The organism is Georgenia wangjunii (assembly GCF_036421975.1).
GTDB classification, from domain to species: domain Bacteria; phylum Actinomycetota; class Actinomycetes; order Actinomycetales; family Actinomycetaceae; genus Georgenia_A; species Georgenia_A wangjunii.
On the sequence record NZ_JAZGON010000004.1, the window covers coordinates 1 to 227,519 of the forward strand.

Consider the following 227,519-nt stretch of genomic DNA (forward strand, 5'->3'; position numbering starts at 1 on the left):
GTGAAGAGGATCGACGGGTCGGGCGAGACGAGCGGGACGCTCGGCACGACGGTGTGGTCGCGGGCGGCGAAGTAGTCGAGCCAGCGGCTGCGGATCTCGGCGGTGCGCATGGGTCCTCGGGCAATCGAAGGGGCACGCCTGGTGGTGCTCGGGTCGGCCAACATGGACATGACCGTGGAGGTCGGCGAGCTCCCGGAGCTGGGCGAGACGGTCATCGGGCGCGACTACGAGCTGCGGCCCGGCGGCAAGGGCGCCAACCAGGCGGTGGCCGCGGCCGTCTACGGAGGGGCCGCCGTGTCCTTCGCCGGCTCCGTGGGCGACGACCGCTACGGCCCCCCGCTGCGCGATGCGCTCGCCGCCGTCGGGGTGGACGTCAGCCGTCTGCGCACGGTCCACGGGCGCAAGACGGGGGTGGCGGTCGTCCTCGTCGACCGCCGCGGCGACAACGCGATCATCGTGTCGCCCGGCGCGAACCACGCGCCGACCGCGGCCGAGGTCGAGGAGCTGCTGCCGGACCTCGACAGCGCAGCGGGCCTGCTCATGCAGATGGAGCTCCCGGTCCCCGTCGTCGAGCGAGCCACGGAGCTCGCGCACGCGGCAGGTGTGCCCGTCGTCCTCAACCTCGCGCCGGCGACGGAGGTCTCGGACGACGTGCTCCGTCGGTTGGCCGTCCTCGTCGTCAACCGGTCCGAGGCGGAGTTCCTGCTCGGGGAGGCGCTGCCCGACGTCGCCCACATCCTCACCCACATCCGGCGCCTCAAGGAGCGCGGACCCGCCGTCGTCGTCGTCACGGCCGGTGCAGACGGGGCGGTGTTCGACGACGGTCACGGGCCGGTCCACGTTCCCGCGCACACCGTCGAGGCGCGCGACACCGCTGGTGCGGGCGACGCGTTCGTCGGCGTCCTGGCCGCACGACTGTGCGGAGGGGACGAGCTGCCCGAGGCGGTTGACGCCGCGACCGAGGCGGCGGCGGCCGCAGTCCAGATCCATGGTGCCAGCTGACGCCGCAGGCACTTCGAGTAGGAGTTGAGTAGGGATGCGAATCGTCATCGACACGGACCCCGGCAACGGGATCCCGGGAGCGGACATCGACGACGGCCTGGCGATCGGCATGGCGCTGCGCTCGCCGGAGGTCCGGCTCGAGGCCATCACGGTCGTCGCGGGCAACGTGGGCGTGGACCGGGGCGTGGAGTGCGCACTCGAGCTGCTGGAGGCCGCGGAAGCCCCCGACGTCCCGGTGTACCAGGGCGCTGACCGCCCGCTCGTGCAGGACCCGGCGTGGTGGCGCGCGCGTCTTGACCTGCGCCGGGACGACGAGCTGGCCCAGGAGCTGTGGCGCGACGTCCGTCCGCGCGGGTCGCGGCGGGCCCCGCAGGCCACGCCGGCCGCGCGCGCCCTGGTCGAGCTGGTCGACGCGAACCCAGGGGAGATCACGGTGGTGGCGGTGGGCCCGCTCACCAACGTCGCGAGGGCGATGCTGCTCGACCCCACCTGGGCGGACAAGGTCGCCGGCCTCGTCGTCATGGGCGGCGCCTTCGACCTCCCGAACATCCTCCAGGAGCTCAACGCGGCGTACGACCCGGAGGCCACCGACATCGTCCTGCGGAGCGCCGCGCCGCTGCGGCTGGTCCCGCTCGACGTCACCCTCCAGACCTTCCTGCGCCTCGCCGACGTCGACCGGCTGGACGCCAGTGGCACGCCCCTCGGCAGCTACCTCGCGACCACCGTGCGCCCGTGGGTGACGTGGCTCGCGCAACGCTACGACCGCGACGGGTGCCCCCTGCACGACCCGCTCGCCCTCGCCGCCCTTCTCGACCCCAGCCTCGTGACGACCCGGACCGCCTCCGTCGGCATCGAGCTGCGCGGCGCGCTCACTCGTGGTCGCACCGTGGCGTGGGACCCGACGGACGACGAGCTTCTCCACGCCGGACTCGAGCTGCCCGACGTGCGCCCGGTCACGATCGCCACCGGCGTCGACAATGACCGCTTCGTCACCATGCTGCTCGAGAGGCTCTGCTCATGAACCGCGCGACGGCGCTGTCGGAGGACTCCCTGCCCTCGGTCTCGATCCCCGCGCCCCAGTACGACCGTCGGGGCGTGAGCACGGGCATCGTCCACCTGGGTGTCGGCGCCTTCCACCGGTCCCACCAGGCGATGTTCATCGACCGGCTCATGGCACAGGGGCACGCGCTCGACTGGGGGATCTGCGGCGTCGGCGTGCTGCCGGGCGACCGCCGGATCACGGACGTGCTCACGGCGCAGGACGGCCTGTACACCCTCGTGCTCAAGCACCCTGACGGCTCGGTCGAACCGCGAGTCATCGGCTCCATCACCGAGTGCCTCCACGCGCCCGCCGACCCCGAGGCCGCGATCGAGCGGATGGCGGCACCGTCCACCCGGATCGTCTCCCTCACCATCACCGAGGGCGGCTACAACATCGACCCCGTGACGGGCGGCTTCGACGAGCACAACCCCGCCGTTCTCGCCGACCTCGAGGGCGACGCGCCACCGCGGACGGTCTTCGGGCTGGTCGTCGAGGCCCTTCGGCGACGTCGGGAGCGGGACGTGCCCCCCTTCGCCGTCGTGTCGTGCGACAACCTCCAGGGCAACGGCGCGCTGGCCCGCTCGGCGTTCACCTCCTTCGCCCGGCGTCTCGAGCCCGCGCTGGGGGACTGGGTCGAGCAGGAGGTGCACTTCCCCAGCTCGATGGTCGACCGCATCACGCCGGTCACCACCGAGTCCGACATCGCCGCGGTGCGGGACCGGTTCGGCGTCATCGACGGCTGGCCGGTGGTCTGCGAGCCCTTCGAGCAGTGGGTGCTGGAGGACTCCTTCGGAGCGGCCGGACGTCCCCCGCTCGAGCTGGCCGGAGTCCAGCTCGTCGACGACGTCGCACCGTACGAGCTGATGAAGCTGCGGCTGCTCAACGCCAGCCACCAGGCCCTGTGCTACCTGGGCTACCTGCACGGCTACCGCTACGTCCACGAGGCCGCGCAGGACCCCGTCTTCGCTGAGTTCCTACGCACCTTCATGGAGCGCGAGGCGAAGCCGACGCTGGAGCCGGTCCCGGGCGTCGACCTGGACCGCTACATCACGACCGTCGTCGAGCGGTTCGCGAACCCGCAGGTGGCCGACACGCTCGCCAGGATCTGCGCGGACACCTCGGACCGGATCCCGAAGTTCCTCCTCCCGGTGCTTCGGGAGCAGCGCGCCACCGGCGGCGCTATCGAGCTCGCCGCGCTCGTCGTCGCCTCCTGGGCCCGGTACGCCGAAGGCGTGGACGAGCACGGCGCCGCGATCGAGGTCGTCGACCCGCTGCGTGAGCGGCTCACCGCCGCGGCGAGCGGGCACGAGGCGAACCCTGCGGCCTTCCTCGAGGTGCGGGAGGTGTTCGGCGACCTCGCCGACGACGAGCGGTTCCGCCACGCATACGTCCAGTCGCTCCGCTCCCTGCACGAACGCGGGGCCCCCGCGACCCTCGTGCGCGTCCTGGGCGAGGCGACCGCCTGACCGCACCTCGCCGCAGCCGGATCGCCGTGCTCATCGGCGGTCAGCGGCCCGCAGGTGACGGATGAGCGGGGTCGTGAAGTCCGCGCCATCAGCAGTGAGCAACGTGTGCCCGGCGTTCGGCAGCACCACGAGCTCGGCGTCACCGACGGCGTGAGCGACGGCCTCACCATGGGCGAGGGGAAAGATCGAGTCCACCTCGCCGTGCACCACGAGGGTCGGGAGCGAGACAGCGGTGATGTCGCCGTCTCGCGGGCTCGTGAACTCCATCAGAGGAGGGTTGGAGATCGTCGCGGCGATGTCCTCGGCTCGATCGACATCGTGCGTGATGAACCGTCGGATCCGGTCTTCGTCAAACCGAGGCGAGAGGCCGTCGCAGGCGCGCGTGTCCGCGAGGAGGTACTCGATCGCGGCAGATCGTGACTCGACGTCCTCGGGAACATCCGGAGAGCGCCCAGTCCCAGGAGGAAGGTCCGGCGCCCCGGTGCTTGCTCCCACCAGGGTGAGGGAGCGCAGCCGCCCGGGGTGATCGACAGCCAGGATGGTCGCGATCAAGGAGCCTAACGAGTGGCCGACCACGTGGGTGGCACGTATGCCGAGGGCATCACAGATGCCGAGAGCATCGCCCGCGAGGTCGTCGGTCGAGTAACCCGGACGTCCACGGGGAAAGCTCGTCGATCGGCCGGTGTCCCGCTGGTCGAAGCGAATCACGAAGAACCCGTGCGATGCGATCGTCTCGCAGACCTCACCGGGCCACCACAGCATGGACGCGGACATCCCCGCGACCAGGAGCACGGAAGGGTCACGTCGATCCCCGTAGGTCTCGACGCACAGCCGGACGTCTCCGACGGGCAGGATGGAGCAGCTCGAGGTGGCCACGGGCTCACTCTGTCAGTCGGATGCCGTCATGGGACGTTCGCCTGCACCGCCCCTGCGATCGGCGTCGTGCCCTGTGTGAGCTCGAGGATCCGCCTGCGGATCCGGGGCTCGTGGAGCAGCTCGGCCAGCGTGGCAGCGACGTCCTGACGTGAGATCTCGTCATGGGGCTGCGCCGGACCGAGCGATATCGTCCCGATCCCGTCGCGGTCGACGAGCAACGAGGGCCGAAGGATCAGCCAGTCCAGGTCGCTCATGCTGACCGTGACGTCGATGAGCTTCTTCACCGCGAAGTAGAACTCCACATCGTCGCCGAGGTCGTGCCCGCGCTCGGCCTCGGGAAGTACGGACACCAGCGCGAAGCGATCCACACCAGCGAGCGGTGCCGCCTCCAGAGCCTTCACCACACCCTCGCCGTCGATGGCGGCCGTGACCTCCCTCCTACCACCGTTCGACCCGGCCGTGTAGACGACGACGTCCGCCCCGGTGAGCACGGGGGCCAGCGAGTCAGCAGTCAGCTCCGCGAGCTCAGCCACGTGAGCCTCGACTCCTTGGGCAGCGAGCGCTTCTCGCTGCTCGTCACGGCGTACCAGTCCGGCCACCTCGTCGCCCCGGTCGATCAGGTTCCGCGCCAGCAACCCACCGACGGCCCCACTGATGCCAATGATGAAGACCTTCATCGTCCCGTTCCCGGCCGCAGCGTGAGCTGCCCGGCCCGGGGCGCGCCGGCGGTACGAGAGCGCGGAGCACGCGGGTGGTGATGCCATGGAGCAGGATCACTCGTCGTACGTCCCGTGACCAGCGGCACGGTGGTGTCGGTCGAGGCATGGACGCCGGGCTGTGCGACGGTCCGTCGCCGCACCGGGTGGCGATCGGCCTCCGGGGTCGTTGACGGCAGAGCTGCTCGAGACGGGTAAGTGCGGGGGTACGGGTCCATCGCGCCAGCCTGGCCGTCGCGGCCTGGCCCTCGCGTCGGTAGAAGCCACCGATCTTCGGCGGTGCCGCACCGTCCGGTCAGGGAAGGTGGAGCGCTTTGAGCTCGCGGCGTGAGGTGATGCCGAGCTTGCGGAAGATGTTCCGCAAGTGGGCCTCGATGGTCCGTGGGCTGAGGAACAGCTGTGCGCCGACCTCACGGGAGGTTGCTCCCGTGGCCACCAGCCGTGCGACGTGCAGCTCCTGGGTGGTGAGCTCGTCGGTCGGCTGAGCGGTTCGTGCGCGTGCGTGCTCGCCCGTCGCGCGGAGCTCGCGCGCGGCGCGGGCGGCGAACGCTTCCGCGCCCATGTCGGTGAGGAGCTGGTGAGCGGTGCGGAGCTGGTCTCGGGCGTCTCGGCGGCGGCCCTCACGACGTAGCCACTCGCCGTAGACGAGATGAGTACGAGCGAGGTAGCCGCCCATCCGGCTGTACCTGAGCTGCTCGATCGCCTCGCGGTACTGGTCCTCGGCTGCCGATCCGGTGCCCATGAGCGCCTGTGAGCACGCCGCCATTCCGAGCGCCCACGACGTGCCGCTGGCGCGGGCCCGGGAGCGAAACTGCTCCAGCGCGGAGGTGGCGCGTTCTGGATGGCCGGCACGGACGCACGCCTCGATGAACTCAGGCAGGCTCGCGCTGCTGAGCGCGAGCTCAGGGGACCGGCACGCCCGTGACGCGGCCTCCTGCGCGGCCGGATAGTTGCCCAGCCCGTTGTGCAGCACCGCCAGCGCGTACTGGGCCTGGGAGGCGTCCGTGCTCCCGTCGGGGTAGGCGGCGTCTTGGGCGGTGACAGCACTGAGCGCGGTGGTCTCGGCCTGGTCGCCACGCCAGGCACCCAGGATGACGTGCGCGTGCCGGAGCTGGACGCCGCCCGTGGCCTGCGTGATCGCCGTCGCCTCGGCGGCGAGCTCGCCGGCTCGGGAGAGCTCGCCCATGAGGACCGAGGTGATGGACAAGAGGTTCAGCGCGGTGGGCAGCGTCGCCAACGCACCGGCATCGCGAGCCAGCTGGACGTTGCGGCTGGCCAGTGTGTAGAGCAGCTCGTCGTCGAGGATCGCCACCGCGTTGCGGCCGGCCAGCCACAGCCAGCCGTCGTTCCGGCGGTCCTGCCCAAGACCGGTGTGCGAGCTGTCGCGAAACGACTCGAGGGCGCGGCGCAGCCCGGGGGCTCCTGCCGCATATCCCCTCGTCAACGTCGTCGCAAGGCTGTCGAGGAGCAGATCCACGGGTCGCGCCGGTACCTCGGACGGGGGAGCGACCAGAGCCGCTGCAGCGATCTGCACTGCGTCGTCGCCGCCTCTGAGGGTCGCCGCATCCAGTGCGTGCAGGTAGGTCTCGCGGGACAGCGCGGAGTCCAGCGGTGCGAGCATCTCGGCCGCCTCCAGCAGCATCCGCGGCACGTCGCTGTCTCGTGTCAGGTGGAACGCGATCTGGGCGCGCAGTAGCTCGAGGCGGGCGCGTGGCAGGGCGTCCAGCGGCCCCGCCGCCGCGACCGTCAGCAATGCCAGAGCTGCCTCGGTCGCGCCGGCCTCATGCTTGGCCTGTGCTCCTTCCAGCGCCCGTCTCGCTCGAGCGGCAGGTTCAGGAGACAGCTCGGCCGCGTGCTGCAGGAACGCGGCCGCGGCGGCCACGCCTCCCCGCGCACGCGCCCGTCCGGCCGAGCGCTCGAGCCCTGCGGCGGCTTCTTCGTCAGTTCCGAGCACCGCCTGCGCGCGGTGCCAGGCACGGCGATCCGGGTCGGCCTGCGCGTCGGTCGCCTCGGCCAGTGCGCCGTGGGCGCGGCGACGGTCCGGCGGCGTGGCTGCCTGATACACCGCCGAGCGCACCAGGGAGTGGCGGAACCGTACCCGGACATCGATCTGCAGCAGCCCGGCGGCCTCCGCGGGCGTCGCAACCTCGCGAGCGAGGCCCAGGTGCGCGGCCGCGCGCCACAGCAGCGCCGCGTCGCCCGTCGGCTCCGACGCGGCAACCAGCAGCAGCAGCTGTGTCTCAGGAGGCAGGCTGCCTGAACGGCGTCGGAAGCCCTCCTCTATGCGGTGCGGGACGCCGAGCACGTCGGGCAGCTCAAACCCGCCCGCGAAATGTGCTGGCCGCATGCTGCTGGGCAGCTCCAGCAACGCCAACGGGTTGCCGCCCGCCTCGGCGAGGATCCGCTCGCGCACCCCCTCGTCCAGCGGTGCGCGTACCGCTCTACCGAGCAGCACACGGGCATCGGACCCGCCGAGCCGCTCCAGACGTAGCTCCGGCAACCCGGTGAACGGAGGCCGGTCGCCGGCGTCGGAGTCGCGCACCCCGAACACGAGGGCCAACCGTTCGGCCCCTACCCGTCGGGCCACGAAGGCTAGAACCTGAGCCGATGCCTCATCCAGCCACTGCGCGTCGTCGACGAGGCACAGCAGCGGCTCCTCCTCGGCGACCTCGGCCATGAGGTGGAGGATGGCCAGCCCGACCAAGAACCGGTCCGGCGCGGCGCCTCCGTGGAGTCCGAACGCCACCCCGAGAGCGGCCTGCTGCGGCTCGGGCAGCGCGCCGGTGCGATCCAGCAAGGGAGCACACAGCTGGTGCAGCCCAGCGAACGCGAACTGCGTCTCGGACTCGATGCCGACGGAGGACTCCACTCGGAAGGCTGACGCGAGTGCCGTCTGCCGAGCGTGCTCGAGCACGGCAGTCTTCCCGATGCCGGCTTCCCCGCGCACCACAAGAGAGCCGCTGCGCCCGGACCGGGCCAGCGAAAGGAACTTCTCAACCGCTTCACGCTCTGACCGCCGGCCCACGAGGTCCACCAGCGTGCGCTCCCGTCAAAGGCCAAGTAGGTAGGCGCCACGGTAGTCGTTACTGACGCCGAGCGTCATAGTTCCGGGCCATCAACCCGCTACCGCCGAGGTTCTCGCTGGCGCGCGGCCGTAATGACCTACGTGGTTGTCACCGACGCGAGGGCTCAGCCGCCGGTGTGAGGCTGAGGACGTCGCCACGACCGGGCATCCGGAACCCGGCGCACCGGGCGGATGGACTCAGGAGCCTGCGGCCCCCGAGGGGTGTCTCCAGACCAGACAAGCGATCCGCCGTCGGACCCATCCCCGGTACGCACCCACCACTAGTAAAGGTAAGGAGACCTCATGAGCACGGATCGCGTGCTTGGCGGACGCTATGAGCTCCGCGACGTCCTAGGCCGGGGCGGCATGGCCGTTGTCCACCTGGCTCGTGACATCCGCCTCGAGCGCTGGGTCGCGGTCAAGGTGCTCCATGGAGAGCTGGCCCGCGACCCGCTGTTCCGATCCAGGTTCCGGCGGGAAGCGCGGGCAGTCGCTGGCCTCAACCACCCCGGCGTCGTCTCCGTCCACGACGTCGGACATGACCACGTCGAAGGCAGCCGAGCGGGCGAGCCGGGCATTCCGTTCATCGTCATGGAGTACGTCGCCGGCCAGTCGCTGCGGGCCCGTCTCCGCGAGGGCGCGCTCGCGCTGGAGGAGTCGATCTCGCACCAGGTGGGGGTCCTGCAGGCGCTCGAGTTCATCCATCGCGCAGGCGTTGTCCATCGGGACATCAAGCCCGCCAACGTCATGGTCACCCCCGACGGCCGGATCAAGGTCGTGGACTTCGGGATCGCGCGTGTCGGTGGTGATCCCAACGCCCCGGCGACCCAGACCCACGCGCTCCTCGGAACCGCTCAGTACCTCTCTCCCGAACAGCTGCGCGGAGAGATCGCCGACGCCCGGAGCGACCTGTACTCCGCGGGCTGCCTGCTCTACGAGCTGGTGACCGGACGGGCGCCCTTCGTCGGTGACGAGCCGGTTGCCGTCGCCTACCAGCACGTGCACGAGGACCCCCTACGACCCAGCGACTACCGACCCGAGGTCACTTCGGCGCTCGACGCGGTGCTCCTCAGGGCGCTCGCCAAGGACCGGAACGACCGGTTCCAGAGCGCTCGATCCTTCAGGGAAGCGCTCCAGTCCGCGGCGAAGGGCGTGAACCGTGCGGACGACCGTGCCGGCACGGACACGTTGGACAACATGGTCGCGCTCCGCTCGCCCTGGCGCGCCACGACGACGACCGTCTCCACCGCATCGCGCTCGGGCCGGTCGCCTTTTCGACCAGCCCGCGACGAGAAGACGGCCGCCACACGATCCGCCTAGGCGAACAACGGTCCGCACTGGGCTCACCACAGGAAGGAAGACCATGGGATACATCAGGGTCGGAACAGAGAACAGCACGCCGATCGAGCTGTACTACGAGGATCAGGGTGCGGGTCAGCCCGTCGTGCTCATTCATGGGTATCCGCTGAACGGACACAGCTGGGAGCACCAGGCACGGGACCTGCTTGCTGGCGGTCACCGTGTCATCACCTACGACCGTCGCGGCTTCGGCCAGTCCTCGAAGGTCTGGTCCGGATACGACTATGACACCTTCGCCGCCGACCTGAACGCCGTGCTGGAGACCCTGGACCTGCGCGACGTGATCCTCGTCGGCTTCTCGATGGGCACCGGCGAGCTTGCCCGGTACGTCTCCCGTTACGGCCCCGAGCGCGTAGCCGCGTTGGCGTTCCTCGCCTCGCTCGAGCCGTTTCTCGTCGCTCGCGACGACAACCCGGAAGGTGTGCCGCAGGAGGTCTTCGACGAGATCGAGACCGCGGCGAAGAGTGACCGATACGCCTGGTACACGCAGTTCTTCTCCAACTTCTACAACCTCGACGAGAACCTTGGCAGCAGGATCAGCCAGGAAGCGGTCACCGGAAGCTGGAACGTCGCGGTCTCCAGCGCCCCCGTCGCGGCATACGCCGTCGTGTCCTCCTGGATCGAGGACTTCCGCCGTGACGTCGACGCAGTCCGCAGCAGCGGGAAGCCCGCTCTGATTCTCCACGGCACCGCCGACAGGATCCTGCCCATCGACAGCACGGCCCGCCGCTTCTCCCAGGCACTCCCGGACGCCCACTACGTCGAGATCGGGGGCGCCCCCCACGGGTTGCTCTGGACGCACGCCGACGACGTCAACGACGCCCTGCGCACCTTCATCCGCTCGCTGAACGGCGCGGACGCCGACGCCACCACGTGACGCACTCGCATCCACACATGAAAGAAGAGGTCAGACATGAATCCCGTTCGAGAACTCATCAGCAACTTCCAGGAGCTCATGGCCCAGGTGCCCGATCTCGTCCAGCCGCTCATCGTCATGCTCGCGAGCGCGATCCCGTTCGTCGAGACGGACGGAGGGGTCATCATCGGCATCGTCGGTGGTCTCCATCCCATCGTCACGGCTGTCGCAGCAGCCGCGGGGAACTTCCTGTGCGTGCTGGCCGTCGTCGCCGTCACCTCACGCGCCAGGACGGCTGTCGTCGATCGACGAGCCAGCCTGGTCGGGGTGGGTGGAGGCGCAGGAGCGCGACCGAGCCTCCGCGGGGAGGCGTTCCAAGAGACGACGGCCACGAAGCCGCAGTCGAAGGGGCGTCAGCGCTTCAACAGGTGGGTCGTCCGTTTCGGCGTCCCCGGCGCGAGCATCCTGGGCCCTCTCGCGATTCCCACCCAGATCACATCGGCAATCCTCGTGGCCGGCGGAACTCCACGCCGTTGGGTCCTGCTCTGGCAGGCCATCGCCATCGTCATCTGGACGACGATCGCCACCGTCTCGGTCTGGGCCGCGCTCACCTACGTCGTCGGGGTGTCGTGAGACATGACCTGCGAAACCGGGGAGGCATGGGCGACGACCGTTGTGGGGGAATGGTTGAGGGCTCAAGTTAGTTAGCACAGGCACGAGCGAGATCCGCACCTCCCAACACCGAGATCGAACCCCGTCAATGACCGAGAGGCGACAGTGATGAACGATCGGAACCAGCAGGGGGTCACCGTGCTCGACAACCTGCACGAGGACCGCTTCGACGTCTTCGTCGAGGACGCGTACGCCGGGTTCCTGAAGTACAAGGATCTCAGCGAGGCTTCGGCGGGACAACGCATCTTCTACCACACGGAGGTCTTCGATACGTTCGAAGGTCGCGGTCTCGCCGGCATCCTCACTCGCGCGGCTCTCGAGACCAGCGTCCGAGAGGGACACCGCATCGTGGCCGTCTGCCCCTATGTCAAGAGGTGGCTCTCCACGCACCGCGACTTCGACGACGCCACCGACCCCGTGCGCCCGCAGCACCTCCAAGCTCTGGGCTGAACCGCGCACCTGCACCCAAGCCGGCGGGCCCGGCGCCCCTCCTGAATGCGACGGAAGGACCTGTCTCATGAAGACTCCCGTGCCCGACTACCTGGACGAAGTGCTCGACAGCCTGCGCGACGACACCAGCGGTGCCAACGCTCACTACATCCCGGAGCTAGCCGCAGCGGACCCGGATCGCTTCGGCATGGCGCTGACCACGACGCTCGGTCGCACCTACGCCGCCGGCGACGCCGACACCGAGTTCTCCATCCAGTCGATCTCCAAGCCGTTCAACGCCGGTGCCATCTCCGCGCATTCGCTCCTGGTCGGCGCGGAGGCCAGCCAGGACGACCGTGTCGACCGTGCCGTGACGTTCTTCTCCCACCTCGCGGGCCGGGACCTGCAGGTGGACGAGCGTGTGTGCGCCTCAGAGCTTGACGCCGCGCACCGCAACCTGGCCATCGCCTACATGCTGCGCACCTACGGGATCCTCGACGGGGACGTGCCCTCCGTCGTCGAGGGGTACACGCGCCAGTGCTCGGTCCTCGTCAGCGCCCGGGACCTCTCCGTCATGGCCGCGACGCTCGCTACCGGGGGCATCCAGCCCGTGACCGGCGAGCGGTTGATGGAGCCGGCCGTCGCCCAGCACGTCATGGCCGTGATGGCCGCGGCCGGGATGTACGACGCGGCAGGGGACTGGCTCACCCGCGTGGGCATCCCCGCCAAGAGCGGCGTCGCAGGGGGCATCGTCGGTGTCCTTCCTGACCGGGTGGGCATCGGGACGTTCTCCCCGCGCCTGGACTCCCACGGCAACAGTCACCGAGGACGCCTCGCCTTCGAGCGACTCTCCCAGGACATGGGGATGCACCTGTTCGCCTCCGACCGGGGCCGGCTCGACGCCGTCGACGTGAGCGAGTCAGGAGGCACGCTCACCTTCGCCCTGCAGGGCAACATCCAGCTCACCGCCGCTTCGGAGCTCTTGGACCTCATGGCGGACGCGGCCGGCGCGGCCGACGTCGTCCTCGACGTCACGAGGGTGCACTCCTTCTCCGACCTCGGCCGTCGCATGGCGCTCGAGGGTTTGCGCCGCCTGCGGCTGGACGGCCGCAAGGTCGCCGTCCGTGACCCCTTGGGCGTGCTGCCACACCCTGATCTCGGAGACGGCACGTACCCGGACGTCGTCTGACCGGCCGCCCGGTCCCGCATCCGCCTGGCTGTACCGGCCGACGCTGCGACAAGCCCGTCCACGCCCACCACTCCACGCGCGTACGAACTCGGATTCCTCAAGGAGACAGAGAGACTCATGACTGACACGGCCATCCATTTCGGCATCGACACCTTCGGTGACCTCCCCCGCGACGATCAGGGCAACCTCGTCTCCCACGGCCAGGCGATCCGCGCCGTCGTGGACGAGGCGGTCCTTGCCGACCAGGTCGGTGTCGACGTCATCGCGCTGGGCGAGCACCACCGCCCCGAGTTCGCGATCTCCACGCCGGAGACGGTGCTGGCGGGCATCGCGACCAAGACCGACCGCATCCGTCTCGCGTCCGGCGTGACCGTCCTGTCCTCCGACGACCCGGTACGCGTCTTCCAGCGCTTCGCTACCGTCGACGCGCTCTCGAACGGGCGCGCCGAGGTGATCCTCGGCCGCGGCTCGTTCACCGAGTCGTTCCCGCTGTTCGGGTACGACCTCACCGACTACGAAATCCTCTTCGAGGAGAAGATCGACTTGTTCCACAGGCTCCTCGACGAAGGGCCGGTCACGTGGGAGGGCACGACGCGCGCGGCGCTCAAGGAGGCCGACGTGTATCCCAAGACGGAGTCCGGGCGGCTGACCACCTGGGTCGGCGTGGGCGGGTCCCCGCAGTCGGTCATCCGCACCGCGCGGTACGGGTTCCGGCTCATGCTCGCGATCATCGGCGGCGCACCCGACCGATTCGCCCCGTACGTCGACCTGTACCGGCGCGCCACCGAGCAGCTCGAGAGCACCGCCTACCCCGTCGGGATGCACTCGCCCGGCTTCGTCGCCGAGTCCGACGACGAGGCCAAGCGCCTCTTCTGGCCCGGCTACAAGGAGCTGCGCGACCGCATCGGTGCCCTGCGCGGCTGGCCTCCTCTGCGGCGCGAGGAGTTCGAGGCCGACGTGGAGCACGGCTCCCTCTACGTCGGATCGCCCGAGACCGTCGCGCGCAAGATGGCCCGCGCCATCCGCACGCTCGACGTCGGGCGCTTCGACATGATCTACTCCGCCGCCGGTTCGGTCGCCGCGAGCGACCGCCTGCGCGCCGTCGAGCTGTACGGCACCACGGTCATCCCGATGGTTCGCGAGCTGCTCGCCGAGCAGCCCAGCAGCCTGTCGGTGGCCCGATGACCGCACGCACGCCGGTACGCACCATCGGCATCCTCGGGGCCGGCAAGGTGGGCACTGTCTTGGCCCGGCTCGCCCTCGCTGCCGGGTATCGAGTACTCGTCGCGGGATCGGGCGACCCCGCGAACATCGCCCTCACGATCGACGTCCTGACGCCCGGCGCCACCGCGGTGCGGGCCTCCGACGCCGCACGGGATGCCGACGTCGTGATCCTCGCCCTCCCGCTCAGCAAGTACCGCGCACTGCCCACGGACGAGCTGCGCGGCAAGCTCGTCGTCGACGCCATGAATCACTGGTGGGAGGTCGACGGGCCCCGCGAGAGGTTCCTCGAGCCCGGGATCTCGTCCAGCGAGGTCCTGCAGGGCTTTCTTGACGGTGCCCGCGTCATCAAGGCCTTCAACCACATGGGCTATCACGACCTCGAGGTTGAAGCTCGTCCCGCCGAGTCGCCCGGGCGCAAGGCGATCGCGGTGGCCAGCGACTCGGAGGCGGACGTCGCGCAGGTCGCGGCGATCGTCGACGACCTCGGTTTCGACCCGGTGCTCGTCGGATCGCTCGCCGAGGGCGTCTCGCTGGAGCCGGGCAACCCCTCGTTCGGTGCGAACGTCGAAGCCGCCGAGCTCCGCCGTCTCACGCAGGTAGTCGCGCTGAAGCAGTAGGGGAGGGGGTCCTCTCAGGGCCTCCGGTGTCGGCCAGCCCGCCGACTTGGCAGTCGTAGGCGTCTCGCGCGATCACCCCACGAGCCGAGCCGCGATCCCGTCGCCGACGAGATCGCGGCTCGGCGATCTGGGGCGGTCGCGCCCGTGCTCAGGCCGGGACCGGCCGCGCGGTCCGGTCGGCCGTCACGGTGGCCGCCTCGTGGATGAGGTCCGCGACGGCTTTGGGCTGGGAGACCGTGACGGCGTGCGACGCGTCGATCTCGACGGCGCGCGACCCCGCCCGCTCAGCCATGAACCGCATGCTGGCTGCCGGGATCGCGAGGTCCCGCAGCGTGATGAGGGACCACGACGGGATCGTCCGCCACGCCGCCTCGGTCGCCCGGTCCTCGAGTGCCGACGCCGCGATGGGCCGCTGGGTGACGGCCATCTGCGCCGCGACGGCCGGGTCGACGTCGGCCGCGAAGATCTCGTGGAACATGTCGTGGCGGATGTACAGGTCACTTCCGGACCCACCCCCGAAAAGGGGGAACGGCCGCGGCTCGAGAGCCGATCCCAGCTCCCCGCCCGGGAACTTGGCGGCGAGCTCGCCGGTGCTCTCCCCGGGCTCGAGCTGGAACGAGGCGACGTACACGAGCGCGACGACCCCAGCAGCGCCGTGGGCCGCCTCGCTCATCACCGACCCGCCGTACGAGTGGCCGGCGAGGACGACGGGGCCGTCGAGCGTGTCGAGGACGCTGCGCAGGTACGCGGCGTCCTCCTTCAGGCCGCGAAGCGGGTTGGCGACGGCCAGCACGTGGTGGCCACGACCCCGGAGGTCGGCGACGACGTCGTTCCAGCTGGCGGACTCGGCGAAGGCGCCGTGGACGAGGACGACGGTCGGGGTGGCTCCCGCCGTCGGTTCTGCGGTGGTGCTCATGAGTCTTCCTCTCGATGGTCGGCGGCGGGCGCCGCCGGTGGTGGTGGGATGCGGTCGGCACTCACGCCGGCCGCATGGGAGTTCACGCGACCCAGGTCGGGAGGTTGCGCGTGATGGGGACGACCTGGTCGTCGTCGCCGTGGGCGACGACCGGGACGTCGATGTCCGCAGCTCGACGGTGGGCCGACCGCGGAGAACTGGGCGATGCGGTCGTATGCGGCGGCCCGGCCGCACCCGCATCGCGATCAGGGAGCGATGACGAGTTCGGCGATCTTGTCGCCGTCGATGCGGAACCGGAACCGCAGGTCGGCGACGCCACCCGGGAAGTCACCCTCGAGGCGGGCCAGGACGGTCCACCGGCCGGGTTCGTCCTCCGTCTGGCCGGTGAGCGTCGTCGTGTACGTGTACTCGCTCGCCGCGTCCGCGAGCCAGCCGCGGATCGCCTCAGCCCCGCGGTACGTGACGTCCTCGTCGACCACGCGCGCGCCGTCGGCGAACGTCGTCGCGGCCGCGTCGGTGTCGTGTGTGGGGTGGGCGCGCAGATAGCGCACCACCACCGCGGGCAGGTGATCGGGCTGGTAGGGGTGGATGCGTGCGTGGGTTTCCATGGGTCCTCCATGTCCTCGTGCGTGCGGGAGTGGCACGCTCAGACCCACGCTTGACCTTCCCCCAACGGGAAGGTCAACCCCGCGGACCGCTCATCGGGAGATCCGGAAGATCGGCCACCCGATCTCGGTGACGGTGTGCTCGTCGAGCCCGGGAAGACCCTCGACGTAGATCTCGCGGACCGGTCCGTCGACGCTCAGCTCACGACGAGCGACGTGCTCCCCGAGCGCGCCGTAGACGCGGACGACGTCGTCGTCGGATCCGCGGCTCGTGGCCACGGCGAGGTCGACCGGGGGAAGGCGGAGGACCGACGCTCCCGCCGGCAGAGCGGCGCCGACGGCGTGCTCGTCGACGGGCATGAACAGCGCCGCCGGCCCCCGCTCGTCGAGGAAGAGCTCCGTGGACCACACGCTCCCGCGCGGTCCCACCGGCGTCACCGCACCAGACTCCTCGACCGCAGCGAGGCCGGCCACCGACCGGCGGAACCAGCGCCCCAGGTCCGCGAGGTCGATCGTCGCGCGGATGGCGACGACGAGGGTCTCCGGCACGCTGCGATAGGTGACGTCGACCGGCGCGGACTCGTCTGCGAGCAAGCCCCGCAGCCGGGCGACGGCCGACTCGGTCTCGGCGAGCCGTTGCTCCATCCGGTCGAGGTGCGATCGGACGAGCGAAGCGCGCGCTGCCACGTCGGGCGTCGCGAGCACCTCGTGGACGACGTCGACCGGAACGTCGAGCGCACGGAGGGAGCGGATGACCTGCGCGTCGGCCACCTGCTCGGGCCCGTAGCGCCGGTAGCCGTTGTGCGGGTCCACCGACGACGGTGTCAGCAGCCCGGTCTCGTGATAGAAGCGCAGTGCCTTCGCGGTCAGCTTGGTGGCCCGCGAGAAGTCCCCGATCGTCATGGCACCCATGGAGCCAGTGTTGCGGAGGAGAGCGCCGCCGTGGTCGAAGACGGGACCACGTCGCTGGCGCTCGATGCAGCGGATCATCAGCGAGGGGCCCGACGGCTGTGGGGTGATGGGTGCCCTCCGCGCGCCGAAGCGCTACCTTGCCCGCATGCCCGCTCGCATCTCAGCGCGCCTCGCGGCGATCGTGGACGCCCTCCCGATCAGCTCGCAGTCGCGCGTGCTGGAGATCGGATGCGGCTCCGGCGCCGCGGCCCGTGCCGTCGCTCGGCGGCTCAGTGACGGTCACATCCTCGCGATAGACCGGTCTGCCAAGGCAGTCGCGCTGGCGCGAGCGGGGTCCGTGGCCGGGATCGGATCAGGACGCATGAGTGTGCGGCACATCGCTGCGGAGTCCTTCGTCCTCGAGCCGGGTGAGCTGCCGTTCGACATCGTCTTCGCGATTCGCGTAGGGGCGCTCGACGGTCGACACCCCGATGTCGGGGAAGAGGTGATAGCGCGCATTCGGGCGGCGCTCGCACCGGGCGGGAGAGTCTTCGTCGACGGCGGTCAACCACTCAGGGAGCTCGACGTCACTGCGTGACGACACCGAGCGTGAGGGACGAACTGGTGGCGGATCCCCCGGAGCGCAGCGCGGCCCTCAGCGGCATGTCAGGCCGCGGGCTACCCGAGTCGGCGGTTCAGTCGTTAGTCGCGGGGGACTCGGCCACGCAAACGACTCCCGTGTTGCCGTCCTGGTCGGCGATCACGACGAGCGACGGCGCGGCGCTGTCATCGACGACGGTTCCGCCCGCGGCGACGGCGGCGGCGATTCGTTGCTCGGCCACCTCGGGCGCCACATAGACCTCGACGTGGAAACGCTGACGCGGGGTCTCGTGCTCGTCGGCGTTCCCGAACCACAGGTTCGGTACCCGTCCTGTGGCGTCGCGGATCTCGTCGCCGGGGGACCCGTGGCCCTGGGCCTCGGCGTTCCCGGTGAGCAGGGCGGCCCACACCGGGGCGATGGTCGCGGAGTGCGCCGTGTCGAGGCCGAGCTCCATGACGCTGACCGAGGCCGGGTCGGCGGTGAGCTGGTGGTCGGCGGCGATCTCGGTGATCCGTCGGGCGAGGTCGATGTCCTTCTGCGTCACCCATTCGACGACGTGCTCGGTGCCCTAGGCGTCGCGGTAGATGGCGTCGGCGCTGACCACCTTGAGGTCGACGTACCCAGTGCCGATCGACACGCTCGGGTGGTGTCCGAGCGCGTCGCCCGCCTCGCCCACCGCGGTGACGAAGCGTGCGCCGGTGCCGAAGTCATCGATCAGGTAGCGGCCATGCAGTCCCTGGGCCAGCTTGCGCCAGTCAGTCAGCTTGGCCTCGGCGATGTCGTCGCCCGTCAGCATGTCCATGGTGGGGGACCGTATCGGTGATCCAGCCGCAGGGCTCGTGCTTTCGTGATGCGCGCGGTGGCGATGGTGGCCGTGCCCGGGTGCACTGCCGGCGGGGAGGATGGAGCCATGCCCTTCGCAGATGACCTCATCGGCACGCCGGTCGCGACCGCGCTGGCCAACGCCATTCGGGTCGCGGCGCCCGGCACCGCGCTGTCTCAGCTGTCCGCGGCCGGTGAACGCCTCACTGGCTTGTCGTTGCGTGAGCGATCAGACCTGCTGCGAGACGCACTGCTCGCCGACATCCCCGGGGACTACGGGCACCTGGCCGAGGTCGTCCGGAGCGCCAGCGGGGACGTAGCCACCTTCCGCGGATGGCTGATCTGGCCGGTCACCAGCGCGGTCGCCGTCCGGGCCACGCAGGAGGGAACCGGCGCCGCCTTTGCCGATGCGATGAGCCTGCTCGCCGAGCTCACCGGTCGTCTCACCTCCGAGTTCGCCCTGCGCACCTTGCTGCGTCACGACCTCGACGGGGCACTGGACATCATCGGCGGCTGGACCGAATCTCCCGATGAGCACGTCCGGCGGCTGGCTAGCGAGGGCACCCGGCCATACCTGCCGTGGGCCGTGCGGGTCCCGGAACTGAGCGCCCAACCCGGTCGCACTCTCGCGCTGCTCGACGCCCTGCACCAGGATCCCAGCGAGTACGTGCGTCGATCGGTGGCCAACCACCTCAACGACCTCAGTCGCGACGCCCCGGACCTCGTTGTGCGGACCGCCACCCGCTGGCTGGAGGACCCCGCACCCACGACCCCCGCAGTTGCGCGGCGCGGCCTGCGAACTCTCGTCAAGCGGGGGCACGTCGGCGCCCTTGCACTGCTGGGCTTCGAGCCCGCCACAGTGGACATCGACGGCCCCCACCTAGCTGAGCTGGAGGTCCCCTGGGCGGGCAGCATCCGGTTCCGTGCCGTGCTGGGCAACGTCGGCACCGACAGCGTCCGGCTCGCGATCGACTACGTGGTCCAGCACCGCAAGGCGAACGGGACGCTGAGCCCGAAGGTCTTCAAGCTCGCGACCCGCACCCTTGCTCCGGGGGAGGAGGTCGTGCTGCAACGCGAACACTCCTTCCGGCAGATCACCACCCGCCGCTATCACCCCGGCACCCACGCGGTCGCCCTCCAGGTGAACGGGATCGCAACCGAGGCGGCGACATTCACGCTGCTGCCTCCGACCGGCACCTCGGAAGGTTGAACCGAGGACCACCGGCCCGGCGGACGTGGGGAAACCGGCACGAGTGCCCGGCATTCGGCTCGCGTGCTTGCACCTCAGCTGCGTGCCCCAGTACCCCCGTCGGCAAGCGATCCCGGCCCCGCTGCCCTTCCGCCACCTCAGCTGCGTCGTCGACTCTCACCCCGTCACTCAGCCCGCCTGCGGGCTGAGCCGCAGAATCGTCAGGCCACAGGATCGCGCAGGATGGTGCGCAGCGTGTCCTGCGGCGTCCGACGGGTGAACCCGTCCAGGTGGAGTTCGTGGTGCGGGCCGTTGCGGCGAACGCCCCGGCTCGCAGCGAACTCACCCAGCCGGGCGAGGGTGGCGAACTCCTCCGCGAACGGGCCATGGTGCATGACCTGCACCACATCGTGCTCCGGTACGGAGAACAGCTCGACGGCGTCGGTGGTGCGTTCGAAGGGGCTCGCCGCCGCGGATCGGGCCGCGGACAAGGCGCCGGTCGTGGTCCCGTTCGGCACGAGGGCGAGCACGCGGTACTCCAGTGCAGGAACAGGGTTGACGCTGTAGAAGTCGGCGATGCCCACCGGTGCCGCCCCTTCGGGGTACCAGTACTGGATCTCGATGACTGGCTCGGCAGCGCCGCTGGACAGCTCGCGGGCCACAGCGCCGATGAGCGCCTTCTTCCGGTAGAACTCGTCTGTACCGGGTGCCCCTGAGCCGCGGATCGACGCGTAGGTCACCGCTGGGGCGAGCGCGAGCTCTGGTTCGTCTGCGGCATGCAGGTGGGATGTAGACGGCGTGCTCATGGAGTTCTCCTCAAGGCGTTCATCGGTTGGAGAAGGCATCCGCTGTGGGATGGCCTCACCGGGGTCAAGCGCTGTAGCCGCCATCGATGTCGAGCGAGGCGCCGTTGATGTAGGCGCCCTCGTCGCTGGCGAGGTAGGAGACGAGCGAAGCCACTTCGCCCACCGTGCCGAATCGCCCGACCGGGATCGAGGTGCGCAGGAAGTCACCCACTGGCCCGCTCGCGGGGTTGGCGGGGGTGTCCACCGGCCCCGGCTGCACGTTGTTGATAGTGACTCCCCGGGGGCCGAGCTCGCGGGACATCCCTCGGACGAGACTCGCCACCGCGCCCTTGGTCAGGCCGTAGAGAGAGGTGACGTCGTTGGGGAAGTGGTGGGCGCTCACGCTGCCGATGGTGATGACGCGGCCGCCGCGCTGCAGGTGCGGGAGGCTGAACCGGACGGTGTCCAGGGTTCCTCGGATGTTCACGTCGATCATCCGGTCGATCTCGTCGTCGGACAGTTCCGCGACAGGCCGCAGGGTTCCGCCGCCGGCGTTGCTCACCACGATGTCCAGGCGGCCGGTGCGGGCGACGACCCGCTCGACGACCTGACGGATCTGCTCGCGGTCGCTGCTGTTCGCCGCCAGACCTGTCGCCTGACCGCCGCTGCTGGCGACGCGCTCGGTGAGCGCACCCGCTTCGGCAACGGCCGAGGCATAGGTGAACGTGACATGGGCGCCCTCAGCCGCGAGTCTTTCCACGATGCCTGCCCCGATGCCGCGGGCGCCGCCGGTGACCAGGGCTACCTTGCCGGCGTGGCGGCCGGCGATGAGCGGCGAGTAGGCGCTGCTCTGCTGCGACGTGGAGGTGGGTGTCGTTGCGGTGCTCATGATGTTCCTTCCGTACAGGGGGGAGCGCTGACAGATGAAGCGCTCAGTGCGATGACCTCGAAGTCGAAGTCGAAGCCGACCGAAGCCGTGCTCACGGCGTTCGAGCACCGCAGCGGAAGGGCAGGTCAAGGAGCGGTGCGGGCGACGGTCGTGTCCAGACCGGCGCGGATCGTCGACATCGTGCGGCTGTAGGCATCGGTGATATCGATGTCGAGCTTGTCGGCGAGCACGAACACCCACCAGATGGACTCAGCTGGCCCGGGCGCTGGCCTCGGGCAAGGACCTGATCCTGGCCGACGAACCGTCAGCCAACCTCGACGCCGCCAACACCGAGCTGATCGCGCAGATCCTCGACGGGCTGACCACGCGCGCCACCATCGTGGTAGCCACGCACGACCCGGTCCTCGTCGCGGCCGCCGACACGGCGGTCCACATGCGCCGGCAGGTGCCCGGTGCAGCGTGACCGCTGGCACGTGGGCCTGCTCGCCCGCGAGGCCCTCCGCAACGTGTTCGGCCCCGGCGCGCGCATGTTCCCGGTCCTCGCCCTCGCGGTACTCGCCGGCGCGGTCTCCAGCGCCTACGTCGCCCTGGAGACCCAGGCCGTGCGCCAGGAGATCCACGACCTGGCCGCCGAAGGGCGCAACGTGCTGGTCTTCTCGGCGCTGAGCGACGAAGCGCCCGCCCGCATCGATCGCGCGTCCTGCGAGGCGCTCACCGGCCAGCACGGAATTCGCCGCGCCGGGATCCTCGAACGCGCGGAGGAGCTCGACGTGCTGCCGGTCGGCACCCGCCTGCCGTCCCAACGTGCCAGCACTACCTTGTTCCCCGAGCTCGCCGGCGCTGACCTGCTCGTCGGCCGGAGCCTGTCCGACCGGGCTTCGCGCCCGTTCACCGTCCGGGCGGGTCAGGACCTGGCCACTGCCGTGCACGCCGAGGACCACCATGAAGACCTGAACGCGGGCTTCATGATCACGCTGCCACCGCGGCCCAGCGACACCACCTCCGAACGGTGCGCCGTCATCCTCGACGCGTTCTCGGACGTGGACACCGCACTGCCGGTCGTCGCGGCCCAGCTGAAGTTCACCGGGAACCCGATCGCGGGCACCGAGCTGCTCACGGCCACCAACGACCCTGTCACCGCCCACCTGCAGCGCCCCTCCCGCTGGCTCCCCCTGCTGCTCGGCCTGCTGGGTGCAGTCGCCACCGCGATCACCACCCGACTGCGCGCCAGCGAGATCGCCGTCTACCGCATGTCCGGCACCTCCCCGGTCTCGGTCATGACCCTGCTGACGCTCGAGACCCTCCTGATCGCCGGCAGCGCCGCACTGTCCGCCACCGCAGCGTCCCTTGCCCTTTCCGGGCGTTACCTGGACCCCGCCGTGCCGATGCTCTGGGGCCTCGCCCTCGCTGGCACCTGGGCCGTCGCGGCCCTCGCCGCCTCACTCGACCTCGCCACCCGCCGCCCCAGCGACCTCGCCAAGGACCGCTGACTTCGTCTGCCGCGCTGTATCGAGCCGTCGACGCATCCGTACCGATCCCGCAGCCTCACCAGATTCGCGGCGGATGGCCGGCCGAAGAAACGTCGGGCCTTGATCGCAGCCGACGAAAGTATCTATCGGCGGCCGTCGGGCATCGTGTCCGCGTAATCGGCGAATCGGGGCGAGTCACGGGTCGTCGAGGGAGTACTGCAAGGATCACCAAGTCGCAGACACAATCGGTGTAAGACCTCTGTCTTCCCGGCAGCGGGCAAGAGTTCCGCTAGCCGGAAACAGGGTCTGCGTGGCATAGCCCGTCAGCCTCGCTGAGCGCTTCACCCCGACACCGAGGAGAGCTGATAGCCGTGGCAAAATCGAAGTGCACGAGACTCGTCGTCACCGCGGCTTCGGTTGCATTCTTCCTCGGCGGTTGTGGGGGAATTGTCGGTCAAGCGGGCGGGGGCGCGGGGGACCCCCTGGGCGCCGACCTCGCGGGCAGTCTGTCGGCCGAGGATGCCGCGGAGGCGGCCGACGGCGTCAACGCGTTCGGGTTCGACCTGCACACCGGCGTCGCGCAGGTCGGAGAGAACACGGTCACCTCGCCGCTGTCGGCGTCGGTGCTGCTGGCGATGGTGGCCGCGGGCGCCGGCGGGGACAACGCCGCTGAGATGGTCGAGCTGCTGCGCCTCGACGGGCCGCAGGACACACGGAATGCGGCGCTGCTCGCCGACCTCGTCGATACCGACGACGTCACGCTGGCGATCGCGAACTCCTTATGGGCGGCCGAGGGCTACCCGTTCGAGGACGACTACGTCTCGTTCGTGCAGGACACCTACGGGGCGACGCTGGATGAGGTCGACCTCGGTTCGCAGGCCGCCGCCGACGTGATCGACGACTGGGTCAGCGAGCGCACCGAGGGGCTGATCGGTGAGATCGCCGCCGACCTCGGCCTGCCCGACCCGCAGGCAGTGCTCGTGCTGCTCAACACGGTGTACTTCCTCGGCACCTGGACCACCACGTTCGACGAGGACAACACCCGGGAGGCGCCGTTCACCCTCGCCGGCGGCGAGGAGGTGGACGTGACCATGATGCACCGTAGTAACCCCGAGGTGGAGGCCTCCGTCGGTGATGGCTTCCAGATGGTCCGGCTCCCCTATGGCGAGGAGGAGCGCTTCGGCATGGAGGTGATGGTGCCTGACGAGGGCGTGGCCCTCGACGACCTTCTCGAGGACCTCGACGCCGAGGCATGGCGCGATGCGGTCGACGACCTCCAGCCGGCTTCGTTCTCCGAGATCGCTCTCCCGCGCTTCGAGCTCGAGTGGGAGGCGAACCTCAACGAGGTCCTGCAGTCGCTCGGGATGGACTCTGCCTTCGGTGGGGGCGACTTCACCCCGATGTCGGAAGCCAACCCCACCCTCGCCACCGTCGTGCAGAAGACCTACATCCGGGTCGACGAGGAGGGCACCGAGGCCGCGGCGGTCACAGGCGGAGCCATGATGGAGTCGTCCGCCGGACCGCCGCCGTTCCGGGTCGACCGGCCCTTCGCGTTCACGGTCAGCGACCGCGAGACCGGCGCCGTGCTCTTCCTCGGCAGCGTTCACGATCCGCGCGGCTGACGCGCCGCACTTATCGGGCTATGACGACGACGTCGCGTCACGGTCTTCGACTCGCGACCGCGCTGGACACAATCGACCACGACAACGACCGCGCGCGCGTCCCGGCGCGACCGCGGCGCACGAAGCGCGCTGACGCATGTGTCGCTCGGCTCCTGGGATGGCCAATTCGACGTTATCCCCGTCTTCGCTCGGTGCGTCCGCGACGACACCCTCGGACCGCTACCTACCCGGGTCATTTGCCGTTACGGTGTCGGAATCGTGTAGAACGGCACCGTTTCGCCGGTGCTGTCAAGATGGCGGGTGGGAGCGAATGTGTCAGTACTCGTTCACGACGTCCATCACTCGTACCGGAAATTCGCAGCGCTTCACGGCGTCGACCTCGAGCTGACTGGTGAGCCCTGCGCGCTTGTTGGTGTGAACGGTGCAGGCAAGTCGACGCTGTTGACGATCATGGCCGGCGGGCTGGAGCCGAACCGAGGAACCGTCGCTGTTGGCGGATCTGACCTCTACCGCAGGAAGTCGAGAAACGCTGCGCTGGCCCGCACGGCGTTGATGCCTCAGCGCTTCGGCTACCCACATGCGATGACAGCCCTGGAGTTCGTTTCCTACCTCACGTGGATGCGCAAGGTCTCATGGAAGCAAGCGCGCGAGCGGGCCGCGGCGGCACTTGAGGCCGTGGATCTCGGTGCGGTCGCGCACGTGCGCATGGGCGCATTGTCCGGCGGGATGGTGCGACGTGTGGGATTGGCGCAGGCGTTGGCAGCGCGCGCTGAGGTGATTTTGCTGGACGAGCCGAGCACCGGGCTCGATCCGGAGCAACGCCGGATCATGATCGAGCTGGTGGGGTCGTTGGCGGGCGTCCAGGTCCTCATGAGCAGCCACGTCATGGAAGACGTGCTCGAGGTGGCGGAGCGCGTAGTCGTCCTGCATGAGGGTGTGATCGTCTTCCGGGGCAGGGTCGCTGAGCTTGCCGCACTCGCACCGGCGGACGTCCCGCCGTCGCGAGCGGTGGAAGAGGGCTTCCTCTCGACCATCGGACGGCTGCGTCGGTGAGGAGAGCGGTGCACCTTTGGCTGCGCACGGGCGGCATGTGGCTGGCGCTCGTCGCGTGCGTGACTGTGGTCCTCGTTGTGGTCTTCTCTCGTGATCACTGGACGCAGGACATCGGCATCGCCGTGGAATGGGCGAACGGCAGCACTGTGCTTCTGTCCCCCCTGGCCGGCGCCATCGCTGCCTTCACCGTGTGGCGTGCGTTCCCGCGGGAGCTGCAAGCTTTGACCCGCACCATCCCGCGTGGCGCACGGGCCGCGCTCCACGCCGCTGTAGCGGTGTGGCTCACGGCTGCAGCGGCGTGGTTCGTCGGGGTGGTGACCGTCGTCATCGGAGTCTGGCTCGCGGACGGCACGCTCGCGGCCCGCGATCCTTGGGTGGTGATCGCAGGACCGGCGGCCATCTTTCCGGCCGTGATGCTCGGTACGCTCGGTGCGGTTGCAGTCCGCAGCATTGCGATGGCCCCATTGACGGGTGTTCTCGTCTACGTCCTCATCATCTGGACGTACCCCCTTCGGATGCCCGCGCTGATGGCGATGCCGGGGCCGACGGGGACATGGACGGCGCTGCGCCCGCTCCCTGACGTGGTCGCGGCGAGCGTGCTGCTCAACGGGCTCGTCGGGGCCGTCTTGGCCTACGGGGTGTGGCGCCTGTCCGCTCCGCGGCTCCGGCGTCCTGTACCGGGGGACGGCATTGGCGTCCTCGGTGTTCTCGGCGTCGTTCTGGTCTTGGCGACGTTCGCCCAGCGCAACTCTCATGACACGCACTACGTCGAGCACGACTACTCGTGCGCCGGCGATGAGCCACGCGCGTGCCTCAACGAGACAGGCGAGCTTGAGGCTGAGGCCGTCGCGGCTCAGTTTCGGCAAGCGCACCGGGCACTTGCCGACAGCGGGCTCGAGCTTCCGGAGATTTACTACGAGGATGGCCGCGATGAGGACTCGGGTGTCCTGCTGCTGACCGCAGCGCCCATGGACGGAGGGCTCACCGACTTCGACCTGGCGATGTCTGTCGCGCGTCCTGCTCAATGCGATGGCTACTCCGGTGATGCTCCGCCCGAGGATGCCCTGGCAGCTCAGTGGGTGCTGGGCCATTGGCTCGACCTCACCGTGCGGGCAGACGAGCAGCCCGCGCAGTGGCGGGCGGCTTTCGGCGATGCAGGGCGCGACGAGCTCGATGGGTGGGCCAGGGAAGCGCACACGGCACTAGCAGCGTGTGACCTTGACGCAGAGATCCTTCGGGAGCTCCCCGACCTCCGCGCCGTCGAACGGTGGTGAGGCTCAAGGCCCGGCACTGGGGCGGCGTAGCCGTGGGCGCCGTCGCCCTGGCTGTTCTCGGGTGGCTCGTCGGGCAGCACCGGGTGCCCGTCCCCCTCGTCCTGGACCGCGTGCCGCTGCGCGCACTGCTTCCCGGCATCGCAGCCATTCTGGCGACCTACCCCCTACTCGACTGGTTCCCCGGCTTTTCGGACCTCCTCGTACGAGAGGCCCGTCTTCGGCGTTGGCGCGTCCTTGCAGCGAGCTTGCTGTATGCCATGGCCGTCATCCCGGGAATTACTGCCGGCGCCGCCATAGGCGCTGCGGTCGGCGAGCTCAACATCGCGCTTGCCTTCCTCGCACTCGGCCTCGCCACGATCGTGCTCGTGGGTGACCTCGCCTGGCTCGCCGTGCTGACGGCCACGTTCACCGTCCTCTACCTCAACGTGCCGCCACTCGAGCCACTGACCCGGGCCGCAGCGACACCCGTCGCACTCGTGGTCGTCGCAGCCGCATACCTGATCGCGGCGGGTGCATACATCTCCTGCGGTCCCCGGCGGCAGCCCTAGCCCCCGGGCATGGACTCGTCGAACGACCCTCGCTCGCCCAGCCCGCATGCCAGTCGTAGAAGGGCGGGTCGCAACGTCGTGCCTGCGGCGATCGTCGAACCAGGGGCGGCTTCGACGCCACGAGACGAGCCCTCGATCGACCGGCTCACGACGTTGTACTAGGGCTTGGCCGACGGCGGGGCAGCTGCCCCGGAGCAGATCCCCAGACTGCGCCTCAGCTGGTCGGCGCGACGAAGTCGAGCTCCTGGAACTCGGCGACGTCGCGCTTCCAGCGGCGCTCGACGAAGTCGACGTGCGTGGGGTGGGAGTCGTACGCGTCGTACGCCGCCTGGTCGGCGAAGCGCATGCGGAACTGCCACGTGAGGGGACTCTTCGCGCTCACCTGGCGCATGACGGCGAAGTCCTTCACGCCCGGGATGGACGTCAGGGCCGTGCGGGCCTCGTCGAGGAAGTCGGTCTCCTCGGTCGAGCCCGGCGCGGCGGAGAGTCGGAACGCAACGGTGTGCTCGATCGGCATGGCAGCTCCTGTGTTCTCTGCGATGTGTGGCGGACGGTGCCAACACTGCCCGTCGTCAGCGCGCGACGCGGAACTGCTCCACCAGCTGGTCCATGAGGGCGTCGTGGTGCGGGTCGACTCTCCTGCGCGCCGGGTCCGCGTCGTGCCAGGCCACGATCTCGCGGGCACCCTGCTCGAACGGGACGGTGGCGACGAAGTCCGGCACGACGCTGCGCAGCTTGTTGTTGTCGAACACAGACGAGTGCGTCTTGTCCCCGAGCAGCGACGCGCCCCACTCGGCGTCGTGCGCGGCGATGACGTCGGAGGGCACGTGGACGATCCGGGCCTCCGTCCCCGCGGCGCGCGCGAGGGCGTGCGCGATGGCGTCCCACGTGAGCACGTCGTCGGAGGTGATGTGGAAAGCCTCGCCGACCGTGCGCGCGTGCCCGAGGAGCGGCACGAAGCCCTTGGCGAAGTCCGTGTGGTGGGTAAGCGTCCACAGCGACGAGCCGTCTCCGTGCACGACGACCTCCTTGCCCTGGCGCATGCGCTCGATGAAGGTCCAGCCGGCGTCGAACGGGACGAGCGTGCGGTCGTAGGTGTGCGACGGCCGAACGATCGTCGCGGGGAACCCGCGGTCCCGGTACGCCTCGACCAGGACCTCCTCGCACGCGATCTTGTGGCGGCTGTACTGCCAGAACGGGTTGCGCAGCGGGGTGGACTCCCGGATCGGCAGCCGGCTGGCAGGCGTCTGGTACGCCGAGGCGGAGCTGATGAAGACGTACTGGCCGGTGCGGCCCTCGAAGAGGTCGAGATCCGTCCGGACGTGGTCGGGCGTGAAGGCGACCCAGTCGACGACGGCGTCGAACTCCTCCCCGCCGAGGGCCCCGCGCACCGAGTCCGGCTCACGGATGTCCGCGACGACCTGCCGGACGCCGTCCGGGACGTCGCGCCGCCCCGTCCCTCGGTTGAGCAGCGTCAGCTCGACGCCTCGCTCCACAGCGAGCGCCGTGCTTGCGGAGCTGATGATGCCGCTGCCGCCGATGAACAGGACCCGCAGTGCACTCACGCGCGTCTCCTTCGTGGATCGGGTCGGAGCACGCCGGAGGCGACGGTCCGCCACCACAGGATGGCTGACCTGCGTCCGAGCCGCAGCGCGAAGGGTCCACGCGGTTGGAGGTTCGAGGTCGAGGCGAGCCCGGACGCCTCCGACTGGCGAGGTCGCGTGGGGCCTCCGCCGACCGCCCCGTCGGTCACTCGTGCTGGGACAACGCGGCGGTCAGGGTGTCGAGCCCGTACGTGAAGGCGTCCTCGAGGTCGCCGCCCAGCCGGAAGGCGCCCGCGAGCTCCATGGTGATGAAGCCCGTGGCCCACGCGGTGATGAGCCTGGCGGCCTCGAGCGCCCGGGCGTCGCCGACCAGCCCGGCGGCGACCCGTAGAACCGGGGCACTCGCACCGGCGAGGGCCTTCGGGTCGGCGTGGGCGCTCAGCATGAGCCGGAAGCCCTCCGGCCGCTCGAGCGCGAAGGCGCGGTAGGTCCGCACGACGTCGGCGAGCGTGTCGTCAGCGGCCGTGAGGCGCTCGGCAAGCTCGTCGACGGTCGCTGTCGCAACGAGACCGAGGAGCGCATCGCGATCGCGCACCCGCTTGTAGAGGGACGGGGCGCGGACGCCGACGCGCTCGGCCACGGCCTGCATGGTGAGGCGCGAGGGGCCGTGCGCCTCGAGCAGGTCGCAGCCTGCGGCGACGATCGCGGCGAGGGTGGTGCGTTCCGGCGTGGGCATGACGCGGCCTCCTGACGGCTATTGACAGTAGCCATGATGGCTAATTAGCCTAGCCAAGTCAAAGTCTGGCGACCTGAGGAGCCCGGGATGAAGCTCGCACCGAACTTGTACCGCATCGGGAACGACATCGTGGCGGCCTACCTGGTCCGCACCGAGGAGGGGGTCACGGTCATCGATGCCGGTCTGCCCGGGCACTGGCGGGAGCTGGTGGCCGAGCTGGCCGCCATGGGGAGCACCCTTGACGACGTGCGCGGCCTCGTCCTGACCCACGGCGACAGCGACCACCTCGGCTTCGCCGAGAGGCTGCGCCGGCAGCAGGGAGTGCCGGTCTTCGTCCATGCCGACGACGCCGCGCGTGCCCGGACGGGCGAGAAGCCGAAGACAGCGATGGGGCGGGCGCGACCAGTACCGACGGCCGGCTTCATCCTCTACTCGCTGCGTCAGCATGGGTGGCGCACGACGTACCTCTCCGAAGTCAGCGAGGTGGCCGACGGTGACGTGCTGCCGCTGCCCGGCTCTCCGAGGGTCGTCGGACTGCCAGGCCACTCTCCGGGCAGCATCGCCGTGCACGTCCCGGTGGCGGCAGCCGTCTTCGTCGGTGATGCCCTCACGACGCGCCACGTGCTCACCGGCCGCCGCGGCCCCCAGCCTGCCCCGTTCACCGACGACCAGGGGCTCGCCCTCGACTCGCTCGACCGGCTCGCCGGGCTGGACGCCACGTGGGTGCTCCCAGGCCATGGCGCGCCGTGGCGGGGAAACCTCGCGGACCTGCCGGGACAGGTGCGCAGGTCCGCCGGGGGCGCCGACCCGCGGTGACACGCGGCGAGTGAGCACGACGGCGACCGCGGTCGCGACGGCAGCGCCGCCGCTGCCCGCTGCGATCCCCGTCCCCACCGCGCGCCGGCGCCGGGATGCGGGGACCCTGGACACCGCGATCCAGCACCCACGAAGGAGCACCATCCGATGCGAGCAACCCTCATGTACGGCGCCGGCGACGTCCGCGTCGAGACGATTCCCGACCCCGTCACCGAGCAGCCGACCGACGCCGTCGTGCGGGTGGTCCTCGCGTGCGTCTGCGGGTCCGACCTGCACCCGTACCACTCCATGCCCGCGGGCCGGCAGGCCCGGACGATGGGGCACGAGGCGCTCGGGGTCGTCGAGGAGATCGGCGCGGACGTCACCGGCGTCGCGCCGGGGGACCTCGTCATCGTCCCCTTCGCGTGGGCGGACAACACCTGCTCCATCTGCCGGGACGGGTTCCAGACCGCGTGCCCCCACGGCGGCTACTTCTCCGGGGCCCAGGCCGAGCTGCTCCGCGTCCCGCAGGCGTCCGGCACGCTCGTCGCCGTCCCCGGCGGACGCGACGGCGTCGACGAGGCGCTCCTGCCCTCGCTCCTCACGCTCTCGGACGTCTATCTCACCGGCTACCACGCGGCGTTGATGGCGCGGGTCCGCCCGGGCCAGACCGTCACCGTCATCGGCGACGGCGCCGTCGGCCTCTCCGCCGTGCTCGCGGCCAGGCGCATGGGCGCCGAGCGGATCATCCTCATGGGGCGGCACCGCGTCCGCACGGACCTCGGCGTCGAGTGGGGCGCGACGGACGTCGTCGCCGCGCGCGGCCAGGAAGGCATCGACGCGGTGCGCGAGCTGACCGGCGGGGAGGGCTCGCACGCCGTCCTCGAGGCCGTCGGTCACCTCCCGGCCTACGAGCAGGCCTATGGCGTCGTCCGCGCCGGCGGCGTCATCTCCCGGGTGGGCGTGCCGCAGTACGAGGAGGCGCCGATCGGGTCCCGCTCCCTCTTCGGCAAGAACATCACGCTCAACGGTGGCCCCGCCCCGGTGCGGGCCTACCTCGAGGAGCACATCGGCCTCGTCCTCGACGGCACCATCGACCCGGGCCGGGTCTTCGACCGTGAGGTGCCGCTCGCCGACACCGCCGAGGGGTACCGCCTCATGGACGAGCGCGAGGCGCTCAAGGTGCTCGTGCGCCCCTGACACGCCGGAGTTCGACCGACGATTCCCCGAGCTCATGATCATGCATCACGAGGGCGCCGTCGAGATGGCTCAGTCCGAGCTGGACGCCGGACAGAACCCGCAGGCGCGCGAGCTCGCCCAGAAGATCATCGTGGACCAGGAGGTGGAGATCGAGGAGATGGAGCAGATGCCGGCGGACCTGTGAGGTTTCGCGCGGGCGAGGCGGGCGGCGACCTCCCGGCGGTAGATGCGCAGCGAATCCGGCTCCTCGACGACGAAGTCCGCCTCGAGCTCGGCGAGCATGCCGGCCAGGGTCTGCTCGCTGTCGCCGTCGAGCAGGAGCCGTGAACTCGTGGCGTCGACCGGGTGGACCTCCCCGTGCGTCGCCCAGCGGCGCATCAGCTCGCTGTCGGCGGGCTCGTGGACGAGCACGACCGCCTTCTCCTCCCACAGGTCGCGCACCCGGCGCAGCAGGTAGGCACCCGCGTCGTGGCGGGGGAGCTCGCGTAGTCGCCGACGCTCGTCCCGGGAAACGCTTCCCGACAGCGCCGTGCTTTGCTAGCGTCGCACTCGCTGTCACGCCCGTCACACTCGCAAGCCACCCCGGTCGCTGTCCACAGCGCCGCGCTCAGCCCGGGGCCCTGGTTCCGCGAGCCCTGCTACGCGTACCCAGGCGAGGTCAACGATGGAGATCACCAGGCGGTCGGTCCTCACGGGCATGGCAGTCGCCGTGCTCGCCGGAGCACTTCCCTCGGTCGCGCGCGCCGATACCGCCGCCGGCGGCGTCCGGCTCGACTTCGGTGGCGCTACCCCCGCGCCGGCGCCTGGCTACGTCCGCGCCAGCACGGAGACCTATACCGCCCAGCGCGGCTGGGGCTGGGTGTCCGCCGCCAACCTCGTCACGCGGGACCGCGGCGGCGACCCGGTCCACCGCGACTTCGTCTTCGGGACCGCCGCGCGGACGTTCCGCATCGGCAACCTCACGCCCGGCCGCTACCGGCTCGCCGTCGTCGCGGGCGACCTCAACTTCGGCGACCACGTCACGCAGGTGCAGGCCGAGGGGGTCGACGGCGGTCCGCTGCCGGTGCTGCGCCCGAGCGTGGCGCAGTTCGGCACGCTCACCGCGACGCTCGTCGTCCCGGCCGGCGCCACGACGGCCGACATCACGCTTGGCTCGCCCGTCAACAACTGGGTGGTCAACGCCATCATCCTCGAGCCGGCGACGGAGGCCGAGGAGCCCCGCGTCACCTACGTCAACGCCCCGGTCGTCAGCACGTGGGGCCCGATCCTCACGACGCCGGACGTCACCGTGGCGCTGCTCGCCGGGCACCGCTCGCGCGCCGCCGGCCGCACCGTCGTCGCGACCGGCCTCGGGTGCCCCGACTACCTCACCCTCATCGCGAGCGAGGTCGACTTCTGGAGGACCCACCAGGCGGCCTCGGGCGCGATCATCGACCCGTACCTCAGCCGCGAGTTCCAGTACAGCACCCCCGCCTACGCGCACGCCGCGGCCACCCTCGTCGCCTACGCCGACCGGTCCGACCTCGTCGAGACCGCGGCCCTCGCGCTCGACCACTCCGCGCGGACCCTCGCCGACCGCACGGCTGCGTCCGCGCACGAGGACTTCTTCCCGCCGATGATCGCGCACGCGATCCGGCTGCTCGCCCCCCACGTCCCCGCCTCCCGGTCGGCGGTGTGGCGCGCCGACATCGCGCGCTTCGACCCGCTCACGACGTACCGCCAGGGCGTCGGCGGCAACAACTGGAACCTCGTCGCGGCGACCGGTGAGGCGCTGTTCCAGATGGACGGGCTCCGCGCCGCCAACGACCGCTTCGCCGAGAGGAGCTTTGCCGGGCAGGGCGACACGTTCGACCCCACCCTCGGCCTCTACCTCGAGGGGCCGATGGCGTACGACCACTTCCCCCGGCTCTGGGTAGACGACCTCGTCGCCCGCGGGTACTCCGGGCCCTTCGCCGCGGAGCTCAGCGAGGCTTCGCGCCGCGCGGCGAACGTCAGCCTCTTCATGCAGTCGCCGACCGGCGAGCTCGCCGCCGGCGGCCGCTCCGCGCACCACCAGTGGAACGAGGCCCAGCAGTGCGTCACCTACGAGATCTACGCGGCGCAGGCCCTCGCCAACGGTGACACCGAGCTCGCCGCGGCCTACAAGCGCGGGGCGCACCTCGCGCTGCGGTCGATGTTCCGGTGGGTGCGGCCGAGCGGTGAGATGCAGATCGTCAAGAACTGGATAGACCCCGCGCAGCGCTTCGGCTACGAGTCGTACTCGGGCCACTCGCAGTACAACCTGCTGCCGATGTCGATGCTCGCGATCGCCTACGAGCACGCGGCCGCGTCGGAGGAGGTCGCCGAGGGGCCCGCCCCGGCCGACGTCGGCGGGTACGTCCTGCACATCGACGCGCTCCACAAGGTGTTCGCCAACGCGAGCGGCACGTACGTGCAGATCGACACGGCGGCCGACCACGGCTACGACGCGACGGGCCTCATCCGCGCGCACTTCGCTGGGCACTCACCGCAGCTCGGGTCGAGCGACTCGCTCCTGGCAGCGCCCTCGTACCAGATCCCGGCGAACGTCGCCCGCCCCCGGACGACGGCGATCGGCGTCGCCTGGGAGGTGAGCCCCGGCACATGGCGCTACTTCGGCGAGCTCGCGCCGGCGCTCACCGCGGACCCGGAGCTCGTGCGCGGGACGGAGACGGTGGAGGAGGTCTCCTTCACCCTGCGCTACAGCGGCGACTTCGGTGGCGGCGTCACCGTCGTGGAGGAGCAGTTCACCCTCACGCCAGACGACGTCCGCGTGACGACCGTGCTTCCCGGCTTCGCCGGCGCGGTACGGCGGGTCGCCCCGGTCCTGTCGAACGACGGACGCACGCCGGCGACGATCGAGGTCGACGGGAAGGAGGCCCGCGTCTGGCAGGAGGAGGGCGGCACCCAGGGTTCGACGCTCGTCTACCGCATGCACGACGCCGAGACGGTCACGGTCGGCGCGCAGGAGTACGGGAACCACAACGGGCTCATGCGCCTGGCCGTCGGCGAGTACGCGCCGGGCGCGGGCGACGCCGGCGTCGCGCTCACCATCACCGCCTACAAGGACGTCTCGGTCGAGGTCACGACCCGCTCGGTCGCCGGCATGGTCCATCTCGTCGTCCGGACGCGGAACAACTCCGACGCCCCCGTCGACGTCCGGGTGACCTCGCCCTACGGGAGCAGGACGTTCACCGGCATCGCACCCGGCAGGACCGTCGCGAACACCTTCGCGGCGCGGTCCGCGAGCATCCCTGCCGGGGTGGTCGACGTCGTCGCGACGACGGCCGGCGGCGGGAGCGTCACCGTGGCCGAGCCGTACGCCGCGCACACGAGCCGCTGAGGCAGCGGTGCCGCCGCGAGCCAGCAGCTTCGCCGTAAGACGGGCGAGCCCCCCACCGCTCCATGCGGTGGGGGGCCCGTCCGTTCGCTCGACCCGGGACTAGCTGCGGAAGGCAGCCCGGGTGCTCGCCGTAACACGCGCCCGCCGGGCCACGAGGGCCAGGGCGAGCCCGCACAGCGCGAGAAGCGCGGCTCCCGCGGCGCCGAGCGTGACGTCGGCGCCCGTGCTGGGCAGGTCCGAACCACCGGGTGCGTCGCCGCCCCCGCCCTGGCCGCCACCCGGTGCCGGGGCGGTCGCCGTGCCCGTGGGGCTCGGGTCCGTGGGAACCGGGTCCGTCGGGGTCCCCGTCGGGGTCGGGTCCGTGGGAGTCGCCGTGGGCTCCGGGTCTGTCGGGGTCTGCGTGGGCTCCGGCTCCGTCGGCGTCTCCGTCGGGTCCGGGTCCGTCGGGCCCGGGGTGATGACGACCGCCGCGCTGTCCTGCGACGCCTCGAGGTAGTCGAGGCCGAGGTACTCCGCCGTCAGCGTCTGCTCGCCGCCGGCGAGGTTCGCCGGCAGGACCACGGCGGCGACGCCGTCGTCGAGGTAGACGGTCTCGGACCACTCACCGACGCTGAAGCGGACCTGTCCACCGGTCTCGAAGGTGTCCTCCGCGGTGACCGTGGCGGAGACCGTCACCTCCTCGGCCAGGTCGATGTCCGGCTCGACGCTCAGCTCCGTCGTCGTGACGACGTCACTGTTCTCGATGCCGCGGATGTCGTTCCACTCACGCAGGGTGATCGGGATGACCGTGCCGTGGCGGGGGCGCGGGACGCCCGCGTTCGTCATCGTGATGGTCATCGGGTTCCACGTCGGGGCCTCGATGTCCTCGCTGCACGCCGCCTGGTAGCCGCCGCCGTTCGTGTAGCGGTCGCCCCACAGGTAGAACTGGCCGGGGCAGGAGGTGTCGCCCGGGTTCGCCTCGAAGATGACCGGGCCCTCGTAGCCGGCGTCGGCCTGCCACGTCGTGCGACCCAGCGCCGGGGCGACGAGCTCCCAGTTGTCGATGTTGCTGTCGAGGAAGTCGGTGTGCTTCTCGGAGAAGAGGTCCGACCCGGCGTTGCCCGCCTCGTTCTTGGTCACGCGGTAGTAGAGGTCGCCCACCTTGATCGCCGTCGTGTCGATGCGCGACAGCGGTGCCGGGTCCTGCCACACCTGCGGCTCCGAGAACGTCTGGAAGTCGCGCGTGGTGTTGTACCACATCTGGGCGTTGCCCTGACCGGTGCGGTTGACGGGGTCGCTCCACAGCGACTGCGCCCAGAAGACGGCGTAAGCGCCGATCTCCTCGACCCAGAGCGACTCGGGTGCGAAGGCGTTGCCCGCGTCGTCCGGTGCCACCTTGACGTGACGCTGCGGTGTCCAGTTGACGAGGTCGTTCGACTCGAAGACCTCGATGTACTGGGTGTCGTTGATGTTGTACCCGCCCTGGTCGTACCAGTTGAGGTCGGTGGCGATCATGTAGAACGTGTCGCCGTCGGGGGAGCGGACGATGTGCGGGTCGCGCAGGCCCTGGTCGCCGAGCTGCGAGATGAGGGAGGGACGTCCACCGGTGAGACCGGTCCAGTCCAGCGCCGTGTTCCCGTTCGACGTCGCGAACATGATCTGCTCGCCGTCGGCCTGGTTCTCGCCCTTGAAGTAGCCGAGGAAGTAGCGCTCGAGCGCCTCGGTGCGGGGGAGGGGCTCGACGGTGGCCTCGAACGTCTTGGTCTCGGACGCCTCGCCCTTGGTGATCGTGGCCGTCAGCGTGACCGGCACGCTCGCGTGGCCGAACGGCGGGCGGGTGACCTCGCCGGACGGGCTGATGAGGTCGGAGCTGGACTCCCACGTGATCGTGGAGCCGAAGACACCCTCGTCGGGGAGCGTGATGTTCCCGCGGACGCTCTCGGTCGCGTGCAGCTCGAGGTCGAAGGCGTCGCGGTCGGCCGCCTGGGCGTCGTCGAACTCCGCCTTGACGGTGACGACGATGTCACGGACGACGACGTCGTCCGTGCCCTTGCGGACGGTCGCCGTCAGCGTCGCCGTGGCGTCGGGCTGCCCGATGGCGGGGCGGGTGATGCGGCCCGTGACCGGGACCTTCGTGGCGATCGCCGGCGGCGTGTAGACCGAGACGACGGAGGGGTCCGAGCTCGTCCACGTGATGTCGGAGCCTGCGACCGGGCCGAAGTCCGGCAGGACGATGTCGTCGACGATGGCGCTCGTGAGGCCGAGGTCGATGGCCTCGGCATCCGCGACGACGCCGGCCGAGGTGAGCTCGTCGGCCAGCGCGACGGCCTCCTCCGCGCTGACCGCTCGGTCGTAGACACGGAAGTCGCTGATCGTGCCGCGGAACGAGTAGTCCCCAGGGTTCTGCGACCGCGCGAGGAAGTTGCAGCTCGTGCCGGCGGCGTTGACCGACGGCGGGGTGGTGATGTCTGTGACCTGAGCGTTCTGGACACCGTCGAGGTAGATGGTGCCCGTCCACGTCGTGCCGTCGTCGTTGAGCTCTTGCGTGTACGTGACGTGCTTCCACGCGCCCTCGAGCAGGCGGATGCCGTTCTGCTGGACGTTCTGGTTGCCGACGCCGACGCGGAAGCGCGCGCCCGGGCGGTTCCCGGCCGTGTTGGACGCGAAGATGGATCCCTGGGCGCCATCCTCGGCGTCGCACGACCCGGCCTTGCTGCCGAAGCTGAACATCTGGTGGTGGCCCACGTTGGCGGGGTCGACCCACACGTCGTAGTCCACCGTCACCTCCGTCATGCCGGCCGTGATGTCGTTGGGGAGCGCGACGTAGGCGCCATCGAGGGCCGACTCGTACGACTCGGGGTTGAACCGGACGCCGTCGCCCGTGAGCTCCGCCTTGTCCGGGTTGACGAGGGTGGCGTCGGCCGCCGCGCCGGCGGAGCCGGAGTTGGCGAAGGTGGTCCCGCTCGTCTCGTCGAGCCGGAAGTGGTGGACGAGGCCGGCGGTGGGCGCGGCCGCGGCACTGACGCCGTCCCCGTCCGAGCCGGGGGCCGGGGCAGCCGCGGCCGCCCCGGACGCGAGCGCGCCGGCGCCCACGGTGAGGGCCGTGAAGGCCCCGATCAGGCGAGACCGGTTGGACCTCGGTCTCGAGGGCATCTGGGTCATGTGATCGCACACTCCTTCGTGTCGGTCCAGGACTACGGGGGCGCGCGCGAGCTCTTTCGGGGCACCGCTGCACCTTGCGCCCGGGACGCCTGGGCCTACTTAGTATTGCGCCTCGACTTAATTAGTCAAGAGTTTTGACGCGCAAGGTGTGAGCGATAACACCCGGCCGGCGAGCAACCGTCGCGACGATGCGAGTGGCACCCGGCGGTCGCCCCTCACCAGCGAAGGAGCTGCCGACGTTGCGGCGTCGTAAGTCGAGGAGGTACCGGTGCCTTCGCGTCGCTGGCGCCGGGCAAGAGCGCGCTCCACGCGTTCAGCATGACGGTGGCCCGGCTTTCCCTTGCGGGAGGCCGGGTTACTGCCGTACGCGAGAAGTCCGCTACGGCGAGGGCCAGCGGGGGCGTGCGGTCCCGGCGCGGACCCTCTATCGCTTCCCCGCGCCTGCGCGTAGCGTCATCAGCGACAGACCTGCGAGCGCATGAGCCCCCGCCCGCCCGGGCGAGGCTCGGGGGTACCAGGGTTGAGTCGGTACGCCGCCCCAGAAAGCGCGATCCGAACGCCGTATCAGGAAGAGGTAGCGCGATGACCAGCTCCACACCAGGCCCCATCGTCTCAGGCGTCCCCTACGAGGTCACGGACCTGGGCGGCCAGGCGCCGTCCACGCTCGAGGAGTTCGCGGGGCCCGTGACGATGCACACCCACGGCCCGACCGGCGACCACGAGATCTCGGGAACCGGCGAGCAGCCGCTCGACGGTGCGGTACGACTGCACGAGAAGGACCACGAGGGGACCGGCAAGGACGTCCGCGTCTGGACCGTCCGGTCCGCCACCGACCGGGAAGGCTTCGACGCCGCAGGATAAGCGCTGAGGGGGGCGTCCCCGGTGGCCGCGACCTCGCCGCCGTCCGCCCGCCTCAGCCTCCAGGCGCCGTGCGCGCTGGCCGCGCGGTGAACGGGGCCGGGGCCTGCTCCGGGTGGGTGCGGGCTCAGTGCCCGCCGGCGAGGTGGCCGGCGAGCCGTCCGTGCCGCTCAGCGCTGGCCTCGTTGAGCCCAATGAGATGCGCGAGGTGCTCGTCATCCTCGCGGGGGTCGCCGCTGCCGACGGCGCGGCGCGCGCTCAGCGGGCCGCACGGCTCGCTGAGTTCCGGTCCACCGCCGAGGAGCGCCGCGTCCGGCTCGCGGCGAAGCTCGCCGCGGCGGAGTCGTTCATCGCCCAGCTCGACGCCGCGCGGTAGGCGGGACGACTGGGCCGAGACGGCAGTCCTGTCAGGGGCGCGCCGGGACCAGCTCGGCCAGGAGCCGCCGTACGCGGGTGTCGATGGCGTCCCGGACGCGTCGTGCCTCGTCGACGGAGGAGCCGGACGGGTCCTCGAGCGGCCAGTCCTCGTAGCGCTTGCCGGGGTAGATCGGGCACGCGTCACCGCAGCCCATCGTGATGACGACGTCGGCCGCGCGGACGACGTCGTCGGTGAGCGGCTTGGGGAACGCCTGGGTGAGGTCGAGCCCGACCTCGCCCATGGCCGCGTGGACGCTGGCGTGCACCGTCTCGGCCGGGGAGGAGCCGGCGGAGCGGACGTGCACGCGACCGGCGGCGTGGTGCTCGAGGAGGGCCGCCGCCATTTGGGAGCGGCCCGCGTTCTGGACGCACACGAAGAGCACCTCGGGCACGTCGTGCGGGGCGGCCCCCGTCGACTGCGCGAGCGCGACGAGGCGGTCCTCGGCGAACCGGCTCGTGAGGGACGGCAGGTGGGCGGTCACCCGCGCGGTGCGGGCGAGCGCGGTGTAGGACTCGAAGACGTACCGCTCCACCGTCTCGGGCGCGAAGACGCCCGCGAACCGCCGGGCGAGGCCGTCGGCGATGGTGCGCAGGACGTGGTCGGGACTGAGCAGGCCAGGCAGGCCGCGGCTCATCGCTGCGCCCTCACGCCGTCGCGGGCAGGAGGCTGGCGATGAGGGCCTCGACGCGGGACCTGATCTCGTCGCGGATCGGGCGTACCGACTCGACGCCCTTGCCGGCCGGGTCCGCGAGCTGCCAGTCCTCGTAACGCTTGCCGGGGAAGATCGGGCACGCGTCGCCGCAGCCCATGGTGATGACGACGTCGGAGGCCTCGACCGCCTCGGTCGTGAGGATCTTCGGCTGCTGGTCGGAGATGTCGACGCCCATCTCGGCCATCGCCTCGACGGCGGCAGGGTTGACCTGGTCCGCGGGCGCGGAGCCGGACGACCGGACCTCGATGGCGTCGCCGGCGAGGTGGCGCAGCCAGGCCGCGGCCATCTGCGAGCGGCCGGCGTTGTGGACGCAGACGAACATGACGCTGGGGCGGTTGTCGGTCACGGGGACTCCTCGGGGTGTCGGGGCTGCGGGGTGTGGTGGCGGGTGACAGGGACGGCGGGGATGCCTACGCGCTGCGGGCGGCGCGCGCTGCGGGAGCGGGTGCGGTCGGGTCGCCGGGGAAGAATCGCCGGCCGGCCCAGAGTGCGGCGTAGACGAGCGCGACGAGGACGGGCACCTCGATGAGCGGCCCGACGACGCCGGCCAGGGCCTGTCCGGACGTCACCCCGTACGTCGCGATGGCGACGGCGATGGCCAGCTCGAAGTTGTTGCCCGCGGCAGTGAAGGCCAGGGTCGTCGTCTTGGCGTAGCCGAGGCCGAGGCTGCGGCCCATGAGCATGCCGAGCGCGAAGGTGATGACGAAGTAGGCGAGCAGCGGCAGCGCGATGCGGACGACGTCGCCGGGACGCTCGGCGATCTGCTCGCCCTGGAGCGCGAAGAGCAGGGTGATCGTGAAGAGCAGGCCGTACAGCGCCCACGGCCCGATCCGGGGGAGGAACGTCTCCTCGTACCAGGCGCGGCCCTTGGCCCGCTCGCCGAGGGTGCGCGTGAGGAATCCCGCGAGGAGCGGGATCCCGAGGAAGACGAGGACGCTCACCGTGATCGCGCCGATCGAGAACTCGGCGCTCGTCGTCTCCAGGCCGAGCCAGCCGGGCAGGACCTGGAGGTAGAACCAGCCGAGACCGGCGTAGGCGACGATCTGGAAGAGGGAGTTGATGGCGACGAGCACCGCGCCCGCCTCGCGGTCTCCGCAGGCGAGGTCGTTCCAGATGAGGACCATCGCGATGCACCGGGCGAGCCCGACGATGATGAGGCCGGTCCGGTACTCCGGCAGGTCCGGCAGCAGGAGCCATGCGAGGGCGAACATGACCGCCGGCCCGACCAGCCAGTTGAGGACGAGGGAGCTGATGAGCAGCTTCCGGTCGCCCGTGACGCGCCGCGTCTCGTCGTAGCGGACCTTCGCCAGGACCGGGTACATCATGACGAGCAGACCGATGGCGATGGGGACGGACACCCCGCCCACCTGGACCGCGTCGAGCGCCTCCGCGAGACCGGGCACGACCCGGCCGAGGACGAGACCGAGGCCCATCGCGGCGATGATCCACACCGGCAGGAAGCGGTCGAGCGTGCCCATGCGGGCCGCGACCGGGGCGGTGACCGTCCCGGTCACGTCGCGGACCGGCCGTGGAGGAGCCCGGTGGGGAAGCCGATGAGGGCGGGCTCGGGGGCACCGCAGCACCCGCTCTCGGCGTCGATGCGGGCGGTCCCGTCGGCGTCGATGGCCGGGGGAGCGGCGGAGCACACCCCGGTCTCGGGCAGCTCGAGCTGGAGCTCGCGGGCGGCGCGCTCGTCCCCGGCCAGGTGGGCGGCGATGGAGCGCACCTGCTCGTAGCCCGTGGCGAGGAGGAACGTCGGTGCCCGGCCGTAGGACTTCATGCCGACGATGAAGAAGCCGGCGTCGGGGTGGGCGAGGACGTCGGCACCATGGGCCGGGACGGTGCCGCACGAGTGGTGGTCGGGGTCGATGAGCGGGGCGAGGCGGCTGGGCGCCTCGAGGGCGGGGTCGAGGTCGAGCCGGAGCTCGCGCAGCAGCGCGAGGTCGGGCCGGAAGCCCGTCGCTCCCGCGAGCGCGTCGACGACGAGACGCTCGGTGCCCCGAGGCGTGACGAGCTCGACGGCGAGCGCGTCCCCCGTCGGCGCGAGGGACGCGACCTGCGCGTTCCGGAGGAGCTCGACGCGCCCCGCGCGCACGGCCTCCCGCAGGGCCGCTCCCAGCTCGCCGCGAGCGGGGAGCCCGTCGGCGTCCCCGCCGCCGTAGGAGACGGACGCGCCCCGCACGGCCCAGGTGATGCGGGTCCCGGGGGCGTCGTCGGCCAGTGCGACGAGCGCGAGGAGGGTGTTGACCGCCGAGTGCCCCGAGCCGACGACGAGCGCGTGGCGCCCAGCCACCCGCTCCCGGTCGCGGCCGAGCACGTCGGGCAGCGGGCCGAGGAGGAACGGTGCCGCGACGTCTTCGCCGGGCGCGGGGAGGCCCGCCTGTCCGAGCGGGTTGGGCTGGGACCACGTGCCCGAGGCATCGATGACCGCCCGGGCGGTGTGGTCGACCACCCGCCCGTCAACGATCGTGCGGACGAGGAAGGGGGCCTCGTCGCGCTCGCGCCCATGGGTCTTGTCGAGCCCGAGCCGGCTGACGGCGACGACTCGCGCGCCGAGGACGATGCGATCGCGGAGCGCCTGCGTCGCCGCGAGGGGCTCGAGGTACTCCGTGACGAGCTCGGCGCCGGTCGGCAGGGAGGTTCCGTCCGGGCGCACCCAGCCCGTCGGTTCGAGCAGGCGCTCGGCGGCGCCGTCGACGTCGTACTGCCACGGCGAGAACAGGCGGATGTGCGCCCACTCCCGGACGGCGGTGGCGACGCCGTCCCCGGCCTCGAGGACGAGCGGCTCAAGGCCCCGTTCGAGGAGGTGGGCGGCGGCGGCGAGCCCGATCGGCCCCGCTCCGATGACGACGACGGGACTCGCGCTCGCCTTGAGTGGCTGCGGCATGGATCTCCTCGTGCTCAGGCTGGTCGCGTACGGCGTCCCATCGACACCGTTCGATGGAACGATGGCAGCACGTATAGGCAGATGTCAATGCGTGTCGCATACTGGGGGCATGACGACGACGAGCGCGGCCCCGGGCGGCCTCACGGTGGACGGCTGCAGCTGCACGCCTGCGACAGGTTCCGGTGCCGCGGTGACGGGCGCGGCGCGTGACGGCACGTGCGAGACCTCGCTCGCCACCGGCCCGCTCGACGCGGCGGAGTCGGCGCGGCTCGCGACCGTCTTCAAGGCCGTGGCGGACCCCACCCGCCTGCGTCTGCTGTCGATCATCGCCGCGCAGGACGAGGCGTGCGTCTGCGACCTCACGAGCCCCGTCGACCTGTCCCAGCCCACGGTCTCCCACCACCTCAAGGTGCTCGTCGACGCCGGCCTCGTCACCCGGGACAAGCGCGGCAAGTGGGCGTACTACGCGGTCGTCCCGGACGCCCTCGACGCCCTCGGCGCCGTCCTGCGGACACGCTGAGCCGCTCGCCCTCCGCGCGGGACGGGCGGGCGCGCGCCAACCGCTCCCGCACGCGTCACGAGGCGGCCTCGGTCACGCGGGTGGCCGATCTCGGTGTACCCGCGCACGAAGGGGCCGTCACCCGATCCGGGCGACGGCCCCTCTGTCTGTGCCGAGAAGGCCAGGGTCAGATGGCCCCGACCGCACGCCGGCCACGCAGCCGCACGGCGGCGGTGCCAGCCCCGAGCAGCAGCAGTGCGAGCAGTCCTGCCTGCGTGACGTCGGCACCGGTGAAGGGGAGCGGACTTCCGGCGGTGGCCGGAGGGGCAGCGCCGAGACCGCCGCTCGCGTTGCCGCCGGTGCCCGCCCCGTCGCCGTCCTCGCGGTCATCGCCGTCATCGCCGTCGTTGTCACCGTTCCCGGCAGGGGGCGGTACTGGTGCCTCGGAGACGACGAGGGACTCGGTGAGCTCGGTGCCCGTCTGCAGGCCGGTGAGCACGACGGGGTGCTCGCCCACGGCCTCAGGCGCCGTCAGGTCGAACAAGGCGACGCCGTCGATGACGTCTGCCTGCCCGATGGGTTCGCCGCCCAGCGTGGCGACGACCTGTCGGTCGCCGTTCAGTCCGGACGTGGACACGGTCACCGGTGCACCCGGCGCGACCGGTGACGGGTCGAGCACGACGCTGGCCGAGGCGCTCAGCGACGCGAGGTCACCGTTGAGCCCGAGGACGCTCATCGTCGTGAAGAACGTGTCTGTGTCGTCCGTCAGCCCGGCGACGTTCGCCGCACCCGGGCCGTAGGCCGCGATCGGCACCGACGCTCCCGTGTGCTGCTGTGAACCGCCCTCGGGTGCCGTGCCGTACGCGACGATCATCTCCTGACCATCCTCGGTGAGGAGGTTCACGCTGAGCCCGGGAGGGGTCGAGCCGACGATCTGGCTCGTGTGCGAGTGGTCGGCTGTGACGATGACGAGAGTCTCGCCGTCGGTCTCCGCGAAGGCCACGGCGGCCTGGACGGCCTCGTCGAGCTCGAGCGTCTCACCGATCTGCCCGCAGGCATCGGCGGCGTGGTCCCTCTTGTCGATGCTCGCGCTCTCCACCTGGAGGAAGAAACCCTCCTCATCGGTGTCGAGCAGCTCGATCGCCTTACCGGTCATGGACCCCAGGGATGTCGCCGGGTCCCAGTCGGGATTCGCGGAGCAGCGTGCCGCGGGCAGGTCCCCGCCGCCCTCGGTCGCCGCCGGGCCCGCGTAGCGGACGGGGAAGTTACCCTCGGTGAACAGTCCGAGCACCGGGGCGGCCTGGTCGGCGGTGGACACGTCCGTGAGCGCCGCCGAGTCGGTGAGGTAGGTGTAGCCACGCTCGGCGGCCTGTGCCTCGAGCGTCAGGCCGGCCCACGGGCCGTCCACGGCGATCTCGCTCATCGTGGCGTTGCCGCCGCCCAGGACGACGTCGGGGCGCGCGTCGAGCAGCTGCTCCGTGATCGAACCGAGCCCGCCGTTCTCCTTGGCGAACGTCGGGCAGTTCTCCGTGGTGACCGTCGGGCCGTAGCACTGGCGCTGGTTCACGTGGGCGTACAGCGCGGCAGGGGTGGCGTCCTGGATCTCGGAGGTCGACACGTTGCCCGTCTTCAGGCCGTTGGCCTTCGCGATCTCCAGCACGGTGTCCTGCGGGGTGTTGTCGACGTCGACCGACAACGCGCCGGTGTAGGTCTTCGTGCCCGTGGACCACGCGCTGGCTGTCGATGCAGAGTCAGCCGCGTAGTGGATGTCGCCGTCGGGAGTGAGGTCGTACGTGGTCTTCTGGCCCGTCACGAGCAGCGGGTCCAGGCCGGGGAGCGTGCCGGAGGCGCCCTCGGCGTAGTTGCGCGCGACGGTGATCTCCGAGGCGCCCATGCCGTCACCGATGATGAGGATGACGTTCGTCGCGGGGCCGTCCATGATCGCGGCCTCGAGCGCTGCAGTCCTGTCCTCCGTCTTGCGGACGGCGCCTCCGTGGTCGCTCTCGTTCGCGAGTGCGACTGACGGTACGACGGCAAGGCTCACTGCGCTCAGGGCGACGAGCGAGGCCCACGCCGCCCTTCTGCGCGTTCCAGCAGGAGTAGTCATGATTCCCTTTCGACGCCTGGTGTGATCCCGCCCACGGCGGGCAGTGACAGGCGATCACGCGCGGATGGCCGCCGTCCGAACGTGCGGTGAGCGGTGCATGTCGGGGAGCCGACGACTTGTCGAAGCGGCCGCCCGCCGGCGTGCGACGGCGGAATGCGCGGCGCGAGCCGGGCGTTGCCGCCGGTGTGGACTGTCGTCGGTGCGCCCGAGAGCGCGCTCGTGCGGGCGATCACCGTCCTCGTCATCGCGTGCCCCCACGCCCTCGGGCTCGCCATCCCGCTCGTCGTCTCCATCTCCACGGAGCGGGCCGCGCGCGGCGGGGTGCTCGTAAGGACCGCGCCTCCCTGGAGCGCATGCGCACGGTCGACACCGTCCTCTTCGGCAAGACCGGCACCCTGACGAGGGGCGAGCCCGTCCTCAGCCGGGTACTGCCGACCGCCGCCCACTCCGACGACGGGCTCCTCGCCCTTGCCGCGGCCACCGGGGCCGAGAGCGATCACCCGCTCGCCCGGGCGATCGTCACCGCCGCGCAGCGGCGCGGCCTCGACGTACCGCGCGCCACCGGTATCCGCTCGACCACCGCGGTCGGTGTGAGCGGCGTCGTCGACGGCCGGACCGTCGCGGTCGGCGGCCCGGCGATGCTTGCTGAGCACGGCCGCGAACCGCTGCCCGCCTCGGGGCCGTGGGCGCGGGAGGGCGCGATCGTCCTGCACGTGCTCGTCGACGGGGAGGTCGTCGGCGCGCTCGCCCTCGCGGACGAGGTGCGCGAGGAGTCCCGCGAGGCCGTCGACGCCCTCCACGCCCTCGGCGTCCGCGTCGTCATGATCACCGGTGACGCGGAACCCGTCGCCCGGGCCGTCGCGGCGGACCTCCGCATCGACCAGGTCTTCGCCCAGGTCCGTCCGGAGGGCAAGAGCGCGCGGGTGCTCGAGCTCCAGGGCCAGGGGCGCACGGTCGCCATGGTGGGCGACGGCGTCAACGACGCCCCCGCGCTCGCCCCCGCGGACGTCGGGATCGCGATCGGCGCGGGCACCGACGTCGCCATCGCCTCCGCCGGGGTCGTCCTCGCGTCCGACGACCCGCGGTCCGTCCTCTCCGTCGCCCAGCTCTCCCGTGCCGGCTACCGCAAGATGACGCAGAACCTGTGGTGGGCCGCCGGGTACAACATCGCCGCCCTCCCGCTCGCCGCCGGGGTCCTCGCGCCCGTCGGGTTCGTGCTGCCCATGGCGGTCGGAGCCGTCCTCATGTCGCTGTCGACGGTCGTCGTCGCGCTCAACGCCCAGCTCCTGCGGCGTCTCGACCTGCGCCCCGGGGCCGGCGTCGCCGCGCACGGCGACGCCCGGGGCCGCGGCCGGCGTGCCGGGGCCGGCACCGCCGAGGAGACGCCGTAGACCCTACGGCTCCTTCGGTCCGCCTGCCGACGCCGATGCGGGCTGAGGCGGACGTTGCCCTGCGGCTCGTGGCACCATCTCGGCTGGAGCGGCGGAGTCCGGCGGGTGGTCAGAGGCCCTCGTAGTACGGCTTCTGGGCCGGGAAGTAGTCCGCGAAGTCGGGACCGGGGGTGTCCAGCAGGACGGCGGCGAGGCTGTCGAGGTAGTACTCCCATCCGGGGCCGATCTCACCGACCGCTGCGTCGTCGTCGAGGTGGTGGACGAAGGTCAGGTGCGTGCCGGAGCTCTCGTCCGCGAGGGTGACGTCGAGGTGCCACGAGCCGTGCTCGTCGACGGAGCTGACGGCGAGGTGGCGCGGGGGCTCGCACGCATTGATGGTCATGTCGACCTCGGCGTCGTCCTCGCCCGTGAGGGTCGCGCGGATGGTCGCGCCCGGACGAGCCTCGTCGGCCCACGTGGCGAACCACCTCCCGGCGACCTCGGGGCGGGTGAGGGCGGCCCATGCCTCGTCGACGGGCACCGGCAGGTGACGGACGAGGACGAGATCTCGGCCACGATCGGTGCGGACGAGGCGTCCGACGGGTGTCGGTGCCATGAGCACTCCTTCGCGCTCGGCGCGCTCCGACGTCAGGGGCGCAGCGAGCCTCGATCATCCCGCGGGAGGCCGAGGACGGCGAGCTGATCATCCACCCGCTGCCGCGGGCACGGCTCAGGGATCGCCGTCAGCGGTAGCCGTGCCCGGCCATCCGTCGCACGCTGTCGGCATGGCTCAGCTCCCGCGCCGCGACCGTCTCGACCACGCGGTCGCGGTGCAGGCGGGAACCTGCTTCTGGTGCGCTCGTGCCTTCGGCCCGCTCGTCCCACCGACGACGGACCACGTCGTGCCGCGCACGAAGGGCGGGCCGTCGTGGCCGGAGAACGAGGTGGCGGCGTGCCGGCGGTGCAACGCCGAGCGCGGGCACCGGCCACCCGTGGAGTGGCTCGAGGAGTGCGTCCGCCGAGGGTGGGCCGCTGACGCCGACGCACTCGCGGCCGTGCTCGACCGCCTCGCCGCCGCCGTGACGGAGCGCGGGGGTCAGCGGCGCGCACGCCCGTACCTGCACGGCCAGCGCCGACGGCTGGACCGTCTGCGGAGGTAGCGGGAACGCCCGGCGCGACCGACGGGCCGCCCCGCCGTCAGCGCCGCCGCCCGGTCACCCGCCCGACGAGCGCGTCGTCGTCGGCGAGGAACCACACGTGCCCGCGCCGGTTGGACTCGTGGACGAAGTCGCGCAGGGCGTCGCTCGCGGCGACGGGCCCGCTGACGTCCCCGACCACGGCGAGCGAGAGCCGGTAGTTGACGAGCTTCTGGAGGAACTCCCCGGCGAGGCGGGTGCGCAGGTCGAAGAAGGCCGGGTCGAAGCGGCCGGCCGGCACGGCGATGACGGTCGCGCTCACGGACCACGCCTCGCCGATGAGGTCGAGGGCGTCCTGGCTCGACGAGATCGACGCCCCCTGGGCGGGGACGTGCAGGACGACGGTGCCGGCGATCTCCTCGGTACGCATCGCCCGAGCCTAGGGAGCCGCCACCCGCCGTGACCAGGCTCTTCTTGCCCGTGGCCCTCAACCGTCGGTCGCGCGGCGGATCTCGACCCGCCGGATCTTGCCGGAGATCGTCTTCGGCATCGCGTCGACGAAATCGACGATGCGGGGGTACTTGTACGGCGCCGTCCGCGTCTTGACGAAGGTCTGGATGTCCCTGCGGAGCTCGTCCCCGGGGTCATAGCCCTCCGCGACGACGACGGTCGCCTTCACGACCGTCCCGCGCACGTCGTCGGGCGCCCCGGTGATCGCGCACTCGACGACGGCGGGGTGCTGCATGACGACGCTCTCGACCTCGAACGGCCCCACCCGGTAGCCCGACGTCTTGATCATGTCGTCGGTGCGCCCGACGTACCAGAAGTAGCCGTCCTCGTCCTTCGTCGCGAGGTCCCGGGTGTGGTAGAAGCCGTCGTGCCACACCGACGCCGTCGTCTCCGGGTCGCGGTGGTAGCCGGTGAACATCCCGATCGGCCGGCGCCCGTCCGGCACCCGGATGCAGATCTCGCCCGTCCCGCCCGCGCCCACCTCGGCCCCGTCGTCGTCGAGGAGGACGACGTCGTAGTTGGCCGACGGCGTGCCCATGGAGCCGGCCTTCGTCGGCTCCCAGTAGTTCGTGACGACGGCGAGGGTCAGCTCCGTCTGCCCGTATCCCTCCTTGAGCTCGAGGCCGGTCTTCTCGCGGAACGTCTCGTAGACGACGGGGTTCATCGCCTCGCCCGCGATCGTGCAGTGCTGGAGCGCGGAGAGGTCGTAGGAGGAGAGGTCCTCGGTGATGAGGAAGCGGTAGATCGTCGGCGCCGCGCAGAACGTCGTCACCCTGGCCTCCGCGAGGTGACGCAGGAGCGCGCGCGGGTCGAAGCGGTCGAAGTCGTAGACGTCGATGCACGTCTCGAGGAACCACTGGCCGTAGAGCTTGCCCCACACCGACTTGGCCCAGCCGGTCTCGGACAGGGTGAGGTGGAGGCCCTCGGGGTCCACGCGGTGCCAGTACTTCGCCGTGTCGATGTGGGCGATCGGGTAGGAGAAGTCGTGGACGACCATCTTCGGCTGCGCCGTCGTGCCGGAGGTGAAGTAGAGAAGCATCGGGTCCCCGACGGCGGGCACGTCCGCCGGGCGGGCGAACGGCGCCGCCTGCCCCATACCCTCGTCGAGGTCGTCCCAGCCCGGGCGGGAGCCTCGGACGCCGATCTTGACGAGCGGCCGGGCGTACTGCGGCTCCGCCGCCTCGACGTGCTCGGCGATGTCGCCGTCCATCGTGCAGACGACGGCGCTCACCTCCGCCGCCTCGAGCCGGAACGTGAGGTCGTACGTCTTGAGCTGGTTCGTCGCGGGCGCCGCCACGGCGCCGATCTTGTGCAGCGCCATCATCGCGTACCAGAACTGGTAGTGGCGCTTGAGGATGAGGAGGACGACGTCGCCCTTGCCGATGCCGCGGGAAAGGAAGTAGGCCGCCGCGCGGTCGCTCAGGTCCTTCATCTCGGCGAACGTGAAGGTGCGCACGGCGCCGGCGTCGTCGCACCAGCGCAGCGCCCGACGGTCGGGCGTCTCGGTGCCGAGCCGGTCGAGCACGTCGTAGGCGAAGTTGAACCCGGGCGGGCAGCGGAGCTCGAACGTACGCGGGTGACCGGCCGCGTCCAGGTCCTCCGTCAGGTACTCGGTGTGCACGTCGAGCATCGAGATCCTCCTCCTGTGCCAGGACCGGCAGGAGCCGGGGGTGCGTGCCTGGCATCTTCGCAGGCGCGGCCGATGCCCGCGCGGAACGCCGCCGTGTGTTCGCTACGCTCGCCGGGCCAGTCCGCCTACTGAAGGAAGCACATGCGCGTCGCGCTCATCGGCCTGGGCGACATCGCCAGGAAGGCCTACCTGCCCGTCCTCACGGCGACCCCGGGCGTCACGCCCGTGCTCGTCTCGCGGCGCCGGAGCACGGTCGACGACGTCGGCGAGCGCTACCGCGTCGCGGACCGGTTCACCTCCCTCGAGCAGGCGATCGACTCCGGGCTCGACGCCGCGACGGTCCACGCGCCCACCGAGACGCACCCCGGGATCGTCACGACGCTCCTGCGCGCCGGGGTGCCCGTCCTCGTCGACAAGCCCGTCGCGTCGGACCACGCGACGGCGGCCCAGGTGGTCGGCCTCGCGACCGAGCTCGGGGTCTCCCTCGCCGTCGGGTTCAACCGCCGCTACGCCCCGGCCTACGCCCAGCTCGCCCAGTGGCCGGACCGGGACGTCGTCACCCTCGCCAAGCACCGCGCACACCCGCTCGGCGAGGCGCGGCCCATGGTCGTCGACGACTTCATCCACGTCCTCGACACCCTGCGGTTCCTCGTCCCGTCCTCGCTCACGGACCTCAGCGTCTCGGTCCGGCGCGGGCCCGACGGCGCGAGCCGGCGCCTCGCCGTCCAGTTCACCGGCGAGGACCGCCTCGCGATCGGCCTCATGAGCTGGACCGCCGGCATGGCGCACGAGCTCCTCGACGTCGTCGGGGACGGCCGCCGGCGCCAGGTGGTCGACCTCGCCGACGTCGTCGACCTCGCGGGCGAGGAGCGTCTCGTCCGCCGCAACGGTTGGCGCCCCGCGACCGAGCTGCGCGGTTTCGACGCCATGTGCGCGGACTTCCTCACTGCCGTGCGGGAGGGCCGCCGGCTGGACGCCACCGACGCCCTCCTCACGCACGAGCTGTGCGAGCGCGTCGTCGCGGCGGCGACCGCGGCGTAGCCAGCCGGGCACAGGTCCGGCCACCCTGATGTACCGCTCTCGGCGCCGACGGCTCAACGGCGCGGGCGGCCGCGCTCAGCATGTGGGCGTCCGGGGCGCTGAATGCGTGCCCCGTCTCGCACCGCGAGACGACACCGGCGGCCGCGCGGGACGACGTGGCGGGCGCGCCACGATGTCGTGTCGGTGCGCCCCCGGGCCGCGGCGACGGACCAGCCCACCCGCAGCGCTCGAGGAGGACGCGATGGCCGCTCAGCTGGCACCCCCACGGACGTCGTCGTCCATGCCCACCGCGCCGGCGCTCGACGTCGGCATCGACCGCCTCGGCCGGACGTTCGGCTCGGGAGCCGGCGCCCGGACGGTGCTGCGGGACGTCGACCTGCGCGTCCGCGCCGGTGAGGTCGTCGCCATCCTCGGCGCCAGCGGCTGCGGGAAGTCGACCCTCCTGCGTCTCGCCGCCGGCCTCGACGCCCCCACGGCCGGCCGGGTGACCATCGCGGGCAGCGGCGTCGTCGGCTTCGACCCGCGGTGCGCCGTCGCGTTCCAGGAGCCGCGGCTCCTGCCGTGGCGCACCATCGCGGACAACGTCGCGGTCGGCCTGCCCCGCGGCACCGGCGCGCGCGAGGGCCGCCACCTCGTGGAGGAGCTGCTCGACGTCGTCGGGCTGGGCGACTTCGCGCGGCACCGCCCCCGTGAGGTCTCCGGCGGGATGGCGCAGCGCGCCTCGCTGGCCCGCGCGCTCGCCCGCCGCCCGGGCGTCCTCCTCCTCGACGAGCCGTTCGGGGCGCTCGACGCGCTCACCCGGCTCAAGATGCAGGACCTCCTCATCGACGTCCACGACCGGGCGCCGACGACGGTCCTGCTCGTCACCCACGACGTCGACGAGGCCCTGCAGCTCGCCGACCGGGTCGTCGTCCTCGGTGCCGAGCCGGGGCGCGACGGCGCCACGGTCACCCGCGTCCTCGACGTCCCGGGCACCCGCCCGCGCAGCCGGAGCTCCGCCGAGCTCGGCGCCCTGCGCACCTCCTTGCTCAAGACGCTCGGCGTCGACAGCCACGACCGCTGACCTACCTCGGCCGACCGGACGACGACGACGTCTCACGCCGCATGCAGGCCGCCCTCCGCACCGGTCCGCTGCCACTGCCAGGCCCACCGCGCCCCCGCCGGCGCCCGAAAGGATCCACGATGAAGCGCTCACTCCGCACGACCGTCACCGCACTCACGGCCACGCTCCTCCTCGCCGGCTGCGTCGCCGGGGAGGCGGCCGACGGATCCGTCGCCCGCGTCGACGCGGGCGACGACGCCGCAGCCGCGAGCACGAGCGAGCTGAGCATCGACTTCGCCACCTACAACCCCCTCAGCCTCGTCATCAAGGACCAGGGCTGGCTCGAGGACGCGCTCGCCGACGACGGCGTGAGCGTCACCTGGGTCCAGTCCGCCGGGTCGAACAAGGCGAACGAGCTGCTGCGCTCCGGACAGGTGCAGGTTGCTTCCACCGCCGGCTCGGCGGCACTGCTCGCCCGGGCCAACGGCTCGCCGATCGTGACGATCGACCTCTACTCGCAGCCGGAGTGGTCCGCACTCGTGACGACGCCCGACTCGGGCATCACCGCGGTCAGCGACCTGCGCGGCAAGCAGATCGCCGCGACCAAGGGCACGGACCCGTACTTCTTCCTCCTCCAGGCGCTCGCCGAGGCCGGGGTCGACCCGAGCGAGGTCACCATCGAGAACCTCCAGCACGCCGACGGCCGCGCCGCGCTCGACTCCGGCGCCGTCGACGCGTGGTCCGGTCTCGACCCGATCATGGCCGACGCGGAGCAGGACGGCAGCGTCCTCTTCTACCGCAACGTCGACTTCAACACCTACGGCTTCCTCAACGCCCGTGAGGACTTCCTCGCCGAGCAGCCCGAGGTCGCGCAGACCGTCGTCGACGTCTACGAGTACGCCCGCGCCTGGGCGCAGGAGAACCCCGAGGAGACGATCGACATCCTCGCCGAGGTCGCGGGGATCGATCCCGACGTCGCGGCCGCCGTCATCGAGCGGACGAACCTCGGTGTCGACCCCGCGCCCGGCCCGGTCCAGCTCGACGTGCTGACGACGGTCGGCCCGATGTTCGTCGAGACCGGCGACGTCCCCGACCAGGACCTCATCGACGACGCCCTCGCCACCCTGCTCGACGACTCCCTCGTCCGCGCGGCCGAGCCGTCACGGATCGGTGCCTCGTGAGCGCGCCCAGCCGGGTCGGCGCCACGACGTCCGGCGCGCGCCGCACCGACCGCCCCGGCGTCGCCCGCCGGGCCGGGACGGCGCTGACGGGGCTCGTCCTGCCGGTGGCGCTCGTCGCGCTCTGGCAGCTCGCCTCCGTGGTGGGCTGGCTGGACCCGGTCACGCTGCCCGCACCGACGGCCGTCGTCGGCGCCGGCGTCGACCTCGTCCGGCGCGGCGAGCTGGGCATCCACGTGGCGATCTCGACGCAGCGGGTGCTGCTCGGCTTCCTCATCGGTGCGACCGCGGGGCTTGCCGTCGGTGCGGTCATCGGGCTCTCCCGGGTGGCGGAGCGGCTCTTCTCCGCGACGATCGGCGCCTTCCGCGCGGTGCCCTCGCTGGCGTGGGTACCGCTGCTCATGCTGTGGATCGGGATCGGGGAGGACTCCAAGGTCACGCTCGTCGCCATCGGCGCGTTCTTCCCCGTGTTCACCACCGTCGCCATGGCGCTGGGGCACGTGGACCGTCAGCTCGTCGAGGCCGGGCGCGCGTTCGGGCTGCGTGGGCTCCGCCTCTTCGCCACCGTGCAGCTGCCGGCCGTCGTGCCCGCGGTCATCTCGGGCTTGCGCCTCGCGCTCGCCCAGTCGTGGCTCTTCCTCGTCGCCGCCGAGCTGCTCGCCGCGTCGATGGGTCTCGGCTTCCTCCTCACCGACTCCTCGAACAACGGTCGCGTGGACCGGTTGCTCCTCGCCATCGTGCTTCTTGCCATCCTGGGCAAGCTCACCGACGCGCTCCTCGGCGTGTTCGAGCGATGGGCGGTGCGGAAGTGGGCGTGACGGCGCAAGCCAGCGCCCACCGTCGGCCTCGCCCGTACCCCCGCACACACGGAAGGACACCCATGATGATCCTGCACCCGGGCCCCCAGGACTCGGCCGGCGCCGCGGCGGTGGCTCGATGAGCGACCGCCACTTCGGGTTCCGCACCCGCGCGCTCCACGCCGGCGGCACCCCCGACGCCGTCCACGGCGCGCGGGCCGTGCCGATCTACCAGACGACCTCGTTCGTGTTCTCCGACACCGACGACGCCGCCAACCTCTTCGCGCTGCAGAAGTACGGCAACATCTACTCGCGCATCGGCAACCCCACGGTCGCGGCGTTCGAGGAGCGGATCGCCTCGCTCGAGGGCGGCATCGGGGCCGTCGCCACGGCGTCGGGCATGTCCGCCGAGTTCATCACCTTCGCCGCGCTCACGGGCGCCGGGGACCACATCGTCGCCTCGTCCCAGCTCTACGGCGGGACGCTCACCCAGCTCCACGTCACCCTCCGGCGCTTCGGCGTGGAGACGACGTTCGTGCCCGGGACCGACCCGGCCGACTACGCCGCCGCGATCCGCAGCACGACGAAGGCGCTCTACGCCGAGGTCGTCGCCAACCCCTCGGGCGAGATCGCGGACATCGCCGGGCTCGCAGAGGTGGCCCATGCCGCCGGGATCCCGCTCATCCTCGACGCGACCCTGTCCACGCCCTACCTCGTGCGGCCCTTCGAGCACGGGGCGGACATCGTCATCCACTCGGCCACGAAGTTCCTCGGCGGCCACGGCACCACGCTCGGCGGCGTCGTCGTCGAGAGCGGCCGGTTCGACTGGGGCAACGGGAACTTCCCCCAGCTGACCGAGCCGGTGCCCGCCTACGGTGGCGTCTCCTGGTGGGGGAACTTCGGCGAGTACGGGTTCCTCACCAAGCTCCGCTCGGAGCAGCTGCGGGACATCGGCCCATCCCTGTCGCCGCAGTCGGCGTTCCAGCTCCTCCAGGGGGTCGAGACCCTCCCGCAGCGGATGGACGAGCACGTGCGCAACGCCCGCGCCGTCGCCGAGTGGCTCGAGGCGGACGAGCGGATCCGGTTCGTCAGCTACGCCGGGCTGCCCTCGCACCCCCACTACGAGCGCGGCCGCCGCTACCTGCCGAACGGCGTGGGATCCGTCTTCGCCTTCGGCGTGCGGGGCGGGCGGGCCGCCGGTGCGGCGTTCATCGAGGCGCTGCAGCTCGCCAGCCACCTCGCGAACGTCGGGGACTCGCGCACGCTCGTCATCCACCCCGGTTCGACGACGCACCGCCAGCTCGCGCCGGCCCAGCTCGCTGCCGCCGGGGTGACCGAGGACCTCGTGCGCATCTCCGTTGGCCTCGAGGACCTCGACGACATCCTGTGGGACCTCGACCAGGCGCTGACGGCCGCGCAGTCTGCGGTCGCCGAGCACGCCGAGCACGCCGAGCACGCCGACGTCGCCGCGGTGCTCGCCGCGCCCGCCGCGCAGGACGGAGCCCTCCGATGAGCATCACCGAGCGCACCTGGGTGGGGCCGACGGCGACCGACCGGTTGCGCACCCTGCGCGCCACCCGCTCCGTCGCGATCGTGGGCGCGTCGGACAAGCCGTCGCGCGCCTCGTACTTCGTCGCCACCTACCTGCTGTCCTCGACGCGGTACCGCGTCCACCTCGTCAACCCCACCGTCACGACGATCCTCGGGCAGCCTGTCTACCGCTCGCTGGCCGACCTGCCCGAGGTGCCCGACCTCGTCGACGTCTTCCGCCGGCACGACGACCTGCCCGGCGTGCTCGAGGAGACGCTCGCCGTTGGCGCGCGCACCCTGTGGCTGCAGCTCGGCTCGTGGCACGAGGACGTCGCTCGGGACGCCGAGGCGGCCGGGCTCGACGTCGTCATGGACCGCTGCCTCAAGATCGAGCACGCCCGCTTCCACGGCGGGCTCAACCTCGCCGGGTTCAACACCGGCGTCATCTCCTCCAAGCGGCAGGTCGTGGCCTGAGCGCACGGTGGCCGGTGAGCGCACGGCGGGCGCGGTCCCGGGCCGCCGTGGTCCGCGCCAGTCACCGGTCGCGGTCGTGACCGGGACGAGGGCCCCAGCGACGTGCTGGGGCCCTCGTCGCGACCGTGCTCAGCGTCGCGTCACTCCGTCACGTGCCTGCGCCTCACTCCGTCACGCGCCTCCGGCGGGTGGCCAGCGCCACGGCGCCGGCGAGGAGGAGGGTGAGGGCGGCGACGACGCCGGTCATGACGCCCGCACCAGTGCTCGGTAGCTGTCCGCCTGCGCTCGTCGGCTCGGCGCCGGCGCCACCGGCTCCACCGGGGGCCGGGTCCCCGGTGGTCGGTCCGCCGTCCACGGGCGCCGCGCTCGGCGCCCCCGTGGTGGGTGCCTCGGTGGGCGGGACGTCGGTCGTCGGCTCGTCCGTCGCGGGGACGTCCGTCGTGGGCTCCTCGGCGGGCGGCTCGTCGGTGGTCGGCTCCTCGATGACGTCGTCGACGAACACGCTCTTCGGGATCATGCCGGTGACGACCTGCGTGCCGTCCACCACCTCGGCGACCTTGTAGTCGACGTTGATGCTGGCGAACGAGTACGCCTTCGCCTCCGTCATGCCCTTCTCCTGGACGAGGAAGTCGATGGTGTCTTCCACCGCGAACCGCATCGCCCGGTCGAGGTCCCAGTCGATGCCCATCATGATCCAGTGGTCGGCGGTCTCCGCCCACGGCCCGTCGGAGGCCATGTCCTTGTGCACGGTGACGCGGAACGTGCCGGCGATGGAGTGCTCCACAGCCGTGCCGCTGACCTCACCATCACCCTGAGCGCTGTGGGCGTCGCCGAGGAAGATCTGGGCACCCTCCTGGAACACCGGCAGGTAGAGGGTCGCGCCCTCGGTGAGGTCCCTGACGTCGAGGTTTCCGCCGAACTTGCCCGGCGGTACCGAGGTCTGGATACCGTGCGCCGGCGGCGGTGCGTCCTCCGTCCGACCGATGAGCTCGCCCGTCGGCGGGGCCACCGCCATGACACCCATGAACTTCTGCTGCGGGATGACGATGCCCTCGTCGAAGAGGACGACGTCCTGGCCCTCGAACGTCCCGGTGCGGTAGAGGTGCTGACGCTCGTCCGGCAGGACGCCCGCGGGTGCGTCGTCCGGGATCTCCGCCACGATGTCGAGCGGCTCGTCCCCCTCGCGCCACCCCGGGTACGTCTCGCTCATGACACCACTGGTGGGTCCCGTGCTGTTGACGCCGTACGGCACGCGGAGGTCCAGGTCGAGAATCTCGATCTCGATCGTGTCGCCCGGCTCGGCGCCCTCGACGTAGATCGGCCCGGTCAAGACGTGAGGGCCGTAGCTCACGCGAGTGGGCAGGGTCTCCCAGAAGGCCAGCCCATCGGGGAGGATCTCCTCCGGCTGCACGCCGAGCGCGCCGAAATACTCGACCGGAGTGACGGCCGGGTTGGTGAAACCCGAGCCCGAGAGCGTATCGACCCTGACGGTTTCGCCCGAGCCCATCGTGACCCCCGGCTCGATGTCGATCGGGAAGCCGCCCCACACGACGTTCTCCGGCGTTGACAGCAGGACGTTGTCGGCCTCGATGTCCTCCGCAGCGGCGGGGCCCGCGCTCGTGGCGCCGGCAGGGGCGCTCAGCAGGGCGCCGACGACGGGGATCGTCACGAGCGCCGCGCCGGCGCGTCGGAGCCGACGTTGACGGGACGAATCGCTGGATTGCTGCATCAAAGGATCTCCTAGAGACGATTGGTCGAAACTGCCGAGGGTGATGCGCCATGTCCTTCTGCAGGCCGGGAAACCGCAGAGTGTTGGCGTTCACACCATCGCAGCCACATGTTTCAGCACCGTTACCGTCCGCGGGAGGCGTGTGAACTCCCGGTAAAGTGGATTAAACATCAGGAATGTCGCGTCGCGGCATGTTGCGGCGTGCCGCTCTCACCGGTGCAGGCGCACGAAAGCCGCCGGTCGCAGCTCCTGTCGGGAGAGCTGCGACCGGCGGCGTTCGTGACTCAGCGGCGTGTGGCGGTGCGGTCCCCGTCCACGGCCAGCCGACGCATCGTCACCCCGCGTGCGTCCTCCGGCGTGCGGCGAGTGCGCCGGCACCCGCGAGGAGGAACGTCATCGCGGCGACGAGGCCCGTCGCGACGCCGTCGGCGCCGGTGGTCGGAAGCCAGCCGCCCCCCGCAGACGTCGGCTCCTCGGCAGGCTCGTCGGTGACGGGCTCATCCGTGACCGGCGCCTCGGTGGGCTCGTCCGTCGTCGGCTCGTCCGTGGTCGGCTCCCCGGTGGGCTCGTCCGTCGTCGGCTCGTCCGTGGTCGGCTCCCCGGTGGGCTCGTCCGTGGTCGGCTCCCCGGTGGGCTCGTCGGTCGTGGGCTCCTCCGTCGGCTCCTCGGTGGGCTCGTCGGTGGTGGGCTCCTCGGTCGGCTCGTCCGTCGTCGGTTCCTCCGTGGGCGCCGCGACGACGACGAGCGTGGCGCTCGCCTCGGACGCCTCGGTCGCGGCATCACCGGTGTAGCGGACGGTGACGACGTGCTCTCCCACCGGAAGGGCGGTGGGCAGCCCGAAGCGGACGTCGTCGCCCGAGGCGGTGAAGGTCCGCCCCGCGACCTCGAGGACCACGGTGCCGGTCGCCAGGGCAGACCCGAGCGGGACCACCTGGACCCGCGCCTCGGCGCCCTGGCCGAGGACGACGTCGGCGGGCAGCGTCACGTCGATCCGCGTGGCCACGTCTCCGGCATCCGCCGGCAGCGCCGGCGCGAACGCGGTGGTGACGCGGTCGGTGACCCGCTGCTCGAGCGCGTAGCCCATGGCGAGCACCTCGGCGTCGGTCCAGGCACGGCCGAGGACCTGCAGGCTCATCGCATGGCCGAGAGGGCTCGCCTCGACCGGGACGACGACGGTCGGCAGCCCGGCGGCCGAGGTCAGGACGCCCGTGGCCCGGTCGGAGGTGTGCACGGCGCCCGAGACGTCGTTGTTGCCGACCGCGGAGATGAACCCGGGGTACACGACGGCGTCCACGCCGGCCGCGTCCATCCACGCCGCGACGTGCTCCTTGTACCGGTCGCGCCAGTCGAGGTAGGCCGCAACCTCGTCGTCCGTCATCGGCACGGTGTCGCGCTCGCCCTCGTTGTAGGGAAGGACGAGGCCGGAGGACAGCAGCTCGTCACCGTCGGCGTAGGGGAAGGCCACCTGGTCGGCGATGTACCGCTCCCAGCCCTCGGCGCCGCGGTTGCCGCCGGGTGCCCGCTCGAACCCGGCCGGCTCCGGGACCTCGACGACGGTGGCGCCCGAGGCGGCGGCGAGCCGCTCGAGAGCCGCCCGCGCGGCGGGGCCGGTCGGGTCACCCGCGATGGCCGTCGAGACGAAGGAGCCAGGGATGATTCCGAGCACCTTGCCCTCGAGGGCGGTGGCGTCGAGGGCGTCCGAGAAGGACTCCGGGCGCAGCGCGTTGTCCACGCGAGCGGTGAGCAGGTCGTCCGGGTTGTTCCCGGTGGTCCGCGTGGAGGTGGCGTCCAGCAGGGCCGCGACGTCGGTGACGGTCTTGGCCATCGGGCCGGCGAAGTCCTGCGCCCAGGTCAGCGGCATGACGCCCTGCGTGGAGGACAGGCCGTCGGTGCCGCGGAACGTGGCGAGGCCGTTCGACGTCGACGGAGCGTAGAGGGACACTCCGGTCTGCGAGCCCATCGCCCCGGCGGCCAGGTCCGCGGCGACGGCCGCGCCCGATCCGCCCGAGGACCCGTGCGGGGTCTTGGAGGGGTACAGGGCGTTCCACGTCTGCATGAACCCGGACTCGGAGTACGAGCCGGAGTTCGCGAACTCCGAGAGGTTCGTCTTGCCGAGGATGATCGCGCCGGCCGCCCGCAGCCTGGCGACCTGCCAGGCGTCGGCGGCCGGCCGGTAGCCCTCGAGGGCGAGCGTGCCGCCCGTCGTGGGCATGTCGACGGTGTCGTACAGGTCCTTGATGCCGAGCGGGATCCCGAGGAGGTCACCGTCGGCGCCCGCCGCGCGTGCCGCGTCGGCGGCGGCGGCCTGTGCCAGGGCGTCCTCGGCGACGGTGATGTAGCTGTGGAAGCCGAGCGCGCCGCCGTCGTACGCGGCGATCCGGTCAAGGTACGCCTGGGTGATCTCGACGCTCGTCGTGGCACCCGAGCGCATGTCCGCCTGCAGGTCCGCGATGGTCGCGCCCGTGACGTCGTAGGGCGAGGTGGTCGTGGCGACCTCGGAGACGAGGGTGCTGATGTCCGCCGTGGGCAGCGCCAGGAGCCCGGCGGCGGAGCAGGTGGCGTCGTCGACGAGCTCCCAGTTGACGACCGTGCACAGGGCCGGGACGGGCAGGCCGTCGACGTCGGGGGAGGCGGCCAGCGCCTCCGTGGCCTCCGTCAGGGCGGTGAGGGCGCCGCCCTCCGCGGCGCCGGCCGTGAGGTACGACAGCAGGGACTGCGTCTGGCCGGGCTCGATGGTGAGGGTGTGGATGAACCCGGGGTGGTTCGCTCGGGACCCGGAGGCCTCGTAGGGGTCGGTGAACGGGTCGGCCTGCTGGTCGCCGAGACCGTCGACGCCGTCACCGACGACGATCCCCACGGGGCGCACGTCGTCCCGCACCGGGTCCGAGGTCAGCCACGTGTCCTCCGGCTCCAGGACGGCGTCGCCGTCGGACGTACCCGTGATGGTGCCGGCGCCCTCGCCGGTGCCGGAGCCGAGCGTCCCGCCGAACGACACGCTGACGGTGAGGGGAGCGGACGTCGTGTTGGTGAGGGTGTCGAGGAAGCGGGCGGTCTCACCGACGACGTCGAGCGAGCGCGCCACCTGCACACCGTCCATGAGGACGGAGCGGGTGGACTCGAACCCGCCCGCGCCGTCGGCGGTCAGGCCGAAGCCCCGCAGCATCTGCCCGTTCATGCGGTCGTCGCCGCCGCTGACCTGCAGGAAGAGGTTGCCGAACCCCTGGACGCCCGAGGCGGACAGTGACCTGATCGACCCGGTGTCGAGCTTGGGGCGGTGGGCGTCGTGCACGACGAACGTCGCCCCGCCGGGTGTCGTCACCTCCGACACGGCGGAGGCGGTCGAGGCGGGCAGGGCGAGGCCGGCGGCCGCGAGTGCAGCGGTGCACCCGGCGGCGCCCAGCCGCCGGAGTCGTGTGCTCGAGGATCTCGGGTGACGGCGGTCGGAGGTTGGCATCAGTGTCCTTCTCACGAGGCCCCCGCGGTCGGGGGCGGCACCGTGATCTGACACCGTTGCCATTGCCCCACCGCTACGCGGACGTTTCCCCCGTGTAACCCGTGCCGCGCGGGTGATCGCGGCGCACGGGTCGGTGGCCCGTCCGCGCCCCGGGGCACCCTGCGCCCTGCGCGGCTGGGCGGGCTGCCCGCGCCCCGCCGCGGTGGTGCCGCTCAGGTGAGCGCGAGCCGCATGACGACCCGCGGGAACCCGGCGAGCGTCGAGGTCGTGTCCGCTGCCTTGGTGAAGCCCGCCCGCTCGAAGAGGGCCCGGGTGCCGGCCGAGGCGAGGGTCGTGTCGACGCGCGCACCGTCGTTGTCCACGGGGTAGCCCTCGATCGCCGGGGCGCCCTGGCTGCGGGCGTACTCGACGGCGCCGACCAGCAGGTCCGACGCGACTCCGCGGCGCCGCCGTCCCGCGCGGACCTTGAAGCAGAAGACCGTCCACACGGCCAGGTCGTCGACGTGCGGGATCCGTGCGCTCCGGGCGTACGCGGCGAGCTCGTGCCGGGGTGCGAGGCCGAGCCAGCCGACCACCTCTCCGGCGTCGTCGTAGGCGAGGATCCCCGGGGCGGGGGTCGCCGCGCACAGCTGCCCGAGGCGCGCGGCGCGCTCGTCCCTCGTCATGGGGCCGTGCTCGCTCAGGGGCAGGCGGTAGGACAGGCACCAGCAGCCGGTCGCCTCGGCGCTCTTCGGGGCGAGGGCCGTGCGGACGTCGTCGAAGACCGCCGTGGTGGCGGGCGCGGTGCGGTACGTCACCGCCGGAATCCTGTCACAGGAGCTCACGCCGGTAGCCCGCCGCGACGGCGGCCGCCCGGTCGGCCGCGCCGAGCTTGGCGAAGACGTGCTGCAGGTGGGCCTTGACGGTGGCCTCGCCGATGAACAGGGCCGCGCCGATCTGGCGGTTGGTGCGCCCGGCGGCGACGAGGCGGAGCACGTCGAGCTCCCGCGCGCTGAGGGGCGTCTCCGCCGGCGACGCGTCGAGGACGTGCCTCACCGAGGGGGCGAGGACGGGGGACCCCGCGTCGGGTGGCGCGCACCGCGGCGACGACCGCCTCCCGCGAGGCGTCCTTGAGGAGGTAGCCCCGGGCGCCGGCCGCGAGGGCGGCGCGGACGTCGTCGTCCGTGTCGTACGTCGTCAGGACGAGCACCTCGATGCCCGGGTGCTCCGCGCGGACGGCGCGGACGAGGGCGACCCCGCCGCGCCCAGGCATGCGCAGGTCGGTGACGACGACGTCGACGGCCCGGGCGCGCAGGACGGCCAGCGCGTCCTCGGCGGTGCTCGCCTCGGCGACGACGACGAGGTCGGCCTCGCCCTCGATCTGCCCACGCAGCCCGTCGCGGACGACGGGATGGTCGTCCACGAGGAGGATCCGGACCGGCTCCACGCTCACGGGGTGCGACTGTCCTGCGCGGCGAGCGGCACCGTGACGGTGAGGGTGGTCCCACGCCCGGGCGCGCTGTCGACGTCGAGGTGGCCGCCGACCCCGGCAGCCCGCGCCGCCATGAGCGGCAGGCCGTGGCCGCCGCCGTCGCCTGCCGGGACGGGCACGACGAAGCCGTCGCCGTCGTCGGTGACGTCGAGGGCGACCGACTCCCCGAGGTAGGACAGCGTCACGTGCGCGGAACCGGCGCCCGCGTGACGGCCGGTGTTCGTCAGCGCCTCCTGTGCGGCGCGCAGCAGCGCGTCCTCGACCGCCTCCGGCAGCGGCACCACGGTCCCGCTGACCTCGAGGGCGGCGGGCAGCCCGCTCGTGCGCTCGAACCCGCGGACGAGGTCCGCCAGCCCCGCCGGGAGAGACGCGTCGCCCAGACGACCCGGCCGCAGCGCGTGCACGGACCGGCGTGCCTCCTGCAGGGTCTCCCGCGCGACGGCGGTCGCGAGCTCGACCCGGCCGCTCAGGGGGTGGTCGGCACCGAGCTGGGCGTCGAGGGCCTGCAGCTGGGTGAGGACACCCGCCAGGCCGGCCGCGAGGGTGTCGTGGATCTCGCCTGCCAGGCGGGACCGCTCGGTCGCGACGCCCGCCTCGCGGGCCTCGGCAACGAGCCGGTCCCGGAGCGCGACGTTCTGGGCCAGTGCCCGCTCGAGGTCGGCCTGGGTGCGTGCGAGGTCGTCCATCGCGGCGCGGCGCTGGCTCGTCTCGCTCTCCAGCGCGCGGATGGACCCGCCCGCCGCCGCGGCAAGCGCACCGCCGGCGAGGGTGACGACGACGTTCTGGCCGGACCGGGTGAGCAGGCCGGGGCCGAGCAGCATGACCGCCGTCGTGAGAGCCACCCCCGCGTACGCCCACGCCCCCGGGAGGGCGACGAACGCGAGGGGGAAGCACACGAGGTAGAGGGCGAAGAAGGTGAAGGACAGGTGGAGCAGGAACGCCGTGAGGGCGACCATGCCGGCGAGGTAGACCGCCATGGGTGCGAGGGCCGCCTCGAGCCACGAGCGGTGCATGAGTGCCCACCACGTGTGCCACGCGGCGACGGCGAGGACCGCGGCCACGCACCACGGCACCTCGGCGGCGGTGAGGCCCCCGGCCGCCCACGTGAGCGCCGAGGAGAACACGAGGAGCCCGTACGGCAGCGCCAGCCAGAACCCGTCGACCTGCCTGGCGCGGACCGGCTCGATGACCCGGGCGCCCATCATCCGATGGTGGCACGCCGCCGCACCGGGCGGGTGCGTTCTCGTGCGAGGTGGCGCAGGAGCACCTCGGCCGGTCCCCGGCGTCCCCGCCGCGCCGCCGCGTCCGCGGCCACGACCGTCGCCGCCCAGGTGCCGAGCGCCAGGAGCGACGCCCCGGCGGTCCCGAGCGTGGCGCCCCAGCCGAGCGACCAGGCAGGCAGGAGCGCGGCGAAGACGACGCTCTGGGCGAGGTAGCAGCTGAGCGAGCGCGCGCCGGTCGCCCGCAGCGCCTCGACGACCCGGGGAAGGGGGCGGCCGTCCCGGCGGGTCTGGAGGCGGTCCGCCGCGAGGGTCATGAGCGCGGCGTACCCGAGGCCGCCGAGGACCCCGGTGACGACGTGGACCGCGGAGGCCGCGACGAGGACGGGGGAGGGCGGTGCCCAGACGTGGGCCGTGGCAAGCGCCATGCCGACGCCGCCGAGCAGCCCGGCCGTCGTCCCGATGACGGCGGTGCGGCGCAGCAGCGCCCGGTGGGTGAGCGGACGCTCGACGACCCTCCGGCGCGCGGCCCACACGCCCACGAGCATCGGGCTCAGCACGGCGAGCAGCCCGACCGGCGTCATCACCCACTCCAGGAGGCGCCACCCCGCCGCCTCCACCGGGTCCGCGATCGCGAAGGACCAGAGGTACGTCCGCTGGGTCCGCACCTGCGGGTCGGCGTACACCATGCCCTGCGCTGTCCCGGCCACGGCGAGCCAGGCTGCGGCGAGGACGAGCAGCGTCCGGTCCCGCAGGCGCAGCCCCCCGGCCAGCACGAGCCCGAGCAGCCCGTACCAGCCGAGCACGTCACCCGAGAACGCGGCGAGCGCATGGATCAGCCCGACGGCGAGGAGCGCCCACGACCGGCGACGCAGGGCCGCCCGGACCCGCGCGGCGTCGGCGCCACGGTCGCGTTCGCGCTTCGCCGCCGTGACGAGGCCGTACCCGACGAGAGCGGCGAACATGGGGTAGGCGCGGGCGTCCACCGCCGTGACGAGGACCGCGGTCACCGCCCTGTCGACGGCGCCGTCCTCGACGACGTGCTGCCGCAGGCCGTAGGGGCGGTCGTGGAGGTAGATCATGACGTTGGCGACCGCGATGAGGGCGAGCATGGCGCCGCGCGCGAGGTCGGGCGCGAGGAGGCGCCCCGCGGTGCCGGGTCCGCTGCTGCCTGCCGGTCCTCGGACGTCTGTCCCCATGCCGCCACGCTAGGAAGGGCGGCCGGCGCCGACCATCCACCGATCGGTGGACCCCGCCCCGCGCCGTAGGCTCGCCGCCGGAAAGGGGTGGGGATGACGATCCACGTGGGCACGTCGGGGTGGAGCTACGACCACTGGGCGGGGGTGCTCTATCCCGAGGGCATGCATGCGCGGGACCGCCTCGGCCGGTACGTCGAGGCCTTCGGGACCGTCGAGCTCAACGCGAGCTTCTACCGCTGGCCGCGCGAGGCGACGTTCGCGAGCTGGCGCCGGCGCACGCCGGAGGGGTTCGTCCTGTCCGTCAAGGCGCCGCGGGGCCTGACTCACGCGAAGAAGCTCTACGCGCCCGAGCGGTGGGCGGAGCGCATCGCCGGGTCCTGGCACGAGCTGGGGCAGACGCGGGGGGTGCTGCTCGTCCAGCTGGGGCCGCAGCAGGAGCGTGACGACGCGCGCCTCGACTACTTCCTCGGCCGGCTGCCGTGGTGGGTACGGGTGGCCGTCGAGCTGCGTCACCCGAGCTGGCACGACGATGCCGTCTACGCGCTCCTCGAGCGGCACGGCGCCGCGTACTGCGTCATGAGCGGCGCGGGCCTGCCGTGCGTGCTGCGGGCGACGGCACCGTTCGTCTACGTGCGCCTGCACGGCCCCGACCACGACCACCTCTACGGCGGCTCGTACGCCGAGGACGACCTGCGCTGGTGGGCGGACCGCATGCATGAGTGGGAGGCCGGCGGCCGTGAGGTCTTCGCCTACTTCAACAACGACGGCGGGGGGAACGCGGTCCGCAACGCCTGGCGGCTGCGCGAGCTGCTGGGGCGCTGAGGACGCCGGTCCGGCGAGGGGCGTGCGTCGTCGGAGCGCTCAGGAGCTCGTGAGGACGACGAGCTGCTGGGTCGCCCGGGTCATGGCGACGTAGCGGTCGACCGCTCCCTCGACGCCCGTCCCGAACCGCTCGGGGTCGACGAGGACGACGAGGTCGAACTCGAGGCCCTTCGCGAGCTCCGGGGTGAGCGAGCGGACGCGCGGCGTGGGGGTGAACGTCTGATCGCCGATGACGCACGCCGTCCCGTCGGCGTGCTCGGCGAGCCACCCGTCGAGGACGCGTCCAAGGTTCGAGGCGCGGCCGTGGACGACGGGCACGCCGCTGCTGCGGACGGAGGTCGGCACGTTGGCGTCGGGCAGCACGTCCCTGATGACCTTCTCGGCCTCCGCCATGACCTCGCTGGGCGTGCGGTAGCTGATGCTGAGGGAGGCCACGCTGACCCGGGTGAGACCGACGCGTTCGAGCCGCTCCTGCCACGACTCCGGGAACCCGTGCCGCGCCTGGGCGCGGTCACCGACGATCGTGAGGCTCCGTGACGGGCAGCGGGCGAGCAGCATCTGCCACTCCGCGTCCGTCAGCTCCTGCGCCTCGTCGACGACGACGTGCGCGAAGGGGCCACCGAGGAGGTCCGGGTCGGTCCGGGGGAGCGGGGCGTCGTCGGCGAGGGCGGCGCGCAGGTCCTGGCCGCGAAGCATCGACATGACGCCCATCTCGGAGTCGTCGTGCGCGATGAGGTCGTCGACGACGTCGGCCATGCGAGCGCGCTCCGCGGCGGCCGCCGCCTCCTGGCGCCGTCGCCGGAGCGACGCGCCAGGGTCGCCGAGCAGCCGCCGGGCCGCGTCCAGGAGCGGCAGGTCGGCGACGGTCCAGGCGCTCGGGTCCGCGCGCTGCAGCACGGCGATCTCCTCGGGCGCGAGCCAGGGTGCGCACCGGCGGAGGTAGGCGGGGACGGACCAGAGGTCCCCGACGACGTCGGTCGCCTCAAGGAGGGGCCAGGCGCGCCCGAAGGCGCGGACGAGCTCAGGGTTCTCGGCGAGCGACCGGCGGAGCGTGGCGTCCGCGTCCTCCTCGGCGCGCCCGTACGCGTCGAACGCCTCGCCGTCACCGTCGCCGCGGGCGTCGTCGTCGAGATCGATGTCGTCGCCGTCGGGGTCGTCCCGTTCGTCCGTGAGCTTGTCGAGGAGGATGTCGAGGAGCGCCGCCCACACCTGGTCGCGCGCCTCGTTGTGGGGCGTGCCGAGCTCGGCCGCGGCGAACGCCTCGGCCCAGTCCGCGGCGTCGAGCCGGATGTCCGCCCAGGGGGTCTCGACCGTCATGCCCCGCTCCGGCGGCTCCTCGTAGAGCCGGACGGCCGGCGTGAGGGCCCCGACCATGCCGGCCGACGCCTTGAGGCGCGCCACCTCCGGGTCGGGCTCGGGGACGGCGGTGGCTCCCTCCAGGACGAGGTCGCGCAGCGTGCACGTCTGCACGCCCTCCTCGCCGAGGCTCGGCAGGACGTCGGCGACGTAGGCGAGGTAGGGCTCGTGGGGCCCGACGAACAGCACGCCGCCCCGGCGGTGGCCGAGGCGTGGATCGGCGTAGAGGAGGTAGGCGGTCCGGTGCAGGGCGACGACGGTCTTGCCCGTCCCCGGGCCGCCGTCGACGACGAGCGCGCCCTCGGACCCCGCGCGGACGACGGCGTCCTGGTCGGCCTGGATGGTGCCCAGCACGTCGCGCATCCGCGGCGACCGGCTGGCACCGAGACTGGCGATGAACGCGGACTGGTCGTCGAGCGCCGCGTGCCCGGTGAGCCCGTCGGCCGTGAACACCTCGTCCCAGTAGTCGGTGACCCGGCCCTGGGTCCAGCGGTACCGGCGGCGGCTTGCCAGACCCATCGGGTTCGCGTGGGTCGCCCCGAAGAACGGCTCGGCCGCCGGGGAGCGCCAGTCGACGAGCAGCTGGCGACCGTCGTGGTCGGTGAGGCCGAGTCGTCCGATGTACGAGGGCTCGGGACGGTCCGTGCCGACAATGCGTCCCAGGCACAGGTCCAGGCTGAAGCGGCGCAGCACGCGCAGCCGCGCCGCCAGCCGGTGGATCTCCAGGTCCCTCTCCATCGCCTGGCCACCTGGGCCGGCGGGTGCCTTCCGCTCGACGGCGAGGCGGTCGGACAGGTCGATGATCGACTGCGCGAGGTGCTCGGCGACGGCCGCGAAGTGCTCCTCGTCGTCCCCGATCAAGGCGGGGCTGCGCTTTGCGGCGAGCCGGTGGGGAAGGTGGAACGCGCTGGTGGTGCGAGGGCTCACGTCGTCAGCTCCAGGGCAGGTCGCGGGTGTAAGGCGTGATTCTGCGCCGCTACCTGGGCCTTGCCGCAAGGCCCCCCACGCGCTATACCTTGGAAGCGGCAGGGACGTCGGCGCTGGCGCCCGCCGGTACGTGTCCGTCGACGACTACGAGCTCGTGGCGACGAGCAAGGGAAACCCGGTCGCCGCGTTCGCCCCGTTGCTGACCCAGGCGCGGGACGTCGTCCCCGCGCCGCGCGCGACGGGGTGCGGGCCGGGCCGCCTGGGCGGACGTGCTCGAGGCGCTGTGCGTGAGCGCCGCCCTGCCGTTGGCGGTCTGTGCCGCTGGCCTCGTCCCCTGGATCCGCGCGCTCGTCGCCTGAGCGTCGGCGGCATGATCCGCCGTCGGGGGCAGATGGTGGTCGCAGTCCTGCCGTTGTGAGCGTGGGTCGTTAGGGTCGGGCGCACGTCGCAACCGGCACACTGGCCACGGCGAGGACGACATCGCACCAGCGGAAGGATCACGCGCATGGTGATGCAGAGGCGCCCACCGGAACCTGAGGTGAGTCGCGGCACGCGGCCGGACGGCCGTGGCGTCCGGCGGGCGGGGTGGATCGCCGCCGTCGCCGTGGTCCTCGGTGCCTGCGGCGCGCCGGCGCCCGAGGAGGTCATCACGGACGGAGCACCGGCCCAGGACGGCCGGTGGTGCGCCGTGCTCACGGACGAGGAGGTCGGCACCCTCGTCGGCGAGGACCAGGTGGGCCGGGTCCTGCAGGTCGGCGAGCTGGAGCGCAGCGCGTCATATGTGAAGGAGTGCGGCGTGCGGTGGGCCGACGGTGCGGACTACGTGGGCGTCGCGACAGCCCGGTGGGTGCACGCAAGGGAGCCGTACGGGGGAGATTTCGTCTTCCGGCAGGTCCTGCCCGTGCTCGGGGAGGACGCGCAGCGCGTGGCGGACGGGACGACCGTCGAGCTGGGCGACGGGGTCTTCCGCCGGGACGACGAGCTGTTCGTGTGGACCGTCCTCGAGCCGGGGGACGGGGAGGCCCCGCAGATCGCCGAGATGAGCCTGAGCATCCACGACCGGCTGCCCGGGGCACTCTCAGACGAGGACCTCGCGCAGACCGGTGAGCGGATGCTCGGCATGACGCCCGGGATGGTCGACTGGACCGGGCAGGCCCGCCCGTTGGGGACCGAGGACCTGACGGCGCTGCTGGACGGCGCCGAGGCGGCCGGGGCGATCGGTCCGTGGCGCGGCCACCGGTCAGGTGAGGGCTGAGATGGTCGCACGACGCCGAGTCGCCGTCGGGCTCGCGGTGCTCACGCTGACGGCGTGCACCTCGCAGCCGCCGGTCGAGGACGTCATTGCCCGCGGCCGCGTGCCGCAGGGCGACGCGTGGTGCCGCCATGCTCACCACCGAGGGAGGAGGTCGTCGCCCTGGGGGAGCGCCTGCGCGACCTGACGACCGAGGTGCACCAGTGCGCCGAGGAGGTGCTCCCGCTCGGCGCCGATGACGCGGATCTCCTCATCGAGCGCGCCCGCGGCGCGACCTGACCCGAGCGGGGCCTCACCCCCTCATGATCATGCGGAAGTGCCGCCCGTGAGCGGAGGGACCAGAGCGAGGACGTGCTGAGTCCGCTCGGCGGCGGCGACCCGGGGGCCGCTCCCGACGTGCACGCCCGGGAGTGTCCGGGCAGGCGCACGGCCACGCAGGCGGTACTCTGTGCGCGGACGGGCGACCAGCCATCCGTGTCGGACGGCTCGTCATCCCGGGCGGTGCTCGGCTCGTGATCGAGAGCCGAGGGGCTCTCATCCGTGGGTGCTCGTCCGGGTCCAGCCTGCCGATCTCTCGCAGGTCCGCTGGACCGGTCCGCAGCCGCGGACCGTCCAGCCCGGGCCGGGCGGCCTCAGTCGTCCGGTCACGACGCCGCGCGTGGTACGCCACCGCGGTGAACGGTCGAACACTCCGGAGGAGGAGTCAGTGGCTCGTCGAGCCCAGCGCCCATCGAGCGCGCGCCCAGCGGCGACGCGTCAGCAGCGCCGTCCCCGCACGCACGACAACGAGGGGATCATCCCGGTGCTCGCACGGGTGGTCCGCGAGGTCGAGTCGGCCGTCCAGCGCGGCCGCACGGCGCCGTCGGTCAAGACCAAGTTCCAGGTCATCGCGCTCCTCGTGCGCGAGGAGCGCGCCCGCCTCAAGGCGGACACCGCCATGGCCGAGGCCAAGCGCAGCGCCGAGCTCAAGCGGCTCGACGGCATCGCGACGATCCTCGCGACGACGGCGGTGCGTGAGTCCTCCCTCTTCGACCTCCTCGGCGACGACGCCGTCGTCTCGCCCCAGGCGCGCGAGCTGCGGCGCGAGCTCCTCGCCGACGCCGGCATCGACGTCGAGCCGGACCCCGTCGCGCCCCCCGACGCCACGGTGAGCACGCCGCAGAACGAGCGCCGGGTCGTCCCGCAGTCCGTCATCTCCCGCCAGCTCGCGAACCCGTTCCTCGAGCCGGACTACTCCGCGGCGCCGCGGCGCAAGGCACTGCCGCGCCGCCTGGCCGGCTGGGAGCTCATCGAGCCGCTCCTGCGGTCCTTCGATTACGGCGGGGCCGCTTCCTGCATGGAGCTGCCTGACGCCTCAGCGGCGTATGTGCGCAGCGACCGGGAACTCATGCCGCACCAGGCGCGCGTCGTCGCGGCCGCCGCGGCCGGGCACCGCACGTTTCTCCTCGCCGACGAGCCGGGCCTGGGCAAGACGGCGCAGGCGCTGCTCGCCGCGCAGGCCGCGAACGCCTACCCGCTCCTCGTCGTCGTCCCCAACGTCGTCAAGACGAACTGGGCGCGCGAGGCGGCCATGTGGACGCCGGGCCGCCGGGCCACGGTCGTCCACGGTGACGGGGACACGATCGACGGCTTCGCGGACATCATCGTCGTCAACTACGAGGTGCTCGACCGGCACGTCGGTTGGCTCGGTGACCTCGGGTTGCGCGGGATGGTCGTCGACGAGGCGCACTACATCAAGAACAAGAAGTCCCAGCGCTCCCGGCACGTCCTCCACCTCTCCGAGCGGATCCGCGAGCGGACCGTCAACCCGCTCCTCATGGCGCTCACCGGCACCCCGCTCATCAACGACATCGAGGACTTCACCGCGATCTGGGAGTTCCTCGGCTGGATCGACGACGAGAAGCCGCTCGGCGCGCTCATGGAGGCCCTCGAGGAGATCGGGCTGACCCCGGCGGACCGCGGGTTCTACGCCGCTGCCCGGACGGCCGTCATCGAGCAGGGCATCGTCCGCCGGCGCAAGATCGACGTCGCCGCGGACATCCCCGCACGCCGGGTCGCCGACGTCTTCGTCGAGCTTGACGACGAGGCGGGCCGGTCCATCCGCGCGGCGGAGCGCGAGCTCGCCCGCCGCCTCGTCTCCCGCTACGAGAAGGCCCTCGCCTCGCGCCACGCCGGCGTCCGGCACGAGGGCATCGATCACGAGCTCGTCCGCCAGGTCGCCGGCTGGGAGCGGAACGGGACGTCCGCGAAGAAGACCGACGAGAACGTCTTCACGATGATGCGCCGGATCGGCCAGGCCAAGGCGGACCTCGCGGCGGACTACGCCGCCCAGCTCGCTCGCAGCGTCGGCAAGGTCGTCTTCTTCGCCAAGCACATCGACGTCATGGACGCCGCCGAGGAGACCTTCGCCAAGCGCGGCATCCGGTACGCCTCCATCCGCGGCGACCAGAGCGCGACGGGCCGGCAGAAGCAGATCGACGCCTTCATGAACGACCCCGAGGTGGCGATCGTCGTCTGCTCGCTCACTGCCGCGGGTGTCGGGCTCAACCTCCAGGTCGCCTCGAACATGGTCCTCGCCGAGCTCTCGTGGACCGACGCCGAGCAGACCCAGGCGATCGACCGCATCCACCGCATCGGGCAGGAGGAGCCGGTCACCGCGTGGCGCATCATCGCCGCCCAGACGATCGACACGCGGATCGCCGAGCTCATCGACTCCAAGGCCGGGCTCGCGGCGCGCGCGCTCGACGGGTCCGACGAGGAGATCGCGGCGACGGCGGACGTCCAGCTCGAGGCGCTCGTCACCCTCCTCACCGACGCGCTGTCCGAACGGGCGGTCTCCTAGCGGGCACGCGCGCCGCGGTCGGCGTCAGGCGGGCACGACGTCGGCGCGGTACCGCTCGAGCAGGTCGACCAGCTCGCGCGGGCGGGCGAGCGGGATGACGTGGCCGGCATCGAGCTCGTCCGCGACGAGGCCGAGCCGCTCGCGGGCGAGCCGGCGCTGGAGGTCCGGCGGGAAGAGCCGGTCCCGTGTGCCGATGACGACGCGGGTGGGCACGTCCGGCCACGCGGCGAGCGGCCACGGCGCCGCGAACGGCGTCCCCGACTGCCCGCGCTCGCCGCGCGCGACGGCCTCCCGGACGACGTCGCGCGGGACGTCGTGGAGGAACGTCGCGATCTCGTCCTCCCCGTCGAGGTCGCGGCCCTCGCTCACCGCGAAGGCGCGCGCGGCGGCGTCCTGGCCTGTCGCCTCCCACCACTGGCCGGCGGACTCACCGGGCGAGGGGATCATCGGCGCGGTGAGGACGAGCAGCGTCGTCGGCACCCGGCCCACGACGAGCGGGGCGGTGAACGCGGCCATGGACTGGGCGACGAGCACGACGTCGCGCCGCCGCCCGACCGCGTCCACGGTGGCGTCCGCGTACTCCGCGATGCCCGCGGCGTCGTCGTCGACGGGCAGGTCCGGCGCGACGACGTCGTGGCCGAGCGCGGTGAGGAGCGGGGCGACGCGGTGCCACTGCCAGGCGTCACCACCTGCTCCGTGGAGGAGGACGTACGTGGCCATGACGCGACCCTACGCGCCGGCCGGGCGGCCGGGGCGCTAGCCTGCCACTCCAGCGCACGCCGTCCGCGCAGGGACGAGGGGGCGCGCCCGACCCGATGCCGCGAGGAGTGCCGCCGTGCCCAGGATGGGTCGTGACCTGGTCGGGTGCTGGACCGCGGAGGCGTTCCGGGGCGAGGCGACGGACTGGGTACGCAGCGTCCTCGGCCCGCAGGGCCGCGCGCTGCGCGGCACGCTCGTCCCGCACCGCGTCCGGTTCTGGGCGGCCGTCCTCGTGGGGGAGACCGACGAGGGACGGGTGTGGTTCAAGGCGACGAACATCGGCCAGGGGTTCGAGGTGCCGTTGCTCGCACGCCTGGGCGCGCTCGTCCCGGACCACGTCGTGCGCCCGCTCGCCGTCGAGCCCGCCCGCGGCTGGCTCCTCCTGCCCGACGGCGGCCCGACCCTTCGTGAGCGTGGAGAGGTGACGGTGGCCGACTGGGAGGGCCTCGTCGCCCAGGCGGCGCGGATGCAGGTGGCCCTCGTGCCCCACGAGGACGAGCTCGCCGAGGCAGGCCTGCCCGGGCTCCCGCCGCAGGACGCCTACGCCTACGCCGTCGACCTCGTCGCGGAGCTCGCCTCCCGGCCGGTGGGCGACCCGCAGCACGTCCCCGCGGACGAGGCCCGGCTGCTCCGGCGGGGCCTCGAGCGGATCCGCAGCCGGCTCAGCGACCTCGCGGCCTCCGGCGTGCCGCTGTCGCTCCAGCCGAACGACGTGAGCCTGAGCAATACCGTCCGTGGCCGCGGCGCGGAGCGCTTCCGCTTCTTCGACCTCGGCGACGGCGTGTGGTCCCACCCGTTCGCCGCGCTGCAGGTCCCCGTGCGCCTCGCGACCGGCGCGTGGTCCTCCCCGCCGGCCGCGGGCAGCCCGACCGCCGACCGGCTCGTCCGGGCCTACGCCGAGCAGTGGCCGCAGGTCCGTCCGGGCGCGGACCTCGACCGCCTCGTCGACACCGCTGACCGGCTGGCGAGCCTCCACCGCTGCGAGTCGTGGCGCCGCCTCCTCGTCCACGTCGACCCCGACCGCCTCGGCACGCCGACCCCGCGGCTCGCGGACTGGCTCGCGGACGCGGCCCGGGGGTGACCGGGGCGCCTGCTCGGGGCCCCGGGCACGGTCGGGACGCGGCCGGCGACCGGCTCAGGCGGCTTCGAAGGCGGACAGCTCGGCGTAGACGATGTAGCGGAACTCGCTCGAGTCCCACGGGTGGCAGGAGACGAGCGTGAGGAGCCGCCCGACCGGGTCCTCGCCGCCGGTGGCGGGGTTGGGCTCGACGACGCGGACCTGGTCCGGGGTGACGATCTCCGTGCCAGAGACGGCGTACGTGTACGTGCCGAGGTCCGTCGTCACGAGGAGCTCGTCACCGAGCTCAAGCGTGTCGATCTGCGCGAGCGGGCGCGAGGCGTCCGTCCGGTGGCCGGCGAGGGCGAAGTTGCCCTCCTGACCGGGCATCTCGCTCCACGGGAAGCGGCCCATGCCCATCGTGTCGAGGATGTGGTCCGTGATCCCCTCGGTGATCGGCACCTCGTAGTCCTCGCCCCAGCGCGGCACGCGCAGCGACGCGACGCGGACGCCCTCCTCGGCGGGCCTGTCCGCCACGGGGACGTCGACGAGGGAGTCCACGGCCGGCCACGCGACCGGCGTGACCACCTTGACCTGCTCGACCGGGGCCTTGGCGAGCGTCGCGGACACTCGGCTCACGCCGTCGGCCGCACCGCACGCTCCGAGCGCGAGGACGGCGGCGGCGAGGGCAGCGGCGGCCGCGGCGGCGCGCGGGGGAGTCCGGCGGTTCGTCATCGCACCTGCCCTTCGGGGCGTCGGGTCGTTCCGGCGGTGGAAGCCGTGCGTCGGAGGTCCTGCGCGGCGGGCGTTCCACCCCAGCATGCCCCCGGGCACGGTGCGTGCGCCACCCCCGGCGGACGGGGGCACGGGACGCACCGGCCGGCAGGGGTCAGGACACCTTGCCCTTGAGGAGGCTGTGCCAGTACACGAGCGGCTCGAGGTAGCGGTCGAAAAGGAACGTCGCGGGTCGCGGGCGGGTGAGGTCGATGAGCCGCGTCGTCGGCTCGGGCCGGCCGTGCCGGTCGAACTCACCGAGGAGGAGCCGGCGGCGGGTCGTCGTCACGGGCGCGACGGAGTAGCCGCTGTAGGAGCGCATCGCGCCGCCCGAGCGCCGGGCCGCGATGTTGTCGGCGACGACGGGGACCTGCTTGCGCAGGGCGCCACCGGAGGGCAGGGCGTCCGCGGCGGCGACGTCGCCGAGGCCCCACACCCGCGGGTGCGTGCGGTGCTGGAGCGTGAGCGGGTCGACGGCCATGAAGCCACGGGTGCCGGGGGCGTCGAGGCCGCTGGCGGCGACCCAGTCGGGCGCCCGGTGGGGCGGGGTGAGGTGGAGGGCGTCGTAGGTGAGGTCCTCGTCCTGCCCGCCCGAGCGGACCCGGGCGACGCGGCAGGCGGGGTCGACGGCGGCGAGCGTCGTGGCGTAGCGGACGTCGACGCCGTAGCTCTCGGCGGTTGCGCGGAGCTCGCGGTCGGCCTTGTCCTCGTCGACGAGCCGGTCGCCCTCGACGAGCAGGACGATCTCGACGTCGTCGAGGACCCCCGTCCGCGTCCAGTGGTCCGCGGCCATGAAGAGCGGCTTGAGGGCGACGGGCGCGCAGGGGACCTGCCACTGGGACAGCGTGAACACCGCGCGCCCGCGGGTGAGCGAGGAGAGCATCTCCCACGTCGCCGGCGCGAGCTCGACGTCGTAGTTCGTCGACGCGGCGGGGGTGGCGACCGCCTCGCGCGCGCCGGGGATCGCGGCCCAGTCGATCTGCGAGCCCGGGCACACGACGACGTCCTCGTACGTCAGCTCCTCGCCGCGGGACAGGCGCACGACCGAGGCTTCGGCGTCGATCGCGACGGCCCGGTCGGCGTACCAGCGGCACCCCGCCGGGATGACGTCCGCCTCGGGCCGGCTCAGCTCCTCCAGCGTCGCCAGCCCGGAGCCGACGTAGGAGAGCATCGGCCGGTAGTGGTGGACGCGTGCGGGCTCGATGACCGCCACGTCGCGGCAGCCCTCGCGCCGGAGCTTGGCCGCGAGCGAGATGCCGGCGTTGCCGCCCCCGACGATGACGACGTCGTGGTGATAGCGGGCTTCCATGGGTGCGCTCCCGGTCCGTCGGCGGTGTGACGCCGTTCACGGTACGGGCGTGCACGCGCCCCCGCCCTTCGGGTCCGGGCTCCCCGGGGGCCGGGGGGGCGCCCGCTGACGGACCGGTCCGCGCGCGTGCCGGCGCGGACGACTATGTTCGGTGACTCGGCGGGCCGGTGACCACGCGCGGCCCCGACGAGAGGTGAGGCGCGCACGATGACGACCAGCCTGGGCTGGACCAGCACACCCATCACCGCGGAGCTCCTGCGCGGGGCCCTCGAGCTCGAGCCCACCGAGCACGGCGTCCTGCCCCACCGGCTGCCGGCGTGGGCGCGCGCGCAGTGCCCCGACCCGCAGCTCCTCCTCGCCGAGTCCCAGCCGGCCGGGGTGCGCGTCGCCGTCCGCACGCGGGCGACGGCGATCGAGCTCGACACCCTGGCCACCCGGCGGTCGTTCGCCGGCGCCCCGCCCCGGCCGGACGGCGTCTACGACCTCCTCGTCGACGGCGAGCTCGTGGCTCAGGCCGTCGCCGACGGCGCCACGACGATCGCCATCGACATGACGACCGGTGCCGTCGACCACCGGCCCGGAGCGCTCGGCACGCTGCGGTTCGAGGGGCTCCCGGACCGGGAGAAGGACATCGAGATCTGGCTCCCGCACAACGAGACGACGGAGCTCGGGATGCTGCGGGCCGACGCCGCCGTCGGGCCGGTACCGGATAGCGGCCGGCCGGTGTGGCTCCACCACGGCAGCTCGATCAGCGCCGGATCGAACGCGACGAGCTCGACCGCGACGTGGACGGCGCTGGCCGCGGCACGGGGCGGCGTCGAGCTGATCAACCTCGGGCTGAGCGGCAGTGCCCTGCTCGACCCGTTCACCGCGCGAACGATGCGAGAGGTGCCCGCGGACCTGCTCAGCGTCGAGATCGGGATCAACCTCGTGACGGCCGACGTCATGCGTCTGCGGGCGTTCGGCCCCGCGGTGCACGGCTTCCTCGACACCCTGCGCGAGGGGCACCCGGACGCGCCGCTGCTCGTCCTGGCCCCGCTGTACTGCCGGATCTTCGAGGACACGCCGGGACCCGGCGGGTTCGACGTCGAGGCGCTCGGTGCCGGGCGGCTCGCGTTCCGGGCGACCGGCGACCCCGCCGAGGTCAGCGGCGGGAAGCTGACGCTCGCCGTCGTCCGCGACGAGCTCGCCCGGGTCGTCACCGAGCGGGCGGACCCGAACCTCGCCTACCTCGACGGACGCGACCTCTACGGCGCCGAGGACTACGCCGAGCTGCCCCTGCCCGACGAGCTCCACCCGGACTCCGCCGCCCATGCGCGCATCGGTGAGCGCTTCGCCGAGCGGGCGTTCGGGCCCGGTGGTGCCCTCGTTGGCGGGACCCCGCGCTGACGGACCCGTCATCGCAGGGCCGGCGCCGCGCTCAGGCGCCGGCGTACGCCTCGAGCTCGGCGAGGTACTGGTCGCGCTCACGGCCGCTCAGCCAGGCCACGTCGAAGGAGTTGCGCGCGAGGCGGATCAGCTGCTCGCGGGTCAGGTCGACGTCGGCGGCGAGGCGCTCGTAGTTCTCGGCGACGTAGCCGCCGAAGTACGCCGGGTCGTCGGAGTTGATCGTCACCTTGATGCCTGCCTCGAGCAGCCCGACGATCTCCGTACCCTTCATCCCGTCGACGACCCACCCGTTGGAGATCGGGCAGCACGTGAGGCCGAGGCCGCGCTCCTTGATGGACTCGACGAGTGCCGGGCGCTCGAAGGCGTTGGACCCGTGGTCGACCCGGTCGACGCCGATGTCCTCGATCGCCTGGCGGATGTGCTCGTGCGTGTCGTCCTGGTCGATGTCGCAGTGCATCGTCAGGAGGTAGCCCTCGGCCCGGGCGCGGGCGAAGACCGCGGCAAACTTCGCCGGCGGGTTCCCCTTCTCGTCCGAGTCGAGGCCCACCCCGAGGATCCAGTCGCGGTAGGGGAGGGACTCCATGAGGGTGCTCATCGCGTGCTCGGCACTGAAGTCGCGCAGGAAGCAGAGGATGAGCTCGCCGTGGATGCCGAGGTCGCGGCGGGCGTCGACGAGGGCGCGGCGCAGGCCGCCCATGATCGTCGGGAACGGCACGCCGCGGGAGGTGTGCGCCTGGGGGTCGAAGAAGATCTCCGCGTAGCGGACGTTCTGGCTGGCGGCCTTCGTCAGGTAGGCCATGGCGAGGTCGTAGAAGTCGTCGGCGGTGAGGAGGACACGCATCGAGTCGTAGTAGACCGACAGGAACGACGGCAGGGAGTCGAAGCTGTACGAGGCCCGCACGTCCTCGGCGGTGGCGTGCTCGAGCGCGATGCCGTTGCGCTGGGCCAGCGCGAACGTCAGCTCCGGCTCGAGGGTCCCCTCGATGTGCAGGTGCAGCTCGGCCTTCGGCAGGCCGGCGATGAACTCGTGCAGGTGGGTCGTCGTCGTGCTGGCGCTCACGGGTGGTGCTCCCTCGGTCGTCCTCGTGCCGGGGGTGATCCCGGACGCCGCGACGCTATCGCCTGGGGCGTGCAGCGGCGTGTGGTGTCTCGGCGGCTCGGGAGCGCGCCACCTTCAGGTCTGGTGGGCGCCCGACGTCAGGCGCGGGAGGTCCAGTGCCGGGCGACGGCGTCCGCGTCCTGGGCCGAGAGCGGCTCCGGCAGGGGGGCATCCGCGCCCGAGGCCCGGAGTCCGTCGGTGAAGATCGTCAGGTAGCGGCGGTACGCCTGCGGGCGGGTGTCGGCGGCGTGCATGGCCAGCTCGCTGATCATGAAGAAGAGCATCGTGAAGTCCTGCGCCGTGATGCCCGGGCGGACCGACCCCTCGTCCTGGGCCCGGCGGAGGAGCTCCTCGAGGTAGGGCGCGACCCTGCCGGCCGCCTCGTCGAGCTCGGGCGCGAGCTGGCCCGGTCCGAGAGCGATGTCCCGCAGCCCGAGGTTCGCCGCCAGGACGTCCGCCGCGTGGCGGATGAGGAGCATGAGCCCGTCCCACGCCGGCTCGGTGGCGATCGCGTCATCGGCCACCTCGAGGATCCGGGCGAGGGGCTCCTCGAGCGCCTCGCGGACGAGCGTCGCCTTGTCCGGGAAGCGCCGGTACACGGTGCCGACGCCGACCCCGGCGTGCCGCGCGATGTCGTTGAAGCCGGCGCCGAGCCCCTGGGCGGCGAAGACCTCCCGGGCGGCGCGGATGACGCGCAGCCGGTTCTCCTCCGCGTCCCGACGCAGGGCACGTCCGGCCCGGGGCTCGGGGTCCCCGCCCGTGGAAGTCGTCATGTGGCGCATGCTACATCGTATGCGGATGCGTCCTATCCGCTTAGCGGGGTACCGTTCACCGTCGGACATGTCCGACCCGCTCCGACGCGCGCCCTCGCGGTCGTGGGCGCCAGCCGTCGCTTCCTAGGAGACAGCACATGGCAGAACTGCTCTACCGGCTCGGTCGCTTCTCGGCCCGCCGCGCCTGGCTCGTCGTGGCGACGTGGCTCGTCGTCCTTCTCGGCGCGGGAGGTGCGTTCGCCGCGTTCGGCGGCACGCTCAGCACCGCCATCGACATCCCGGGGACGCCGACGGCGGAGGTGACCGAACGGCTCCAGGAGGAGTTCCCCGAGGCGTCCGGCGGCCAGGGCACCGTCGTCCTCCACACCGCTGACGGCTCCGAGATCAGCGAGGAGCAGCGCGCCGCGGTCGCCGACGTCTTCGCCGACGTCACGGACATCGAGGGCGTCGCCGGAGTCGTCGACCCGTTCGAGACCCAGGCCCAGCTCGCCGACCAGGCGGCGCAGGTCGCCGACGGCCAGGCGCAGATCGAGGCGGGGCGCGAGCAGGTCGACGCCGGGCGCGAGCAGATCGAGGCCGCGCGCGCGCAGCTCGAGACGGGCCAGGCCCAGCTCGACGCCGCCCGCGCCCAGGCCGAGGCCGCGGGCATGCTCGAGCAGGCGCAGCCTCAGCTCGACGCGCAGCAGGCCGAGCTCGACGCCGGCAGCGCCGCGCTCGAGGCCCAGGCCGCCGAGCTCGAGACCCAGGCGGCCGAGCTCGAGGCAGGAAGCGCCGAGCTCGAGCTCGGGGCGCAGCAGCTCGAGCTGGCGAGCGGGTTCCGCACCGTCTCCGAGGACGGCTCGGCCGCCACGGCGATCGTCCAGTTCACCGTCCCGCAGTACGAGGTGGACGACGAGACGAAGGATGCCGTCGTCGCCGCGTTCGAGGACAACCCCGTCGATGGGCTCGAGGTCGACTTCTCGGCCGAGATCACCCAGAGCATCGCCAACATCGCGGGCGTCGCCGAGATCGTCGGCGTCGTCGTCGCCGGGGTGGTCCTCCTCGTCATGCTCGGCACGCTCGTCGCCGCCGGGCTCCCCATCATCACCGCGTTCGTCGGCATCGGCGTCGGCGCCCTCGGCACGCTGGCACTGTCCGGCACCGTCGACATGATCAGCGTGACGCCCGTCCTCGGCGTCATGCTCGGCCTCGCCGTCGGGATCGATTACTCCCTCTTCATCCTCAACCGGCACCGCCGGCAGCTCCGCGAGGGTGTCGAGCTCCACGAGTCGATCGGGCTCGCGACCGGCACGTCCGGCAACGCCGTCGTCTTCGCGGGACTCACGGTGCTCATCGCGCTGCTCGCGCTCAACGTCACCGGCATCGCCTTCCTCGGCCTCATGGGCACCGTCGCGGCCGCGTGCGTCGCGATCGCCGTCCTCGTCGCCATCACGCTCATGCCCGCCCTCCTCGCGCTCGTCGGCGAGCGCGCCCTGCCGCGCCGCCAGCGCCGCACGGCCACCACGGAGCGGCCCCGCGCGGCGGCCGTCGCGCCGGCGAAGCCCATGTCCACCGGTGCGGCGATCCTCAGCCTCGTCGCGAGCATCGCGGCGCTCGTCGTCATCGCGCTGCCCGCGCTCGACATGCGCCTCGGCCTGCCCGACGGCGCCACCGAGCCCGAGGACTCCACGCAGTACCGCGCCTACACCGTGGTCGACGAGAAGTTCGGCGCCGGCCAGAACGGTCCGCTCCTCGTCGTCGCCGACCTGCCCGGCGGGATCGAGGAGGCGGAGGTCGGCCCGCTCCAGGTGGCCATCGGCCAGGAGATCGCCGACCTCGAGGACGTCGTCGCCGTCGCGCCCATCGGCACGTCGGAGGACCTGAGCATGGCCGCGTTCCAGGTGGTCCCGGCCGAGGGGCCGAGCAGCGAGTCGACCGAGGAGCTCGTCCACACGCTGCGGGCCACGACGCTCGACGACGAGCCCGACGTCGAGCTGTCCGTCGCCGGCCTGGCGAGCGGCAACATCGACATCTCCGCCAAGCTCGGCGCGGCGCTGCCGATCTACCTCGCCGTCGTCATCGGGCTCTCGCTCGTCATCCTCGTCGTCGTCTTCCGCTCGATCCTCGTCCCGCTCATCGCGACCGGCGGGTTCATCCTGTCCGTCTTCGCGGCGTTCGGCGGCGTGACGGCCATCTACCAGTGGGGCTGGCTCGGGGACCTCTTCGGCGTGCACGCGCCGGGACCGATCCTCAGCTTCCTGCCGACGCTGCTCATCGGCATCCTCTTCGGCCTGGCGATGGACTACCAGCTCTTCCTCGTCTCCGGCATGCGGGAGGCGTACGTCCACGGGACGCCCGCCCGCGCGGCCGTCATCGAGGGCCGGCGCGCAGGCCGGGCGGTCGTCACCGCCGCGGCGATCATCATGTTCTCCGTCTTCGGCGGGTTCGTGTTCTCTCACATGGCGATGATCCGGCCCATCGGGTTCGGTCTCGCGTTCGGCGTGCTCGTCGACGCCTTCGTCGTCCGCATGCTCATCGTCCCGGCGCTCATGCACCTCGTCGGGGACAAGGCGTGGTGGCTGCCGCGCTGGCTCGACCGCATCCTGCCCAACGTCGACGTCGAGGGGTCCGCGCTCGAGCGCACGCACCCCCACGGCGGCGCGGCGGGCGAGCGCGAGCACGAGGTCGCGGCGGTCTGACGACACAGCACGCACACGACGCCGCGGTGCCCCGGACCTCATCCCGTGCACCGCGGCGTCTGTGCGTCGCCGTACAGTTCGTGCCGACTCCGAGAGGTGCGCGATGGGCGACGAGATCGCCGACGACCAGCCGGCCACGCGCGGCGTCGACCACCTCACGAGCGCCGTCGCGTTCGACCGGCTCGGCGCAGCGGCCCGGCGCTTGCTGGTCGCGGCCGGGATCGCGCTCTTCTTCCTCGTCTCGTCTCGATCGCCCCTGCGGTCGTCCTCGTCGTCGCGCTGTTCGGCCGGTTCGTCCGCCACCCCGGGCGCAGGCTGCCGACAGCGGTCCTCCTGCCCGCGCTCGCCCTCGTCGTCGTGCAGCTCGGGTTCGTCACCGCGGCGTGGGGCGACCACTACCGAGGCGAAGCCCGCTACGAGGCCCTCGTCGACTCGGCGATCAGCGTGTGGGGGCGTCAACCCATCGAGCCCGGGTGGTACGTCGGGTTCGCGGGGCTCGTCGCGGTCATCGCCGCGACGACGTTCGCGACGTCCCGGCCGCCGCCGCGCCGCCGCCCCGTCCTCATGGGGTGAACGCCGACGCCCGCCGCGGCCGCCTCGGGGAGAGGCGGCGACGGCGGGCGTCGGCGCGGGTCGTCGGCCTAGCCGAGCGGGCCGAACAGCGCGGGCGAGGTGCGCGCGTGCGTCGCCTGCTCGAACGCGTAGGCGAACCCGAGGAGGGTGCCCTCGGCGTAGTCGCGCCCGAGGAGCTCGAGGTTGACGCCGGCGCCGGCGAGCGTGCCGTCCGCCTCGGTGGCCTGCCCCATCGGCACGGTCAGCGACGGCATCCCGGTGTTCGGGCTGAGGCGCATGTTCGTGCTGTGCGTGCCGTAGGGCGTGCCGCTCGGGTAGACGAGCGCGTCGAGGTCGAGCTCGTCCATCATCTCCGTGACGAGCGTGTGGCCGGTCGCGATGGCGCGCGTGTGGGTGCCGTCCGGTCCCGCCCATGCCTCGTACGTCGCCTCGTCGACCGCGTCGCGGGACTGGTAGGTCCGCAGGCGTGAGGTGACGAAACGGCCGGTGCTGAGGATCTCGCTGATCGAGCGCGCCTCGACGTCGGGGTCGAGGTAGGCCGCGATGTAGGCGGACAGGTCGTGCTTGAACTCGTTCGTGCTCCCGCTGGGCTCGGCGAGCACGGCGCCGAACTCGGCCGGCGGGGTGACCTCGACGACCTCGGCGCCCTGCGCCTCGAGGGTCGCCACGGCGTCGGCGAAGAGCCGAGCGGTCGTCGCGTTCGTGCTCACCATCGAGGCGACGTACCCGATCCGTGCCCCCTCGAGCGCGCCGTCGTCGAGGAAGGCGGTGTAGGACTCCGGGACGCGCCCCGCCTGCTCGGCGGTGACCGGGTCCGCGGGGTCGATGCCGACGACGGCGTCGAGCGCGGCCGCGGCGTCGACGACGCTGCGCGTCATGGGCCCGCCGGTGTCCTGGCTCAGCGCGAGCGGGATGATCCCGTCGCGGCTCGCGAGGCCGACCGTCGGTCGGATGCCGACGAGCTGGTTGTAGGACGACGGCACACGGATCGACCCGCCCGTGTCCGTGCCGAAGCCGACGCCCGCGAGGTTCGCGGAGATCGCCGCGCCGGTTCCGCCGCTCGACCCGCCGGCCGTCCGGCTCGTGGCGTACGGGCTCGCGACGTAGAGGGTGGACCCAGCGGGCTGGTAGGAGGAGAACTCCGACGCGAACCCGTAGGCGAACTCGTCGAGGCTCGCCTTGGCGAGGATGACGGCGCCCGCCTCGCGCAGGCCGGCGACCATGGCGGCGTCGGTCTCCGTCTGGTTGTCGTCCCAGCAGCCGCAACCACCCGTCGTCGGCATGTCGAGGGTGTTGTAGTTGTCCTTGACCGCAACCGGCACGCCGAGGAGGAGGTCGGTCATGCCCTCGGCCGCGCGCGTCGCGTCGGCCGCGGCTGCTGCCTCGAGGGCGGTGGTGCTCGTCGTGATGATCGAGTTGAGCGGGCGACCGCCCTCGGCGGTGTCGATGAGCGGGCGGTCGTACGCGGCGATGCGGTCGAGGTAGGCCTGGGTGATCTCGACCGACGTCGTCACGCCGGCGTTCATCGCGGCCTGCATGTCGATGACCGAGGCCTCGACGAGCTCGAACGGCCCGTCGTCGTAGACGATGCGCTGCGAGACCTCGGCGAGGTCGGTGATCGTCAGGACGCCGTCGGCGTCGACGTCGGCTGCGGCGACCGCGTCCCAGCTGGTCGAGGCGGGGGTCGCGCCGAGGTGCTCGGCGACGAGATCGAGGTCGTCGGCGCTCACCTGGCGGTCGCCGGTGAGGTCGAGCTCGGTGTAGTACGGCGCGAGCAGCGCGCCGCCGTCGGCCTCGAGCGCCGGGACGTCCGCCTGGGCGGTGCCGACCGCGCCGCCGAGCGCGAGCGCGGAGACCAGGGGGACCGCCAGGGCAAGGGCCGTGCGGCGGCGTCGGGTTGTCACGGGCGTGCTCCTCGGGTCGGGACTGTTGGGCTGGTGCTGCGGGGCGGCGCTCATCGGGCACCTGCCGTCCGGGCGCGAGCCGCGCGGGCGGCGAGGGCGACGGCACCGGCGACGAACGCCGTGCCGGCGAGCGCGCCGAGGGTGAGGGCATCGAGGCCGGTGCTGGGGAGCGCGCCGCCCCGGCCCGGAGTCGGACCTGCGTCATCACCGCCGGCGCCGCCGTCGGAGACCGGGGCTCCGCCGCCGCCGCCGTCGCCGCCGTCAGCGGGCGCCGACGGGTCAGGCGTGGGTGCACCGGTCGTCGGCTCACCGGTCGGCTCCTGCGTGGGGGTGCCGGTCGGCTCACCGGTCGGCTCACCGGTCGGCTCCGGTTCCGGGGTCACCGTGGGCGTCTCGGTCGGGGACGGCGTCGGCACCGGGGCGAGGACCTCGACCGAGGTGCTGGTCGGCGGCGTCACTGTCGTCGCACCCGCCGCGTCGACGAGGGCGACGGTGACGTCGACGGCGCTCGTGCCGGCCGCGAGCCCGGTGAGGCGCAGCGTCGCGACGACGTCCCCGTCGAGCGCGGGGGACGTCCCGAGCCGGCTGTGGACGAGGGTCACCGCCTCGTCGCCGACCCGGACGGCGTCGAACCCGCCCGCGGGACCAGCGGCGCTGCCGGGGGAGTAGGCGAGGGTGTCGCCGTCGAGGGAGACGGTGAGCTCGTACGCGTAGACGCCGGTGACGTCGCCCAGGCCGATCGTGACGTCGACGGCCCCGCCGATCGCGACCTCGTCAGGCGCGGTGACCGTGACGCCGGCGGCGGACGGGGCGGCGAGCGCCGGGGCGGCGCCGAGCATGAGGAGCCCGGTGCACAACGTGGCGGCGGCGGCGAGCGCCGGCCGGGAGAGTCTCGAGAGGGGGGCTGGGCGCATGCGGGTCGTCCTGCTTTCTGCGTCGGAGGGGGTGCTCGGACGCTAACGACGCCGTGTTTCGCCGTCGGGTGCCTGACGTTTCGCCACGGTTTCGCCCCGACGCCTCCGACGACGTGCCCAAGACCGCTGCCGGTCGCGGGAACGCCCCGTGTGCCTACCATCGAGCGCACAGACAACGGTCCGTGCGCCGCACCGGGAAGGACGCGAGATGAGGGCAGCCCGCCTGCACGGGGTCGGCGACGTGCGTGTCGACGAGGTCGAGGCACCGGTGCCGGCCGGCCACGAGAGTCTGGTCCGGGTGACGGCGGTCGGCCTGTGCGGCTCGGACCTGCACTGGTTCGCCGACGGCGGCATCGGTGACGCCACCCTGGAGGAGCCGCTGGTGCTGGGGCACGAGGTCGCCGGCGTCGTCGAGGGGGGTCCGCAGCACGGTCGCCGGGTGGCGGTCGACCCGGCGGACCCGTGCGGCCGGTGCGAGCAGTGCCTCGCCGGTGACCGGAACCTCTGCGAGCACGTGCGCTTCGCCGGGCACGGGCGCACGGACGGCGGTCTCCGTGAGCTCATCGCCTGGCCGAGCGACCTGCTGCACGCCGTGCCGGACGACCTCGGCGACGCCGACGCCGCGATGCTCGAACCTCTCGGCGTGGCCCTGCACGCCGTGGACCTCGGCAGGGCGCGGCTCGGCGCGACGGTCGTCGTCGTCGGCTGCGGGCCGATCGGGCTGTGCGCCATCCAGCTGGCGCGGGCGGCCGGGGCCGACCGGGTGGTCGCGGTGGAGCCGCGCGCGCACCGCCGCGAGGCCGCGGCGCGCCTGGGCGCGGACGTCGTCCTCGACGCGGATGACCCGGCGGTCCTCGCCGCGCTCGCCGATGCGACCGGGGGCCGCGGCGGCGACGTCGTTCTCGAGATCGCCGGCAACGACGCCGCCGTCGCCCTGGCGGTGCATGCCGCGGGCCGGGGAGCGACGGTGGTCCTCGCCGGCATCCCCGAGGGCGACTCCACGACGTTCCCCGCGTCGGCGGCACGGCGCAAGGGGTTGACGCTCAAGCTCTCGCGCCGGATGAAGGAGATGTACCCGCGCGCCATCGGCCTCGTGGCCTCCGGCCGTGTCGACGTCACCTCCGTCGTCAGCGACACCTACCCCCTCGCCGAGGCGGCCGAGGCGTTCCGGTCGGCGCACGCCCGGACCGGCCTCAAGGTGGTCGTCGAGCCGAGCCGATGACGCTCGCTCGCGCCACGGGAACGATGGGCGCTCACGGTGAGGGGCGGTCCTTCTTCGGCAGCCGCGCAACGACGGCGGCGTACGAGGCGTCGACGGCGTCGTAGAGCTCGCCGTCGGGGATCCCCCCGCCGATGCCGAGCGTGTTCCAGCCTGACCGGCCGAGATAGGCCATGACGGAGGCGTCCGTCGGGTACTCGGCGAGCCACTCGTCCGCCTCGGCGCGCGTGGCCCCGCACTTCACACCCACGGAGCGGCTCTCCGGGCGGCCGAGGAAGGCGAAGATCTTCGGCCCCACCTTGACGACGACGTCGTCCTCCCACGGCTCGTCCGGCCATGCGCCGGGCTTGGCCAGGCAGTAGTCGAGCAACTCCTCGAAGGTCATGACGCCTCCCCGGTCCTCACCCGTACAGTACGGCGCGGAAGGGGAGGTGCGCCGTGGAGATCGACCTCAACGCGGACGTCGGGGAGTCCTTCGGGCCATGGGTCATGGGCGACGACGCCGCGATCCTGCGGGTCGTCTCGAGCGCCAACGTCGCGTGCGGCTTCCACGCCGGCGACGCCCGGACCGCACGCGGGACGTGCACGCTCGCCGCGGAGCACGGGGTCAGCGTCGGCGCCCACGTCTCCTACCGCGACCTGGCCGGTTTCGGTCGGCGCTTCATCGACGTCGACCCCGCCGAGCTCGTCGACGAAGTCATCTACCAGGTCGGTGCGCTCCAGGCGATCGCCGCCGCCGCGGGCACGCGCGTGCGTTACGTCAAGCCGCACGGGGCCCTCTACAACGCGATCGTCCACCACCGCCAGCAGGCGCGCGCCGTCGCCGAGGCGGTCCGGACCGTCGACGCCGGTCTACCGATCCTCGTGCTGCCCGGCACCGTCATCGAGGCCGAGGCGCGGGAGGCGGGGCTGCGGCCGGTGGTCGAGGCGTTCGCCGACCGGGCCTACGCCGGTGACGGCACGCTCGTCCCGCGCGGCCGGCCGGGCGCCGTCCTCACCGACCCCGCGCTCGTGGCCGCCCGGGTCGTCCGGCTCGCCACCGAGTCCACGATCGAGACGGTCGACGGCGGGGTCCTCACCGTCGCCGCCGAGAGCGTCTGCGTGCACGGGGACACGCCCGGCGCCCTCGACCTCGCCACCGCGGTGCGCGCCGGCCTCGAGGACGCCGGCGTCGCCGTCCGCAGCGTCCGGTGAGCGGCCGGGACGGCGGGCTGGTGGACGGCGGCGCGAGGACCGTGCGCCCGGTGGGGGAGCGGGCGTTCCTCGTCGAGTGCAGGGACCTCGACGAGGTGCTCGCCCTCCACGCCGCGCTGCTCCGCGACCCGGTGCCCGGCCAGGTCGACGTGCTCGCCGCCGCGCGGACCGTCCTCGTCCGCCTCGCCGACCGGCGCACGCGCGACCGCGCGGCGGCAGTCCTCGCGTCCTTCCCCGCGCCGCCCCCCGCCCGGACCGCCGGACGCCTCGTCGTCATCGACACGCTGTACGACGGCCCGGACCTCGCCGCGGTCGGCGAGCTCACCGGGCTTGCGGTCGAGGAGGTCGTCGCGCGGCACACGGCCGGCGAGTGGGTGGCCGCGTTCGGCGGGTTCGCGCCGGGGTTCGCCTACCTCGTGAGCGATGGCCCCGGGCTGAGCGTCCCCCGGAGGGAGTCCCCGCGGACGGCCGTGCCTGCGGGGTCGGTGGCGCTCGCCGGCGAGTTCTCCGCCGTCTACCCCCGGCGGTCACCGGGTGGCTGGCAGCTCATCGGGCGTACCGGCGCGGCGATGTGGGACCTCGACCGGGAGCCGCCAGCGCTCGTGCGCCCGGGGGACCGCGTGCGCTTCCGAGCCGTGCGCGAGCTCGTCACGGCCGGGCGTTCCCGCGGGGACGTCCCGTCGACGCGGGGTCCGGACGGCGGCGGGGTGACGCCGTCGAGCCGCGGCGCCGCCCTCGCCGTCGTCGCGACCGGTCCGCTCAGCCTCGTCGAGGACCTCGGCCGCCCGGGCCTGGCGGACCTCGGGGTCAGCCCCTCTGGCGCGCTCGACCGCGGCGCGGCGGTGCAGGCCAACCGGCTTGTCGGCAACGACCGTGAGGCCGCCGTCATCGAGACGGTCCTCGGCGGTCTCGAGCTCCAGGCGCACGGGAGCCACGTCCTCGCGGTCTCCGGCGCTCCGGCTCCGCTCACCGTCCTCGTCGACGGTGCGGAGACCTGGCGCCCGCCCCTCGACGCGCCGTTCCCCCTGGGTGACGGCGAGGTCGTGCGTCTCGGGTCTCCGGCGACGGGGTTCCGCTCCTACGTCGCGGTGCGCGGCGGGGTCGCCGTCAGGCCCGTGCTCGGCAGCCGGTCCACGGACGTGCTCTCCGGCACCGGCCCGCCCCCGCTCGCCGCGGGGGACGTCCTGCCCGTCGGCGAGGCGCCCCGCACGGCCGTCGGCCGTCCCGAGCCGGCGCGAACGCCGGCCGAGGGCGTCGTCGAGGTCGGCGTCGTCCCCGGACCGCGCCGGGACCGGCTGAGCGCGGACGCCCGCACGAGGTTCCTCGCCGAGGAGTGGACGGTGACGGAGCGCTCGAACCGCGTCGGCCTGCGGCTCGACGGTGAGCCGCTCACGCGCGCGGAAACCGCGGAGCTGCCGAGCGAGGGCACCGTCGCGGGGGCCGTCCAGGTGCCGGCGGACGGCCGGCCCGTCGTCTTCCTCGCCGACCACCCCGTCACCGGCGGCTACCCCGTCGTCGCCGTCGTCCGCGAGGCCGACCGGGACGTGCTCGCCCAGGTGCGCCCGGGCGAGCGGGTCCGGTTCGTCATGGCACCCGAGGACGGCGTTCGGGACGCGCTCGAGGACGGGGGCGGGCGGGTCGTGCCCGCGGGTGGCGCAGGCCGATGACGGCCAGGTCGGCGTCGGCCGGGTCGGCCGGTTCCGTGCCGGCCGCCGAGCGTGCCGCCCTGCCGCCCGGCGCCCTCGCCGAGCTCGGGCGCCGGTTCGGCGTCCGCGCCGTCGGGCCCGTGCGTTCCCCCTGGGTCGGGGCGACGAGCTCGGTCGTGCGGCTCGGGGACGACCTCCTCGTCAAGGTCCCGCACCGCGACGACGCCGCGGTGGACGCCTGCCTCACCCATGCCCGGGTGTGCCCGGTGCTGCGGCGGAAGGGCGTGCTCGTCCCCGAGATCCTCGCGGTCCTCACCGCCGGTGACCTCGCCCCCGTGCCGCTCGTCGTCAGCCGGTTCGTCCCGGGCAGTGCCCTCACACCGTCCGACGTGCGTCCCGGGATCTGGGCCGACGTCGGGCAGCAGGTCGCTCTCGTGCACCGCACCGCGCCCGGGGAGGTGCCACCGGGACTGCGCTCCTTCACCCAGCACCCGGAGGTGGACCCGGCGGTCGTGGCCGAGCGACTCGCGGACGAGGGGATCGTCAGACCGCAGACCGCGACGACGGTGCGCGGCGTGCGGGACCGGCTCGTCCCGGCCGTGCTGCCCGACGATTCCCCCGTCCTCTGCCACGGCGACCTCCACGCCGGGAACGTCATCGCGCAGGACGGTGGCCTCACGGGTCTCATCGACCTCGCCGGCGCAGGATGGCTCGACGCGGCGTGGGACTTCGCGGCGATCCCCGCACCGGCGGTGCGGCCCGCGCTGGCTGGCTACGCCGCGAGCGGCGGGCGCGCCGGCCACCTGCTCGAGCGGGTGGCGTGGTGCCGCTTCCAGCTCGCCGTCCACCGGCTCGCGACGAGCAGACGCCCCGACGACGCGGCCTCTCGGGCCGTGGGCGAGGTGGAGCGGCTCCTCGGCACGCCCGGCTAGGGCCGGTCGCCTGCCGGGGCTACTCGGCGTCGAGATCGAGCGCGACGAGGTTGGCGATCTCGTCGACGGCATCGGCGTTCTCGGACTCGACGACGACCTCCGCCCCGCGTTCCGCGCCGAGCGTCATGATCATGAGCGAGGAGGCGGCGTTCACCGGCTCCTCCCCACCGACGGCGAGGGTGATCTCCTCCTCGTACTGCCCGGCTGCCTTGGCGATGAGGGCGGCGGGGCGGGCGTGGAGCCCGACGGCGGATCCGACGGTGACGGTGCGCTGTGCCATGGGTACGACTCCTTGTCGTGGACGGGGTGGTGCTGGGTGGGGGTGGTGCTGGGTGATCAGGCGGCGACCCGCGCGGCGGCGGGGTCCGAGGCGGGGGTCCGGTCGCCGATGAGCTGCTTGGCGAGGACGACGAGGACGGCGGAGAGGACCATCCCGGCGAGGATGGCACCGACGAACGCGGCGACGTTCTCCATGGCGAAGAAGACGAAGATTCCGCCGTGCGGCGCCCGGGACTGGGCGTCGAACGCCATCGACAGCGCGCCGGTCAGTGCCCCGCCCGCCATCATCGACGGGATGACGCGCAGCGGGTCCGCGGCCGCGAACGGGATGGCACCCTCGGAGATGAACGAGGCGCCGAGCAGCCAGGCAGCGCTGCCGTTCTCGCGCTCGACCTCGGTGAAGAGGCGTGGACGCAGGCGGGTCGCCAGCGCCAGGGCGAGCGGGGGGACCATGCCCGCGGCCATGACCGCCGCCATGATCCGCAGGGTCGCCGGGTCGTCGACGACGAGCCCGGCGGTCGCGAACGCGTAGGCCGCCTTGTTGACGGGGCCACCGAGGTCGAACGCCATCATGAGGCCGAGGATGACGCCGAGAAGAACGGCGGACGTCCCGCTGAGCCCGCCGAGCCACTCCTGGAGCGCGTTCGTCAGGGCGGCGAGCGGCTGGCCGAGGAGGAGGAACATGAGCCCGCCGGCGACGATCGTCGCCAGCAGCGGGATGATGACGACCGGCATGAGGCCGCGCAGCCAGCGCGGCGCGCTGATCCGCGAGATGTACAGCGCTGCCACGCCCGCGATGAGGCCGCCGACGAGCCCGCCGATGAACCCCGCGCCGACGGTCACGGCGACGGCGCCGGCGGTGAAGCCCGGCGCGAGCCCCGGCCGGTCGGCGATGGCGAACGCGATGTAGCCCGCGAGCGCCGGGACGAGGAACGCGAACGCCGCGGCGCCGAGCTGGTGGAGGACGGCGCCGAGGTAGATCGCGAGCCCGCCCTCGGGAAGGTTCGTCAGCGAGTTGTCCAGGACGACCTCCGCCGAGGTGAAGACGATGTCGTACCCGCCGAAGAGGAAGCCGAGCGCGATGATGAGGCCGCCGGCGGCGACGAACGGGATCATGTAGCTGACGCCGGTGAGCAGGGCGCGCTTGAGGTTCGAGCCGAGGCCTGCGCCACGGGCGGCGCCCCCCGACCCGCCGGCGTCGCCCGACGGAGCCGTGCCGCCGAGCCGGCGCGCCGCCGGGTCGTCCGCGGCGGCGAGCGCCTCCGTGATCATCGTCCCCGGTTCGCTGATGGCCCGCTTGACGCCCGACTCGATGACGGGCTTCCCGGCGAACCGCTCGCGGCCCTTGACGCCGACGTCGGCGGCGAAGATGACGGCGTCGGCCCCGGCGATGACCGCCGGGTCGAGCGGCGTGGTCGCGCCGGAGCCCTGCGTCTCCACCTCGATGGTGACGCCGGCCTCCTGGCCGGCGGCGACGAGCGCGTCGGCGGCCATGTACGTGTGGGCGATGCCCGTCGGGCACGCGGTCACGGCGACGACGGTGCGGGCCGCGGTGCCGTCCGGCGGGGCGGCGGTGCCGCTGGCGTCGCCGCTCGCCGCGGTGGCGCCGGTCGCGGCGCTCGCCGCTCCGGGCACGGCGCCGCCGGTCGTGCCGGCCGTGCCCGCCGCCGGCGTGCGATCGGCGGCCGTGCCCGGCCCGGGCGTGCCCGCCGCCGGTGCGGCCGTGTGCGCCGGCGCTGCCGCGCCCGGCGCTCCGGCGGGTGCGGCCGGCGGACGGACGACGCCGTCGACGAGCGCGACGAGGTCCTGCGCCGTCGGCGCCTCGCGGAGCGCGGCGACGAAGTCCTTCTTGACGAGCGCGCGGGCGAGCTTCGTGAGGAGCTTCATGTGGTCCGCGCCGCCGCCCTCTGCGGCCGCGATGAGGAAGACGATGTCCGCGGGCCCGTCCGGCGCGCCGAAGTCGACCGGCGGCGCGAGCCGCGCAAAGGCGAGCGATCCCTCGCGCACGTGCGTCGAGCGGCAGTGCGGGATGGCGATGCCGCCCGGGAGCCCGGTCTCCGCCTTCGCCTCGCGGGCCATGGCGTCGGCGGTGAGGCCCTCGGCGTCGGCGCGACCGGCGGCAGCGACGAGGTCTGCGAGGCCGGCGATCACCTCGTCCTTCGTCCGGCCGAGGTCGGCGTCGAGGGCGACGAGGTCGGCGGTGATGAGGCGGGGTTCGTCGTCGGACATCGGGATCTCCTTCCGGGACCAGGGCCGGCCGCCGAAGGGCGGCCGGGTCACGCGGGTGGTGCAGTCACAGGCGCTGCACGACGACGGCGCCGGGGCTCGTCTGCTCCGGCGCCGGCAGGGCGGTGCCGGGGAGGGCAGCGGCCGCGGACCCGTAGGCGACCGCGCGGCGCAGGCGCTCGGGAGGGTCGGCGCCCGCGACGGCGGCGAGGAGGTACCCGGCGAGGGAGGCGTCGCCCGCGCCGACGGTGCTGCGCACCGTGATCGGCGGCGGTGCCGCGACCCAGGCGCCCTCGTCCGTGACGAGCAGCGCACCGGCGGCGCCGAGTGTCGCGAGGACGGCCCCGACGCCCCCCGCGAGGAGACCCCGCGCCGCCGCCGCCGCTGGGCCAGGGTCACCGGCGGCGGCTGCGGACTCGAGGGCCACCGGGTCGGCGCCGGTGAGCTGGGCGAGCTCCTCGGCGTTCGGCTTGAGCAGGGTCGGGGCGCCGTCCGGCAGCGCGGCTCGTAGGGCGCGCAAGGGTGCGTCGGAGGTGTCGACCGCCACGCGGTGCCCACGCTCCCGCAGGAGGTGGGCGAGCCGGGCGTAGAACTCCTGCGGTGCACCCGGGGGCAGCGACCCGCAGAGCGCCACCCATGTCGCACCCTCGGCCGCACCGAGGACCGCGGTCTCGAGGTCCGCCACCTCGGCGGGTCCCAGCGGGGCGCCCGGCTCGTTGATCTTCGTCGTCGTGCCGTCCGGCTCGGTGAGCGTGAGGTTCGTCCGGGCGAGGTGCGCGACCGGCACCGCGCGGTAGGGGACCTCGAGCGCGTCCAGCCCGAGGAGGAGGGGATCACCGGTACGGGCGGGCAGGACGGCGAGGGCGGGGTGCCCGGCGAGCGTGACGGCGCGCGCGACGTTGACCCCCTTGCCTCCGGGCTCGACGCCGACCGACGTCACCCGGTGGACGCCCCCGCGTGCGAGCGGGAGGGGGAGCGTCGCCGTCCGGTCGAGGCTCGGGTTGGCCGTGAGGGTGACGATCACGTGCCACCTCACCTCGCTCTCGTGGCGGTGCCGCCCGGCGACGGCGTCGCCGGCCGAGCAGACGCAGGACGAGCGTGACCGATGTCACGCCGAGCGGCAACACGGCGGCGCGCGCGCACCCCGCCCTGGCCCGTGCGGACCGGTCCCGGACGATGAGAGTTCCTTCATGCACCCCTCATCGGTCGCTCACCCGGCGTTGCCACGCTCGTCACCTGCGGGTCCCCCGCGACGGACGAGAGGGCGGTTGACATGCACGACGACCACGGCAGGCGCATCGCGTTCTACTCCCACGACACCCAGGGCCTCGGGCACATCCGGCGCAACATCGAGCTCGCCGCTGCCCTCGTCGACGCCGAGCCGGGCACGACCGTCCTCCTCATGACGGGCGCCCCCGAGGCCGGTGCCCTCCCGCTGCCACCGTGCACGGACGTCCTCACCCTCCCGACGGTGACGAAGGACGCGGGCGGCGGGTACGCGGCCCGCGTCCTCGACATGCCGCTCGCCGAGCTGCTCGACATGCGCGGCCGGCTCATCGCCACGGCCGTGCGCGCGTTCGCCCCCGACCTGCTCGTCGTCGACAAGGTCGCGCGCGGCCTCGGCGGCGAGCTCGACCGGTGCCTGGCGATGCTCGCCGCGGCGGGTCCCGACCGCACCCGCGTCGTCCTCGGGCTGCGCGACGTCCTCGACGCCCCGGCTGTCGCGCGCCGCGAGTGGGCCGCGGAGGGCACGACGGCGGCGGTCGTCGCGCACTACGACGAGGTGTGGGTCTACGGGGACCGCGAGGTCTACGACCCCGTCACCGAGTACGCCCTGCCAGGGGCCGTCGCCGAGCGCGTCCGGTTCACCGGCTACCTCGCGCACGGCCGGGGGCACACCCTCACCGTCCGGCCCGGACGCGCCTCGGACCTGCCACCGCCCGAGCCGTACGTGCTGTGCATGGTCGGTGGCGGCCAGGACGGGGTCGAGCTCGCCCGGACGTTCGTGCGCGCCGACCTCCCGGCCGGTCACCAGGGCGTCCTCGTCACCGGGCCGTACATGGGCCGGCACCTGCGCGCCGAGCTCCGTGCCGCGGCGGCCGCCCGGGACGACCTCGTCGTCCACGAGTTCGTCACCAACGGCACGGAGCTCGTCGCCCGCGCCGCCGCCGTCGTCACCATGGGTGGGTACAACACCGTGTGCGAGGTTCTCGCCTCCGGCGCCCCGGCCCTCGTCGTCCCGCGCGAGCGCCCCCGCGCCGAGCAGGCCCTTCGCGCCGCGCGCCTCGCGCGGGCCGGCTACGTCGACAGCCTCCGGCCCGGCGACGCGGACCCCGCCAGCCTCACCACGTGGCTCGCCGGCGCCGTCGGGCGGCGCCCGGCCCCGCACCCGGTCGACCTCGACGGGCTCAGCGCCGTGCCCGTCCTCGCCCGCCGCCTCCTCGCCACACCGACCCGCCTGGAGCTCACCGATGTCCCTGCCTGAGACCACCATGGCCGCCCCCGCACCAGCACCCGCACCGGCGGCAGCGGCAGCAGCCCCGCCGCGCGTGGGCTACGTCCTCAAGATGTACCCGCGCTTCTCCGAGACGTTCGTCCTCAACGAGGTGCTCGCCCTCGAGGAGCTCGGCGCGGACCTCGAGATCTTCTCCCTCCGCCCGCCGGCCGACGGCCGGTTCCACGAGGCGCTCGCCGAGGTGCGCGCCCCGGTGACGTACCTGCCGCACCACCTCAAGGCCGCCGACCTCTGGCGGGTTCTCGGCGGCGCCGCCGGCCACCTCCCCGGCCTCGGCGCGCACCTCGGCGATCTCCTCGCCGTCGCGCCGGACGAGGCCGCCGGCGCCGTCGAGCTCGCCGCCGCCGTGCGCGCCCGCGGGATCACGCACCTCCACGCGCACTTCGGGTCCGTGGCGACGACGGTGGCCCGGCTCGCGGCCCGTCTCGCGGGCGTCGGCTACAGCTTCACCGCCCACGCGAAGGACATCTTCCACGAGGACGTCGATGCCGCCGACCTGCGCCGCAAGCTCGCCGACGCCGCCGCCGTCGTCACCGTGAGCGAGTACAACCTCGACTTCCTCCGCGCTGCGTTCCCGGACGCCACCCGGCGGCTCGTGCGGCTGTACAACGGCCTCGACCTCGAGCGCTTCGCCTACCGACCGCCTCTCGAGCGCGCGCCCGTCGTCGTCGCCGTCGGGCGCTTCGTCGAGAAGAAGGGCTTCGCCCACCTCGTCGACGCGATCGCGCTGCTCGCCTGCCGGGGGAGCGACGTCCGGCTCGAGCTCGTCGGATCGGGCGCCGAGGAGGACGCCCTGCGCGAACGCGTGTCCGCCCACGGCCTCGACGCCCGCGTGACGTTCCACGGCCCCCTCCCGCAACGCCAGGTGGCCGACGTCGTCTCCCGGGCGGCCGTCCTCGCGGCGCCCTGCGTCGTCGGTGCCGACGGCAACCGCGACGGGCTGCCGACGGTCGTCCTCGAGGCCCTCGCCCTCGGGACGCCGTGCGTGGCCACCCCCGTCACGGGGATGCCCGAGGCGGTCGCGCACGGCCGCACCGGCCTGCTCGTGCCGGAGGCCGACGCGCTCGCCCTCGCCGCGGCCCTCGAGCGGGTCCTCACCGAACCCGGGTCCGCGCTCCGCTACGCCGAGACCGGGCGCGCCCTCGTCGAGGAGCGCTTCGACGTCCGGCGCAACGCCGCGGACCTGCTGGCGATGTTCACGGCGGTCTCCGGGCGCGGCGCGGGAGGCGCCCACGACGACGACGCGTGGGTGCCGGTGCCGACCACGCTCCGCACCGTGGTCGACGAGCTCGAGGAGGTGCGGTGATGCGGGTCGTCTACGTCTGCACCGACCCGGGGATCCCGGCGCTCGGACGCAAGGGCGCCTCCGTCCACGTCCAGGCGGTCCTGCGGGTCCTCCTTGCGGCGGGCGCCGACGTCCACCTCGTCTGCGCGCGGGTCGGCGGCGAGGTCCCGCCCGACCTCACCGGCCTCACCGTGCACCGCCTCCCGCGCGTGAGCGGAGAGAGCTCGGCCGAGCGCGAGGTGGCGGCCGCCGCCAGCGACGCCGCCGTGGGCGCCACCCTCGACGCGATCGCGGCGTCGGGCCCGGTCGACCTCGTCTACGAGCGGTACGCCCTGTGGGGCCGCACGGCCATGGCCTGGGCGGCCGGCTACGGTGCGCCCAGCCTGCTCGAGGTCAACGCGCCCCTCGTCGAGGAGCAGGCGCGGCACCGCGTCCTCGTCGACCGGCGGGGTGCAGAGGCCGTCGCCGCGAGCGCGTTCACCGACGCCGGCGCGATCGTCTGCGTGAGCGACGCCGTCGCCGAGTGGGTCCGTCCGCGCACGGCCGGCGTCGTCCGCACCGTCGCCAACGGCGTGGACACCACCCGCTTCCGTCCCGCCGCGGCGCTCACGCCGGCCCACGCGGACGCGTTCACCGTCGGCTTCGTCGGCACCCTCAAGCCCTGGCACGGGGTCGAGTCCCTCGTCGAGGCGATGGCTCTGCTCGTGCGGGAGGACCCGACGTACCGCCTCCTCCTCGTCGGCGACGGCCCGCAGGCCGGCCCCCTCGCGGCCCGCGCCGAGGCCCTCGGCCTTACGCCGTACGTCGAGGTGACCGGCGCCGTCGACCCCGCCGACGTCCCCGGTCTGCTCCGGCGGATCGACGTCGCCACGGCGCCCTACCCGGCCCTCGAGGACTTCTACTTCTCCCCGCTCAAGGTCTACGAGTACCTCGCCGCGGGCCTGCCCGTCGTCGCGAGCCGGATCGGCGTGCTGCCGGAGGTGCTCGACGACGGCCGGCTCGGCGTGCTCGTCGAGCCCGGCGACCCGCGGGCCCTCGCCGACGCCGTCGCCGCGCTGCGTGCCGACGCCGGCACGCGCGCCCGCCTGCGCCGCGACACCGTGGCCGACGCCGCCGCGCACGACTGGACGAGCGTCGTCGCCGAGAGCCTGGGCCTCGTCGGCCTCGCGCTGCCGGACCGCCCCGCCCGCGCGCCGTCAACGCCGCGTGCCGCCGTCGGGGAGGCGCACCATGCCCTCGTCTGACCCGCGGAAGCTGCGCGGCGCCGTCCCCGGCCTGCGCCGGACCGGCCGCCTCGTCCGGCCGCACCTCGCCCAGGAGCGCGCGCTCCTCGCCGGGGGCTCGGCCGCCCTCTTCGCCGAGGTGGCCATGCGCCTCCTCGAGCCGTGGCCGCTCAAGTTCGTCCTCGACGGCGTCATCGCGGCCGGTGGCGGCCGGATCGCCGCCGAGCAGCCGGCCGACCTCGGGACCGTCCTCGTCCTCGCGTGCGCCGGGCTGCTCGTCGTCGTGTGCCTGCGGGCCCTCTTCGCCTACCTCACGACGATCTGCTTCGCCCTCGCCGGCAACCGGGTGCTCACGCGGGTGCGCGCCCAGGCCTACGCGCACCTGCAGGCCCTGTCGATGGCCTTCCACGACAACGCCCGCACCGGTGACCTCGTCACCCGGGTGACCTCCGACGTCGGCCGCCTCAAGGAGGTGGCCGTCACCGCGGCACTGCCCCTCGCCGGGAACGTCGTGACGATGGTCGGGATGCTCGCGGTCGTCGCCGTGCTCGACTGGCAGCTCGCCCTCGTCATGGTGGCCGTCCTGCCCGTCTTCCTCCTCACGAGCACCCGGCTGTCCCGGCGTATCACCGGCGTGTCGAAGGAGCAGCGCCGGGCCGAGGGTGCGCTCGCATCGCTCGCGACGGAGACGCTCGCCGCGATGCGGGTCGTGCAGTCCTACTCCCTCGAGGAGAAGATGCAGGGCTCGTTCGCCAGCAGCAACGAGAAGACCCTCAAGGACGGCGTCAAGGCGAAGAAGCTCTCCGCCGGCCTCGAGCGCAAGACCGACGTCCTCGTCGGCATCGCCACCGCGGCGGTGCTCTACATCGGCGCGACCCGCGTGCTCGCCGGCGCGCTCACCCCCGGCGAGCTCGTCGTCTTCATCACCTACCTCAAGGCCGCGTTCAAGCCGATGCGCGACCTCGCGAAGTACACCGGCCGCATCGCCCAGGCGGCGGCCTGCGGCGACCGGCTCGTCGACCTCATGGAGGAGCGGGCCATGGTCGTCAACGCGCCCGCCGCGTGGCACGCCCGGCCCTTCCGCGGCGACGTCGTCCTGCGCGACGTCTGGATGTCCTACACGCCCGGGCACCCGGTCCTGCGCGGCATGAACCTGCACGTCCTGCCCGGCGAGCGCGTCGCCGTCGTCGGCCCGTCCGGCGCCGGCAAGTCGAGCCTGGCGATGCTCGTCTCCCGGCTGCGCGACCCGGACTCGGGGGAGGTGCGCATCGACGGGCACGACCTGCGCGAGCTCACGCTCGAGTCGTTGCGCCCGCAGGTCTCGATCGTCCTCCAGGAGAGCCTGCTCTTCGCGACGTCGGTCCGGGAGAACATCGCCGACGGCGCACCCGGGGCCACCCAGGCGCAGATCGAGGACGCGGCCCGGCTCGCCGGGGCGCACGACTTCATCGTGGGTCTGCCGCAGGGGTACGGCACGGTCGTGGGGGAGCGCGGCGCGACCCTCTCGGGGGGGCAGCGCCAGCGCGTGGCGATCGCCCGCGCGGCCGTGCGCGACGCACCGATCGTCATCCTCGACGAGGCGACGACGGGCCTGGACGCGGGGACAGAGAAGGAGGTTGTCGCCGCGCTCGGACGGCTGACGGCGGGCCGGACGACGATCGTCATCACCCACGACCTCGCGGCCGCCCGCGACGCGGACCGCGTCCTGTGGGTCGAGGGCGGGGTCGTCACCGACTCCGGGCGGCCCGCCGACGTCCTTCCGCGGCACCGCGGCGCCGCGGGCGTGACCGACGGCGTGGCGACGCACCGGTCCTCGCGCCGTACGGAGGTGGACCATGCCGCCCCGTGCTGACTCAGCCCTCGTCGCCGGCGACCCCGGCGTGCCCGGGCTCGCGCTCCTCCTCGACGGCGACCGCCTCGCGGAGTGGCTGTCCCACCGCCTCGGCGAGGAGCTCCGCGCCCGTCCCCGCTACCTGCGCTACAAGCCGGGGACGAGCGCCGTGATGGCCGTCGACGTGCGACCCGCCGACCGGGGCACCTCCGCACCGGCCTGTGCGTCCCCACCCTCGACCGTGCTGCTCCGCGCCTACGCCCCGGCGGGGGCGGCCAAGCTCGTCAAGTCGCTCGAGCAGGCACCGGGCGCCGCGCTCATCGCCGTCGACCGCGCGCTCCTCACCCTCGCGACGACGACGGCGGCCGACCGGGACCTGCCCGCCCTCGCGCTGCTCGCCGACCCCCGGCGGCGCCCGGCCCTCCTGGGCCGTGTGCTCGGGACGGACGGCGCCGACCGCGAGGCCAGCGCCCCCGCCGGCGAGCCGGCGTTGCGCACGCTCGCCTACAAGCCGCACCGGCGCTGGGTCGGGGCCCTGAGCACCGGCGACGACGAGGTCGTCCTGCGCGCCTACCGGCCCGCCGACCTCCTCCGCGCGACCGACCCCGTCCGCGCCCTTGCGGCCGGTGACCCGGCCACGCCCCGCCTCCTCGGCCGGCACCGCCGCTCGGGCCTCGCGGCGCTCGAGTTCGTCCCGGGCGAGCCGGTCGGCGCCGACGCCCCGGGTGCCACCCTCGGCGCGGTGGGAGCGGCGCTGGGTGCCTTCCACGCCCATCGTCTCGTCCTGCCTCAGCGTGGCCCACGCGGTGAGGCGGCGGCGGTCGCGCGGGCCGTCCGGGACGTCGCGCGGCTCCTGCCCGAGCAGGCGGACCGGGCGGACAGGCTGGCCGCCCGCGTGCTCGACCGGCTCGGGCGGCTGCCCGCCACCCCGTCCGTCACGGTGCACGGAGACTTCTCCCTCGACCAGGTGGTCCTCCTGCGCTCCGGCGAGGTCGGGATCCTCGACCTCGACCGCGTCGGCACCGGCCCGGCCGAGATCGACCTCGCGAGCCTGCTCGCCGAGGCGCTCCTGCGGCCCGGTGCACCCGGCGACGCGGACGCCCTGCTCGAGGGCGTCCTCGCCGGGTACGGGCCCAGCCCGGTCGACCGGTCCGCGGTAAGCACCCACCTGGCCGCACAGCTCCTGCGGCGCGCCGCCGAGCCGTTCCGGACACGCCAGGCCGCCTGGGCGGACGCCGTCGGGCGCGTCCTCGACCACGCCGAGCGGGCGCTGCGCGCGAGCGCGCCCGCAGGTGCGCCGGCATGAGGGCCGTGGCGGCCGGGCCGGTCCCGGCACTCGTCGACGCCCTCGCCGCCGAGGGGCTCGCGCTCGCGCGCGCCCATCCCCGTGACGACGCACACCTCCTCCTCGCCGTGACGTCGGGGACGGGGGAGGAGATCGCCGGGCAGTGGTTCGCTTACCCCGACCGGGCCGCGCACGTCGCCGCGGCGACCCGCGCGGCGCTCGGCCCCGGCACCCCGGCCGCCGCTCGCGTCCGGCAGGTGGGGGAGCGGATCGTCCTCCAGCCCGGGGGCGCCGACCGGCGCCTGCCCACCCTCGCCCGGCTCGTCGCCGAGCCGGGGGCGAGCCTCGTCGCCCACCGGCCCGAGCGGCGTGGCGTCCTGCGCCGCGCGGGCGCCGCCGGGCCGGTGACGTTCACGAAGGTCGTGCGTCCCGGGCGTGCCGCCGGCGCCGCCGCGACCCTGGCCGCGGTTGGTCGCTCCACCGGCCTCCGGGTCCCGCGCGTCCTCGCCGCCGGCCCGACGACGCTCGTCATGAGTGCCCTGCCCGGCCGCACCCTCCACGACACGCTCGCCGACCCCGACCCCGACCCCGGCCCCGACCCCGTCACGGGCGCGGACGCGTTCCGGCGCGTCGGGACGAACGTCGGCGCCGCCCTGCGCCGGTTCCATGCGGTGCCTCCCGCCGTCGTCCAGCACGGCGGTCCGCAGGCGGGCCTCCACGACGCCGCGGCGGAGCTGGCGGTGACCCGGCGGTGGATCGCCCACGCCGAGCGGTTCGGGGTCCTCCCGCTGCCGGCGGCCGAGGTCGCTGCGACCCTCGACCGCGCGGCAAGCGCGCTGCTCACGTCCTCGCGCCCGGTGCTCCTCCACCGCGACCTCCACGACAAGCAGCTCCTCCTCGACCGCGACGGCGAGGTGGGGATCCTCGACCTCGACCTCAGCGCCCCCGGGGACCCCGCGCTCGACCTCGCGAACCTCCTCGTCCACGTCGAGCTCCGCGCGCGCCAGCACCACGTCACCCCGCAGGGCGCCCGGGCGTGCGCCGAGGGGATCCTCACCGGCTACGGCCCCTCCGCCGCCGTGCGCCGCTCCCTGCCCGGGTACGCCCACGCCACCCGGCTCCGGCTCCTCGCCGTCTACGCCTTCCGACCCACCAGCACCGATGCGGCCTGCCGCCTCCTCACCGACCCTTGGGAGTTCTCATGATCACGACGATCAGCGTCATCGGCACCGGCTACCTCGGTGCGACCCACGCCGCGTGCCTGGCCGAGCTCGGCTTCGAGGTCATCGGCCTCGACACGGACCCGGACAAGGTCGCCCAGCTCGCGGCGGGCGTCCTGCCGTTCTACGAGCCCGGCCTGCCCGAATTGCTGCGCAGGCACACAGCCTCCGGCTCCCTCCGCTTCACGACGAGCGTCGAGGAGGCCGCGACCGCCGACATCCACTTCGTGTGCGTCGGCACCCCGCAGCGCGCCGGCAGCCTCGCGGCCGACACCTCCCACGTCATGGCCGCCGTCGAGCAGCTCGTCCCGCACCTGCGCACCGACGCGGTCGTCGTCGGCAAGTCGACCGTGCCGGTCGGCACCGCCGAGGAGCTCCAGGAGCGGGCCGACGCCCTCGCCCGGCCCGGCGTGCGGGTGGACGTCGCGTGGAACCCCGAGTTCCTCCGCGAGGGCAGGTCGGTCCAGGACACGCTCAGCCCCGACCGGCTCGTCCTCGGCGTGGCCAGCGAGCGGGCGGAGCAGGCGCTGCGGGAGGTCTACGCGACCCTCCTCGCCGGTGGCACCCCGCTCGTCGTCACCGACCTCGTCAGCGCCGAGCTCGTCAAGGTGTCCGCCAACGCCTTCCTCGCGACGAAGATCTCCTTCATCAACGCCGTCGCCGAGGTGTGCGAGGCGAGCGGCGGCGACGTCGTCGCCGTGGCCGAGGCGCTCGGCCACGACGTCCGCATCGGCCACGCGTTCCTGCGCGCCGGGCTCGGGTTCGGCGGTGGGTGCCTGCCCAAGGACATCCGGGCGATGACGGCCCGCGCGGACGAGCTCGGCACCGGCGCCTCCCTGGCGTTCCTGCGCGAGGTCGACGCGATCAACCTCCGGTGCCGCGCACGGGTCGTCGACATGGTGGTCGACGAGCTCGGCGGAGCGCCCGCCGGCAAGCGCGTCGCGGTCCTCGGCGCCGCGTTCAAGCCGCTGACCGACGACGTCCGGGACTCCCCGGCCCTCGATGTCGCGGCCGCGCTGCAGGCGCGTGGTGCCTGGGTGAGCGTCTTCGACCCACAGGCGATGGAGAACGCCCGGCAGAGCAGGCCGGAGCTGCGCTACACGGGTACCGCAGCGGACGCGCTCGCGGGGGCCGACATCGTCCTCCTCCTCACCGAGTGGGGGGAGTTCTGCGAGCTCGACCCCGCCGGGACCGGTGCGCTCGTCTCCGGACGGATCCTCGTCGACGCCCGCAACGCCCTCGACCCGCGCCGCTGGCGCGAGGCCGGCTGGACCTACCGCGGGCTGGGCCGGCCGCGGATGTCCCCGGTGGCCGAGCGGCTGACCACGGGCTGAGTGCGGCTGGCGCCGTCGGGTCGACGCGGCGTGACCCGCCTCACGAATGTCCGTCTCAGGGAGCGCTCAGGGGCCGCAACTGCCATGCTTCGGAAAGCGCATTCGCAGCTGGTGCGATGCCGCCCCCGCGAGCGCTCCCTCCCCCCGAAGACTTGGACACACTCATGGCTGACCGCCGTAGCACGACCGACAGCAACAACACCCATCACGACTCCCGTCGCGCGAAGATGACCGGCCTCGCCGTCGCCGCCGCCGGCATCGTCGTCTTCAACGTCTCGCCCTTCTTCCACTGGGTGAACCCCGAGGACTCCGCGGACCCGCGCACCGGGTACGAGACCGACTCCCTCATCCCGTTCGTCGCCTACCTCGGGCTGGGCCTCCTCGTCGCCCTCGTCTACGCCTCCAAGCGCGCGCGCCGCGGCCAGCACCGCGGCCTCAGCCTCGTCTCCATGGCGGTCGGCATCGCGGCGACGATCCACTGCCTCGCGTTCCTCATCAACCCCATGGGTGGGCTCGAGCGCGGGGACGACCTCGCCTCGGACATCGGCGTGTGGGTCGGCCTCATCGGCGCAGCCGTCTGGGCGGTGGGTTCCTACCTGCTCGCCAAGGAGATCGAGGGCGACGACGAGCACGACCACGCGAACCGGAACCGCGACAACAACCGCTGACCGATCTGGCCGGGCGCGCAGCGGCGCGTCAGGCCGACGTCCGGCACGCACGACGAGGGCCCTGGTAGGGCGGCGCACGCCGCCCTACCAGGGCCCTCCTGCGTACGAGCCGGTCACGTCACGCAGCGGACAGCGAGCGGCACGGTGACGGATAGGGCCACGGGCCCCGCGCCACCCGGCGCCACCCCGCGCCCGGCGCGCTCACGCACGCACTCCCGGCTGCCCCATCGGTTGCCTCGACCGCCCTTGACCACGCGCGGGTGGTCAGCGCAACGGTTATGGATCGGCGGTCGAGGCTGACGGGGGTGTGACGGTGCGCATCTGCGGTACGTGCGGAAACTCCTGCCCCGATGACGTGAGCTTCTGCCCGTCGTGCCACAACTACCTCGGCTGGGCGGACACCCAGAGCATCGCCCGCGTCGAGGAGGAACCTGTCCGGACCGGCGCACCCGGGGTGGCGACGCCGGCCCGGACACCCGTGCGGCCTGCCGGCGCCGGCCCCGTCGGCGATAGGCCGCAGCCCACGGGCGCGGTGGCGGCGGTGGGGCTCGCCCTGTCCGTGAGCCGGCTCGAGGTCGATCCGGGCGCTACGGCGACGGTGACGGCGACGGTGCGCAACCACGGGTCGCTCGTGGACGAGTTCGTCGTGCGTGTCGAGGGGCCGGCGTCGGCGTGGGCCACGGTGGACCCGGCTCGGACAGCGGTGTACCCGGCCGGTGAGACGAGCTTCACCATCGACTTCACCCCACCGCGCAACGCCCGGTGCCAGGTGGACGCGTTCTGGGTCGCGATCTCGCTACCGCGCCCGGGCTACGTGTTCATCGGCGACGGGAACGTCAGCTTCCCCGCTGCACGGCCCTGCCTCGGGGCCGACGGTGGGCTGTGAGCGCCGTGGTCAGCCCAGCTCCGCGAGCCGGGGGACCGCCGGGGCCACGCTCCGCTCGATCCACCGCGCGAGGCCGCGCGCGGGTGGGCGCAGGATGACCGTGTCGACGCCGAGCGGGGCGTAGGCGCCCATCTCCCGGACGAAGCCGTCGAGGTCGCCCTGCTCGAGGCGGTCGTCGGAGGCGAGGAGCGTCGTGCGGACCTCGGCCGGGTCCCGCCCGACGTCGTCGCAGTGGCGCCGCAGGACGTCGAGCTTGTGGGCGACCTCGTCGGGCGTCGTCGCGAAGAGGTTGCACGCGTCGCCGTACTGGGCGACGAGCCGCAGCGTCTTGCGCTCGCCGGACCCGCCGATGAGCACCTCGGGGTGCGGGCGGGCGAGCGGCAGCGGGGAGCACAGCGTCTCGGCGAGCCGGTAGTGCGTGCCGGTGTAGGGCCCGTCGTTGCCGGGGTCCCACATCTGCAGGCAGATCTGCAGCGTCTCCTCGAGGCGCTCGAACCGCTCGGCGAGCGGCGGGAAGGGCACCCCCATGGCGGCGTGCTCGCGCTCGTACCAGGCGGCGCCGATGCCGAAGGTCGCGCGCCCGCCGGACAGGACGTCGAGCGTGGCGACGATCTTCGCGAGGAGGCCGGGGTGGCGGTACGTCACCCCCGAGACGAGGACCCCGAGCTGGACCGTCGACGTCGCGCCCGCGAGGTAGCCCAGCGTCGTGTACGCCTCGAGCATGGGGTCCTCGGCGGGAAAGCCGGCCCGCTCCATCTGGAAGTAGTGGTCCATGACGGAGAGCCAGCTGAGCCCGCCCTCCTCGGCGGCCGCGCACGCGGCGGCGAGCTCGGCGCGCAGGTCGGCCGGCTCGACGTAGTCGAACCGCATGATGTGGACGCCGAGCTTCACGAGTCACTCCGTTCGTCGGGTGCGGACGCGCCGCCGGTGGTCGTCTCACCCGGCGCCGGTGCCGACCATGATGCGCCCGCGCCGTCTGCGCCGCCCGGGCATGGTGAGTTCTCCCCATGCCGTGAGCCCGTCCGGACCCCTGCTCGCGCGCCGTCCGCCGCTAGCATCTCGACACAGCCACACGACCCAAGCTAAGGCGGAACCGTGCCAGACCTCCGTATCGACCTCGAGGGCCTTCGCGACCTCGGCACCGACCTCGGCGTCGTCGCGCGCGAGTTCGGCGAGGCCAACGTCTCGAGCGACGCCGTCGCCGAGGCCACGGGCCACCCGGGCCTCGCCGAGGCCGTCCGCAGCTTCGCGCACGGCTGGGACGACAAGCGCGAGGACATGGTCGCTGGCATCGAGGCACTCGGCGAGGGCGCCCGCGCGATCGCCGACGCCTTCACGGACATCGACAACGAGTACGCCGCCTCGCTCACCGAGGGCGCGAGCTGATGCGGGCCGTGGACTGGTCGGTCCTCGACCTGAGCGGGGACCCCGTCCCCGGTGACCCGGCCGTCGTCCGCACGGGCGGCGAGCGCTACGTCGAGGTCGCCGACGCGATCGGCCGGACCGTGACGTTCCTGCGGCGCCTCGACGAGGGCACCGTCCACGTCTCGCTGGCGGTCGACGCCCTCACCGAGCGGGCCGGCGAGGTGGCCGACGGCGTCGAGCGTGCGCAGGGCCGCTACCGCGAGACCGGCCTCGCGCTCATCGACTACGCCCCGCAGCTCGCCACGGCGCAGGAGGACTCCCTCGACGCGTGGACGCTCGCGTCCTCCGCCCGCACGACCGAGACCGAGGCCGCCGGGCAGCAGCGGTACTACATCTCCCTCGCGAGCGACAGCGCCGACCCCGACTCGGCGCTGCGGTACGAGACGCTCGCGGACAACGCGGGCCAGGACGCCGGCGAGGCGCGCGCCCGCCACGCCCTCGCCGTCCAGCGGGTCAACGAGGCCATCGAGCTGCGCGACCGCGCCGCGGGGGACGCCGTCTCCCGCATCGAGGAGATCACGGGCGGCGACGGCCTCAACGACGGCTGGTGGGACAACTGGGGCAAGGACCTCCTCGCGGTCGTCACCGACATCGCCGGCTGGGTCGCCACGATCGCCGGGGTGCTCGCGCTCGCGGTGTCGTGGATCCCCGTCATCGGTCAGGTGCTCGGCGCCGCGCTACTCCTCGTCGCCGGCGTCGCGGCCATCGTCAACGCCATCGGGAACGTCGTCCTCGCCTCCACGGGAGACCGGACCTGGGGCGAGGCCGGGATGTCCATCCTCGGCGCCGCCCTGTCCGTCGTCGGGCTCGGCGGTGCCGCCCGCCTCGTGGGCGGAGCGGCGAGCGCGGCCCGCATCAATGCGCGGGCCGCCGTCCAGGCGGGGTCGAAGGGCGAGCGGCTCACGGTCATGGAGGCCGCGCGCCTGCGCCCGGCCGACCTCGCCCGGTCGGAGCGGATGTGGGCGGCGCCGATCAACGACCTGCCCCCGGGCAGCTCCGTCTACCGCCTCCACGGCGGCGGTGCGGGTCCCGGTGGCGCCTCGTTCTCCAGCGCGCACCCGAGCACGCTTGCCAACCCCCGCCAGCTCCTCGGCCTGCCGGATGTCAACACCGCGGACAACCTCCTCATCGCCCGCGTCACGGACCCCGACGCCGTCGTCCTCCAGCGCCACGCGCTGCCGCTGGACGGCAACCCCGGCGGCGCGCCGGAGTACATCATCCCGGGCGGCGGAGCCGACGGCGCCCGCTCCGGCATCGAGGTCCTCTCCGACACGACGTTCCGCATCCCGTGACGGCCGTCCGCGACCTGCCCTTCGCGCACCGAGTCGTCCTCCACGGCGGGGGTCCGCACTGGGAGCGGGTCGAGGCGCAAGCCACCGCGCCCCTCACCACCGACGGGCTCGGCGCGTTCATCCGCTGGTCCGACGAGATGGCCACCCGCTACGGCTACGCCGACTCGCGCTGGGCCGTCGAACGCGGCGGTGCCGTCGAGGCCGAGGTGCTCGTCTACGCCGTCGAGGACGGCGCGGACGCCACCTCGCCCCGGGGGGCGCCTGGGCGTGACGACCGGTTCCGCCAGCTGGTCGAGGTCTACGCGACGACGGGCGACGGCGGGTCCGCGGCCGATCCAGGGCCGCGCCTGTGGGCGCGCCGCGGTGACGGCGGGCCGCTCGTGCCCGCCGTCGTCACCGAGGCGCCCGGGGAGGCGGCGCGCGTCCGCGTCCTCGGCGCCGGCGTGCTGCCGCCCACCGACACGCTCCTCCTCGCCCGTCCGGGGCTGCTCTCCGCCCTCGGTGCGGCGGCCGGTCCGGTCGCGACCGAGGTCCACGCGTGCACGCACGCCACGCGGCGCACGGTCGAGGACCGCGTCCTCGCCGGCCGCGGGCGTCCGACGGCGGTGCTCGCCCTCGGTACGCTCGAGCAGTTCCGTACCGGCGAGGGAGACATTCATGGCTGACGACGCCACCGGGCACGTCCTGCCCGTCGACCCCTCGTCCGACGTCGGGTCCGAGCGGCTCGCCGCGGCGCTCGCCGCGCGGGACGTCCCCGCGATCGGCCAGGCCCTGCGCCACGACTACGTCGTCGTGCCCATCGTCCGCGGACCCGGAGGAGAGACGCAGGTCGCCGTGTACGGCTCGGGCGAGAGCCCGGGGTCCTACGAGCTGTGCGTCTTCTCCTCGGCGGCGACGTTCGCGGCCTTCGTCGCCGACTCGCCCAACCGCGAGTTCGCCCTGCGGACCGGCACCTCGCTCGCGCCCGTGCTCACCGAGCACCGGGCCCTCCTCGGCCGCGTCGTGTTCGACCCCGCCGGCCCGCACCCGGTCCAGGCGAGCGTCGAGGACGTGCTCGCCCGCCTCGAGCCGGAGATCACGGATGACGACGTCGCGTGGGTCGCCGGCACCGGGCCCGCGCCGGACGAGGGCCCCGTCGCCGATCGCGCCGTCGGCCTCGACCTCGCCCTCCCCGACGACTGGTTCGTCCTCGACGTCACGGACCCAGGCACTGTCGAGAAGCAGGCGGCGCGGCTCGTGCGCCGCCAGCTGCGCGGCGTCCCGGCGAGCCCCGCCCTGCGGAACGAGCTCACGCGGTGGCTCACCACCGCCGGGACCACCGCGTCGGCCGACGGCGGACGCTTCCTCGCGTTCCTCCTGCGCCGCAACGCCGACGCCGCCCTCGCGCTCACGGTGACGATGTTCTGGCACGAGCTCGGGCCGGAGATCGGCGGCCGGAGCCACTTCGACGCCCTGAGCGAGCGCCTGCGCTCCACCCGGGGCGCCGACGACGAGCTCGTCACCGCCGAGACCGCGGCCGGGCCGTTCGTCCGGCACACCCGGATCACCCAGGGGGCCAAGGAGGTGGGCGGCGGCGACATCTCGCTCCTCGTCACGGACTACTGGCTGCCGTTCCCGGACCGTCGGGGCCTGTGCCACCTCAGCTTCACGAGCCCGCACGTCGACCTGCGCGAGCCCATCCAGCTGCTCTGCGACAACGTCGTCCTCGCCGGCGCGTGGGTCATGGAGCCGGCGGCGCCGTAGGCCCATCGCTTGCGGGCGCGGGCGCGCCGGGCGAGGGTGGCCGCACACCGCGCCTCCTTCCGGCGCGGGTGGACCGACGATCCGAGAGGGCGCGCCATGACTGACCGACCAGGGAACGACGCGGAGACGCGGACGCAGGACGCGACGGAGGACGCGCGCGAGGCGAAGCACGCCCTCGACGAGGCGGACCCGAGCCTGGAGGAGGCGCTGGGCGCGGACGTCGCCGAGGACGCGGGCGTCGACGCCGTCGCCCACCCCGGCGCGGGCTCGAGCCGGGGCGACGAGCTCACCGGTCCCGGCTCACCCGCGCCCTGACGCCGGCGCCCGTTCCGTGACCCGACCCGGGGCGGCGGTCAGGCCGAGCGAGAGGGTTGCTCCGCCCGCGTGGTCGTGGGCGCTCGCCCCCGCGGCCGCCGTCTCGCTCGCCGCCTTCCTCCTCTTCGCCGCGCAGGCCCCTGCCGCCGGGTACGCCGTCCTCGCCGCCGGGGTCGTGGGGGCGTTCGCCCTCGACCGGGCGCTGGGCAAGGACCTCGGCCTCATCGCGCTCGGCATCGCCATCGTCAGCACGACGTCGGTCGAGGCGGACCTCGAGTGGGGCCGGTTCTTCACCCTCGGGGTCGTCCTCACCCTCGCGGTGCTCGTGCCGTTCGCCGTCGACCGATTCGTCCTCCGGCGGCGCGCCATCATCTTCCCGTGGCGCTCCGGGCGCTCCTGGCCGCCGATGGAGAAGGCCTACCTCCTCCTCGTGCCGTTCCTCGGGTGGGCGCTCCTGCCGTTCTACTTCATCCGGTCCGGCGCCTACCTCAACTGGCCGGACATCACGACGGGCAGCGAGCTGGCGCGGTTCTTCGTCGGCGTCAACGCCGTCGGCACGTGGGACGAGCTGTTCTTCATCTGCACGTGCTTCGCGCTGCTGCGCCGGCACTTCCCGGTGTGGCAGGCGAACGTCCTCCAGGCGACGATCTTCGTCTCGTTCCTCTGGGAGCTCGGCTACCGCGAGTGGGGGCCGGCCTTCACGATCCCCTTCGCGCTGCTCCAGGGCTACATCTTCACGCGGACGCGCTCGCTCACGTACGTCCTCGTCGTCCACCTGCTCTTCGACGCGATCGTCTTCCTCGCCATCGTCCACGCTCACAACCCGGAGATGTTCCGCATCTTCGTGTACTGACGGCCGGTCGGGTGTGCCGGGACGTGCTGGAAGACTGCGGGCATGTGGACCGACCAGGTGCGAGTGCTCGACGACGTGTCGCCCGCGCAGTGGTTGGAGTCGCGGATCACGGGTCCGGCCGGGACAGTGACCGACGTCGTACCCGCTGGTTATCAGGCCTACGCAAGGGTCCTGCACCCCGTCGTCACGCACGACGGGGTCACGGCGCCGATGACGTGGACGCACGTGGCCGACGCCCTGGGGCGCGCCGTACCCCCCACGGTGCGGTGGCACGAGCTCATCGGCGCCCCCGATCGCTGGACGCGGACGTCGGCTGCCTGGTCGGGAGAGCGCCCGGAGTGGGGCAACCTCGCGCTCCCGCAGCTCGAGGCCCTGTGCGGGGCGTTGGCCGCTCATACCCGAACCGCGCAAGACTGCCTGTTCGCACTGTGGGAGGGCTGGGGGCAGCTTCAGGGTGGCCCGGCGCGGGCATGGCTGACCGTGGATGGTGGCGTGCCCGCAGCGCCCCTCCTCGACCCGGAGGAGTCTGCGGCGCCGCGGTTGCAGCTACCGGGTCGGGGCTACTTCCTGCTTCAGGGTCCCTTGGCGAGTGTGCCGGCACTGGCGCAGTACGACGGACCGCACTCGTGGATCACTCAGTCACCGAGCCTGTTCTGGCCGGCCGACCGGGCTTGGTGCGTCGCGACGGAGATCGACCTCGACTCGACGCTCGTCGGTGGCAGCGACGAGGCCGTCGACTCCCTGCTGAGCGCACCGGCGCTCGAGGCCGTTCGCATCGGTGCGGAGGACAAGCTGCTGTAGCACCCAACAGCCATTCGAACGGGCGTTCGAGTATGCTTGGCGGGTGACCTCCGGGGCGACGATCCTCCACGCGGACCTCGACGCGTTCTACGCCTCCGTGGAGCAGCTCCTCACGCCAGCGCTCCGGGGCAAGCCGATCGCAGTGGGCGGCAGCGCGCGCGGGGGAGTGGTCCTCGCCGCGTCCTACGAGGCCAAGGCGTTCGGCGTCCACGGCGCCATGCCGGGGTGGCGGGCCGCGGAGCTGTGCCCCGGGCTCGTCTTCGTCCCCGGCCGGTTCACGGAGTACCAGCCGATCGCGGACCGGGTCATGGGGATCCTCGGCGACGTCACGCCCGCCGTGCAGCGCATCTCGATCGACGAGGCGTTCCTCGACGTCTCCGGCTCCACCCACCTCTTCGGCACGCCGGCCGTCATCGGTGCAAAGATCCGCGAGCGGGTCCGGGCCGAGGTGGGCCTGGCCATCTCCGTCGGCGCCGCCCGGACGAAGCACCTGGCCAAGGTCGCCTCCCAGGTGGCCAAGCCCGACGGGCTCGTCGTCGTCGAGCCCGAGGACGAGCGTGCCTTCCTCGACCCGCTGCCCGTCCGGCTCATGTGGGGCGTCGGGCCGGTGACCGAGCGCAGCCTCGCCGAGCGCGGCATCCGTACGATCGGCGACCTCGCCCGGACCCCCGGCCCTGCGCTCGAGCGACTCCTCGGACGCAGCGGGACCACCCTGCACTTCCTCGCGCTCAACGAGGACCCCCGCCGCGTCGCGACGTCCGCCCGGGCGCGGTCGGTGGGTGCGCAGTCGGCGCTGGGTCGCACCACCGCCACGCCCGAGCTCGTGCGCGAGACGCTCGCCGGCCTGGCGGAACGGGTGGCGAGCCGCCTGCGGGCCAAGGGCCAGGCGGGCAGGACGGTGACGGTCCGCGTCCGGTTCGCCGCGATGCGCGCCATCACCCGCTCGCTGAGCCTGCCCCACCCGATCTCGGCGACCCTCACGCTCACCGAGGTGGCCGAGCGGCTCGTGCACGAGGCCCTGCGGGAGGAGAGGACGGTCGAGATCAGCCTCCTGGCGATCTCCGTCTCCAACCTCACGCGGCAGCAGGCTGTCCAGCTCGAGCTCGCCCTGCCGCCACCGGACCCGTGGCGGCCGGGATCCGTGACGGGGGCGGCGCGGGGAGCGGTCGAGACGTCGATGGACGCCGTGCGGGCGCGCTTCGGGCGCGACGCCGTCGGCTACCTGCCCTCCAGGCTCGGGCGCTCCCGCGGCGCGCCGGACGCGTTCCGCGAGCTCGCCGAGCGGGAGCTGTGAGCGCCGCCGGCGGAGACGCTGCTCGGTGTCCCCGCCGCCGGCACACCGACGCTCAGGCGACGTCCCGCCGGGCGGTGCGCCACAGGCCGAGCGCGAGCGGGAGCCCCACCCACACCGCCGCCGACGTCGCGAGCTGGGCCCACTCGGTCCCGCCCATGGCGCCCGCGAGGAGCGGGGTCATCGCTGCATCGAGGTTGAGCCACCGCGCCGGCTCGGTGAGCCCGGAGACGAGCACGGTCACGAGCGACCACACGGTCGGCAGCGCGAGGTAGGCGACGATCGCGACGGGCGTGCTCAGCAGCGCGAGGCCGAAGGCGAGTCCCTGCGTCACGAGGAGGAGGAGCCCGGCGACCATACCGCCGAGCACGGCCCAGTCCATGGCCCACGACCCGTCGCCGTCGAGCCACACGAGACCGACGACGTTGAAGAGGGCTCCCGCCGCGAGCGTCCCCACCATGACGGCGAGGCCGAGCCCCCACGCCGAGACGAGCTTGGCGGCGTTGACCCGCGTGCGGCGAGGCTCGAGGGCGAAGGTCGTCAGGGCGGTGCGTTGCGACCACTCACCGGTGGCGGCCATGATCCCGACGAGGGGGAGCAGGAGCATCTGCGCGAGCGACGAGGCGGCCACGAGCTCGCTCCACGAGCGCGTCGTCTCCTCACCGGAGAAGAGGACGAGCGCGATGAGGGCGGCGTTGAGCAGGATGACGACGGCCAGGAGCCAGACGCCGGCGCGAGTGTCGACCTGCTTGCGCAGCTCCACGCCGGCCAGGCGGAGGAAGGGCACGGGCCCCGGGGCCGCGCGCCCGGCGCCGGGGCGCGCCGTCGTGGGGGAGGTGCTCGTCGTGGTGGTCATGCGGAGATCTCCTCTCGCCCGTGCTGGGCGGTCGTGTCGAAGAACAAGGCCTCGAGGCCGACGGCGGCGGTCGGGCGCAGGTCGGTGAGGGCGACGGCGGCGGTGAGCGCCGTCCGGCCGACCTCCTCGGGGGTGGCCGACGTCATGAGACCGCTGGGCGCGCGGCCCACCTCGTGCCCGGCGGCGACGAGCGCCCGGGCGAGCGCGTCGTCGTCGAGGCTGCCGACCTCGGTGCCCGGCGCGGCGAGCAGGTCCTGCGCGCTGCCCTGGGCGAGGACCCGTCCCCGACCGATGATGACGAGGTCGTCGGCGACGGCCTCGACCTCGAGAAGGAGGTGCGAGGAGAGCAGGACGGTCCCGCCGTCGTCGGCGAAGGAACGCAGCAGCCGGCGCATCCACCGGATACCGGCCGGGTCGAGGCCGTTGACGGGCTCGTCGAGGACGAGGACCTCTGGTTCTCCCAGGAGGGCGTGCGCCAGCCCGAGCCGCTGGCGCATCCCGAGGGAGTACGTCCGGGTGCGGGCCGAGGCCTCGGCAGCGGTGAGGCCGACGAGGTCGAGCACCTCGGTGACCCGGTCGGCACCGACGCCCATGAGCTGGGCCGAGAGCAGGAGCGTCTCGCGGCCCGTGCGGCCGACGTGCTGGGCCGCGGCGTCGAGAAGGACGCCGACGTGGCGCCCGGGGTTGACGAGGTCGCGGTAGGGGCGGCCGAGGACGGTCGCGGATCCCGACGTCGGGCTCGTGAGGGCGCACAGCATGCGCATGGTCGTCGACTTCCCGGCGCCGTTGGGGCCGAGGAAGCCCGTGACCCGGCCGGGCCGGGCGGTGAAGGAGACGTCGTCGACGACGGTCCGGGCGCCGTAGCGTCGGGTGAGGTTCTCTGCGGTGATCATGGCCTTCACGTTGCCGTGCGGTGCTCGCGGGCGGATCAGCGCGCAGGCTCCCCCGTCTCCACCTTTGGTGGGACGTGCCCGCGACGCTGGGCGGAGCGTCGCGAGGGTGCCCACATGATTGTCAGCGCTGTCAGCCCGGGTTAGCATCGAGGGTGTCCTGATCGACGACGATCGCTCCCGAGAGGCATCGCCGCCTCGCAGAGAGGAATCCGTGCTCCGTACCGCGTTGGCCTTGTCCTTGTCAGCAGCTCTTGCCGTCCCCGTCCTCGGATCGCAGACGGCCGTCGCCCCGGGGCCGGCCGCCGTCGCTGATCCCGCCTCCCTCGTCAACCCGTTCATCGGGACGCAGAACGAGGGCAACACGTTCCCGGGCGCCTCAACGCCGTTCGGCATGGTCCAGGTCTCCCCGGACACGCTGCGGGCGGACGACGACGACGACGAGTGGAGCCACACCGGCTACAACTGGGACCACCCCCGCATCCGCGGCTTCAGCCAGCTGCACCCCTCGGGCGTCGGCTGCAGCCTCGGCGGGAACCTGCCGATCATGCCGACCACCGGTGACCTCACCTCGACCCGGTCCGGGGCGAACGCCTCGGAGTACTCCCACGACGACGAGTCGGCCGAGCCGGGCTACTACTCCGTCGTCCTCGACGACTACGACGTCACCGCCGAGCTGACGGCGACCACGCGCACGGGGACGCAGCGCTACACCTACCCCGAGACCGAGCAGGCGAACGTCTTCCTCTACGCGGGCCGCGCGCTCAAGGAGATCACCGATTCCACCGTCACGGTGCTCGACGACCAGACGATCGAGATCTCGATGACCGGGCAGGGCTTCTGCCAGGACACCGAGCCCTACACCGTCTACACCGTCACCGAGTTCGACCGCCCCTTCTCCTCCGCCACCGTCTTCAGCGGCGACGACTTCGACGCGGAGGGCGCGACCTCGACCTCCGGCTCGGGCAACCGCGGCGTCGTCGTCACCTTCGACGCGACGCAGGACCGGGACGTCGAGGTCACCACCGGCCTGTCCTGGGTCGACCTCGACGGCGCCCGCGGCAACCTCGAGGCCGAGGGCGGGGGCAGCTTCGACGCGACGCGCGCCGCGGCCTACGACACGTGGAACGAGTGGCTGGGCAGGATCGCCGTCGCAGGCGGCACGCAGACCCAGCAGCGGACGTTCTACTCCTCGCTGTACCGCGCTGTGCTCTCCCCCTACACGGGCTCGGACGTCGACGGCCGGTACACGGGCTGGGACCAGGAGATCCACACCGCCGAGGACTTCACCTACTACCAGACGTGGTCGCTGTGGGACACCTACCGGACCCAGCAGCAGCTCCTCTCGCTCATCGCGCCCGAGCAGATGACGGACATGGCGCGCTCGATCCTCAAGATCAGCGACCAGACCGGGTGGCTCCCGCGCTGGGGCTACGGCACCGTCGAGACCAACATCATGACCGGTGACCCGGTCGCGCCGTTCCTCGTCAGCGCGTACGAGCAGGGGCTGCTCGCCGGCTTCGAGGAGGACGTCTACGCCGCGCTCGTGCACAACGCGGACACGGTCCCTCCGGCCGACCACCCGGCCAACGGGCGCGCGGGCCTGCCGCACTACCTCTCCCACGGCTACGTGCCGCACGAGCCGGGCGCCCCGAAGAAGCCCGGCGACTTCGACCTCCACCACGGCGCCTCGGCCACGCTCGAGTACGCCCTGGCGGACGGTGCCATCGCGTCGATGGCGGCGGACCTCGGCCACACCGAGGACGCGACGCGCTTCGCCGAGCGCGCGCAGAGCTACCGCAGCATCCTCGACCCGCGCACGGGCTTTTTCCGCGCCCGCGACGCCCAGGGCGCGTTCATCGGCGAGGCCGACCCGGCGAACAGTGTCGGCTTCCACGAGGGCAGCGCGTGGCACTACCTGTGGCACGTCCAGCACGACGTCTCCGGACTCATCGACCTCATCGGCGGGCCCGAGGAGACCGTGGAGCGCCTCGACTCGTTCTTCGCCTACGACGCGCTGCTCACCGACCGCGACGAGACGGTACGCAACGTGTGGGTGAACGGCCCGTACGACTACTACGGCCAGGACACCTACAACCCGCAGAACGAGCCGAACATCCACGCGCCGTACATCTACCAGTGGGTCGGGCAGCCGTGGAAGACGGTCGACGTCGTGCACGGCGCGCTCACGCTGTACACGGACGGCCCCGCCGGCGTCACCGGGAACGACGACATGGGCACCATGTCTTCGTGGCACGTCCTCGCCTCGATCGGGCTGTACCCGTCCGTGCCGGGGGCCGACACGTGGGCGCTGACGACGCCGGTGTTCACCGACGTGACGATCTCCGGGCCGACCGTGTTCGGTGCCGACGTGCGCATCAGCGCGCCGGGCTCCACCGCGGACAACAGGTACGTCTCCGCGGTCACCGTCAACGGCACCGAGCACGAGCAGTCCTACGTCACGGGCGAGGTGCTGCGCGCCGGCGCCGACATCGACTACGCCCTGTCCACCGAGCCGGGTGAATGGGCCACCGGTGCCGACGCGGCGCCGCCCGCGCTCTCGCACGTGGACGTCGACCGGCACGACCTCGGGGCGGCGCTCACACCGGCCCGGGTGCTCGCGAGCGCGTCGGACGAAGCCGTCGAGGTGCCCCTCACGCTCGAGGTCGTGGCGACCGGTCCCGGCACCGTCACGGGCACGGTCGAGGTGACCACCGCGGAGCCGCTCTCGCTCGGCGAACCGATCGAGTGGAGCATCGCCTCGGGCAACCTGCCGATGACGGAGTCCTTCACGATCCCGCTCACCCTCGCCGCCGGCGCGCAGGCGGGGGAGTACCCGGTCACCGTCACGGTGCGCGCGGGAGACCGCGAGGTCGAGCGGCAGGCGACGGTCGTCGTCGGCACCGGGAGCGCCCTCGCGCCGTACTTCAACAACACCGGCATCGGTGACGAGGGCGCGGGCAACGCCGACCTCGACGGCATGGGCTGGCACCTGCTGCGCGGTGCGCTCGCCGACGCCGGCATCGTCCAGGGCCGGACCTACCAGGTGCCCGGCACCGACCTGTCCTACCAGCTCGCGACCGTGCCCGCCGGGGAGCCCGACAACATCGCGGCCGACGGCCAGGAGCTCGACCTCACCGGCACGCTCACGGGCGCCACGCGGCTCTCGTTCGTCGGCACCGGCACCTCGGGCACCCAGACCGCGGACGTCACCCTCCGCCTCGACGACGGCACGTCATCGGTCGAGACGGTCGCGCTCACCGACTGGTGCTCGACCGACCTCGCGAGCGGCAACGTCGAGATCGCCCGGACGAGCCACCGCGGGGCGGGGACGGGTACCGACGGCGTGCGGTGCGCGCTGTTCGCGACGGCGCCTGTCGCGATCCCGGAGGGGCGCGAGGTGATCGGCATCGACCTGCCGACCAACGCCAACCTGCACGTGTTCGCCATCGCGAGCGACGCCCCCGAGCCGGAGGAGCCAGGCCCCGCGGTTGTCGAGGAGGTCGCCGCGGTGACCTTCGACGACGAGGCCGGCACGTACACCGTGCCGAGCACCGAGGGCGTCGAGTACGTCCTGGGCGAGGACGTCGTCGAGGCGGGCACCTACGACGGCGAGGGGACCGTCGTCGTGACCGCCCGGGCGGTCGAGGGCTACGAGATCGCCGACGGCGTGAGCACCCGCTGGGAGCACACCTTCGCGGACGACACCGACCCCACGGACCCCACGGACCCCACGGACCCGACCGATCCCACGGACCCGACCGATCCCACGGACCCGACGGACCCGACGGATCCCACGGATCCCACGGACCCGACCGACCCCACGGACCCCACGGATCCGACCGATCCCGGGGGCCCCACGGATCCCACGGACCCGATCGACCCCACGGACCCGACGGACCCGGACCCGGCGGACCCCGCCGCGCCTGAGCAGCCGGCGGAGGACCCCTCCGCCCCGGCCGGTGACGCCACGGACGGCGCGGGGCCCGGCGGTGCGGAGCTTCCCCGCACGGGGGCCGCGGTTCTGCTGGCCGGTGCCCTCGCGCTCCTGCTCGCGGCGGCTGGAGCCGTCCTCCTCGGCACGCGGCGGACCCGCCGGTCCTGACGGGCACGCCCGACGGGTCTGCCCCGGCTTCGCCTCGCGCGGCGCCGGGGCGGACCCGTTCCTGGCAGCGCGGCCAGCTTCCCGGGCACGGTCTTGGCGAACGAGAACGGGCTGGGGCCGGGGCGCGGGCCTCGGCCGCCTCCACCTTTGGTCGGACACCCTCGCGCCCGACGGCGGAGCCCGGGAGCCCGGGCGGTCCCTAGTCTGGGGATCATGAGCACCGCGCCCGCCGACCTCGCCCCGTTGCGCCCGCCGGCGCCCGCAGGCGCGCTCGACTCACGGCGGAGGCGACGCCCGGTCGGGCAGCCGACCCTCCGGCCCTGGTCCCGGGTGTGGCGCTACCTCGTCGCTGCGGGCGTGGGGCTGATCATGCTCCTCGTCGTCTCGGTCGACCTCATCCCGTACGACGAGGACCCGGTGACGGAGGCGTCCCTGCGGGCCGGGGCGCTCCTCTTCCTCGACGCCGCGCTCGGGCTCGTCGCGCTGTGCCTCCTGCCCTTGCGGCGGCGCCTGCCGCTGCTCACCGCCGTCCTCACGTCGGCACTGTCGGCGCTGTCCGCGTCGGCGATCGGTGCCGCGACGATCGCGACCGTCTCCATGGGCACGTGGCGGCGGTGGCGCTGGGCGGCGGCCGTCGCCTCGGTCTGGCTCCTCGCGGGCGCCGTCTACGAGGGCGTCGTCATGGCCGGCGTCCCCGCACGCGGCGGCAGCACCGCCATGACGACCGCCTCCCTCCTCCTCGGTGTCGCGGTCGGGGGCATCTGCGTGGCGACGGGGTTCTACATCGGCGCCCGCCGGGAGCTCATCGGCTCCCTCCACGAGCGCGCCGAGACCGCCGAGCGCGAGCAGGCGCTGCGCACCGAGGCCGCCCGCGAGGCGGAGCGCACCCGCATCGCGCGGGAGATGCACGACGTCCTCGCGCACCGGATCTCCCTCGTGGCCATGCACGCCGGGGCGCTCGCGTACCGGAGCGACCTCAGCCGCGAGGAGACCGCCGAGGCAGCCGAGATCATCCAGGACAACGCCCACCACGCGCTGGGGGAGCTGCGCCAGGTCCTCGGCGTCCTGCGTGCCGACGCCCATGGCGGACGCAGCGTCGAGCCGCCCCAGCCCACGCTCGCCGGGCTCGACGGGCTCCTCGCCGAGACGGCTGGGACGGGCACCCCGGTGCGCCTCGACGTCGCCCGCCTCCCCGGCGGGGACGGTGCGGCGCTCGGCGACCTTCCGCCGACCGCGTCGCGCACCGCCTACCGGATCGTCCAGGAGGCGCTGACGAACGCGCGCAAGCACGCCCCGGGGGCTGGCGTCGAGGTCCGGCTCGGTGGCGCGCCGGGTGGGTTGCTCACCGTCGAGGTCCGCAACGCGCCCGCGCAGCCGGGTGCCGTCCGCGGCCCCGACGGCCCGCACGCCGTCACTCCCGGCGCCGGGGCCGGCCTCGCCGGGATGCGCGAGCGCGCGGCGCTCGTCGGCGGCGTCCTCGAGCATGGCGTCGAGGCGGACGGCTCGTTCGCCGTGAGAGCGTGGCTGCCGTGGGAGATGGAGGAGTGAGCGGCAGCGCCCCGGTGCGGGTCGTCCTCGTCGACGACGACCCGCTCGTGCGGGCGGGCCTGCGGATGATCCTCGGCGGGGACGCGGCGCTGACCGTCGTCGGGGAGGGCGCGGACGGGCGCGAGGGGATCGACCTCGTCCTGCGGCTGCAGCCCGACGTCGTCCTCATGGACATCCGCATGCCCAACCTCGACGGTCTCGCCGCGACGCGCCGGCTGACGGAGCGGGGCTCGTCCGCCCGGGTCATCGTCCTGACGACGTTCGACACGGACGAGATGGTCCTCACCGCGCTGCGTCACGGGGCCGCCGGGTTCCTCCTCAAGGACACCCCGCCGGTGGACCTCGTCGACGCCGTCCACCGCGTCGCGCGGGGCGAGCCGATGCTCTCGCCGAGCGTCACGGCCCAGCTCATCGCCACGGTGGCCCAGCCCCGGGACGACAGCCGGGAGCGGGCAGCCCGCGCCCGGCTCGCGCGACTGACGGACCGGGAGCGGGAGGTGGCGGTCGCCGTCGGGCGCGGGCTGTCGAACGCGGAGATCGCGCGCGAGCTCTACATGGGTCTGGCCACCGTCAAGACGCACGTCGGGCACCTCTTCGCCAAGCTCGAGGTGAGCAACCGCGTGCAGATCGCGCTGTGCGTCCACGACGCGGGGCAACCGGCGGACGCCCCGCCCGGGGTGTGACGCGGGCCACCTGTACGCGCCAGGTTAGGCATGCCATAGTTAGGCAATGCTTACCTCGGCCGCAGCGACACAGACGGGCACCGCCGTCGTCAAGGACGGGCGCGCCGCGTACCGACCCTTCGCCGTCCGTGTCAGCGCCGTCCGCCGGCTCAGCCCCCACTTCACGCGCTTGACGTTCACGGGCGCGGACCTGCGGTGGTTCGGCACCGACCGCCTCGACCAGCGCGTCAAGATCGTCTTCCCCCTTGCCGACGGGTCCCTGCCCGACCTCGGTGTCGACGACGACGCCGCCCTGCGCGCCGGCACCTGGTACGCGACGTGGCGCGACCTGCCCGAGGAACGGCGCAACCCGTTCCGCACGTACACGGTGCGCGACGTGCGCCCCCACCTCGCCGAGGTCGACGTCGACATGGTCGCGCACGGCGACGGCGGGCCGGCGGCGCGCTGGATCATGAGGGCGGCCGTGGGGGACGAGCTCGTCCTCGTCGGGCCCGACGTCCGCTCGACCGACTCCCACATCGGCATCGACTGGGCGCCCGGGACCGCCGGCGACGTCCTCCTCGCCGGCGACGAGACGGCGGCTCCCGCCATCTGCTCGATCCTCGAGACACTCCCCGCCGGGCGCCGCGCGCGCGCCTTCATCGAGGTGCCCGAGGCGGCGGACGCCCTCGCGCTCGACCTGCCCGACGGCGTCACCCTCACATGGCTCGCCCGCGACGGGCGCCCCCACGGCGAGCTCCTCGTCCCCGCCGTGCGTGACTGGGTCGCGGGGAACGCCACCGTCGTCGACAACGCGCTCGCCGTACGTGCGCAGTCGATCGACGACGTCGACGTCGACTCCGAGACCCTGTGGGACTCACCGGTCGTCCAGGTACTCCCGGTCGACCTGTGCGGTCGCGGCGGGGAGCGGTGCGGCAGCGACTTCTACGCGTGGTTCGCCGGCGAGGCCGGCACGATCAAGACCCTGCGGCGCATCCTCGTCTCCGAGACCGGCGTGTGCCGCCGGCGCGTCGCGTTCATGGGCTACTGGCGGCTCGGCCGCGCCGAGGCCCAGTGAACCGCCCCCGCGGATGACCGCCGCACTCACCGCCGAGACCGCTACCGCGCTCCCGGCCCGACCGGCGAGCCGCAAGGCCCTCGCGCTCCTGGCCGCGACCGCCGTCCTCGTGCTCGTCGTCCTCGCCTCGCTCGCCCTCGGCGCACGCGACGTCACCCTCGGGCAGGTGGTCGCGGCCTTCCTCGACCGGGTGCCCGGCGACAACGACCACGACGTCGTGCGCGACCAGCGGCTACCGCGCACCGTCGTCGGCCTCGTCGTCGGCGCCGCCCTCGGTCTCGCCGGCACGATCATGCAGGGCATCACCCGCAACCCCCTGGCGGACCCGGGGCTCCTCGGCGTCAACGCCGGCGCCTCGCTCTTCGTCGTCCTCGCGATCACCGTCCTCGGGCTGACGAGCCCGGCGACGTACATCTGGTTCGCCCTCGCCGGGGCCGCCCTCGCCGCCGGCGTCGTCTACGGCGTCGGTGCCCTCGGCCGCGAGGGGGCGACGCCGGTCAAGCTCGCCCTCGCCGGCACGGCGCTCACCGCCGGGGCGACGTCGGTCATCACGCTCGTCCTCATCACCGAGACGGACACGCTCAACAGCTACCGCCGCTGGGCGGTGGGCTCGCTCGCCGGGCGCGGGGCCGACGCGCTCGTGCCGCTCGCGCCGTTCCTCGCGGTCGGCGCGGTCCTCGCGCTGGCGACCGGGCGCACCCTCAACCTGCTCGCGCTCGGCGACGACCTCGCGCGGGGGCTGGGCCAGCACGTCCACGTCGTGCGCGTCCTCGCCGGCCTCGCCATCGTCCTCCTCGCCGGGTCGGCGACGGCGCTCGCCGGGCCGATCGTCTTCGTCGGCCTCGTCGTGCCGCACCTCGTGCGCCCCTTCACCGGCCCCGACTACCGCTGGATCCTGCCCTTCGCCGTCGTCCTCGGCCCAGTCGTCCTCCTCGGCGCGGACGTCGTCGGGCGGCTCGTCGTGCGCCCGGGCGAGCTCGAGGCGGGGCTCGTCGTCGCCGTCGTCGGTGCGCCGGCCCTCATCGCCATCGTCCGCCGCGTCAAGCTGGCGGGGCTGTGAACGCCGCCGGCGCCCGGACCGCGCCCGCCACCGCGCCCGCCGCCGGACCCGGCGGGAGGTCCCGTCATGCGTCGGGCCGCGCCGACGGCCACCCGGCACGGCTCCACCCGGCGGACCCGCGCCGCACCCGCACGGTCGTCCTCGTGCTCGCGCTCCTCGCGCTCGCCCTCGCCTGGGCGACCATCTCCGTGGGCGGGTACTCGATGACGCTGCCCGACCTGCTGCGCACCCTCGTCGGCCAGGGGGAGGGCGGCGGGTCGTTCGTCGTCTTCCGCCTGCGGCTGCCGCGCCTGCTCCTCGGCGCCGAGGTCGGTGTCGCGTTCGCCCTCGCCGGGGCGCTCTTCCAGACCGTCCTGCGCAACCCGCTCGCGAGCCCTGACATCATCGGCGTCAGCGGTGGCGCCAGCCTCGCGGCCGCGTCGGCGATCCTCCTCGGCGGCCTGTCCGGCGTGGCGGTCTCGCTCTCGGCGTTCGCCGGCGCCGTCGTCGTCGCCGTGGCGATCTACCTCCTCGCGTGGCGGTCGGGCGTGAGCGGCTACCGGTTCGTCCTCATCGGCGTCGCCGTCGCGTTCCTCGTCAACGCCGGCCTCGGCTACCTCACGTCGCGGGCGAACGTCAACGACGTCCGCGAAGCCCTCGTGTGGATGGTCGGGAGCCTCGGCACGCCGCCGTGGGGGGACGTCGCGGTCCTCGCCGCGATCCTCGCGGTGCTCCTCCCCCTCGTCGCGCTCGTCGCGCGGAGCCTGCGCATCCTCCAGCTCGGGGACGACGCGGCCGGCGGGCTCGGGGTGCCCGTCGAGCGGACCCGCCTCGCGGTCCTCGCCCTCGGCGTCGCCCTCGCGGCCACGGCGACGGCGTTCGCCGGCCCGGTCGCCTTCGTCGCGTTCGTCTGCGCCCCTGTCGCCCGCCGGATGCTGCCGAGCGCAGGCCTCGCGCTCGTGCCGAGCGCGCTCGTCGGCGTCGTCCTCGTCCTCGCCGCGGACTTCGCGGCCCAGCACCTCCTCGGTGTCGCGGTGCCGGTCGGCATCGTCACCGGGGTCATCGGTGCTCCGTACCTGCTGTGGCTCCTCGCCACGGCCAACCGGGAGGGGCGAGGAGCATGAGCGACCGACGGCCCGTGCACACCCTGCGCACCGAGCACCTCGACCTCGCCTACGACGGCGACCTCGTCGTGCGCGACCTCGACCTCGAGGTGCCCGCGGGCGCCCTCACCGTCATCGTCGGGGCGAACGGCTGCGGGAAGTCGACGCTCCTGCGGGGGATCGCCCGCCTCCTGCGCCCCCGCGCCGGGACCGTCCTCCTCGACGGCAAGGCCGTCCACTCCATGCCCGCGAAGGAGGTCGCGAGGCTCGTCGGCATCCTCCCGCAGACGTCGACGGCCCCCGAGGGCATCACCGTCGCCGACCTCGTGGGGCGGGGGCGCTACCCCCACCAGGGCTGGTTCCGGCAGTGGACGAGCGCGGACGACGCCGTCGTGCGCGGGGCGCTCGAGGCCACGTCGACCCTGGAGTTCGCCGCCCGTCGCGTCGAGGAGCTCTCGGGGGGGCAGCGCCAGCGTGTGTGGATCGCCATGGCGCTCGCCCAGGACCCCGACGTCCTCCTCCTCGACGAGCCGACGACGTTCCTCGACGTCGCGCACCAGCTCGACGTCCTCGACCTCCTCCACGAGCAGAACCGCGCGCGGGGGACGACGGTCGTCATGGTCCTCCACGACCTCAACATGGCCGCCCGGTACGCCGACCACCTCGTCGTCATGGCGCAGGGCCGGGTCGTCGCCCGGGGTACGCCGTGGGACGTGCTCACCCCGGACCTCGTCGCCGAGGCGTTCGGCCTCAGCGCGCAGGTCATCGCCGACCCCGTCTCGGGCTCGCCCATGGTCATCCCCGTCGGGCGGACCGCGGGACGGCCCGCGCCCCTCGTGCCGGCCGCCCCGCCGACTGCCCGCCCGGACTGAGCACCGGCGCGTCCGCACCGCCCGACCCCACCTCACAGCCCCACACCGCACCCTCAGGGAGAACCACGTGTCCGCACGACTTCGCCTCGCCGCCACCGGCGTGGCCACCATGCTCCTTCTCACGGCCTGCTCGGGCGGCGCCGGGGACGACGCCGCCACCGGCGACGCCACGGCCGGCTCCACGGGCACCTTCGAGCCCGTCACCATCGAGCACGCCTTCGGCTCCACCGAGATCACCGAGCGGCCGCAGGACGTCGTCACCCTCGGCTGGGGGAGCACCGAGGCCGCGATCGCCCTCGGCATCGTCCCCGTCGGCATCGAGTCCCAGACGTACGCCGCCGACGAGGACGGCCGGCTGCCGTGGGTGGCCGAGGCCCTCGTCGAGGTCGACGCCGACCCGACGATGATCCCCGCGTCCGTCGAGGAGCCGGCCTACGAGGAGATCGGCGAGCTCGGGCCGGACCTCATCCTCGCCCCGTACTCCGGCATCACCGCGGAGCAGTACGAGCTTCTCAGCGCCATCGCGCCGACCGTCGCGTTCCCCGAGGAGCCGTGGACGACGCCGTGGCGCGAGGTCATCACGACCGTCGGGACCGCCCTCGGCGTCGCCGACGACGCCGAGGCGCTCGTCACCGACATCGACGCGCAGATCTCCGAGGCCGCCGAGGCCCACCCCGAGCTCGACGGCAAGACCGTCGCCGCGGTGTGGGACGTCGGTGGGACCTTCTGGGTCTACAAGCCGCAGGACTCGCGCGTCGACTTCCTCCTCGACCTGGGCCTCGAGAGTGCACCGGCCGTCGAGGAGCTCGCCACGGACGAGGAGTCCTTCCTCTACTCCCTCAGCTACGAGGAGACCGACCGCCTCGCCTCGGACATCGTCGTCAACTACGCGAGCATCCAGGACGAGGTGGACGCGTTCCTCGGCCAGTCCTACGCCCAGGCCCTGCCCGCCGTCGGAGCGGGCGCCGTCGCGCACATCGTCGGCGACGAGCTCATCGCGGCGATGTCCCCGCCCACGGCGCTGTCCGTCGGCTGGGGCCTCGAGGAGTACGTCGACCTCATCTCCGAGGCGGCGGCCGCCGCGCAGTGACGCGCCGGCGACCTCACGTGCGCGTGAGGTCGCCCGTCACCTCCGCCGCGCGGGCGCGGTACGTCTCGACGTCGTGCGCCTGGTGACCCGCGCGCTCGAACGCCTCGGTGAGCAGGCCGACCTGGGTCAGCAGTCGCGCCCGGAGCGCCCTGTCCTCCGTGTGACGGCCGACGCGCCGCACGAGGGTCAGTGCCGCGTCCATGACGGCGGGAGACGCCGACGCGTACCAGCGCAGGTTGTCGAGCACGCCCGAGGCGAGGACGACCGCGTCGACCCGCGGGGCATGCACCCGCAGGACGCCCTCGTCGTCGAACCGTCCCGCGGAGGGCGTCCGGCGGCCGGCGAGGAGGGCGAGCCCCGAGGAGAGGTCGTCGAGGGCGTTGATCGCCGTGTACGGGTCGTTCGTCCCGGGGGACAGCGCCCGGACCGCCAGCTCAGTCAGCTGCTGGGCACCGAACTCGACGTCCTGGTGCGGGCTGCGCTCGTCCGAGACGACGACGGCGGAGCGCACCTCCTCGGCGAGGTCGTCGTCCATGTGCTCCGGCGGGTGGACGAGGGCGACCACGGTGTCCTCGAGGACGTACCGGCCGGGCTGGACCTGCAGCGCGAGCAGGACGTCGTGGGAGGACGCCGCCCGCATGAGGGCGTCCTCCCGGACGTAGGTGACATACCCGCCGCGACCCGCGGCGACCTCCGCGCCGTCCTCCTCCAGCCGGTCCGGCAGGCGCACGTCGCGGTCCACCGACCTGGCGTCGTGGCCGAGGTGCTCGGGGTAGAGCCGCTCGACCGTCGCGTGCAGGTCGACCCGTACCCGACGCGCGATTGTGGAGATCTGGATCGAGTCCGAGATGTGGTGGATGAAGTAGATGAGCACGGCGACGTTGACGACGGCGAGCACGACGGCGGCGTTGACCGCGAGGTGGGGGACGAAGACCTCCGCGTCCGGGTCGCCAGGGTCACCGACGGCGCGGACCGAGCGCAGGACGAGCAGGCTGTAGAGGAACGTGGCGACGAAGACGCCGAGGACCGCCTGGTTCCCGCGGTCGGCCATGAAGTTGCGGACGAGCCGCGGCCCGTACGTGGACGAGGTGAGCGCGAGGACCGCCATCGTGATGGAGAACGTCGTCCCCGCGACGGCCAGCGAGGAGCTGGCGATCGCGCCGAGGATGTCGCGGCTGCCGCTCTCGCCCACGCGGTAGAGCGCGGCGTCCAGCCAGTCCGGCACGGTCACGTCCCCGAGGCTCTCGTCGAGCGCGACGAGTGCCTCCGCCAGCACGGCGACGGCGAGGCACATGACCGCCGGGATGAACCAGAACTGCTGCCGGAGCCGCTGGAGGGTGTTCACCTGCGCCAGCGTGTCAGGCGATGGACGGCGCCGCACCGCTGATCGGCACGACGTCCCGCTCACCGGCCGACCGGACGCGGCAGCGGCCGGGAGAGCACCGCGTCTCGTCAGGAGAGACGCGGGCGGACCGGAGGCGGTTCCCGGACCACATCGTGGGACGACCCCGGGGGGCCGGCGCACGGTCCGGCGGACCCGGGCAGCCTCTTCTCATGCCCCCCAGTCCGCGGGTGGGCACGGACACGACGGAGGAACGATGAAGGGAACGACGGCAGCCGCCGCACGCACCCTCACCCGGACGCACACCGCCGGCATCTTCTGTTGTCCGCACATGCCGGGCTGCTGCCCCGCCTGACCTGGTCGAGCCGTACCGGCTCCCATCCCGTCGGCCGGCAGCGCCCCACGCGCCCGGCACGCCCGTGCGCGGGCCTGCACCCGGTGCGTCCGCCCCGGCGCGCTCGCCCGCGGTCGCGCGCACCTCGCCGTCCTGGGGACCCCACCTGCGCAGCGGGCGCACGGACGTCTCGTGCCCCGACGCGCGACGTGCCCCGCACCCTGCCGGGAGCGGGCACGTCCCTCGCACGCTCACCACACCACCACGCGCCCTGCGCACCCGTCCTCCCAGCTCTGGAGCACCCATGCTGTCCCGTCGCCCCACTCCCACCCGAACCCCGACCGCGCGGTCGGCCGCACCCCGCCGCGCCGCCGGCCCGGTCGCTGCCCTCGCCGCCGCCGCCCTGCTCGGCGGGTGCGCCGCCCAGGAGGCGACCGGCTCGGAGCCGTCGTCAGCGACCGACCCGGTCACCGGCGGTGAGCTCACCTACCTCGAGTACGAGCCGCACACGACGCTCTACCCGCCTCAGGGCGGCTTCTACCCCAACGGCGGGCTCGTCAACAACGTCACCGACCGCCTCACGTACCAGGACCCCGAGACCCTCGAGATCGAGCCGTGGATCGCCACGGACTGGGAGGTGAGCGCGGACGCCACCGAGTACACGTTCAACCTCCGCGACGGCGTGACGTTCTCCGACGGCACCCCCCTCGACGCGGACGTCGTCGCCAAGAACTTCGACCTCTACGGTCTCGGTGACGCCGAGCGCGGCCTCACGGTCTCCGAGGCGATCAACAACTACGCCGGCAGCGAGGTCGTCGACGCGGACACCGTGACGTTCCGTTTCAGTGCCCCGGCGCCGGGCTTCCTCCAGGCGACGTCGACGATCAACTCCGGCCTCCTGTCGGCCGAGACGCTCGAGCGTGGCCTCGACGAGTTCGGCCCCGGCAGCTCGACGGAGATCGTCGGGTCCGGCCCGTTCGTCATCGCCGAGGAGGAGATCGGCACACGCATCCGGCTCGAGGCGCGCACGGACTACGACTGGGCGCCGCCGTCGCTCGAGCACCAGGGCCGCGCGTACCTCGACGCCCTCGACATCGTCGTCACCCCGGAGGACAGCGTCCGCATCGGCTCGCTCACCTCGGGCCAGGCGGACTACGTCCGCTACGTCCAGGCCTACGACGAGGCGCAGGTCGAGGCCGCCGGCTTCGACCTCTACGCCCCCCAGACCCGTGGGGTCAACAACGGCCTCGCGCTGCGCCCGACGAACCCGCTCCTCGCCGACGTCCGCGTGCGCCAGGCGCTCCTGCACGGCGTCGACGCGCAGGAGGTCGTCGAGACCGTCTACACGGACAACTACCCCGTCGCCACGTCCCAGCTCTCCGCGTCCGCCCTCGGCTACACCGACCAGGCCGACGCGCTGGCGCACGACCCGGAGCGCTCCGCCGAGCTGCTCGACGAGGCCGGGTGGGAGCCGGGCGAGGACGGCGTCCGCACCAAGGACGGGAAGCGGCTCTCCCTCGACGTCTACGCCTCGAACGCCCAGCCGCTGTCCAAGCCGAACCTCGAGCTCGTCGCGCAGCAGCTCCGGGCGATCGGCGTCGAGCTCAACGTCAAGACCGCCGACTCGGCCACGATCACCGCGGAGTCCCGCGACCCGCTCGCCACGCCGCTCTACCACTCGATGGTCGGCCGCGCGGACCACGACGTCATCAAGAGCCAGTTCCACACGGCCAACCGCGACGTCCTCATCTCGGACGACGCCGAGCTGGACGCCCTCCTCGAGGCCGTCGCCTCCGAGCCGGACGGCGCGGCCCGCGCCGAGCGCTCCGCCGAGGTCCAGCGCTACCTCACCGAGCAGGCGTACTACATCCCGCTCTTCGAGGAGCCGCAGGTCTACGGCGCGGCGTCCTACGTCGAGGGCGTCGGCTTCGAGTCCGTGGGCCGGCCGACCTTCTACGACGTCTGGCTCAACGAGTAGGACCGGGCCCGTCCCGAGCCCCCACCGCCCCGACGACCACGGAAGGAGAGCCCTGTGCGCTACGTCCTCGGACGCGTCGGCCAGGCCGCCGTCGTGCTGCTGGCCGCCTTCACCCTCAGCTTCGTCCTGCTCCACGCGCTGCCCGGCGACGCGCTCCTCGTCAAGTTCGAGAACCCCGAGCTGGGGCTCTCCGCCGCGGAGATCGCCAGCCTGCGCGCGGCCTACGGCGCCGACGTACCCGTGCTCCAGCAGTACCTCGCCGCCATCGGGTCCTTCGTCACCGGGGACCTCGGGTACTCGGTGCAGTACGGCACTCCCGTCGCGACGCTCCTCGTCGAGGCGCTGCCCGGCACCCTCGCCCTCGCCGTCACGGGCTTCGTCGTCGCCGTCGTCCTCGCCGTCGGGATCGCGGCGCTGTCCTCGCTCGCGCCGTTCGCCTGGGTACGGGGCGCGCTGCGCGCGGCACCCTCGCTCTTCGCCGCGGTGCCGGTGTTCTGGCTGGCGATCGTCCTCGTCCAGGTGTTCTCGTTCCGCCTCGGGCTCGTGCCGGTCATCGCTGCGAGCCCGGTCCAGGCGCTCATCCTCCCCGTCGTCGCCCTCGCCGTCCCGATCTCCGCGCCGCTCGCGCAGGTGCTCGTGCGCAGCATCGACGACGTCCGCCTCCAGCCGTTCGTCACGGTCGCGGCCGCGAAGGGGGCGAGCCAGCGGTGGCTGCTCGCGCGGACCGTCGCGCGCAACGCGCTGCTGCCGACGCTGACGATCGCCGGGGTCCTCCTCGGGGAGCTCATCGGCGGCGCCGTCGTCACCGAGACCGTCTTCGGTCGGGCCGGCGTCGGCCGGCTCACCGAGCAGGCGGTCTCCACCCAGGACATCCCCGTGCTCCAGGGCGTCGTCGTCCTCGCGGCGCTCACCTTCGTCGTCGTCAACCTCGTCGTCGACCTCCTCTACCCGGTGCTCGACCCGCGCACCCGGACCCGGACGGGGGCCCGCGCATGACCATCGCCACCACCTCGGCAGACCTGCCGAGCACCGCCGAGCCGCAGCCGGCGGCACCCCGGCCCGCCGCCCGGCGACGCCTGCCCCGCCCGGGGCTCGCAGACCTCTCGCTCGCCCTCGCGGTCGTCGTCGTCGGCGTCGTCCTCGCGTGGGCGCTCGTGCCGGGCCTGTTCACCGCGCACGACCCGGTCACGGGCGTCCCGGCCGAGAAGCTCACGCCCCCCGGCCTCGCGCACCCCTTCGGCACCGACGCCCTCGGCCGCGACCTCCTCGCGCGCGTCGTCCACGGGTCGGTCCACTCCGTCTCGGGGGCGCTCATCGCCGTCACGGTGGGGCTCGTCGTCGGGACCGCGCTCGGCGTGCTCGCCGGGTCCGCGGGACGCGTCGTCGACGACGTCCTCATGCGCGCCGTCGACGTCCTCCTGTCGATCCCGGCCCTCCTCCTCATGCTCAGCATCATCATCCTGCTCGGCTTCGGGACGACGAACGCCGCGATCGCCGTCGGCGTCAGCTCGGTCGCGTCCTTCGCCCGGCTCGCCCGCTCGGAGGTCGTGCGGGTGCGTCGCGCGGACTACGTCGAGGCGGCGTTCGGCAGCGGCGGGCGCTTCCTGCCCGTCCTGTGGCGCCACGTCCTGCCGAACTCCGTCAGTGCCGTCGTCTCGCTCGCCGCGCTGCAGTTCGGCACCGCCATCATCGCCATCTCGACCCTCGGCTTCCTCGGCTACGGTGCCCCGCCGCCCACGCCCGAGTGGGGACTGCTCATCTCCGAGGGACGCAACTACATCGCGACGGCGTGGTGGCTCACGACGCTGCCCGGGCTCGTGCTCGTCGCCGTCGTGCTCTCCGCCAACCGCATCAGCGTCGCCCTCCGGAGGACGTCATGACCCTCACCCTCACCTCCTCGGCCCCCGCCGTGACGGCGGAGGCCGGCCTGTCGCCGTCCGCCGAGCGGCCCGGCGCCGCCCCCGTCCTCGCCGTCCGCGACCTCGCCGTCGGGTACGCCTCCCGCGCCGGGACCACCCGCGTCGTCCACGGCGTCTCCTTCGACGTCGCCGCCGGCGAGGTCGTCGCCGTCGTCGGGGAGTCCGGCTCGGGCAAGACGACGACCGCGCAGGCGGTCATCGGCCTCCTCCCCGGGAACGGGCGGGTCGAGCGGGGCTCGATCGCCCTCAACGGCACCGACATCTCCGGCTGGGGCACGAAGCGCCTCGAGTCCGTCCGCGGGCGGCGCATCGGCCTCATCCCGCAGGACCCGAACAACTCCCTCAACCCCGTCAAGACGATCGGCGCCAACCTCGCGGAGGTCCTCCAGATCCACCGGGCGGGGACGCCAGCGGCCATCCGGGCGCGGGTCCTCGAGCTCCTCGAGCGGGTCGGCGTGCCCGAGCCGGAGGTCCGTGCGCGGCAGTACCCGCACGAGCTCTCCGGCGGCATGAAGCAGCGGGTCCTCATCGCGGGAGCCATCGCCCTCGAGCCGGACCTTCTCATCGCGGACGAGCCGACGAGCGCCCTCGACGTCACGGTCCAGCAGCGCGTCCTCGACCTCCTCGCCGGTCTCCAGCGCGAGCTCGGCACAGCCATCCTCTTCATCACCCACGACCTCGCGGTCGCCGCGGACCGGGCGGACCGTGTCCTCGTCATGAAGGACGGCCACCTCGTCGAGGACGGGCCGACGGCCGAGCTCCTCGCCGCCCCTCGCACGGGGTACACCCGGGCGCTCCTGCACGACGCCCCCGCATTCCGCAGCAAGGGGCCGGGCGCGCGCGCCGCCTCCCGCGAGCGGGTCGCCGTCGCGGGCCCGGCCGACCACGCCGTCGTCGTGCGCGGCCTCGTCCAGGAGTTCGGCCGCGGCCGCGGCGCCGCCCCCTTCCGGGCGGTCGACGACGTCAGCTTCACCGTCGTGCGCGGCACGACCCACGCGCTCGTCGGGGAGTCGGGGTCCGGGAAGACGACGACCGCGCGCGCCGTCGTCGGGCTCACCCGCCCCTCCGGCGGGTCCGTCCTCGTCGAGGGCAGCGAGGTGACGACCCTGCGCGGGGCGGCGCTGCGCGAGCTGCGCCGGCGCACCCAGCTCGTCTACCAGAACCCGTTCAGCTCGCTCGACCCGCGCCAGCACGTCGCCGACATCGTCACCGAGCCGCTGCGGAACTTCGGCCGCGTCGGGCGCGCCCGGCGGGCCGCGGTGGCCGCCGAGGCGCTCGACCGCGTCGCCCTCCCGGCGGGCATGCTCTCCCGCCTGCCGGCCGAGCTCTCCGGCGGGCAGCGCCAGCGCGTCGCCATCGCGCGGGCGCTCGTGCTCTCGCCGAGCGTCCTCGTCCTCGACGAGGCCGTCTCCGCGCTCGACGTCACCGTCCAGGGACAGGTCCTCGAGCTCCTCGAGCAGCTCCAGCGCGACCTCGGCCTCACCTACCTCGTCATCTCGCACGACCTCGCCGTCGTCCGCCAGGTCTCGGACACGGTCTCCGTCATGCGCGGCGGGCGCGTCGTCGAGCAGGGCGCCACCGAGGACGTCTTCACCCACCCGGGCGAGGCGTACACCGCCGCCCTGCTCGCGGCGATCCCGGGCCGCCGCACCCACCCCGCACGGACCGACGACAACGACGACAAGGACGCACGATGACGACGAAGCGACTGGGGATCTTCACCCGGATCCTCGACGAGGCACCCCCCGCGGAGCGCTACCGGAACGCGGTCGAGCAGATCCAGCTCGCCGAGCGGCTCGGCGTCGACTCGGCGTGGGTGGCCCAGCACCACTTCGACGGCACGGAGGGGGGCCTGCCCGCCCCGCTCGTCCTCCTCGGCCACGCCGCCGCCGTGACGAGCCGCATCCGGCTCGGCACCGGGATCATCACCCTGCCGCTCGAGCACCCTGTCCGCGTCGCCGAGGACGCCGCCGTCGTCGACGTCCTCTCGGGCGGCCGGCTCGAGCTCGGCGTCGGGTCCGGGGGCACCCCGACGTCGTTCGCCGCCTTCGGGCGCGACGTCGCGGACAAGCGGGCCGTCTTCGCCGACCACCTCGCCACGCTGCGCGGTGCGCTCGGCGGGGCCGAGCTCGGCCACCCGCGCAACACCCTCTACCCGAGCGTGCCCGACCTCCTCGGGCGCCTGTGGCAGGCGACGTTCTCGGCCGCGGGCGCCGCAGCCGCCGGGCGGGCCGGGGACGGCCTCATGCTCTCCCGCACCCAGCCGCGCTCGCCCGACGCGCCCGACGCGTCGCTCAGCGACATCCAGGACCCCGTCATCGACGCCTACCTCGACGCGTTGCCCGCCGGCGTGGAGCCGCGGATCCTCGCCTCCCGCACGATCGTCGTCAGCGAGGACCCGGCCGCCCTGCGCCCCTACGCCGAGCGCGGCCTGCGCCGCGCGGCGACGAACCTGCGCCGCCAGGGTCACCACCTGCCCGAGGACGACCTCGACGCCCTCATCCGGCGCACGGACTCACTCGTCGGCAGCCCCGAGGAGGTCATCGAGCTCCTCGCGGCCGACCGCGCCGCGGCCCGCGCCACCGACGTCACCTTCCAGGTGCACTCCATCGACCCACCGCACGAGCACGTCCTGCGCTCGATCGAGCTCATCGCCACCCGCGTCGCACCGGCGCTCGGCTGGACGGCCCCGCTCGCCGCCGCAACCGCCTGACCCACCCCCGGAGGACAACCATGACGACGACGACCTCAGCCACGACGACGACCGACCCGCCGCCCACCCGCAGGGGAGCGCCGGCGGAGGACGTCATCGACCGCCTTCTCGGCGTCGAGCCGGGGAGCCGGCTCGACGCCGTCCGATCCGCCCGGCCGGAGGCCCGCGCGAACGCGCAGCGCAGCCACGACGCGCTCTTCGCGCCCGTCGACACGAGCGACGTCAGCCTGGCCGAGCGGTACGCCGTCGCGGTGTTCGTCGCCGATCTGCACCGCGCGGGGGCGGTGACCGAGCACTACCGCGCCGGCCTCGCCCGGCACGACGCCGACGGCGCGCTCGCCGCGGCGGTGACGAACGAGGTGACGCGCGGGCTGGCGGCGGGCCCGTACGGGCAGTACCGCGAGTCGGGTCTCGCGGGGGAGAGCACGCCCGGGCCCCGTTACCGGGTGCTCGACCCCGCGGCGGTGGGGGAGCGCCTCAGCGCCGCCCTCGAGCACGCCCACCTCCTCGTCTACCGTCCGCGCGAGGCCTCGCCCGAGGCCCTCGACCGGCTCCTCGCCGCCGGCTGGAGCACGACGGGCATCGTCACCCTCGCCCAGCTCGTCAGCTTCCTCGCCTTCCAGGTCCGGGTGGTCCACGGGCTCGCCCAGCTCGCCCTCGTCCCGCCGACGACCGCCCCCGAAGGAGCGCACCGATGACCGCGACCGAGACGACGACCGCGGCGACGCGCTACCCCGCGCTCGCCCGCCCCGAGGCCTTCACCGCCGAGCCGCTCGGGTGGGTGCCGTGGCTGGAGCCCCTGTCGGTGGCCGACTTCGAGGAGCGGCACTGGGAGGGTGTCGTCGACCGCCGGCGGGCGGCCAGCCCGTACTTCGCGCTCCTCGCCCGTGACCCCGAGGTGCTCGCGGCGCGGACGAAGACGGACAACGACATCTTCTCAGGCGCCGGCGGCGGGCTGCCGCGGTGGGAGCGGGAGCTGGCCGCTGCCGCGGCCAGCCGTCGCAACGGCTGCGTCTTCTGCGCGTCGGTCCACGCGCGCTTCGCCGCCCGGCTCTCCAAGCGGCCCGACGACGTCCAGCGGCTCCTCGGCGAGGGGGTCGGCGCGCGCGTCGACGAGCGCTGGGACGCCCTCGTCGACGCGGCCGTCGCCCTCACCGAGACCCCGGCGGAGTTCGGCCCGGCCGACGTCGAGCGGCTGCGCGCCCAGGGCCTCGACGACATCGGCATCGCCGATGTCATCCACGGCGCCGCGTTCTTCAACTGGGCGAACCGGCTCATGCTCTCGCTCGGCGAGCCGGAGGTGCCCTGAGCGCGCCTACCGGCCCCGCCTCTGGTCGGCGGCGTACGCCTCGAGCACGGCGACCGTGCCGTCGGCGGCGTCGACGAACTGGGCGCCGATGACGCGCGCGAGGTCGGCGATCGACTCCGTCAGCACAGCGGCGGCGTGACGCACGTCCGGGTCTGCTGATCGAGCGCCCGCCTCGGCGAGGTCGTGGGCGTACCCCACCTGCAGGCCCAGGACGGCCTCGGGTGACTCGTCCTGGAAGTAGTAGGTCTCCGAGTACTGGGTGAGGTCGACCCGTACCTTCGTGAGGCTCGTGGCGAGGGTGCCCAGGATGCGTGCGGCCGTCACCCCGGTGAGCGCCCCCAGCGCCTCCAGCGTTCCCGCCTCACGCAGGGCGGCGAGGTGGAGGGAGAGCGTGCGCCGCCGGTTGAGGGCCGGGTAGACCTGGAGCACCCAGGACACCGCCGCCGTCAGCAGCGCGAAGCCGATGAGTGCCTGGAGGGGGACGGCGGCACGGAGCCACCCCACGGTCGGGACGACGTCCCCGAACCCGAGGGTCGCGACCGAGACGAGGGACAGGTAGAGCGCCTCGAGGAGCTCGGCGCCGTCGTCGGGGACGACTCCGGGGCCGTACGTGAATGCGGTCGGCACGTGAGGCCAGTACACGAGCGCCCCCCCGACGACGACGAGCGCACCCCACGCACCGATGACCGCGACCAGCGCCAGCGGGCCGGACCGCTTCCGGGCGCCTCGGCCGAGCCTGCCGGTCAGGCGCCAGGTCCCCATCATGAGGGCCCGGCTGAGCCTGCCCTGTGCGCTCGGGTACCACAGGGTCTGGAAGACGTCCCACAGGACGAGGCCGACGAGGAGACCGCCGACCAGCGACACGACCCAGGTCATCGCCGCCTCCTCATCTCACCGCCGGACGCCCGGACCGGCCGGGCGGGTGGCCGGCCGGTCCGGACGCCGGTCGATCACGCGTCGACGACGATCGCGATGACAGCCGGCTCGCGCCGGTACGTGCGCTGCATGAAACGGCTGACGGCCTGCGCGATGACCGTCTCGAGCTTCGCGATGTCGTTGACCTTCTGCTCGCGGGCGCGGGTGAGGGCCTTCGTGACCTCGGCCGCCGCGCCGTCGAACGTACGGTCGTCGTGGACGAAGCCGCGCGTGATGAACTCGAGCGGCTCGGCCGGCATGTTCGTGTCCGGGTCGAGGAGGGCCAGGACCGTGACGACGCCACCCTCGCGCAGGAGCACGCGCTCCTTGAGGGTGTCCTCGGTCGCGGCGCCGACGGTCTGACCGTCGACGTAGACCATGCCGGCCGGGACCTTGCCGACGATCCGCGCGCGGCCGTCGACGAGGTCGACGACGACACCGTCGCGGCCGACGATGACCTGGTCCGCCGGGACGCCGGTGCGCTTGGCGAGCTCGGCGTTGGCGTGGAGGTGCTTGGACTCGCCGTGGACGGGCATGACGTTGCGCGGCTGGACGATGTTGTAGCAGTAGACGAGCTCGCCGGCGCTGGCGTGGCCCGAGACGTGGACCTTGGCGTTGCCCTTGTGGACGAGCGTGGCGCCGAGGTCGATGAGCCGGTTGATGACGCCGTAGATGGCGTTCTCGTTGCCGGGGATGAGCGAGCTCGCGAGGAGCACCGTGTCACCCTCGCCGAGGCGGATCTGGTGGTCGCCGCCCGCCATGCGCGACAGGGCCGCCATGGGCTCGCCCTGGGATCCGGTGCACACGAGCGTGACCTTGTTGTCCGGCATCTGGTCGAGCTTCTTGAAGTCGACGACGAGACCGCGGGGGATCTTGAGGTAGCCCAGGTCGCGTGCGATGCCCATGTTCCGGACCATCGAGCGCCCGACGAACGCGACCTTGCGGCCGTGCGCCTCCGCGGAGTCGAGGACCTGCTGGATGCGGTGCACGTGGCTGGCGAAGCTCGAGACGATGATCCGGCGCGGCGCGGTGGCGAAGACGTGGTCGATCGCCGGGATGAGGTCGCGCTCGGACATCGTGAAGCCGGGGACCTCAGCGTTCGTCGAGTCCGTGAGGAAGAGGTCCACCCCCTCCTCGCCGAGGCGCGCGAAGTGGCGCAGGTCCGTGATCCGGTCGTCGAGCGGGAACTGATCCATCTTGAAGTCACCGGTGTGCAGGACGAGGCCGGCGTCCGTGCGGATCGCCACGGCGAGGCTGTCCGGGATCGAGTGGTTGACCGCGACGAACTCGAGCTCGAACGGCCCGGCCTTGTGGGTGTCCTCGGCCTCGACGTGGACCGTGACCGGCTTGATGCGGTGCTCCTTGAGCTTGGCCGTGATGAAGGCCAGCGTGAGCTCGGACCCGATGAGGGGGATGTCCGGTCGCTCCTTGAGGAGGTACGGGACGCCACCGATGTGGTCCTCGTGACCGTGCGTGAGCACGATGGCCTGGATGTCGCCCAGGCGGTGCCGGATCGAGGTGAAGTCGGGGAGGATGACGTCGATGCCGGGCTGGTGCTCCTCGGGGAAGAGCACGCCGCAGTCGACGACGAGCAGCTTGCCGGCGTGCTCGAAGACGGTCATGTTGCGACCGATCTCACCGAGCCCGCCGAGCGGGGTGATCCGCAGTCCGTTGGCGGGCAGGGCGGGGGGAGCCTTGAGCTCCTTCATACGGGACAAGTCATCAGTCTTTCCGGTCGAGGGGGACGGCGGGTGGCGCCGTCAGGACGAAGTTGTCGGCACTCGGCGACGGCATCGAGCAGCACGCGCGGAAGGGCAGCGGTGCACGGACGTCGGGGAGAGATACCACCACTGTACCCGTGGGTGCCTCTTCCCAAGCGGCGCGGCCGGGTGGAGACTGCTCGTGCCGGGCTCCAGCGGAGGAGATGGTGACGTGAGCACGACGCATCCGACCACCGACCGGTCCGGGCGCGGCCGGGCGCGTCGCCTCCTGGCGGCGCTCCTCGGGTCCCTCAGCACCCTCGCGCTCGTCCTCGTCCCGACCGGTCCGCCGGCGGCGGCGGCGGACATGTTCGGCCACGACGTCTCGTGGCCCCAGTGCTCGAGCGCCCAGGGCGGGTACGGGCTCCCCATGCCGCCGACGTCGACGCAGTTCGTCATCGTCGGCCTCACCCGCGGCCTGGCGTTCACCGAGAACCCGTGCCTGGCGGACCAGGTCTCCTGGGTGCGCAGCCGAAGCAAGCCCGCGCACGGGTACGCGATGGCGACGTTCCCCACCGCCGCCCAGCTGAGCACGTACGGGGACGACGGCCCCTGGCGCGCGTCGACGCGGGCCGCGCGCCTGAGCAACGTCGGGTACGCCGAGGCGCAGTTCGCCGTGGCGTCCCTGGCCCGGGTGGGCTGGCGCCCGCCCGTCGTGTGGATCGACGTCGAGCCCCGCCCCGCCCAGCCGTGGCCCACGGGCACGGCGGCGCGCGTGCGGGAGAACCGCTACGTCATCGAGGGGCTCATGCGCGGCCTGCGCGACGCCGGGTACTCCTACGGCCTCTACTCCTACACCAACGGGTGGAACGAGATCACCGGCGGCTGGTGGCTCCCGGGTGTGCCGGTGTGGGCGACGGCGGGGCGGCTGGACTACCCCGGCGAGGCGCTCGACCGCTGCACGCAGCCGAGCTTCTCCGGCGGTCGCGTCTACATCTCCCAGTGGTACGACGACACCCGCGACTACGACCGCACGTGCGGGACGTACGCCTTCACGCCGCTCGCGATCCCGCCGTCGTCGATGGCGGGGGGCGAGAACGACGTGGACGGGAGCTGGACGAACGACGTCCTCGCCCGCGAGGCTGCGACCGGGAACCTCTGGCTCTACCGCGGGACCGGGACGGGCGGCTGGCGTTCCCCGGTCCGGGTCGGGCACGGGTGGTCGGGCATGCGTGTCATCGACACGGCGGGCGACGTCGACGGCGACGGGCGGGGCGACGTCCTCGCGGTCGAGGCGGCCACGGGCGTGCTGTGGCTGTACCGCGGCACGGGCAGCGGGTTCGCGCAGCGGCAACGTGCCGGGCACGGGTGGGGGGTCATGGACGTCGTCCTCGGCCCGGGGGACGTCACCGGCGACGGCCGCGCCGACCTCCTCGCCCGGCAGGCCGGCACGGGTGACCTGTGGCTCTACCCGGGCAACGGGCGAGGCGGGTGGCTCCCGGGTACGCGGGTCGGCTGGGGGTGGACGGTCATGGACGCCCTCGTCGGACCAGGCGACTTCGACGGGGACGGCCGCGCCGACCTCCTCGCCCGCGAGGCCGCGACCGGCCGGCTCCTCCTCTACGCCGGGACGGGCACCGGACGCTTCCGTGCCGGGGTCCAGGTCGGCAACGGCTGGTCGGGGATGGACGCGCTCGTCGGGGCGGGCGACATCGACGGTGACCGGCGGTCCGACGTCCTCGCGCGCGAGCGGGCCACCGGCTACCTGTGGCTCTACCCCGGTGACGGCGCGGGCGGCTGGCTCGCCCGGGTCCGGGTCGGGAACGGCTGGGGTGTCATGGACGCGCTCACGTGAGTCCCGGGGCAGACTCGCCGCATGCGTGAGCTCGTCGTCCTCGGTACGGCCTCGCAGGTGCCCACCCGCGCCCGCAACCACAACGGCTACCTCCTGCGGTGGGACGGGCAGGGCCTGCTCTTCGACCCCGGCGAGGGCACCCAGCGCCAGATGATCCATGCCGGGGTGAGCGCCTCGCAGGTCACCCGGATCTGCCTCACCCACGTCCACGGGGACCACTGCTACGGGCTGCCGGGCGTGCTGTCCCGACTTGCCCTTGACGGCGCGGAGCACCCCGTCGACCTCCACTACCCGGCCTCGGGGGAGGACGTCGTGCGTGCCCTCGTCCACGTCGCCAGCCCGGGCGTCGACCTGCGCCTGCGCCCGCACGGCGGGGCGGGGGAGGTTGCGCCGGGCCTCGAGGTGCGGCCGCTGCGCCACCGCGTCGAGACGTACGGGTACCGGCTCACCGAGGCGGACGGGCGCACGCTCGTGCCGGAGCGGCTCGCGGCCGCGGGCATCGCCGGACCCGACGTCGGGCGGCTCCAGCGTGAGGGGCGGCTCGGGGCGACCCGGCTCGAGGACGTCAGCGTGCCCCGGGCCGGCCAACGGTTCGCCCTCGTCATGGACACGGCGGAGTGCGCCGGCGCCGACGACCTCGCCGCGGGCGCCGACGTCCTCGTTGCCGAGTCGACGTTCGCCGACGAGGACGCCGACCTCGCGGCGGCCTACCTCCACCTCACCGCCGGCCAGGCGGGGGCACTCGCCGGGCGCGCAGGCGTGGGCACCCTCGTCCTCGCGCACTTCTCCTCCCGGTACGACGACGTCACGGGCCTCCTCGCGCAGGCGCGGGCGCGGGCCGGGGGCACGGCCGTCGTCGCCGCGTCGGACCTCGACCGGGTGCCGTTCCCGCGGCGCCGGCGCGCACCGTAGGGTCGGGGCGTGGCACGGACGGAGGCGCCGACGACGGCGCGGGTGGACAGCTGGGTCTGGGCAGTGCGGGTCTTCAAGAGCCGCTCCCAGGCGACGGCGGCCTGCCGCGCCGGGCACGTGCGCGTCAACGGCGAGCGGGCGAAGCCGGCGACGCCCGTCAAGGTGGGCGACCGCGTCGTCGTCCGCGGCGGGGAGCGGGAGCGAATCCTCGTCGTCGCGCGCATCCTCCTCAAGCGGGTCGGCGCCCCGGAGGCCGCCACCGCGGTGGTCGACGAGAGCCCGCCGCCGCCACCGGTCGAGGCGCGTCCCGCCGTGCCGTTCCGGGACAGGGGAGCGGGCCGCCCGACCAAGCGTGAGCGCCGGGACATCCAGCGCCTGCGCGGCTACTAGCCGGCGCCGGACCACGCGAGCAGGAGCACGCACACGTCGTCGCTCGTCTCCTCGTCGAGCAGCAGGCGGGACGTCATCGCCTCGACGCTCTCCCCGGGCGGCAGCCCGCGGACGGCGTCGGCGGTGTCGGTGAGCACCTCGAGGCCCACGCGTAGCGAGCGGTCCCGCCGCTCGACGAGCCCGTCGGTGTAGAGGAGGAGCTGGTCCCCGGGGGCGAGGGTGAGCTCGTCCTCCGCCCGCTCCGACCCGGCCGTGGCCACGCCGAGCGGACGGGAGCGTCCGCCCCACACGAGCCTGGCGTCGCCGTCGCCGGGGACGAGCAGGGGCGGGAGGTGGCCGGCGCACGCGTACCGCACGTGCCCGGTGCGCAGCGCCACCTCGGCGTAGACGACGGTCGCGGAGACCGCTGCGTCGACCTGCTGGACGAACCGGTCGAGGTGGGACAGGACGCCCGCGGGCCCGAGCCCGGGCGCTGCCACCGCGCGCACCGCGCTGCGGAGCTGCCCCATGGCGATCGCGGCGCTGAGCCCACGCCCGACGACGTCACCGACGACGACGGCGAGGAGGTCGTCCTCGACGAGGAACCCGTCGTACCAGTCCCCACCCACCTCGAGGTCCGCGACGCCGGGGCGGTACGTCGTCGCCAGGACGAACCGCGGGTCCAGCGGTGTGCGCGCCGTGATGAGCGCCCGCTGGAGCTCGTGCGCCACCTGGGAGCTCTGCTCGTGCAGGAGGGACCGGTCCAGGGCGAGGCCGGCCTGCTGCGCGACCGCACCGAGCACGTCGAGGTCGAGGGGCTCGGCGGCGGGATCCTCCCGCGGGAGGACTGCGAAGACGCCGTGGAGCCGGGAGCGACCACGCAGGGGGACGACGACGCGCCCGCCGACCACCCGGGCGCCCTCGTCGGCACTGCTGACGGACGGCGGCGGGCCGGGGTCGTCGGCACCCGTCGTCGTGGCGGCCAGCACGAGCCCGCCCGCGGGGGCGGCCATCCACACCGCGGCCGCCCGCGCGCCCAGGTCCGCCTCGGCCGCCTCGAGGACCGCACGGACGACGGCGTCCGTGCCGCCCGCGCGGGAGAGGGCCGCCGTCGCGCGCTGGAGCACCTGCGTACGGGCACCCGCGTGCTCGGCCTCCCGCCGCGCCGCGAGGAGCTCGCGCTCGTACCGGGAACGTTCCCGCGCGCCGGAGAGGACGACGCGCACCACCGGCTCGGCGCCGGGGGCGGGCGTGACGACGACGGCGGTGAGGAGGACGGGCATCCGCCCGTCGGGGCCGGAGAGCTCGACGGCGATCTCCTCGACACGGCCGTCCGCGTGGAGCATGGGCGACAGGTGCGTCTCCCAGTAGATCCGGCCGCCGACGGAGAGGAGCTGGCTCAGGCGGACGTGGCCGACGAGGTCGGAGCGGCCGCGCCCCGCCCAGGCGAGGAACGTCGCGTTCGCGTCGACGATCGTGCCGTCGGGCCGCAGGGTGAGGAGGCCGCACGGCGACGCCTCCCACGCGTCTGCCCGAGCGGCGTCGTCGGGGCTCACGGCGCCAGGTACTCCCGCATCGCGCCGACGACGGCGTCCGGCGCGCTGAGGTTCGGGCAGTGGCCGATGGAGTCGAGGACGACGAGCCTGCTCCCGGCGAGGTTGGCGTGGACGTAGGCACCGACCTCCGTCGGCGCGATGACGTCGTCGCGCGACTGGATGACGAGCGCCCGTGTGCGCACGCGCGCGAGATCGGCACGGTTGTCCGAGAGGAACGTCGTCCGGGCGAAGTGGCGCGCGATCGCCGGGTCCATCCGGCAGAAGCTGGCGGTGAGCTCCTTGCCGAGCTCCGGGCGGTCCGGCACGCCCATGATGACCGGCGCGATGTGGGCGGACCAGCCGAGGTAGTTGTCGTCCATCGTCTCGAGCAGCTCGTCGATCTCGGCCTGGGTGAAACCGCCGCGGTAGTCGCCGTCGTCGATGTAGCGCGGGCTGGGGCAGACGAGGACGAGGTCGTCGATGAGGTCGGGGCGCTCCGCCGCGGCGAGGAGGCCGATCATCGCGCTGACCGAGTGCCCCACGAGGACGGCGGGGCCGAGCGCGAGGGCGTCGAGGATCTCGACGATGTCGGCGGCGTACCCCTCGAGGCGGCCGTGCCGCTGGGGGTCGAACGCCGAGTCGTCCGAGCCGCCCGCACCGACGTGGTCGAAGAGGATGACCCGGTGGGTCCCGGCGAACGCCGGGACGACGTAGCGCCACATGCCCTGGTCGCAGCCGAAGCCGTGCGCGAAGATCATCGGCCGGCCGTCGGCGGGCCCGCTCAGGCGGACGTTGTGCCGGGTGAGGACATCCATGCCGGGGAGGGTACGGGACGGGCGGACCTGGCGTACCCGTTCGGGCAGTCGTGCGGGCACGACCCGGGCAGGATCGTTGTCCGGCCCGCACGCCAGGTCTAGCGTCGGAGACGACCACTCGACGAGCGGTCTAGCCGGGGCCCACGAGAGCGCGACCTCGACCACCAACCTGTCCCAGGCAGGTCCTGGGGCCGATGCGGCGACGACGCCGGTCTGGAGGTTCGGCATGCCGGACAACGAGGAGTTCGAGGCGCTCAAGGGGCGCATCGTCGAGCTCGAGAACCAGCTCAAGCACCAGAGCCTCAAGCGCGAGGTGCCCGAGCTCTCCGCGGAGGACCTGCAGGCCTACGCCAAGGTCCGCGACGTCATCGCCGCCGACTACGGCGAGTTCTGCGGGATCAACGACTGCTTCCGATGTATCCAGCGGTGCGTCCAGGTCTGCGTCGCCCGCTGCATCCAGCCGTGCATCTACGAGTGCACGTGCGGCCCGTGCAACCTCGGCCAGGGGGGTGGCCCGGTCGCCGGGCGGTTCGGTGGGCTGGGGTACTGACGGCGCGCCTGAGGAGACCGGCCGCGTGCTCCGGCTGGCGCCCGACCTCGAGGTCGTCCACGTCGACGGTGGCCTCCTGCTCGTCACGTCCGTCGCGCGGCTGCGCCTCGAGGGGGGCGTCGCCGGCGTCGTCCGGGACCGCCTGCTCGCGCCGCTGGAGGCCGGTGCGGCGCGCGCGGAGCTCCTCGCCGCGGTCCCCGCCGAGGTCTCGGACGAGGTCGGCGCGGTGCTCGACTCCCTCCTGCGGGCGGGCGTGGTCGTCGAGGAGCCCGACGGCGGGGAGCGGCAGCACCCGTCGTGGACGTACCTCGTGGCCGGCGAGCTCGACGACCGCGCCGCGCTCGCCGCGCGCGCGGCGGCGGTGCGCGTCGCCGTCGTCGGGGCGCGGGACGTCGGCGCGGTCCTCGCCGAGTCGCTCGCCGAGGCCGGGATCGGCACGATCTACCTCGTCGACCCGTACCGGGCGCAGCCGGGGGACCCGCTCACCCGTGAGCTCGAGGTCGCCGGGCGCCTGGCGCCGCGGTACCCGTCCACGCGGTTCACGCCGGGCGAGGTCGCGCTCGACCGGGAGTCGGTCGACGAGATCGTCTCCCGGAGCGACCTCGTCGTCACGGCCGTGGACCCGGAGCTCTCCGCCGTCCGGCACTGGGTCAACGCGGCATCCCTCGCGCACGACGTGCCGTCGCTGCACGCGGCGCTCCTGGGGACGCGGGCGCAGCTCGGCCCGCTCGTCATGCCGGGGGAGGGGCCGTGCTACCTGTGCTGGCGGATGCGGGCGCTCGCCTGCGAGGACGACTTCCCGGCCGCGATGGCGCGCGAGGAGGTCCTCGACGCGGTCCGGCGTCCCGCGGCGCGGCCGCGGCCGGTGCTGCCGCCGCTCGTGCCGTGGGCGGCCGGCGCGCTCGCGCGCGAGGTCCTCGCGGCGACGCTCGGTATCCTTCCGCCGCGGCTGCCGGCGCACGTCCTCGTCCTCGACGCCGCGAGCGGGCGCGAGGAGGTCCATCCGGTGCTGGCCCGGCCCGACTGCGCGGCCTGCCGAAAAAAAGCCCGCCCGCCCTCGCCGGGTCTGCCTGACCTGGTGGAGCTGGCCGGGGCCCCGACGCGCACGACCGACTTCGACGCGATCGCGGCCCGCGTCGTCAGCCCGCTCGCCGGGCTCGTCCGGCAGCTCGAGCGGATCCCCAAGGACGTCGAGGAGCCCGAGGAGCCTGTCGTCGTGCGCGCCCAGCTCGCCAACGCGCGCTTCCTCGCCGGCGAGCACGGGTTCGTCGGCTGCTCGGGCAAGGCGCGCAGCGCCCGCGCCGCCCGGGACGGTGCCCTCGGGGAGGCCCTCGAGCGGTACGCCGCGCTCACCTGGGGGCCGCCGCGGACCGTGCGCTCGACCCGGGGACAGCTCGACGGCCCCTCGCTCGACCCGCGCGACCTCGTCCTCTTCACCGAGGACCAGTACGCGACGCTGCCGTACGCCCCCTACTCCCGCGCCACCGAGCTCGACTGGGTACCGGCACGGTCCCTCGTCAGCGGCGAGGAGGTGTGGGTGCCGCTGCTGGCGACCCACCTCGGATACGACGTGCCCGAGCGCGGGGCGTACCTCTTCCCGGCGACGTCGAACGGCTTCGCCGGTGGTGCGACGCTCACCGACGCCGTCCTCGGCGGGCTCCTCGAGGTGGTCGAGCGGGACGCCTTCCTCATCGCCTGGGCGCACCGTCTCGCGGGCGTGCGGAGCCCGGCCGCCACCGTGCCGGACGAGGACGTCCGCCGCATCGCGGACGCGTACGCACGACGGCGGGTGGAGATCGACGTCCACCGGCTGCCGACGGACACCGCGGCGACGGTCGTCCTGGCGATCGGGTGGAGCGAGGAGACACCCGCCGTCGTCCTGGGTCTCGGAGCCGACCTCGACCCGGTACGGGCCGCCCGGGGGGCGGTCCTCGAGGTGGGTCAGGTGCGCCCGGCGCTCCGGGCCCGGATCCGCAGGCCGGAGACGGCGGCGCGGCTCGCCGAGCTCGTCGCCGACCCGTGGCTCGTCAGCGACCTCGAGGACCACGACCTCCTCTACGCCGATCCCGGCACGGCGTCGGCCGGCCTCGGGTACCTCCGCGCCGCACCGGCGCGGCCGTGGACGGAGCCGGCGGGCGGGGGACCGGGAACGGGAGAGGAGGAGCCCGCGGCACCTGCCGCGCCCGGGGCGCGGCTGCGGGCGCTCGTCGCCTCCCTCGCGCGCGTCGCCGGGGACGTCCTCTACGTCGACGTCACTCCCGACGACGTCCGCGGCCTCGGAGTGCGCGTGGCGCGCGGGATCGTGCCGGGGTTCCAGCCGATCCACTTCGGCGCGCGCGAGAACCGGCTGGGCGGCGAACGGCTCGCGCGGATGCCGGTGGAGCTCGGCCTCGTCGCCGCCGTCCCGGCGCTCACCGACCTCAACCTGGCTCCGCACCCGCTGGCGTGACCGGTGCCCCCCGACCCGAGCGTGTTCCGCGACGCCCAGCCGGTCGCCTGGACGTTCCACCGGGCGACCGCTCGGTGGGTCTTCTCGCCGCTCGCCGGAGGGAGTCCCGCGCCGGCGCCGGGGCGTGAGCGGCCCGGGACGCCGTGGACCCCGCTGCCGGAGGGGCCCCGGCCCTCCACCGGCCTCTTCGACGTCCTCGCCGACCGGGTCTCGTGCCGCGCGTTCGCGCCCTACCCGCTCGACCTGGCGCGCCTCGCGACACTCCTGCGCAGCGGCTACGGCGTGCTCGGCCGGCGCGCGGGCGCCGGCACGGAGATCGTCGAGCGGCCCAACCCGTCCGGGGGAGGGCTCTACCCGCTCGAGCTCAGCGTCGTCGTCCGCTCCGTCGACGGCCTGGTGCCCGGCGTCCACCACTACGTGCCGGCCGCGGACGGGCTCGAGCTCGTCCGCGAGGGGCCGTTCCCGAGCCGGCTGCTCGAGTACCTCTTCATGGGCCAGCCGTGGGTCCCCCGCGCGGCGTGCGTCGTCGTCGTCAGCGCCGTGACGGGGCGCTCGCTCGTCAAGTACGGCGACCGGGGGTACCGCTACCTCCTCCTCGAGGCGGGGCACGTCAGCCAGACCCTTGACCTCGCCGCCACGGCGCTCGGCCTCGGCGCCGTCAACCTCGGCGGCTTCTACGACGACGAGCTCGCCGGCCTGCTCCGGATCGACGCCGAGCGGGAGGTGGCGCTCTACGCGACGGCGGTCGGCGTGCCGGCGACGGCGGGGCGGATGTCCCAGCGGGCCCTGCCGTCCGGGTGACGGGAAGGCCCGCAGGGGCCACGAGGTCTGGCGAAAGGTCGAGGATCTGGCGAGGCGGAAGCTCGGACCGGTGGTTACCGTCGACGAACGCGGTCCCGCAGTGCCGCACGAACGAGCAGGACCGACGGTGACGACGGTCCCCACCGAGAGGACCACCCGCCCATGGCGTCACGCACGAGCTCCCGCCCGCCCTTCGCCCGACGACGCGGCCACATGCGTCTCGCCGCCGGCCTTGCCGGGGGCGTGCTGCTCCTGCCCGCGCTGGGCGTCGCCGCCGAGGCTGCGGGTCCGGTGGCGGCGGTGGTCCAGCCGGTGCCGCGCCCCGTGACGATCGACGACGCCATGACGGCGGACGGCGTGGGGATGTTCGCCTACTCCGACCACTGGTTCGAGTCCGCCCTGCCCGAGGCGGGCGAGGGGCGGGTCCACGCCACCGACGTCGCGGGCGCCACCTGGTCGGTGCAGTTCGACGGGGACGCCGTCGCCGTGACCGCGCCCGTCGGGCCGCTGCAGGGCACCGTCGAGTACGCCGTCGACGGCGGCGAGGGCGTCGTCATCGACCACTACGCTCCCGAGATCGCCGTGGCGACGGTGTGGACGAGCCCCGTCGTCGGCCCGGGTGCGCACGTCCTCACCGCGACGGTCCGCGGGGCCGGGGGCGAGCCGCGAAGGACGGTCGCGGTCGACGCGGTCACCGTCTACCGCACGGGCGCGGAGCCGGGGACCGAGCTCGTCCCGGTCGCGCCGGCGCCCGTGACGTACTCCGGCGGCAGCTACACGATCCCCGCCGTGGACGGCCTGGAGTACGTCGTCGGCGGCGCCGTCGTGGCGCCCGGCGCGTACCCCCTCACCGGGAGGATCCTCGTCAGCGCCCAGGCGCTCGACGGTCACGTCCTCACGCCGATGGTGCGCTCGCGCTGGCTGCTCCTGCCGCCGCCCACGGAGAACGTCCACGTCTCCGACCTCGAGTGGGTCTCGGAGCGCAACGGCCTCGGCCCGGTGGAGAGGGACACGGCGGTCGGCGGACCCGCGGCAGGCGACGGCGGGGTGCTCACGCTCGACGGCGTCACGTACGCCAAGGGTCTCGGAGCCCACGCCGACTCCGCCGTGCGGGTCTACCTCGGCGGCCAGTGCTCGGCCTTCCGGTCCACCGTCGGGATCGACGACTCGCAGGGCGCGGGAGGCTCGGTGGCCTTCGCCGTAATGGCCGACGGCGAGACGCTGCTGACGACGCCGGTCCTCACCGGCGCATCGGCGGGGTACCTCGTTGACGTCGACGTCACGGGCGCCGACTACCTCGACCTCGTCGTCGACGCGGTGGACGACGAGGTCGGCGACCACGCCGACTGGGCGCGGGCGCGCGTCGTCTGCGGCGACACCCTCGTACGCGGGATCCTGGAGCCGACCGTCGCCGACGCCCCCGGAACGGGAGCCGACTCGGTGACGATCCCGTCCGTCGAGGGCGTGGAGTACCTCATCGACGGCGTCGTTGCACCGGCCGGCGAGAACGTCGTGACGGCGGCCGTGGTCATCGTGTCGATCCGCGCTCTCGAGGGCTACCAGATCGACCCGGACCGTGCGGGACCGCGGTGGTCCTTCGCGTTCGACGTCGAGGAGCCGACGACGGGGGAGCCGGACCCGGACCCGACGGACGACCCGACGGACAGCCCGACCGGTGGGGCCACGGACGACGCGTCGGGCGGGCCGACCGATGGTCAGGCCGGCGGCCAGGCAGGTGGGTCCACGGACGACGCCACCACCCCGGCCGGCGGACCCGGCGGATCCGGTGCGGTGGGTCCTGCGGGCGGCGCGGACGGCCTCGCACGCACCGGGGCAGGCACCGGAGCCGGGCCGGTCGCGGCCCTGACGATGGTGCTCGCCGGGGCGCTGGCAAGCATGGCGGCGAGGCGGGGGGCGCGACGCGCCGACGCCGTCTGACGGCGCGCCGGAGGGAGGGCATCAGCGGGCGACCGCTCATGTAGTGTGACGCGGATCACTCCTGATACGGGCGGCAACGGAGCCGCCTGTCACCGCCAGAGGAAGCGCCACCGTCATGTCGCTGTCACCGTTCGTCCACCCCTCCGCCCCCCTCCGCCGCGGCCGGTCGGTCCTCGTCGGCGTGGCCGGCGCGGCGCTCGCGCTGCCCGTGCTCGCAGTGCCCGCCGTGGCCGAGGCTCCGCCGGCGGCCGTCGCCGCGCCCACCGAGAACGTCGACGTCTCGGCTCTCGTGTGGGTCGCGGAGAGCAACGGGCTAGGGCCGGTCGAGCGGAACCGCGCCGTCGGGGGCGCGGACGCCGGCGACGGCCCCGTCATGAGCGTCGACGGGGTCACGTACGACTCTGGGCTGGGCACCCATGCCGACTCCGCGGTCCGTCTCTACCTGGGCGGCCGGTGCTGGTCGTTCCGCGCGGACGTCGGCATCGACGACTCCCGCGGCGCCGGCGGGTCCGTGACGTTCACGGTGGCCGGCGACGGCGCGACCCTCGCGGCGACGCCCGTGCTCACCGGAGCCTCGGCGGTGGAGCAGGTCGACGTCGACGTCAGCGGCGTCGAGTACCTCGATCTCGTCGTCGACGGGCGCGCGGACGACGCGGACGACCACGCCAACTGGGCCGCGGCCCGGCTCATCTGCGGCGACCGGCTCGTGGGTGACGTCGAGGAGCCGACCGTCGTCGACCTCCCCGGGACGGCGTCCGACACCGTGACGATCCCCGCGGTCGAGGGCGCCGAGTACGCCGTCAACGGGGTGGTCCTGCCGCCCGGTACGCATCCCGTGCTGACCGAGACTATCAACGTGTTCGTCGAGGCCGCCCCCGGGTACCAGCTCGACCCCAACGTCGGGGCGCCGGCCTGGGCGTACGCGTTCGAGCGGACCCCGGACGGGCCCACCGAGGAGCCGCCGCCCGTCGAGACGCCCACGCCCGGCGAGACGCCCACCGCCGTCGAGACCCCGACGGCCGTCCCCCCGGCGGAAACGCCCGAGGGGACAGATCCCGGCGACGTCGGGCCGGGCCGGAACGGCGCTGGCGGCGCCGGGGACGGGCCGGGAGCGCCCCGAACCGCCTCGGGGCGTGACGAGCTGCCCCGGACCGGTGTCGCCCAGGGGTCGGCCGGTCTCGCCCTCGGGCTCGTGCTCGCCGGCGCCGCCGCCGTCGGTGCCGCCACGGCGCGACGCCGGGCGATGGGCCACGGGTGAGTGAGGCGTCGGTCGGCGGACCGCGGGTGAGCGAGGCGCCGTGCCGCGGACCGCGGGTGGGCGTGGCGGCCGAGGCCGGCGTCCGACCGGCCAGCCGGCGTGAGCGCGCGGTGCTCCACCGGATGCTCGACGCCCTCGGGGACGAGGCTGCCGCGCTGCGGGCGCAGGTCGACGGGGCACAGGTGTCCGGGGGCTGCGGGTGCGGCTGCCCGACCGTCTACCTCGAGCACCCGCCCACGCCCAGGTGCGCCTCGTCCGACGTGGCGACGGCCGCGATCGCGGGCAGCAGCGACTTCCTCATCCTCTTCGTCAGTGACGGCTGGCTCGACCAGCTCGAGTACGTGCCGGTCGGGGACGAGACCCCCGGCGAGCTCCCGGCGGCCGAGCTGCTCGACGTCTCCGCGGTCCTGGGGCGCTAGCGAGGGGTACCGCGCCCGGCTGGTCCGCCGTCGGCGTCCAGCCGCGCGACCATCGCCGCAGCGGCCACCTGGCGGTAGGAGTCGTCGAGCAGCTCGGCGACCTCGGCCCAGTCGACGCCGTCGGGGCCCGCGCCACCGGCGGCGAGGTCCAGCCCGACCCACCCGTAGGCGCCGAGGTACGCCGGGAGGAAGGTGCGCGGGTCCGCCTCGACGGCCCGACGCTCCTCCTCGGCCGGCAGCACGAGGAGGCCGTGCGGGTAGTCCGTGCGGGTCGTGGCGGAGCCCTTCGTCGAGGACCCGTAGACCGCGAAGAGCTTCCGCGCCCGGAAGCAGGGCCGCCCGTGGGAGATGAGCTCCTCGGCGTCCGGGAAGGCGAGGGCGATGGGACGCAGGCGGCGCAGGTAGGGGTCGCCGTCGTCGAACATCTGCGGGTGCGCCATGGTCGCCTCCACGCCGGCGGGTGGTCTGCCCCCGATCGTAGGTCGCGCATATATGTGCGTGAAAGAGGTCGGCGCGGTGGAGGACGGCTCAGGGCGGCCGGTCGGCTGACGCGGGTCGTCAGCCGACCCTGGCTGGTCGGCCGACGTGGGGCGTTCAGCGCGCGCGGTCGAGGAGGTCGGCCTCCTCCTCGGGGGTGAGCCCACAGCGGCGGGAACGCGCAAGGCCGCGCGCCCGCTCGTCCGACAGCACCCGGGCGATGGTCTCGGGCAGCGGTCGGGTGCGCCCACCGGCGGCGCGGTAGGCCGCGTCGCTGCGCTGGGCGAACCCCGGGGCGTCCTCGGGGAGCCACAGGGGGAGCGACCGGAGGCCGGCCCAGTGGTGGACGTCCTGGCTGAGCAGCCAGGCGTCGTCGACGCGGACGACCTCGCCGGCGAAGCCGGTGACGGCGGCGATCTGGGCGAGGAGCTCGTCGAACGTCTGGCTCGAGCCGACCGCGTTGACGGCGCCCGTCTCCGCGGCGCGGCCGGCCCGCACGATCCACTCCGCAAGGTCGGTCACGTCGATGACCTGGACGAACCGCCCCGCTGTCGGGGGAGCGAGGACGCGTCCGCCGCGGTCCAGGCGCGCCGGCCAGTACCCGAAGCGGTCGCTCGGGTCGCCCGGGCCGACGATGAGTCCGGGGCGGGCGACGAGCAGCCGCTGCCCGAGGCGCGCCGCCGCCGCGCGCTCGGCCGCGACCTTGGCGTCCGCGTACTCGGTGAGGTCGACGGGCTCGACGAGGTCGGCCGACTCGTCGGCCCCCGGCTCGTCGTTGCTCCGGTAGACCGACACGCTCGAGACGAGCGTCCAGTGACGCGCCCGGTCCGCGAGGGCGTCGAGCGCGGACGTGACGAGGTCCGGTGAGTAGGCGAGCTCGACGACCTCGTCCCACTCACCCTCGAGCCCGTCGTAGGCGCCGGCGCTCGTGCGGTCGGCCACGACGAGGCGCGCCCCCTCGGGCGCGACGCCGGACGTGCCGCGGGCGAGGCACACGACCTCGGCGCCGTCCGCGACGGCCGCGCGCGCGATCTCGCGCCCGAGCCAGGCCGTTCCACCGAGCACGAGGACGCGTCGCATGCGGTGAGTCAACACGACGCCGCCGACCGCAGTCGAGCCCGTGCGCGCCCGCGCCGGTGACTTGCGTCGAGTCCGTGCGTGCCCGGCGCCGCCGCGACCTGCGCGTCGCGTGCTCGGCGGGACTGTAGGGTCACGGGCGCGTCCCGCCGAGACGTGGAGGGCGTACCGACGCGCTCGCCCACGGTGGCACCGCCAGACGCGATTGGGCAGTGGAGATCGAACGTCGGCGCGATGCGCGGCGGCGCCGAACCGTGCGCGGCAGCGATGATCCGTGCGCGCCGGGAACAGGACGCGGTGCACCCGCGTTTCCCTTCCACTGCCCCCCGCCCGCTCGCGGCTGGCGGCTGGCGGCGGCTGGCGGCTGGCGGCTGGCGGCTGGCGGGCCCACGCTCGCGCGCTCTCCGGCTCGCCCGCCGTCCTTCCGTGTGCGTTCCGCCCGTGGCAGGCAGCAGACCGAAAGGATCGCTCATGACCGTTGACGTCGACACCGCAGGCTCCGATCCTTCACCCCTCCTCTCCGCCACCTCGCCGTCGGCGAACGCGTTCGACCCGACTGCCGACAGCGCCGCCGAGCTCGACCGTCAGGTCGAGGTCTACGTCGAGCTCGGCGTCCCGGCTCTTGTGGGCCTCGATGACGCCGCCTGCCGCGCGGCGGTGGCGCCGCTGCGTGCTGAGGCCGAGTCGCTCGCACTGACCGGTGACGCCGGCGATGTCCCCGAGGACGACCACGTCCCGTTCGTCCTCGTGCTCTCTCCCCACGCCGTCGCCCCGAATGCGCTCGTGCCGGCGATGCGTCTGGGCACGCGCACGGGCATCAGCGTCATCGACGACGGCGAGATGGCTACGTACCGACCGATCGACGACGTCGAGCTTCCTGCTGGTTTCGCTTACCTCCTGTCGGGGATCGACACGGGTAGCACCTACGTCAACGTCACGCCGGAGTCCGCGCTCTCCACCATCAGGGCGCGGGGCCGGACGCCGCTGACCATCGCCGAGGGGATCGCGCTCGTCGTCGTCCGGCCGGACACGCTCCGGCCGAACCGGTGCTTCTCGCTCGCAGGGTCGCGCACCGGGACGAACCAGCGCGTGCCAGCGGTCTGGATCAGCAAGCGCCAGCCGAAGCTCGGATGGTGCTGGGACCGCAACCCGCACACGTGGCTCGGGACGGCCTCTGCCGCGCTCCGCCGCGGGTCGCCGTCGAAGCAGGACTGACAGCTCGTCCCCGCCGCTCGAGGTCCCGGCCGGTGAGCTGCGCGCCCCGTCCGGTACCTCGAGCCGCGGCCCGTGATGGCGGGCCGCTCCGGGTCAGTCGTACGGCCGCCGGTGCCGGGCCCTGGGCGCACGCCGCATCCTCCGGCCTCACGGCCCGTCGTCCAGCACTGAGCGCGCGGGTCCGCGCGACCGCCGCTGGAACACGGCCACGCCGCTCCTGCCCGGCGCTAGGCTCCGGGAAGCCCGGACTCGAGAGAGAGAGAAGGACGTCATGGTCGACGCCACCCAGCAGGACACCCACACGTCGCAGACCGCCAACGCGACCGCCGCAGCCGACGCGACCGCCACCCCGCCTGCCCCGCTGGCCCCGCCGGTCGGGCGGACCACCGCCCCTGGCATCGAGCCGCTCAACAGCGTCATCCCCGCGACCGTCCCGACGCACTGGTACAACCTCGCGGCCGACCTCCCCGAGCCGACTCCGCCTCACCTCCACCCCGGCACCCACGAGCCGCTCGTGCCGGAGGACCTCGCGCCCCTCTTCCCGATGGCACTCATCGAGCAGGAGGTCAGCACGGAGCGGTACATCGAGATCCCGCAGACGGTGCGCGAGATCTACGCGATGTGGCGTCCCGCCCCGCTCGTGCGGGCGACGCGGCTCGAGCGAGAGCTCGGCACGAGGGCGCGGATCTACTACAAGTACGAGGGCGTCAGTCCCGTCGGCTCCCACAAGCCGAACACCGCGGTCGCCCAGGCGTACTACAACGCCGCCGAGGGCGTCCACCGCCTCACGACAGAGACGGGCGCGGGCCAGTGGGGAGCGTCCCTGTCGATGGCGTGCGCCCTCCTCGGACTCACGTGCGAGGTCTGGCAGGTCCGCGCCTCCTACGACTCCAAGCCGTACCGCCGCTTCCAGATGGAGACCTACGGCGCCGTGTGCCACTCGTCGCCGTCGGAGCTCACCGACGCGGGCCGTGCCATCCTCGCCGAGCACCCGGACACGACCGGCTCCCTCGGCATGGCCATCAGCGAGGCCGTCGAGGCGGCCGTCAAGGACCCCGGCGCCCACTACTCCCTCGGCTCCGTCCTCAACCACGTCATGCTGCACCAGAGCGTCATCGGCCTCGAGGCGATCGACCAGCTCGCCCAGGCGGGGGAGTCGGGTGCCGACGTCATCTTCGGCTGCGCCGGGGGCGGCTCGAACCTCGCCGGCCTCACCTTCCCGTTCATCGGCCAGAACCTTCGGGAGGGGACGACGACGCGGGTGGTCGCCTGCGAGCCTGCCGCCTGCCCGTCGCTCACCCAGGGTGAGTACCGCTACGACCACGGCGACGTCGCGGGGCTCACCCCGCTGCTCAAGATGCACACGCTCGGCAAGGACTTCGTCCCGCCCGCCATCCACTCCGGGGGTCTGCGGTACCACGGCATGGCGCCGATGGTCTCGCACGCCCTCAATCTCGGGCTCCTCGAGGCGACCGCCGTCGAGCAGGACGACGCGTTCGCCGCCGGGGTCCTCTTCGCCCGTGCGGAGGGGATCATCCCGGCACCGGAGTCGACGCACGCCGTCGCCGGGGCCATCGCCTACGCGCGGCAGGCTGCCGACGGCGAGGTCATCGTCATCGGCCTGTCCGGCAACGGCCAGCTCGACCTCCCGGCGTACTCCGACTACGTCTGACCCCTCGCCGGCTCGCGCACGGCTACGTGAGCGAGCCGGCGTCGTCGGGCACGTCGACGGCGTAGCGTAGCAGCAGCTCGAGCGGCGCCACCTCGAGCGCGCGCTCGTCGGTGGACGCGAGCACGACGGGCGCGGCAACCCCCGCCTCGTGCGAGAGGAGCCAGCGCGCCGCGACGACGCACCACCGGTCCCCGGGCCGCAGCCCGGGGAACTGCCACTCCGGCCGGGGCGTGACGAGGTCGTTGCCCGTCCGTCGCTGGTGCGCGAGGAACTCGGACGTCATGACGGCGCAGATGCTGTGGTTGCCGGTGTCGGCCTCGTCAGCGATGCACCGGCCCGTCCGGTAGTAGCCCGTCACGGGATCTGTCCCGCAGTCCTCGAGCGGGCCGCCCAGGGCGTTGCGCGCGGTCACGACTCGCGGTCCGCCGCTGCCACCGGGGCTGCGTGGCCCGCACCGCGCGCGGCGCCGGTGCCGTCCGTCGGCACGGCGAGATCGCCCCGGACGTCGTCCTCGACTCGCACCGGGGCGACGGCGTCCTCCACCCCCGTCGGCGCAGCGTCCGCCACGGGCTCGATCCCTCCCGAGATCCAGCGCAGCGCCCTGGTGCTCGCGTGACCAGCGAGCCGCCCCAACGTCGCGTCGCGGCGGGGGTGGTCGGGCAGGTCGAGCGGCTCGCGCGCCCAGCGGGGGAGCGAGGCCACGGCCGCCCGCACGACGACGGCGTAGGCAGGCCGGACGGTGCGCGCGACCGGCGGCCGGTGGAGGAGGAAGTCGGCCGCCTCGAGGGCCGCGGCCGTGCGCTGCAGCTCCGGCCGGAACGACTCGATCATCGCCGTGAGCCCGGCGCGCGTGGTGGGGACCTCGTCCGCGCCGAGCCGCCGCGCCACCCCACCCGCCTGCGCCACGTACTCGTCCTCCTCCGCAGGGCTGAGCGGGCGGGCCCCGAAGCGCTGGTGCGCGGTGAGGAAGCTGTCGATCTCCGCGATGTGCACCCACGTGAGCAGGTGCGGGTCGTCCGCCCGGTAGGCGCGGCCGTCCGGCGTCGTCCCGGCGATGTGCCGGTGCACGGCGCGCACGACCGCGATGGCCCTTTCTGCGTCCTCGACGCGGGCGAACGTCGTCTCCGCGATGAACGTGCTCGTCCGCGCGAGCCGGCCCCACGGGTCCGTGCGGTAGTCCGAGAAGTCGGAGACCGCCGCCATCGCCAGCGGGTGGAGAGACTGGAGGAGCAGCGCGCGGAGCCCGCCGACGTACATCGACGGGTCGCCGTGGACCCGCTGGATCGGGTCGCGCGCCGTGAACCAGCGTGGGCCCAGGGCTCCGTGGATACGCCGGCGTGCGGCGTCGCCGTCGGCTCCCGCCACGCGTTCGAAGAGCTGGTCGGCGAGTCGCCGGCGGACGGTGCTCGTGGGCGTCATGCGACCAGTGTGCGCAGAACGCGTGCCGCCCCGCGCGACGATGCGCCTCTCACGCCTCTCGCGGCTCTGCCGTCACGGAGTCGCCACGCTCCGGCCCGCCGCGGCCCCCACGGATGCGTCCTCCCACCGAGCCGACGATGCTGGGCACATGGCCACCGATCTCACCCCGTCCCCGCGTCGGACCGCCGCCAGCCGTGCCGGTGAGCTGGCGGCCGCCGTCGCCGGGGAGGTCGTCGGCCAGGTGCTCGGCGCCGTCGGGGCACTCCGTCGCGCCAAGCCGCTCCACCCCCGGGGCACCGTCCACGCGGCGACCCTCGAGCGGGCGGGCCTCGCGCGCGACGGGGCGGGCTCGTCCCGCCGTGGCGGGGTGCCGCTCACGGACGAGGCCGGACGGGACGAGGGCCACGTCCGCATCTCGCGGGCCATGGGGCTCCCGGAGCCGCTGCCGGACATCCTCGGTGCAGCCGTGCGCCTGCCCGGCCGCGACGGCACCGTCGACCTCCTCTTCGCCACGACCGGGGTCGGCATCCTCACGCGGTACGTGCTCCTCCCGCGCCGCGACGCGCACACCCCGATGACGACCCTCATGCCCCTGCGCACCCCGAGCGGGCCGCTCCAGCTCCGGCTCACGCCCGTCCCGAGCCCGACGCCGTCGGCCACGCGCGCGTGGGAGATGAGCGCGTCCTCGCCCGGGAGCCGCCGGTGGGAGCCGTTCGCACGACTCGTCGCGAGCACCGACCCGGTCGGCCCCGACTCCGACCCGCCGCTGCGCTTCGACCCGGTCGGCAACATCCCGGCCGGCACGAGCCAGTACCCGTGGATCGCGCGGGTCCGCGACCCCGCCTACGTCCTCGCGCGCCGTCGCGCGCCGCTCAACGGGCGGGCCCGGCCCGGTTCCTAGCCGCGCAGACGCCTGGGAGCACCGGCGGCTGGCCGCACCGACGCCCGGGCGCGTCGGGAGCGCCCGTTCCCGGCGTTCGACCTCGGCGAACGGCGGCGCAGCACGTGCCCGGCCCCGTGGGCGAGCGTCGCGGACCCGGGCGGACCGCCGGCGCCTCAGTCCGAGGGAGGCCGGCGCAGCTTCTTCGTCTCCGCCCGCTGCTTGTTGCTCGCGGCCCGACGGCGGAGCGCACCCCGCGAAGGTCGCGTCGCCCGGCGCGGTGGTGGAGGAGGCGCGAGCGCCTCGCGCAGCAGCGCACCGAGGCGCTCGCGTGCGCTCTCCCGGTTCTGCCGCTGCGACCGGTGCTCGGAGGCCGCGATCCGCAGCACCCCGTCCGTGAGCCGGCCCTCGAGGGCGGCCAGGACCCGCTCCCGCTGCGTCTCGCTGAAAGCGCCGGAGCCGGCGACGTCGAAGTAGAGCTCCACCCGGGAGTCGGTCGTGTTGACCCCCTGTCCGCCCGGTCCGGAGGCGCGCGAGAAGCGCCAGCGCAGCTCGTCCGCGCCGACCGTCACGTCCGGGCGCACCCGGATGCCCGCACCCATGCTCCCAGGATGCCACCCCGCCCTCGGCACCCCGCCCGCGGATCTGGTTGGCTGCGTGGGTGAGCACCGCAAACCTCTCCCGGGACGAGGCGCAGGCCAGGTCCGCCGCCCTCACCGTCCACGACTACCGCGTCGAGCTCGACCTGCGGGGCGCACCCGACCCCGCCTGCCGCACCTTCCCCACGACGACGACGGTCCACCTCACCTCCGACGTGAGCGAGACGTTCCTCGACTTCATCGGGCCGGTCGTCCACGCCGTCGAGGTCGACGGCGCGCCTCGAGAGGTCGACCACGACGGCGCTCGCGTCCGGCTCACCGGTCTGCGGACCGACGGCGCGCCGACCGCCGTCACCGTCCGCGCCGAGGGCGACTACTCGCGTACCGGCGAGGGCCTCCACCGGTTCGTCGACCCGGTCGACGGCGAGACGTATCTCTACACGCAGTACGAGCCGGCCGACGCGCGCCGCGTCTTCGCCTGCGCGGAGCAGCCCGACCTCAAGGCGACCTTCACCGCCGTCGTCCTCGCGCCGTCGCAGTGGGACGTCGTCTCGAACTCCGCGCCCGACGTCGTCGAGCGCGTCCCGGCGGCCGACGGCCTGCCTGCCGCCCGGCGCTGGGTGTTCGCGCCGACGCCGCCCCTCGCGACGTACATCACGGCCGTCGTGGCCGGGCCCTACCACCGTGTCGAGGGCCACTGGTCGACCGAGCTGCCGGACGGCGAACGCCTCGACGTCCCGCTCTCCGTCCTGTGCCGCCAGTCCCTGAGCCCGTACCTCGACGCGGAGGAGATCCTCGAGATCACCGCGCAGGGGCTCGACTTCTTCCACGTCGCCTTCGACTACCCCTACCCGTGGGGCAAGTACGACCAGGTGTTCGTGCCCGAGTACAACCTCGGCGCCATGGAGAACCCGGGCGTGGTCACCTTCACCGAGGCGTACGTCTTCCGCTCGGCGGCGACGTACGCCCAGCACCAGGGGCGCGCGAACACGATCCTCCACGAGATGGCGCACATGTGGTTCGGGGACCTCGTCACCATGCGCTGGTGGGACGACCTGTGGCTCAAGGAGTCCTTCGCGGACTACATGGGCAGCCACGCGTCCGTCGCGTCGACCCGCTTCACCGACGCGTGGACGGCGTTCGCCTCGCGGCGCAAGGCGTGGGCCTACCTCCAGGACCAGCTCCCGACGACGCACCCGGTCGTGGCCGACATCCCCGACCTCGAGGCGGCCAAGCAGAACTTCGATGGCATCACGTACGCCAAGGGCGCCGCGGTGCTCAAGCAGCTCGTCGCCTACGTGGGCGAGCAGGCCTTCTTCGCGGGCTCGCGGACGTACTTCCGAGCGCACGCCTACCGCAGCACGACCCTCGCGGACCTCCTCGCCGCGCTCGAGGACGCGTCGGGGCGGGACCTGGGGGAGTGGGCACGACTGTGGCTGCAGACCGCGGGCACGTCGACGCTCACGCCGGAGGTCGGCGTCGAGGCAGGTCACGACGCCGCGGGGGCGAGCACCCTGCTCATCCGCTCCCTCCGGATCCGCCAGGCCGCCACGGACCCGACGACGCAGGAGACGGTCGTTCGCCCGCACCGGCTCGTCGTCGGTCTCTACGACCTCACGGACGAGGGCGAGCTGCGCAGGAGCCGCAGGATCGAGCTCGACGTCACCGGGCCGACGGCCGAGGTGAGCGAGGCCGTCGGCGCGCGGGTGCCCGCACTCATCCTCCTCAACGACGAGGATCTCACCTACGCCAAGGTCCGCCTCGACCCTGCCTCGCTGTGGATGGCTCACGAGCATGTGAGCGACATCGTCGACAGCCTCCCGAGGGCCCTCGTCTGGTCGGCCATGTGGAACGCCACCCGCGACGCCGTGCTCCCCGCCCGGGCCTACGTACGCACTGTCCTGCGCCACGCCCCGCGCGAGAGCGACATCGGCACGCTGCGCGACATCACGACCAACGCCCGCCTCGCCATCGAGCGCTACCTGCCCGCCGGTGAGCGCGGGGACGGGCGCGCCGAGCTCCTCGACGGGGCGTGGAACCAGCTCGAGCGGGCCGTGGCCGGGTCCGACGCGCAGCTCGTGTGGGCGCGGACCGTCGCCGCGGCGGCGGCGACGTCCAGCGCGGCCTCCACCCGCGTCCGGGACCTCCTCGACGGCAAGCTCGTGGTGGGCGGGCTCCGCCTCGACCCCGACCTGCGCTGGGCGATGTGGCACGCCCTCGCCGCGACGGGCGACGCGAGCGTCGCCGACCTCGACGCCGAGCTCGCCCGCGAGACGACGGCGGCGACGCAGACGCACCACGTCGCCGCCCTCGCCGGACGCCCCGAGGCAGCGGTCAAGGCGGCCGCGTGGGAGGCGCTGCTCGAGCCCGGCCGGCTCACCAACGACCACGTCGATGCGACGGTGGCCGGGTTCACGCAGCCGCTGCACGCCGAGCTCGTCGCCCCGTTCACCGAGCCCTACTTCACCGCACTGCGCCGGATCTGGGACGAGCACAGCATCGAGATCGCGGACCGGCTCGTGCGCGGGCTCTACCCCCACGGTGCCGACGCGGTCCCGGGGGAGGACCCCGCCGGGCACCCCGTGGTGCGCCGCACGCGCGACTGGCTCGCACGCAACTCGGATGCACCCGCGGCGCTGCGCCGGTGCCTCGTCGAGGAGGAGGACCACCTGCTCCGCGCCCTGCGGGCGCAGGTCGCCGGCGCCTGATCCGGTGACCGGCGCCGTCCGGGCTATCCCTCCACCCGCCGCCTTACGGCAAGCCCGGCGAGGAGCGCGACGGCGGCGAGCGTGAGGAGGGCGAGGACGCCGGCCCGGCCCGTCGGCGGGAGGTCGTCGTCCGGGCGGTCCGTCACCGGGGGTGTCGTGCCGCGCGTCGGGGTGTCGGTGACGCCTCCGACGCCGCCCGAGGGGTCCTCCGACTGCGTCGGCGTCGGCGTGGGCCGAGCCGTCGTCGGGTCCTCGGTGGGCTCGTCCGTCGTGGGCTCGTCCGTCGGCTCGTCGGTGGTCGGCTCCTCGGTGGGCTCGTCCGTCGTGGGCTCGTCCGTCGGCTCGTCGGTGGTCGGCTCCTCGGTGGGCTCGTCGGTGGTCGGCTCCTCGGTGGGCTCGTCCGGCACGAACGTCGCGGTGAGGCTGCACGTCGCGGCCTGGGCGAGGGCGAGGTCGATCGTCCCGTCCGCGGAGCAGCCGCCGCCGATCGCCAGCGCGTAGCGGGGCGGCCCGCTCAGCGCGACGCTCCGGCTGCCGGCGTCGACCGCGTGGGCGACGCCGAGCGCCGCCTCCTCGCCGTCGACGGTGACCTCGAAGTCGGCCGCCACGGCGGTCCCGCCACCGGTGTTGTCGACCGTGAGCTCGAGGGTGAGCGTCGGACCGACGTCGTCGAAGGTGACGACGCACGTCCGGTTGTCGCCGACCACGAGGACCACGCCGCCGTCGGCGGTGCAGGCGCCGCCGACGCTCACGGCGTAGCCCGCAGGCTCGTCGCCGGGGACGAGCCTGTAGGCGCCAGCGCTCAGCTCGTGCGTCGACTGCACAGCCGCGGCGAGCCCGTCGACGGCCGGCTCGACCGCCACTGTGAACGCTCCCGCTTCGGCCGTGCCGCCGTCGTCGTTGACGACGACGGTCTCGACCGTAAGCACGGACGAGGCGTCGTCGAGGGTGACGACGCACGTCGCCTCGTCCCCGACGGCGAGGCTCACCTCTCCGGCGTCCGCGCACGCCTCGCCGAAGGCGACGGCATACCCGGCCGGGTCACCCTGCGGAGCGACCGCGTACTCGCCGGCGGTGAGCGTGTGCGCCACCCCGTCGGTGCTGCCCGGCGCGCTGGCGATGACCGTCGCCCCCGCGAGGACGTCGATGGTGACGTCAGCCGGGACCGCGGTGCCGCCGTCGTCGTTGACGACGACGACCTCGACGGTGAGGACGGGCGCGACGTCGTCGAGGGTGACGACGCACGTCGCCTCGTCCCCGACGGCGAGGCTCACCTGTCCGGCGTCCGCGCACGCCTCGCCGAACGTGACGGTGTACCCGGCCGGGGAGGCCTGCGGCGCGACGGTGTAGTCACCCGCCGCCAGGGGGTGCGTCACGCCGTCGGCGCTGCCCGGCGCACTCGCCGCGACCGCGGCCTCTGCGAGGACGTCGATGGTGACGTCACCGGCGAGCGCCGTCCCGCCGTCGTCGTTGACGACGACGGTCTCGACCGTGAGCGCGGACGAGGCGTCGTCGAACGTGACGACGCACGTGGCGTCGTCGCCGGCGGCGAGGCTCACGTCCCCGGTGCCTGCGCAGGCCTCGGCGAACGTCATGGTGTAGCCACCCGGCCCGCCCTGCGGCGCGACCGCGTAGTCACCGGCGGTGAGTGTGTGCGCCACCCCGTCGGTGCTGCCCGGGGCGCTGGTCACGACCGTCCCGTCCGCCAGCACACCGATCGTGAAGTCGCCCGGGAGAGCCGTCCCGCCGTCGTCGTTCGTCACGGCGGTGACGACGGTGAGCGTCGGCACGGCGACGACCGTGTCGACGTCCGTGTCGACGTTGTTGGCCGGGGTGAGGTCCGGCCCGAGCGTGCCGTCGTCGTTCGCCTCCGCGACGAGCGCGAGCTCCGTGCCCGGCAGCGGCCCGGCGCCGATCTCGACGGTCAGCGTGCGCGTCAGGCTCGCGCCGGTCGCCAGGTCGGTCAGCGGCCACGAGACGACACCGTCGGAGGCGGTGCCGCCGTCCGAGGCGGAGACGAGCGACGTCCCGACCGGCAGCGCGACACGTGCCTCGACGCCCGTCGCGCCGGCCTCCCCGACGTTGTCGACCGTGACGGTGTACGTGACGTGCTCGCCCGCGCTGACGACGTCACGCCCGTCGTCGATCCCGACGACGAGGTCCGGGCGCTCGAGGATCGTCGTCACGCAGCTACCGAGGAGGGCGTTGAGGACGGGGGTCGGGTCGGCCCCGAAGGTGCCGATGTCGAAGACCGCGCCGCCGCTCTCGAGCGCGAGGTCGGCGTAGCCCTGCGACGAGGCACCGGGCGTGATGATCGAGAACAGCACGGCGTCGTTCGCGGCGAGGGCCGCGCGCGCGTCGTCGACGGTGACGCCGATCTGCTGGACCGGCTCGTCGGCGATGAGCACGAGGCACGTCCCGGCACCCGGCCGCAGGCCGACGCTCGGCGCCAGCGCGTCGATGACCGCGTTGATGCCCGGCTCGGTGCCGCCGGACGTCGTCAGCTGCTGGGCCGCCGCGGCCAGGTCGTCGAGGTTGTCCGTCGGCGGGACGTGGAGGTGCGGCAGGTGCCCGGGCCGGCCGGGCAGGTCGTGGTCCGCGCCGGCGCCGAAGCCCATGAGGCCGATCTGGTAGTCGATCGACTGGGCGAGCTGGTCGGCGATCGCGAGGACGTTGGCGCGCACCGCGGCCTGGTAGCCGCCCATGGAGCCGGACTCGTCGATCATGAAGACGACGTCGCCCGGCGGGCGCTGGACGGTGCTCACCTCGTCGGAGTCGGAGGCCCCGAGGCGGTGGTCGTCCCCGGCGTACTCCGCCGTGAGCGTGCCGCCACCGGGCGGGATGGCCAGCGTGGCGCTGACGAGGCCGTCGGCGTCGGTCGTGACGACCGCGGTGTCCCCGTCGAGCTCGAGCGTGATCTCAGCCCCCGGCAGGGGTTGCCACGTCGTCGTGTCCCACGCCATGGCGCGGACGCTGACGTCGCCGCCGCCCGCGGTGCCGGGCACGGGGTAGACGTTGAGGTACGTGCCACGCTTGTTGACCGTCACCGTCGCCGTGTCCGTGGCGGAGGCGCCGTCCTTGTCCGTCACGGTGAGGCTCGGCGTGTACGTGCCGGCCTCGGCGTAGGTGTGCGGCACCCGGAGCCGGGTGCTCGTGCAGCTCTCGATCGTCTCGCTCTCGCCGTCGCCGAAGTCCCACACGCACGTGAGCGAGGCCCGGTCGGTCGGGCTCGGGTCGTTGACGCTGCCGTTCGGGGTCCAGGTCGTGCCGACGAAGAGCGTCGCGTTCGAGCCGGCTTCCGCCGTGGGTGGCCGGTTCTCGACGGTGACCGTGCGGGTGACCGCGGCCTGCTGGCCGTACGTGTCCGTCACGCTCAGCGTCACGTCGTACGTGCCGTTGTCGGGGAAGGAGTGGGTGAGGTCGGCCGAGCCCGCCGACGTCGGCCCGTACCCCCACGTCCACGTGCGCGCGACGATCCCCCGGTCTGCCACGGGCGTCGTGTCGATGAACCGCGCGCCGGCGCCCTCCGCGACCGTGTCCGGGAAGGTGAAGGCCGGGACGGGCGGGGTGACGACGCGCTGGACCAGGGTCGCCTGCGACTCGTTCCCGTCGGCGTCCTCGACGGTGAGCGTGACCGGGTACTCACCCGGCGCGGCGTAGGTGTGGACCGGGTTCTGCTCGGTCGACGTCTGCCCGTCGCCGAAGTCCCAGTGCCACGACGTGAGGTTGTCGTCCGGGTCGGCCGTGCGGTCCGTGAAGGTCACCGTCGCGGTGCCGACCTGGCCCGTCAGCGCGCGCAGGGCGCTCGTCGAGATGTAGCTCGTGCTGCCGTGGTTGCTCAGGGCGTCGTAGCGCAGGTACCGGGCGGGCACGGGCTCCGGGAGGACGAACTCGGCGATGCCGGCGTTGTTCGCCAGCGCCGTCGCGACGACGGTGCGGATCTCTCCGGTGCCGCCCGTCGACAGCGAGATCTCGAGGTCCTTGACGCGCGTCGTCGTCGAGAAGGTCGAGCCGACCTGGATGCGGTCGACGAGGTAGACGCCGCCGAGGTCGACCGTCACCCCCTGGGGGGTCGTGCCCGGGTCGGGCGTCAGCCACGGGGTGTCGCCGCCGGGGTAGTCGACGTCGAGCATCTCCTCGGCGCGGTACGTCGTGCTCCACTGCCCCGACGTCTCGAGGACGCTCGCGCCGTGGTCGAGGAGGGCGACGTTCGTGCCGCCGTTGTCCGGACGCGGGTTGAACGCCGCCACGGGCGGGCCGGACACGGCGACCTCCTGCGCGTGGACGGCGGAGGTGACGCCGAGCGTGTCCCGGACGCGCAGCGCGACGGTCGTGGGGGAGTCGAAGCTCGCCGACGGCGAGACCTCCGTCGAGTCGACGTCGAACGTCACGCCGTCGTAGTCGAGGTCCCACTCGCGGGAGGCGATGCCGTCGGCGTCGGTGGAGGTGTCGGTGAACGTCACCGTCCCACCGGCGTCCGGCATCGCGGGCGAGTACGTGAAGGAGGCGACCGGCCGGTCGGTGACGACGACGTCGGCCGACGTCGTCGCCTCCTCGTCGTCCTCGCCCGTGACGGTGAGCGTCACCGCGTACGTCCCGGGGTCGGCGTACGTGTGGGTCGGGGCCGCGCTCGTGTAGTCGACGACGCCGTCGCCGTCGACGTCCCAGCTCCACGCGACGACCGGGCCCTCGGGGTCGGTCGAGGTGTCGCTCAGCTGCACCGGCTCGCCCGCGACGGCGGGCTGCGGGGCGACCGTGAAGCTCGCGACCGGCGGTCCGGTGTCCGGGGTCGACGGGTCGCAGTCGTCGTCCTTGCCGTTCCCGCCCACCTCGGTGGCCCCCGGGTTGACGGCCGCGTCGGCGTCGTCGCAGTCGGCGTTCACGTTCCAGCCGTCGCCGTCGGCGTCCGGGTGCTCGGCGTGGACGAGCCAGCTCACGGACGGCCCCGCACCGGAGTCGTCACTCGCGCGCGCCTGGAGCCCGTAGGTGAGCCGGTCCTGCGCGGGGTCCGGGGTGAACGTGTGGTTGGCGCCCGTGCCGACGGCGTCGCCGTCGAGGTACCACGTCACGGTGACCGGGTCGCCGTCGGGATCGCCCGCCGTGACGGAAAAGCTCTGCGCCCCGCCGACACCGACCCGGACGGGCGAGTCGGTAGGTGGTGACGTCGCCGTGATGGTCGGGGGGCGGGTGCTGGCGGCGACCGAGACGCGGGCGTAGTCGGCGGCGCGCCGCCCGCCCGCGTCGGTGACGCGCAGGCCCACGAGCGCCGCGCCCGCGGCGCTCGCCGTGTGGACCACCTCGGCGCCCGTCGCGTCATCGAAGGCGCCGTCGGCGTCGAGGTCCCACTCGAACGTCACGCAGTCCGTGCACGCCCCGGTCAGGGTGAGCGGGCTGCCGGCCGTCGCCGTGTACGGTCCGCCCGCGTCCGCGGTGGGGTAGGGGACGGCTCCAGCTGCGGCGAGGGCCGCCTCGAGGTCGGTGATCACGGGGTTCATCGCGTTGGCGAGGTCGACGAACGTCCCACCCATGGCGTTGTTGACGGCGGTCTGCTCGTTGAAGAGGTCGCCGAAGGACCCCGTGTAGTCGAGGTCGATGTCCTCGAGGACCGTCTCCACGATGTCTTCGAAGGCCTCCTCAGGGACGCCGGCGTTGCGCAGCTCCCGCTCCTCCTCAGCGGTGAGGCCCTCGGTCGCGAGGCGCTCGCGGCCCTCCCGCAGGAGCGCGAGCGTGGCGTCGGGGTTGAAGCCGGCGTCGACGGTCGTGTCGTAGAGATCGTCGACGGCGGCGGACTGCTCGAGCAGCGTCCGGTCGAGGTGCACGGCGTAGTCCTGGATGTCCTCGGCATGCATGAGCGCGGCGGCGACGTCGTTCTCCTCGGCAGCGCCCTGGTACTTCTCGAGCGATCCGAGGAACGCCTGCGCCAGTGCCGCGCCGCGCGCGACCGCTCCCGCCCACTCGGCGACAGCGCCCAGGATGGGCTCGCCGCCCTCAGCGGTGAAGGCGTCGACGGCTGCCAGCGTGCTCGGGTCGGCGAAGTCGGGGTCCGGTGGGTCCGCGGCGATGCCGGCGTAGTAGGACGCGTGGTCGACGATCGTCTTCACCGCAGCGAGCTGGAGCCGGATGGTGTCGGTGAGGCTCACCGTCGGGCAGTACCAGGTGATGGGGATGTTCGGGTCGGGGTGCGACGGCAGCACGAGGCAGACGTAGGTGAGGTAGAAGCCCGTGAGGCTCATGGCGTCCGAGACGGCCATGTACGTCGTCGCCGCGGCGAAGAAGGCGGCGTAAGCCTTCGCGGCGTTCAGCCAGTGCTCCGCCTGGGCCTCGGCGTCGGACTTCATCGCGGCGATCGCGGCGTTGGGCAGGATCGGGACGTCGGTCGGGATCGTCACGGAGAACGCGTTGCGCAGGACCGAGTCCGAGCCGTTGAGCACGCCGTCCTGGCACGTGTCCTCGACGATGTCGTACGTGCCGGTCCCGAGGGACCCGCTCGGCTGCGTGATCGCGACGACCTCGTCGATGATGGCGCTGCCGCCGAGCGCGGACTGGATCGTGTTCGGCGGTCCGCCGCCGGCGTCGGTGAGCGCGCTGCCCGGTCCTACGGTGCCGGCCGGCACGACGTAGATGTCCGAGGCGGTCCAGAACGTGTCGCAGTCGCGCGTGAGGGTGCCGAGGTCGATCGTCACGATCGAGTTCGGGCCGTAGCTCGTCCGATCGAGGTAGAAGCTCGACGCGTCGGCGGCCGCGGGGAGCGCCGCGCCGGCGAGGGTGCCGAGGGCCAGGGCCGCCCCCGCGGCAGCTGCGATGGCGGCTCGGGCAGACGTGCGCATGGTTCCTCCGGGGTCCACAGGTCAGCGTCATGCTGCCGTAGGAATGATCAATCCCGGTGCCCGAAGGGGCAGTCTTTCGGGCACGCGGCGCCCTCGAGTGGCGAGATCAGGCCCGGTATGCGTTGGGGGTGGCGAGGAGTGCCTGCCACGCCCACGTCGCCGCGTCGTGCGCCGGGACCTCCGGCATCCGCTCCACCCAGCACGTCATGACGCCGAGGAGCGAGCCCGCCATGGCGGCCGCCACGACGGGCGGCGGGGCGCTCGACGCCTCCGGCGTGGAGTGGCGCTGAAGGCCCTCGGCCATGAGCTCGGCGATGCGGTTGCGCAGCCGCACGAGCGTGGCCGGCGAGCCCTTCTCACCGAGCGAGAGCCGGTACACCTCGTGGTTCTCCGCGATGTGCTCGAAGTAGGCCACGAGGGTGGCGGGCGGCTCGTCACCCGCGAGCGCCTCGGGCGGGATGCTCGTCACGTCCGCGCCGGCGGCGAGCGCCCGCGAGTCGAGGGCGTCCGCGAGCAGCGCGTCGACGTCGCGGTAGTGCTGGTAGAAGGTCGATCGGTTGACCCCGGCGTGCTCGGTCAGCTGGGCGACGGTGACCGGTTCGTCCGGCGCGGTGCGCAGGATCGCGAGGAGCGCGTCCTGGAGCAGCTTGCGCGATCTGATCGTGCGGGGGTCCTGCGACCCCTCGGCCCGGCGGTACATGAGGGCACAGTAGTCGCCTGACGACGCCTCGTGCCGGGGACCCACGCCACCGGTTGCGGTGCTCCCGGCGGCGCCGGAGGATCGCAGCGCCGCAGCAGGGGAGGACCGACATGGCACCACCACGCACGCTCGTCGTCGTCCTGGCCGGGGGTGCCGGCTCTCGCCTCGAGCTCCTCACCGAGCGCCGGGCCAAGCCGGCCGTCCGCTTCGCCGGGACGCACCGGCTCATCGACTTCCCGCTGAGCAACGCCCGCAACTCCGGCCTCGAGGACGTGTGGGTCGTCCAGCAGTTCCACCCGACGTCGCTCAACGTCCACCTCGCCAACGGCCGTCCGTGGGACCTCGACCGCACCCGCGGCGGCCTCCTCGTGCTCGAGCCCTACCAGGGGGACGAGCGCGAGGGCTGGCACGCGGGCACGGCGGACGCCCTGTGGCGCCACGCCCGCCTCATCGCCGAGCACCGGGCCGACGTCGTCGTCGTCGCCTCGGCGGACGCCGTCTACCGCCTCGACTACGCCGACGTCGTCGCCGAGCACCTCGCCTCCGGGGCGGAGCTGACGATGGTCACCGTCCAGCACGACGGCGACAACACGCGCTACGGCGTCGTCGAGACCGACGAGGGACGCGTGACGGGCTACGCGCTCAAGCCCGACCGTCCCGCGACGGACGTCGTGACGACGGAGGTGTTCATCTTCGCCCCGGACGCCCTCCTCGCGGCGCTCGAGCGGGTCGCGGAGCAGGGGGAGGAGGCGATGACGGACCTCGGGGTCGCGCTCCTGCCGTCCTTCGTCGAGCGTGGCGTGGCGCGCGAGCACCGGCACACCGGCTACTGGCAGGACGTCGGCACCGTGGACGCGTACTGGCGCACCAACCTCGCGTTCGCCTCGCCCGACGCCCCCTTCGACGTCGACGACGACGCCTGGCCGATCGTCACGCGCGGCACCCGCCGGGGTGGCGTGCGGGTCAGCCCGCAGGGACAGGTCGAACGGTCCCTCCTCGGTGCCGGGGTCACCATCGAGGGGCGCGTGAGCGGCAGCGTCCTCGGCCCGGGGGTGCGCGTGGGACCGGGCGCGGAGGTCATCGACTCCGTCCTCCTCGACGACGTCGTGGTCGGGGCCGGGGCGCGCGTCGAGCGCGCGGTCCTCGACGAGGGGGCACAGATCGCCGACGGCGTCGTCGTGGGCGGACCGGCCCCCTCGGGCGAGGCTGACGACGAGGACGGGATCACTCTCGTCGGCACGGACGCGGAGGTGCGGCGCGACCTCTCGACGGGCGCTCGGCACCCGGAGCGGTAAGGCTTGCCCCCTGGAGGGCGCACCCGCGCCGCAGACGACGACGGAGGGGCACGATGGCGAGCACGAGGCACGGCGACGGCGGACGCACGCAGACGGCGGGCAGGACGGGCGCGGAGCCCGAGGACGGCCGCAAGCCCGACGGCCCGACCGACCTGACGAAACCCTCGTGGGGCTACACGCTGCGCAAGACGCTCCGGGAGTTCGGCAAGGACCAGTGCACGGACCTCGCGGCGGCCCTGACGTACTACGCGGTCCTCTCGCTGTTCCCCGCGCTCATCGCGCTCGTGTCGATCCTCGGGCTCGTCGGTCAGGCCGAGGCGACGACGGACACCCTCCTCCAGATGGCCTCGGACTTCGTGCCGCAGGACACGCTCGACCAGATCGAGCCGATCATCGCGAGCGTCGCGGGCGCATCGGGCGCGAGCATCGGACTCATCATCGGTATCCTCACCGCGCTGTGGACGGCGTCGAACTACGTCAACGCCTTCGGGCGGGCGATGAACCGGATCTACGAGATCCCCGAGGGGCGTCCGATCTGGAAGCTGCGTCCCATCATGTACGGCATCACCGCGCTGCTCCTCGTGCTCGTGGCCCTCGTCGGCGTCATGCTCGTCGTCTCCGGTCCGGTGGCCCAGGCCGTCGGGGACGCCATCGGTCTCGGCTCGACCGCCGTGACCGTGTGGAACATCGCGAAGTGGCCGGTCGTCCTCGTGGCCATCATCGTCATCGTCGCGCTCCTCTACTACTTCACCCCGAACGTCAAGCAGCCGAAGTTCACGTGGATCAGCGTGGGCGCGATCGTCGCCATCGTCGTCGCGCTCCTCGCGTCCGTCGGGCTCGGGTTCTACGTCGCCAACTTCGGCAGCTACGACGCGACGTACGGGGCGCTCGCCGGCGTCATCGTGTTCCTGCTGTGGATCTACGTCATGAACCTCGCCCTGCTCTTCGGCGCCGAGCTCGACGCCGAGCTCGAGCGCTCGCGCGAGCTCCAGGGCGGTATCGCCGCCGAGGAGACCATCCAGCTCCCGCCGCGGGACACGAAGGCGAGCGACAAGAAGGCGGAGAAGGAGCAGGAGGACATCGCCAAGGGCCGCGAGCTGCGTGAGTCCGCCGGTCGCAACGCCGACGCGGACGAGTGAGCGCCTGCGGATGCGGCGGGCCGGGAGCGGTGCGAGCGTAGGCCCATGAGCGAGAACACCACCCCCAGCGAGAAGCCCTACGACGCCGCGCAGGACCCGGACGCGGACCCCGACATGCTCGAGAACCGCCGTCCGGGCACGAGCGCGCCGAACCAGCCCGCCGAGGGTGCGGACGACGCCGACGTGACGGGCGAGCCCGAGTCCTGACGGACGCGACGACGAGGAGCACCACGTGAGGGTCGTCGTCGTCGGTGCGAGCGGGAACGTCGGGACGGCGGTGCTACGAGCCTTGCACCGCCGTCCCGAGGTCACCTCGGTCGTCGGGGTCGCCCGCCGGTTCCCCGACCGCTCCAGCGCCCCGTACGACGGGGCGGAGTGGGTCCGGGCGGACATCGGCGAGCCCGTGCGGGGCAGCGCGGAGGAGATGGAGCTCCTCGCGCACCTCGAGGGCACGTTCGCCGGCGCCGACGCCGTCGTCCACCTGGCGTGGCTCCTCCAGCCGAACCACGAGCGCGAGGTGCTGCGGCGCACGAACGTCGAGGGGACCCGCCGGGTGGCGCTGGCCGCCGCGGGCGCGGGTGTGCGCCACCTCGTCGTCGGGTCGTCCGTGGGGGCGTACGGCGGCGTCGACGACGACCTCCCGCGCGACGAGACCTGGCCGACGCTCGGCGTCCCGACGTCGGAGTACAGCGTCGACAAGGCCGCCCAGGAGCGGGTCGTCGACGAGGTCCACCGCGACAACCCGGCCATGGTCGTCGCCCGGGTGCGGCCCGGGCTCATCTTCCAGGAGGCCGCCGGCGCGGAGATCGCACGCTACTTCCTCGGGCGGTTCGTCCCCGTCCGCCCGCTGCGCCGGCACCGTCTGCCGTTCGCGCCGCTGCCGGCCGGCGTGCGCGCACAGGCGCTCCACGCCGACGACGTCGCCGACGCCTACGCCCGGATCGTCGTCCAGCGTGCCGGGGGCCCCTTCAACCTCGCTGCCGACGACCTCCTCACCGCCGACGCCCTCGCCCGGGTGCTCGACCACGGCCGCCTCGTCGAGCTCCCGCCGCGGCTCGTCCGCGCGGTCGTCGCGGGGACGTGGCACGCGCACCTGCAGCCCACGAGCCCGGGATGGGTCGACCTCGCGATGAGCGTGCCCGTCATGGACACGACTCGTGCGCGCGTCGTCCTCGGCTGGCGCCCACGGCGCACCGCGGCCTCGGCGCTGCGCGAGCTCATGCGCGGCATCGCGCACGGCGAGGGCGGCGCGAGCGTCCCCATGCGCCCCCGCTGACCCCCGCTGCGGCGCGCACTTCCACGCAAACCCCCTCGTGATCATGCAGAAGTGCCGCTGCCCCGGCACTTCTGCATGACCACCAGAGGAGGTGGGAAGCCTGGGAGGCGCGGGTCAGGAGAGGGCGGGGATGACCTCGCGCTCGAAGAGCTCGATCCCCGACGTGTCGTAGGCCGCCTCGGGGAAGTAGAAGATCCCGTAACTCATCCCCGCCTCGCGCAGCGCCGTGAGGTTCTCGATGATCTGCTCCGGCGTGCCGTGGGCCGGCATGCCGCGGAACCCGCGGAGCTGGGCCTCGACCTGCTCGGGGCCCAGGTGCGCGCTGAGGCGCTCGGTGAGCGCGTCGAGGCGCTGGTCGACCTCGGCCGCGGTGGCGCCGATCATGACGTTGTAGTTTGCCGAGCGGACGATCGCGTCGAAGTCGGTGCCCTGCTCGCGGCAGTGCTCGGCGAGGATCCCCGACTTCCGGGTGAAGCCCTCGAGCGTGCCGTCGAAGTTCGTGTAGCGGGCGTGCTGCGCGGCGATCCGCAGGGTGACCTTCTCCCCGCCGCCCGCGATCCACAGCGGCGGGCCGTCGACCTGGCGGGGGAGCGGGCGGCAGATCGCGCCGTCGACCTGGTAGTGCTTCCCCTCCAGCGTGGCCACGCCGTCTGTCCACGCCTGGCGCATGATCTGGACGCCCTCGTCGAGCATCCCGAGCCGGACCCCCGCACGCGGGAAGTCGTAGCCGTAGGCGCGCCACTCGTGCTCGTACCAGCCGCCGCCGATGCCCATCTCGAGGCGCCCGCCGCTGATGTGGTCGATCGTCGCGGCGACCTTGGCGAGGTACATCGGGTTGCGGTAGCCCATGCACGTGCACATCTGGCCGAGGCGGACGCGCTTGGTGACGGCGGCGAGGCCGGCCATGAGGCTCCACGCCTCGTGCGTCGCCTCCTCGCTCGGCTCCGGCGTCGTGTGGAAGTGGTCGTAGACCCAGACCGACTCCCACGGGCCCGCGTCGGCCCGCTTCGCCAGGTCGCTCATGACGGTCCAGTGCTGCGCCTCGTCGATCCCGACGAGGTCGAAGCGCCAGCCCTGGGGCACGAACATGCCAAATCGCATCGATGTCATGCAGCCAACTCTAGGCGTGGCGCACGAGGTGCGGCCTGTCGGTGGCGATGGTGAGGTTGTCCTACCCGGCCTAGAAGGAGCCCCGCATGCGACCCACGGTCCCCGACCACCTCGACGCCGACCTGCTCGACCTCTACCTCTCCGACCACCTCTCCGGTGCGGCCGGCGGCGTCGGTCGCTTCGAACGGATGGCCAAGGTGTGGGCGGACACCCCGTTCGGTGAGGAGTTCGCGGCCCTCGCGCGGCAGGTGGGCCAGGAGAGCGACACCGTCCGGGAGATCATCTCGGCGCTGGGGGCACGCCAGCGCCGCCACCGCCAGCTCGCCGTCGCTGTCGCCGAGCACATGGCCCGGCTCAAGATCAACCGCCGCCCGTTCCGTCGCTCGCCCATGGGCCTCCTGCTCGAGGTCGAGATCATGCGCAGCGCCGTCCTCGGCAAGCGCGGGCTGTGGCAGACGATGGCCGAGCTCGCGGCGGACCTCGGCCTGCCCGAGGAGACGTTCGCGACGCTCGTCGAGCGGTCGGACGAGCAGATCGAGGTCCTCGAGCGGCTCCACGCCCGGATCCGCGCTCGCGCGTTCCGGGTCGCCGCCGACTGACGCGAGCGGCGCGAGATCACGGGCGGGTCTCGTTCGGCGGAGTTCGCCCGGGCAGACGTGTCCGCGTGCGTAGGCTGAGCGGCGTGAGCACCCGGGGGCAGGAGACGGAGCAGGCGCGCGCTGAGCGCATCGTCACCGTCCCCAACGTCATCAGCCTGCTCCGGCTCCTCCTCGTGCCGGTCTTCGCGTGGCTCATCCTCAACGAGTACGACGTCGCGGCGCTCGTCGTCCTCGCCGCCGCCGGTGCGAGCGACTGGCTCGACGGCTACCTCGCGCGCCGCCTCAACCAGACGACGCGCGTGGGGCAGATCCTCGACCCGGCCGCCGACCGGCTGTACATCTTCGTCACGCTCATCGCCCTCGCGTGGCGCGAGCTCGTGCCCGGCTGGCTCGTCGGGCTCATCGTCGTGCGCGAGCTCGTCCTCGCGGGGATGATCCCCGTCCTCAGCCGCTACGGGTACGGGCCGCTCCCCGTCCACATGGCGGGGAAGGCCGGCACCTTCGGCCTCATGTACGCCTTCCCGCTCCTCCTCCTCGCCGGCACCCCGGGGCTCCTCGGCGTGGTCGCCTCGACGTTCGGCTGGGCCAGCGCGCTGTGGGGGGTGGGCCTGTACTGGTTCGCCTGCCTCCTCTACGTCGAGCAGGTCGTCGCCATCGTGCGCACCGAGCGCGCGCGGGCGCGGACGCCCGGGGTGCGGTCCGCGTGAACGTCCCACCCGTGCGTCCCGACGTCTCGATGACACTGCTGCGGGAGGTCATGGACCGTCCGCTCGACGCCGGGTACCACGAGGCTGCGGAGCGCAAGGCGCGGGGCACCGCGCCGGTCCTGCCCCTGTGGCGCAAGGCGGTCATCGTCGCCGTCGCCGCCACCCTCGGCCTCGTGTCCGTGTGGGCGGCCCGCGAGCTGCGCGCCCCCCGGGAGGGCGCGACCGAGGCTCGCCAGCTCCTCACCGAGGAGATCCGGGACCGCACCGCGCAGGGTGAGACGCTGACGGAGGAGCACGCCCAGGTGGTCGCCGCGATCGAGACGCTCCAGGCGCAGCGGCTCCAGGGCGCCGACGGTGCGTTCCTCGACTACCTCCAGCTCCTCGGCGTCAACGCGGGCAGCGCCGCGGTGAGCGGCCCCGGCGTCGTCATCACCCTCGACGACTCCCGTGACGCCATCGAGGGGGTCCCGGGCTCAGACGAGGGGTTCGTCCAGGACCTCGACCTACAGGTCGTCGCGACGGCGCTGTGGTCCGCGGGGGCCGAGGCCGTGGCCATCAACGGGCACCGGCTGACGACCCTCAGCGCCATCCGCTCGGCGGGGCGAGCCATCCTCGTCGACCTGGCCCCGCTCGCGCGCCCCTATACGATCGAGGCCGTCGGTGACCCGCAGAGCCTGCAGACGGGTCTGGCGCGGACCACCGGCGGAGCGCACCTCGCCGCGCTGCGCGACACGTTCGGGATCTCCGTGAGCATCTCACGCGCCGACGACCTCGAGCTGTCGGGGAGCCCGGCCCGGACGCTGCGCTACGCGAACCCGATGGCCACCGGCGAGGACCAGGTGCCCGTCCCGGGCGCCGACGGAGAGGGAAGGTAGAGAGCCATGCTCGCCATCATCGGGCTCGTCCTCGGCGTCGTCGTCGGACTCGTCGTCGAGCCGACGGTGCCCCCGGCCCTCCAGCCGTACCTGCCGATCGCCGTCGTCGCCGCGCTCGATGCGCTCTTCGGCGCCGTGCGGGCCTACCTCGACGGGGTGTTCGACGACCGGGTCTTCGTCGTCTCGTTCCTCTTCAACGTCGTCATCGCCGCGTTCATCGTCTTCCTCGGCGACCAGCTCGGGGTCGGGACGCAGCTGAGCACCGCCGTCGTCGTCGTCCTCGGCATCCGCATCTTCTCCAACGCCGCGTCGATCCGGCGCCAGATCTTCAAGGCGTAGCGGCGTGGCACCACAGGCGAAGGGGACCCACCGGGCCGCGGGGGAGCGGGGGGAGGCGCCGCACGTCGCTCCCGGCGCGCACGCCCGGGCCAGGCTCAGGGACCTGCTCGTGCGTCCTCGGCGCAGCGCCGTGCACGTGCTCATCGTGCTCCTCTGCGTCGGCGTCGGCTTCGCGCTCGTGGCCCAGGTGCGCCACACCCACGATGACTCCCTCGCCACGATGCGCCAGGACGACCTCGTGCGGCTGCTAGACGAGCTGACCGAGCGCAACAACAACCTCGTCCTCGAGGGCAACGCGCTGCGCCGCGAGCTCGCCGAGCTCGAGTCGGGCTCGAGCACCCGCGCCGCCGCCCAGGAGGCCGCCGAGCAGCAGGCGCGCGTCCAGGGCATTCTCGCCGGCACCCTGCCCGTCGTCGGGCCGGGCGTCGCGCTGACGATCCACGACCCGGGCCGCGACGTCTCGGCCCTCACCCTAGTCAACGTCCTCGAGGAGCTGCGCAACGCAGGCGCCGAGGCGATCGAGCTGTCCGGGCAGCGGCTCACGGCGTCGAGCTGGATCACGGGCGGGGGCGACGGCGTCGTCGTCACGGGCACCGAGGTGAGCCCGCCGTACGTGTGGCGCGCGATCGGGGACCCGCAGACCCTCGCCGTCGCGCTGGACATCCCCGGCGGGGCGCTCGCCTCGATCCGCACCGCCGGCGGGACCGCCGTGCTCGAGGAGCACGAGGAGCTCGAGATCACCTCCGTCCGGGCACTCACGGCGCCGGAGTACGCCACCCCCGTGCCCGCCCAGACCTCGTGAGAGCACCCCCTGTCCTCATGGGCTGTAACGCGGAGCACTTTGGCAACTATGGTGGGGCCCAGGACGACGGCGTGAACACACACTTGGAGGCGGCGAGATGAGCACTGGTCCAGAGCCGCAGGACACGACGAGCACGACCGCGCGCCTCGGCGCCGTCGGCGAGGTCGAGCAGGAGAGCCCGCTCCAGGCCGGGCCGCCGCAGGAGGACGTCGCTGCCGTGGAGGCGCTGCCCCCCGGGCACGCGCTCCTCATCGTCCAGCGTGGACCCAATGCCGGCGCGCGTTTTCTGCTCGATGCCGAGCGGACGCTCGCCGGACGCCACCCGAGCACCGACATCTTCCTCGACGACGTCACCGTCTCGCGCAAGCACGCCGAGTTCCTCGCTGCCGACGGCGGTCACGTCGTCCGTGACGTCGGTTCGCTCAACGGCACGTACGTCAACCGCGAGCGGATCGACCAGGCGACCCTGCGCGCCGGTGACGAGGTCCAGATCGGCAAGTACCGCCTCACCTACCACCCGAGCCCCGAGCGCGCCGGCGCCGGTGGCGGTGACGCGTCCCAGTGAGTCCGGCCGCTCGACCCGGACGCGCACAGCAGCCGGACGACTCCGCACGCGAGGAGGGCGCCGCCGAGCGCGACCCGAGCCCGCAGCCGTGGCCACCCGGGGCGTCGACGACGGCGAGCATGAGCATCGGGGCAGTCCTCGCCGTGCTCCAGCCCGAGTTCCCCGCGGTCCGGATCTCCAAGCTCCGCTTCCTCGAGGAGCAGGGCCTCGTCACCCCCAGCCGCACCGGCTCCGGCTACCGGATGTACAGCCAGGCCGACGTCGAGCGCCTGCGGTTCGCGCTCACGGCGCAGCGCGACAGCTTCCTGCCGCTCCGCGTCATCCGTGAGCAGCTCGCCGAGCTCGACGCAGGGCGGTCGGTCGAGCTCGCTCCCGGGACCCGCGTCGTCGCCCGGGACGGGGAGCTGCTCGACCGCCGCCCGTCCGCGCGGGTGAGCGCCGCCGAGCTCGCCGAGCTCACGGGGGCCAGCCTGGCCGACGTCGAGGAGCTGTCCGCCGCCGGCCTCCTCACGCCGGACTCCCGCGGGCGCTACCCCGGGCGCGCGGTCCAGGTCACCCAGCTGGCGCTCTCGCTCTCCCGGCACGGCATCTCGCCGCGCCACCTGCGCACCGTCCGCAGCGGTGCCCAGCGCCAGGCCGACACGATCGACCAGGTCGTCGCCCCGGAGCGCGCCCAGCGCTCGGGGGGTGCGCGTGAGCGTGGTGCGGCACGCGCGGCGGAGCTCGCCGAGCTCTACGCCCAGCTCCACGCCGAGCTGCTCCGCGCGGCGGTCGACGAGCTGTCCTGACGGCTGCGCGCTTGCCCGAAAGGGCAGCGGGAGACCGGCTCGTTCCCGCGCGCGCGCCCCGGCCCGGACGTACGGTTCTTCCATGCGCGAGATGGATGTGCTCGGTGTGCGGGTCAGCATCCCCGAGAACGAGGTGGTCGTCGTCCTCGCCGACCGGACGGGGCCCGTCGTCCTGCCCATCGTCATCGGCCCGCGCGAGGGCGCATCGATCGCCTCGGCGCAGGCCGGGATCGTCCCAGAACGGCCCCAGACGCACGACCTGCTCGTGACGATCCTCGGGCAGACGGGCACGCACCTCGACGAGGTCCGCGTCACGAGCCTCGAGGCCGGGACCTTCCACGCCGAGCTCGTCCTCAGCACCGGGCAGCACATCGACGCGCGGCCGTCGGACGCCATCGCCCTCGCCATCCGGGCCCACTGCCCGGTCATGTGCGAGGAGGACGTCCTGTCCGTGGCCGGTATCGTCATGGAGGAGGACGAGGACGGCGAGGTCGTCGAGGAGTTCCGGACCTTCCTCGAGCACGTCGAGCCGGAGGATTTCGCCGACTGAGGCGGCATGACGACGCTCGCCCTCAAGTTCAGGTTGAGGGTAAGACACGCGGAAAACGACACGCCGTGCGACTCGCGTCGCATGTCGTTGACGCACCCCTTGTCCACACCTAGCGTGGTCCTCAACGAAGCCATGAGCGCCAGGTGCGCACACCGGCACACGGACGAACGGGAGATGCACGTGAGCGGCATTGATGCGAACGCCGACGCCGCCCCCGGCGTCCCGCAACGTGCGCAGGGCATGCTCTTCGGCGACGCGTTGCCGGACCTGGACACCGAGACCGGTTACCGCGGGCCCACCGCCTGCCGGGCCGCGGGGATCACTTACCGCCAGCTCGACTACTGGGCCCGGACGGGCCTCGTCGAGCCGAGCATCCGCTCGGCGAGCGGCTCCGGCTCCCAGCGGCTCTACAGCTTCCGCGACATCCTCGTCCTCAAGGTCGTCAAGCGGCTCCTCGACACCGGCGTCTCGCTCCAGCAGATCCGGACCGCGGTCCACCACCTCCACGAGCGTGGCGTCGAGGACCTCGCGCAGATCACCCTCATGAGTGACGGCGCGAGCGTCTACGAGTGCACCAGCGCGGACGAGGTCATCGACCTCGTCCAGGGCGGCCAGGGCGTCTTCGGCATCGCCGTCGGGCGCGTGTGGCGTGAGGTCGAGGGCTCCCTCGCCGAGCTGCCCACGGAGCGCGCCCACGACGACGCCCCCGCCGTCGAGGACGAGCTCTCCCGGCGCCGACGGGCGCGCGACGCCGTCTGACGCCCTCGTCGAGGCCGCGCGCAGCTGCCGCGCGCGGGGCGGCCTGACGCGCCGGTCATGGACGGCGACGACGGGCGAGGTCGCTCACCTCATACGATCACGCCATGAGCAATCCAATCGCGGGCTGGTACCCCGATCCCTCGGGTGACCCGAGCCGCCTTCGATACTGGGACGGCGGCACGTGGACCGAGCACTTCGCCGAAGCCCGCCCGTCCGCCGCGTCAGCGTCTGAGGCGGCAGGCCCGGCCGCAGGAGAGACGCAGGCAGGCGTCGGCGCCGCCGGCTACGGCGCCGCACCGGGCTACGGCGACAGCGGCACCTACGCGGGCCAGGCCGGTGGCGCCGGTCAGAACCCCGGCGAGCGCCCCTACGCCGCGGGCGAGGGGCAGGGCACGCCGTGGCAGACCCCCCAGCAGCAGGCGTCCACGGCCGGGTACCCCGGAGCGAGCTACCCCGGCGCGGAGCCCTCGCTCGTGTGGGCGCAGGACGGCGCGCAGAACCCCTACGGGCCCGGCGCAGGCGCTCCCGGCGGCGCACCGGACGGCCAGGGGACCGGGTCCCAGAAGGGTGTCGTCATCGGCATCGTCATCGGTGCGGTCCTCCTCATCGCCGCCGTCATCGTCACGGCTGTCGTCCTCCTCGGCGGGGACGACGAGGACCCCGAGCCCGTGACGCGCCCGACGACGACCGTCAGCCCCGACGCGCCGACCGGGGACGCCCCCGAGACGGACGCACCCACGACGCCGGCGGGGCCGGCCGTGCCGGACGGCGCCGTCATCGAGGTCGGCGCGCCCGTGAGCGGATCCGTGCCGGCCAACGGTGAGTGGGCCGCCACCTTCACCCTCGCCGAGGAGTCCGTCGTCGTCGTCGACGCGCGGAGCACGAACGACCAGGACCTCACCCTCCAGGTGCTCGGGTCGGACGGCCGCGAGCTGGAGAACGACGACCGCGACGACGTCTTCGAGGACGGCGGCAGCAACTGGCGCGACCCCGCCATCGGTGCCCAGCTCGAGCCGGGCGAGTACACCGTCGTCCTCACCGAGTACACCGAGAGCGCGTCCGACTTCACCCTCTCCCTCGACACCGTGGAGCTCGTCTCCCTCGGGACCGTCCCCGTGGAGATCCCGGCGGGCGGCGCGTGGCTCGCAGCCATCGAGCTCCCCGCGGACGGCGTCTACGTCTTCGACGCGGTCTCCTCGGACGACGCCGACCCGGTGCTCTCCGTCGTCTCGCTCGACGGCGAGGAGTACAGCAACGACGACAGCAGCGAGGGCGCCGGATCCGCGCGTGACCCCTACCTGCGCGACCTGTTCGCGCCGGGGCTGTACTTCGTCGGTATGACCGAGTGGAGTGACGCGGCTGCGACCATCCAGCTGACGATCGCAGCCGAGTAACGACGGCACCTGCCACGAGCGCCCCCCGCCGGAACATCGGCGGGGGGCGCTCGTCGTCGGATGGGCGTCAGCCGGTGGCGGCCCGTAGGAACGTCTCGACCGCCGCGCCCGCCGGCCCGGAGCCGTGCCCGCCACCGTGGACGAGCGCCGCCACGGCGACGTCGCCCTGGAACGCGATCATCCACGAGTCGACGCGCGCGTCGTCACCCGTGCCCGCCTCCGCGGAGCCGGTCTTCGCGAAGACGGGCTCGCCGGGGACGTCGGCGAGAAGGATGCCGGTGCCCTCCTCGACGACGGCGCGCATGTAGCCCGTGAGGGCGGCCGCCTCGTCGGCGGTGAGCGGCGACGGCGGCTCCTCGGCGGAGGCGGCGTCGTCGGCCACGGGCTCCGGACCGGTGACGAGGGTCGGGGCGAGCGTGCGGCCCGCCCGCACGGATGCGGCCGCCGTCGCCATGGCGAAGGGTGAGGCGAGGACCTCACCCTGACCGATGAGCGAGGCGGCCAGCGCGGTCCCGCTCGCGTCGGCAGACGCCGATCCGGTGAATCCCGGCCACGACCCCGTGAGGGGCTGCCCGATGCCGAGCGAGCGGGCGGCATCAGCCATGTCGGCGCCGGTGAGGCCGGCCCCGGCGTTGATGAGGGCGGTGTTGCACGACTGCGCGAGGGCCTGGGTGAGGGTGATGTCACCGAGGTAGGCGGCGGGGTAGCCCGGGTAGTTGCCGATCGTGTAGCCGGAGACGGTCGCCTCGGGGCTGCACGAGACCGTCGCGTCGGGCCCTGTCCCGGCGCGCAGGAGCGCGAGGGCCGTCACCACCTTGTACGTCGAGCCCGGCGCGAGGGTCGCGAGCATGGCCGTGCTCTGGCCCTCGCTGCCCGGCCCGCTCGCGACGGCGAGGATCTCGCCGGTCGACGGCCTGATCGCGACGAGGCCGGTGGGGGAGTCGGTGCCGGCGAGGGCGTCCTCGGCCGCGGTCTGCAGGCGCGGGTCGAGGGTGAGGGCGAGGGCCTCGCCGTCGGCGGGGGCCCGTTCGAACAGGACGGCGGCTCCCTCGCCCGTGCCCGCCGTGACGGTGAGGCCGGGCGTGCCGCGCAGCGCGGCGTCGTAGACCTGCTGGAGGCCGGAGAGGCCGACCTGGTCGCCGGGGCGGACGGCACCCTCGGACGCCTCGACGACCTCGGCGGTCGCCTCGCCCACGCGACCGAGGAGCGGCCGGGCCCACGTGGCGGTGGGTGCGAGGGGGATCTCGTCGGGGAGCGCCACGGCTCCAGGCACCCCGTCGAGCGCCGCGAGGTCGACGTCGGTGCTTCCCTCGCGGACGACGATCGCCTCGACGAAGGCGCGGGGACCGGCGGCAAGGACGCGGTCGGCGAACGCGGCGGGGTCCGCAAGCCCCGCCGCCGTGGCGACGGCCTCGGACGCGGCGCGGACGTCCGCCTCTGCCGTGCCCTCGACGAACCGTGTCTTGTCGATCCCGACGCGGCGGACGGGGCGGTCCGTGACGACGGGGGAGCCGTCGCCGGCGACGACCTCACCGCGGACGGCCGGCGTCCGCGAGAGGGCCAGCCCGGTGCCCTCGGACAGGCCGTCGGCGATGGCGGTGGGACCGACGAGGGGGACCCACACGCCCTCGGAGTCCTCGCGCACCGTCACCGAGGTGGCGTACTCCCAGTCCACGGCGCCGTCGGCGTCGAGGTCCCACGACCAGCTGAGGGCGACGCCCGCGGCGCGCGCGCTCACGCCGGCGGAGTCCTCCTCCTCCTGCGCCTCGCCCACACCGGCGACGTCGACCGTGCGGGGCAGCTCGGCGAGGTCGCCGAGCGGGGTGGTGAGGTCCGGCGGCGCCGTGCCACCCCACGACACCCCGGCGGGGTCTCCGCTCTCGAGGGCCGCCGCGAGGTCCTCCGCGACGGCGGCGATGTCCGCGGTGGGGTCGTTGCTGCACGCGGCGAGGCCGCCGGTGGTCACGAGGGCGAGAACGGGCAGGAGCGCGGCGGGCGACCGGTACCGGGAGTGGTTCACCCGACTCATTCTCGTCAGCGGCGGGCGCCATGTCGACGACATATGGCGGGTGGCGGGGCCGGGTTCGCCGGCGACGGCTCCGCGTGCGGAGGGCCGGCACACCTGCCTAGGCTCGGTCGAGGAACGATCCACGTGAAGGGACGCGCCATGACTGAGACCACTGCACCGGAGCAGGACGTCGTCGACATCCTCACGACCGACCACCGGGAGATGCTCGAGCTCCTCGGCCGGATCGAGGGGACGGCCGACGGCGCCGAGCGCCGCGACCTCGCCGACACCGTCATCGCCGAGGTCATGCGGCACGCCGTCGCCGAGGAGATGTTCGTCTACCCGGCGATCGAGGAGCACCTGCCCGACGGTGCCGCCGAGGTGGAGGAGGACAAGCGCGAGCACCAGCACATCGTCGAGCTCATGAAGCGGATCGAGGACGTCGACTCCTCCGAGCCCGTCTTCCTCGAGACGGTGCGCCAGCTCGAGGCCGAGCTGAGCCACCACATCGCCGAGGAGGAGGCGGAGCAGTTCCCGCAGCTGCGCGCGCACATCCCGCGGGAGAAGCTCGTCGCCATGGGCGCCAAGGTCGAGACCGCGAAGAAGCTCGCCCCCACGCGCCCGCACCCGAGCGCGCCGCACTCCGGGCTCTTCCACAAGACGGTCGGGCCGGGCGTCGGGATGGTCGACCGGCTCCTCGACAAGCTGAGCGGGCGCAACGCCGACAGCTGAGGGGCGCTGCGGCGCCTCAGGGCTTCGGTGGCATGGACGCCGCGGTGTCCATGCCGAGGGTGACCCACCTCCGCAGCTCGGCGTCCGAGCCGAGCGCCGTCGTGTCCACGTCCACCCACCCCGTGAGCTCGCGCCCGCCCATCTCCGTCGGCGAGACGTGCGGCTCGCCGAGGAGCGCGGCGGTGGCGGCCGGATCGACGCGGAGCATGAGCCCACCGTCCGGGCCGACCGCGACGCCCATGTGCCCGCCGACGAGGAACGCGAGCCCGCCGAACATCGCGCGCTCGCTCACGCCGTCCCGGTCCTGGAGCAGCGCGCGGACGCGGGCGGCGAGGTCCATGTCGTAGGCCATGGCGCCAGTATCCGACCGTGGGGGAGCGGCGTCACTGGAATGACCAGGGGAGTGGCGGGCGTTGCCCGGTAATGAAGAAGATCGGGTTCCTGTCCTTCGGTCACTGGACGCCGTCGCCGGCCTCGCAGGTGCGCTCGGCGTCGGACGCCCTGCTGCAGTCGGTCGAGCTGGCGGTCGCCGCGGAAGAGCTCGGCGCCGACGGCGCCTACTTCCGGGTGCACCACTTCGCCCGCCAGCTCGCGTCGCCGTTCCCGCTCCTCGCCGCGGTGGGCGCCCGGACGAAGCGGATCGAGGTGGGGACCGCCGTCATCGACATGCGGTACGAGAACCCCCTGTACATGGCCGAGGACGCCGGTGCCGCCGACCTCCTCGCCGGCGGGCGCCTGCAGCTGGGCATCAGCCGAGGGTCGCCCGAGCAGGTCATCGACGGCTACCGGTACTTCGGGTACCAGCCGGCCGCGGGGGAGAGCGACGCCGACATGGCGCGCCGGCACACCGACGTCTTCCTCGGTGTCATCGCCGGGGAGGGGTTCGCCGAGCCGAACCCGCGCCCGATGTTCCCCAACCCGCCTGGGCTGCTGCGGTTGGAGCCGCACTCCGAGGGCCTGCGGCAGCGGATCTGGTGGGGCGCCGGCTCGCGCTCCACCGCGGAGTGGGCGGCCCGCCGGGGGATGAACCTCATGAGCTCGACGCTCCTCACGGAGGACGCCGGCGTCCCCTTCCACCGCCTCCAGGCCGAGCAGATCGAGCGCTTCCGGACCGCGTGGGCTGAGGAGGGCCACGACTTCGCTCCGCGGGTGTCGGTGAGCCGGAGCATCTTCCCCATCGTCTCCGATCTCGATCGCCGGTACTTCGTCGGTGGGGGAGAGGGCCGCGACCAGGTCGGCATGCTCGAGGGCGGGCGCGCCATCTTCGGCCGCTCGTACGCCGCGGAGCCGGACGTGCTCGTCGAGCAGCTGCGCGAGGACGAGGCCGTCGCCGCCGCGGACACGCTCCTGCTCACCGTGCCGAACCAGCTCGGCGTCGACTACAACGCCCACGTCATCGAGAGTGTCCTTCGGCACGTTGCACCCGCTCTCGGCTGGCGGTGAGGACTGCGTGCCGCGGTAGGCGCGATGATGGAGGGATGACTGCCCCTACGTTCGACCTTGACCGGCTCCGCAGGTACCCGGACGTCGAGGCTCCCGACCTCGTGGCCGTCGACGCCACCGACCGGCTCGTGCTCGACGAGGCCGCTGCGGCTGTCGCGGCCGCCGCCCCCGGAGAGGTCGTCGTCATCGGGGACCGGTACGGCGCGCTCACCCTCGGGGCGGTGGCGTTCCACGGCGCGCAGGACGTGCGGGTGCACCAGGACACGCTCGTCCACGAGCGGGCCCTCGCGGCCAACGCCGAGCGGGAGGGCCTCACCGGCACGTTCCGTCCGCTCGGCCTCGCCCCGGAGCTCGTGGCCGGCGCCCGCGTCGTCCTCCTCCAGCTCCCGCGCGGGCTGGCGGCGCTCGAGGAGGTCGCTGAGCTCGTGGCCGCGCACGCGGCGCCCGACGTCGTCCTCATCGCGGGCGGACGCCTCAAGCACATGTCACGCAGCATGAACGATGTCCTCGGCCAGCACTTCGCCGACGTCACGGCGTCGCTCGCGCGGCAGAAGTCGCGCTGCCTCTTCGCACGCCAGCCGACGCCGTCAGACGCGTCCCCGTCGTTCCCGCGCAAGCACTTCGAGGAGGAGCACGGCCTGTGGATCGCCGCCCACGGCGCGGCGTTCGCGGGGCCCTCGCTCGACCTCGGGACCCGCTTCCTCCTGACGTTCCTCGACGAGATGAGCCCGGCGGCGCGCGACGCGATCGACCTCGGGTCCGGCACCGGGATCCTCGCGGCCCAGCTCGCCACGAAGCGCCCAGAGCTGCGCGTCGTCGCCACCGACACGTCGGAGGCCGCCGTGCGCTCCACCCGCGCCACGCTCGAGGCGAACGCGCTCACCGACCGCGTCGACGTCGTACGCTCCGACGGGCTCGAGTCCCGGCCGTCGCGCTCGACGGACCTCATCGTGTGCAACCCGCCCTTCCACGTGGGAGCCGTCCTTCAGCCCGACGTGGCGATCGAGCTGTTCAAGGACGCCGCGCGCGTGCTGCGCCCGGGGGGAGAGCTGTGGACGGTGTTCAACTCGCGGCTCGGCCACGCCGGCGCCCTGCGCCGCATCGTCGGCTCGACGAAGGTCATGGGGGACAACGGCAAGTTCACCGTCACGCGCTCGATCAAGCAGCCGAGCCGCGCCAAGGCGGAGTGATGGACGTTCCTCCGGGAACGCCTCGTCAACAGGTGTTGTGAGTGCGTGCCCGCCTAAGGGCGGGGGCGTGGGGACGGGGACGCCCTCCGCACCGGCCAGGGTGTACTGACATAATGTACATTATCGGCAACGCGCCGCGCACAACGCGGCCCGGGGCGACAGCTGGTGGACCGGGCACGGCGCGGCTCATGTCCACCGGTCACTCTCCCGTGAAGTGCTTCGTCATGCTGCTCTCTTCCGCCAGCTCGGTACATTCCCATGTGGTGACACATATTTCCCGTGCTGAGAACAGAAGCAGAGTCGCCGCACTGAATGCTGATCCAGCGGCCATGGCGAGCCACGGGAGAAATTCCCGGAGCTATCGGAGCGCGAGTCGCACACGCCCTCGGAAAGGCACCGGGACGCTATTCAGTCCATGCTGTGGTCGTCGGCCTCCAGCTCAGCGCGCCATGGCCGGTGGCCGAGCAGCTGTTGATCTACGGCCACCGCGCGGCGTCCAGGCAGAATGCCGTGTCGATGGCGAGACCCGCCAGGCAGGCGCCGTCGACGAGCTGGCGGTCGCCGATCGGCTCGTCAAGTTCGACCCTCACGGGGACGACGTCGTTGCCCTGGCAGGTGTGGATGCTCGTAGCGCTCCCGCCGAGCGGCGCGACGTCGACCTCGACGACAACACGGTCAGCCTCGTAGGTCACCTGTGGCTCGAGCACCTCGCCCGTGACGCCCGAGGCGCATGCGAGACGTGTGACACCGATGTCGATGCTCACGCTGCCTGCTGACACGGCCGCCGGGTCGCTCAGCGCCCACGTCGCGGCCTCTCCACTGGTGGTGCCCAGCGGCTGCACGCCATCGAGGGGCGTGATGAGTGCGAGACCGCGCTCGGTGCCCTCGACGGCGAAGTCGGTGTCGTCGAGGTAGAGGACGAGCCCGACGTCGGTGTCGAGCGGATCTCCCTCCGGGTACGTCGCCCCGCTGCACGTCACGGGAGTGGACGCGACCTCAAGCCGGTCGCCCACCTCGACGTCGCCCTTGCGCGCGGCCGTCACCTCGACGTCCCAGACCGACGCCTGTGCGCCGAACATCGATCGCTCCCCGACCCGCTCGTGGGCGATCGCCTCCACGACGATCGTGGAGGCGTCGCTCCTCGCCCGGGCATCCGGGAACTCGGCCCAGCTGACGCAGGTCTCGCTGGTCACGGTCGACCCGGTCTCGCTGGTCACAGGCGCCCCTGCCTCGCCGATGGGATCCGACCCGGCAGGCGCGACCGACGAGCAGCCGGCGAGGAGCGCGAGGACGGGCACCGCCGTCGTGAGCCTCGCTGCGGGGCGACGCGGTGCTGCCGCACGGCGTCTGGCCGACCTGTCCATACCGAGCATGTGTCCCGAGGGCGGCGAGTCTTGCGCGGAGGCGCCTTCGCCGAACCTACGATGCATGTCGTCGTGCCATGAACGGCACCGGCCTGTCCCCCACATGCCGAGGGAGTCGACGTGCGCGCGTCAGCAGCAGCAGTGTGGGAGGCGGTCCATGAGGAGCGTCGGCAGCTCGCCGCCGATCTCACTGACCTGCCCGACGAGGAGTGGGGTCGGGCGTCCTTGTGCCCGGGGTGGGACGTCCACGACGTCCTCGCCCACCTCGTCGACACCGCGCGGACGACGCGGCGCTCCTTCGTCCGCGACCTCCTCGCCGCACGGATGGACTTCGACCGCGCGAACGCCATGGGCATCGCGCGCGAGCGACGGCTGCATCCGCGGGAGACCGTCGCGGCGCTCCTCGACGTCGCGGACCTCACGCGCACTCCCCCGGCCAACCTCGCGACACGGCTCGTCGAGGCGATCGTCCACGGCGAGGACATCCGCCGCCCGCTCGGCATGACCGGCACCTACCCCGAGGACGCGATCCGCCAGGCCCTGGACCACCAGCTGCGCACGGCCGTCTCCTTCGGCGGAGGACGCGAGCGGGCCGCCGGCCTCTGTCTCGTCGACCGGAGCTCCGGGACCGCGTGGGGCGCCGGAGACGAGGTCGAGGCCGACGCCCTCGACCTCCTGCTCGCCGTCTCCGGACGCCCGGTGGACTCCGCGCGCCTCGGGGGGCCGGGAGCGAACCGTCTCCTCGGCGTGGCCACCCTCGAGCGGTAGGGCCGCCGCAGGCGGTCGGGTCAGGCGCCCGCGGTCCCCCGCGTCGGCGGCCGGCGCGTGTGCTCCGCCGGGCCGAAGACGACGAGGACGGTGAGGTCCTCGGTGATGTCGACGAACCGGTGCTCCTCGCCGGCGGGGACGAAGAGGACGCTCCCGGGACCGACGTCGGCCGTGCGACCCGGTGTCCACAGCCTGCCCACCCCCCGCAGGACGACGTAGATCTCGTCCTCGGTGTGCGGCTGCTGGCCGTCGACCCCGCCGGCCGGGATGACGTACGTCCCCAGGCTGAGGTCGGGCACGCGCAGGTTCTCCACGTACGACGTCGTTCCGTCCGCGCGGGTCGCACCCGCCTCGCTCACGATGATCACGGCCTCGATGCTGGCACGGGCCCCGGAGGCTGTGGGCGGGTTCGGGAGCCGACACGCCGGAGGCGGCGCAGACCGCCGCGCTACGGTGTGCCCACTCGGCGAAGGGGAGGACCTGTGTCAGCTGGTACGTCGCGCGCGCGACTGTGGACGCTCGCCCACGCGGAACGGGCCGCCCTCGCCGAGGACCTGAGCGACCTCACCGCCGCACAGTGGGCGGCGCCGTCGCTGTGCGGACGATGGACGGTCGAGGACGTCGTGGCGCACCTCACCGCGGCTGCGAGCCTAGGACCGCTCCGCTGGTTCGCGAGCGTCCTCGGTGCCCGGTTCGACTTCAACCTCCACAACGACCGACGGCTCGCGGAACATCGCGGCGCCACCCCGGCCGAGACCCTCGAACGCTTCCGCGGCGTCGTGACGAGCACCACCTCGGCGCCGGGACCGACGGCGGCCTGGCTCGGCGAGGTGGTCGTGCACGCGCAGGACGTCCGGCGCCCGCTCGGTCTCGTGCGGACACCCTCGCTAGCCGCCGCGACCGAGGTCGCCCAGTTCTACGTGCGCCGGGACTTCACCGTCGACAGCCGCGCCACCGCCGCGGGGCTGCGCCTCGAGGCGACCGACGGCCCGTTCGCGAGCGGCGCCGGTCCCCTCGTCTCCGGGACGACGCTCGCCCTCACGATGGCGATGGCCGGCCGGCGCGACTACTGCCGGGACCTCACCGGCCCCGGCGTGCCCCAGCTCAGCGCCCGTTGCGCCGGTCCGACCGACGACGGTCCCGGAGCCACGGCGCGCTGACGCGCCCGCGGTCGGTCGCCCGACGGTCCCCCGTGCCCCGGCTCGCCGCCGGCCTCACGCGCCGACGTAGGCGGCGAGGTGCTCCCCCGTCAGCGTGTCCCTGGCGGCGACGAGGTCGGCGGGCGGGCCCTCGAAGACGACCCGCCCGCCGTCGCGCCCCGCGCCCGGGCCGAGGTCGATGATCCAGTCGGCGTGCGCCATGACAGCCTGGTGGTGCTCGATGACGATGACCGAACAGCCCGAGTCGACCAGCCGGTCGAGGAGGCCGAGGAGCTGCTCCACGTCGGCGAGGTGCAGGCCCGTCGTCGGCTCGTCGAGGATGTACGTCCCGCCGGTGTCCCCCATGCGGGTGGCGAGCTTGAGCCGCTGCCGCTCGCCGCCGGACAGCGTCGTCAACGGCTGGCCCAGCGTGAGGTAGCCGAGCCCGACGTCCGCGAGCCGGTCGAGGACCTTGTGCGCTGCCGGTGTCCGCGCCTCCCCCGCACCGAAGAACTCCTCGGCCTGGGCGACGGACATCGCGAGCACCTCGGCGATGTTCCGCCCGCCGAGCGTGTACTCGAGCACCGCGGCCTGGTAGCGCCTGCCCTCGCACTCCTCGCACGTCGTCGCGACGGTCTCCATGACGCCGAGCTCGGTGTAGACGACACCCGCGCCGTTGCACGTCGGGCACGCACCCTCGGAGTTGGCGCTGAACAGCGCCGGCTTGACGCCGTTGGCCTTGGCGAACGCCTTGCGGATCGGCTCGAGGAGCCCGGTGTAGGTCGCCGGGTTGGATCGGCGCGACCCCTTGATGGCGGTCTGGTCGATGACGACGACGTCGTCCCGCTTCGCGAGGTTGCCGTGGATGAGGGAGGTCTTCCCGGACCCGGCCACCCCGGTGACGACCGTGAGCACCCCGGCGGGGACGTCGACGTCGACGCCGGTGAGGTTGTTCTGCCTCGCCCCACGGATCTCGAGCGCGCCGGTGGCGGTGCGGACCGACTCCTTGAGGCGTGCGCGGTCGTCGAGGTGCCGGCCGGTGAGGGTCTGGCTCCCCCGCAGGTCCTCCACCGCGCCCTCGAAGCAGATCGTGCCGCCGTCGGTCCCCGCCCCGGGACCGAGGTCGACGACGTGGTCGGCGATCGCGATGGTCTCCGGCTTGTGCTCGACGACGAGGACCGTGTTGCCCTTGTCCCGCAGGCGCAGCAGCAGGTCGTTCATGCGCTGGATGTCGTGCGGGTGCAGCCCGATCGTCGGCTCGTCGAAGACGTACGTGACGTCGGTGAGCGCGGAGCCGAGGTGCCGGATCATCTTCGTCCGCTGGGCCTCGCCCCCGGACAACGTCCCGGCTGGCCGGTCGAGGCTGAGGTAGCCGAGCCCGATCTCGACGAACGAGTCGAGTGTGTCTCCCAGGGTGCTCAGCAGCGGCGCCACCGACGGCTCGTCGAGCTCGCGGACCCAGCCGGCAAGGTCGCTGATCTGCATGGCGCACGCATCGGCGATGCTGATGCCCCTCACCTTCGAGGACCGTGCCGCCTCGCTCAGCCGTGTGCCGTCGCACTCGGGGCACGCCGTGAACGTGACGGCGCGGTCGACGAAGGCGCGGATGTGCGGCTGCATCGCCTCGCGGTCCTTGGACAGCATCGACTTCTGCAGCTTGGTGATGAGCCCCTCGAACGTGAGGTTGATGTTGTCGACCTTGACCTTCGTCGGCTCCTTGTAGAGCAGGTCGTCCAGCTCGCGCTTGGTGAAGTCCCGGATCGGCTTGTCCGCGTCGAAGAGGCCGGAGGCGGCGTAGATGCGGCCGTACCAGCCGTCCGCGCTGTAACCGGGCACCTTGAACGGTCCCTCGTTGAGGGACTTGCTGTCGTCGTAGAGCTCACCGAGGTCGAAGTCGGTGACGCGGCCCATGCCCTCGCAGCGCGGGCACATGCCGCCGGTGATGGAGAAGTCGCGGCGCTCCTTGACCGTCCTGCCGCCGGTCTCGAACGTGACGGCGCCCGCCCCGCTGATCGAGGCGACGTTGAACGAGAACGCCTGCGGCGAGCCGATGTGCGGCTCCCCCAGACGGCTGAAGAGGATGCGAAGCAGCGCGTTGGCGTCCGTCGCGGTCCCGACCGTCGAGCGCGGGTTCGCCCCCATCCGCTCCTGGTCGACGATGATCGCCGTCGTCAGCCCCTCGAGCACGTCGACGTCCGGGCGCGCCTGCGACGGCATGAAGCCCTGGAGGAAGGCGCTGTACGTCTCATTGATCATCCGCCGGGACTCGGCCGCGATCGTCGCGAACACAAGGGAGCTCTTGCCCGACCCGGACACGCCGGTGAACACCGTGAGACGGCGCTTCGGCAGGTCGACGCTGATGTTCTTGAGGTTGTTCTCGCGTGCGCCGTGGACGCGGATGAGGTCGTGGCTGTCGGCTGCGTGCATCGGGTCAGTGTCCCTCCTGGATGCGGACGAGGTTGCCCGCGGGATCCCGGAAGGCGCAGTCACGCACCCCGTACGGCTGCTCGGTCGGCTCCTGGACGACGTCGGCACCGCTGGCCTGCAGCCGGTCGAAGGTGGCGTCGAGGTCGTCGGTGGCCAGGTTGATGCCACCGAACGTGCCCTTGGCCATCATCTCCGCGATGGTGCGGCGCTCGTCGTCGGTGACGCCGGGGTCGGCAGCCGGTGGGTGCAGCACGATGGCCGTGTCGGGCTGGCCGGGCGGGCCGACGGTGATCCAGCGCATCCCGTCGTACCCGACGTCGAGTCGGACCTCGAAGCCGAGCGTGTCGCGGTAGAAGGCCAGAGCAGCCTCGGGGTCGTCGTGCGGGAGGAAGCTCGAGTGGATGGTGATGTCCATGGCGCTCACGCTAGAGCGGGCTCGGCGGCCGTCGCTTCTCGATTCCTGACCGGTCTCGTCACCTGCTTCGCGACGCACGCCGGCATCCCCGCCGTCGCCTGCGCCGCCCGCTCCCGGTAGACGCTCGGCGGCATGCCGACGAGCTCGCTGAAGCGGGTGCTGAACGTGCCCAACGACGAGCAGCCGACGGCGAAGCACACCTCGGTGACGGTGAGGTCGCCGCGCCGGAGCAGCGCCATCGCCCGCTCGATGCGGCGAGTCATGAGGTAGCCGTAGGGCGCCTCCCCGTAGGCGAGCCGGAACTGACGGCTCAGGTGACCGGCGGACATGTGCACGCCGCGGGCGAGCGACTCGACGTCGAGGGGCCGCGCGTACTCGCGGTCGATCCGGTCACGCACGCGGCGCAACCGGGCGAGGTCGCGCAGGCGCTGGGTGTCGGCGGCGCTGCTGCTCACGCCCGTGATCGTCCCACGGGGCACCGACGCTGCCTAGAGGTACCCGGCGCTAGCGGTCGAGGTCAGCGCCGGGCGCTCCGACCTCAGGTGCCACCGCAGCGGGAGCGTCGGGCTCCCAGCGGAGGAGGTCGCCGGGCTGGCACTCGAGGACCTCGCACAGGGCTGCGAGCGTCGTGAAGCGGACGGCCTTGGCGCGCCCGTTCTTGAGGACCGCGAGGTTGGCGGGAGTGATCCCGACGCGTTCGGCGAGCGTGCCCACGGACATCTTCCGCCGCGCGAGCATGACGTCGACGTCGACGACGATCGGCATCAGATCACCTCGTCGAGCTCGGCGCGGAGGTGGCTCGCCTCGGCGTCGCGGTCGACCGCCTGGGCCAGCAGCATCCGCATGACGTAGACGATGAGGGCCACCCCCGCCGTCAGCAGCGCGACGCCGCAGATGAGCAGGACGATGCCGGGCGCGATCCCGCCGGGCGCCAGCGTGCACGCGATGCCGAGGACGAGGACCGCGGCGGTCGCGATGGCACCGATGACGACGTCGACGTACCGGAACGCGGCGTGGGAGAAGACGGTCCCGGCCCGCACCATCGTCAGCAGCCGCCAGACGCACACGAGGGTCACCTGGACCGTGACGACGGCGAGGACGACGAGGGCGAGGAAGACGACGGCCAGGGCCGGGAGCGTGAGCGAGCCGAGGACCACGCTGCCCTCCCCCGCGAGGTCGTTCGCGAGCAGCGGCACCATGACGACCTGGACGACGAGCGTGCCGATGAGGCAGAGCGCGAGCACGACGCGCAACGCGTGGAGGGCGAGGTTGCCCATGAGAGCTCCTGTTGTCGAGTAACGATGACAATCTATCGTTAGTCGATCGGTTCGGCAAGTGCCTGGGGTTGCGTGCGTAGGGCGGGGGCGGAGCGTCAGGCCGATCTCCGGCCAAGTCCGCCCGGCGCCGGCGTGCGTCGGGGCATCATCGGAGCATGGGCGTACGCGCGGTGGTGGCCGCCGGTCTCGTGCTCCTCGGCGCGGCCGGATGCAGCGGCGCCGGCGGGCCGCCCGGCGGGGACCCGGAGACGACCGGCGTCGTGCGGACGCGCGACGGCGGGGCGTTCCTCGTCGAGTCCTCCGACGGCTACTTCGAGGGCATGAGCCTCCTGGGCGGGGATCCCCTGATCTACCGCGGCTCCGACGGTGCGGAGATCGGTGCCGTCGGGCTCGAGGAAGGCGCCACGGTCGAGGTGTGGATCGGCGGGCCCTGCGCCGAGTCCTACCCGGTCCAGTGCGACATCGAGGCCGTACGGGTCCTGGACCGGTGACCGACGCAGGCCCGGCGCGTGCAGGTGCGTCCCGCGTCCCGGTGCGGGCGCTCGTCGACGCCGTGGCCGCCGGGCTCCGGCGGCCCGTGACGGCCGACGACTGGCGCCCCGCCGTCCAGGGGGCCGTCGGTCACGTCGTCGGGCTGAGCGATGCCGAGGGCGCCGCGTACGTCGCCAAGGTCTACGCCGCCGACGCGCACCGGCGGGCAGAGACGGAGGAGGTGGCGCTGCGCCTCCTCCGTGACGTCGACGGTGTCCCCGCGCCCGACGTCGTCCTGGTCGACGCCCTGCCTGGCGGGCGCCCGTTCGTCCTCCTCACACGCCTGCCCGGCGTGCGGTGGGCGGACCGGCGAGCGCGCCTCGACCGTGCCGAGCACGCAGAGCTGCTCCGTGAGGTTGCCGACGTCCTGCGCCGGGTCCACGCGGTTCGCGGCTCCAGGTTCGGCAGCGTCGGCAGCGTCGGCAGCGTCGGCAGCCGAGCCGAGCACCGGCGCGCCACGGCGTGGGACCGGCTCGGCGACGTGCTCGCCCGGGAGCTGCCCGCCTTCCTCTCGCACGGCGGCTCCCCCGACCTCGCCCGGCGCGTGCGGGACCACGTCCTGCGCCGCCGCGACCTCTTCCCGGCCGAGCTGGCACCGACGCTGTGCCACAACGATCTCAACGGCGGGAACGTCCTCGTCACGCCCACGGGCAAGGCGCGCGTCACGGGAGTCGTCGACCTCGAGCGCGCCTCGTGGGACGACCCGCTGTCCGACCTTGCGCTCACGGTCCGCCACGTGCGCCAGCACGACCCCTCCCTCGTGCCGACCCTCCTCGAGCGGTACGGCCTCGCCGACGGCGGTGCGTCGGAGCGGCTCGAGACCCACGTCCTCCTCGGCGTGCTCGCCGAGCGCACGTGGGTGGCGCTCGACCGCCCGCCGGGGTGGGCCGCCACCGTGGCGGCGCTCGACGCCGTGCTGGAGGAGACCGCAGAAGGATGAGGCACCTGGCGCGGACGCCGAGGACGACCGGTACGACTGGTACGACTGGTACGACGACGATCACTGGGACGAGGGCGACCCGGGCTGGGAGCCCCCGTCCCCGGTCGTCCGCACCGACGAGGAGGTGCTCGACCACACGAGCGCGCTCGTCGCCGTCGACAGGGACGGGCCCTTCACGGTGTGGATCGCCTTCCTCGACGAGGACGGGGCGTCGACGTGACCCGCCCCGCCGCGTGCGGTCCGCCGTCAGGCGGCGTCGGGACCCGGTGCCGCGTCGTCGATGGCCACGAGGTCCTCGAGCGTCGGTTCCCACCCGGCCGCAGCCGCGTTCGCGCGCACCTGCTCGGGCCGGCTCGCTCCAGCGATGACCGAGGTGACCGCGGGCTGGGCGGCGAGGCCGCCGATGGCGAGGGTGAGCAGGGAGATCCCGCGCGCGTCGGCGACGGCGGTGAGCGCCTCGATGCGGTCGAAGTCGGCCGCGGCGAGCCGTTCGGGCTTGTCCGCGAGGCGGGTGCCGGGCTCGGGCTCCGTGTCGCGACGGTACTTGCCGGTGAGGAGGCCGGAGGCGAGCGGGAAGTAGGGAAGGATCCCGGCGCCGACGTGCTCGGCGGCCGGGACCACCTCGGCCTCGATGCCGCGGGAGAGCAGCGAGTACTCGTTCTGGATCGAGACGAACGGCGTCGTCCCGCCGGCGCGGGCCGTCCAGTCCGCGTCGACGACCTGCCAGCCCGCGAAGTTCGAGCAGCCGACGTAGCGCACCTTGCCCTCGAGGACGAGCTCGTGCAGGGCGGCGAGAGTCTCTTCGATCGGGGTGAGCGGGTCGGGACGGTGGATCTGGTAGAGGTCGATGTGGTCCGTGCCGAGGCGGCGCAACGACCCCTCGACGGCGCGGCGGATGTAGCGCCGCGAGCCGCGCACACCCCAGTCGGGTCCGTTGAGGCCGTGGACGTCCATCCCGAACTTCGTGGCGACGACGGCGTCAGCGCGGCGCGAGCCCAGGGCGCGCCCGAGGAGCTCCTCGCTCTGACCCGGCTCGGCGCCGTAGGTGTCGGCCGTGTCGAACAGGGTGATCCCGGCGTCGAGGGCGGCGTCGACGACGCCCGCGACGTCGTCCGGGGCCACCGACCGCCCGAAACTGTTGCAGCCGAGGCCCACCGCTGAGACGGTGAGGCCGCTGGCACCAAGCTGTCGGAATGTCATCTCGCTCACACGCAGCATCCTAACGGCGCATCTTCACGCGGTTTTCACCGAACCTTCACCGCGTGGCCGGAACACAACGGGAGGTCGTGGCGTTGGGCCAGATAGAGCACGACGAGAGAGTGCGCCGACGGCGCATCGACGACCACCACCACGAGGGAGACCAGTCATGGCTGATCGATCACTGCGCGGAATGAAGATCGGCGCGAACAGCCTGGAGTCCGACCGGGGCGTGGACTTCGCTCCGCGGACCGAGGCCCACTACGACTGCCCGAACGGCCACACCGTAGTGCTTCCCTTCGCCCACGACGCGGACGTCCCCGCCCTGTGGGAGTGCCGCTGCGGCGAGCAGGCGCTGCTGCGTGACGCCACGATGCCCGAGCCGACCAAGCCGGTCAAGGCCCCGCGCACGCACTGGGACATGCTCCTCGAGCGTCGCACGGTCGCTGACCTCGAGGTCCTCCTCCAGGAGCGGCTCGAGCTGCTCCGCAGCGGCCAGCTCCGCCGCCGCAGCGCCTGACGCACCGCCAGGCACGTGACGGCACCCTGACGTAGCCGACCGACGGCCCACCAGCTCAGCAGCTGGTGGGCCGTCGGCGTCCGTACGCGGGGTCACCGGCCCTGGCCGAGCGGGTGCCGCCCGACCCGGGCCGTCGTCGTCCGTACCCCGGGGGCACCGGCCCTGGCCGGGCAGACGGCCGTCAGGCGGTGCGCCGTCAGGCGGTGCGACGCTGCGCGCCGACGAGCCGACGGAGCTGGCCGGCCCGGTGCGCGAGCCCCCACTGCGTCGTGCGCAGGAGCGCCTCGGCGACGATCTTCTGGCTCATCTTCGACGTGCCCTCCGCGCGCTCGACGAAGCTGATCGGTACCTCGACGATGCGGCCCCCGAGCCGGTGGACCCGCCACGTCATGTCGACCTGGAAGCAGTACCCCTGCGACTCGATCTCGCCCAGCGGGAGACGGCGCAGCGTGCCGGCGCGGAACACGCGGAACCCACCGGTCGCGTCCCGCACCGGCAGGCCGAGCATGAGGCGGACGTAGACGTTCCCCCCGCGGGAGAGGACCTCGCGGTGCCGGGGCCAGTTGACGACCTCGCCCCCGGGTACCCACCGGGACCCGAGGACGAGGTCGGGCGCGTCCGCCTGCGCGGCGCGCGCGAGGAGGGCGGGCAGCTGCTCGGGGCGGTGGGAGCCGTCGGCGTCCATCTCGACGACGAGCTCGTACCCGCGCTCGAGGGCCCACGCGAACCCCGCGACGTACGCCCGGCCGAGCCCCTCCTTGCCGGCGCGGTGCATGACGTGGATCTGGTCGTCCGAGGCGGCCGCCTCGTCGGCGAGCGTGCCGGTGCCGTCCGGGCTGTTGTCGTCGGCGACGAGGATGTCCGCGGCGGGCACGGCTGAGCGCGTGCCCGCGAGCGCCCGCGGCAGCGTCTCACGCTCGTTGTAGGTGGGAATGATGACGAGGGTCTTCATCGGCTGCTCCTGCTAGGCGCGCCGCGGGTACGACGCTGGGAGATGGTGCTGCGCACTCCACCGAGCAGGGCGATCCCGGCGACGGCGCCCGCCACGATAGCGGGCACGGGGCCGAGCCTGTCCGCGATGGTCAGGCTCGTGCGCAGCGGGAGCGTGGCGACGAGCTGCTCGGCCGTGAAGAGCCCGCCGGTGTCCATGACCACGCCGTTCGGGGCGATGATCGCGCTGATCCCCACCGTGGAGATCTGCACCGTCGCCCGCCCGTGCTCGACGGAGCGGAACACCGACATCGCGAGCTGCTGGCGCGACTCCTGCGTGTAGCCGAACGAGGAGTTGTTCGTCGGCACGACGAGGACCTCTCCCCCGGCGCGCACGGCGTCACGCACGAGGCCGTCGTAGGCGACCTCGAAGCAGATGGCGACGGCGAGGTCGACGACGCGCCCGAGCCGCTCGCTCTCGAGCGGGACGATGCCGACCTCGGTGCCGGGCAGCATGTCGGTCCCGACGAGGTCGACCGCGGAGCTGAACCGCCGGAACAGGTCACGCATCGGCATGTACTCGCCGAACGGGGCGGGGTGCTGCTTCGTGTAGGACTCGACGGCGCCCTCGCCCGGCTCCCACAGGACTGCGTCGTTGAAACGGTAGCCGTCCTCGTAGCGGATGGCGCCGACGAGCACGGGGGCCGCGACGGCACCGGCTGCCTCCTCGACGAGCGACGCGGCCTCGGCGTCGGCCCGCGGGTCGATGTCGGCGGCGTTCTCCGGCCACAGGACGACGTCGAGCTCGCCCGGCTCCACCTGGTCGAGAAGGGCGACGGTGCCGTCGACGTGCCGCTCGAGGACGTCACGGCGGACGGCGAAGGCGTCGAGGCCGGGGCCGGGGACGTTGCCCTGGACGGCGCCGACGCGGAGCGTGCCGGCCTCGGCGCGTGTGTCGACGGGGACGACGAGCCCGACGGCGACGAGCGCGGCGCCGACGAGGAGTGCAGCGCTCGCGCGTCCGACGTCGACGCGGCGCAGGGCGAGCAGCGCGTGAGCGAGGAGCGCCCCGACGGCGACGACGACCGCACCGACGAGGGGCGTGCTCCCGAGCGCGGCGAGCCGCAGGAGCGGCCCCTCGGTCTGGGAGAAGGCGAGCAGGCCCCACGGCAGGCCGCCGAAGGGCCACGCGGCGCGCACCTGCTCGACGCCCACCCACAGCGCCGCGACGACGACGAGGCGCAGCCACGCCCGCTCGCGGACGGGTCTGCTCCGGCGCGCGAGGCTCCACGCGAGCGCGAAGCAACCGAGGAGGAGGGACTCGGCGGTGGCGAGGGCGACCCACGGGACGACGCCGGCTGCCTCGTTGGCCCACCACAGGTGCGGGAAGAAGAACGCAGCGCCCCACACGGCTCCGTAGGCGAACGACCGACCGGCGGTGGCGTCCCGCAGCGCGAGGAGCAGCAGGGCGATGCCGACGAACGCCATCGGCCACCAGGACCGGCCGGGGAACGCGGCGTCCGTGGCGAAGCCGCCTGCCACGGCGAGGAGCAGGCTCACGGCCGGCGACGGAGGGGGCAGGGGCACCGCTCGAGAATACGTTCTCAGGCCGCGGGTTCCGAACCGGCGGCGCGTGCCGCAACCCCGCTGCGGCGGTGCTCGCGGGGGAGGCAGTGACCGACCCGCGTGTCCTTCGGACCGGACCGGCTGCTCGGGGCAGCCGGCTCGTTATCTAATGAACACGCGGGCCCGGCCACTGTCCTCCGCGACGTTGCCTGCCCGCCCTTGTCGCGATGACGCGCACCGACGCCGGGGCAGGTCACGCGGGGTACGAGAGGGAAACATACTCAAGCCCCGCGCCTCACTCAACTGTATGTAACCCCAGGTCACGGACGTGGCCGCAGGTCAGGCGGCGCCTGCCGACAGCACCGGAAGTGAGATGGACGGCGTGTCGGAAGGTGTGTCGGGCCCCCGGCCCCGCGCCCGGGCGACGACGGCGCTCCGCGGCGCGGCGGCAGTCTCGAGCGAGGGTTGAGGCTCAGGGATCACAGGCTCGACCAGGCGACGACGCCCCGCCGCACGAGGTCCATCGCACGGCGCGCGGTGCGTCGCTCCTCCGCCTGCGGCGCGACGGTCGAGAGCTGGTCGAGGACGTCGAGGACCTGCTTGCACCAGCGCACGAAGTCGCCGGCGCTGAGGTCCGTGCCGGCGAGGACGTCGCTCAGGCCCGCACCGCTGGCCCACCGGTGGACCGCACCGACGATGCCCGGGTCGACCGGGTCCGTCGGGCCGATCCCGTGCTCGCGCTCACGGTCGGCGAGCTCGGAGGCCACCGCGGACGTCTCGCTCACGGCGACGGACAGGACGCCGTGCGGCCCGCCCGCGAGCCGCCCCGGACCGCGCTCCTCCTCGTTGCGCGAGGAGTACACGACCATCGACGTGACGGCGGCGAGGCCGGCGGGGTCGAGGTTGCGCCACGAGCCGCGGCGGAGGCACTCGGCGAGGACGAGGTCCTTCTCGGCGTAGAGGCGGGCGAGCCAGCGCCCGCTGGCCGTGACCTCGAGCCCGCGCGCGCGCTCGATGGGTGCGGCGGCGTCGGCCGTGGGCTCCCAGTCGCCCGGGGAGGCGGGCTCGCCGGGCGTCTCGCCGTCGCGGGGCGCCACGGTGAGGTACCCCAGCTCGGTGAGGAGCTCGCAGACGCGGTCGAAGTCGCGGGCGATCGAGGACGTCCGTGCGTCGATCCGGCGCAGGAGCGCCCGGTGCTCGGCGTCGAGCCGGTACCAGCGCTCCGCCCACCGGGCGTGGTCCTCGCGCTCGGCGCACCCGTGGCAGGGGTGCGCGCGCAGCCGGCGCCGGAGCTCTTCGAGGCCGGTGTCCGCCGGGCCGTCGGTGCGCCGCTCGGCGCGCCCCGCCGTGCCGGGCAGACCGGCGGCGAGCGCGTTGCGCAGCGAGGACGCGAGGTCACGCCGCTCCCCCGGGTCGCGCTGGTTGAACCCCTTGGGCACCTTGACCTGGCCGACGGCGCGGACCCCGGAGGGCACCTCGACGAGCGTGAGCTGACGTACCCGCGGCTCCTCGGTGAGGACGCGCACGCGGGGCCCGTCGAGGCCGCCGCGCTCGGCGTCGAGGACGACGGCCCACGCGGCGCGCCGACCCCGGGCGTACTCGACGATGTCGCCGCGCCGCAGGCCGGACATCGACTCCTCCGCCGCGCGGCGGGCTGCGACGGATCGTGCCCGGGACCCCTCCTTCTCGCGCTCGTTCAGCTCCTGGCGCAGGGCGGCGTACTCGGTGAAGTCCCCGAGGTGACATGTCATGGCCTCGGCGTAGCCGGCGAGGGCCTCCTCGTGCTTGCGCGCCTGCCGCGCGAGGCCGACGACGCCGCGGTCGGCCTGGTACTGCGCGAAGGACGTCTCGAGGACCTCCCGGGCATGGGGGTAGGACATCGCCGTGAGGAGGTTGACGGCCATGTTGTACGTCGGGTGGAAGCTCGAGCGAAGCGGGTACGTGCGGCGCGAGGCGAGCCCGGCGAGCGCGACGGGGTCGACGCCGTCGCTGTAGAGGACGACGGCGTGCCCCTCGACGTCGATGCCCCGCCGCCCCGCGCGACCCGTCAGCTGGGTGTACTCCCCCGGCGTGAGGGCGGCATGGGTGCTGCCGTTCCACTTGTCGAGGCGCTCGAGGACGACCGAGCGCGCGGGCATGTTGACCCCGAGCGCGAGCGTCTCGGTCGCGTAGACGACCTTGACGAGGCCCGCGGCGAAGAGGACCTCGACGGTCTCCTTGAAGACCGGGAGCATCCCGGCGTGGTGCGCCGCGACGCCGCGCTCGAGGGCGCGCGACCACGAGGCGAAGCCGAGCACGGCGAGGTCCTCGACGGGCAGCCCCGAGCACCGCTCCTCGATGACGGCGGCGATCGTGCGCGCCTCGTCGGCGTTCGTCAGGCGGATGCCGGCGTTGACGGTCTGCTCGACGGCGGCCTCGCAGCCCGCACGGGAGAAGATGAAGACGATCGCCGGCAGGAGGCCGGCGCGGTCGAGGTTGTCGACGACGACGGGCCGCGGTGCCGGCCGGACGACCGTGCCGAGGCGCTGCCCGGGCATCCGTCCGCCGTGCCTCCCCCGGCCGCCGCGCTGACGCCCGTGCGTGGGGCCGCTGGCGGAGCGCTGGGCGCGCCGGACCGCGTCGGCGAGGTCGGGGCTGATCGGCGGGTCGGTCCCGGGGTCCGTCGGGTCGACCCGGCTGCTGTACAGGTCGAGGAGGTCGGAGCGGACCATGACGTGCTGCCACAGGGGCACCGGGCGGCGCTCGGAGACGATGACGGCCGTCTCGCCACGGACCATCGTCAGCCAGTCCCCGAACTCCTCGGCGTTGGAGACCGTCGCGGAGAGGGAGACGAGCCGCACGTCGTCGGCGAGGTGGAGGATGACCTCCTCCCACACCGGGCCACGGAAGCGGTCCGCGAGGTAGTGCACCTCGTCCATGACGACGTAGCCGAGGTCGGCGAGCGTCGGGGACCCGGCGTAGATCATGTTCCGGAGGACCTCGGTCGTCATGACGACGACGGGTGCCTCGCCGTTGATCGTCGTGTCGCCGGTGAGGAGCCCGACGTTGCCGGCGCCGTGCACCGCGAGGAGGTCGAGGTACTTCTGGTTGCTCAGCGCCTTGATCGGCGTCGTGTAGAACGTCTTCCGGTCCGCCTGGAGCCCGAGGTGGACGGCGAACTCCCCGACGACGGTCTTGCCGGCACCGGTGGGCGCCGCGACGAGGACGCTGCTGCCCTCCTCGAGCGCCTCGCAGGCGCGGCGCTGGAAGTCGTCCATCTCGAAGCCGAGCCGCGCCGCGAAGCGGGCCAGCTCGCTGCGCTCGGCCTGGGCCCGGCGCCGCGAGGCGGCGTAGCGCTCGGCGGGTGAGGTCATGCCCCGAGCGTACGGGCGAGCACGCGCACCGCATCCGGGTGGACGACGCACTCGAGCGGGAGGGCGCCGACGCGCTCGCCGTCGGCGAACGTCACCGGCGGGGTCGCACCGTGCGCGGGAGCGGCCTCGATGAGGACGCGGCGTGCCCGGTGCACGTGGACGGCGGGGTGGGACAGGTGGGCGCCGGCGTACACCCGCGGGAAGAGCCGCAGGAGCGTGGTGCGGGAGACGCCGTCGGCGATGAGGACGTCGAGGACGCCGTCGTCGGGGACGGCGCCGGGCACGACGCGCATCCCGCCGCCGAAGCTGGCCAGGTTGGCGACGGCGACGAGGGTGCCGGGGCCCTCCCACGCCGTGCCGTCCATCGTCACGCGGTAGCCGTAGGGCGCGTAGCGGGCGAGCTCGGCCAGGAGGCCGCGGACGTAGCGGCCGCCGCCGCGGGGCCAGCGCAAGCGGTTGGCGCGGTCGTTGACGGCGGCGTCGATCCCCGCGCTGAGGACCCCGAGGTACCACCGTGCCGGCGCCTGGCCGGGCGGGCCGACGGCGACGGCGTCGACGGCGCGCGTGACGTGACCCGGCGCGGCATCGAGTGCGCGGCTGATGAGTGCGACGCTCGCCGCGGGGTCGTGGACCGGCAGCCCCAGCTCGCGCGCGACGTCGTTGCCGGAGCCGAGGGCGACGATCCCCAGAGGCACGCCCGTCCCCGCGACGACGTTGACGCCGAGGTGCGCCATGCCGTCCCCGCCGACGACGACGAGGGCCGCGAGCCCCGGGCCGAGCCCGGACCGGGCCCGGACGGCCGCGGTCGCGAGGTCGGGCCCGGACAGGTCGACGACGGGCCGGCCCGTGGCCCGCAGCGCGGCCAGGACCCCGTCCCGGGCGCGCGCCCCGCGACCGTGCCCGGCCGTCGGGTTGAGGACGAGACCGATCCCCGCGCTCATGGCGCGGCGCTGCGCACGGGTGCGGCCACGGGCGCTCAGGCGGGTTCGACGTCGGCCACGCGGGCGTCGACGCGCCGGTCGTGGCGGAAGGCGATGCCCACGGCGAGGAAGTAGAGGCCGCAGATGGGGATGGCGAGGAAGATCATCGTCCACGGGTCCGGCGTCGGGCTCGCGAACGCCGCGAAGGTGAAGATGCCGAGGACCGCCCAGCGCCAGCCGGCGAGGAGCGTGCGCCCCCGCACGACGCCGAGGACGTTGAGCAGGACCATGACGAGCGGGACGAGGAAGGCGATGCCGAACGCGAGGACGACCCGCATGAAGAAGCGGAGGTAGTCCGTGGCGGCCATGTAGTTGAGGGCGCCCTCCGGGGTGAACTCGAGAAGGAGGCGCACGGCGTTGGGCAGGACGAGCCACGCGAGACCCGCGCCGAGGAGGAAGAGGGGGACGCCGGCGCCGACGAACGCGGCACCGTAGCGGCGCTCGCGCTTGGTGAGGCCGGGGGTGAGGAACGCCCACACCTGGTAGAGCCACCACGGGCTCGACATGAACGCGCCGAGCCAGAGCGACATCTTGACCTTCATGTCGAAGGCGGCCGCGGGGGTCGGGAACGTCAGGGCCGCCTGCGTGCCGTCCGAGGAGCCGTCGAGCGCGACGATCGGCGCCTGCATGGCCGCGAAGACGGGGTCGTAGAGGAACCAGCCGCCGACCGCTGCGAGACCGAGGCCGAGGACGGCGAGGAAGAAGCGCCGTCGCAGCTCACGCAGGTGGTCGAGGAGGGGCATGCGCCCCTCGCTGTCCCGCCGGCGCTTGCCGGTGGCCGCGCCGCTGCGCACCTAGCGACGGGGGGCGGGGTCCGCCGGCCCGTTGTGCGAGGGGTCGGTGACGCCCGGCGGGGTCGTGCCGGGCGGCGCGTACCCCGTGTAGCCGCCAGGGGGCGGCCCGTACCCGGTGCGGGCGGCGTCGTCCGCGCGGGTGGCGGTCGGGTCCGCGAGCGGGTCGACGACGGTCGGCGCAGCCGGGCGGTCGTCCTCGCGCAGCTCCGTGACCTCCTTCTTGAAGATCTTGAGGGACTTGCCGACGCTGCTCGCGACGTCCGGCAGCCGCTTCGCGCCGAAGAGGATGAGCACCACGAGGAGCAGCACGAGGATGTGCCAGAACTGGAGTCGCATGGGGTGCCTTTCCGTTCGGATCCGGTCGTGCCGAGTCTACGCACCGCGACGGCCCGGTGGCGGGCAGGGGACGCACGCGCGTGCGAGTGCGGGTGTGCCGTCGCCGGGCGGGACCGCGTCGTGGTGGGCGTGGCTCGCCCCGGGGCGCCGCCGCCGAAGGTCCGGAAGGGCCGGCTGGGTCAGCCGAGACCGACGGCGCGCCAGCGGGCGAGGGCCGCGGCGGCGCGGGTGGCGCGGCGCGTCCGGCGCAGGACGCCGACGCGCCCGCGCTCCGCCCGGGCCTGCGCGAGGGTCACGGGGTCCCCCGTCACACCGGGGACGACGGGGGCGAACGAGGCGGGCCCGCCGACGTCGGAGAGGCGCTCAGCGAGACGGCCGGCGGCGGCGAGCTCTTTGCCGAGCGCGACGGCACGGCGCCACAGCCCCCACCCGAGGAGGGCGAGGGTCGCGAGCGCAGCGAGCGCGAGGAGCGTCCACACGAGGAACCAGGTCACGACGTCGAGGATAGGTCGTCGTAGGCGGAAAGCGCGGCGCGGGCCCGCTGGGTGATCGCCGCGGCGAGGCCGGGCGGGGAGAGGGCGATGACGTCCTCACCGAGCCCGAGGACGAGGTTCGTCAGCCACGCCGGGTCGGCGACGCGCAACCGGATGCGCACGGTGCCGTCGGCGAGGTCCTCGACGGACTCGACGGGATAGCGCTCGGCCACCCACCGGGCGCGCGAGGCGACGACCATCGTCGCGACGAGTGCGGCTTCGGCGAGGTCCGGCTCCACCTCGGCGCCGACGGACGCCGGCTCGTGCTCCGCGGGGGTGCTGAGCACCTCGGCCGCGAGGACGCGGTCGACGCGGAAGTGGCGCACGTCCTGCACCCGGTGGCACCACGCCCGCAGGAACCAGTGGCTCCCGTCCCAGAGCAGCTCGAGGGGGTCCACCTCGCGCTCGGTGACGACGTCCGCGGCCGAGACGTAACGCAGGTGCAGGCGCCGGCGCTCGGCGAGGGCGCGCTGGACGGGCGCGAGCGCCCGGCGGCCGTCGGGGCCACCGACGTGGACGTCGACCGCCCGGGCCGCGTCCGCCGCGGCGCCGGCGGCCTCGGCGAGCTTGGCGGTGGCGGAGGCGAGGACCTCGTCGTCGACGCCCGGCCCCTCGCCGTCGCGGGCGGTGAGCGCGGCGAGGGAGCGCAGGGCGACGAGGAGCGCGAGGGCCTCGGACGGGCTGAGCCGGAGCGGGCGGTCCATCCCGCGCGGGTTGGTCAGCGTGAGGACGTCCCGGTCGAGCTCGTCGGCCGCGAAGTCGATGAGGTCGTCGGGCAGGTACCCAGGCGTGCCGGAGACCCACAGGAGGTTGACGTCGGCGAGCACCTGCGCAGGGGTGACACCGAAGTGCGCGGCCACCTCGGCGACGGGCACGCCCGGGTGCTCGCGCAGGTACGTGATGAGGGCGAGGAGGCGGGTGAGCCGGTCGGCGGTCGTCTCGGCCATCAGGGCGTCCCCTCCCCCGCGGCGCGGGCCGCGTCCGCCGGCTCGGGGTCGCCGGCCGCCGCGTCCGTGAGGCCGGCGTCGGCCAGGCCCGCCGCCGCGCGGAGGCGGCGCAGCACCGCATCCCGCAGGGACGCCGGGGACATGACGAGGACGGCGTCGGCGTAGGTGGCGATCTCTTCGGCCAGCGCCTCCTCGTCCTGGATGGGCACGGTGAGGACGTCACGGCCCGCCCGCTCCCCCGGAGCGCCGACGGCGCGCGCCCGCAGCGCCGAGGCGCGCTCGGGGGTGACCGCGAGCTCGGCGTTGCCGGCGGCGTGCTCGCGCCCGAGGAGGGCCGCGGGGTCGTGCGGGGGCACGGTGAACGCCCCCGGCGGGCCGGCGTGCGCGACGCGGCCGATGACGCGGGAGAGGCGGAAGGCGCGGGGGGCGTCGCGGTCGACGTCGTGCCCGAGGACGTACCACCCGCGGTCGCGGCTGACGAGGCGCCACGGCTGGACCCGCCGTCTGGCGACCTGCCCGGTCGAGGCGGCCCGGTACGTGAAGGTGACCTCGCGCCGGTCCGCGATCGCCGCGAGGATCGGGTCGAACGCGGGCTCGGGGCCGCGCACGCGCAGCGCGAGCCCGGCGTGGGCGTCCGGCTCCGGCGCCGGCCCGACGGCGCGCAGCTTCGTCAGCCCGCGGCGCGCGGAGCCGTGGAGGTGGGCGTCCTGCCACACCTCGGCGGCGAGGGAGAGCACGCCGACCTCGGCCGGGGTGAAGCTGACGGGCGGGAGGGAGTAGCCGGCGGTGTCGATGCGGTAGCCGACGTCGTCCTCGTGGACCGGGTCCGTCTCGGTGACGACCGGGACGCCCATCTCCCGCAGGAGGTCCTTGTCCCGCTCGAACATCCGCTCGAAGGACTCGTCGCTCGTCGCGTCGCGGTAGCCGTTGACGCCCCGCCGCACCTGGGCCTTCGTCATCCGGCCCTGGGCGTGCGTGAGCGCGATGAGGAGGTCGAGCAGTCGCTCGGCCGGTTCGACGCGGGATGCCACCCGCCCACGTTATCCCGCGGACCCGCCCGCCACCCCCCACCCCCTCGCCACGCCCCTCCCCCACCGATCGTGATCATGCAGAGGTGCCGCGACCGGCGAGCAAGCGGCCCCGGCACTTCTGCATGATCACGACCGGGGACGGGGGTGGGGAGCGGGACGCCGCCGGGCTGGCGGTGGCCGGCGCCGGTAGCGTGGTTCGCGTGATCATGTGGCGGGAAGGTGTCGTGCGCGCGGTCGGGCGGGCATGGACGGGCGCGGTCGAGGTCGAGGTCGAGCTGACGGGTACGCCCGGCGCGGTCGCGCCGCACCGAGCGGGCGAGCCGGGCGCGGACGAGCCGGGGCGGGCCGGTGAGCCCGGCGAGCGCGCCGGCACGGGCCGGCTGGACCCCGGTGCGCGGGTGCGCGCGCTCGCCTACCCGGCGCTCGTCGGCGCCCCGGAGGTGGGCGACCGCGTCAGCCTCACGGTCGCGGCCCTCGCGCGCGGCCTCGGCACGGGCGGATACGCCATGGTCGCCGCCATCCCGGACCGGCTCCCCGCCGACCCGCCCCCGGGCGCCGGCCACATCGTCAAGGCCCGCTACACCCCGCTCCAGGCGATGCTCCTCGGCGTCGACGAGCAGGAGTCGCCGTGGCACGAGGCCCTGCGTGAGGCGGACGACCTCGCCGGCCTGCCCGTCGTCGTCGCCGACCTCCACTCGGCCCTGCCGGCCGTCGTCGCGGGCGTGCGTGCCGAGGCGGACCGCACGGGCGCCGCGCCGCCGCGCGTCGCGTACGTCTTGACCGACGGCGGCGCCCTGCCCGCGTGGTTCTCCCGGACGGTGGCCACGCTCCGCGCGGACGGCTGGCTCGCCGGCACGATCACGGTCGGCCAGGCCTTCGGCGGCGACCTCGAGGCCGTCACGCTCCACACGGGGCTGCTCGCCGCCCGCGAGGTCCTCGACGCGGACGTCGTCGTCGTCGCGCAGGGACCCGGCAACCTCGGCACCGGGACCCGGTGGGGCTTCTCCGGGGTGGCGTGCGGGGAGGCCGTCAACGCCGCCGCCGTCCTCGGGGGGCGACCGGTCGCCTCGCTGCGCGTCTCCGGGGCGGACCCGCGCGAGCGTCACCGCGGCATCTCCCACCACTCCCTCACCGCCTACGGGCGGGTCGCGCTCGCGGCCGCGGACGTCGTCGTCCCCGCGTTCGACGGCGCCTCCCCGGCCGAGGTCGACCTCACCGACCTCGGCCGTCAGGTGGCGGAGGAAGCCGCCGCCCTCGCCGAGCCGCACGGGCGCCACCGCCTCGTTCCCGTCGGGACCGCGGGCCTCCTCGACGCGCTGGCCGCCGCGCCGGTGCGGCTGTCGACGATGGGCCGCAGCCTCGCCGAGGACCCGGCCGCCTTCCTCGCCGTCGCGGCCGCGGGCGTCCACGCCCAGCGCCTCAGCCCCGCAGGAGCAGCACGACGACGTTGACGAGCGCGACGACCATCGCCGCCCGGAACGGCCAGCGCCCGCCCCGGGCGAGGCTCGCGACGGCGAGCGCCGCCAGGCCGGCGAGCACGGCCCACCCCCAGCCGGGCGTGGGTCCGGCGGGCCCGACCACCGCGACGGCCGAGCCGGCGAGGAGGACGACGACGGCGACGACCCGGCTCGCCCGCGCCCCGAGGCGGTGCGGCAGCCCGCGTACCCCCGTGGCGGCGTCCTCGGCGAGGTCCGGCAGGGCGTTGAGCAGGTGCGCGCCGACGCCGAGGAGCGCACCGACGGCCATCATCCACACCGGCGGCAGCACCGGTTCGGGGCGGGCGAGCCACGCGACGGCCGGCAGCGACCCGAATGCGACGGCGTAGGGCAGCCAGGACACGGCTGTGCCCTTGAGCCCGGCGTTGTACGCCCAGCCGGAGCCGGCCAGCAGGACGAGGTGGACGAGGCCGGGCGCGACGCCGAGCGCGAACGAGGCGACGACGGCGACGACGACCGCCCCGGCAAGAGCCCGGCGGGCGGTCCTCGCCGTGAGCTCGCCCGAGGCGAGCGGCTTGTCCCGGCGGCCCACCGTCCGGTCACGGCCGGCGTCGAGGAGGTCGTTCGTCCAGCCGATGGTCAGCTGACCGGCGAGGACGGCGAGGGCGAGGACCGCCGTCGTCGTCCCGGGCAGGCCCGCGACGACGGCGAGGAGCACGCCCAGCGCCGTGACGGCGACCGTCGGCGCGGGATGGCTGGCCCGCGCCAGGGCGAGAGAGGTGCGCACGACACGAGGGTATGGGGCACTTACGCTCGGGCCATGACCCACGTCCTCGCCGTGCAGCCGGTGCTGCCCCCGCACCGGTACCCGCAGGCGGAGCTCGCACCGGCGATCGCCGACCTCATCGGAGCCCAGGGCGCGACCCGCAAGGTCCTCGAGCGCATCCACGCCAACTGTGGCGTCGGGCACCGGAACGTGGCCCTCCCCCTCGAGGAGTACGCGGGGCTGACGGACTTCGGTGCGGCGAACGACGCGTTCATCGCCGCCGCCGTCGACCTCGCCGCCGAGGCGCTCACCGGCGCGCTCGCGGCGGCGGGTGTCGCCCCCGACGAGGTCGACCTCGTCCTGTCGACGACGATCACCGGCATCGCGGTCCCCTCCCTCGACGCGCTCGTCGCCGCGCGGGTGGGCCTGCGGGAGGACGTGCGGCGGGTCCCGATCATCGGCCTCGGGTGCGCGGGCGGGGCGGGCGGGCTCGCGCGCGTCCACGACTACCTCCTCGGCCACCCGCGCGATGTGGCGGTGCTCCTGTCCGTCGAGCTCTGCTCGCTGACGATCCAGCGCGAGGACACCTCCGGGGCGAACATCGTCGCCAGCGGCCTCTTCGGGGACGGGGCGGGCGCCGTCGTCGCCGTCGGGGACGAGCACCCGGCGGCGGGCGGCGCCCCCGGCCCCGCGGTGCTCGACAGCGCGAGCCGGCTCTACGCCGGGACCGCCGGCGTCATGGGATGGGCGATCGGCGCGAGCGGGCTGCGGATCGTCCTCGGCGCCGAGGTGCCCGACCTCGTGCGCGGGCGCGTCGGCGGCGACGTCGACGCGTTCCTCGCCGGCCACGGGCTCACCCGGGACGACGTCGGCTGGTGGGTGTGCCACCCCGGCGGCCCCAAGGTCCTCGAGGCGCTCGAGGACGCGCTCGAGGTCGAGCGGGAGGCGCTCGGGCTCACGTGGGCCTCGCTGGCCCGGGTGGGCAACCTGTCGTCGTCCTCGGTGCTCCACATCCTCGCCGACACCCTCGCCGAACGTCCCCCGGCACCCGGCTCCATCGGCATGATGATGGCCATGGGTCCCGGGTTCGGCCTCGAGCTCGTCCTGCTGAGGGCGTGATGGCGACGACGACGAGCCTCGTGCTCTTCACGGTCCTCATCGCCGCCGTCGGCCTCGAGCGGCTCGCCGAGCTGGTCGTCGCCAAGCGCAACGCGGCGTGGAGCTTCGCGCGCGGCGGGCGCGAGAGCGGCCAGGGGCACTACCCCGTCATGGTCGTCCTCCACACCGCGCTCCTCGTCGGGGCGCTCGTCGAGGTGTGGACGACGCGCCCGGCGTTCGTGCCGCTGCTCGGGTGGACGATGCTCGCGCTCGCGCTCGGTTCGCAGGCCCTGCGGTGGTGGTGCATCACCACGCTCGGGCCGCGCTGGAACACCCGGGTCATCGTCGTGCCGGACCTGCCGCTCGTCACGGGCGGGCCGTACCGGTGGTTCGCGCACCCCAACTACGTCGCCGTCGTCGTCGAGGGCTTCGCCCTCCCGCTCGTGCACTCCGCGTGGACGACGGCGCTCGCCTTCACCGTCCTCAACGCGGCCCTGCTCACGGTGCGGATCCGCACGGAGGCCGAGGCCCTGCGCGCCGCGCCCGCGGCATGAGGCGCCCGGACCTCGTCGTCGCGGGCGGCGGGCCGGCGGGGCTCGCGACGGCGCTCTACGCCGCGCGCGCCGGGCTCGACGTCGTCGTCCGCGAGCCGCGGGCCGGGACGATCGACAAGGCGTGCGGCGAGGGCGTCATGCCCGGCGGGCTCGCGCGCCTCGTGGCGCTCGGGGTCGACGTGCCGGGCGAGGACCTGCGTGGTATCCGCTACGTGGCGGGCGCCCGGCACGCCGAGGCGCTCTTCCCCGGGTCTCCCGGGCGCGGCGTGCGCCGGACCACCCTGCACGCGGGCCTGCGCGCGGCGGTCGAGGCCGCGGGTGTCGTCGTCGAGGAGCGGCGCGTCGTCGAGGTGCACCAGGACGACGACGGCGTCCGGGTCGACGGCACGCCCGCACGGTTCCTCGTCGCCGCGGACGGCCTCCACTCCCCCCTGCGGAGGGCGCTCGGGCTCGACCGGGCCGTGCGCGGCCCCCGGCGCTTCGGGCTGCGCGCCCACGTCGAGGTCGCGCCGTGGACGGACCTCGTCGAGGTGCACTGGGCGCGCGGGGCCGAGGCGTACGTGACGCCGGTGGGCCACGAGCAGGTCGGGATCGCCGTCCTCACCGCCGAGCGCCGGCCCTACGCCGAGCACCTCGCGGCCTTCCCCGGGCTCCTCGCGCGGCTCGAGGGGCGGGACCGGGCCCCGGTGCGCGGCGCGGGCCCGCTCCGGCAGGCCAGCACGCAGCGGGTGGCGGGGCGGGTGCTCCTCGTCGGGGACGCGAGCGGGTACGTCGACGCCCTCACCGGCGAGGGGATCACGCTCGCACTCGCGCAGGCCGCCGCGGCGGTCGAGGCGATCGTCTCCGGGGACCTTCACGCATACGAGGCGCGCTGGCGCACGGTGACGCGGCGCTACCGGCTCCTCACCGAGACGCTCGTGCGCACGACGCGCGCGCCCCTCGCCCGGCGCGCGATCGTCCCGCTCGCGGCGATGGCGCCACCGCTCTTCGCCGGCGCCGTCGCGGAGCTGGCGCGGCCGCTCTGACCGCGGCGCGGCGCAGCGGCCCGGACCACACCCCTCAGGACGAGGTGTCGCGGCCCTCGTGGACGGCGACGAGGGTCGCGAGGCGGCGAGCCTGCTGGGCCGCGCGAGCGCCGTCGGCGCTCTGGATGCCCATGACGGCGAGGGTGCCGCCGTCGGCGAGGTCGAGCTGGACCCAGGGGCGGCCGTCGCCGAAGCGGACGGAGATGATCTCGGCCCACGCGAGCCGGCGGCTGAGGATGAGGTTGCGGACCGTGAGTCCGTTCTCGTCCGGGACCGCCGCGACGCTGTACTGCCGGTAGCAGAACCAGCAGATGAGCAGCGCCGTCGCGGCCGTGCCGATCTGGTCGCCAATCTCGAACGCGACGTTCTCGAGCCCCGGCATGAAGACGATGATCGCCGCCGCCCCGAGGAGGGTGAGGAGGATGAGCACGAGGCTGACCACCCGCGCCGCCCGGGGGCGGAACGGCGCGTACAGCTCCGGCGGCACCGTCATAGGCGCGAGGCGTGGATCGTCGTCACGATGATCGCGCGGGCGCCGACGTCGTACAGCTCGTCCATGACCCGGTTCGTGTCCTGCCGCAGCACCATCGAGCGCACGGCGACCCACTCGCCGTCGTGGAGCGGGGAGACCGTCGGGGACTTGAGGCCCGGCGTGATCGCGACCGCGCGCTCGACGTTGTCGACGTGGACGTCGTAGTCCATGAGGACGTACTGGCGGGCGACGAGAACGCCCTGGAGGCGGCGGTCGAGGACCGTGAGGCCAGCGCTCTCCCCGCTGTCGGCGGGCTTGATGAGCACCGCCTCGGAGTGCAGGATCGGGTCGCCGAAGACCTCGAGACCCGCCGCGCGCAGCGTCGTGCCGGTCTCGACGACGTCGGCGACGAGGTCGGCGATCCCGAGCCGGACCGAGGACTCGACGGCGCCGTCGAGGTGGACGACCTCCGCGTCGATCCCACGGTCCGCGAGATAGCGGCCGACGAGGACGTCGTAGCTCGTCGCGACGCGCTTGCCCTGCACCTGGGACAGGTCGGTGATGACACCGGCGGGCGCCGCGAAGCGGAACGTCGAGCGGGCGAAGCCGAGCGAGCGGTGCTCGACGGCGGCGACACCCGAGTCGAGGAGGAGGTCGCGGCCGGTGATGCCGACGTCGACCGTCCCGGACCCGACGTAGACGGCGATGTCGCGGGGGCGAAGGAAGAAGAACTCGACGTCGTTCTTCGGGTCCGGGAGCACGAGCTCGCGGGAGTCGCGGCGCTGCCGGTAGCCGGCCTCGGCGAGCATTTGGGAGGCGGGGTCGGACAGGGATCCCTTGTTCGGGACGGCGATGCGAAGCACGTGTGGTCTCCGGGGTCGGCGGGCGGTGGCGGGGAGGGCGCAGGTGGTGCGGGCGCCGGTGGTGCCGGCGCCTGTGGTGCGGGAGAGCGTCGTTGCCGGCGCTCGCGGCGCAGGCGCTCAGAGGTGCTTGTAGACGTCCTCGAGGGTGAGGCCCCGGGCGATCATCATGACCTGGACGTGGTAGAGCAGCTGCGAGATCTCCTCGGCCGCCGCCTCGTCGCTCTCGTGCTCGGCGGCCATCCAGACCTCGGCGGCCTCCTCGACGACCTTCTTGCCGATGGCATGGATCCCGGCGTCCAGCTGGGCCACGGTTCCGGAACCCGCCGGGCGGGTCGCTGCCTTGTCCGCCAGCTCGGCGAAGAGGTCGTCGAAGGTCTTCACGCTGCCAGGGTAGTTGGTCGGGATCGGGCCGTGCGCGCGCCCTCCGCGGGGTGGGCGCGGAGGAGGGGCCTCGTGGGCGCGCCGGAGGGGCACCGCGGCCGAGCCGCCCCACGTGGTCAGGCTGGCGGAAGGAGGTCCGCCGTGACGGCCTCGTCGACGTCGACGGGGCCACCGAGGAGCCCGCGCGCCTCCATGAACTCCGCCATCGCCGACCACGTCGCGAGGTCGACCGCGCCCGGCGAGGCTCCGCCGTCGCCGTCCCCTGGGCCGTCCGCCGTGTACAGGGCCACCGTCGCCTCGAGCGTGGCGAGCGCGGCGGCTCGCTGGTCCGCACCGGTGAGGCCGGGGATGTGCTCAGCGGCGACCTCGACCGCGGCCTCGGGGTCCGCCACGATGTCTGCCACCCCGCGGAGCGTCGCCTCGACGACGGCGGCGACGGCGGCGCGGTCGTCCGCCAGCGCCCTTTCGTGGGCGCCGAGGCCGATGCCGACGAGCGGGACGGCGCCGTCGTCAGCCGTGAGGGGGATGAGGCGGACGTCGAGGCCCGCCCGCTCGAACTGGACGGCGTCGTTGTTCGCGAACCCCATGACGGCGTCGACGTGGCCGGCGACGAGGGCCGCCTGCTGGGTGAAGCCGATGTGCTGGACGTCGACGTCGTCCTCCGCGAGCCCGGCGTCCGCGAGGAGCGCGAGGAGCCCGAAGTACGTCTCGCCGAACGGTCCCGGGATGCCGACGCTGCGTCCGGCTAGGTCGGCCGCCACCTCGATGTCGGAGTCCTCGGGCACGATGAGGACCACCGGGTAGGACTGGTAGAGGGTGGCGACGTTGACGACGGGCACCCCGGCCGCGCGCGCCTGGAGCATCTCGTCGCCCCCGGCGACGACGACGTCCTCCTCCCCTGCCTCGAGCGCGCCGAAGAGCGACTCGGCGGCGCCGTGGTGGCGCAGGGTGACGTCGACGCCCGCCTCCTCGTAGTACCCGGCCTCCTCGGCGACGTAGAACGGCGCGAACTGGATGTCGGGGGTGTACGTGAGGCCGATCGTCACGTCGCTGGGGTCGGTCGTCGGGGTGCCGGTGCCGGTGCCCGTGCCGGGCGACGGGTCGTCGGCCGGGTCCGCGCTGCAGGCCGCGAGGACGAGGGCGCTCACGACCGTGAGGGCCAGTGCGGCGGTCGCGCGGACCCGGGCCGTCCGGCGACGGCCGGTCCGCGGACCGGCCGGGCGCTGCGGGGGGACGGCGGGCAGGAGAGGGGCGGTACGGTGGGTGCCGTCGACGGGGATCATGGGGTGCTTCCTCGGGGTGGGGTGCGGGGCGGGGACGGGCGCGTGGCGCCGTCCTGCGTGGCGGGCTGGGCATCGGACGCGGGCGCCACGTGTGCGGCCGCGGGCGTGGGGGCGGGGGCGACGTCGTCGGGCGCGGAGGTGGGGCGGTCGCGCTCGTGGGTGACGTCGTCGGGCGCGGAGGTGGGGCGGTCGCGCTCGTGGGTGACGTCGTCGGGCGCGGAGGTGGCGCCGGCGGGCGACGACGGAAGAGGCGCCGGCGTCGAGGTGGAGCCGTCCGCGACGGGGCCGGCCGGGCGCGCGCCGGCCCGGGTGCGGGAACGGCGCGGGAGCCGATCGGGGCTGGTGAGGCGTTCGACGAGACGCAGGAGCGAGTACATCCCCACGGCGAGGACCGCGAGCACGACGAGCGTAGAGAAGAGGCCGGTGGTGTCGGCGGAGTCGCTCTGCACGGACAGGACGAGACCGAGGCCCTCCCCACCCATGACGAACTCCCCCACGACCGCGCCCGTCACGGAGAGCGTGAAGCCGTTGCGCAGGCCGGTCAGCAGGCTCGGCATGGCGAGGGGCACCTCGATGTGGCGGAGCATCGCCAGGCCGGAAGCGCCGTCCATGCGCGCGGCGTCGATGAGCTCCTGGTCGAGGGTGCGCATGCCCAGGATCGTGGCGAGGAGGATCGGGAAGAAGACGAGGAGGGCGCACAGGAGCACGACCGGGAAGAGCCCGTACCCGACCCAGATGACGAGCAGCGGCGCGAGCGCGACGGCGGGCAGCGCCTGTGACGCGGCGATGTACGGCTGGAGCCCCGCGGCGGCCCAGCGGTTGCGCGCCACGAGGTACCCGAGCGGGAACGCGATGACGGCGCCGAGCGCACTCCCGAGGAGCGCCTCGACGAGCGTGACGAGGGTGTACCCGACGAGCCCGCCCTCGCTCAGCTCGAGCCAGAGCCGGGCGGCGACGTCGGTCGGCGCGGGGAGGAAGAACGGCGGGACGAGGCCGGTGCGCGAGACGGTCTCCCACGCGAGGAGGGCGACGAGGCCGAGGACGACCGGAGTGGCCAGGACGAGCCGGCGGGTCCTGCGGTGGCGCGTCAGGGTTCGCGCGAGCGAGGCGTCGCGCTCGGTGCGCCGTCGTGCCATGAGTCCTCCCGGTCGGTCGCGTGACCGGGGTAGGCGAGCGCGAGGTCGCGCTCGTAGGCGTCGACGGCATAGCCGCAGACGCCCGTGCTTCCTCCCATCCGGACTTTGACCGTCGGTCCTGGAGTTCCACCAGGTCAACCGGCACCGGTGCTGCTGGTGCGCGGCTCGCGGACTATCACCGCCGGTTCGGAGTTACACCGACCCCGGAGCACGTACTTGCACGTGCAATCGTGCCATACCGGCTCGGGAGGCGGGCGAGGGGCGGCGGGTGCGCGTACCTGCCCGGCGCTCAGGGGCGTCTGCGGTCATCGCCGCAGACGGATGTCGAGCGTCGGCGCAGGAGGGCAGGGCTGCCGGGTGTGGTGCCGGGGCCAGCTCAGTGCTGGTGCTTGCTCGCCAGCTCGCGGAGGGCGTCGACCTCGGCCGCGGCGTCGTCCGCACCGTAGACCGCGGAGCCCGCGACGAAGACGTTCGCCCCGGCGTCCGCGGCGCGCTCGATCGTCGCCCGGGAGATGCCACCGTCGACCTGGAGCCAGACGTCGAGCCCGGCCTCGGTGATGGCACGGCGGGCGCGGGCGATCTTGGGCAGCGTCCCGTCGATGAAGGACTGGCCGCCGAAGCCGGGCTCGACGGTCATGACGAGGATCATGTCGAACTCTGCCAGGAGGTCGAGGTAGGGCTCGACGGGGGTCGCCGGGCGGAGCGCGAGACCGGCGCGCGCGCCGGCGCGGCGCAGCTCGCGGGCCAGCCGGACGGGCGCGGAGACCGCCTCGGCGTGGACGGTGACCGAGGCGCAGCCGGCCTCGGCGTAGGCCATCGCCCAGCGGTCCGGGTCCTCGATCATGAGGTGCGCGTCGACGGGGATGGGGCTCGCCTGGACGATCCGCTCGACGACCGGCAGGCCGAGCGTGAGGTTCGGGACGAAGTGGTTGTCCATGACGTCGACATGGGCCATGTCCGCGTTCGCGATCTTGCGCAGCTCGCCGCGCAGGTCGGAGAAGTCGCTGTTGAGGATGCTCGGCGTGATGGCGATGGACACGCCTCGACCCTACCGGCGGGACCCGGGCGGTGCCGGGCGCCGCTCCCTCGCTGTGCACAGGCCGCGGAACGATGTCGGTGGTCGCGGATAGTCTTCATACAAGCGTTCGAGGTGGGACGGAGGTGAGGGCGATGACCGCGATGCCGGCAGCCGACGGGCCGGGCGGGTCCACCGAGCTCCTCACCGCGCCGGGCGAGCCCTGCGGGTCCGAGCCCGGGCTCCGGGCCGGTCGGGGAGCCTCCTTCGTGCCGCCGCCGGTTGACCAACCGGCACGCCGGGCCGACCACGGCCTCGCCTTCCCGGCCGGGACCGCCGCGCCGTCTGCCGCCCACGCAGCCTCGACGGGCACCGGCGGCACCACGCCGCGCACCGGTTCGGGGGCGCCGGCGGAGCTGGTGGCGGCGGTGCTCGCGGCGTTGGTGGGGCTGCGGGAGGGCGCGCCGGGCGGGTCGGCCAAAGACTGGGACCGGAGCGAACGCGAGTCGGTGATCGGTTCTCTGGACGCGGTGATCCGCGATGCGACGGTGTACCGGGGTCAGGTGCTCCTGGCGCACAAGGAGGACGGGGCGTGGGGCAGCTCGCGGGACCGGGACTTCACCGACTGGCGCTCCCGCACCACCGGCACCGGGCGCGGCGCGGCAGCCGGGGAGCTCGGCCTGGCCGAGGGCCTGGACGCGATGCCCGGGGTCGCCGACGCGGTCCAGGACGGCACGATCACCCTCGAGCATGCCCGGGCGTTGACCCGGTTGCGTGAGCACGCCTCGGCCGAGGTCAAGGACGCCTTGGACGGGGACCTGGGCACCGAGCTCCTCGACCTCGCCGCCACCGTCCCCACCCCCGAGCTCGCCAAGACCGCCCGCACGCGGGCCGCGGCGATCGACGCTGCCGCGGCGCAGGCCGGCTTTGACGCCGTCCGTGCCCGCCGCTCGTTCACGGTGCGGCGCCAGGGCGGTGGGAGGAAGGGTGAGTTCTTCCTCAACGACGTCGACGGCACGATGGTCGATACCGCGATCGACGCGATCGTGGGGACACCGGCCAAGGACGACACCCGCACCCGTGAGCAGCGCCGCGCCGACGCCCTCGTGACCATGGCCGCGCGTGTGCTGCAGGTCGGCGCCGACCGCAACGGCGCCCAGATCCGCCCCCACCTGGCCCTGCTCGTCACCGAGGACACCTGGGCCGACGTCGTCCGCCACCGCGCCGACCTCGACCAGGTTCTTGCGACCCCGCCGCCAGGGCCGGGCGAGCCCGGGCACTCCTTCTACCGGCCCCGCCCCGACGAGACCGGCGCCCTCGCGGGCGCTGCGAACGGCGTGGGCGCTGCGGGCGCTGATGGTGACGTGGGCGGGATGGGAACCGCGCGTGGGAGGGGTACCGCGGGCCCGGTGAGCGCGAACGCTCACGCGGGCGGGCACGGCCCTGGCGGTGACGCGGACCGGGACAGTGGCTGCGCCGGCAACCGCGACAGCCACGGCGACGGAACGACAGGTGGCGCGGGCGGCGCGTCGACCGACGGGACGTGGCGGCTCCCGCCCCTCGGCCCGCTGCCCGCCCTTCCCGACGTCGCACCCGCCGTCCTCGAGGACGGCTCGATCGTCCCGCTGACCGAGCTCGCGCGGATCATGTGCGACTGCGAGATGACCCGCATCGTCCTCGACGCCCACGGCGTCCCCCTCGACGTCGGACAGACACAACGGCACTACACCCGCGAGCTCCGCCGCACCGTCACCACCCGCGACCGGCACTGCCGCTGGCCCGGCTGCACCCTGCGCGCCTCCTGGTGCGAGGTCCACCACATCACCTGGTGGTCCAACGGCGGCCCCACCTCCATCAACAACGGCCTCACGCTGTGCAGCTACCACCACCACCGCGTCCACGCCGACCACATCCGCATCACCACCCTGCCCGGCGGCCACGCCTTCCACGACCGCCACGGCACCCACATCGACACCACCACCCACGAGAGACCGCCGAAACGCTCACGCCGGGTGACCACGGGAGAACCCGACGGGCTCACGCCTCCACGGCCCGGCTGCGCCGCTACCTCCTCGCCCTCGACGTCGCGGCCATCGACATCCTCCACGGAGGGGACAGCTCTGCGCACGGCCGAGGGGAAAGCTTTGCCCTCGATCGTGGGGACACCTCTGCCCACGGCCGAGGGGAGAGCATTGCCCTCGATCGTGGGGACTGCTCCGCCGGCGGCCCAGGAGACAAGACTGCCCGCGGCCGGTGCGACATCTCCGCCGGCGGCCCAGGAGACGAGACTGCCCGCGGCCGGTGCGACATCTCCGCCCGGGACCGAGGGGACGGAACTGCGCGCACCCAGCGGGATAGCTCTGCCCGCGGCTCGAGGGACAGCTCCACCCACGAACGCGTCGACGGCGCGACCGCCGGCCAAGGGGACGACCCGGCCGGACAGCAGCGGACCGACGTCGCCGAGACGGACCACGACCGCTCGACGACCGAGGTACGAACCCATCCTCTGGGACGTCGGTGACCCGCCGTTCTGAGGACGCCCTACAGCTTGCGGAGCAGCGCGAGGAACATGGCGTCCGTGCCGTGCAGGTGCGGCCAGAGCTGCACCATCGGTCCGACGAGGCCGGGCACCTCGGTCAGCGAGACCTCCTGGATCACCGGCACGGCGTCGAGGAGCTCGACGTCGTCCCGTCGCCGCAGGACGTCCTTGACGACGAGCGTCGTCTCCGCGGGGTGCGGCGAGCACGTGACGTACGCGACCACACCCCCGGGCCTCGTCGCCTCGATCGCCGATGTCAGGAGCTCGCGCTGCAGCGTGCCGAGCGCCGCGAGGTCGGCCGGCTGACGTCGCCACCTGGCTTCCGGCCGGCGACGCAGCGCACCGAGCCCGGTGCAGGGCGCGTCGACGAGCACCCGGTCGTATACGCCCGGCTCAGCGTCGCCGAGCTCTCGGCCGTCCCCCGTACGGACGTCGACGACGTCACGCGGCAGAGCGGCGACGGACTGGCGGACGAGCCGCGCACGGTGCGGCGCCACCTCGTTGGCGACGAGGCTCGCACCCCGTCCGACCGCGAGAGCACCGAGAAGTGCCGACTTGCCGCCCGGTCCGGCGCAGAGGTCGAGCCATCGCGCGTCGCCGGCCGTCTGCACCACCCCGGTGTCCGCGCGGGGACCTCGTGCGGCTCCGGACGGCTCGTCGCCCGAGGTCGCGACACCATCGGCGGCGTGCGCGTCCTGCGCGCCCGCCCCCCCGTCCCGTCCGGGCACGACCGGAGCAGCGGCGAGGGCGAGCGCGACGAGCTGGCTGCCCTCGTCCTGGACGCCCGCACGGCCGTCCCGGACCGCGGGGAGCGCACCCGGGTCACCACCGGGCAGGACGAGCGCGGTCGGGGCCCAGCGGCCGGGTGCTGCCGAGCCACCAGCGGGGAGAGTGGTTCGCGCCGAGTCGCCGAGGCTCTCGAGGTCGACGAGCCCCGGCCGGGCGACGAGCGTGACATCCGGGTTCGCGTTGTCCGCCCGCAGGAGGTCCGCGAGCTCGGAGGCCGGGCGCTCCATGCCGAGGAGGGCCCCTCGCAGGGCTCGCGTGATCCACGCGGGGTGCGACTCGAGCACGGACAGGCGCGCGATCTCGTCGGACCCGTCGACATCCGCCTCGTCGGCGATCTCGGTGAGCCACGCATCGGGGTCCTTGGCGCTGACGGCGCGGAGCACGGCGTTGACGAAGGCGCTCGGACCGGAGCCGATCCGGTCCCGCGCCAGGGTGACGGTCTCGGAGACCGCCGCGTGCGACGGCACGCGCATCCCCAGGAGCTGATGGGCGCCGAGGCGCAGGACGTCGAGCACGGGGGCGTCGAGCTCGGCGAGCGGGCGCCCACGGGTGCAACGCTCGAGGACGGCGTCGTACCGGCCGCGCATGCGCAGCGTCCCGTAGGTCAGCTCGGTGGCGAACGCGGCGTCCCGGCCGCTCAGGCCACGTTCGCGCAGCACGCCAGGCAGGACGAGGTTCGCGTAGGCGTCCGACGTCGCCACCTCGCGCAGGACGTCGAACGCGGCACCGCGTGCGGGATCACCGCCGGCACGTCGTGGCCGCCAGCCGGGCGGGCGCGCGGAACCGCTCGCACCTCCGGAGGAGGGCGCCCCGCCGGCTGGACGCTCACCGGACGCCTGCTCGGTACGGGGACGGCCGGAACCCGCCGGCCGCCCGCCCCGCTCACCGCGTGGCGTCATCGGCCGTCCCGATGACGATCGCCCAGCGTCGGCCGACGACGACCGCCCAGCGCGGTCCGATGACGACCGCCCGGCGCCTCCCGGCGACGACTTCCCAGCACCGCCCGACGGCGGACGCCCCTGACCGTGCCGGCGTCCTGACTCGTCGCGGTTCCCCTGCCGACCGGACTCCGTGCTCATGCGTCCTCCCCGAGCCGTGCACCTGCGGTGAGCCGGGCGCCGCGCGCCCAGGCGTCGGCGTCCATCCATGACCGGCCGGCGGGAGCCAGCCTGCCCAGGGCTACGGCGCCCGCGCCGGTGCCGACGAGGACGTCGCGCTTGGCCGGGGACACCTCCCCCGGTTCGAGGTCGGTGACGTCGGAACGGACGACGACGGGACCGAGCTTGAGGCGTGACCCGTCCGGCGCCGTCGTCCACGCCCCCGGCGCGGGGGTGCACCCGCGGATGAGGCGGTCGACGGCGGTGGCTGGGATGTCCCACCGGACGCGCGCGTCGGCGACGTCGAGGCGCGGCGCCAGGCTCACGCCGTCGTCGGGCTGCGGCACGGGCCGGATCTCCCCCGACTCGAGGGCATCGAGCGTGCGGACGAGCAGCTCGGCCCCGGACTCCGCGAGCCGTCCGAGAAGGTCACCGGAGGTGTCGTTCGGGCGGACCGCCTCGGTCAGCGTCCCGAGCACCGGGCCGGTGTCGAGGCCTTCCTCGAGGACGAACGTCGAGGCCCCGGTGATCGTGTCCCCGGCGATGATCGCCCGCTGCACCGGAGCGGCGCCGCGCCACGCGGGAAGCAGCGAGAAGTGCAGGTTGATCCAGCCGTGACGCGGGACCGTGAGGAGTGCCGGCGGGACGAGGGCCCCGTAGGCGACGACGGGCGCGGCGTCGACGGCGAGGTCGGCGATCTGACGCTGGGCGTCCTCGTCGCGCAGGGTCGCCGGGGTGAGGACGTCGATGCCACGCTCCCGCGCGAGCTCGGCGACGGGGCTCGCCGCGTGCTTCCGGCCGCGTCCGCGCGGGGCGTCGGGTCGGCTGAGGACGGCGACCACGTCGTGGTCGGACTCGAGGAGGGCGAGCAACGACGGGAGGGCCACCTCGGGGGTGCCGGCGAAGAGGAGGCGCATGGCCGCCAAGTCTAGGTCCGCCCGGGCGAGCACCCGGCCGCGGCCCCCGCCGCCCGCCCGGTCACGCCAGCGGCAGCCCCAGCCGGAGGAGCTGCGCGCGCAGGTCGCCGGCGCCCGTGAAGCGCAGGGCGTGCAGGCCCGCGTCAGCTGCCGCCGCAACGTTCGGAGGCGAGTCGTCGACGAACACCGTGCGGGCCGGCTCCAGCCCGAACCGCTCCACGAGGAGCGCGAAGATTGCCGGGTCCGGCTTGGCCATGCCCTCGACCCCGGACACGACGACGTCCTCGAGCCGGTCGATGACCGGCGCCGACCATGCCGCGGACGCGAAGGTCTCCGCCGACCAGTTCGTCAGGCCGAGGACCCTGATGCCCGCGGCGCGCAGCTCGTCGACGATCTCGGCGCTGCCGGGGACGGGGCCGGTGAGGCTGCGCGGGAAGTTCGCGACGTACTCGTCGAAGACGGCGACCCGGTGCGGGTGCGACTCGGCGAGCACCGCGCGGGCGTCGGCCATGGTGCGCCCGGCGTCCTGGGCGTGGTTGAACGTCGGCCAGTCGATCTCGGCGGAGAACTCGGCGAACTCCTCGGCGGTGACGAGATCGGCGACCGCGAGGACCGGGTCCCAGCCGACGAGCACCTGACCGAGGTCGAAGACGACGGTGTCGGGCGCGGTGGGACGAGCCGCGCGGGCCGCGCCATCCGCGGTGGTCAGTGCGTTCGACATGGTGGGGATCTCCTTGACGGTGGTGGGTCAGGCGCGGGCCGGTGCACGGCGGTCCGGCGCCCATCCCGCGCGCGGCTCACGCCGCTGTGCCGCCATCACCCTAGATGGCCGGCGCCGAGCACCCCCGGTCCGGTCGGCCCGTGCACGCAGCCGGTCGACCGCCTCCGGCCAGCTCGTCGGTCACGTCGTCGCGACCCTGAGCCGGTGCACCGGGGTGGTCACCACAGGTCGGTGGGGTCCACCCTCACCTGGACGCTCTCGGGCTCCTTGTGGGCGCTGCGCACCGCGGCCGCCTGGCGCAGGGCGCGCGTGAGCTCCGGCCCCCGCACACGCTCGATCCGCAGGAGGGCGCGGACGACCGACCCGTCCTCGACGACCGGGACTGGCCCGAGGACCTCCCCGCCCTCCGGCAGCTCGAGGTGGCGCAGGTACCCCGCGACCGCCGTCGGGGACCCGTCGACGGCGGCCATCCGCACCGCCGGCGGCAGGTTCAGCTCGACGCGCTCGGCGAGCTCGCGGGCCGCGAACCCCGCCGGGTCCCAGCGTACGAGCGCCTGCGCCGGCGTCGGCGCCGGGTCGCCGAGCAGCATGACGCGCCCCCCGGCCGACGCAGGGCGCACGAGAGCCGCGGCACCGAGCCAGCGGCGCAGGGCCTCGACGGACGCCCACAGCTCCGGCCGGCCGGTGCTCGCGCCCCCGTCGAGGAGAAGGGCAGCGCGGTAGCCCCCGACGGCACGCGGTTCGGCACCCGGAGTCGCGACGACGAGCCGCGGCCGGTCCCCCACCTCCCGCGTCACACCGTGCCCGGCGCGCGCGCCCGAGACGATGACGGGCACCTTGGGGAACGCACGGCCGAGCTCCTCGGCCGTGCGGTCCGACCCCACCCGTCGCGCGCGCAGGCCACGGTTCTGGCAGTGGGGGCAGGTCCACCCGGCGTCGGGCCGGCCGCACCAGCGGCACGTCGGCGCCGTCGAGGCCGAGCCCACCTGGAGCGGTCCCGTGCAGTGACGGCAGCGGGCCGGCTCGCGGCACCGGGAGCACGCGACGACGGGGACGTAACCGGCGCGTGGGACCTGGACGAGGACGGCGCCCTGCTCGAGCGCGTCGCGGACGAGCCGCCACGCGAGGTGCGGGATCCGCGCGTACGCCGCTGGTCCCTCGGGCGCGAGGTCGATCTCACCCGGCGCCTCGACCCGCGCCGTCCGCTCACGGACGGTCGGCCGCGCCGCCTGGACGGCGTGCGCCCAGCCGTCGGCGACCATGACCTCCGTCTCGACCGAGCGGGACCACGACCCGATGAGCAGGGCGGCCCGCTCGCGCTCGGCGCGCAGGGCGAGGACCTGCCGGGCGTGCGGGTAGGGCGCACGGGGCTCGGCGAGGACGTCGTCGCCGTCGTCCCAGCACACGACCAGGCCGAGGGCACGCACCGGCGCGAAGGCGGCCGAGCGCGTGCCGACGACGACGCGCGCCTGGCCCGTGAGAAGACGCATGAAGCTGCGATAACGCTTGCTGGGGCCGTCCTCCGCGAGCAGCCGGCACACCGGCTCGTCGGGCAGGGCGGCCGTGAGCGCCGCGGCGACCACGTCCACCTCGTGCCCGTCCGGGACGACGACGACGGCCCCACGCCCCGACGCGAGGGTCGCCGCCACCGCCTCTGCGACGGCGCCGACCCACGTCAGCGGCGCGTGCGTGCTCGCCTCCCAGGCGTTGGAACCCGGTGCCGCGTCGTCCGAGCTCGCGGCGGGGTCGGCGGCCGCCGGCGCGCTCGACCGGGCGGGGCCCGGTGCTGCGTCGTCCGCTCCGCCGACGTGCTCGTCCGGCAGCGCGGTCCACACCGCTCGCGGCGACTCCCCCGCCGCGAGCCGCCGGACGAAGGCCGCCCCACCCACGTACGGGTCCCACGCGCGGCCGGGCAGCCACGCTGCCGTCAGGCCGGTCCGGTCCGGCGCCCCGTTCTCGACGACGGACCGCTCCGTCGTCGCGTGCCGCGGGGGGACGGCGAGCCGCACGACGTCCATGAGCGTGCCGGCGTACCGGTCCGCGACGGCGCGGCACAGGCCGAGGACCTCGGGGCTGAGGACCGGCTGGTCGGACACCGCGCGTCTGAGCGGGGTGAGCGCGCCCGGGTGGTCGGTCGTCGCCGCGCGCTCGACGACGTACCCGGCGCGGTCCTTGCCGGCGAAGCGGACGAAGACGCGGGTGCCGGGCAGCGCGGTCGCGTCCATGCTCGCCGGGACGCGGTAGTCGAAGGGCCGGTCGAGGTGCGGCAGGGGGACGTCGACGACGACGCGCGCCACCGGGAGCTCGACCCCCTCCGCCTCCGCCGGCACGATCGTGCGCTCCGTGGGCGGGAGGGCGGCGAGGAGCGCCGTCTGCTCGCTGCGCCGCCGTGTGCTCACCTCGCCCGCCATGACGTCATCTCATCACGTCCCGCCCACGGCGCCCCACGGGCCTGCGGAACGCCGGAGGGGTCGGCCGGAGACGCCGTCCCCCCACCAGCGGCAGGGTCGGCCGGAGACGCCGTCCGGTCAGCCGACGGCGGCGAGGAGGTCCGCGACCCGGTCCGTGCGCTCCCACGTGAACTCGGGCAGCTCGCGGCCGAAGTGGCCGTAGGCGCTCGTGGCCCGGTAGATGGGCCGCAGGAGGTCGAGGTCGCGGACGATGGCGGCGGGCCGCAGGTCGAACACCTCACGGATCGCGTCCATGATCCGCTCGAGCGGGACCATCTCGGTGCCGAACGTCTCGGCGTAGAGACCGACGGGACGGGCCTTGCCGATGGCGTACGCGACCTGCACCTCGCAGCGGCGGGCGAGTCCCGCGGCGACGACGTTCTTCGCGACCCAGCGCATGGCGTACGAGGCCGAGCGGTCGACCTTCGATGGGTCCTTGCCGGAGAACGCGCCGCCGCCGTGACGCGCCATCCCCCCGTAGGTATCGACGATGATCTTGCGGCCGGTCAGACCGGCGTCGCCCATGGGGCCGCCGACGACGAACTGGCCCGTCGGGTTGACGTAGAGCGTCGAGCCGGTCGTGTCGAGGTCGAGCCCGGCGGCCTGGAGCACGGGCGTGACGACCTCGTCGGTGACGGCGGAGCGCAACCAGTCCTGGCCGACGCCGTCGTCGTGCTGCGTGGAGACGACGAGCGAGTCGAGACTGACGGGCCGGTCCCCGTCGTACCCGATCGTCACCTGGGTCTTGCCGTCGGGGCGCAGGTTCGGGATGAGTCCCTCCTTGCGCACGAGCGCGAGACGCTCGGAGAGGCGGTGCGCGAGCCAGATCGGCAGCGGCATGAGCTCGGGGGTGTCGTCGCTCGCGTAGCCGAACATGAGGCCCTGGTCGCCGGCGCCCTGGGCGTCGAGCGGGTCGAACGCGCCCGCGCCGTCGCGGTTCTCCCAGGACTTGTCGACGCCCGCCGCGATGTCCGCGGACTGCTGGCCGATGGAGACGGACACGCCGCACGAGTGGCCGTCGAAGCCGATCTCGGACGACGTGTACCCGATCCGCGTCACCTCGCGACGCACGATCTGGGGGATCTCGACGTAGGCGTCGGTGCTGACCTCGCCGACGACGTGGACGAGACCCGTCGTCACCATCGTCTCGACGGCGACGCGTGCGGCGGCGTCCTGCTCGAGGATGGCGTCGAGGATCGAGTCGGAGATGCGGTCGCAGATCTTGTCCGGGTGGCCTTCCGTCACCGACTCCGAGGTGAACAGGCGCAGGCTGGCGGCAGAAGTCACCGGATGATCGTACGGGTAGCGGCCGCGGCGCCCTCGT

202 protein-coding genes, 3 pseudogenes and 1 riboswitch are annotated in these 227,519 nt (G+C 73.7%); of the genes and pseudogenes, 117 read left to right on the forward strand and 88 right to left on the reverse strand.

Annotation, left to right across the window (positions count from 1 at the left end):
• A partial coding sequence (locus tag V2J63_RS15785) for an alanine--tRNA ligase-related protein (RefSeq protein WP_434056304.1) occupies positions 1-110 on the reverse strand: 110 nt, incomplete at its 3' end.
• Between the two features lie 31 nt (positions 111-141).
• Between V2J63_RS15785 and V2J63_RS07970 the strand changes: the two genes are divergently transcribed.
• From V2J63_RS07970 to V2J63_RS07980, 3 genes are read left to right on the forward strand one after another with little or no spacing between them, the layout of a single operon-like run.
• Positions 142-1,002, forward strand: coding sequence for a ribokinase (locus V2J63_RS07970; RefSeq protein ID WP_331230491.1), 861 nt, complete (start codon positions 142-144; stop codon positions 1,000-1,002).
• Between the two features lie 34 nt (positions 1,003-1,036).
• Positions 1,037-2,023 (forward strand): nucleoside hydrolase, encoded by a 987-nt coding sequence (locus tag V2J63_RS07975; protein WP_331230493.1) that lies wholly within the window; start codon positions 1,037-1,039, stop codon positions 2,021-2,023.
• The gene (locus V2J63_RS07980) at positions 2,020-3,510 is read left to right on the forward strand and encodes a mannitol dehydrogenase family protein (protein ID WP_331230494.1); all 1,491 of its coding nucleotides are present in this window, start codon (positions 2,020-2,022) and stop codon (positions 3,508-3,510) included. Before V2J63_RS07975 ends, V2J63_RS07980 begins: the two co-directional genes overlap by 4 nt.
• A 30-nt stretch (positions 3,511-3,540) precedes the next feature.
• On the opposite strand, the gene V2J63_RS07985 is transcribed toward V2J63_RS07980, so the two are convergent.
• The 3 genes from V2J63_RS07985 to V2J63_RS07995 all read right to left on the reverse strand — a co-directional run bounded on the left by V2J63_RS07985 (position 3,541) and on the right by V2J63_RS07995 (position 8,136).
• Positions 3,541-4,386, reverse strand: coding sequence for an alpha/beta fold hydrolase (locus V2J63_RS07985; protein ID WP_331230495.1), 846 nt, complete (start codon positions 4,384-4,386; stop codon positions 3,541-3,543).
• A gap of 26 nt (positions 4,387-4,412) precedes the next feature.
• Complete coding sequence (locus V2J63_RS07990) at positions 4,413-5,063, reverse strand: NAD(P)H-binding protein (RefSeq protein ID WP_331230496.1); 651 nt, start codon at positions 5,061-5,063, stop codon at positions 4,413-4,415.
• Positions 5,064-5,397: 334 nt separating this feature from the next.
• Positions 5,398-8,136 (reverse strand): ATP-binding protein, encoded by a 2,739-nt coding sequence (locus tag V2J63_RS07995; RefSeq protein ID WP_331230497.1) that lies wholly within the window; start codon positions 8,134-8,136, stop codon positions 5,398-5,400.
• Positions 8,137-8,469: 333 nt separating this feature from the next.
• Between V2J63_RS07995 and V2J63_RS08000 the strand changes: the two genes are divergently transcribed.
• From V2J63_RS08000 to V2J63_RS08030, 7 genes are all read left to right on the forward strand, one after another.
• Entirely contained in the window at positions 8,470-9,486 is a 1,017-nt protein-coding gene (locus V2J63_RS08000; RefSeq protein WP_331230498.1) for a protein kinase domain-containing protein, read from the forward strand.
• Positions 9,487-9,529: 43 nt separating this feature from the next.
• A complete protein-coding gene (locus V2J63_RS08005; protein WP_331230499.1) occupies positions 9,530-10,402 on the forward strand; it encodes an alpha/beta fold hydrolase in 873 nt (290 codons plus the stop codon).
• A gap of 36 nt (positions 10,403-10,438) precedes the next feature.
• On the forward strand, positions 10,439-11,014 hold the full coding sequence (locus V2J63_RS08010; RefSeq protein WP_331230500.1) for a small multidrug efflux protein: 576 nt from the start codon (positions 10,439-10,441) through the stop codon (positions 11,012-11,014).
• 147 nt (positions 11,015-11,161) lie between these two features.
• Positions 11,162-11,503 (forward strand): GNAT family N-acetyltransferase, encoded by a 342-nt coding sequence (locus V2J63_RS08015; protein ID WP_331230501.1) that lies wholly within the window; start codon positions 11,162-11,164, stop codon positions 11,501-11,503.
• Positions 11,504-11,570: 67 nt separating this feature from the next.
• On the forward strand, positions 11,571-12,671 hold the full coding sequence (locus tag V2J63_RS08020; RefSeq protein WP_331230502.1) for a glutaminase: 1,101 nt from the start codon (positions 11,571-11,573) through the stop codon (positions 12,669-12,671).
• Positions 12,672-12,788: 117 nt separating this feature from the next.
• Positions 12,789-13,856 carry an LLM class flavin-dependent oxidoreductase gene (locus tag V2J63_RS08025; RefSeq protein ID WP_331230503.1) on the forward strand — a complete coding sequence of 356 codons (1,068 nt, stop codon included), beginning with the start codon at positions 12,789-12,791 and terminating at the stop codon, positions 13,854-13,856.
• Positions 13,853-14,512 (forward strand): NADPH-dependent F420 reductase, encoded by a 660-nt coding sequence (locus tag V2J63_RS08030; RefSeq protein WP_331230504.1) that lies wholly within the window; start codon positions 13,853-13,855, stop codon positions 14,510-14,512. The genes V2J63_RS08025 and V2J63_RS08030 overlap by 4 nt, the downstream gene beginning before the upstream one ends.
• Before the next feature lie 148 nt (positions 14,513-14,660).
• Here V2J63_RS08030 and V2J63_RS08035 read toward each other — a convergent pair whose 3' ends face one another.
• The 3 genes from V2J63_RS08035 to V2J63_RS08045 form a co-directional block, all read right to left on the reverse strand.
• Entirely contained in the window at positions 14,661-15,428 is a 768-nt protein-coding gene (locus V2J63_RS08035) for an alpha/beta fold hydrolase (RefSeq protein WP_331230505.1), read from the reverse strand.
• A gap of 245 nt (positions 15,429-15,673) precedes the next feature.
• Complete coding sequence (locus V2J63_RS08040; RefSeq protein WP_331230506.1) at positions 15,674-16,036, reverse strand: nuclear transport factor 2 family protein; 363 nt, start codon at positions 16,034-16,036, stop codon at positions 15,674-15,676.
• A 90-nt stretch (positions 16,037-16,126) separates the two neighbouring features.
• Positions 16,127-16,945 (reverse strand): MerR family transcriptional regulator, encoded by an 819-nt coding sequence (locus tag V2J63_RS08045; RefSeq protein WP_331230507.1) that lies wholly within the window; start codon positions 16,943-16,945, stop codon positions 16,127-16,129.
• Between the two features lie 145 nt (positions 16,946-17,090).
• Here V2J63_RS08045 and V2J63_RS08050 point away from each other — a divergent pair, with 145 nt between their 5' ends.
• Positions 17,091-17,522 carry a class I SAM-dependent methyltransferase gene (locus V2J63_RS08050; RefSeq protein WP_491062226.1) on the forward strand — a complete coding sequence of 144 codons (432 nt, stop codon included), beginning with the start codon at positions 17,091-17,093 and terminating at the stop codon, positions 17,520-17,522.
• 97 nt (positions 17,523-17,619) lie between these two features.
• On the opposite strand, the pseudogene V2J63_RS15850 reads toward V2J63_RS08050, so the two are convergent.
• A pseudogene (locus V2J63_RS15850) lies at positions 17,620-18,327 on the reverse strand (VOC family protein).
• A 108-nt stretch (positions 18,328-18,435) separates the two neighbouring features.
• Here V2J63_RS15850 and V2J63_RS08065 point away from each other — a divergent pair.
• Positions 18,436-19,557 (forward strand): DNA alkylation repair protein, encoded by a 1,122-nt coding sequence (locus tag V2J63_RS08065; protein WP_331230511.1) that lies wholly within the window; start codon positions 18,436-18,438, stop codon positions 19,555-19,557.
• A 200-nt stretch (positions 19,558-19,757) separates the two neighbouring features.
• On the opposite strand, the gene V2J63_RS08070 is transcribed toward V2J63_RS08065, so the two are convergent.
• Positions 19,758-20,342 carry a GyrI-like domain-containing protein gene (locus V2J63_RS08070; RefSeq protein WP_331230512.1) on the reverse strand — a complete coding sequence of 195 codons (585 nt, stop codon included), beginning with the start codon at positions 20,340-20,342 and terminating at the stop codon, positions 19,758-19,760.
• A gap of 64 nt (positions 20,343-20,406) precedes the next feature.
• Positions 20,407-21,210, reverse strand: a complete 804-nt coding sequence (locus V2J63_RS08075) for an SDR family NAD(P)-dependent oxidoreductase (protein ID WP_331230513.1) — start codon at positions 21,208-21,210, stop codon at positions 20,407-20,409.
• A gap of 289 nt (positions 21,211-21,499) precedes the next feature.
• On the opposite strand from V2J63_RS08075, the gene V2J63_RS15790 reads away from it, so the two are divergent.
• The 6 genes from V2J63_RS15790 (at position 21,500) to V2J63_RS08100 (ending at position 27,176) form a co-directional block, all read left to right on the forward strand.
• On the forward strand, positions 21,500-21,673 hold the full coding sequence (locus tag V2J63_RS15790) for a hypothetical protein (RefSeq protein WP_491062227.1): 174 nt from the start codon (positions 21,500-21,502) through the stop codon (positions 21,671-21,673).
• Positions 21,674-21,683: 10 nt separating this feature from the next.
• Complete coding sequence (locus tag V2J63_RS08080; protein WP_331230514.1) at positions 21,684-22,700, forward strand: hypothetical protein; 1,017 nt, start codon at positions 21,684-21,686, stop codon at positions 22,698-22,700.
• Positions 22,701-23,050: 350 nt separating this feature from the next.
• Complete coding sequence (locus V2J63_RS08085; RefSeq protein WP_331230515.1) at positions 23,051-24,301, forward strand: serpin family protein; 1,251 nt, start codon at positions 23,051-23,053, stop codon at positions 24,299-24,301.
• A 312-nt stretch (positions 24,302-24,613) separates the two neighbouring features.
• Positions 24,614-25,354, forward strand: coding sequence for an ABC transporter ATP-binding protein (locus V2J63_RS08090; RefSeq protein ID WP_331230516.1), 741 nt, complete (start codon positions 24,614-24,616; stop codon positions 25,352-25,354).
• An 8-nt stretch (positions 25,355-25,362) separates the two neighbouring features.
• The gene (locus V2J63_RS08095; protein WP_331230517.1) at positions 25,363-26,628 is read left to right on the forward strand and encodes a hypothetical protein; all 1,266 of its coding nucleotides are present in this window, start codon (positions 25,363-25,365) and stop codon (positions 26,626-26,628) included.
• Positions 26,625-27,176, forward strand: coding sequence for a hypothetical protein (locus V2J63_RS08100; protein ID WP_331230518.1), 552 nt, complete (start codon positions 26,625-26,627; stop codon positions 27,174-27,176). The genes V2J63_RS08095 and V2J63_RS08100 overlap by 4 nt, the downstream gene beginning before the upstream one ends.
• A gap of 214 nt (positions 27,177-27,390) precedes the next feature.
• Here V2J63_RS08100 and V2J63_RS08105 read toward each other — a convergent pair whose 3' ends face one another.
• From V2J63_RS08105 to V2J63_RS08115, 3 genes are all read right to left on the reverse strand, one after another.
• Positions 27,391-27,693 carry a Dabb family protein gene (locus V2J63_RS08105; protein ID WP_331230519.1) on the reverse strand — a complete coding sequence of 101 codons (303 nt, stop codon included), beginning with the start codon at positions 27,691-27,693 and terminating at the stop codon, positions 27,391-27,393.
• Between the two features lie 55 nt (positions 27,694-27,748).
• Positions 27,749-28,741, reverse strand: coding sequence for an SDR family oxidoreductase (locus tag V2J63_RS08110; protein WP_331230520.1), 993 nt, complete (start codon positions 28,739-28,741; stop codon positions 27,749-27,751).
• A 184-nt stretch (positions 28,742-28,925) separates the two neighbouring features.
• The gene (locus V2J63_RS08115) at positions 28,926-29,456 is read right to left on the reverse strand and encodes a TetR/AcrR family transcriptional regulator (RefSeq protein ID WP_331230521.1); all 531 of its coding nucleotides are present in this window, start codon (positions 29,454-29,456) and stop codon (positions 28,926-28,928) included.
• An 87-nt stretch (positions 29,457-29,543) separates the two neighbouring features.
• Between V2J63_RS08115 and V2J63_RS08120 the strand changes: the two genes are divergently transcribed.
• The 3 genes from V2J63_RS08120 (at position 29,544) to V2J63_RS08130 (ending at position 31,635) form a co-directional block, all read left to right on the forward strand.
• Entirely contained in the window at positions 29,544-30,272 is a 729-nt protein-coding gene (locus V2J63_RS08120; protein WP_331230522.1) for an MBL fold metallo-hydrolase, read from the forward strand.
• A gap of 147 nt (positions 30,273-30,419) precedes the next feature.
• Entirely contained in the window at positions 30,420-31,451 is a 1,032-nt protein-coding gene (locus V2J63_RS08125) for an alcohol dehydrogenase catalytic domain-containing protein (protein WP_331230523.1), read from the forward strand.
• Positions 31,369-31,635 carry a DUF305 domain-containing protein gene (locus tag V2J63_RS08130; protein ID WP_331230524.1) on the forward strand — a complete coding sequence of 89 codons (267 nt, stop codon included), beginning with the start codon at positions 31,369-31,371 and terminating at the stop codon, positions 31,633-31,635. Before V2J63_RS08125 ends, V2J63_RS08130 begins: the two co-directional genes overlap by 83 nt.
• Here the strand turns inward: V2J63_RS08130 and V2J63_RS08135 are convergent.
• Entirely contained in the window at positions 31,521-31,892 is a 372-nt protein-coding gene (locus V2J63_RS08135; RefSeq protein ID WP_491062229.1) for a hypothetical protein, read from the reverse strand. The two genes, V2J63_RS08130 and V2J63_RS08135, sit on opposite strands and share 115 nt — an antisense overlap.
• A gap of 223 nt (positions 31,893-32,115) precedes the next feature.
• Between V2J63_RS08135 and V2J63_RS08140 the strand changes: the two genes are divergently transcribed.
• Complete coding sequence (locus tag V2J63_RS08140) at positions 32,116-34,812, forward strand: hypothetical protein (protein ID WP_331230525.1); 2,697 nt, start codon at positions 32,116-32,118, stop codon at positions 34,810-34,812.
• 99 nt (positions 34,813-34,911) lie between these two features.
• Here the strand turns inward: V2J63_RS08140 and V2J63_RS08145 are convergent, their stop codons facing one another.
• Positions 34,912-37,953 carry an immunoglobulin-like domain-containing protein gene (locus tag V2J63_RS08145; protein WP_331230526.1) on the reverse strand — a complete coding sequence of 1,014 codons (3,042 nt, stop codon included), beginning with the start codon at positions 37,951-37,953 and terminating at the stop codon, positions 34,912-34,914.
• A gap of 582 nt (positions 37,954-38,535) precedes the next feature.
• On the opposite strand from V2J63_RS08145, the gene V2J63_RS08150 reads away from it, so the two are divergent.
• Positions 38,536-38,814 carry a hypothetical protein gene (locus tag V2J63_RS08150; protein ID WP_331230527.1) on the forward strand — a complete coding sequence of 93 codons (279 nt, stop codon included), beginning with the start codon at positions 38,536-38,538 and terminating at the stop codon, positions 38,812-38,814.
• A 127-nt stretch (positions 38,815-38,941) separates the two neighbouring features.
• On the forward strand, positions 38,942-39,187 hold the full coding sequence (locus V2J63_RS08155; protein WP_331230528.1) for a hypothetical protein: 246 nt from the start codon (positions 38,942-38,944) through the stop codon (positions 39,185-39,187).
• Between the two features lie 31 nt (positions 39,188-39,218).
• On the opposite strand, the gene V2J63_RS08160 is transcribed toward V2J63_RS08155, so the two are convergent.
• The 4 genes from V2J63_RS08160 to V2J63_RS08175 form a co-directional block, all read right to left on the reverse strand.
• The gene (locus V2J63_RS08160) at positions 39,219-39,863 is read right to left on the reverse strand and encodes an arsenate reductase/protein-tyrosine-phosphatase family protein (RefSeq protein ID WP_331230529.1); all 645 of its coding nucleotides are present in this window, start codon (positions 39,861-39,863) and stop codon (positions 39,219-39,221) included.
• Positions 39,864-39,873: 10 nt separating this feature from the next.
• Positions 39,874-40,263 (reverse strand): arsenate reductase ArsC, encoded by a 390-nt coding sequence (locus tag V2J63_RS08165; RefSeq protein WP_434056306.1) that lies wholly within the window; start codon positions 40,261-40,263, stop codon positions 39,874-39,876.
• 88 nt (positions 40,264-40,351) lie between these two features.
• Positions 40,352-41,419 carry an ACR3 family arsenite efflux transporter gene (gene arsB / locus V2J63_RS08170; RefSeq protein WP_331230715.1) on the reverse strand — a complete coding sequence of 356 codons (1,068 nt, stop codon included), beginning with the start codon at positions 41,417-41,419 and terminating at the stop codon, positions 40,352-40,354.
• A 32-nt stretch (positions 41,420-41,451) separates the two neighbouring features.
• On the reverse strand, positions 41,452-42,828 hold the full coding sequence (locus V2J63_RS08175; RefSeq protein WP_331230531.1) for an NAD(P)-binding domain-containing protein: 1,377 nt from the start codon (positions 42,826-42,828) through the stop codon (positions 41,452-41,454).
• 109 nt (positions 42,829-42,937) lie between these two features.
• On the opposite strand from V2J63_RS08175, the gene V2J63_RS08180 reads away from it, so the two are divergent.
• Complete coding sequence (locus V2J63_RS08180; RefSeq protein ID WP_331230532.1) at positions 42,938-43,348, forward strand: ArsR/SmtB family transcription factor; 411 nt, start codon at positions 42,938-42,940, stop codon at positions 43,346-43,348.
• Positions 43,349-43,514: 166 nt separating this feature from the next.
• On the opposite strand, the gene phoA is transcribed toward V2J63_RS08180, so the two are convergent.
• Positions 43,515-45,371 carry an alkaline phosphatase gene (gene phoA, locus V2J63_RS08185; protein ID WP_331230533.1) on the reverse strand — a complete coding sequence of 619 codons (1,857 nt, stop codon included), beginning with the start codon at positions 45,369-45,371 and terminating at the stop codon, positions 43,515-43,517.
• Between the two features lie 222 nt (positions 45,372-45,593).
• Here phoA and V2J63_RS08190 point away from each other — a divergent pair.
• Positions 45,594-46,825 (forward strand): annotated as a pseudogene (locus V2J63_RS08190) (heavy metal translocating P-type ATPase); the annotation flags it as partial.
• A 109-nt stretch (positions 46,826-46,934) separates the two neighbouring features.
• On the opposite strand, the gene V2J63_RS08195 reads toward V2J63_RS08190, so the two are convergent.
• Positions 46,935-47,420, reverse strand: coding sequence for an SRPBCC family protein (locus V2J63_RS08195; protein WP_331230534.1), 486 nt, complete (start codon positions 47,418-47,420; stop codon positions 46,935-46,937).
• A 169-nt stretch (positions 47,421-47,589) separates the two neighbouring features.
• Between V2J63_RS08195 and V2J63_RS08200 the strand changes: the two genes are divergently transcribed.
• Entirely contained in the window at positions 47,590-47,964 is a 375-nt protein-coding gene (locus V2J63_RS08200; protein WP_331230535.1) for an HNH endonuclease, read from the forward strand.
• Between the two features lie 37 nt (positions 47,965-48,001).
• On the opposite strand, the gene V2J63_RS08205 is transcribed toward V2J63_RS08200, so the two are convergent.
• Together V2J63_RS08205 and V2J63_RS08210 are read right to left on the reverse strand one after the other, a co-directional pair.
• Positions 48,002-48,370 (reverse strand): DUF4180 domain-containing protein, encoded by a 369-nt coding sequence (locus V2J63_RS08205; protein WP_331230536.1) that lies wholly within the window; start codon positions 48,368-48,370, stop codon positions 48,002-48,004.
• Between the two features lie 57 nt (positions 48,371-48,427).
• Positions 48,428-50,080 (reverse strand): AMP-binding protein, encoded by a 1,653-nt coding sequence (locus V2J63_RS08210; protein WP_331230537.1) that lies wholly within the window; start codon positions 50,078-50,080, stop codon positions 48,428-48,430.
• Positions 50,081-50,221: 141 nt separating this feature from the next.
• Between V2J63_RS08210 and V2J63_RS08215 the strand changes: the two genes are divergently transcribed.
• From V2J63_RS08215 to V2J63_RS08240, 6 genes are all read left to right on the forward strand, one after another.
• A complete protein-coding gene (locus V2J63_RS08215; protein WP_331230538.1) occupies positions 50,222-51,121 on the forward strand; it encodes a Gfo/Idh/MocA family protein in 900 nt (299 codons plus the stop codon).
• 241 nt (positions 51,122-51,362) lie between these two features.
• Positions 51,363-52,184, forward strand: coding sequence for an ABC transporter ATP-binding protein (locus V2J63_RS08220; protein WP_331230539.1), 822 nt, complete (start codon positions 51,363-51,365; stop codon positions 52,182-52,184).
• 119 nt (positions 52,185-52,303) lie between these two features.
• Positions 52,304-53,344: an aliphatic sulfonate ABC transporter substrate-binding protein gene (locus V2J63_RS08225; RefSeq protein WP_331230540.1), complete on the forward strand. Its 1,041-nt coding sequence runs from the start codon at positions 52,304-52,306 to the stop codon at positions 53,342-53,344.
• Positions 53,341-54,159, forward strand: a complete 819-nt coding sequence (locus V2J63_RS08230) for an ABC transporter permease (protein ID WP_331230541.1) — start codon at positions 53,341-53,343, stop codon at positions 54,157-54,159. Before V2J63_RS08225 ends, V2J63_RS08230 begins: the two co-directional genes overlap by 4 nt.
• A 118-nt stretch (positions 54,160-54,277) precedes the next feature.
• Positions 54,278-55,651, forward strand: a complete 1,374-nt coding sequence (locus V2J63_RS08235; RefSeq protein WP_331230542.1) for an O-acetylhomoserine aminocarboxypropyltransferase/cysteine synthase family protein — start codon at positions 54,278-54,280, stop codon at positions 55,649-55,651.
• Positions 55,648-56,142, forward strand: coding sequence for a CoA-binding protein (locus V2J63_RS08240; protein WP_331230543.1), 495 nt, complete (start codon positions 55,648-55,650; stop codon positions 56,140-56,142). The genes V2J63_RS08235 and V2J63_RS08240 overlap by 4 nt, the downstream gene beginning before the upstream one ends.
• Before the next feature lie 163 nt (positions 56,143-56,305).
• Here the strand turns inward: V2J63_RS08240 and V2J63_RS08245 are convergent, their stop codons facing one another.
• The 6 genes and pseudogenes from V2J63_RS08245 to V2J63_RS08275 form a co-directional block, all read right to left on the reverse strand.
• Entirely contained in the window at positions 56,306-57,811 is a 1,506-nt protein-coding gene (locus tag V2J63_RS08245) for an acetamidase/formamidase family protein (protein ID WP_331230544.1), read from the reverse strand.
• Between the two features lie 394 nt (positions 57,812-58,205).
• Positions 58,206-61,325, reverse strand: a complete 3,120-nt coding sequence (locus V2J63_RS08250) for an amidase family protein (RefSeq protein ID WP_331230545.1) — start codon at positions 61,323-61,325, stop codon at positions 58,206-58,208.
• 212 nt (positions 61,326-61,537) lie between these two features.
• The gene (locus tag V2J63_RS08255) at positions 61,538-62,122 is read right to left on the reverse strand and encodes a GNAT family N-acetyltransferase (RefSeq protein WP_331230546.1); all 585 of its coding nucleotides are present in this window, start codon (positions 62,120-62,122) and stop codon (positions 61,538-61,540) included.
• Positions 62,123-62,135: 13 nt separating this feature from the next.
• Positions 62,136-62,757 (reverse strand): annotated as a pseudogene (locus V2J63_RS15855) (response regulator).
• Positions 62,754-63,998 carry a sensor histidine kinase gene (locus V2J63_RS08270; RefSeq protein WP_331230548.1) on the reverse strand — a complete coding sequence of 415 codons (1,245 nt, stop codon included), beginning with the start codon at positions 63,996-63,998 and terminating at the stop codon, positions 62,754-62,756. The pseudogene V2J63_RS15855 and the gene V2J63_RS08270 overlap by 4 nt, the downstream one beginning before the upstream one ends.
• Entirely contained in the window at positions 63,998-65,215 is a 1,218-nt protein-coding gene (locus V2J63_RS08275) for a DUF418 domain-containing protein (RefSeq protein WP_331230549.1), read from the reverse strand. Before V2J63_RS08275 ends, V2J63_RS08270 begins: the two co-directional genes overlap by 1 nt.
• 93 nt (positions 65,216-65,308) lie before the next feature.
• On the opposite strand from V2J63_RS08275, the gene V2J63_RS08280 reads away from it, so the two are divergent.
• Positions 65,309-66,037 (forward strand): DUF72 domain-containing protein, encoded by a 729-nt coding sequence (locus V2J63_RS08280; RefSeq protein WP_331230550.1) that lies wholly within the window; start codon positions 65,309-65,311, stop codon positions 66,035-66,037.
• A gap of 39 nt (positions 66,038-66,076) precedes the next feature.
• Here V2J63_RS08280 and helR read toward each other — a convergent pair whose 3' ends face one another.
• On the reverse strand, positions 66,077-68,320 hold the full coding sequence (helR, locus tag V2J63_RS08285) for an RNA polymerase recycling motor ATPase HelR (protein WP_331230551.1): 2,244 nt from the start codon (positions 68,318-68,320) through the stop codon (positions 66,077-66,079).
• A 505-nt stretch (positions 68,321-68,825) separates the two neighbouring features.
• Here helR and V2J63_RS08290 point away from each other — a divergent pair.
• The 3 genes from V2J63_RS08290 to V2J63_RS08300 all read left to right on the forward strand — a co-directional run bounded on the left by V2J63_RS08290 (position 68,826) and on the right by V2J63_RS08300 (position 72,414).
• Positions 68,826-69,575: a hypothetical protein gene (locus tag V2J63_RS08290; RefSeq protein ID WP_331230552.1), complete on the forward strand. Its 750-nt coding sequence runs from the start codon at positions 68,826-68,828 to the stop codon at positions 69,573-69,575.
• Positions 69,576-69,692: 117 nt separating this feature from the next.
• The gene (locus V2J63_RS08295; RefSeq protein WP_331230553.1) at positions 69,693-69,851 is read left to right on the forward strand and encodes a hypothetical protein; all 159 of its coding nucleotides are present in this window, start codon (positions 69,693-69,695) and stop codon (positions 69,849-69,851) included.
• Positions 69,852-70,278: 427 nt separating this feature from the next.
• The gene (locus V2J63_RS08300) at positions 70,279-72,414 is read left to right on the forward strand and encodes a DEAD/DEAH box helicase (RefSeq protein WP_331230554.1); all 2,136 of its coding nucleotides are present in this window, start codon (positions 70,279-70,281) and stop codon (positions 72,412-72,414) included.
• 24 nt (positions 72,415-72,438) lie between these two features.
• Here the strand turns inward: V2J63_RS08300 and V2J63_RS08305 are convergent, their stop codons facing one another.
• Positions 72,439-73,134 (reverse strand): alpha/beta fold hydrolase, encoded by a 696-nt coding sequence (locus V2J63_RS08305; RefSeq protein ID WP_331230555.1) that lies wholly within the window; start codon positions 73,132-73,134, stop codon positions 72,439-72,441.
• 115 nt (positions 73,135-73,249) lie between these two features.
• Here V2J63_RS08305 and V2J63_RS08310 point away from each other — a divergent pair, with 115 nt between their 5' ends.
• Positions 73,250-74,254 carry a hypothetical protein gene (locus tag V2J63_RS08310; protein WP_331230556.1) on the forward strand — a complete coding sequence of 335 codons (1,005 nt, stop codon included), beginning with the start codon at positions 73,250-73,252 and terminating at the stop codon, positions 74,252-74,254.
• 54 nt (positions 74,255-74,308) lie between these two features.
• Here V2J63_RS08310 and V2J63_RS08315 read toward each other — a convergent pair whose 3' ends face one another.
• Positions 74,309-74,965, reverse strand: coding sequence for a sortase (locus V2J63_RS08315; protein WP_331230557.1), 657 nt, complete (start codon positions 74,963-74,965; stop codon positions 74,309-74,311).
• A 154-nt stretch (positions 74,966-75,119) separates the two neighbouring features.
• Complete coding sequence (locus V2J63_RS08320) at positions 75,120-76,313, reverse strand: NAD(P)/FAD-dependent oxidoreductase (protein ID WP_331230558.1); 1,194 nt, start codon at positions 76,311-76,313, stop codon at positions 75,120-75,122.
• Positions 76,314-76,520: 207 nt separating this feature from the next.
• Here V2J63_RS08320 and V2J63_RS08325 point away from each other — a divergent pair, with 207 nt between their 5' ends.
• The gene (locus V2J63_RS08325) at positions 76,521-77,702 is read left to right on the forward strand and encodes a GDSL-type esterase/lipase family protein (RefSeq protein ID WP_331230559.1); all 1,182 of its coding nucleotides are present in this window, start codon (positions 76,521-76,523) and stop codon (positions 77,700-77,702) included.
• 31 nt (positions 77,703-77,733) lie between these two features.
• On the opposite strand, the gene add is transcribed toward V2J63_RS08325, so the two are convergent.
• Both add and V2J63_RS08335 read right to left on the reverse strand, forming a co-directional pair.
• A complete protein-coding gene (gene add / locus V2J63_RS08330; protein WP_331230560.1) occupies positions 77,734-78,762 on the reverse strand; it encodes an adenosine deaminase in 1,029 nt (342 codons plus the stop codon).
• 137 nt (positions 78,763-78,899) lie between these two features.
• Positions 78,900-79,574 carry a TetR/AcrR family transcriptional regulator gene (locus tag V2J63_RS08335; protein ID WP_331230561.1) on the reverse strand — a complete coding sequence of 225 codons (675 nt, stop codon included), beginning with the start codon at positions 79,572-79,574 and terminating at the stop codon, positions 78,900-78,902.
• A 137-nt stretch (positions 79,575-79,711) separates the two neighbouring features.
• On the opposite strand from V2J63_RS08335, the gene V2J63_RS08340 reads away from it, so the two are divergent.
• The gene (locus V2J63_RS08340; RefSeq protein ID WP_331230562.1) at positions 79,712-82,252 is read left to right on the forward strand and encodes an MMPL family transporter; all 2,541 of its coding nucleotides are present in this window, start codon (positions 79,712-79,714) and stop codon (positions 82,250-82,252) included.
• A gap of 357 nt (positions 82,253-82,609) precedes the next feature.
• On the forward strand, positions 82,610-82,825 hold the full coding sequence (locus tag V2J63_RS08345; protein ID WP_331230563.1) for a hypothetical protein: 216 nt from the start codon (positions 82,610-82,612) through the stop codon (positions 82,823-82,825).
• A 68-nt stretch (positions 82,826-82,893) separates the two neighbouring features.
• Here V2J63_RS08345 and V2J63_RS08350 read toward each other — a convergent pair whose 3' ends face one another.
• Positions 82,894-84,729 (reverse strand): amidase family protein, encoded by a 1,836-nt coding sequence (locus V2J63_RS08350; protein WP_331230564.1) that lies wholly within the window; start codon positions 84,727-84,729, stop codon positions 82,894-82,896.
• Between the two features lie 50 nt (positions 84,730-84,779).
• On the reverse strand, positions 84,780-85,643 hold the full coding sequence (locus V2J63_RS08355) for a cohesin domain-containing protein (protein ID WP_331230565.1): 864 nt from the start codon (positions 85,641-85,643) through the stop codon (positions 84,780-84,782).
• A gap of 208 nt (positions 85,644-85,851) precedes the next feature.
• Between V2J63_RS08355 and V2J63_RS08360 the strand changes: the two genes are divergently transcribed.
• Complete coding sequence (locus V2J63_RS08360; RefSeq protein ID WP_331230566.1) at positions 85,852-86,865, forward strand: zinc-dependent alcohol dehydrogenase; 1,014 nt, start codon at positions 85,852-85,854, stop codon at positions 86,863-86,865.
• Between the two features lie 31 nt (positions 86,866-86,896).
• Here V2J63_RS08360 and V2J63_RS08365 read toward each other — a convergent pair whose 3' ends face one another.
• Complete coding sequence (locus tag V2J63_RS08365; protein WP_331230567.1) at positions 86,897-87,247, reverse strand: MmcQ/YjbR family DNA-binding protein; 351 nt, start codon at positions 87,245-87,247, stop codon at positions 86,897-86,899.
• A gap of 53 nt (positions 87,248-87,300) precedes the next feature.
• Here V2J63_RS08365 and V2J63_RS08370 point away from each other — a divergent pair, with 53 nt between their 5' ends.
• The 3 genes from V2J63_RS08370 to V2J63_RS08380 are packed head-to-tail and all read left to right on the forward strand — an operon-like array spanning position 87,301 to position 90,634.
• Positions 87,301-88,056: a LamB/YcsF family protein gene (locus tag V2J63_RS08370; protein ID WP_331230568.1), complete on the forward strand. Its 756-nt coding sequence runs from the start codon at positions 87,301-87,303 to the stop codon at positions 88,054-88,056.
• Positions 88,053-89,723, forward strand: a complete 1,671-nt coding sequence (locus V2J63_RS08375) for a 5-oxoprolinase subunit B/C family protein (RefSeq protein ID WP_331230569.1) — start codon at positions 88,053-88,055, stop codon at positions 89,721-89,723. Before V2J63_RS08370 ends, V2J63_RS08375 begins: the two co-directional genes overlap by 4 nt.
• Entirely contained in the window at positions 89,720-90,634 is a 915-nt protein-coding gene (locus tag V2J63_RS08380; RefSeq protein WP_331230570.1) for an aminoglycoside phosphotransferase family protein, read from the forward strand. The genes V2J63_RS08375 and V2J63_RS08380 overlap by 4 nt, the downstream gene beginning before the upstream one ends.
• A gap of 19 nt (positions 90,635-90,653) precedes the next feature.
• Here the strand turns inward: V2J63_RS08380 and V2J63_RS08385 are convergent, their stop codons facing one another.
• From V2J63_RS08385 to V2J63_RS08395, 3 genes are all read right to left on the reverse strand, one after another.
• On the reverse strand, positions 90,654-90,914 hold the full coding sequence (locus V2J63_RS08385) for an HPr family phosphocarrier protein (protein ID WP_331230571.1): 261 nt from the start codon (positions 90,912-90,914) through the stop codon (positions 90,654-90,656).
• A 56-nt stretch (positions 90,915-90,970) separates the two neighbouring features.
• Positions 90,971-93,142: a PTS fructose transporter subunit IIABC gene (locus V2J63_RS08390; protein WP_331230572.1), complete on the reverse strand. Its 2,172-nt coding sequence runs from the start codon at positions 93,140-93,142 to the stop codon at positions 90,971-90,973.
• A gap of 64 nt (positions 93,143-93,206) precedes the next feature.
• The gene (locus tag V2J63_RS08395) at positions 93,207-94,163 is read right to left on the reverse strand and encodes a 1-phosphofructokinase family hexose kinase (protein WP_331230716.1); all 957 of its coding nucleotides are present in this window, start codon (positions 94,161-94,163) and stop codon (positions 93,207-93,209) included.
• A 249-nt stretch (positions 94,164-94,412) separates the two neighbouring features.
• Between V2J63_RS08395 and V2J63_RS08400 the strand changes: the two genes are divergently transcribed.
• The 9 genes from V2J63_RS08400 (at position 94,413) to V2J63_RS08440 (ending at position 105,386) form a co-directional block, all read left to right on the forward strand.
• Positions 94,413-95,624: a glycosyltransferase family protein gene (locus V2J63_RS08400; protein ID WP_331230573.1), complete on the forward strand. Its 1,212-nt coding sequence runs from the start codon at positions 94,413-94,415 to the stop codon at positions 95,622-95,624.
• The gene (locus tag V2J63_RS08405) at positions 95,611-96,960 is read left to right on the forward strand and encodes a glycosyltransferase (RefSeq protein WP_331230574.1); all 1,350 of its coding nucleotides are present in this window, start codon (positions 95,611-95,613) and stop codon (positions 96,958-96,960) included. The genes V2J63_RS08400 and V2J63_RS08405 overlap by 14 nt, the downstream gene beginning before the upstream one ends.
• A complete protein-coding gene (locus tag V2J63_RS08410) occupies positions 96,960-98,183 on the forward strand; it encodes a glycosyltransferase family 4 protein (protein ID WP_331230717.1) in 1,224 nt (407 codons plus the stop codon). The genes V2J63_RS08405 and V2J63_RS08410 overlap by 1 nt, the downstream gene beginning before the upstream one ends.
• The gene (locus V2J63_RS08415) at positions 98,170-100,014 is read left to right on the forward strand and encodes an ABC transporter ATP-binding protein (RefSeq protein WP_331230575.1); all 1,845 of its coding nucleotides are present in this window, start codon (positions 98,170-98,172) and stop codon (positions 100,012-100,014) included. Before V2J63_RS08410 ends, V2J63_RS08415 begins: the two co-directional genes overlap by 14 nt.
• Positions 99,998-101,299 carry an aminoglycoside phosphotransferase family protein gene (locus tag V2J63_RS08420; protein WP_331230576.1) on the forward strand — a complete coding sequence of 434 codons (1,302 nt, stop codon included), beginning with the start codon at positions 99,998-100,000 and terminating at the stop codon, positions 101,297-101,299. The genes V2J63_RS08415 and V2J63_RS08420 overlap by 17 nt, the downstream gene beginning before the upstream one ends.
• On the forward strand, positions 101,296-102,483 hold the full coding sequence (locus V2J63_RS08425; RefSeq protein ID WP_331230577.1) for a phosphotransferase: 1,188 nt from the start codon (positions 101,296-101,298) through the stop codon (positions 102,481-102,483). Before V2J63_RS08420 ends, V2J63_RS08425 begins: the two co-directional genes overlap by 4 nt.
• Positions 102,480-103,832, forward strand: a complete 1,353-nt coding sequence (locus V2J63_RS08430) for a UDP-glucose dehydrogenase family protein (protein WP_331230578.1) — start codon at positions 102,480-102,482, stop codon at positions 103,830-103,832. The genes V2J63_RS08425 and V2J63_RS08430 overlap by 4 nt, the downstream gene beginning before the upstream one ends.
• 164 nt (positions 103,833-103,996) lie before the next feature.
• Positions 103,997-104,500: a hypothetical protein gene (locus tag V2J63_RS08435; protein ID WP_331230579.1), complete on the forward strand. Its 504-nt coding sequence runs from the start codon at positions 103,997-103,999 to the stop codon at positions 104,498-104,500.
• A gap of 355 nt (positions 104,501-104,855) precedes the next feature.
• Positions 104,856-105,386 (forward strand): COG1470 family protein, encoded by a 531-nt coding sequence (locus V2J63_RS08440; RefSeq protein ID WP_331230580.1) that lies wholly within the window; start codon positions 104,856-104,858, stop codon positions 105,384-105,386.
• 9 nt (positions 105,387-105,395) lie between these two features.
• Here V2J63_RS08440 and V2J63_RS08445 read toward each other — a convergent pair whose 3' ends face one another.
• Positions 105,396-106,277: an LLM class F420-dependent oxidoreductase gene (locus V2J63_RS08445; RefSeq protein WP_331230581.1), complete on the reverse strand. Its 882-nt coding sequence runs from the start codon at positions 106,275-106,277 to the stop codon at positions 105,396-105,398.
• Positions 106,278-106,481: 204 nt separating this feature from the next.
• Between V2J63_RS08445 and V2J63_RS08450 the strand changes: the two genes are divergently transcribed.
• The 8 genes from V2J63_RS08450 to dinB all read left to right on the forward strand — a co-directional run bounded on the left by V2J63_RS08450 (position 106,482) and on the right by dinB (position 113,109).
• On the forward strand, positions 106,482-106,772 hold the full coding sequence (locus V2J63_RS08450) for a hypothetical protein (RefSeq protein WP_331230582.1): 291 nt from the start codon (positions 106,482-106,484) through the stop codon (positions 106,770-106,772).
• Positions 106,772-108,103, forward strand: coding sequence for a hypothetical protein (locus tag V2J63_RS08455; protein ID WP_331230583.1), 1,332 nt, complete (start codon positions 106,772-106,774; stop codon positions 108,101-108,103). Before V2J63_RS08450 ends, V2J63_RS08455 begins: the two co-directional genes overlap by 1 nt.
• A complete protein-coding gene (locus V2J63_RS08460; protein WP_331230584.1) occupies positions 108,100-108,768 on the forward strand; it encodes a hypothetical protein in 669 nt (222 codons plus the stop codon). Before V2J63_RS08455 ends, V2J63_RS08460 begins: the two co-directional genes overlap by 4 nt.
• Positions 108,761-109,846, forward strand: a complete 1,086-nt coding sequence (locus tag V2J63_RS08465) for a hypothetical protein (protein ID WP_331230585.1) — start codon at positions 108,761-108,763, stop codon at positions 109,844-109,846. The genes V2J63_RS08460 and V2J63_RS08465 overlap by 8 nt, the downstream gene beginning before the upstream one ends.
• 96 nt (positions 109,847-109,942) lie before the next feature.
• Complete coding sequence (locus tag V2J63_RS08470; protein ID WP_331230586.1) at positions 109,943-110,161, forward strand: hypothetical protein; 219 nt, start codon at positions 109,943-109,945, stop codon at positions 110,159-110,161.
• A 16-nt stretch (positions 110,162-110,177) separates the two neighbouring features.
• Positions 110,178-111,014, forward strand: coding sequence for a CPBP family glutamic-type intramembrane protease (locus V2J63_RS08475; RefSeq protein ID WP_331230587.1), 837 nt, complete (start codon positions 110,178-110,180; stop codon positions 111,012-111,014).
• Between the two features lie 42 nt (positions 111,015-111,056).
• Positions 111,057-111,815, forward strand: coding sequence for a hypothetical protein (locus V2J63_RS08480; RefSeq protein ID WP_331230588.1), 759 nt, complete (start codon positions 111,057-111,059; stop codon positions 111,813-111,815).
• A 43-nt stretch (positions 111,816-111,858) separates the two neighbouring features.
• Positions 111,859-113,109, forward strand: coding sequence for a DNA polymerase IV (gene dinB, locus V2J63_RS08485; RefSeq protein ID WP_331230589.1), 1,251 nt, complete (start codon positions 111,859-111,861; stop codon positions 113,107-113,109).
• Positions 113,110-113,161: 52 nt separating this feature from the next.
• Here the strand turns inward: dinB and V2J63_RS08490 are convergent, their stop codons facing one another.
• A complete protein-coding gene (locus tag V2J63_RS08490) occupies positions 113,162-113,962 on the reverse strand; it encodes an ABC transporter permease (protein ID WP_331230590.1) in 801 nt (266 codons plus the stop codon).
• A complete protein-coding gene (locus V2J63_RS08495; protein WP_331230591.1) occupies positions 113,959-114,855 on the reverse strand; it encodes an ABC transporter ATP-binding protein in 897 nt (298 codons plus the stop codon). Before V2J63_RS08495 ends, V2J63_RS08490 begins: the two co-directional genes overlap by 4 nt.
• Positions 114,856-115,093: 238 nt before the next feature.
• Here V2J63_RS08495 and V2J63_RS08500 point away from each other — a divergent pair, with 238 nt between their 5' ends.
• The 8 genes from V2J63_RS08500 to V2J63_RS08535 all read left to right on the forward strand — a co-directional run bounded on the left by V2J63_RS08500 (position 115,094) and on the right by V2J63_RS08535 (position 126,349).
• Positions 115,094-118,957 (forward strand): GH92 family glycosyl hydrolase, encoded by a 3,864-nt coding sequence (locus V2J63_RS08500; RefSeq protein WP_491062228.1) that lies wholly within the window; start codon positions 115,094-115,096, stop codon positions 118,955-118,957.
• A 213-nt stretch (positions 118,958-119,170) separates the two neighbouring features.
• A complete protein-coding gene (locus tag V2J63_RS08505) occupies positions 119,171-120,505 on the forward strand; it encodes a sensor histidine kinase (RefSeq protein WP_331230593.1) in 1,335 nt (444 codons plus the stop codon).
• On the forward strand, positions 120,502-121,188 hold the full coding sequence (locus V2J63_RS08510; protein WP_331230594.1) for a response regulator transcription factor: 687 nt from the start codon (positions 120,502-120,504) through the stop codon (positions 121,186-121,188). Before V2J63_RS08505 ends, V2J63_RS08510 begins: the two co-directional genes overlap by 4 nt.
• Before the next feature lie 46 nt (positions 121,189-121,234).
• Positions 121,235-122,245: a siderophore-interacting protein gene (locus V2J63_RS08515; protein WP_331230595.1), complete on the forward strand. Its 1,011-nt coding sequence runs from the start codon at positions 121,235-121,237 to the stop codon at positions 122,243-122,245.
• Between the two features lie 13 nt (positions 122,246-122,258).
• On the forward strand, positions 122,259-123,305 hold the full coding sequence (locus V2J63_RS08520; protein ID WP_331230596.1) for a FecCD family ABC transporter permease: 1,047 nt from the start codon (positions 122,259-122,261) through the stop codon (positions 123,303-123,305).
• Positions 123,302-124,408, forward strand: a complete 1,107-nt coding sequence (locus V2J63_RS08525) for a FecCD family ABC transporter permease (RefSeq protein ID WP_331230597.1) — start codon at positions 123,302-123,304, stop codon at positions 124,406-124,408. Before V2J63_RS08520 ends, V2J63_RS08525 begins: the two co-directional genes overlap by 4 nt.
• The gene (locus tag V2J63_RS08530) at positions 124,405-125,259 is read left to right on the forward strand and encodes an ABC transporter ATP-binding protein (protein ID WP_331230598.1); all 855 of its coding nucleotides are present in this window, start codon (positions 124,405-124,407) and stop codon (positions 125,257-125,259) included. The genes V2J63_RS08525 and V2J63_RS08530 overlap by 4 nt, the downstream gene beginning before the upstream one ends.
• A 67-nt stretch (positions 125,260-125,326) precedes the next feature.
• Complete coding sequence (locus tag V2J63_RS08535) at positions 125,327-126,349, forward strand: iron-siderophore ABC transporter substrate-binding protein (RefSeq protein ID WP_331230599.1); 1,023 nt, start codon at positions 125,327-125,329, stop codon at positions 126,347-126,349.
• Between the two features lie 13 nt (positions 126,350-126,362).
• On the opposite strand, the gene V2J63_RS08540 is transcribed toward V2J63_RS08535, so the two are convergent.
• Entirely contained in the window at positions 126,363-127,694 is a 1,332-nt protein-coding gene (locus V2J63_RS08540; protein ID WP_331230600.1) for a DUF2254 domain-containing protein, read from the reverse strand.
• A gap of 635 nt (positions 127,695-128,329) precedes the next feature.
• Between V2J63_RS08540 and V2J63_RS08545 the strand changes: the two genes are divergently transcribed.
• From V2J63_RS08545 to V2J63_RS08575, 7 genes are read left to right on the forward strand one after another with little or no spacing between them, the layout of a single operon-like run.
• Positions 128,330-130,003, forward strand: coding sequence for a TIGR04028 family ABC transporter substrate-binding protein (locus V2J63_RS08545; RefSeq protein ID WP_331230601.1), 1,674 nt, complete (start codon positions 128,330-128,332; stop codon positions 130,001-130,003).
• A gap of 54 nt (positions 130,004-130,057) precedes the next feature.
• Entirely contained in the window at positions 130,058-130,999 is a 942-nt protein-coding gene (locus V2J63_RS08550) for an ABC transporter permease (RefSeq protein WP_331230602.1), read from the forward strand.
• A complete protein-coding gene (locus V2J63_RS08555) occupies positions 130,996-131,883 on the forward strand; it encodes an ABC transporter permease (protein WP_331230603.1) in 888 nt (295 codons plus the stop codon). The genes V2J63_RS08550 and V2J63_RS08555 overlap by 4 nt, the downstream gene beginning before the upstream one ends.
• Positions 131,880-133,619, forward strand: a complete 1,740-nt coding sequence (locus V2J63_RS08560; protein WP_331230604.1) for an ABC transporter ATP-binding protein — start codon at positions 131,880-131,882, stop codon at positions 133,617-133,619. The genes V2J63_RS08555 and V2J63_RS08560 overlap by 4 nt, the downstream gene beginning before the upstream one ends.
• The gene (locus V2J63_RS08565) at positions 133,616-134,635 is read left to right on the forward strand and encodes a putative FMN-dependent luciferase-like monooxygenase (protein WP_331230605.1); all 1,020 of its coding nucleotides are present in this window, start codon (positions 133,616-133,618) and stop codon (positions 134,633-134,635) included. Before V2J63_RS08560 ends, V2J63_RS08565 begins: the two co-directional genes overlap by 4 nt.
• A gap of 20 nt (positions 134,636-134,655) precedes the next feature.
• Complete coding sequence (locus tag V2J63_RS08570; protein WP_331230606.1) at positions 134,656-135,333, forward strand: CMD domain protein; 678 nt, start codon at positions 134,656-134,658, stop codon at positions 135,331-135,333.
• Positions 135,330-135,944 carry an alkylhydroperoxidase domain protein gene (locus V2J63_RS08575; RefSeq protein WP_331230607.1) on the forward strand — a complete coding sequence of 205 codons (615 nt, stop codon included), beginning with the start codon at positions 135,330-135,332 and terminating at the stop codon, positions 135,942-135,944. The genes V2J63_RS08570 and V2J63_RS08575 overlap by 4 nt, the downstream gene beginning before the upstream one ends.
• Before the next feature lie 6 nt (positions 135,945-135,950).
• Here the strand turns inward: V2J63_RS08575 and V2J63_RS08580 are convergent, their stop codons facing one another.
• Complete coding sequence (locus tag V2J63_RS08580) at positions 135,951-136,820, reverse strand: potassium channel family protein (protein WP_331230608.1); 870 nt, start codon at positions 136,818-136,820, stop codon at positions 135,951-135,953.
• A 74-nt stretch (positions 136,821-136,894) separates the two neighbouring features.
• Positions 136,895-138,568: a ribonuclease J gene (locus tag V2J63_RS08585; RefSeq protein ID WP_331230718.1), complete on the reverse strand. Its 1,674-nt coding sequence runs from the start codon at positions 138,566-138,568 to the stop codon at positions 136,895-136,897.
• Positions 138,569-138,791: 223 nt separating this feature from the next.
• Here V2J63_RS08585 and V2J63_RS08590 point away from each other — a divergent pair, with 223 nt between their 5' ends.
• The 3 genes from V2J63_RS08590 to V2J63_RS08600 are packed head-to-tail and all read left to right on the forward strand — an operon-like array spanning position 138,792 to position 141,716.
• Positions 138,792-140,414 carry an FG-GAP-like repeat-containing protein gene (locus V2J63_RS08590; protein WP_331230609.1) on the forward strand — a complete coding sequence of 541 codons (1,623 nt, stop codon included), beginning with the start codon at positions 138,792-138,794 and terminating at the stop codon, positions 140,412-140,414.
• A 21-nt stretch (positions 140,415-140,435) separates the two neighbouring features.
• Positions 140,436-141,326 (forward strand): ribonuclease Z, encoded by an 891-nt coding sequence (locus V2J63_RS08595; RefSeq protein ID WP_331230610.1) that lies wholly within the window; start codon positions 140,436-140,438, stop codon positions 141,324-141,326.
• 9 nt (positions 141,327-141,335) lie between these two features.
• Entirely contained in the window at positions 141,336-141,716 is a 381-nt protein-coding gene (locus tag V2J63_RS08600; protein ID WP_331230611.1) for an RNA-binding S4 domain-containing protein, read from the forward strand.
• Here V2J63_RS08600 and V2J63_RS08605 read toward each other — a convergent pair.
• Both V2J63_RS08605 and V2J63_RS08610 read right to left on the reverse strand, forming a co-directional pair.
• Positions 141,713-143,251 (reverse strand): SpoIIE family protein phosphatase, encoded by a 1,539-nt coding sequence (locus V2J63_RS08605; RefSeq protein ID WP_331230612.1) that lies wholly within the window; start codon positions 143,249-143,251, stop codon positions 141,713-141,715. The two genes, V2J63_RS08600 and V2J63_RS08605, sit on opposite strands and share 4 nt — an antisense overlap.
• On the reverse strand, positions 143,248-144,045 hold the full coding sequence (locus V2J63_RS08610; protein WP_331230613.1) for an alpha/beta fold hydrolase: 798 nt from the start codon (positions 144,043-144,045) through the stop codon (positions 143,248-143,250). Before V2J63_RS08610 ends, V2J63_RS08605 begins: the two co-directional genes overlap by 4 nt.
• 226 nt (positions 144,046-144,271) lie before the next feature.
• Here V2J63_RS08610 and V2J63_RS08615 point away from each other — a divergent pair, with 226 nt between their 5' ends.
• The 6 genes from V2J63_RS08615 (at position 144,272) to V2J63_RS08640 (ending at position 151,460) form a co-directional block, all read left to right on the forward strand.
• Positions 144,272-144,595 (forward strand): hypothetical protein, encoded by a 324-nt coding sequence (locus V2J63_RS08615; RefSeq protein WP_331230614.1) that lies wholly within the window; start codon positions 144,272-144,274, stop codon positions 144,593-144,595.
• Between the two features lie 25 nt (positions 144,596-144,620).
• Entirely contained in the window at positions 144,621-147,044 is a 2,424-nt protein-coding gene (locus V2J63_RS08620; RefSeq protein ID WP_331230615.1) for a TOMM precursor leader peptide-binding protein, read from the forward strand.
• 3 nt (positions 147,045-147,047) lie between these two features.
• Complete coding sequence (locus V2J63_RS08625; protein ID WP_331230616.1) at positions 147,048-147,845, forward strand: SagB/ThcOx family dehydrogenase; 798 nt, start codon at positions 147,048-147,050, stop codon at positions 147,843-147,845.
• Positions 147,846-148,007: 162 nt separating this feature from the next.
• Positions 148,008-149,783, forward strand: a complete 1,776-nt coding sequence (locus V2J63_RS08630; protein ID WP_331230617.1) for an NPCBM/NEW2 domain-containing protein — start codon at positions 148,008-148,010, stop codon at positions 149,781-149,783.
• Between the two features lie 115 nt (positions 149,784-149,898).
• The gene (locus tag V2J63_RS08635; protein ID WP_331230618.1) at positions 149,899-151,041 is read left to right on the forward strand and encodes an NPCBM/NEW2 domain-containing protein; all 1,143 of its coding nucleotides are present in this window, start codon (positions 149,899-149,901) and stop codon (positions 151,039-151,041) included.
• Positions 151,038-151,460 (forward strand): hypothetical protein, encoded by a 423-nt coding sequence (locus V2J63_RS08640; RefSeq protein WP_331230619.1) that lies wholly within the window; start codon positions 151,038-151,040, stop codon positions 151,458-151,460. The genes V2J63_RS08635 and V2J63_RS08640 overlap by 4 nt, the downstream gene beginning before the upstream one ends.
• On the opposite strand, the gene V2J63_RS08645 is transcribed toward V2J63_RS08640, so the two are convergent.
• Complete coding sequence (locus tag V2J63_RS08645; RefSeq protein ID WP_331230620.1) at positions 151,457-151,900, reverse strand: MmcQ/YjbR family DNA-binding protein; 444 nt, start codon at positions 151,898-151,900, stop codon at positions 151,457-151,459. The two genes, V2J63_RS08640 and V2J63_RS08645, sit on opposite strands and share 4 nt — an antisense overlap.
• Positions 151,901-152,054: 154 nt before the next feature.
• Positions 152,055-153,017 carry an NAD-dependent epimerase/dehydratase family protein gene (locus V2J63_RS08650; protein WP_331230621.1) on the reverse strand — a complete coding sequence of 321 codons (963 nt, stop codon included), beginning with the start codon at positions 153,015-153,017 and terminating at the stop codon, positions 152,055-152,057.
• Positions 153,018-153,485: 468 nt separating this feature from the next.
• Here V2J63_RS08650 and V2J63_RS08655 point away from each other — a divergent pair, with 468 nt between their 5' ends.
• On the forward strand, positions 153,486-154,229 hold the full coding sequence (locus tag V2J63_RS08655) for a DUF5701 family protein (protein WP_331230622.1): 744 nt from the start codon (positions 153,486-153,488) through the stop codon (positions 154,227-154,229).
• A gap of 271 nt (positions 154,230-154,500) precedes the next feature.
• A complete protein-coding gene (locus V2J63_RS08660) occupies positions 154,501-155,901 on the forward strand; it encodes a TrpB-like pyridoxal phosphate-dependent enzyme (protein ID WP_331230623.1) in 1,401 nt (466 codons plus the stop codon).
• Positions 155,902-155,923: 22 nt separating this feature from the next.
• Here the strand turns inward: V2J63_RS08660 and V2J63_RS08665 are convergent, their stop codons facing one another.
• Together V2J63_RS08665 and V2J63_RS08670 are read right to left on the reverse strand one after the other, a co-directional pair.
• A complete protein-coding gene (locus tag V2J63_RS08665; RefSeq protein WP_331230624.1) occupies positions 155,924-156,313 on the reverse strand; it encodes a DUF2237 family protein in 390 nt (129 codons plus the stop codon).
• Positions 156,310-157,320, reverse strand: coding sequence for an oxygenase MpaB family protein (locus V2J63_RS08670; RefSeq protein ID WP_331230625.1), 1,011 nt, complete (start codon positions 157,318-157,320; stop codon positions 156,310-156,312). The genes V2J63_RS08665 and V2J63_RS08670 overlap by 4 nt, the downstream gene beginning before the upstream one ends.
• Positions 157,321-157,468: 148 nt before the next feature.
• Here V2J63_RS08670 and V2J63_RS08675 point away from each other — a divergent pair, with 148 nt between their 5' ends.
• Entirely contained in the window at positions 157,469-158,221 is a 753-nt protein-coding gene (locus V2J63_RS08675) for a hypothetical protein (RefSeq protein ID WP_331230626.1), read from the forward strand.
• Positions 158,222-158,376: 155 nt separating this feature from the next.
• On the opposite strand, the gene arfB is transcribed toward V2J63_RS08675, so the two are convergent.
• Positions 158,377-158,802, reverse strand: a complete 426-nt coding sequence (gene arfB / locus V2J63_RS08680) for an alternative ribosome rescue aminoacyl-tRNA hydrolase ArfB (protein WP_331230627.1) — start codon at positions 158,800-158,802, stop codon at positions 158,377-158,379.
• A gap of 59 nt (positions 158,803-158,861) precedes the next feature.
• Between arfB and pepN the strand changes: the two genes are divergently transcribed.
• Positions 158,862-161,507, forward strand: coding sequence for an aminopeptidase N (gene pepN / locus V2J63_RS08685; RefSeq protein WP_331230628.1), 2,646 nt, complete (start codon positions 158,862-158,864; stop codon positions 161,505-161,507).
• Positions 161,508-161,530: 23 nt separating this feature from the next.
• Here the strand turns inward: pepN and V2J63_RS08690 are convergent, their stop codons facing one another.
• Together V2J63_RS08690 and V2J63_RS08695 are read right to left on the reverse strand one after the other, a co-directional pair.
• Positions 161,531-168,334: a PKD domain-containing protein gene (locus V2J63_RS08690; RefSeq protein WP_331230629.1), complete on the reverse strand. Its 6,804-nt coding sequence runs from the start codon at positions 168,332-168,334 to the stop codon at positions 161,531-161,533.
• A 106-nt stretch (positions 168,335-168,440) separates the two neighbouring features.
• Positions 168,441-169,034, reverse strand: coding sequence for a TetR/AcrR family transcriptional regulator (locus V2J63_RS08695; protein WP_331230631.1), 594 nt, complete (start codon positions 169,032-169,034; stop codon positions 168,441-168,443).
• Positions 169,035-169,144: 110 nt separating this feature from the next.
• Between V2J63_RS08695 and V2J63_RS08700 the strand changes: the two genes are divergently transcribed.
• Genes V2J63_RS08700 through V2J63_RS08715 form a run of 4 tightly spaced genes read left to right on the forward strand, consistent with a single transcriptional unit; the run spans position 169,145 to position 172,744 of the window.
• Complete coding sequence (locus V2J63_RS08700) at positions 169,145-170,329, forward strand: glucose-1-phosphate adenylyltransferase family protein (RefSeq protein WP_331230632.1); 1,185 nt, start codon at positions 169,145-169,147, stop codon at positions 170,327-170,329.
• A 53-nt stretch (positions 170,330-170,382) separates the two neighbouring features.
• Positions 170,383-171,468 (forward strand): YihY/virulence factor BrkB family protein, encoded by a 1,086-nt coding sequence (locus V2J63_RS08705; protein ID WP_331230633.1) that lies wholly within the window; start codon positions 170,383-170,385, stop codon positions 171,466-171,468.
• Positions 171,469-171,513: 45 nt separating this feature from the next.
• Positions 171,514-171,675: a hypothetical protein gene (locus V2J63_RS08710; protein WP_331230634.1), complete on the forward strand. Its 162-nt coding sequence runs from the start codon at positions 171,514-171,516 to the stop codon at positions 171,673-171,675.
• 25 nt (positions 171,676-171,700) lie between these two features.
• A complete protein-coding gene (locus V2J63_RS08715) occupies positions 171,701-172,744 on the forward strand; it encodes an NAD-dependent epimerase/dehydratase family protein (RefSeq protein ID WP_331230635.1) in 1,044 nt (347 codons plus the stop codon).
• Positions 172,745-172,858: 114 nt separating this feature from the next.
• On the opposite strand, the gene V2J63_RS08720 is transcribed toward V2J63_RS08715, so the two are convergent.
• Positions 172,859-173,845, reverse strand: a complete 987-nt coding sequence (locus V2J63_RS08720) for an LLM class F420-dependent oxidoreductase (RefSeq protein WP_331230719.1) — start codon at positions 173,843-173,845, stop codon at positions 172,859-172,861.
• A 95-nt stretch (positions 173,846-173,940) separates the two neighbouring features.
• On the opposite strand from V2J63_RS08720, the gene V2J63_RS08725 reads away from it, so the two are divergent.
• The 10 genes from V2J63_RS08725 (at position 173,941) to V2J63_RS08770 (ending at position 181,232) form a co-directional block, all read left to right on the forward strand.
• Positions 173,941-174,453, forward strand: coding sequence for a hypothetical protein (locus tag V2J63_RS08725; RefSeq protein ID WP_331230636.1), 513 nt, complete (start codon positions 173,941-173,943; stop codon positions 174,451-174,453).
• 83 nt (positions 174,454-174,536) lie between these two features.
• The gene (locus tag V2J63_RS08730; RefSeq protein WP_331230637.1) at positions 174,537-175,160 is read left to right on the forward strand and encodes a CDP-alcohol phosphatidyltransferase family protein; all 624 of its coding nucleotides are present in this window, start codon (positions 174,537-174,539) and stop codon (positions 175,158-175,160) included.
• A complete protein-coding gene (locus V2J63_RS08735) occupies positions 175,157-176,035 on the forward strand; it encodes a DUF881 domain-containing protein (protein WP_331230639.1) in 879 nt (292 codons plus the stop codon). Before V2J63_RS08730 ends, V2J63_RS08735 begins: the two co-directional genes overlap by 4 nt.
• A 6-nt stretch (positions 176,036-176,041) precedes the next feature.
• The gene (locus V2J63_RS08740; protein ID WP_331230640.1) at positions 176,042-176,374 is read left to right on the forward strand and encodes a small basic family protein; all 333 of its coding nucleotides are present in this window, start codon (positions 176,042-176,044) and stop codon (positions 176,372-176,374) included.
• 4 nt (positions 176,375-176,378) lie between these two features.
• Positions 176,379-177,176 (forward strand): DUF881 domain-containing protein, encoded by a 798-nt coding sequence (locus V2J63_RS08745; protein WP_331230641.1) that lies wholly within the window; start codon positions 176,379-176,381, stop codon positions 177,174-177,176.
• Between the two features lie 97 nt (positions 177,177-177,273).
• Positions 177,274-177,741, forward strand: a complete 468-nt coding sequence (locus V2J63_RS08750) for an FHA domain-containing protein (RefSeq protein WP_331230642.1) — start codon at positions 177,274-177,276, stop codon at positions 177,739-177,741.
• Between the two features lie 119 nt (positions 177,742-177,860).
• Positions 177,861-178,529, forward strand: coding sequence for a transcriptional regulator FtsR (ftsR, locus tag V2J63_RS08755; protein ID WP_331230643.1), 669 nt, complete (start codon positions 177,861-177,863; stop codon positions 178,527-178,529).
• Positions 178,530-178,611: 82 nt separating this feature from the next.
• Positions 178,612-179,079: a bifunctional nuclease family protein gene (locus V2J63_RS08760; protein WP_331230644.1), complete on the forward strand. Its 468-nt coding sequence runs from the start codon at positions 178,612-178,614 to the stop codon at positions 179,077-179,079.
• 174 nt (positions 179,080-179,253) lie between these two features.
• Complete coding sequence (locus tag V2J63_RS08765) at positions 179,254-179,838, forward strand: MerR family transcriptional regulator (protein ID WP_434056299.1); 585 nt, start codon at positions 179,254-179,256, stop codon at positions 179,836-179,838.
• Between the two features lie 104 nt (positions 179,839-179,942).
• Complete coding sequence (locus tag V2J63_RS08770; RefSeq protein ID WP_331230645.1) at positions 179,943-181,232, forward strand: DUF2510 domain-containing protein; 1,290 nt, start codon at positions 179,943-179,945, stop codon at positions 181,230-181,232.
• Positions 181,233-181,299: 67 nt separating this feature from the next.
• Here the strand turns inward: V2J63_RS08770 and V2J63_RS08775 are convergent, their stop codons facing one another.
• Entirely contained in the window at positions 181,300-183,252 is a 1,953-nt protein-coding gene (locus tag V2J63_RS08775; protein WP_331230646.1) for a penicillin-binding transpeptidase domain-containing protein, read from the reverse strand.
• 147 nt (positions 183,253-183,399) lie between these two features.
• Here V2J63_RS08775 and V2J63_RS08780 point away from each other — a divergent pair, with 147 nt between their 5' ends.
• Positions 183,400-183,972 carry a hemerythrin domain-containing protein gene (locus V2J63_RS08780; RefSeq protein ID WP_331230647.1) on the forward strand — a complete coding sequence of 191 codons (573 nt, stop codon included), beginning with the start codon at positions 183,400-183,402 and terminating at the stop codon, positions 183,970-183,972.
• Positions 183,973-183,988: 16 nt separating this feature from the next.
• Here V2J63_RS08780 and V2J63_RS08785 read toward each other — a convergent pair whose 3' ends face one another.
• The gene (locus V2J63_RS08785) at positions 183,989-184,324 is read right to left on the reverse strand and encodes a TfoX/Sxy family protein (RefSeq protein ID WP_331230648.1); all 336 of its coding nucleotides are present in this window, start codon (positions 184,322-184,324) and stop codon (positions 183,989-183,991) included.
• A 71-nt stretch (positions 184,325-184,395) separates the two neighbouring features.
• Here V2J63_RS08785 and V2J63_RS08790 point away from each other — a divergent pair, with 71 nt between their 5' ends.
• Both V2J63_RS08790 and V2J63_RS08795 read left to right on the forward strand, forming a co-directional pair.
• A complete protein-coding gene (locus V2J63_RS08790) occupies positions 184,396-185,415 on the forward strand; it encodes an LLM class flavin-dependent oxidoreductase (RefSeq protein WP_331230649.1) in 1,020 nt (339 codons plus the stop codon).
• A gap of 35 nt (positions 185,416-185,450) precedes the next feature.
• Positions 185,451-186,605, forward strand: a complete 1,155-nt coding sequence (locus tag V2J63_RS08795) for a class I SAM-dependent methyltransferase (RefSeq protein WP_331230650.1) — start codon at positions 185,451-185,453, stop codon at positions 186,603-186,605.
• A 476-nt stretch (positions 186,606-187,081) separates the two neighbouring features.
• On the opposite strand, the gene V2J63_RS08800 is transcribed toward V2J63_RS08795, so the two are convergent.
• Positions 187,082-187,822 (reverse strand): hypothetical protein, encoded by a 741-nt coding sequence (locus tag V2J63_RS08800; RefSeq protein WP_331230651.1) that lies wholly within the window; start codon positions 187,820-187,822, stop codon positions 187,082-187,084.
• Positions 187,823-188,089: 267 nt separating this feature from the next.
• Here V2J63_RS08800 and V2J63_RS08805 point away from each other — a divergent pair, with 267 nt between their 5' ends.
• On the forward strand, positions 188,090-188,737 hold the full coding sequence (locus V2J63_RS08805) for a maleylpyruvate isomerase family mycothiol-dependent enzyme (protein ID WP_331230652.1): 648 nt from the start codon (positions 188,090-188,092) through the stop codon (positions 188,735-188,737).
• 20 nt (positions 188,738-188,757) lie between these two features.
• Here the strand turns inward: V2J63_RS08805 and V2J63_RS08810 are convergent, their stop codons facing one another.
• Positions 188,758-189,105 (reverse strand): cupin domain-containing protein, encoded by a 348-nt coding sequence (locus V2J63_RS08810; RefSeq protein WP_331230653.1) that lies wholly within the window; start codon positions 189,103-189,105, stop codon positions 188,758-188,760.
• Between the two features lie 114 nt (positions 189,106-189,219).
• Here V2J63_RS08810 and V2J63_RS08815 point away from each other — a divergent pair, with 114 nt between their 5' ends.
• A complete protein-coding gene (locus V2J63_RS08815; RefSeq protein ID WP_331230654.1) occupies positions 189,220-189,897 on the forward strand; it encodes a maleylpyruvate isomerase family mycothiol-dependent enzyme in 678 nt (225 codons plus the stop codon).
• Positions 189,898-189,951: 54 nt separating this feature from the next.
• On the opposite strand, the gene V2J63_RS08820 is transcribed toward V2J63_RS08815, so the two are convergent.
• The 5 genes from V2J63_RS08820 to V2J63_RS08840 are packed head-to-tail and all read right to left on the reverse strand — an operon-like array spanning position 189,952 to position 193,995.
• Complete coding sequence (locus V2J63_RS08820; RefSeq protein ID WP_331230655.1) at positions 189,952-192,303, reverse strand: excinuclease ABC subunit UvrA; 2,352 nt, start codon at positions 192,301-192,303, stop codon at positions 189,952-189,954.
• Positions 192,304-192,307: 4 nt separating this feature from the next.
• Positions 192,308-192,718 (reverse strand): VOC family protein, encoded by a 411-nt coding sequence (locus V2J63_RS08825; protein ID WP_331230656.1) that lies wholly within the window; start codon positions 192,716-192,718, stop codon positions 192,308-192,310.
• A gap of 5 nt (positions 192,719-192,723) precedes the next feature.
• A complete protein-coding gene (locus tag V2J63_RS08830; RefSeq protein ID WP_331230657.1) occupies positions 192,724-193,173 on the reverse strand; it encodes a helix-turn-helix transcriptional regulator in 450 nt (149 codons plus the stop codon).
• 49 nt (positions 193,174-193,222) lie between these two features.
• Positions 193,223-193,483, reverse strand: a complete 261-nt coding sequence (locus V2J63_RS08835) for a helix-turn-helix domain-containing protein (protein ID WP_331230658.1) — start codon at positions 193,481-193,483, stop codon at positions 193,223-193,225.
• On the reverse strand, positions 193,483-193,995 hold the full coding sequence (locus tag V2J63_RS08840) for a DUF2975 domain-containing protein (RefSeq protein ID WP_331230659.1): 513 nt from the start codon (positions 193,993-193,995) through the stop codon (positions 193,483-193,485). Before V2J63_RS08840 ends, V2J63_RS08835 begins: the two co-directional genes overlap by 1 nt.
• Positions 193,996-194,150: 155 nt before the next feature.
• Here V2J63_RS08840 and V2J63_RS08845 point away from each other — a divergent pair, with 155 nt between their 5' ends.
• The gene (locus tag V2J63_RS08845) at positions 194,151-194,486 is read left to right on the forward strand and encodes a hypothetical protein (protein WP_331230660.1); all 336 of its coding nucleotides are present in this window, start codon (positions 194,151-194,153) and stop codon (positions 194,484-194,486) included.
• Positions 194,483-195,466 carry a phosphotransferase family protein gene (locus tag V2J63_RS08850; RefSeq protein ID WP_331230661.1) on the forward strand — a complete coding sequence of 328 codons (984 nt, stop codon included), beginning with the start codon at positions 194,483-194,485 and terminating at the stop codon, positions 195,464-195,466. The genes V2J63_RS08845 and V2J63_RS08850 overlap by 4 nt, the downstream gene beginning before the upstream one ends.
• A gap of 246 nt (positions 195,467-195,712) precedes the next feature.
• Here V2J63_RS08850 and V2J63_RS08855 read toward each other — a convergent pair whose 3' ends face one another.
• Positions 195,713-196,666: an aldo/keto reductase gene (locus V2J63_RS08855; RefSeq protein ID WP_331230721.1), complete on the reverse strand. Its 954-nt coding sequence runs from the start codon at positions 196,664-196,666 to the stop codon at positions 195,713-195,715.
• Positions 196,667-196,832: 166 nt separating this feature from the next.
• On the opposite strand from V2J63_RS08855, the gene V2J63_RS08860 reads away from it, so the two are divergent.
• Positions 196,833-197,183, forward strand: coding sequence for an RNA polymerase-binding protein RbpA (locus tag V2J63_RS08860; protein WP_331230662.1), 351 nt, complete (start codon positions 196,833-196,835; stop codon positions 197,181-197,183).
• 196 nt (positions 197,184-197,379) lie between these two features.
• On the opposite strand, the gene V2J63_RS08865 is transcribed toward V2J63_RS08860, so the two are convergent.
• The 9 genes from V2J63_RS08865 to V2J63_RS08905 all read right to left on the reverse strand — a co-directional run bounded on the left by V2J63_RS08865 (position 197,380) and on the right by V2J63_RS08905 (position 207,653).
• A complete protein-coding gene (locus tag V2J63_RS08865) occupies positions 197,380-198,135 on the reverse strand; it encodes a polyprenol monophosphomannose synthase (RefSeq protein WP_331230663.1) in 756 nt (251 codons plus the stop codon).
• Positions 198,132-199,700 carry an apolipoprotein N-acyltransferase gene (gene lnt, locus V2J63_RS08870; protein ID WP_331230664.1) on the reverse strand — a complete coding sequence of 523 codons (1,569 nt, stop codon included), beginning with the start codon at positions 199,698-199,700 and terminating at the stop codon, positions 198,132-198,134. Before lnt ends, V2J63_RS08865 begins: the two co-directional genes overlap by 4 nt.
• 458 nt (positions 199,701-200,158) lie before the next feature.
• Positions 200,159-203,032 carry a DEAD/DEAH box helicase gene (locus V2J63_RS08875; RefSeq protein ID WP_331230665.1) on the reverse strand — a complete coding sequence of 958 codons (2,874 nt, stop codon included), beginning with the start codon at positions 203,030-203,032 and terminating at the stop codon, positions 200,159-200,161.
• Complete coding sequence (locus V2J63_RS08880) at positions 203,029-203,973, reverse strand: diacylglycerol/lipid kinase family protein (RefSeq protein ID WP_331230666.1); 945 nt, start codon at positions 203,971-203,973, stop codon at positions 203,029-203,031. The genes V2J63_RS08875 and V2J63_RS08880 overlap by 4 nt, the downstream gene beginning before the upstream one ends.
• A gap of 35 nt (positions 203,974-204,008) precedes the next feature.
• A complete protein-coding gene (tatC, locus tag V2J63_RS08885; RefSeq protein ID WP_331230667.1) occupies positions 204,009-204,806 on the reverse strand; it encodes a twin-arginine translocase subunit TatC in 798 nt (265 codons plus the stop codon).
• Positions 204,807-205,142 carry a Sec-independent protein translocase subunit TatA gene (gene tatA, locus V2J63_RS08890; protein ID WP_331230668.1) on the reverse strand — a complete coding sequence of 112 codons (336 nt, stop codon included), beginning with the start codon at positions 205,140-205,142 and terminating at the stop codon, positions 204,807-204,809.
• A gap of 179 nt (positions 205,143-205,321) precedes the next feature.
• The gene (locus V2J63_RS08895) at positions 205,322-205,636 is read right to left on the reverse strand and encodes a hypothetical protein (RefSeq protein ID WP_331230669.1); all 315 of its coding nucleotides are present in this window, start codon (positions 205,634-205,636) and stop codon (positions 205,322-205,324) included.
• Entirely contained in the window at positions 205,633-206,622 is a 990-nt protein-coding gene (locus tag V2J63_RS08900) for a helix-turn-helix transcriptional regulator (protein WP_331230670.1), read from the reverse strand. Before V2J63_RS08900 ends, V2J63_RS08895 begins: the two co-directional genes overlap by 4 nt.
• A complete protein-coding gene (locus V2J63_RS08905) occupies positions 206,622-207,653 on the reverse strand; it encodes a helix-turn-helix transcriptional regulator (protein WP_331230671.1) in 1,032 nt (343 codons plus the stop codon). The genes V2J63_RS08900 and V2J63_RS08905 overlap by 1 nt, the downstream gene beginning before the upstream one ends.
• Before the next feature lie 200 nt (positions 207,654-207,853).
• Here V2J63_RS08905 and V2J63_RS08910 point away from each other — a divergent pair, with 200 nt between their 5' ends.
• On the forward strand, positions 207,854-209,104 hold the full coding sequence (locus V2J63_RS08910; RefSeq protein ID WP_331230672.1) for a DUF3866 family protein: 1,251 nt from the start codon (positions 207,854-207,856) through the stop codon (positions 209,102-209,104).
• Here V2J63_RS08910 and V2J63_RS08915 read toward each other — a convergent pair.
• Positions 209,073-209,876, reverse strand: coding sequence for a UbiA family prenyltransferase (locus V2J63_RS08915; protein WP_331230673.1), 804 nt, complete (start codon positions 209,874-209,876; stop codon positions 209,073-209,075). The genes V2J63_RS08910 and V2J63_RS08915 overlap by 32 nt on opposite strands.
• A gap of 33 nt (positions 209,877-209,909) precedes the next feature.
• Here V2J63_RS08915 and V2J63_RS08920 point away from each other — a divergent pair, with 33 nt between their 5' ends.
• From V2J63_RS08920 to V2J63_RS08930, 3 genes are read left to right on the forward strand one after another with little or no spacing between them, the layout of a single operon-like run.
• A complete protein-coding gene (locus V2J63_RS08920; RefSeq protein ID WP_331230674.1) occupies positions 209,910-210,974 on the forward strand; it encodes a type III polyketide synthase in 1,065 nt (354 codons plus the stop codon).
• Positions 210,974-211,507 (forward strand): isoprenylcysteine carboxyl methyltransferase family protein, encoded by a 534-nt coding sequence (locus V2J63_RS08925; RefSeq protein WP_331230675.1) that lies wholly within the window; start codon positions 210,974-210,976, stop codon positions 211,505-211,507. Before V2J63_RS08920 ends, V2J63_RS08925 begins: the two co-directional genes overlap by 1 nt.
• Positions 211,504-212,532 carry an NAD(P)/FAD-dependent oxidoreductase gene (locus tag V2J63_RS08930; protein ID WP_331230676.1) on the forward strand — a complete coding sequence of 343 codons (1,029 nt, stop codon included), beginning with the start codon at positions 211,504-211,506 and terminating at the stop codon, positions 212,530-212,532. The genes V2J63_RS08925 and V2J63_RS08930 overlap by 4 nt, the downstream gene beginning before the upstream one ends.
• Positions 212,533-212,566: 34 nt before the next feature.
• Here the strand turns inward: V2J63_RS08930 and V2J63_RS08935 are convergent, their stop codons facing one another.
• The 6 genes from V2J63_RS08935 to rpe form a co-directional block, all read right to left on the reverse strand.
• Entirely contained in the window at positions 212,567-213,025 is a 459-nt protein-coding gene (locus V2J63_RS08935; RefSeq protein WP_331230677.1) for a PH domain-containing protein, read from the reverse strand.
• Entirely contained in the window at positions 213,022-213,867 is an 846-nt protein-coding gene (gene hisG, locus V2J63_RS08940) for an ATP phosphoribosyltransferase (protein ID WP_331230678.1), read from the reverse strand. The genes V2J63_RS08935 and hisG overlap by 4 nt, the downstream gene beginning before the upstream one ends.
• Positions 213,868-213,984: 117 nt before the next feature.
• Positions 213,985-214,248, reverse strand: a complete 264-nt coding sequence (locus tag V2J63_RS08945; RefSeq protein ID WP_331230679.1) for a phosphoribosyl-ATP diphosphatase — start codon at positions 214,246-214,248, stop codon at positions 213,985-213,987.
• Between the two features lie 116 nt (positions 214,249-214,364).
• Complete coding sequence (locus tag V2J63_RS08950) at positions 214,365-215,531, reverse strand: ABC transporter substrate-binding protein (protein ID WP_331230680.1); 1,167 nt, start codon at positions 215,529-215,531, stop codon at positions 214,365-214,367.
• On the reverse strand, positions 215,528-216,667 hold the full coding sequence (locus V2J63_RS08955) for an ABC transporter permease (protein WP_331230681.1): 1,140 nt from the start codon (positions 216,665-216,667) through the stop codon (positions 215,528-215,530). Before V2J63_RS08955 ends, V2J63_RS08950 begins: the two co-directional genes overlap by 4 nt.
• A gap of 81 nt (positions 216,668-216,748) precedes the next feature.
• A riboswitch (FMN riboswitch) is annotated at positions 216,749-216,882 on the reverse strand.
• A gap of 161 nt (positions 216,883-217,043) precedes the next feature.
• Positions 217,044-217,706: a ribulose-phosphate 3-epimerase gene (gene rpe / locus V2J63_RS08960; protein ID WP_331230682.1), complete on the reverse strand. Its 663-nt coding sequence runs from the start codon at positions 217,704-217,706 to the stop codon at positions 217,044-217,046.
• Between the two features lie 131 nt (positions 217,707-217,837).
• On the opposite strand from rpe, the gene V2J63_RS08965 reads away from it, so the two are divergent.
• The gene (locus tag V2J63_RS08965) at positions 217,838-220,216 is read left to right on the forward strand and encodes a DUF222 domain-containing protein (protein WP_331230683.1); all 2,379 of its coding nucleotides are present in this window, start codon (positions 217,838-217,840) and stop codon (positions 220,214-220,216) included.
• Between the two features lie 7 nt (positions 220,217-220,223).
• On the opposite strand, the gene V2J63_RS08970 is transcribed toward V2J63_RS08965, so the two are convergent.
• The 5 genes from V2J63_RS08970 to metK all read right to left on the reverse strand — a co-directional run bounded on the left by V2J63_RS08970 (position 220,224) and on the right by metK (position 227,482).
• Entirely contained in the window at positions 220,224-221,909 is a 1,686-nt protein-coding gene (locus V2J63_RS08970) for an RsmB/NOP family class I SAM-dependent RNA methyltransferase (RefSeq protein ID WP_434056300.1), read from the reverse strand.
• Between the two features lie 176 nt (positions 221,910-222,085).
• Positions 222,086-223,024 carry a methionyl-tRNA formyltransferase gene (gene fmt / locus V2J63_RS08975; protein ID WP_331230685.1) on the reverse strand — a complete coding sequence of 313 codons (939 nt, stop codon included), beginning with the start codon at positions 223,022-223,024 and terminating at the stop codon, positions 222,086-222,088.
• A 61-nt stretch (positions 223,025-223,085) separates the two neighbouring features.
• Positions 223,086-223,745: an HAD family hydrolase gene (locus V2J63_RS08980; RefSeq protein ID WP_331230686.1), complete on the reverse strand. Its 660-nt coding sequence runs from the start codon at positions 223,743-223,745 to the stop codon at positions 223,086-223,088.
• 218 nt (positions 223,746-223,963) lie between these two features.
• Positions 223,964-226,144: a primosomal protein N' gene (locus V2J63_RS08985; protein WP_331230687.1), complete on the reverse strand. Its 2,181-nt coding sequence runs from the start codon at positions 226,142-226,144 to the stop codon at positions 223,964-223,966.
• Positions 226,145-226,273: 129 nt separating this feature from the next.
• Entirely contained in the window at positions 226,274-227,482 is a 1,209-nt protein-coding gene (gene metK, locus V2J63_RS08990) for a methionine adenosyltransferase (RefSeq protein WP_331230688.1), read from the reverse strand.
• Between the last annotated feature and the right edge of the window lie 37 nt (positions 227,483-227,519).

What these genes read in the sequence shown, in the direction of transcription:
- V2J63_RS07975 (WP_331230493.1), top strand. Translation starts at nt 1,037, where the DNA reads ATGCGAATCGTCATCGACACGGACCCCGGCAACGGGATCCCGGGAGCG.
- V2J63_RS07980 (WP_331230494.1), top strand. Translation starts at nt 2,020, where the DNA reads ATGAACCGCGCGACGGCGCTGTCGGAGGACTCCCTGCCCTCGGTCTCG.
- V2J63_RS07990 (WP_331230496.1), bottom strand. Translation starts at nt 5,063, where the DNA reads ATGAAGGTCTTCATCATTGGCATCAGTGGGGCCGTCGGTGGGTTGCTG.
- V2J63_RS08000 (WP_331230498.1), top strand. Translation starts at nt 8,470, where the DNA reads ATGAGCACGGATCGCGTGCTTGGCGGACGCTATGAGCTCCGCGACGTC.
- V2J63_RS08005 (WP_331230499.1), top strand. Translation starts at nt 9,530, where the DNA reads ATGGGATACATCAGGGTCGGAACAGAGAACAGCACGCCGATCGAGCTG.
- V2J63_RS08010 (WP_331230500.1), top strand. Translation starts at nt 10,439, where the DNA reads ATGAATCCCGTTCGAGAACTCATCAGCAACTTCCAGGAGCTCATGGCC.
- V2J63_RS08015 (WP_331230501.1), top strand. Translation starts at nt 11,162, where the DNA reads ATGAACGATCGGAACCAGCAGGGGGTCACCGTGCTCGACAACCTGCAC.
- V2J63_RS08020 (WP_331230502.1), top strand. Translation starts at nt 11,571, where the DNA reads ATGAAGACTCCCGTGCCCGACTACCTGGACGAAGTGCTCGACAGCCTG.
- V2J63_RS08025 (WP_331230503.1), top strand. Translation starts at nt 12,789, where the DNA reads ATGACTGACACGGCCATCCATTTCGGCATCGACACCTTCGGTGACCTC.
- V2J63_RS08030 (WP_331230504.1), top strand. Translation starts at nt 13,853, where the DNA reads ATGACCGCACGCACGCCGGTACGCACCATCGGCATCCTCGGGGCCGGC.
- V2J63_RS08035 (WP_331230505.1), bottom strand. Translation starts at nt 15,428, where the DNA reads ATGAGCACCACCGCAGAACCGACGGCGGGAGCCACCCCGACCGTCGTC.
- V2J63_RS08040 (WP_331230506.1), bottom strand. Translation starts at nt 16,036, where the DNA reads ATGGAAACCCACGCACGCATCCACCCCTACCAGCCCGATCACCTGCCC.
- V2J63_RS08045 (WP_331230507.1), bottom strand. Translation starts at nt 16,945, where the DNA reads ATGGGTGCCATGACGATCGGGGACTTCTCGCGGGCCACCAAGCTGACC.
- V2J63_RS08050 (WP_491062226.1), top strand. Translation starts at nt 17,091, where the DNA reads ATGCCCGCTCGCATCTCAGCGCGCCTCGCGGCGATCGTGGACGCCCTC.
- V2J63_RS08065 (WP_331230511.1), top strand. Translation starts at nt 18,436, where the DNA reads ATGCCCTTCGCAGATGACCTCATCGGCACGCCGGTCGCGACCGCGCTG.
- V2J63_RS08070 (WP_331230512.1), bottom strand. Translation starts at nt 20,342, where the DNA reads ATGAGCACGCCGTCTACATCCCACCTGCATGCCGCAGACGAACCAGAG.
- V2J63_RS08075 (WP_331230513.1), bottom strand. Translation starts at nt 21,210, where the DNA reads ATGAGCACCGCAACGACACCCACCTCCACGTCGCAGCAGAGCAGCGCC.
- V2J63_RS08105 (WP_331230519.1), bottom strand. Translation starts at nt 27,693, where the DNA reads ATGCCGATCGAGCACACCGTTGCGTTCCGACTCTCCGCCGCGCCGGGC.
- V2J63_RS08115 (WP_331230521.1), bottom strand. Translation starts at nt 29,456, where the DNA reads ATGCCCACGCCGGAACGCACCACCCTCGCCGCGATCGTCGCCGCAGGC.
- V2J63_RS08120 (WP_331230522.1), top strand. Translation starts at nt 29,544, where the DNA reads ATGAAGCTCGCACCGAACTTGTACCGCATCGGGAACGACATCGTGGCG.
- V2J63_RS08125 (WP_331230523.1), top strand. Translation starts at nt 30,420, where the DNA reads ATGCGAGCAACCCTCATGTACGGCGCCGGCGACGTCCGCGTCGAGACG.
- V2J63_RS08140 (WP_331230525.1), top strand. Translation starts at nt 32,116, where the DNA reads ATGGAGATCACCAGGCGGTCGGTCCTCACGGGCATGGCAGTCGCCGTG.
- V2J63_RS08145 (WP_331230526.1), bottom strand. Translation starts at nt 37,953, where the DNA reads ATGACCCAGATGCCCTCGAGACCGAGGTCCAACCGGTCTCGCCTGATC.
- V2J63_RS08150 (WP_331230527.1), top strand. Translation starts at nt 38,536, where the DNA reads ATGACCAGCTCCACACCAGGCCCCATCGTCTCAGGCGTCCCCTACGAG.
- V2J63_RS08160 (WP_331230529.1), bottom strand. Translation starts at nt 39,863, where the DNA reads ATGAGCCGCGGCCTGCCTGGCCTGCTCAGTCCCGACCACGTCCTGCGC.
- V2J63_RS08165 (WP_434056306.1), bottom strand. Translation starts at nt 40,263, where the DNA reads ATGTTCGTCTGCGTCCACAACGCCGGCCGCTCGCAGATGGCCGCGGCC.
- arsB (WP_331230715.1), bottom strand. Translation starts at nt 41,419, where the DNA reads ATGGGCACGCTCGACCGCTTCCTGCCGGTGTGGATCATCGCCGCGATG.
- V2J63_RS08175 (WP_331230531.1), bottom strand. Translation starts at nt 42,828, where the DNA reads ATGCCGCAGCCACTCAAGGCGAGCGCGAGTCCCGTCGTCGTCATCGGA.
- V2J63_RS08180 (WP_331230532.1), top strand. Translation starts at nt 42,938, where the DNA reads ATGACGACGACGAGCGCGGCCCCGGGCGGCCTCACGGTGGACGGCTGC.
- V2J63_RS08195 (WP_331230534.1), bottom strand. Translation starts at nt 47,420, where the DNA reads ATGGCACCGACACCCGTCGGACGCCTCGTCCGCACCGATCGTGGCCGA.
- V2J63_RS08200 (WP_331230535.1), top strand. Translation starts at nt 47,590, where the DNA reads ATGGCTCAGCTCCCGCGCCGCGACCGTCTCGACCACGCGGTCGCGGTG.
- V2J63_RS08205 (WP_331230536.1), bottom strand. Translation starts at nt 48,370, where the DNA reads ATGCGTACCGAGGAGATCGCCGGCACCGTCGTCCTGCACGTCCCCGCC.
- V2J63_RS08210 (WP_331230537.1), bottom strand. Translation starts at nt 50,080, where the DNA reads ATGCTCGACGTGCACACCGAGTACCTGACGGAGGACCTGGACGCGGCC.
- V2J63_RS08215 (WP_331230538.1), top strand. Translation starts at nt 50,222, where the DNA reads ATGCGCGTCGCGCTCATCGGCCTGGGCGACATCGCCAGGAAGGCCTAC.
- V2J63_RS08220 (WP_331230539.1), top strand. Translation starts at nt 51,363, where the DNA reads ATGGCCGCTCAGCTGGCACCCCCACGGACGTCGTCGTCCATGCCCACC.
- V2J63_RS08225 (WP_331230540.1), top strand. Translation starts at nt 52,304, where the DNA reads ATGAAGCGCTCACTCCGCACGACCGTCACCGCACTCACGGCCACGCTC.
- V2J63_RS08235 (WP_331230542.1), top strand. Translation starts at nt 54,278, where the DNA reads ATGAGCGACCGCCACTTCGGGTTCCGCACCCGCGCGCTCCACGCCGGC.
- V2J63_RS08240 (WP_331230543.1), top strand. Translation starts at nt 55,648, where the DNA reads ATGAGCATCACCGAGCGCACCTGGGTGGGGCCGACGGCGACCGACCGG.
- V2J63_RS08250 (WP_331230545.1), bottom strand. Translation starts at nt 61,325, where the DNA reads ATGCCAACCTCCGACCGCCGTCACCCGAGATCCTCGAGCACACGACTC.
- V2J63_RS08270 (WP_331230548.1), bottom strand. Translation starts at nt 63,998, where the DNA reads ATGGGCGCCCGGGTCATCGAGCCGGTCCGCGCCAGGCAGGTCGACGGG.
- V2J63_RS08275 (WP_331230549.1), bottom strand. Translation starts at nt 65,215, where the DNA reads ATGGGGACAGACGTCCGAGGACCGGCAGGCAGCAGCGGACCCGGCACC.
- V2J63_RS08280 (WP_331230550.1), top strand. Translation starts at nt 65,309, where the DNA reads ATGACGATCCACGTGGGCACGTCGGGGTGGAGCTACGACCACTGGGCG.
- V2J63_RS08290 (WP_331230552.1), top strand. Translation starts at nt 68,826, where the DNA reads ATGGTGATGCAGAGGCGCCCACCGGAACCTGAGGTGAGTCGCGGCACG.
- V2J63_RS08305 (WP_331230555.1), bottom strand. Translation starts at nt 73,134, where the DNA reads ATGGCCACGTACGTCCTCCTCCACGGAGCAGGTGGTGACGCCTGGCAG.
- V2J63_RS08315 (WP_331230557.1), bottom strand. Translation starts at nt 74,965, where the DNA reads ATGACGAACCGCCGGACTCCCCCGCGCGCCGCCGCGGCCGCCGCTGCC.
- V2J63_RS08320 (WP_331230558.1), bottom strand. Translation starts at nt 76,313, where the DNA reads ATGGAAGCCCGCTATCACCACGACGTCGTCATCGTCGGGGGCGGCAAC.
- V2J63_RS08325 (WP_331230559.1), top strand. Translation starts at nt 76,521, where the DNA reads ATGACGACCAGCCTGGGCTGGACCAGCACACCCATCACCGCGGAGCTC.
- V2J63_RS08335 (WP_331230561.1), bottom strand. Translation starts at nt 79,574, where the DNA reads ATGACGACTTCCACGGGCGGGGACCCCGAGCCCCGGGCCGGACGTGCC.
- V2J63_RS08340 (WP_331230562.1), top strand. Translation starts at nt 79,712, where the DNA reads ATGGCAGAACTGCTCTACCGGCTCGGTCGCTTCTCGGCCCGCCGCGCC.
- V2J63_RS08355 (WP_331230565.1), bottom strand. Translation starts at nt 85,643, where the DNA reads ATGCGCCCAGCCCCCCTCTCGAGACTCTCCCGGCCGGCGCTCGCCGCC.
- V2J63_RS08360 (WP_331230566.1), top strand. Translation starts at nt 85,852, where the DNA reads ATGAGGGCAGCCCGCCTGCACGGGGTCGGCGACGTGCGTGTCGACGAG.
- V2J63_RS08365 (WP_331230567.1), bottom strand. Translation starts at nt 87,247, where the DNA reads ATGACCTTCGAGGAGTTGCTCGACTACTGCCTGGCCAAGCCCGGCGCA.
- V2J63_RS08380 (WP_331230570.1), top strand. Translation starts at nt 89,720, where the DNA reads ATGACGGCCAGGTCGGCGTCGGCCGGGTCGGCCGGTTCCGTGCCGGCC.
- V2J63_RS08385 (WP_331230571.1), bottom strand. Translation starts at nt 90,914, where the DNA reads ATGGCACAGCGCACCGTCACCGTCGGATCCGCCGTCGGGCTCCACGCC.
- V2J63_RS08390 (WP_331230572.1), bottom strand. Translation starts at nt 93,142, where the DNA reads ATGTCCGACGACGAACCCCGCCTCATCACCGCCGACCTCGTCGCCCTC.
- V2J63_RS08400 (WP_331230573.1), top strand. Translation starts at nt 94,413, where the DNA reads ATGCACGACGACCACGGCAGGCGCATCGCGTTCTACTCCCACGACACC.
- V2J63_RS08405 (WP_331230574.1), top strand. Translation starts at nt 95,611, where the DNA reads ATGTCCCTGCCTGAGACCACCATGGCCGCCCCCGCACCAGCACCCGCA.
- V2J63_RS08410 (WP_331230717.1), top strand. Translation starts at nt 96,960, where the DNA reads ATGCGGGTCGTCTACGTCTGCACCGACCCGGGGATCCCGGCGCTCGGA.
- V2J63_RS08415 (WP_331230575.1), top strand. Translation starts at nt 98,170, where the DNA reads ATGCCCTCGTCTGACCCGCGGAAGCTGCGCGGCGCCGTCCCCGGCCTG.
- V2J63_RS08420 (WP_331230576.1), top strand. Translation starts at nt 99,998, where the DNA reads ATGCCGCCCCGTGCTGACTCAGCCCTCGTCGCCGGCGACCCCGGCGTG.
- V2J63_RS08425 (WP_331230577.1), top strand. Translation starts at nt 101,296, where the DNA reads ATGAGGGCCGTGGCGGCCGGGCCGGTCCCGGCACTCGTCGACGCCCTC.
- V2J63_RS08430 (WP_331230578.1), top strand. Translation starts at nt 102,480, where the DNA reads ATGATCACGACGATCAGCGTCATCGGCACCGGCTACCTCGGTGCGACC.
- V2J63_RS08435 (WP_331230579.1), top strand. Translation starts at nt 103,997, where the DNA reads ATGGCTGACCGCCGTAGCACGACCGACAGCAACAACACCCATCACGAC.
- V2J63_RS08455 (WP_331230583.1), top strand. Translation starts at nt 106,772, where the DNA reads ATGCGGGCCGTGGACTGGTCGGTCCTCGACCTGAGCGGGGACCCCGTC.
- V2J63_RS08465 (WP_331230585.1), top strand. Translation starts at nt 108,761, where the DNA reads ATGGCTGACGACGCCACCGGGCACGTCCTGCCCGTCGACCCCTCGTCC.
- V2J63_RS08470 (WP_331230586.1), top strand. Translation starts at nt 109,943, where the DNA reads ATGACTGACCGACCAGGGAACGACGCGGAGACGCGGACGCAGGACGCG.
- V2J63_RS08480 (WP_331230588.1), top strand. Translation starts at nt 111,057, where the DNA reads ATGTGGACCGACCAGGTGCGAGTGCTCGACGACGTGTCGCCCGCGCAG.
- V2J63_RS08490 (WP_331230590.1), bottom strand. Translation starts at nt 113,962, where the DNA reads ATGACCACCACGACGAGCACCTCCCCCACGACGGCGCGCCCCGGCGCC.
- V2J63_RS08495 (WP_331230591.1), bottom strand. Translation starts at nt 114,855, where the DNA reads ATGATCACCGCAGAGAACCTCACCCGACGCTACGGCGCCCGGACCGTC.
- V2J63_RS08505 (WP_331230593.1), top strand. Translation starts at nt 119,171, where the DNA reads ATGAGCACCGCGCCCGCCGACCTCGCCCCGTTGCGCCCGCCGGCGCCC.
- V2J63_RS08515 (WP_331230595.1), top strand. Translation starts at nt 121,235, where the DNA reads ATGCTTACCTCGGCCGCAGCGACACAGACGGGCACCGCCGTCGTCAAG.
- V2J63_RS08520 (WP_331230596.1), top strand. Translation starts at nt 122,259, where the DNA reads ATGACCGCCGCACTCACCGCCGAGACCGCTACCGCGCTCCCGGCCCGA.
- V2J63_RS08530 (WP_331230598.1), top strand. Translation starts at nt 124,405, where the DNA reads ATGAGCGACCGACGGCCCGTGCACACCCTGCGCACCGAGCACCTCGAC.
- V2J63_RS08545 (WP_331230601.1), top strand. Translation starts at nt 128,330, where the DNA reads ATGCTGTCCCGTCGCCCCACTCCCACCCGAACCCCGACCGCGCGGTCG.
- V2J63_RS08555 (WP_331230603.1), top strand. Translation starts at nt 130,996, where the DNA reads ATGACCATCGCCACCACCTCGGCAGACCTGCCGAGCACCGCCGAGCCG.
- V2J63_RS08560 (WP_331230604.1), top strand. Translation starts at nt 131,880, where the DNA reads ATGACCCTCACCCTCACCTCCTCGGCCCCCGCCGTGACGGCGGAGGCC.
- V2J63_RS08565 (WP_331230605.1), top strand. Translation starts at nt 133,616, where the DNA reads ATGACGACGAAGCGACTGGGGATCTTCACCCGGATCCTCGACGAGGCA.
- V2J63_RS08570 (WP_331230606.1), top strand. Translation starts at nt 134,656, where the DNA reads ATGACGACGACGACCTCAGCCACGACGACGACCGACCCGCCGCCCACC.
- V2J63_RS08575 (WP_331230607.1), top strand. Translation starts at nt 135,330, where the DNA reads ATGACCGCGACCGAGACGACGACCGCGGCGACGCGCTACCCCGCGCTC.
- V2J63_RS08580 (WP_331230608.1), bottom strand. Translation starts at nt 136,820, where the DNA reads ATGACCTGGGTCGTGTCGCTGGTCGGCGGTCTCCTCGTCGGCCTCGTC.
- V2J63_RS08585 (WP_331230718.1), bottom strand. Translation starts at nt 138,568, where the DNA reads ATGAAGGAGCTCAAGGCTCCCCCCGCCCTGCCCGCCAACGGACTGCGG.
- V2J63_RS08595 (WP_331230610.1), top strand. Translation starts at nt 140,436, where the DNA reads ATGCGTGAGCTCGTCGTCCTCGGTACGGCCTCGCAGGTGCCCACCCGC.
- V2J63_RS08610 (WP_331230613.1), bottom strand. Translation starts at nt 144,045, where the DNA reads ATGGATGTCCTCACCCGGCACAACGTCCGCCTGAGCGGGCCCGCCGAC.
- V2J63_RS08615 (WP_331230614.1), top strand. Translation starts at nt 144,272, where the DNA reads ATGCCGGACAACGAGGAGTTCGAGGCGCTCAAGGGGCGCATCGTCGAG.
- V2J63_RS08630 (WP_331230617.1), top strand. Translation starts at nt 148,008, where the DNA reads ATGGCGTCACGCACGAGCTCCCGCCCGCCCTTCGCCCGACGACGCGGC.
- V2J63_RS08635 (WP_331230618.1), top strand. Translation starts at nt 149,899, where the DNA reads ATGTCGCTGTCACCGTTCGTCCACCCCTCCGCCCCCCTCCGCCGCGGC.
- V2J63_RS08645 (WP_331230620.1), bottom strand. Translation starts at nt 151,900, where the DNA reads ATGGCGCACCCGCAGATGTTCGACGACGGCGACCCCTACCTGCGCCGC.
- V2J63_RS08650 (WP_331230621.1), bottom strand. Translation starts at nt 153,017, where the DNA reads ATGCGACGCGTCCTCGTGCTCGGTGGAACGGCCTGGCTCGGGCGCGAG.
- V2J63_RS08655 (WP_331230622.1), top strand. Translation starts at nt 153,486, where the DNA reads ATGACCGTTGACGTCGACACCGCAGGCTCCGATCCTTCACCCCTCCTC.
- V2J63_RS08660 (WP_331230623.1), top strand. Translation starts at nt 154,501, where the DNA reads ATGGTCGACGCCACCCAGCAGGACACCCACACGTCGCAGACCGCCAAC.
- V2J63_RS08670 (WP_331230625.1), bottom strand. Translation starts at nt 157,320, where the DNA reads ATGACGCCCACGAGCACCGTCCGCCGGCGACTCGCCGACCAGCTCTTC.
- V2J63_RS08675 (WP_331230626.1), top strand. Translation starts at nt 157,469, where the DNA reads ATGGCCACCGATCTCACCCCGTCCCCGCGTCGGACCGCCGCCAGCCGT.
- arfB (WP_331230627.1), bottom strand. Translation starts at nt 158,802, where the DNA reads ATGGGTGCGGGCATCCGGGTGCGCCCGGACGTGACGGTCGGCGCGGAC.
- V2J63_RS08690 (WP_331230629.1), bottom strand. Translation starts at nt 168,334, where the DNA reads ATGCGCACGTCTGCCCGAGCCGCCATCGCAGCTGCCGCGGGGGCGGCC.
- V2J63_RS08695 (WP_331230631.1), bottom strand. Translation starts at nt 169,034, where the DNA reads ATGTACCGCCGGGCCGAGGGGTCGCAGGACCCCCGCACGATCAGATCG.
- V2J63_RS08700 (WP_331230632.1), top strand. Translation starts at nt 169,145, where the DNA reads ATGGCACCACCACGCACGCTCGTCGTCGTCCTGGCCGGGGGTGCCGGC.
- V2J63_RS08705 (WP_331230633.1), top strand. Translation starts at nt 170,383, where the DNA reads ATGGCGAGCACGAGGCACGGCGACGGCGGACGCACGCAGACGGCGGGC.
- V2J63_RS08710 (WP_331230634.1), top strand. Translation starts at nt 171,514, where the DNA reads ATGAGCGAGAACACCACCCCCAGCGAGAAGCCCTACGACGCCGCGCAG.
- V2J63_RS08720 (WP_331230719.1), bottom strand. Translation starts at nt 173,845, where the DNA reads ATGCGATTTGGCATGTTCGTGCCCCAGGGCTGGCGCTTCGACCTCGTC.
- V2J63_RS08725 (WP_331230636.1), top strand. Translation starts at nt 173,941, where the DNA reads ATGCGACCCACGGTCCCCGACCACCTCGACGCCGACCTGCTCGACCTC.
- V2J63_RS08740 (WP_331230640.1), top strand. Translation starts at nt 176,042, where the DNA reads ATGCTCGCCATCATCGGGCTCGTCCTCGGCGTCGTCGTCGGACTCGTC.
- V2J63_RS08750 (WP_331230642.1), top strand. Translation starts at nt 177,274, where the DNA reads ATGAGCACTGGTCCAGAGCCGCAGGACACGACGAGCACGACCGCGCGC.
- ftsR (WP_331230643.1), top strand. Translation starts at nt 177,861, where the DNA reads ATGAGCATCGGGGCAGTCCTCGCCGTGCTCCAGCCCGAGTTCCCCGCG.
- V2J63_RS08760 (WP_331230644.1), top strand. Translation starts at nt 178,612, where the DNA reads ATGCGCGAGATGGATGTGCTCGGTGTGCGGGTCAGCATCCCCGAGAAC.
- V2J63_RS08765 (WP_434056299.1), top strand. Translation starts at nt 179,254, where the DNA reads ATGCACGTGAGCGGCATTGATGCGAACGCCGACGCCGCCCCCGGCGTC.
- V2J63_RS08770 (WP_331230645.1), top strand. Translation starts at nt 179,943, where the DNA reads ATGAGCAATCCAATCGCGGGCTGGTACCCCGATCCCTCGGGTGACCCG.
- V2J63_RS08780 (WP_331230647.1), top strand. Translation starts at nt 183,400, where the DNA reads ATGACTGAGACCACTGCACCGGAGCAGGACGTCGTCGACATCCTCACG.
- V2J63_RS08785 (WP_331230648.1), bottom strand. Translation starts at nt 184,324, where the DNA reads ATGGCCTACGACATGGACCTCGCCGCCCGCGTCCGCGCGCTGCTCCAG.
- V2J63_RS08790 (WP_331230649.1), top strand. Translation starts at nt 184,396, where the DNA reads ATGAAGAAGATCGGGTTCCTGTCCTTCGGTCACTGGACGCCGTCGCCG.
- V2J63_RS08795 (WP_331230650.1), top strand. Translation starts at nt 185,451, where the DNA reads ATGACTGCCCCTACGTTCGACCTTGACCGGCTCCGCAGGTACCCGGAC.
- V2J63_RS08820 (WP_331230655.1), bottom strand. Translation starts at nt 192,303, where the DNA reads ATGCACGCAGCCGACAGCCACGACCTCATCCGCGTCCACGGCGCACGC.
- V2J63_RS08825 (WP_331230656.1), bottom strand. Translation starts at nt 192,718, where the DNA reads ATGGACATCACCATCCACTCGAGCTTCCTCCCGCACGACGACCCCGAG.
- V2J63_RS08835 (WP_331230658.1), bottom strand. Translation starts at nt 193,483, where the DNA reads ATGCCGATCGTCGTCGACGTCGACGTCATGCTCGCGCGGCGGAAGATG.
- V2J63_RS08840 (WP_331230659.1), bottom strand. Translation starts at nt 193,995, where the DNA reads ATGGGCAACCTCGCCCTCCACGCGTTGCGCGTCGTGCTCGCGCTCTGC.
- V2J63_RS08845 (WP_331230660.1), top strand. Translation starts at nt 194,151, where the DNA reads ATGGGCGTACGCGCGGTGGTGGCCGCCGGTCTCGTGCTCCTCGGCGCG.
- V2J63_RS08855 (WP_331230721.1), bottom strand. Translation starts at nt 196,666, where the DNA reads ATGACATTCCGACAGCTTGGTGCCAGCGGCCTCACCGTCTCAGCGGTG.
- V2J63_RS08860 (WP_331230662.1), top strand. Translation starts at nt 196,833, where the DNA reads ATGGCTGATCGATCACTGCGCGGAATGAAGATCGGCGCGAACAGCCTG.
- V2J63_RS08865 (WP_331230663.1), bottom strand. Translation starts at nt 198,135, where the DNA reads ATGAAGACCCTCGTCATCATTCCCACCTACAACGAGCGTGAGACGCTG.
- V2J63_RS08875 (WP_331230665.1), bottom strand. Translation starts at nt 203,032, where the DNA reads ATGACCTCACCCGCCGAGCGCTACGCCGCCTCGCGGCGCCGGGCCCAG.
- V2J63_RS08880 (WP_331230666.1), bottom strand. Translation starts at nt 203,973, where the DNA reads ATGAGCGCGGGGATCGGTCTCGTCCTCAACCCGACGGCCGGGCACGGT.
- tatA (WP_331230668.1), bottom strand. Translation starts at nt 205,142, where the DNA reads ATGCGACTCCAGTTCTGGCACATCCTCGTGCTGCTCCTCGTGGTGCTC.
- V2J63_RS08900 (WP_331230670.1), bottom strand. Translation starts at nt 206,622, where the DNA reads ATGGCCGAGACGACCGCCGACCGGCTCACCCGCCTCCTCGCCCTCATC.
- V2J63_RS08920 (WP_331230674.1), top strand. Translation starts at nt 209,910, where the DNA reads ATGACCCACGTCCTCGCCGTGCAGCCGGTGCTGCCCCCGCACCGGTAC.
- V2J63_RS08925 (WP_331230675.1), top strand. Translation starts at nt 210,974, where the DNA reads ATGGCGACGACGACGAGCCTCGTGCTCTTCACGGTCCTCATCGCCGCC.
- V2J63_RS08930 (WP_331230676.1), top strand. Translation starts at nt 211,504, where the DNA reads ATGAGGCGCCCGGACCTCGTCGTCGCGGGCGGCGGGCCGGCGGGGCTC.
- V2J63_RS08935 (WP_331230677.1), bottom strand. Translation starts at nt 213,025, where the DNA reads ATGACGGTGCCGCCGGAGCTGTACGCGCCGTTCCGCCCCCGGGCGGCG.
- V2J63_RS08950 (WP_331230680.1), bottom strand. Translation starts at nt 215,531, where the DNA reads ATGATCCCCGTCGACGGCACCCACCGTACCGCCCCTCTCCTGCCCGCC.
- V2J63_RS08955 (WP_331230681.1), bottom strand. Translation starts at nt 216,667, where the DNA reads ATGGCACGACGGCGCACCGAGCGCGACGCCTCGCTCGCGCGAACCCTG.
- V2J63_RS08965 (WP_331230683.1), top strand. Translation starts at nt 217,838, where the DNA reads ATGACCGCGATGCCGGCAGCCGACGGGCCGGGCGGGTCCACCGAGCTC.
- V2J63_RS08970 (WP_434056300.1), bottom strand. Translation starts at nt 221,909, where the DNA reads ATGACGCCACGCGGTGAGCGGGGCGGGCGGCCGGCGGGTTCCGGCCGT.
- fmt (WP_331230685.1), bottom strand. Translation starts at nt 223,024, where the DNA reads ATGCGCCTCCTCTTCGCCGGCACCCCCGAGGTGGCCCTCCCGTCGTTG.
- V2J63_RS08980 (WP_331230686.1), bottom strand. Translation starts at nt 223,745, where the DNA reads ATGTCGAACGCACTGACCACCGCGGATGGCGCGGCCCGCGCGGCTCGT.